We start from the raw sequence: 221,615 nt of genomic DNA, 5'->3' as shown, positions 1-221,615 counted from the left end.
AACAGCGTCTCCGCCGGGTCCAGGTCGCGGATCGCCTCGTGCAGGTCGGCGCCGTCCACGTTGGAGACGAAACGGAAGGTCAACTCCCGTGCCGTATAGGCGCGCAGCGCCTCGTAGGCCATGGCGGGCCCGAGGTCGGAGCCGCCGATGCCGATGTTGACGACGTTGCGGATCCGCCTGCCGGTGTGGCCGGTCCACTCACCGGACCGGACCCGCTCGGCGAAGCCCGCCATCTTGTCCAGCACGGCGTGCACCCGGGGCACGACGTTCTCGCCGTCGACCTCGATCACCGCGTCCGGGGCGGCCCGCAGCGCGGTGTGCAGCACCGCCCGGTCCTCGGTGATGTTGATCCTCTCACCGCGGAACATGGCGTCGCGCAGCTCGAACACGCCGGTGGCGGCGGCGAGTTCCTGCAGCAGGGCCAGGGTCTCGTCGGTGATCAGGTGCTTGCTGTAGTCGATGTGCAGGTCGCCGACCCGGACCACGTAGCGCTCGGCGCGGCCGGGGTCCGCCGCGAACAGCTCGCGCAGGGACGGCCGTCCCGCGGCCCGGTGGTCCTCGAGGGCCGTCCACTCGGGGCGGCGGGTGAGCTCGGGAAGGTCTGACGGGGCGTCGGACATGTCAGGCGTGCTCCTTGGTCGCCTCGCCGCTGAGGGCGACGGCGTACATCTCGTCGGCGTCGAGGCGGCGCAGCTCCTCGGCGATGAGTTCGGAGGTCGGGCGGACCTTGAGGGCGAGGGTGCGCGGCGGCTGCCCCGGCAGGGTCAGCGTCGCCAGGGGCCCCTCGGGGCGGTCGATGACGATCTCGCCGTTGTCGGTGCCGAGCCGGACGGCGGTGACCACCGGGCCCGCCGTGACCACGCGGTCCACCGGCACGTTCAGCCGGGCCTCGAGCCAGCGCGAGAGGAGTTCGGCGCTGGGGTTCTCCCGCTCGGCCTCGACGGCGGCGGAGGTCACCTTCACCCGGGCCTGGTCGAGCGCGGCCGCCAGCATCGAGCGCCACGGCGTGAGCCGGGTCCAGGCGAGGTCGGTGTCGCCGGGCGCGTAGCTGCGGACCCGGGTCTCCAGGACCTCCAGCGGGCGCTCGACGGCGTACAGGTCGGTGATCCGGCGCTGGGCCAGTGCGCCCAGCGGGTCCTTGGCGGGGGTGTCGGGCGCGTCCACCGGCCACCACACGACGACCGGGGCGTCGGGCAACAGCAGCGGCAGGACCACCGAGTCGGCGTGGTCGGACACCTCGCCGTAGGTGCGCAGCACCACCGTCTCGCCGGTGCCGGCCTCGGAGCCGACCCGGACCTCGGCGTCCAGCCGGGAGGCGGTGCGGTCGCGCAGGGTGCGGGCGTGGCGCTTGATGACGACCAGGGTCCGCGAGGGGTGCTCGTGCGAGGCCTCCTCGGCGGCCCGGAGCGAGTCGTAGGCGTTCTCCTCGTCCGTGACGATGACCATCGTCAGGACCATGCCCACGGCCGGGGTGCCGATGGCCCGGCGGCCCCGGACCAGCGCCTTGTTGATCTTGCTTGCCGTGGTGTCGGTCAGGTCGATCTTCATGGCCTGCGCCAGCTCCGTCCGTCTCGTGCGAGCATCTCGTTTGCCTCTTCCGGCCCCCAGGTACCCGCCGGGTACTGGGCCGGCCTGCCGTGCCGGGACCAGTACTCCTCGATCGGGTCGAGGATCTTCCAGGACTCTTCCACTTCCTGGTGACGGGGGAACAGGTTGGCGTCGCCGAGCAGCACGTCAAGGATGAGCCGCTCGTACGCCTCCGGGCTGGACTCCGTGAACGACTCGCCGTAGGCGAAGTCCATGGACACGTCCCGGATCTCCATCGAGGTGCCCGGGACCTTGGACCCGAACCGCACCGTCATGCCCTCGTCCGGCTGGACGCGGATCACGATGGCGTTCTGGCCCAGTTCCTCGGTGGCGGTGGAGTCGAAGGGGGAGTGCGGGGCCCGCTGGAAGACCACCGCGATCTCGGTGACCCGGCGGCCGAGGCGCTTGCCGGTGCGCAGGTAGAAGGGGACGCCCGCCCAGCGGCGGTTGTCGATGCCCAGCTTGATCGCGGCGAAGGTGTCGGTCTTCGACTTGGGGTCGATGCCCTCCTCCTGGAGGTAGCCGACGACCTTCTCGCCGCCCTGCCAGCCGGCCGCGTACTGGCCGCGCACGGTGTGCCGGCCGAGGTCCTCCGGCAGCCGCACCGACTTCAGCACCTTCAGCTTCTCGGTGAGCAGCGCCTCCGCGTCGAACGCGATGGGCTCCTCCATGGCGGTGAGGGCCATGAGCTGCAGGAGGTGGTTCTGGATGACGTCACGGGCGGCGCCGATGCCGTCGTAGTAGCCGGCGCGGCCGCCGATGCCGATGTCCTCGGCCATCGTGATCTGCACGTGGTCGACGTAACTGCGGTTCCAGATCGGCTCGTACATCTGGTTGGCGAAGCGCAGCGCCAGGATGTTCTGGACGGTCTCCTTGCCGAGGTAGTGGTCGATCCGGAACACCTGGTCCGGGTCGAACACGTCGTGCAGGATCGCGTTCAGGTCGCGGGCGCTGGCGATGTCGTGGCCGAACGGCTTCTCGATGACCGCGCGCCGCCAGGCGCCCTGCGGCGGGGAGGCCAGGCCGTGCTTCTTGAGCTGCTGCACGACCTTGGGGAAGAACTTCGGCGGCACCGAGAGGTAGAACGCGAAGTTGCCGCCGGTGCCCCGGGAGGCGTCCAGTTCCTCGACGGCGTCCTTGAGCTGCTTGAACGCGGTGTCGTCGTCGAAGTCGCCGGGGATGAACCGCATGCCCTCGGAGAGCTGCTGCCAGACCTCCTCCCGGAACGGGGTGCGTGAGTGCTCGCGCACCGCGTCGTGCACGACCTGCGCGAAGTCCTGGTCCTCCCAGTCCCGGCGGGCGAAGCCGACGAGGGAGAAGCCGGGCGGCAGCAGGCCGCGGTTGGCCAGGTCGTAGACGGCCGGCATCAGCTTCTTGCGGGACAGGTCACCGGTCACGCCGAAGATGACCAGACCGGAGGGGCCCGCGATGCGGGGCAGCCGGCGGTCGTCGGCGTCCCGCAGCGGGTTCACCCAGTCGGCTGCCGGGCCGACCGGGACGCGCACGTCCCCGGTCGCGGCCGGCTTCTCCGGCTGCTGGGCGTCGGTCGTCATCACGCCTCAACTCCCTTGTTCCTCAACGACTCGGTGACGGCGTCCAGCAGCTCCTGCCAGGCCGTCTCGAACTTGGCGACACCCTCGTCCTCGAGCTGCTGGACGACCTCGTCGTAGGAGACGCCGAGCCGCTCGACGGACGCGAGGTCCGCGCGGGCCTGCTCGTAGCCGCCGGTCACCGTGTCGCCGGTGATCTCACCGTGGTCGGCGGTGGCCTTCAAGGTGGCCTCCGGCATGGTGTTGACGGTGCCGGGGGCGACCAGCTCGTCCACGTACAGCGTGTCCTTGTAGGCGGGGTCCTTCACGCCGGTGGAGGCCCACAGCGGACGCTGCTTGTTGGCCCGGTCGCCGGCGAGCGCCTGCCAGCGCCCGGAGCCGAAGACCTGCTCGTAGGCCTCGTAGGCCAGGCGCGCGTTGGCGAGGGCCGCCCGGCCCTTGAGGGCGAGGGCCTCGTCGGTGCCCAGCGCGGTCAGCCGCTTGTCGATCTCGCTGTCCACGCGGGAGACGAAGAAGGACGCCACCGAGTGGATCTTCGACAGGTCCAGGCCGCGCTCCCTGGCCTTCTCCAGGCCCGCCAGGTAGGCGTCCATGACCTCGCGGTAGCGCTCCAGCGAGAAGATCAGCGTCACGTTGACGCTGATGCCGAGGCCGATGACCTCGGTGATCGCCGGCAGGCCCGCCCGGGTGGCCGGGATCTTGATCATCACGTTGGGGCGGTCGACCAGCCAGGCGAGCTGCTTGGCCTCGGCGACCGTGGCCTCGGTGCGGTGGGCGAGCCGCGGGTCGACCTCGATGGAGACCCGGCCGTCGCGGCCGTCGGAGAGGGTGTACACGTCCCGCAGGACGTCGGCGGCCGCGCGCACGTCGGCGGTCGTCATCATCCGCACGGCCTCGTCGACCGTCACGCCCCGCACCGCGAGCTCGGTGAGCTGCTCCTCGTAGCCCTCGCCGGAGCCTATGGCCGCCTGGAAGATCGAGGGGTTGGTGGTGACGCCGACGACGCCGCCGCCGTCCACGAGAGAGGCCAGGCCGCCCGAGGTGATGCGGCTGCGCGACAGGTCGTCCAGCCAGACCGACACCCCCTCGTCGGCGAGGCGCTTGAGGGCTCCCGGGGTGGCGATTGCTTCGGTCACAGTGATCTTCTTTCCTATCGCGTCGGTATCAGGCGTGCGTGGCGGCCAGCGAGTCGCGGGCAGCGGCGGCGACGTTCTCTGGGGTGAAGCCGAACTCGGCGAACAGTGTGGCCGCGTCGGCGGAGGCGCCGAAGTGTTCGAGGGAGACAATCCGACCTGCGTCGCCCACGAAGCGGTGCCAGGTCAGGCCGATGCCGGCCTCCACGGCGACCCGGGCCTTCACGGCCGGCGGCAGCACCCGCTCCCGGTAGGCGCGCGGCTGCTCCTCGAACCACTCCACGGACGGCATGGACACCACCCGGGTGCCGACCCCCTCGGCCTCCAGCAGGTCCCGCGCGGCGACGGCGAGCTGCACCTCGGAACCGGTCGCGATGATGATCACCTCCGGGGTCTCGGTCGACGACTCGCGCAGCACGTAGCCGCCCTTGGCCGCGTCCTCGTTCGGCGCGTAGGCGGGCACGCCCTGTCGGGTGAGAGCGAGGCCGTGCGGGGCAGGGGCGGTGGCGTGCCTCTTCAGGATCTCGGCCCAGGCGATCGCGGTCTCGTTGGCGTCCGCCGGGCGGACGACGTTCAGGCCCGGGATCGCGCGCAGCGAGGCCAGGTGCTCGACCGGCTGGTGGGTCGGGCCGTCCTCGCCGAGGCCGATGGAGTCGTGCGTCCAGATGTAGGTCACCGGGAGCTGCATCAGCGCCGACATCCGCACGGCGTTGCGCATGTAGTCGGAGAACACCAGGAAGGTGCCGCCGTACACGCGGGTGTTGCCGTGCAGGGCGATGCCGTTCATCTCCGCGGCCATCGAGAACTCGCGGATGCCGAAGTGGACCGTACGGCCGTACGGGTCGGCCTCGGGCAGCGGGTTGCCGGCGGGCAGGAAGGAGCTGCTCTTGTCGATGGTGGTGTTGTTCGACCCGGCGAGGTCGGCGGAACCGCCCCACAGCTCGGGCAGCACCGGGCCGAGGGCCTGCAGCACCTTGCCGGAGGCGGCGCGGGTGGCGACGGACTTGCCCTCCTCGAACACCGGCAGGGCGTCCTGCCAGCCCTCGGGCAGCTCGCCCTTGCTGACCCGGTCGAAGAGCCGGGCCCGCTCGGGATGCGCGGTCCGCCACTCGGCGATCCGCTTGTCCCAGGCCGCGTGCGCCTCGGCGCCCCGGTCGAGGGCCCGCCGGGAGTGGTCCAGGACCTCGTCCGCGACCTCGAAGGTGCGCTCCGGGTCGAAGCCGAGGAGCCGCTTGGTGGCGGCGATCTCGTCCTCGCCCAGCGCGGAGCCGTGGGAGGCCTCGGTGTTCCGCGCGTTCGGGGCCGGCCAGGCGATGACCGTGCGCAGGGCGATGATGGAGGGCCGACCGGTCTCGGCCCGCGCGGCCTCCAGCGCCGAGTGCAGCGCGGGGACGTCGACGTCGCCGTCCGCGGTGGGCGCGACGCGCTGGGTGTGCCAGCCGTAGGCCTCGTACCGCTTCAGCACGTCCTCGGAGAAGGCGGTGGCGGTGTCGCCCTCGATGGAGATGTGGTTGTCGTCGTAGACGAAGACGAGGTTGCCGAGCTTCTGGTGGCCCGCGAGCGAGGAGGCCTCGGCGGAGACGCCCTCCTCCAGGTCGCCGTCGGAGACGATCGCCCAGACCGTGTGGTCGAAGGGGGACTCGCCCTGCGGGGCGTCCGGGTCGAACAGACCGCGCTCGTAGCGGGCGGCCATCGCCATGCCCACCGCGTTGGCCACGCCCTGGCCGAGCGGGCCGGTCGTGGTCTCCACGCCGGCGGTGTGGCCGTACTCCGGGTGGCCGGGCGTCTTGGAGCCGTGCGTGCGGAACGCCTTCAGGTCGTCCAGCTCCAGCTCGTACCCGGCGAGGAAGAGCTGCGTGTACAGGGTCAGCGAGGTGTGGCCGGGGGACAGGACGAAGCGGTCACGGCCGGTCCACTCCGGGTCGGCAGGGTCATGACGCATCACCTTTTGAAAGATCGTGTACGCGACAGGGGCCAGGCTCATCGCGGTGCCCGGGTGTCCGTTGCCGACCTTCTGCACCGCATCCGCAGCGAGAAGGCGGGCGGTGTCCACGGCGCGCCGGTCGAGGTCGGTCCACTCGAAGCCTGCGGGTGTCTGCGCGCTCATCTTCAAGAAGTCCTCGCTTCGCGGGTAAGTGCTGGCCGTACGCGTTCAAATCTAAAAGTCTGACTTTTTCGAGGAAAGGTCGGGGTGTGTCAGCCTGTGGTGAATCTGGGACAGTGATCGCGCGAGCGGAACGGCATACGGAGTACATGACGGACGAAAGACCCCGAGCCGGGGGCGATGGCATGGACGGCGACGCGATCAGGACCTTCCCCTTCCCGGCCGACCTGGCCGTCGGGGGCGTCGGCATGCAGGTGGGCCCCATGGGGGGCGACCGCACCTGGCACGCCGACGCCCCCCTGCACCGCGTCCACCGCATCGACTTCCACGTGGTCATGCTCTTCACCGACGGCCCCGTGCGGCACATGGTCGACTTCGCCGAGTACCGGGCCGAGGCCGGGGACCTGCTGTGGATCCGCCCCGGGCAGGTCCACCGCTTCGCCCAGGGCAGCGAGTACCGCGGAACCGTCCTGACCATGCAGCCCGGCTTCCTGCCCCGTGCCACCGTCGAGGCCACCGGCCTGTACCGCTACGACCTGCCGCCGCTGCTGCGCCCCGGACCGGAACAGCTCTCCGCGCTGCGGGCGGCCCTCGAACAGCTCCGGCGCGAGTACGAGGACACCGAGACCCTGCCGCTCAGCCTGCACACGGCCGTCCTGCGGCACAACCTCACGGCGTTCCTGCTGCGCCTCGCCCATCTCGCGGCCAGTTCGGCCGAGGCGGCCAGACGTCCGGCGGACAGCACCTTCACGCTCTTCCGCGACGCGGTCGAGAAGGGCTTCGCCACCCAGCACAGCGTCAGCGCCTACGCGGACGCGCTCGGTTACTCCCGCCGCACGCTCGTCCGCGCGGTCCGCGCGGCCACCGGCGAGACGCCGAAGGGGTTCATCGACAAGCGGGTGGTGCTGGAGGCCAAGCGCCTGCTCGCCCACACGGACCTGCCCATCGGCCGCGTCGGAGCCGCCGTCGGCTTCCCCGACGCGGCCAACTTCTCCAAGTTCTTCCAGCTCCACACCGGCTTCACACCGGTCGCGTTCCGGGCCGAACTGCACTGACCCGGACCCCGCTCGTGCCGGGGGTCCGACGCGGCGGCGCCCGGGCGCGCCCGCCTAGGATGCGCGGGGGAGCCGCACGGGAGGCAGGGTGAGCACATGAGGAGCCGGGCCACGGCACTGGTGGTGCAGAACGGTCCGAACGGCGGGCCCGGCCGGTGGGCCGGCTGGCTGGCCGAGGGCGGCGTCGACCTGGACGTGGTCCGCGCGGACACCGGGCAGGAACTGCCGGACCGGCTGGAGCACGAGGCGCTGATCGTGCTCGGCGGCGGCTACCTGCCCGACGACGACACCCGGGCCCCGTGGCTGCCGCGGACCCGGACCCTGATGGGCCAGGCGCTGGAACGCGACGTGCCGGTCTTCGGGATCTGCCTCGGCGGACAGATGCTGGCGCAGGTGGCGGGCGGCGAGGTGAAGGGGGAGCACGGCGAGCCCGAGTTCGGCAGCACGGTGCTGACCCTGCTCCCGCCGGCGGCCGGGGACCCGCTGTTCGCCGGGCTGCCCGAGCGCCCCGCCGCGGTCGAGAACCACGTGGACGCGATCGTGCGGCTGCCGGCCGGGGCGCGCCCCCTGGCCCGCAGCGAGCGCTGCCCCCACCAGGCCTTCCGGCTCGGCCGCTCGGCGTGGGGCGTGCAGTTCCACCCCGAGGCCGGCCCCGAGCAGATCGCGCGCTGGCCGCGGGAGCGCCTGTCCCGGTACGGCGTCGACCGGGACGAACTGCTCCGGGCGGCCCGGTGGGCCGATTCCGCCGCGGCCCCGGTGTGGCGCGAGGTCGCGTTGAGGTTCGCGCGGCTGGTGCGTCAGCGCCCCGCGCCGGCGGCCGGCTGACGGCGCCCGGGCCCGTCACCGTCGAGCGGTCACGGGCCCGGGACGTGGGGTCGCCTCGTCAGTGACCGAAGTCGAACCAGTTGACGTTCACGAAGTCGGCCGGCTGGCCGCTGGTGAAGGTCAGATAGACGTCGTGCGTGCCGGTCACCCCGCCGATGTTCGCCGGGACGGTACGCCACGACTGCCAGCCCCCGGTGTTGGCCAGCGCGAAGCTGCCGATCGGGGCGCTGCTCCGGCTGTCCAGCCGCACCTCCACCAGTCCGCTCACTCCGGACGCGGCCCCGCTCGCCACCCGGGCGTAGAACTGCCTGGCCGCCGTGGAGCCGAAGTTGACGCCCTTGTACAGCGCCCAGTCGCCGTTCGCGAGGGAGCCGATGTCCTGTCCGCCGCCGGAGTCGGTGGTGGACTCGGGGATCACGCCGGACTGGCTGTCGTAGGACTCGGCCTGGATGGCGCTGTAGGCGTCCCGGTTGCCGGAGGGCGGGGGAGTGGTGCCGCCGCCACCGCCGCCGGAGGACTGCAGGACCTGCACGTAGTCCACGGTCATCGGGTGGTTCGGCTCGGTGCCGCTGTCGGGCCCGCCGCCGAAGGCGCCCGGGAAGCCGCCGCCCATCGCCACGTTGAGGATGACGAAGTAGCCGTGGTTGGTGGCGTTGGCCCAGGTGGTCGCGTCGACCTGGTTGGCCTTCACGGTGTGGAAGTTGACGCCGTCGAGGTAGAAGCGGATCTCCTCGGGGCTGGTCGAGCGGTCCCACTCCATCGCGTAGGTGTGGAAGCCGGCCTGACAGGTGCTGCCGGTGCAGGACGTGGAGTTGCCGATGCCGGAGGTCTCGTTGCAGGGGCCGCCCGGGTTGGTGCCGCAGTGCATCGTCGACCAGTCGGTGTTCAGGCCCTGGACGTTCTCCATGATGTCCAGCTCGCCTACGGCGGGCCAGTTCTGGTAGTTGCCGCGGAACGGCGAGCCGAGCATCCAGAACGCCGGCCAGTAGCCCTTGGCGGCGGCGCCGGTGACGTTGGGCATCTGGATGCGGGCCTGCACCCGCAGCTTGCCGCCCGCCGGGGGCTGGAAGTCGGTGCGCGTGGTCTCGATGCGGCCCGAGGTCCAGTGGCCGGAGGCGTCCCGGCGCGGGGTGATGAGCAGGTTGCCGCTGCCGTCCAGCGCCACGTTGCTGGTGCTGGACGTCATCGTCTCGACCTCGCCGGTGCCCCAGTTGGCGGCGCCGCCGGGGTACGAGGTCCCGGTGTCGTACTGCCAGTTGGAGGTGTTGACGCCGGAGCCGGCCGAGCCGTTGAAGTCGTCGAGGAACACCTGGGTCCAGCCGGACGGCGGGGTGGGGGCGGACGCGCTCGCCGGGGCGGTGGCGGCCGTCGCGACCGCCGTGGCCAGACCGACGGTCGCGGCGACCGCGACCAGCGTGCGGCGGAACAGCCGAGGTCTGGACCTGCCGGAGGAATCGCTCATGGGGGAGAGCCTCTCGGGTACGGATGTGGTGTGCGGGGAGGCCTTGGAAGCGCTCCCATCGGTGTTGAGAGCGCTCTCAGGGCGTCGCCAAATGTGCTCCCCGCGCCCCCGGTCGTCAAGAGTTAAAGCAGCGAAAGTCCTTTGGAGGCGCGGGAGTTCACCCCATGAAGCCACCCGTACCGGAGCAGACCGCGCCGCCGTGGCGGGGCCCGGCGGCGGGCACGGCGCACCGGCCCGCACGTTCGGCCGGTCCCGCCCGCGACACGGGGGCCGTCCCTTCGCCCGCGCCGATGTGCGAAGGTGCAGGCGTGAGACTGACGATTCTGGGCGGCGGCGGCTTCCGGGTCCCGCTGGTGTACGGGGCGCTGCTGGCCGACCGCGGTGCGGGCCGGGTCACCGAGGTCGTGCTGCACGATGTGGACGACAGGCGGCTGCACGCGGTCGCCCGGGTGCTGGCCGAGCAGGCGGCGGACGTCGCCGACGCCCCGCGCGTGACCACCACCACCGACCTCGACGAGGCCCTGCGCGGCGCCGACTTCGTCTTCTCCGCTATCCGAGTCGGCGGGCTCCAGGGGCGGGCGGACGACGAGCGGGTGGCCCTGGCCGAGGGGGTCCTCGGCCAGGAGACGGTCGGCGCGGGCGGCATCGCCTACGGCCTGCGGACCGTCCCGGTCGCCGTCGACATCGCGCGGCGGGTGGCCCGGCTGGCCCCCGAGGCCTGGGTCATCAACTTCACCAACCCGGCGGGGCTGGTCACCGAGGCCATGTCCCGCCACCTCGGCGACCGCGTGATCGGCATCTGCGACTCGCCGGTCGGCCTCGGCCGCCGGGTGGCCCGGGTGCTCGGGGTGCGGCCCGAGGACGCCTGGATCGACTACGTCGGCCTCAACCACCTCGGGTGGCTGCGCGGACTGCGCGTGGAGGGCCGCGACGAACTGCCCCGCCTGCTCGCGGACCCGGGACTGATCGGCTCCTTCGAGGAGGGCAGGCTCTTCGGCGCCGACTGGCTGCAGTCGCTGGGCGCGATCCCCAACGAGTACCTGCACTACTACTACTTCAACCGCGAGGCCGTCCGCGCCTACCAGGAGGCGGAGCAGACCCGCGGCGCCTTCCTGCGCGAGCAGCAGGCGCGCTTCTACGACGAGGCCCGCCGCACGGACGCCTCCGCCCTCGGCGCCTGGGAGCGGACCCGCGCCGAACGCGAGGCGACCTACATGGCGGAGAACCGGGAGACGGCGGGCGCGGGTGAGCGCGAGGCGGAGGACCTGTCGGGCGGCTACGAGAAGGTGGCCCTCGCCCTGATGCGGGCCGTCGCCCGGGACGAGCGCACCACGCTGATCCTGAACGTCCGCAACCGGGGCACCCTGTCCGTCCTGGACGACGACGCCGTCGTCGAGGTGCCCTGCCTGGTCGACGCCAACGGCGCCCATCCGGTCGCGGCCGCCCCGCTGCCCGGCCATGCCACCGGGCTGGTCTGCGCGGTCAAGGCGGTCGAGCGCGAGGTGCTCGCCGCCGCCGGGTCGGGGTCGCGCGCCACGGCCGTGAAGGCCTTCGCGCTGCATCCGCTGGTCGACTCGGTCCAGGTGGCCCGGCGCCTGGTGGAGGGGTACACGGCGGTTCATCCGGGGCTCGGGTACTTGGCGTAGCGCCGGCGGCCGGCCACCGGACCCGCCCCGCGGACCCGGCGTGGAGACGCGGGCCGAAGGTTCTCCGGGCCGGCCGGCCGCTCCCCGTGACCGCGGCCGGCCGGTCCGAACCCCCGTTCAGGCCCCGTGCTTCCCCCGTCGGGACCTCCCCCGTGCTTCCCCCGTGTCCCCCTTGTTCCTGCTATGGAGAGTCGCGGGACCGCCCCCTGATACACCCCCGGACGAAAGAAAGTCCCCCGGCTCTGGAGCCGGGGGAAGCGGCCGTGCAGGGGGCCGTGCTCAGCCGGTGAAGCCGGCCGTGATGGAGGTGAACTGCCAGTTGCTCTGGCTGATGCCGGAGCAGTTGCTCACCACGCCGCCGCCCGGGCAGGGCCGGTCGCGGTTGACCGCCCAGTAGGCGAGCCGCGCGATGTGGTGGGAGTTGGCCCAGTCGCGGATCTGGGTCCAGATCGCCGGGGTGGTGTTCTCCTGCTGGTCCGACAGGCCGTTCATGCCGGAGATGCCGATGTGCGAGTACGCGGTCGCGTCGTCCCAGCCGAACGTCGACTTGAGCTTGTTCTTCAGCCCGTCGGCCGCGTTCACGGTGTTGCCGTACATGTCGGAGCCGCCGCCGAAGTCGAACGGCATGATCGTGAAGACGTCGATGTTGGCGCCCAGCGACTGCGCCTGCTCGATGAGCCGGTTGCCGTAGTAGGTCGGGCCGGTGGTGGAGGTGCCGAAGGTGACGATGGTCTTCAGGCCGGGGTTGTTCGCCTTGACCGTCTTCAGCGCGGTGAGGATCCGCGCCTGCACGGCCTCGTTCTCGAACTCGTCCGTGTTCTCGATGTCCATGTCGATCGCCTTCAGCGAGTAGGCGTCGATCACCTTCTGCAGCGCCCCCGCGAGCGCGCTCGCCGACGAGCAGTTGGCGCCGAGCTTGCTGCCCTGCCAGCCGCCGAACGACGGGACGATGTCACCGCCCGCCGAGCGGATCTGGTTGATGGCGGTCTGGTCGACGCCGCCGGTCAGCGCCCGGCTGCCGTCCCAGGCCGGGTTGCAGCCGCCCGAGTCCAGCACGAACGCCATGGTGAACCACTTGACCCCGGTCGCGCTCATCACCGTGGCCGGGTTCGGCGGGTCGCCCCAGCCCTCGTACAGATAGGGGGCCGCCTGCTTGAAGCCGGTGCCGCCGCCGGTCCCGGCGTCCGTCGTGACCGACACCGAGTTGGAGGCCGGCGAGACGTTCCCGGCCGCGTCCCGCGCCTTCACGGTGAAGGTGTACGACGTGCTCGGGGACAGCCCGGCCACCGTGGCGGAGGTGCCGGAGACGCTGAGCACCTGGCTCGATCCGGCGTAGACGTCGTACGCCGTCACGCCCACGTTGTCCGAGGCGGCGTTCCACTTCAGCGACACGCTCGAGGAGGACTTGCCGGTCGAGGTGAGCCCGCCCGGCGCGGTCGGCGCCTGGGTGTCCCCGCCGCCGGTGCCGCCCGGGCCGTCGAGCTGGACGTCGTCGGCGTAGTACGAGCCCTGCGCGTACCAGCCGTGCACGTAGATGGTGGCGCTGGTCTGCGAGGCGCCGGTGGTGAAGGAGACGCTGAGCTGGCTGTACGCGGACGGGGAGGTGGTCCACGTGGAGGCGCCGCCGTCGACGCCGAGGTACACGTACGAACCCCGGACCCAGCCGCTGAGGGTGTACGCGGTGTTCGGCTTGACCGCGACCGTCTGGCTGCACTGCGCGTTGTCGCTCGAACTCACCGCCCCCTGCAGCGCCTTGGCGCCGCTGTGCACGGGGGAGGAGACGACCGAGCCGAGGTTGCCGGTACAGGTCCAGGGGGACAGGCCGCCCGACTCGAAGCCGGGGTTGGTGAGGACGTTGGCCGCCTGTGCGGTGCCCGGAAGGGCGACGGCCCCGCCGAGGGCCAGGGCGGCGGAGCCGAGCAGGGCGAGGAGCCGGCGTCTGGGACGCCCGAGTGTGTGGCGCACGCGATCTCCCTGTGGGGATGGGGGTGTTCGGGAGTGCAGGGGAATGCGGAAGGTGCGCTGAACAAGTTGGTATGGACCAATCGCGGTGTCAATAGGACGGGTGCGGATTGGTCCGGACCGGTGCCGAGGAGTGCGTCACGCGGGCGCGGCGGCGGGGGCGCCGGCCTCCCGGGCGGCTCCGTCGGCGGGCGCCGGGACCGCGGGGAGCGGAGTCTCCGGGGTCCGCTGCTGGGGCACGGACACCGGCCGCAGCGTGCGCGGCGCCGACACCACCGTGTAGTCCTGGCCCAGGAACGGGGGCTCGATCACGCCGGGGTCGTCGCCCAGCGCCAACCGCACGGCCGCCCACGGCGCGTTGACCCCGCAGAGCGAGAGCTGGTGCAGCCCGCCGGCCGGCCGGGTGTTGACGTCCATCAGCACCGGGCGGTCCCCGTGCATCCGGAACTGGATGTTGGACAGGTAGTGCAGCCCGAAGCCCTCCGCGAGCATCCGGGCCGGCCCCAGCCACCGCTCGCGCAGCGTGAAGCCCCGGCGGCGGCCGTTCTTGGTGCGGCCCACCGCCAGCCGGACCCGGTTGTCCGGCCCGGTCAGGCAGTCCACCGACACCTCCGGCTGCTCCAGCCGCGGCATCACCAGCCAGTCCACCGGCTCCTCGGCCTGCCGCAGCGCCTCGACCACCAGGTCGAGCTGGACGTACGGCCCGGGGAACCCGCTCAGCTGCGTGAGCGAGAAGGGCGCGCGCGTGATCATCCGGAAACCGACCCCGCCCGCCCCGGACGCCGGCTTGAAGCAGGCCCGCTCTCCCGCCGCCTCCAGCTCCTCCACGGCGGCGACGAGTTCGTCCGCCGTGCGCACCCGCCACCAGGGCGGCACCGGCACGCCGACCGCACGCGCGGCCTCGTAGGCGGTCGCCTTGTCCTCGAACACGGCCACCGCCTCGGGCGTCGGCGCCAGCAGCGCGGTTCCGGCCGCCCGGAACTCCGCGCGGTGCGCCACGATCGCCGCCTGGTGCAGCCGGGGCACGAACACGTCGATCCCGCGCCGGACGCACTGGTCGAGGGCGTACTCCACGTACGCGGCCGGCGACAGGCCGGCCGGCTCCAGCTCGGCGGTGTCGGCGGCGGCCAGCACGGGGGAGTCGGCGTCACCGTGCGTGGCGTGGATCTCGACCGCCCGGTCGCTGGGATTCCTCCGCAGCTGGTCCATGAAGAAGACGTTCTCCGCGTACGTGCGGTTGAGCCAGACGCGTACGCGAGAGGCCATGCAGGCCGCCTTTCGGGGTTTCCGGGCAGGACGCAGCGGCCCGTGCCCGGGCAGGAGGGAGGAAGGGACACCAAACGGCCCTGTCGAAGGGGGAGTTAGGGGCGTCGATGTCGGGGCGATCATACGGCTTTCAAACGCTCGCGCGTGCAACGCGCAGGTTACGGATTCCCCGGCCCGCGCGGACGGGCGCTGGCCGAAGATCCCCTTGCCCGTGCCCCGTGGATGTGTTCTGGTGGTGCCCACGGCATGATCGGAAGGGGCACGGGGTGGAGTCGACGGCCGGGGCCGGACAGCTGCTGGCCATCAGCGACCTGCACATCTCGTATCCGGAGAACCGCGCGCTCGTGGAGCGGATGCGCCCCACCACGGACGACGACTGGCTCATCGTGGCCGGTGACGTCGCCGAGACCGTCGAGGACGTCCGCTGGGCGCTGGCCACCCTCGCGGACCGCTTCGCCAAGGTCCTGTGGGCGCCGGGCAACCACGAACTGTGGACCCACCCGAAGGACGCCGTCACCCTGCGCGGCGTCGCCCGCTACGAGCACCTCGTCGCCGTGTGCCGGGAACTGGGCGTGCTCACGCCCGAGGACCCGTACCCGGTGTGGCGCGGCCCCGGCGGCCCGGTCGCCGTCGCCCCGCTGTTCCTGCTGTACGACTACTCCTTCCTGCCGGACGGCTGCGCCACCAAGACCGACGGCCTGGCCTACGCGCACAGCACCGGCGTCGTCTGCAACGACGAGTACCTGCTGCACCCCGACCCGTACCCGACCCGCGAGGACTGGTGCCGCGCCCGCGTCGCCGAGACCGAGCGCAGGCTCGCCGAGCTGCCCGAGGACCTGCCGACCGTCCTGGCCGGGCACTACCCGCTCGACCGGCACCCGACGGACGTGCTGTGGTACCCGGAGTTCGCCATGTGGTGCGGCACCACCCTCACCGCCGACTGGCACCGCCGGTTCCGGGTCGAGACGATGGTCTACGGCCACCTGCACATCCCGCGGACCACCTGGCACGAAGGGGTCCGCTTCGAAGAGGTGTCCGTGGGATACCCCCGCGAATGGCGCAAGCGCCCGGAGCCCCCGGGGCAGCCGCGCCGCATACTGCCGATGGAGGTCGGACCCGGTGATCGAGGAGCTGCTCCCGGAGTCGGTGGTGGCCGCGGAGTCGCACGGTGACCAGGACACCGACGAGACCCTGCTGTACCCGCAGGAGCGCCCGCTCGTCGCGCGCGCGGTGAGCAAGCGCCGCCGGGAGTTCACGGCGGCGCGGGTCTGCGCCCGGCGGGCCATGGAGAAGCTCGGGGTGCCGCCGCAGCCCGTCCTGACCGGCGAGCGCGGCGCCCCCGTGTGGCCGGACGGGCTGGCCGGCAGCATGACCCACTGCGACGGCTACCGCGCCGCCGCGCTCGTGCGCGCCGCCGACCTGGCGTCGCTCGGCATCGACGCCGAGCCGCACGCACCGCTGCCGGACGGCGTCTTCGACACCATCGCGCTCCCCGCCGAGCGGAACCGGCACCGCGCGCTGTCCGCCGGCCGGCCCGCCGTGCACTGGGACCGGCTGCTGTTCAGCGCCAAGGAGTCCGTCTACAAGGCGTGGTTCCCCCTCGCCCGCGCCTGGCTCGACTTCTCCGAGGCCGACATCGAACTCACCCACGCGCCCGGCGAGAGCGCGCGCGGCCGCTTCCACGCCCGGCTGCTCGTCCCCGGACCACTGGTCGGCGGCGTCCGCGTGGACGCCTTCGAGGGGAGCTGGCTCGTCCGGGACGGCCTCGTGCTGTCGGCGGTGGCCGTCCCGCACTGAGCGGGACGGCCACCCGGGACCGGCCTCACTCCTGCGGGCACCAGTGGGACAGCAGCCCGAAGAACTCCTCCTCGTTGCCCGCGAGGCCGGCCCGCGCCAGCGCCCCGTCCGCCTCGGCGAGCACGGCGGGCGGCACCAGGACGGGCCGGGGCCCGTCCGGTGGCCCGTCGAAGGCCGCGCGCACGGTGTGCAGCAGCCGCAGATAAGCCTGGACGGCGGTGCGCTCACGGTCGGTCAGTACGGCGGTGGTCATCGGTCGGCTCTCCCCGGTTCGGCGTCACGGATCACGCGCGCTGCGGCGCCGTGCGCCGTGTCGTACGGCGCACGACTCCAGCTTGCCGCCCCCCACTGACAACGCCGCGTGAGCAGGCCGGGGTTCGCCCACTCAGCGGACGCGACGCCCCCGCGGACAGGGAACTTGGCGGCCGGCCGGGTCGCGGGTGACGGCGTACGGGACCGGCGTACGGGCGCGATGCTGGCGTACGGGTCCGGCGTACGGGCGGGGCGGACGGCGTACGGACCCGACGGGTCGCCCGCGTCCGTGCGGGGCCCCGGACGGACGCGGGACGTCTACGCCTCGGGCCGCTGCACGCTCTCCAGCAGCATGTCGAGCCACTCGGCGACCTTGTCCCGGTGCTGGTCGGTGGGCAGTTGCGCGGCCCGCCAGGCGATCCCGCGTACCCCGTGGTCCTGCAGCAGCCGTTCCAGCGGGTCCGCCGCCGGCTCGGCGGCGGCCCGTTCCCGGTCGGCGAGCTTCTGCAGCAGCTCCTGCTCGGTGCGCTGCAGGGCGCCCGCCAGCGCCTCGGCGTCCTCCGCGGTGAGGAAGCCCGCGTGCACCCGGAAGAACCGCTGGAGCGCGTCGCAGTGCTCCATGGTGGGCCGCCGGTCGCCGTTGATCAGGGCGCCCGCCTGCTGCCGGGACATGCCCGCGCCGTCCGCGATCTCCTGCTGGGTGTACTTGCGGCCGTTCGGCTTGAGCCGGGTGCGGCGCAACAGGTCCAGCCGCTGCAGGAAGCGGGCCTGGACGTCGGGTTCGCCCGCCGGGCGGCCGCTGAGCAGTGCCTTGACCACCGGCTCCGGGACACCGCACGCGACGGAGAGCCGCCCCACGTCGAAGACCTCGGTGTGCGGCACGCCGAGCCGGTCGGCGAGCGCGGTGACGCGGGCGGCGACGGCCGACAGCTGTGCGGTCTCGATGGCGCCCGGATCCTCGTAGCCATCCGTCACCGACAGAACTCCTACGTCTCTCGAAGGCCTCAGGTACGTTCCGTGCTCATCGCAAGCGGGTGTCGTGAACTTCCCGGAGAGTAGCGGGTGCTTCGAACCCGCATCCAGGTCTCGCCACAACTGTGGCGAATTCCAGCCGTCAACCGGCGCTAAATGCCACGATAGTTGACACGGCTCTTGTCCGGGCAGCAGGATCGCAGTCGCCGCGCGAAGGCCGGCACGGGCAAGAGGGGTGACCTCCCGATGGCACATCAGGCAGGAGGGCAGTGGCCGGCGCCGCGGCCCGTCCCCGACGGCTGCGATGTCCAGGCGTACCTCCAGGACTACGCCGCGCTGGTGGAGGCCGTCCCCTTCCCGTCCCTGGTCGTCGACCACCGCTGGAACGTCCTCCTGGCCAACGGCGCCTTCGGGAACCTGTTCGCCGGTGTGCGCCCCCATCCGACCGCCATGCCCGGGGACAACTTCCTGCGCTTCGTGCTCTTCCACCCCGACGCCGGCGGCATCCTCGGTGAGCACGAGCAGGGCTGGTGCCTGCCGATGCTGGCTCATCTGAGGTCCGCGATGGACCGCTCGGGCCACGACCACGAACTCCAGGCCATCCGGCGGGACATCGGGCAGGACCCGATCATGGAGGCCGCCTACCGGCAGGGTCTGCCGCACTGGATCCGCGCCGTCGGCGAGGCCGCGACCCGGCTCGACGGCGCCGTGCGCCTGCTGCACCACCCCGACCCGCGCCGGGGTCCCACCGAGTGCCGGATCGTCGACGAGACGCCGCGCACCCTCGAGGAGATCGGCTGCACCCGGCTGACGATGGTGCTGCGCGACGCCCAGCGCCCGGCCGCCGCGGCCCGCCGTCAGCGCCGTGCGCACGGCGCCGGCACACATCTGACGGTCGTTCCGGCCCCCCTGGACTGACCCGGTTCCGTCGGCGTTCAGGTCGCCGACGGGACCGGGCCGGGAAGCCCCCGCCTCCTCGACCCCGCCGAGCGCGAGGCACCTCGCACGCAAGCCACGCAAATCTTTTGCGTGGCTTGCGCTCTTGTTACGACCTCGTACGGGGAAAGTCGGCCTGCTTGCACCCGCGTCACCCTGCCGTTTCCCGTATCCGATTGACTGTCGAAAAATTACAGATTCCGCGCGACATCTTGTGTGCGAATGTCGTCGGTGCTTGAGTGTGCGGCGCCCCGCAGGCGCACCTTCCTGCTGTCCCCCGACCCCCACCACGAAGGGACCGGCACATGCACCGCACCACTGCCGCACATGTCAGGCGCATGCCAGCAATCGGGGCGGTCGTCGCCCTCGCCGCCGGCACGCTCGTCGCCCTGGCGCCCGCCGCGCACGCCGCCTCCGGCGCCACGCTCCCCTTCACCTCCGTCGAGGCGGAGTCGGCGAGTACCACCGGCACGAAGATCGGCCCGGACCACACCCAGGGCACCCTCGCCTCGGAGGCCTCCGGCCGGCAGGCCGTACGGCTCGCCGCCGGGCAGCGCGTGGAGTTCACCGTGCCGCGCGCCGCCAACGCGGTGAACGTCGCCTACAGCGTCCCGGACGGGCAGTCGGGCGCGCTGAACGTCTACGTCAACGGCACCAGGCTCACCCGGACACTGCCGGTCACCGCCAAGTACTCGTACATCGACACCGGCTGGATCGCGGGTTCCAAGACCCACCACTTCTACGACAACGCCCGCATGCTGCTGGGCCGGGACGTCCAGGCCGGGGACAGGATCGCCTTCGAGGCGGCCGGCACCCAGGTGACCGTGGACGTCGCCGACTTCGAGCAGGTCGCGGCCGCCGCGCCCCAGCCCGCCGGCTCGGTGTCCGTGGTCTCCAAGGGCGCCGACCCCAGCGGGAGCGGCGACTCCACCCAGGCCTTCCGCGACGCCATCGCGGCGGCCCGGGGCGGGGTGGTGTGGATCCCGCCGGGGGACTACCGGCTCACCTCCTCGCTCAACGGGGTGCAGAACGTCACCCTGCAGGGCGCGGGCAGCTGGCACTCGGTCGTGCACACGTCCCGCTTCATCGACCAGACCAGCTCCTCGGGCGCGGTCCACATCAAGGACTTCGCGGTCCTCGGCGAGGTCACCGAGCGCGTCGACTCCAACCCGGACAACTTCGTCAACGGCTCCCTCGGCCCGGGCTCGTCCGTCTCCGGCATGTGGCTGCAGCACCTCAAGGTCGGGCTGTGGCTGACCGGCGACAACGACAACCTGGTGGTGGAGGACAACCGCGTCCTCGACACCACCGCCGACGGCCTCAACCTCAACGGCAGCGCCAGGGGCGTCCGGGTCCGCAACAACTTCCTGCGCAACCAGGGCGACGACGCGCTCGCCATGTGGTCGCTGTACGCCCCGGACACCGACTCCAGCTTCGAGAACAACACGATCTCGCAGCCCAACCTCGCCAACGGGATCGCCGTCTACGGCGGCACCGACATCACGGTGCGCGGCAACCTGGTCTCCGACACCAACGCCCTGGGCAGCGGCATCGCGATCTCCAACCAGAAGTTCCTCGACCCCTTCTCCCCGCTGGCCGGCACCATCACGGTCGACGGCAACACGCTGGTGCGCACCGGAGCGCTGAACCCCAACTGGAACCACCCGATGGGCGCGCTGCGGGTCGACTCCTACGACAGCGCGATCGACGCGAAGGTGAACATCACCGACACCACGATCACCGACAGCCCGTACAGCGCCTTCGAGTTCGTCTCCGGCGGCGGCCAGGGCCGTCCGGTGCGGGGCGTCGACGTGACCGGCGCGACCGTGCGGAACACCGGCACGGTCGTGGTCCAGGCCGAGACACCGGGCGCCGCCGTCTTCCGCGACGTCACCGCCACCCAGGTCGGGTCCGCCGGCGTCTACAACTGCCCCTACCCGGCGAACTCCGGCGCCTTCACCCTCACCGACGGCGGCGGCAACTCCGGCTGGTCGAGCACCTGGGCGGACTGCTCCACCTGGCCCCAGCCCGGCCAGGGCAACCCCGCCCCCGACCCCGGCCGCAACCTCGCCAAGGGGCGCCCGGCCACCGCGACCGGCTCGCAGGACGTCTACACGCCCGGCAAGGCGGTCGACGGGGACGCGGGCACCTACTGGGAATCGGCCAACAACGCCTTCCCGCAGGCCCTGACGGTCGACCTCGGCTCCTCCTACGCGGTGCGCCGTGTGGTGCTGAAGCTGCCCCCGTCCGCCGCCTGGGGCGCCCGCACCCAGACCGTCACGGTGCTCGGCAGCGCCGACGGCTCGGCCTACTCCACGGTCGTCGGCGCGCAGGGCTACCGCTTCGACCCGGTGACGGGCAACACCGTCACCGTCTCCCTGCCGGGCGGCACGAACCTGCGCTACCTCCGGCTCGCCGTCAGCGCCAACACGGGCTGGCCCGCCGGGCAGTTCAGCGAGGTGGAGGCGTACCTGGCGGGCTGACCCCCGCCAGGGGCCCGGCAGCCCCTCCGGCACGGTCCCCGGGGCCTCCGGCCGCCCACTGCGGCCGGAGGCCCCCACCGGACCGCCGGGTTTCACATGGGTGCCACCAGATACTTCCCTGACGTTTGCTGCTCTTGGAACACTCACTTCGCGCAGATTCCGTCATCTGACGGCAGCAGCACCCACGTCAGGATGAGAGGGCCCCCACCCATGTCCGAGGTCAACCGGCGCCGCTTCCTCCAACTCGCGGGCGCCACGACGGCGTTCACCGCGCTGTCCGGCAGCATCCAGCGGGCGGCCGCGCTGCCCGCCCACCACCGCACGGGTTCGGTCAAGGACGTCGAGCACATCGTCGTGCTGATGCAGGAGAACCGCTCGTTCGACCACTACTTCGGCAAGCTGAGGGGGGTCCGGGGCTTCGGCGACCCCCGCCCGGTCACCCAGAACGGCAGGTCCGTCTGGAAGCAGTCCGACGGCACGAAGGACATCCTCCCCTTCCACCCGGACGCCGACGACCTGGGCCTCGCCTTCATCCAGGACCTCCCGCACGGCTGGAACGACGGCCACACCGCGTTCGCCGGCGGCCGGTACGACATGTGGGTGCCCGCCAAGTCACCGACGACGATGGCGTACCTGACGCGCGACGACATCCCCTTCCACTACGCGCTGGCCGACGCCTTCACCGTCTGCGACGCCTACCACTGCTCGTTCATCGGTTCCACCGACCCCAACCGCTACTACATGTGGACGGGGTACACGGGCAACGACGGCAAGGGCGGCGGCCCGGTCCTCGGCAACGACGAGGCGGGCTACGGCTGGACCACGTACCCCGAGCGCCTGGAGAAGGCCGGGGTCTCCTGGCGGATCTACCAGGACGTCGGCGACGGACTCGACGCGCACGGCGGCTGGGGCTGGATCGACGACGCCTACCGCGGCAACTACGGCGACAACTCGCTGCTCTACTTCGACCAGTACCGCAACGCCGAGCCCGGCAGCCCGCTGTACGAGAAGGCCCGCACCGGCACCGACGCCCGCAAGGGCGAGGGCTTCTTCGACCGGCTCCGCGCCGACGTCACCTCCGGGAAGCTGCCGCAGGTCTCCTGGATCGTCGCCCCAGAGGCCTTCACCGAGCACCCCAACTGGCCCGCGAACTACGGCGCCTGGTACGTCTCCCAGGTGCTGGACGCGCTGACCTCCGACCCGGAGGTGTGGGCGAGGACGGCGCTGTTCATCACCTACGACGAGAACGACGGCTTCTTCGACCACGTGATCCCGCCCTTCCCGCCGGCCTCCGCCGACCGGGGCCGGTCGACCGTGGACCCCGCGCCCGACCTGTTCAAGGGCGACGCCGGCCACGCCGCCGGCCCCTACGGACTCGGCCAGCGGGTGCCGATGCTGGTGGTCTCCCCGTGGAGCAAGGGCGGCTACGTCTGCTCCGAGACCCTCGACCACACCTCGATCATCCGGTTCATCGAGAACCGCTTCGGCGTCCAGGAGCCGAACATCTCGCCCTGGCGCCGGGCCGTGTGCGGGGACCTGACCTCGGCCTTCGACTTCTCCCGCAAGGACACCGCGCCGGTGGCGCTGCCGTCCACGGCCGGCTACCGGCCGCCGGACCACGCCCGCCACCCGGACTACGTGCCCACCCCGCCCGCCGTGCCCGCGCTGCCCCGGCAGGAGCGCGGCAGCCGCCCCACCCGGCCGCTGAAGTACGCACCGGCGGTGGACGGTTCGGCGGACCCGGCGTCGGGCAGGTTCACCCTCGCCTTCGCCTCCGGCGCGCACGCGGGAGCCGCGTTCCTCGTCACCTCGGGCAACCGCGGCGACGGCCCCTGGACGTACACCACCGAGGCGGGCAAGACCCTCTCCGACACCTGGAACTCGGCCTACTCGGGCGGCTCCTACGACCTCGCCGTGCACGGTCCGAACGGCTTCCTGCGCGTGTTCAGGGGCCGCAACGCCACCGCCGGACCGGAGGTCACGGCCCGGCACACCGGCGACGACGTGGAACTCGCCTTCACCAACCGGGGCTCGGGCACGGCGCGGCTGAAGCTCGTCAACGGCTACGGCGGCGACCCGGTCGCGGTGACGGTGCGGGCCGGGGCCACCGTGCGGCGGACCGTGCGGCTCGCTGCCAGCCGGCGCTGGTACGACCTCACGGTCACCGCGGACGCGGACCCGGCGTTCCTCCGCGGCTTCGCCGGCCACGTGGAGAACGGGCGGCCCGGGGTCAGCGACCCGGCCATCATCACGGAGTGAACGGGCGATGAACACCGCTCCGGGCGGACTGGTCAGGTACCGGTCACACCAGGGTAGTGTGCCCCGGTGACCACGCAATCGAACACTCCTGCAGGCTGGTACCCCGATCCGCACGGGGCGGCCCAGACGCTGCGCTACTGGGACGGCGCCCAGTGGACCGAGCACACCAACCCGGCGCAGCAGGGCGCCGGTCAGGCTCCGCCGGTCGCTCCCCAGCAGCCGGCCGCCCACATCCCGCAGCAGCAGTCCGGTGACGCCAAGGTGCAGCGCCAGGTGCAGAAGCAGGCGGGCGTCGCGGCCGGTGGTCCCGGCGGCGGCACTCTCTTCACCGAGCCGGTCCTGGTGGTGAACCAGAAGGCCAAGCTGATCGAGCTGACCAACGAGTACAAGGTCATGGACCAGAGCGGCCGTGAGATCGGCGCGGTCACGGAGGTCGGTCAGAGCGCGCTGAAGAAGATCCTGCGCTTCGTTTCCAGCCTCGACCAGTTCATGACGCACAAGCTGGAGATCCGCGACGCCCACGGTCAGCCGCAGCTCGTGCTGACCCGGCCCGCGAAGTTCTTCAAGTCCCGGGTCATCGTGACCCGCCCGGACGGCTCGCCGGTCGGCGAGATCGTCCAGAAGAACATGATCGGGAAGATCAACTTCGCGATGAACGCGAACGGCCAGCAGGTCGGCGCGATCAAGGCGGAGAACTGGCGGGCCTGGAACTTCGCCATCGTCGACCACGCGGACAACGAGGTCGCCCGGATCACGAAGACCTGGGAGGGCCTCGCCAAGACGCTGTTCACGACCGCGGACAACTACGTCCTGCAGATCCACTACCAGCTGCCCGAGCCGCTGCTGAGCCTGGTCGTGGCGACGGCGCTGACCGTCGACACCGCCCTCAAGCAGGACTCGCGGGGCTGGGGCTGACCGGCCCGGCCGGACCACGGCCCGAGGGACGTACGGCCGCGGCCGGCGCGCGCGGAGTATCCGCGGGCGCCGGCCGCGGCCGTACGTCGTTCAGTGCGCGGTGAGATGCCCGGGCTGCTCCGGCTGGCGGGGCACCAGCGCCGGTTCCGCCGCCGCCGTGCCCGGCTCGAGGGCCAGGACCGCCGCGACCGGGTGCTCCTCGTCGTGCCCGCCGGGTCCGCCGGGCGCGGGCGCCGCCCGGGTCAGCAGGAGCACGCCCCGCACGGCGAGGCCGGCCCCGGCCAGCGCCAGCAGCACCCCGCCGGCCCCTCCGCGCAGCCCCTGGCCGAGCAGGGTCAGCCCGATGACCGCGGCGGCCAGCGGGTTGGAGAGGGTGACCATGGCCAGCGGCCCGCCGAGGCCGCCGCGGTAGGCCGTCTGGGACAGCAGCAGCCCGCCGGTGGAGAACGCGGCGACGAGGACGGCGACCACGATCACCTCGGCGCCCGGGCCGGAACCCGAGTGGTCCGTGGCCGCCACCGTCACCGTCTGGGTGAGGGCCGAGGCGACGCCCGAGGCGAAGCCCGAGGCGGTGGCGTGCCGCAGGCCCGGCCGGGCGCCGGGCCGGGACAGCAGGCCGATCAGCGCTGCCGTGGCGCCGGCGACCACCAGCGCCTCGGGCAGGCTCAGTATCCGTGCGGGCGCCGGTCCGGAGGCCGTGACCAGCACCGCCGCGAGCCCCAGCAGCGTGAGTGCCGTACCGCGCCACTCCACCGCGCTCACCCGCCGCCCGGCGGCCCGCGCCCCGAGCGGCACGGCCGCGACCAGGGTGAGCGCCCCGAGCGGCTGGACGACCGTCAGCGGCCCGTACTTGAGGGCGACCACGTGCAGCAGCGCGGCGCCGGCGTTCAGGCCGACCGCCGACCACCACGCGCCGGCGCCGAGCAGCCGCACCAGCCCGGTGCCGAGGCTGCGCGAGGCGAGGCGTTCCTGGGCCACGGCGGCCGCCGCGTAGGCGACGGCGGAGACCAGGGACAGGGCGAGGGCGAGGAGGGTGGCGGCGCTCATCGGGCGGCTCCCGCCAGGACCGGCCCCCGCTGGGCGGGCAGCTTCGGGGCGCCGCCGGCGGCGCCGGACGTGTGCCGCGGCGCGCGCACGAGCGCGAGCGCGGCGCCGAGCATGGCGGCCGCCGCCAGCGCGTCGACCCAGTAGTGGTTGGCCGTGCCCACGATCACCAGCAGGGTGACCAGCGGATGCAGCAGCCACAGCCAGCGCAGGCGCGAGCGGGTGGCCGCTATCAGGCCCACCGCCACCATCAGCGCCCAGCCGAAGTGCAGCGAGGGCATCGCGGCGAACTGGTTCGACAGGTGGTCGCCGGCGGGCGGTCCGTACACCGAGGGCCCGTAGACACGGGCGGTGTCCAGCAGGCCGGTGCCGGCCAGCATCCGCGGCGGGGCCAGCGGGAAGGTGAACGGCAGCACCAGGGCGGCCGCGGTCACCGCCGCCAGCACCCGCCGCGCCCAGACGTAGTGGGCGGGGCGCCTGACGTACAGCCAGACCAGGAAGGCCAGGGTGGCCGGGAAGTGGACGGTCGCGTAGTAGGTGTTCGCCAGGCGGACGAGGAGGTCGCCGTGCAGCAGCGCGGACTGCACGGAGGTCTCGTCGGGCAGGTTCAGCGACCGTTCGAGGCCCCAGACGCGATGGGCGTTGTGGAAGGCGTCCGCGGTGTGGCCGACGGCCAGCCGCCGTCCGAGCTTGTAGACGAGGAAGAGTCCCGCGACGAGCAGGAGCTCGCGCGGGAGCGGCGGGCGCGCGGTCGCTGTCGCGTCCGGCTCCGCCGCGGCAGGCTCGGTTCGGGCATTCATCCCCCGGCCCCTTCCCTGGCGTTCGTGCGGGTGGTGGTGCGGGCCGGACCGCGTTTCCGGGCCCGGAACTCATCGATACGTCTCCGTACCGATACGCCAGTGTACCGATACGCTGGAGTACCGGTACACTGGCGTATCGATTGAGGTGCGACACACTGGAATCCCCGGGCACGTCCCGGAACAGAGTGAGGAGAGGCACGCATGACGTCGCAGGCCGAAGACGGACCGGACACGGTCGCCGCCTCGCGCCGCTCCAAGATCACGCCCGAGCGTGAGCGGGAGTTCTTCGACGCCGTGCTGGAGCAGATCCGCGAGTGCGGCTACGACTCCGTGACCATGGAGGGCGTGGCCCACAGCACCCGGTGCAGCAAGTCCACGCTCTACCGGCAGTGGAAGACCAAGCCCCAGTTCGTCGCGGCCGCGCTGCGGGCCAACCGCAAGGTGCGCTTCGCCGGCATCGACACCGGTTCGCTCGCCGAGGACCTGCGCCTGGCCGCGCGGGCCGCGGGCGACTGGTCCAACAAGGACACCCGGCTGATGCAGGCGCTCGGCCACGCGGTCACCGGCGACCACGAGCTGGCGCAGGCGCTGCGCGAGGCCCTGGTCCTGCCCGAGATCGCCGAGCTGCGGGAGATGCTGGCGCGGGGCGTGGAGCGCGGCGAGGTGCCCGCGGACCAGCCCGCGCTGGAGTACGTCCCGGCCATGATGTTCGGCGTCATGCGCGTCCGGCCGGTGCTCAGCGGCCAGTACGCCGACGCCGACTACCTCGTCCGCTTCGTGGAGGCCACCGTGCTGCCCGCGCTCGGACTGACACCAGACCCAGGCCGCCGTTCACGGGATGACTGAACGGTGACCTGCCGGCGCCGCACCGTGGGGACGGGGGCGGCGCACACCCCCCGGCCGGGTGGGGTTCCCCTTGAGCGGAGGGGCGCCCCACCCGGCCGACTGCTTGACGAGGACGTCCTCAGACGTCCTGGCCGCTGCCGCCGCCCGACGAGACCTCGATGCCCTTGAGGATCTCGTCGATGACCGACACGTCCTGGCCGACGTCCACGCCGAAGCGCACCACGACCATCCGCTTGGCGTCGTTGGGCGAGGGGAAGGCCACGGACTCGACGTAGCCGTCGGCGCCCTTGCTGGTGACCGCCTTCCAGCGCACCGCGTAGCCCTTCTGCCCGGCCACCGTCACCGCCTTGGCCGACAGCACCTCGTGCGAGGTGATGCTGCCGTAGGTGGTGCCGCCGTAGGACTGCTTGGCGTTGGCCGCGATGTCCGCCTTGGCGACCTCCTCGGCGGTGTCGCCCTTCGTCTTCAGGGCGAGCGCGGGCGCGGTGTAGGCGCCGCCCGCGGTGCAGGTCTGGGCGCTGTTGCCGGGGCACTTGTAGGAGTCGCCCGAGGTCACCTGGGCGCCCACCCCGATCGACTCCCCGGTCCAGCCCTTCGGCACCGGCAGGCTGATGCCGTTCGCCGGATCCGGCACCGTGCCGCCGCCCTGGACCTTCGGCGCCCCGGAACCCCGGGGCGCGGGCGACTCGCCCGGCCCGCCGTCACCGCCCGGGCCGCCCTGCCCGCCGTCGCCGCCGAAACCGCCGGGGCCGCCGCCCCGTCCCTCCTGCCCCTGTTGCGAGCCCGCGCGCTCGGAGCCACCGCCGCCGTCGCCCTTGGCGAGGGCGTACACCCCGACCCCGATGCACACCAGGACCGCTGCCGCGGCCCCCACGGCTATGCCCGTGCGCAGCCCGCGCCGGGGCGCGGCCGGGGGCTGGGCCGGATACGCCGAGTACGCCGGATACCCCGGCTGCGCCCCGTACGGCTGGTACGCCGGGGAAACCGGCTGCGCGCCGCCGGCCGGCTGCTGCGCCGGGGGACCCCACACGGCGGCCGTACCGGCGGGGCGGGTCTGGTCCGTCCAGGCCTTGCCGTCCCACCAGCGCTCGGTGGGCGGACCGTCATTCGTCTGCCCGGGGTCGGGGTACCACCCGGGAGGAGTCACCTGCGTCATGCCCCCACCGTATGAGGCGTCGGTGAAAGCGGGATGAGAGCATCCGCCGCCAACTTCGCGCACCGGGACATTTCTCCGGAGATTTCCTCGGCCGTGCCCGGCGGCGGCCCGGCCGCCGTCACCCGGCCACCACCAGACGCACCGGTCCGCGTCCCGCCGGCGGCGGCAGCCGCAGGCCGTCCCGTCCTGGTGTCAGCGAGCCGAGCACGCTCGGGTGACGGGCGCCGGTGCTGCGCGGATCGGTGCCGGCCAGGCCGTGCGCGGTGAGGAAGCCGAGCACGGCGAAGGCGTACGCCTCCTTCGCCGGCGCGGGCAGGCCCAGCTCGTCGGAGCCACGCACCGCCACGCCGGGGAGCCGGTCCCGCAACGCCGACATGAGCACCGGGTTGCGGGTGCCCCCGCCCGAGGCCACCACCTCGCCCGCCCCGACGCGGCGCACCGCGTCCGCGACCGTCCGCGCCGTCAGCCACGTGAGCGTGGCCAGCGCGTCCTCGGCGGCCAGCGCGTGCACCCCGGCCGCCCGGAGGTACCCGGCGTGGAACAGCTCCTTGCCGGTCGTCTTGGGCGGTTCGAGCGCGTAGTACGGCTCCGCCAGCAGCCGGTCCAGCAGCGCCCCGTCCGGCCGCCCCCGCGCGGCCAGCGCGCCGTCGGTGTCGCAGGCCAGCCGCCCGCCGCTGAAGTGCCGGGCCGCCGCGTCCAGCAGCGCGCAGCCCGGCCCGGTGTCGAACGCCGTGCCGTCGGGCGCGGTCAGGTTGGCGATGCCGCCGATGTTCAGCGCCACCGGTCTGCCCGGCCTGCCCCGCAGCCACAACAGATCGACCAGGCTCACCAGGGGCGCGCCCTGGCCGCCCGCCGCCACGTCCCGGGCGCGGAAGTCGGCGGCCACGGGCAGCCCGGTCGCCTCGGCGATCCACGCGGGCTGCCCGAGCTGGAGCGTGCCGTGCACGCGGCCCTCCTCCACCCAGTGGTGGACGGTCTGCCCGTGCGAGGCCACCAGCTCGCCGCGGCCGCCGCACAGTTCACGGTCGGCACGGACGGCCGCCGCGGCGAACGCCTGCCCGATCCGGGTGTCCAGCCGGCACACCTCGGCGAGCGGGACGGCGGCCGGCGGCAGCGCCGCCGCGAGCGCGGCGCGCAGATCACCCTCGTACGGCGTGCTCACCATGCCCAGCGGCTCCAGCACCAGCGTGTCGCCGTCCAGGCGCAGATCCGCCGCCGCCGCGTCCACGGCGTCGTACGACGTCCCCGACATCAGCCCGATCACCCGCACCGCTCAACCCGCCTTTCCCGAGGGCCGCCACAGCAGCGCCGGCACGCTGAGCGCGCAGGCCGCCGCCGCGTAGTAGGCGGGCACGTCCGGATTCCCGGTGCGCCGCACCGCCTCCGTGATGATCAGCCCCGCGCAGCCGGAGAACACCGCGTTGGACAGGGAGTGGGCGAGCCCCAGACCGGTCCAGCGCACCCGGGCCGGGAACTGCTCGGCCAGCAGGGCGGGTCCCGGCCCGGCCATCAGGCCCACCACCGCGCCGGCGGCCGCCACGGCGGCGCCCCGCACCGGGCCGGCGGCGCCGGGTTCCTGCAGCAGGTCGAACAGGGGCACCGCGATGACGACGACCAGCACCGCCCCGGTCAGCATCACCGGCCGCCGCCCGATCCGGTCGCTCAGCAGGCCCGCCGGGAGGATCGCGGCGGCGAACCCGGCGACCGCCGGCACGGTGGCCACCAGCGCCTGCCGGACGTCCGTGTGCAGCGCGGACTGGAGGTACGAGGGCAGGACGACGAGGAACGTGTATCCGGCCGCCGCCCAGCCCATGATCCGCCCGGCGCCCAGCAGCACCGTCCCCGCCACCGCCCGGCCGCCGTCCGCCACGGCCGGCGCGCGGCCCCGCGCCCGGAACTCCGGCGTCTCCTCGAGGCCGGTCCGCAGCCACAGCGCGAGCAGTCCCAGCGGCAGGGACAGCAGGAACGGCAACCGCCAGCCCCAGCCGGCGAGCTGGGCCCCGGTGAGCACCGAGGCCGTGGCCGCCGCGACCGACGTCCCGGCCAGCAGGCCCAGCGCCACGGTGAACGACTGCCACGCGCCGTACAGGCCACGCCGGCCCGGCGGGGCGTGCTCCGTCAGCACGGCCACGGCCCCGCCGAACTCGCCGCCCGCCGACAGGCCCTGAACGGCCCTCAGGAAGGTCAGCAGCCAGGGCGCCAGGGCGCCCGCCGTGGCGTACGTGGGCAGCACGCCGATCAGCGTCGTGGCGGCCGTCATCAGCGTGATCACCGCGATCAGCACCGGCCGCCGCCCCAGCCGGTCGCCCAGCCGGCCGAACAGCGCGGCGCCGAGCGGGCGGAAGAAGAACGCCAGCGCGAAGGAGGCGTACGTCCGCACCAGCCCCTCGGCCGCGCTCCCGCCGGCCGGGGTGAAGAAACGCTCGGCGAGCACCGTGGCGAGGGCGCCGTAGACACCGAACTCGTACCACTCCACGAGGTTGCCCACCGATCCCGCCGCCACCGCCCGCACCACCCGCCTCCGGGGCGCCGCGGGGTCGGGCGTCCCCGGCGCCCCGTGATCACCGGGTACTTCGGAAAGCTGCTTCATGCACAGTCCTGTTGACGGTCCGTCCGCTGAACACCGGCTGGTCGGGCCGGGTGCGCGTCGCCCGGCCGCGACTTTCCTCACCCGGCGGGGCAACACGTGCGCCGACCGGTCACCACACATCCCACCGGACGGCTACGCTCGGGGTCTGTACGTCATTCGGGCGACCCGGGGAGGTAACGGGATGACGGAGGGACGGCCGCCGGCGACCGGCTCGGCTCCCCTGTGGGAGCGGGACACGGAGATCGCCACGGTCACACAGGCGCTCGACGCCCTGTGCGCCGACCGGTCGTCCGCGGGCAGCCTGCTCGTCCTCCGGGGCGAGGCCGGCCTCGGCAAGACCGCGCTGCTGAACGAGACCCGCCGGATGGCCGAACGCCGCGGCTGCACCGTGTGGTCCGCCCGGGGCGGCGAGACGCTCAGGTCGGTCCCGTTCAACGTGGTACGGCAGTTGCTGCAGCCCGCGCTGGTCTCCCTGCTGCCCGGAGAGGCCCGGGACTACCTGGGCGACTGGTACGACATAGCCGGCCCCGCCCTCGGCATAGTGGACCCCCACGAGGGCACCGCCGACCCGCAGTACGTGTGCGACGGACTCGTCGCGGCCGTACGCCGGCTCGCCCGCCGCGAGTGGCCGCTGGTCCTGCTCGTCGACGACGCGCACTGGGCCGACCAGGAGACCCTGCGCTGGCTCTCCGGCTTCGCCGAACGCCTCGACGACCTGTCCGTGCTGGTCGTGGTCGCCCGCCGCCCCGGCGGGGTGACCGGCGAGGGCGCCCGGCACCTCGACGCGGTCGCCGCCGCGGCCCGCCCCGTCAACCTCAGCGCCCTCACCCCTGACGCCACCGCCGGCATCACCCGCGCCACCGTCGGGCGGCACGCCGACGACCCGTTCTGCCGCGAGGTCTGGGCCGTCACCGGCGGCAACCCCTACGACACCGTCGAACTCCTGGCCAAGGTGCGGGACAGCGAGGTCCAGCCGGTCGAGGGCCGGGCCGGCGAACTGCGCGCCCTGAACCGCTCGGCCCGCGGCGGCGGCCTCGTCGACCGACTCAAGGGGCTCGGCATCGAGGCCACCCGGTTCGCCTGGGCGGCCGCCATCCTCGGCACCGGCATCTCCGTCGACCTCGTCGCCCGGCTCGCCGGCATGAGCCCCGAAATCGCCCACGGCTGCGCCGAACTGCTGGGCAACGCCCGTATCCTCACCGCGCCCGACCTCGTGGCCGGCGCCGACTCCGGCGACGGCGAGCTGGAGTTCGTCCACCCGCTGATCGCCTCCGCCGTGTACGACTCCATCCCTGCCGGCGTGTGCACCGCGATGCACGGGGTCGCCGCGCAGATCCTCACCGAGACCGGGCACGGCGCGGCCGAGGCCTCCCGGCACCTGCTGAAGGTGCACCCGGACGACGACGAGGAACTCGTCGAACAGCTCCGCGAGGCGGCCCGCGAGCACCTGGCCGTCGGCGCGCCGGACGCGGCCCGCCGCTGTCTCGAACGCGCCCTGCGCGAGCCGCCGCGCCCCGAGGCCCACGCCCACGTGCTCTACGAACTGGGCCGGGCCACCCTGCTGACCGCGCCCGCCGTCACCGTCGAGCACCTGCGCAGCGCCCTCGCCATGCCCGGTCTGGACGAAGGGCAGCGGGTCGACGCCGTCGTCCGGCTCTCCCAGGCGCTGCTGCACAACGACGAGCTGGAGGACGCCGTCCGCACCGTGGAGGCCGAGGCCGCCCGGCACCCGGCGTCCCCGGTGCGGATGCGGCTGCAGGCCGTGCAGTTCATGTGGGAGGGCATCCACGGCGAGACCGTCTCCCAGGAACGGTCCCGGCGCCTGGCCGAACTGGCCGCCACCTGCACCGGCCGCGACAACTCCGAACGCGCCCTGCTGATCCTGCGCGGCTTCGACGCCATGACCCACGGCGAGAGCGCCGAGGAGGTCGTCCAGTCCTGCGACCGTGCCCTGGTCAACGGCCGCCTGGCGCCCGGGCTCGGCTGGACCGACGGCGAGTGGGGCATCGAGCTGCTGATGATGCTCGGCAGCGCGTACGCCTACGCCGACCGGCTCGACCGCGCCGAGAGCCTCTTCGCCGAGGCCCTGCGCGCCTACACCGGCGCCGGCTGGCGCGGCGGCCACCTCTCCCTGGCCAACGCGTTCCTCGGGCTCGCCTACCGCAGGCAGGGCCGGCTGCGCGACGCCGAGACCGCGCTGCGCGAGGCGCTGGTGCTCGCCGAGCGCGTCGGCCGCGGCCTGCCGCTGTACTGGTCCGCGACCTGCGGGCTGGTCGACACCCTGCTGGCCCGCGGCGACGTCGAGGAGGCCTGGTCGATCGCCGGGCGGTACGGCTTCGCCCCGCCCTATCCGTCCACCATCGTGCTGCCCGACATCCGCTCCGTGCGCGGCCGGCTGCTGCTCGCCGTCGGCCGCACCGAGGACGGCGTCAACGAACTGGAGGCCGCGGAGAAGACCGCCGCCTCCCGCGGCGGCCACAACCCGGTCCTCGCCCCCTGGTCCCTCGACCTCGCCAGGGCCCTGGCCGTGCAGGACCCGGCGCGCGCCGCCCGGCTCGCCGCGGACGCCCGCCGGCAGGCCGAGCGGTTCGGCACCGACACCGCCATCGGCGAGGCCCTGCGGCTGTCGGCCGCCCTGGAGACCGGCCAGCGCGCGGTGCGCCTCGCCGCACGGGCCGTCGCCTACCTGGAGGCCTCGCCCTGCCAGTACGAGCACGCGGCGGCCCGGGTCGAGTACGGCATCGCGACCCGTTCGGTCGCGGAACTCGAACGCGGCCTCACCCTGGCCCGTTCCTGCGGAGCGGACGGCCTGGCGGCACAGGCCCGGGAGATGCTGGAGACGGCGCGCGGGCTGCGCTGAGACGCGGTGCGTCAGGGGTTTGCCGGCCGGCGCCGGCGCGGGAGCGGCAGGGCGTTGCCTCCCTGTACCTGTACCCGTAACACCCGCACCGGCCCGGGGCCGTCAGGGCGTCTCCTCCTCGGACAGCACTCGCTGGGCCGTGGCGAAGGCCGAGTTGGCCGCCGGGACCCCGCAGTACACGGCGGTCTGCAGCAGTACCGCGCCGATCTCGTCCGGTGTCAGCCCGTTGCGCCGGGCCGCCCGGACGTGCATGGCCAGCTCGTCGTAGTGGCCGTGGGCGACCAGCGCGGTCAGCGTGATCATGCTGCGCTCGCGCCGGGACAGCGTCGGATCGGTCCAGATCTCGCCCCAGGCGTAGCGGGAGATGAAGTCCTGGAACCGCGCGGTGAACGGGGTCTGCCGGGCCTGCGCCCGGTCCACGTGCGCATCGCCCAGCACCTCGCGGCGCACCGCCATCCCGCTCGCCGGAGCCCCGTCGAGCTGGGTGCGCAGGGCGGCGACGACGGCCCGCGGGACCTGCGCGGGCGCCAGGTGCGAGGCGCCGGGCAGTTCGAGGAGCGTGGCGCCGGGCACCGCGTCCGCGATCTCCCGCAGATGCGCCGGAGGCGTCGCGGGGTCCTCCCGGCCCGCGACGAGCAGCGTCGGCACGGTGATCCCGGCGAGCCGGTCGCGCAGGTCGAAGGCGGCCAGCGCGTCGCAGCAGGCCGCGTAGCCCCCGGGGTCGGCCTCCCGGTGGTCCCGCACCAGCCGGGGCACGGTGAAGCCGGGCGTGAACCAGCGCGCGTCGGCGCTCTCCACCAGCCACTCGAGGCCTTCCCGGCGCACCCGTTCGGCCCGCTCCCGCCAGGGGGCGGCGCCGCCGAAGTGCGCGGAGGAGCAGACGACCGCGAGCGAGGTGAGCCGTTCCGGATGGTGCGCGGCCAACTGCAGGCCGACCGCCCCGCCGATCGACACTCCCGCGTAGGCGAACCGTTCGATGCCGAGCGCGTCGGCGAGCGACAGCACGAGGGCGGCGAGGTCGCCGACGGTGGCGCCCGGCCCGATCAGGTCCGCCGCCGAACCGCCGTGGCCGGGCAGGTCCCAGCGGACCACCCGGTGGCCGGTGGACAACTCGGGCGCGACCGCGTCCCACAGCGCGTACGAGGTGCCGAGCGACGGCCCGAGCAGCAGCGGGGGAGCGGACGCGGGTCCTTCGTCGAGGTGGTTGAGGAGGTGCACGGTCAACGACGCTCCAGAGCCTGGTCGGTGAGGGCACCGGCGAAGCCGGTGTAGTGGGCGGGGTCGGTGAGGTCGTCCAGGTCGACCTCCTTCAACTCGGGTACTTCGGCGAGTAGTTCACGAAGCGGGCGGTCCTCGTCGTGGGCGCGGCGGGCCAGTTCGGTGAGCAGCTCCTTGGCCGGGGCCCGGCCGAGCACGGGCGCCAGCGCGGCGGAGAACCGTTCGGAGACGATCAGCCCCCGGGTGATGTGGAGGTTCCGGCGCATCGCCGCGGGGTGCACCCGCAGCTCCTCGGCCAGCCCCGCCGCGTCCGCGGCGGCGCCGCCCACCAGCCGGAGCAGGTCGCGCAGCGGCTCCCACTCGGCGTGCCAGGCGCCGGCCGGCCGCTCGTCCTCGGCGGCGAGCGAGCCGTACAGGGTGGCCGCGAGCTGCGGGGCGCGCCGGGCGGCGGCCGCGACGAGCGTCGAGCGCACCGGGTTCGCCTTGTGCGGCATGGCCGACGAGCCGCCCCCGCTGCCCTCGCTCACCTCGCCGGTCTCCGTGCGCGACGACGTCAGCACGTCCACGGCGAGTTTGCCGAGCGCCCCCGCCGTGAAGGCCAGGCAGCCGGCCAGGTCGGCGACCGGCGTGCGCAGCGTATGCCAGGGCAACGGCGGCGCGGCCAGGCCGAGTTCGCGGGCGTAGGCCTGGATGAGCTGGTGCGGGTCGCCGGCGCCGTAGGCGCGGAACGCCGCCAGGGTTCCGGCGGCGCCCCCGAGCTGGACGGGGAGCGCGTCCCGTACCCGGCGCACGCGGTCGCGGGCGTCCAGCACCAGCGAGCGCCAGCCGGCCGCCTTCAGCCCGAACGTGGTGGGCACCGCGTGCTGGGTGAGGGTCCGTCCGGGCATCGGCGTGTCCCGGTGGTCCGCGGCGAGGCGGGCCAGCGCACGCTCGGTCCGGCCGAGGTCGTCGAGGACCGGGTCCAGGGTGCGCGCGGCGACCAGCATCGTCGCCGTGTCCATGATGTCCTGGCTGGTGGCGCCCCGGTGCACGTACGGGCCGTGCTCCTCGCCCGCCGCCTTCGTCAGGTCGGCGACCAGCGGGATGACCGGGTTGCCCCCGCCGCGGGCCCGTTCGGCGAGCGAGCGGACGTCGAAGCGGCCGGAGCCGGCCGCCTGCGTCACCGCGGCGGCGACCGCCGCCGGGGCGAGACCGAGCGCGGCCAGGGCGCGGGTGAGGGCCGCCTCGGCGTCGAGCAGGGCGCGCAGATAGGCGGTGTCGCCGGTCGCGGCGGCGGCCGCCGTGCCGGCCCACCCGGGTGCGAGCAGACCGGTGTCACCGTCCTGCGGCGGCGCCGGGCGTCCGGCGGCCGGGGAAGTCACCGGAACTCCAGGAAGACCGTCTCGCCCTCGCCCTGGAGGCGGATGTCGAAGCGGTAGGTCCCGGCGCCCTCGTCCCCGGCGATCAGCGTGCCGCGCCGGTCGCCCACCCGGGCGAGCAGCGGATCGGCGGCCAGCGCCGCCTCGTCGCCCGGCAGGTAGATCCGGGTGAACAGGTGGACGAGCAGGCCGCGCGCGAACACGCACACGCTCAGGTACGGGGCACTGCCCCCGCGCGCGCCCGGCCGCAGCGTCCGCGCGTACCAGTGGCCGTCCGCGTCGGTCTGGATGCGCCCCCAGCCGGTGAACTCCACGCCGTTGCGCCCCAGGTGGCCGCCGGTCGCCGGGTCCCGCCGCATGGAGCCGTCCACCCGCGGGACGGTGCCGTCGGGGCGCGGCCCCCACAGCTCGACCAGCGCGTCGGGCACCGGCTTCCCCTCGCCGTCGAGGACGTGGCCGTGCACGGTGACGGTGTCGGGGTGCCCGAGCGGGGCGATGTCCTCGCCGCCGCGGAAGGGCAGCGCGTACCCGTAGAACGGGCCGACCGTGTGGGACGGGGTGGGCAGCACGTTCTCCGGGCTGCCGGTGTCGGTCTTCGTCATCGCTGCGGTCAGCGTCCTTCCTCGATCCAGGTGGCGGCGGGGCCGTCCAGCACGATGTCCCAGTGGTAGCCGAGGGAGAACTCGGGCACCGACAGGCCGTGGTCGTAGGTGGCGATCAGCCGCTGCCGCGCCGCGTCGTCCGTCACGGACTGCAGGATCGGGTCGTACGGGAAGAGCGGGTCGTTCGGGAAGTACATCTGCGTCACCAGTCGCTGCGTGAACGCCGCGCCGAACACCGAGAAGTGGATGTGCGCCGGACGCCAGGCGTTGAGGTGGTTGCGCCACGGGTACGGGCCGGGCTGGACGGTGGTGAAGTGGTACCGGCCCTCGGCGTCGGTGAGGGTGCGGCCGAAGCCCGTGAAGTTGGGGTCGAGCGGGGCGTCGTGCTGCTCACGCTGATGGGCGTAGCGTCCGGCCGAGTTGGCCTGCCAGATCTCCACGAGCTGGCCGCGCACCGGCCGCCCGTGACGGTCCAGCAGCCGGCCGGAGACGGTGATGCGCTCGCCGACCGGCTCGCCCCGGTGATGCCGGGTGAGGTCGTTGTCGACCGCGGTGATGTCGCGCTCCCCGAAGGCGGGGGAGCGCAGTTCCACCAGCTCGGGGTCCTGCGCCGTGTCGATGGCGACCAGCGGCTGTGCGGGGTGGCGGAGCACCGACGAGCGGTAGGGCGCGTAGTCCCGGCGCGGATGGTGCTCGACGGGGGCGCCGTCGGCGACCCGCTTCTCGTACGCGGCGTGCTCGGCCGCGATCTCCTGGTCGATGTCCTGCTGGGTGAGAGTCATCGTGATTCCTGGCGTTTTCTTGGCGATCGAGGACGGAAGTGGTGTCGACGGCCTTCACAGCAGGCTCTGCGCGACGGTCAGCTCGGCGTCGGTGCGGGCGGCCACGTCGTCGACGCTCACGCCGGGCGCGGTCTCCACGAGGGTCAGCCCCTCCTCGGTGACGTCCAGGACACCCAGGTCGGTGATGATCCGGTTCACACAGGCCTTGCCCGTGAGCGGCAGCGTGCACTGCTTGAGGATCTTCGGGGACCCGTCCTTGGCGGTGTGCGTCATGACGACGACGACCGTCCGGGCGCCGTGCACCAGGTCCATGGCGCCGCCGATGCCGGTGACCAGCTTGCCCGGGACCGCCCAGTTGGCCAGGTCGCCACCCGCGGACACCTGCATCGCGCCGAGCACGGCCACGTCGATGTGACCGCCGCGGATCATCGCGAACGACAGCGCCGAGTCGAAGAAGGAGGCGCCCGGCAGCACCGTCACGGTCTCCTTGCCCGCGTTGATCAGGTCCGGGTCGACCTCGTCGTCGGCCGGGTACGGTCCCGTGCCGAGGATGCCGTTCTCCGACTCCAGCACCACCTCGACGCCGGGCGGCAGATGGTTGGGGATCAGCGTCGGCAGGCCGATGCCGAGGTTGACGTACTGGCCGTCCCTGAGTTCGCGGGCCGCGCGGGCGGCCATCTCCTCGCGTGTCCAGGCCATCAGGAGCTCACCGTCCGCCGCTCGATCATCTTGTCCGCCGCCTGCTCGGGGGTCAGCGGCAGCACGCGCCGCACGAAGACGCCGGGCACGTGCACCGCGTCCGGGTCGATCTCCCCGGGCTCCACCAGTTCCTCCACCTCGGCGACGGTCACCCGCCCGGCCATCGCGGCCAGGGGGTTGAAGTTCCGGGCGGACCTGTTGAAGACGAGGTTGCCGTGCCGGTCGCCCCGCGCGGCGCGCACCAGCGCGAAGTCGGTGCGGATGCCGCGCTCCAGCACGTACTCCACGCCGTCGAACTCCCGCACCTCCTTCGGCGGCGAGGCGAGCGCGACCGCGCCCGAGCCGTCGTACCGCCAGGGCAGCCCGCCGTCGGCGACCTGGGTGCCCACGCCCGCCGGGGTGTAGAACGCGGGGATGCCGGCGCCGCCCGCGCGCAGCCGCTCGGCGAGGGTGCCCTGCGGGATCAGTTCGACCTCCAGCTCACCGGCCAGGTACTGGCGGGCGAACTCCTTGTTGGCGCCGATGTAGGAGCCGGTCACCCGGGCGATCCGGCCGGCCGCCAGCAGCACCGCGAGGCCGGAGTCCATCGCCCCGCAGTTGTTCGACACGACGCCCAGGCCGGTCGTGCCGCGCTCGTAGAGCGCCTGGATCAGTACGTTCGGCACACCGCTCAGCCCGAAGCCGCCGACCGCGAGGGACGCGCCGTCCGGCACGTCGGCCACCGCCTCGGCGGCCGTGGCGACCACCTTGTCCATCCGTGAAGCCCCATCTCCGCGCAATTAGTCAGCGCACTGAGTATTTCGACGAGATGCCGCTCACGCTGCCACCGGTCGCGTGAACCGTCAAGAGCTGGCAGAACCGCACGGCTCACCCGCAGACAGCGGGGACATCCAAGGGTATTGTTCAGTGCACCTACGATTCTTGATCAGGGAGCGCACATGGCCGCGGTGGACCTCACGACCCATCCCGGACACCTGGCCCGGCGGCTCCAGCAGGCGCACTACCTGCTGTGGAACACGATGGTCTCGGAGGAGATCACCTCGCCCCAGTTCGCGGTCCTGAACGCGCTCGTCGCCGAGCCGGGTCTCGACCAGCGGACGGTGGGGGAGCGGGTGGGCCTGGACCGGTCGACCATCGCCGAGGTCATCAGCCGGCTCGGCCGCCGCGGGCTGCTGGACAAGGTGCGCGACCCGCAGGACGGCCGCCGCTTCCTGCTCCGCCTCACCGACGACGGACTGCGCACCCACCGCAGGCTGACCGTGCGCACCGCCCGGATGAACCAGGTCTTCCTCGCCCCGCTGACCGCCGAGGAGCGGACCGTGTTCTTCGACCTGATCCGCCGGGTCGCGGACGCCACCGAGGAGCTGCGCAACCCGGCGGAGCCGCCGGCCCTCCAGCAGGGCTGACGCCACCGGTCAGCCGGAGGCGGCGGCGAACACCACCCACACCTGCCCGGCGGCGAAGTTCATCCGGCCGCCGTCCGCCGTCGTGAAGCGCGTGCCGTCCGCCGCGGCCCGCCGGGACCACCGCGCCTCGAAGGACCGCCCGTCCCGCAGCACCTCGGCTCTGCCCGAGCCGACCGTCTCGGTGTACGGCGTGTGGTTGCCGAGCACGTCGTGGTACTTCGAGGAGCGGATCCGCACGTACTGGACGACCACGGTCGGCGGCGCCGGGCGGCCGCCGTCCGTCGTCGTCGCGGGCGCGCCGTCCATCGCGACCAGCCAGCCGGCCCGACCCTCGGACCAGGTGAAGGTGAAGCGGGCCGCCGGGTAGCGCACGGTATGCGTGGTGGTGGGCGAGCCGCCGGAGGGCGCGGGACCGTACCGGAACCCCGTGGTCAGGGCGGCGCGGCCCGGCGCGGAGGACAGCAGCCGGGCGGGGCGCAGATAGAGGTTGTGCGGCGCGGCCCGGCCGGCGCCCCGGTAGTACGCGCCGGCCGCGTCGTCCGGCGACTCGGCGCGCAGCGGCGCCCGGCCGATCAGCGGCAGCAGTTTGCGCTGGGCGCCCGAGTAGGCCAGCGTCGGCTCGTGGAACTGGCGCAGCAGTTCCAGGTCGGACTCGCGGGCGCTGCGCACCGGCCCGACCGACTTGGGCAGCCGGGTGGCGTACACCGCCATCAGCCGGCTCAGACCGCCCTCGACCTGCTCCGCGTACACCACGTCGGCCGCGCCGAGCCCGGTCTGCGGGCGCGCGGCGGACACGTTGTCGATCTTCACGGCGAGCGGTGATCCGGCGACCGGCGCGGGTGTGCGGGCGGGCGTGGGGGAGGCGCTCGGCGTAGGGGTCCGCGCCGGGGCGCGGGCGTCGTCGGCCGGCTGGTGCCGGGTGCAGCCCGCCGTGAGCGATGCCGCCGCCGTGACGGCGATCAGTGCCGCCGTCAGCGGGGCACGGCGCGTGCGCGCCCCCTGTCGCATTCCCACCGTCGTCTCCCCGTTCGTATGGCTCGATTGGGTGCCCGCGGGCACAGTTCGGGCCATACCCGGTCGGCCGGTTCCGCGCGCGTGCGCTGGGCCGAACGGGCCCCTGGCGCAACCCCGGCGGGCGGCGGGAGAAGCGGAGCGGGTGATTCACACGGTCCCGCGCGGGTACCCGGCGTCCACCCCAAACCGGACGCGCCGGGGCGAATCGGCGCGCACGCGAGCAAGGGAGCGCTACCCCATGAAGGCAGTCACCTGGCAGGGCAGGCGGGACGTGCGGGTGGAGGACGTGCCCGACCCGCGGATCGAGGAGCCCACCGACGCGATCATCCGCATCACGTCCAGTGGTCTGTGCGGTTCGGACCTGCATCTGTACGAGGTGCTCACCCCGTTCATGACGCCGGGTGACATCCTCGGACACGAACCGATGGGCATCGTCGAGGAGGTGGGGGCGGCCGTGCCCGACCTCTCGGTGGGCGACCGGGTCGTGGTGCCCTTCCAGATCGCCTGCGGCAACTGCTGGATGTGTCTCACCGGGCTGCCGACCCAGTGCGAGACCACCCAGGTCACCGGCGAGCACATGGGCGCCCCCCTGTTCGGCTACACCCGGCTGTACGGCGCGGTGCCCGGCGCGCAGGCCGAGTACCTGCGCGTCCCGCAGGCCCAGTTCGGGCCGATGAAGGTGCCCGAGGGCCCGCCGGACGACCGGTTCGTGTACCTCTCCGACGTGCTGCCCACCGCCTGGCAGGCGGTCGAGTACGCCTCCGTCCCGCCGGGCGGCTCCGTCGCCGTGCTCGGGCTCGGTCCCATCGGCGACATGGCCTGCCGCATCGCGATGGCCCGGGGCGCCGACCAGGTCTTCGGCATCGACCTGGTGCCGGAGCGGCTGGCCCGGGCCAAGCGGCGCGGCACCCGGACGTACGACCTCAGGGCCTTCGACCACGAGAAGGAACTCATCGAGGCGATCCGCGACGAGACCGGCGGCCGGGGCCCGGACGCCGTGATCGACGCCGTCGGCACCGAGGCCCACGGCGGCGCGGCCGCGAAGCTCGTCCAGACGGCCGCCGCCGTGATGCCGCGCAAGCTCAGCGCGCCCATCGCCGAACGCTTCAGCGTCGACCGGCTCTCCGCCCTGTACATGGCCATCGAACTGGTCCGGCGCGGCGGCACCATCTCGCTCAGCGGCGTGTACGGCGGCATGGCCGACCCGATGCCGATGCTCACCATGTTCGACAAGCAGATCCAGATGCGCATGGGGCAGGCCAACGTGCGGCGTTGGAGCGACCAGATCATGCCCTACCTGACGGACGAGGACCCGCTCGGCGTCGACGACTTCGCCACCCACCGGGTGCCGCTGTCCGAAGCCCCGCACGCCTACGAGATGTTCCAGCACAAGCAGGACGGCGCCATCAAGATCCTCATGCAGCCGTAGGGTCAGACAGGCCCTAGGGGGCGCCGCCCCCGGTGCCCAGGATCTCCGCCAGGTCGTAGCGCACCGGCTCCTCGAGCTGGGCGTAGGTGCAGCTCTCCGGGGTGCGGTCCGGGCGCCAGCGCCGGAAGCGCGCCGTGTGCCGGAAGCGGGCGCCGTTCTCCATGTGGTCGTAGGCCACCTCGGCGACCCGCTCCGGCCGCAGCGGCACCCAGGACAGGTCCTTCTTGCCCGACCAGCGGCTCGGCGCCCCCGGCAGCCGGGCCGTCTCGTGCGCCGCCTCCTCTCCCCAGGCCGCCCACGGATGCCCGCTCACGTCGGTCATCCGCAACGGCTCCAGCTCCTCGACCAGTTCGGCGCGCCGCTTCATGGGGAAGGCGGCGGACACGCCCACGTGCTGCAGCGCGCCCCGGTCGTCGTACAGGCCGAGCAGCAGCGAGCCCACCACCGGCCCGCTCTTGTGGAAGCGGTAGCCGGCCACCACCACGTCCGCCGTCCGTTCGTGCTTGATCTTGTACATGGCCCGCTCGTCCTGCAGATAGCGCAGTCCGAGCGGCTTGGCGACGATCCCGTCGAGGCCGGCGCCCTCGTACTGCTCGAACCACCGCCCTGCCACCTCGGCGTCGGTCGTCGCGGGCGCCAGGTGGACCGGCGCCGCCACGCCGGCCAGCGCCCCCTCCAGCAGCGCCCGCCGCTCGGTGAGCGGCACGTCCAGCAGCGACCGGTCGTCCAGGGCCAGCAGGTCGAACGCCACGAACGAGGCCGGCGTCCGCTCCGCCAGCGTCCGCACCCGCGAGTCCGCCGGATGGATCCGCTCGGTCAGCGCGTCGAAGTCCAGCCGGCCCTCCCGCGCGATCACGATCTCCCCGTCCAGCACGCACCGCCCGGGCACCCGCTCCTTCAGCGCCGCCACCAGCTCCGGGAAGTACCGCGTCAGCGGCTTGCCGGTGCGGCTGCCCAGCTCGACCTCGTCGCCGTCGCGGAACACGATCGCCCGGAACCCGTCCCACTTCGCCTCGTAGTGCATGCCCGGCGGGATCCTCGCCACCGGCTTGGCGAGCATCGGCTTGACGGGCGGCATCACCGGAAGATCCATGTGTCCGATTCTGCTCGCATACGCAATGCTCTGCCCGGTATGCGCGCTGTGCGGGGTGCGCCTACCGTGGGCGCATGGGTGATGCGGTGGAACTGGAGGTGGCCGGCCGGACCGTACGGCTGTCCAGCCCGGACAAGGTGTTCTTTCCCGAGCGCGGCTTCACCAAGCTGGACCTCGCGCGGTACTACGCCGCCGTCGGCCCCGGCATCCTGCGCGCCCTGCGCGACCGCCCCACCACCCTGGAGCGCTACCCGGACGGCGTCGGCGGCGAGTGGTTCTACCAGAAACGCGCCCCCAAGGGCATGCCCGACTGGATCCCGACCGCCCACATCACCTTTCCCAGCGGCCGCAGCGCCGACGAGATGTGCCCCACCGAGGAGGCCGCCGTGGTGTGGGCCGCCCAGTACGGCACGCTCACCTTCCACCCCTGGCCGGTGCGCCGCGGCGACGTCGACCACCCCGACGAGCTGCGCATCGACCTCGACCCGCAGCCCGGCACCGACTACGCCGACGCCGTCCGCGCCGCCCACGAACTGCGCGCCCTGCTCGACGAGTACGGCGGCCTGCGCGGCTGGCCCAAGACCTCCGGCGGCCGCGGCCTGCACGTCTTCGTCCCCATCGAACCGCGCTGGACCTTCACCCAGGTCCGCCGCGCCGCCATCGCGGTGGGCCGGGAGATGGAGCGCCGGATGCCGGACCGGGTGACCATCAAGTGGTGGAAGGAGGAGCGCGGCGAGCGCATCTTCATCGACTACAACCAGACCGCACGCGACCGCACCATCGCCTCCGCCTACTCCGTACGGCCCCGCCCGCACGCCCCCGTCTCCGCGCCGCTGCGCTGGGAGGAGGTCGGCGAGGCCCAGCCCCGCGACTTCGACCTCGCCACCATGCCGGCGCGTTTCGCGGAACTCGGCGACGTGCACGCCGGGATGGACGACCACGCCTACTCCCTTGAGGCCCTGCTGGAGCTGGCCCGCCGCGACGAGCACGACCACGGCCTGGGCGACCTGCCGTACCCGCCGGAGTACCCGAAGATGCCGGGCGAGCCCAAGCGGGTCCAGCCGAGCCGGGCCCGCCGGGAGCAGGCTTCCTGAAGGACGGGAAGCCGGGCGCGGACGAGTCCCGGCCCGGCCCCGCACCGGCCCGTCCGACCAGCCGGAGCGCGGCTATCCTGATCGTCAGCCGCCGATGAGGAGTCCCGAAGTGACCGAGGCAGTGTCGCGTCCCACGCTGGAGGCCGTGGCCGCGCGGGCCGGGGTGTCCCGGGCCACTGTGTCACGGGTGGTCAACGGCGGGGACGGCGTCCGGGAGCCGCTCGTCGAGCGGGTCCGGCGGGCGGTCGAGGAACTCGGGTACGTGCCCAACCAGGCCGCGCGCAGCCTGGTCACCAAGCGGCACGACGCCATCGCCGTCGTCATCGCCGAGCCCGAGGCCCGGGTGTTCGCCGACCCCTTCTTCGCCCTGCAACTGCGCGGCATCAGCAAGGAACTGACGGCCCACGACAACCAGCTCGTCCTGCTGCTCACCGAGGGCCGCGCCGACCACGCGCGCGTGGCCCGCTACCTCGCCGGGGGCCACGTCGACGGCGCGCTCGTCTTCTCCCTGCACCTCGACGACCCGCTGCCGGTCCTGATCCGCAACGCGGGCGTGCCCACCGTGTTCGGCGGCCGGCCCGACTGGAGCGACGGCGAGGGAGCGCCCGGGCCGGTGTACGTCGACAGCGACAACCGGGGCGGCGCCCGCGCGGCCGTGCGCCATCTCGCGGGCCTCGGCCGGACCCGGATCGCGCACATCACCGGCGCGCTGGACCAGACCTCGGCGGTGGACCGGCTGGACGGCTACCGGGACGTCATGGGCGACGCCGACCCCCGGCTCGTGGTGGAGAGCGACTTCACCCCGGGCGGCGGCGAACAGGCCATGCGGGAACTGCTCGACCGCTGCCCGGACGTGGACGCCGTGTTCGCGGCCAACGACCTCACCGCGCTCGGCGCGCTGCGCGTGCTGCGCGAGCGGGGCCTGCGGGTGCCCGAGGACGTGGCCGTGATCGGCTTCGACGACGTGCTGCCCGTCGCCGAGGAGTGCGACCCGCCGCTGACCACGGTCCGTCAGGACATAGAGGAGATGGGCCGGCTGATGGCCCGGCTGCTGCTCGCCGGCCCCGCCGGCCGGGCCGGCGCGGGGGAGCCGGCGGATCCGCCGGCGGCCGGCGTGGTCCTGCCGACCACGCTGATCCGCCGCGCGTCCGCCTAGGCCGTGTCCGCAAAGTCGCGTCTGCGTCGCGACGCCCGGCACGCACTCTCGCCGCACCGGCCGAAAGCCCGAGTACACCCAGTACGAGGGCATCCGGCCGGCACTCCCCCAGCCTTCGGCCGGGGGGACCCCCAGAGCACGCACCGGACGCCGCGACGCCCGCCCTGCGGGCGAACGACGCGACTTCGCGGACACGACCTAGGGCCTGTCTGACCATTCCCGCCTGCCGCGCGACGCCATGCACGCACTCTCGCCGCACCGGCCCCAGACCCGAGTACGTCCAGTACGCGGCCCTGGAGCCGGCCCGCCGAGAGCACGCACGCCGCGCCGCACCCGGCCCGCGTTCAGCCCTGGGACGACCCGCTTCTGATCACCGCGAAGCGGGCCCCGTACGGGTCGGCCAGCTTGGCCATGCGGCCGACGCCCTCGACGGTGGTCGCCGGCATGCGCACCGAGCCGCCCAGCCGCCGCGCCTCCTCGGCCACGGCGTCGGTGTCCTCGACCTCGAAGTACGGCAGCCAGTACGGACCGGCCTCCGCCTCGGCCGGGGCGTCGGCCAGCGGCACCATCCCGCCGAACATCGCGTCCTCCCCGGCCCCGGCGGCGTTGACGCCGGTGTACGTCCCGCCGGGGAAGGGCACGCCGGAGGTCTCCAGGCCGAGGACCTTGTAGTAGAAGGCGGCGGCGGCCGCGATGTCCGCTGTGTACAGCTCGACCCAGCACAGCGCGCCCGGCTCGCTCGCCACGTCGACGCCCTTCGTCCGCCCCGGCTGCCAGATGCCGAACGGCACCCGCGCCTGGTCGGCGAGGACCGCCATGTGCCCCTGGCCCAGCACGTCGACGGGCGGGAACAGCACACCGCCGTGCGCCTGTTCGGCGGCCCTGGCGGTGGCCTGCGCGTCCTCGCTCCGGAAGTACACCGTCCACGCCGGCGGGCCCTGCTCAGGACCGATCCGCCTGCCGCCGGCCACGGTCCTGCCGTCGAGCTGGAAGAAGCCGTAGCCGCCGGCGTCCGGCCCAGCCGACCGGAACTGCCAGCCGAAGAGACCGCCGTAGAAGGAGAGGGCGCCGTCCAGGTCCGGGGTGCCGAGATCGACCCAGTTCGGAGCGCCGTTGACGAAACGGGTGGTGAGCATCTTCGCCCTCCTCGACAGGGGGACCGCGGACCGGGTCCCGTCCTCTGCACTGCCGAGTCTGGCACCGCCCGCCGTCAACCGCCGCCGAGGCGCCGCGGCGCGCCGGGCCCTTGTGCGACCGGCGCCGCCCGGGGCCGGCTCCGCCGGATTCGACGCCGGCGCCGCGCGCCGCCGTGCACGGCCGTGCCGCGCGGCGCATCATCGGGACGGTTCACGCCTCGCGGCAGGGCGCCGGCCGCGATGCCGGCGGGGTGCCCGCGCGGCGTTGATGCGGCGTTGATCGAACGTTTTTCGGCGCACGGCACGATCCTGGCCATGCACATCGACACGATCACCCCGGCCGACACCGCCTGGCAGGCCCAGGCCCTGTGCGCGCAGACCGGGGCCGACTTCTTCTTCCCCGAGCCCGGCAGCTCGGTCCGCGAGGCGAAGCGCATCTGCGGCATGTGCGAGATGCGCCCCGCCTGTCTCGACTACGCGCTGAGCAACGACGAACGCTTCGGCGTGTGGGGCGGCCTGTCCGAGAAGGAGCGCCTCGCGCTGAGGCGCACCTCCGGCTGACACCCCGCGGACGGCTCCGTCAGCCCGCCGCCCGCGCCGCCATGCGGGCCTTGCGCGCCGCCAGCCGCTCGTCGAACTTGGCGGCCTCGGCGTCCAGGCCGCCCAGGAACAGACCCAGCTCCTCCTGGGCCCGCAGGCCCTCCGGGCCGAGGCCGTCGATCTCCATGATCTTCAGGAAGCGCAGCACGGGCTGCAGCACGTCGTCGTGGTGGATGCGCAGGTTGTAGACCTCGCCGATGGCCATCTGCGCCGCGGCCCGCTCGAAGCCGGGGATGCCGTGCCCGGGCATGCGGAAGTTGACGACGACGTCCCGGACGGCCTGCATGGTGAGGTCGGGGGCGAGTTCGAAGGCGGACTTCAGCAGGTTGCGGTAGAAGACCATGTGCAGGTTCTCGTCGGTCGCGATGCGGGCCAGCATGCGGTCGCAGACCGGGTCGCCGGACTGGTGGCCGGTGTTGCGGTGCGAGATCCGGGTGGCCAGCTCCTGGAAGGCGACGTACGCGATCGAGTGCAGCATGGAGTGCCGGTTGTCGGACTCGAAGCCCTCGCTCATGTGGGACATGCGGAACCGCTCCAGCTGGTCCGGGTCCACCGCGCGCGAGGTGAGCAGGTAGTCGCGCATCACGATGCCGTGCCGGCCCTCCTCGGCCGTCCAGCGGTGCACCCAGGTGCCCCACGCGCCGTCGCGGCCGAACAGCGAGGCGATCTCGTGGTGGTAGCTCGGCAGGTTGTCCTCGGTGAGCAGGTTGACGACGAGGGCGATCCGGCCGATCTCCGTCACCCCGGACTGCTCCTTGCCCCAGGCCTCGCCGTCCTCGAACAGGCCGGGGAAGTTGCGGCCGTCGCTCCAGGGCACGTACTCGTGCGGCATCCAGTCCTTGGCGACCTTCAGGTGCCGGTTCAGCTCCTTCTCGACCACTTCCTCCAGCGCGTACAGCAGGCGTGCGTCGGTCCAGGCGGACGGGCTGCCGAGGTGAGGGGAAGTGATCGTCACGGGAACTCCAGGGGGACGCCGAGCAGAAGGGGGGTGAAGGGGACGGTCCGGCGAGCGGTGCCGGGGAACCTACGTGATCGTAGGCTACGAATCCGTAGGTTACGAAGCCGTAGGTTAAGGTCACCGTAAAGACCGCTGATCAGGCGCCCTAGGGCGAGGAGTTCACCGGTGTGCCGGATAGCCCCGGGACCCGCAGGTCCCGGGGCTGTCCGAGGCGAGGCGACACTCCGTCAGGCGTACAGTCCGCGCAGCCGCACCGAGAGGCACGTCACACATCCCTCCAGCTTCTCGAACTCGGAGATGTCGACGGTGACCACCTCGTGGCCGAGATCGGTCAGCAGCTCCGCCGTCTTCGGGGCGCTCGCCGCCATGAGCAGCTTGTGGCCGCCGAGCAGCACCACGTGCGCGCCGGACTCCTCCGGCACCGAGAGGAACCCGGGGAACAGCGACGGCCGGTCCACCATCGGGATGTGCCCGACGACCGTCCCGTCCGGCAGCGCGGTGACCGCGGACTTCAGGTGCAGCACCTTGCTCACCGGAACGGCCACCACGCGCGCGCCCAGCGGTTCGAACGCGGCGCGGAGCTGCTGCACCCCGGCCGCGTTGGTGCGCCCGCCCCGGCCGACGTAGATCGTGTCGCCGACCTTGAGGACGTCGCCGCCGTCCAGCGTGCCGGGCTCCCAGATCCAGTTCACCGAGCAGCCGAGCCGGGCCACCGCCTCCTCGACCCCCGCGGTCTCCGCGCGCCGCGACTCGGCGCCGGGCCGGGTGATCAGCGCCACGTTCCGGTACATGACGACGGTGTCCTCGACGAACACCGAGTCGGGGCAGTCGTCGGCCGGGTCGACCTCGATCGTCTCCCAGCCGTGCGCGCCGAGCGCCTCGACGTAGGCCTCCCACTGCTCGACGGCGAGCTCCACGTCGGCCTCGGCCCGCTCGATGTGCGTGACCAGCCCCTCGGCGAGCAGCGGGCTGGGACGGCGGACGAGGGCCTTCTTGCTGGGCACGACGGGCCTTTCCTGATCGGCGGTGCGGTCCGGCGCCCGGGACGCGGGGCCGGACCGCCATCATGCAGGCCGCCATGGGCAGGACAAAACCCTCACTCCGCCTCGTTAGCAGGCTGTTCCCCTCCTGAGACCCCCGGCGGCACCGGCCGGCCCGGGTTCGCGATCTCCTCGGGCGTGGTCTCCCTCAGCTTCCCTCCTTCCATCAGCAGCCAGCGGGTGATGCCGACCGACTCCAGGAACGGGAGGTCGTGGCTGGCGACGAGCAGCGCCCCCTGGTACGACTCCAGGGCCGAGGTGAGCTGCCGGACGCTCGCCATGTCGAGGTTGTTGGTCGGCTCGTCCAGCAGGAGCAGCTGGGGCGCCGGCTCGGCCAGCATCAGCGCGGCCAGGGCCGCCCGGAAGCGTTCGCCGCCGGAGAGCGTGCCCGCCCTCTGGTCGGCCCGCGCGCCACGGAACAGGAAGCGGGCGAGACGCGCCCGGACCCTGTTGTTGGTGGCGCCCGGCGCGAACCGGGCCACGTTCTCGGCGACGGTCGCCTCGTCGTCGAGCACGTCAAGGCGCTGCGGCAGAAACCGCAGCGGAACGTGCGTCAGCGCCTCCCCGGCCACCGCGGGCAACTCCCCGGCGATGGTCCGCAGCAGCGTCGTCTTGCCCGCGCCGTTGCGCCCGACGAGCGCGATCCGCTCCGGTCCGCGCAGATCGAGGATGCCTTCGACACGCGACCCGTAGGCCGTCTCCAGGTTCTCCAGGGTGAGCACCTGGCGGCCGGGCGGCACGGCCGTGTAGGGCAGTTCGACGCGGATCTCGTCGTCGTCCCGCACCGCCTCGACCGCTTCGTCCAGCCGCTCCTTGGCGTCGGCGAGCCGTTCCTCGTGCATGATGCGGTGCTTGCCCGCGGACTCCTGCGCGGCGCGTCTGCGCGCGCCCATGACGATCTTCGGTTCGCGCTTGTTCTCGAACATCTTCTGCCCGTACCGCTTGCGCCGGGCCAGTTTGACCTGGGCGTCGGCCAGTTCGCGCTTCTGTTTGCGCACGTCCGACTCGGCGACCCGCACCATCCGCTCGGCCGCCTCCTGCTCGACGGCGAGGGCCTCCTCGTAGGCCGAGAAGTTGCCGCCGTACCGGACGATCTCCCCGGCGCGCAGATCGGCGATCTGGTCGACCAGGTCCAGCAGTTCGCGGTCGTGGCTGACGACCACCAGCACGCCCGGCCAGGCGGCGACGGCCGCGTACAGCCGGCGGCGCGCGTACAGGTCCAGGTTGTTGGTGGGCTCGTCCAGCAGCAGGACGTCCGGGCGGCGCAGCAGCAGCGCGGCCAGTCGCAGCAGCACCGACTCGCCGCCGGACACCTCGCCGACGGTGCGGTCCAGGCCGATGTCGCCGAGGCCGAGCTCGCCGAGGGTGACCAGGGCGCGTTCCTCGACGTCCCAGTCGTCGCCGACCGTCTCGAAGTGCTCCTCGGCGACGTCACCCGCCTCGATGGCGTGCAGGGCGGCCCGCTGTGCGGCGATGCCCAGGACCTCGTCGACGCGGAGCGTGGTGTCGAGCGTGACGTTCTGCGGCAGGTGGCCGACCTCGCCAGTCACCTTGACGGTGCCGTCGGTCGGGGTCAGTTCGCCGGCGAGCAGTTTCAACAGGGTGGACTTCCCCGATCCGTTGACGCCGACCAGTCCCGTTCTGCCGGGGCCGAAGGCGGCGTCGAGGCCGTCGAAGACGGGGGTGCCGTCCGGCCAGGCGAAGGACAGGGACGTGCAGGTGAGGGACATTGACATGAAGGCCTCGCGGTTGCTGGGTGCGGTCTGTGCGGACGCGTGTCGAGACACCGCGAGGCGGAAACCGAAGGCCTGGGCAGCAGGAGTGCCCATGAATGAGGGCCTGTGCCGGAGGACGGCTCGGACGCCGAGGTCGAACGCCACGCACACCTCACCGGTGTGAGCGCGGTGTCTCAGGACCTCAGACGAGCAACGTCCTTCTCCAATCGACGGCAACAGGACCACGTACAACGTACGAGGGGGGCTGGGGGCTGTCAACGCGATTTGGCGCGGGCGCGCCGCGCGCCCGGTCAGGCGTCCCGCATCAGGACGGCCAGGTCGTGGTCGAGGTCGAGCTGGAGGTGCTCCAGGCCGACCGGCACGAGGCCGGCGGTCGCCTCCAGGAACCGCCGAATCTCGCCCGAGCGCACGTGCACGACCGCCGTGCCCTCGGGGGCGTGGAACTCCAGCACGGTGCGGTCGTAGCCGTACGGCCGGACGCGTACGTCCCCGTGGCCCTCCGCGCCCTCGAGGCCCGCCGCGAGGAGTTCCCGGGAGAAGGTCCAGCAGACGTCGACACCCTCCAGGGTGGCCGGGGCGGGGAAGGTCATCCGGACGGCGAACGGATCGCGCCGGTCGTACCGCAACGTGGCGGGGATGCTGGGCATGCGCGGTGCGGCGGCGACGAGGCGGGCCTCTACGGGCTGCTCGATCATGGTGGACAACGCCTTGCTCCCTCGTGACGGCTGGACGTACTCCCGGTGTGGCACCCGGCACTGGAGGAGACGACGGATTCGGCCAGTCCGTGCACACGGGACACGAGTGACCTCGGTCACCGCCTTCATGCTTCGGGCCCCGGGATGCCGCCGGGGCCGCTGGGGGCGCCGGGCCCTCTGGACGGTGCCGTGACGGTCCGCTAGCTTCGCCCGCCATGAGGCGCATGGGGAGCACGCGACGCGGGGGACGGACGCAACGGCTGCTGGCGGCGGGGGTGGCGTGCGCGGCGGCGCTGGCCGCCTCGGCGGTACCGGCCGCCGCCGGGGCGGCCGCACCGGCCCGGGGCGGTGCGCACTGGGCGGCGAAGGACAGCGGCGCCCCGCAGGTCCGCTTCCGGGGCCTGGCCGCCGTCGACCGCCGGACCGCCTGGCTGGCCGGGACCGGCGGCACCGTGCTGCGCACCACCGACGGCGGGGCGAACTGGCGGAACGTCTCCCCGCCGGGCGCCGCCGACCTGCAGTTCCGGGACGTCGAGGCGTTCGACGGGCGGCGCGCGGTGGCGCTGGCCATCGGCGAGGGCGAGGACTCGCGCGTCTACCGCACCGACGACGGCGGCACGACGTGGACCGAGTCCTTCCGCAACCCCGACCCGAAGGCCTTCTACGACTGCCTCGCCTTCTTCGACCACCGTCACGGCCTCGCGATGAGCGACCCGGTGGACGGCCGGTTCCGCATCCTGTCCACCGGCGACGGCGGCCGCACCTGGCGTGTGCTGCCCTCCGCCGGCATGCCGGCCGCCCTGGACGGCGAGGCCGGCTTCGCCGCGAGCGGCCAGTGCCTGGTCACGGCGGGGCCGAAGGACGTCTGGCTGGCCACCGGCGGCGCCGCCCGCGCGCGCGTGCTGCACTCCGCCGACCGCGGGCTGACCTGGACGGCCGCCGACACGCCGGTGCCGGCGGGCGACCCCGCCAGGGGCGTCTTCGGGCTCGCCTTCCGCGACCGCGCGCACGGTCTCGCCGTCGGCGGCGACTACCGCCCCGACCAGTCCTCGCCGCGGGCCGCCGCGGTGACCGCCGACGGCGGCCGCACCTGGCGCCCCGTCACCGCGCCGCCGCCCGCCTACCGCTCCGGCGTCGCCTGGCTCCCGCACAGCCGTGCCGCCGCGCTGGCCGTCGGCCCGACCGGCACCGACCTGACCACCGACGGGGGCCGCACCTGGCGCACGGTCGACACCGGTTCGTACGACACCGTGGCCTGCGCCCCCGACCTGAGCTGCTGGGCAGCCGGTGAGAAGGGCCGGGTGGCCCGGCTGGAACGCTGACGTAGGCGTGCGGAACCCGGGTACTCGTCCCCCGTCGCCGAAGACAGGCGAGGAGAGGAAGGGAGCGATCATGCCAGCCGGTTCCAGCCCCAAGCGCGAACGCCAGTACGAGCACATCAAGGAGAGCGCGCAGGACCGGGGTGAGAGCGCCGGGCGCGCGAAGGAGATCGCCGCCCGGACCGTGAACAAGGAGCGCGCCCGCTCCGGCGAGTCCAAGACCGCCAGCCGCAGCTCGACGCAGGACATGTCGTCCGGTAAGCGCGGCGGCCAGCGGTCCGGCAACCGAACCGGACCCCAGGGCCCGACCCGCGACCAGCTCTACAACGAGGCCAGGCAGCGCGGCATCGAGGGCCGCTCGAACATGAACAAGGACGAGCTGCGGCGCGCGCTGGACCGCAAGAAGGGCTGACCGGCTCCGGTCAGTCCGCCGTCTGCCGGTGGCGGTCCAGCTCCGGAGCCGTCTTCGTGGCGCGGAACTCCGTGATGCGGTACTCGCACACCCCGGCGGCGACGAACGGGTCGCCCGCGGCGACCTCCTCGATGCGGGCGCGGTTCTCCGCGACGGCGAGGATCACTCCGCCGTCGCGGGGTTCCTTGCGCCCGGAGGCCAGGAAGCACCCCTTGCCGTACTGCTCGTCGAGCCAGGCCCGGTGCGCCGGCAGCGCGGCGTCCACGTCCTCGAGCGGGGCGGTGTACGTCAGCTCCAGTACGAACATGATCGCGAGCCTACCCCGGCGCCCGCCGGGCCGTCCCGGGGTCGTACAGTCCTGCTCACCATGAGGACCGCAGGCGTACCCGCGAACTGGCCGGTGACCGAGGACGAGGCCCGCGCCGTACAGGACGAGCTGCGCGCGAGGGTGGTGCTCGACGAGCCCGGGCCGCCGCCCGGATCGGGGCGGGTGACGGGCGTCGACGTCGCCTACGACGACGAGCGCGACCTCGTCGCCGCGGCGGCCGTCGTGCTGGACGCGGCCACCCTGGAGGTCGTCGCCGAGAGCACCGCCGTCGGCCGCGTCTCCTTCCCGTACGTACCCGGGCTGCTGGCCTTCCGCGAGATCCCGACCGTACGCGCCGCCCTCGACGCCCTGCCCTGTCCGCCCGGCCTGGTGGTGTGCGACGGCTACGGCCTCGCCCACCCGCGTCGTTTCGGCCTCGCCGCCCATCTCGGCGTACTCACCGGCCTGCCGACGATCGGCGTCGCCAAGAACCCGTTCACCTTCGCCCACCAGGACCCCGGTCCCCACCGCGGCAGCTCCGCCCCGCTCCTCGACGGCGCCGAGGAGGTGGGCCGCGCCCTGCGCACCCGGTCGCACGTCAAACCGGTGTTCGTGTCCGTCGGCCACCGCACCACCCTGGACAACGCCCTGGCCCACACGCTGGCGCTGACCCCCCGCTACCGCCTGCCGGAGTCGACCCGCCGCGCGGACGCCCTGTGCAGAAAGGCGCTGAGGGAAGCGGTCGCTGAGTACCGGGACTGAGTAGCCGCACGGATGTGCGGGGTCCGGGCCGGGCGGCAGGGTGGGGGCATGACGACGCACCGTGCGCACAAGCCCCTCGCAGATCCGGACCGGCCCGTCGAGCGGGCGGTGAACGCCGCTCTCGTGCTCGCGGTGCTCGCCGGGCTCGGCTGGATCTGCGGGATGGTCTGCACCCTGGTGCGGTGGTCCCTCCAGGGCCGGCCGGCTCGGTGCGGCGGCCCCTGGCGGCAGTCGGTCAGCGGCTCGCCGCGACGCGGAACCGGATGCCGGCTTCGCGCAGCCGCCCGGTGAGCGCGTCGCCCATCGCCACCGCCGTGGTGACCTGCCCCGCCGTCGGCGGCAGGTCGTCGAAGGCCAGGCAGAGCGCCGACTCGGCGAACATCTTCGCCGTCTCGTCGTAGCCAGGGTCGCCGCCGGAGACCTCGGTGAACACCCGCCGTCCACCGCCCTCACCGACGAAGCGCACCCGGAACCAGCTCCGCGCCCGCTTCTCGGCGCTCGGCCCGTCGCCGGGCCTGAGCCGGTCCGAGAGCCAGCGCCGGGCGGGCGGCAACTGGGCGGCCGCGGCGAGCGCGCCGACGGCGGCGGCCCCGCCGGCGGCCATCGGCAGGCGCCGGACCGCCGCGTAGTGCCGGTAGCGGAAGTCAGGGCCGTACCGCTCCAGCGCCTTGGCCGAGCGGCGCACGATCTGCGGGTCGATGGTCGGCAGCGGCAGCGCCCACGCGCCCACCTCCGGGGCGAACCGCGGGGCGCCCGCCGGCGCCGACACCCGCCGCCCGAGCAGCCGGGGCTCGTGCCGCCGGCGTTCCCGGGCCGCAGCCGCCATCCGCCCGCCGCGCGCGAACTGGTTCAGCGCGGAGGCCAGGGTGCCCCCGGAGAAGGTGGCGTCGGCCGTCACGAACCCGTCCACCGTCAGCGGCACGCCCTCGGGCAGCTGCCGCACCGTGAAGTGCACCCCCAGGTCGTGCGGCACGGAGTCGAAACCGCAGGCGTGCACCAGCCGGGCGCCGGTCTCCCGCGCGCGTGCGTCGTGCCGGACGTACATCAGGTCGACGAACTCGGGTTCGCCGGTGAGGTCCAGATAGTCGGTCCCGGCGTCCGCGCAGGCGGCGACCAGCTCCTCGCCGTACTCCAGGTACGGGCCCACGGTCGTGGCCACCACGCGCGCGTGCCCGGCGAGGGCGCGCACGGAGGCCGGATCCCGGACGTCCGCGCGGAGCGTCCCGACGCCCGAACCGCCGGGCAGCCGCGCCCGCAGCCGCTCCAGCGCGAGTTCGTCCCGGCCCGCGACCGCCCAGCGCAGATCCTCGGGGGCATGTGCCGCGAGGTACTCCGCGGTGAGCGTGCCGACGAAGCCGGTGGCCCCGAAAAGCACCAGGTCGTAGGGACGATCCGTCCTCTTTAGCCTGCTCATGTCACCCCTTGCCTCCGCAGCCCGCGCCGCCGTCGGTGGCTGAGGCTAGCGTGAATGGTGCGGAGCCGGACGACCAGCCCGGGAATGCCGGCGCCGGGCACTTGGCTAAGCGCTTGCTCGTTCAGGTCTTGTGCCGAGTGGAACGTGTTCTTAGCATCCTCGGTGTTACATCAGTTGTGTCACATGGGCTTGGGGGCAGGACGGCATGACGACGGCAGGAACGCCGGGCCACGGTCCGCTCTCGGGTGTGCGCGTGGTCGAACTGGCCGGCATCGGGCCCGGCCCGTTCGCCGCCATGCTCCTCGCCGACCTCGGCGCCGACGTGGTCCGGGTGGACCGGCCGGGCGGCCCCGGCCTCGGCATCGACCCCGCGCACGACGTGACCAACCGCAACAAGCGCTCGGTCGTCGTCGACCTCAAGGCCCCGGACGGCGCCGCGCGCGTGCTCGATCTCGTCGAGCGCGCCGACGTCCTCGTCGAGGGCTACCGCCCCGGGGTCGCCGAGCGGCTCGGCGTCGGCCCCGCCGCGTGCCACGCCCGCAACCCCCGGCTGGTCTACGGCCGCATGACCGGCTGGGGCCAGGACGGCCCCCTCGCCGACCGCGCCGGCCACGACGTGACGTACATCGCCCTCACCGGCACCCTCGGCATGATCGGCCGCCCCGGCGAGCCCCCCGCCGTCCCCGCCAACCTCCTCGGAGACTACGCGGGCGGCTCCCTCTACCTGGTCGTCGGCGTCCTGGCCGCCCTGCACCACGCGCGCGCCACCGGCACCGGCCAGGTGGTGGACGCCGCCATCGTGGACGGCGCCGCGCACCTGTCGGCGATGATCCACGGCATGCTGTCCGCCGGCGGCTGGCAGGACCGGCGCGGCGCCAACCTGCTGGACGGCGGCTGCCCGTACTACGGCACCTACGAGACCGCCGACGGCGGCCACATGGCGGTGGGCGCCCTGGAGACCCGGTTCTACGCGGAGTTCCTGCACCTGCTGGACCTGGACCACCTGGCCCCGGCGCACGACGACTGGAGCCGCTGGGGCGAGCTGCGCGAACAGGTCGCCGCCCGCTTCAAGTCCCGCACCCGGGACGAGTGGACGGCCCGCTTCGAGGGCTCGGACGCCTGCGTGGCCCCGGTGCTGTCCCTGCGCGAGGCCCCGCACCATCCGCACCTGGCCGCCCGCGGCACCTTCACCGACCACGGCGGCATCACCCAGCCGGCCCCCGCCCCGCGCTTCTCCGCGACCCCCACCGGCGTCCGCACCGGCCCGGCCCTGCCCGGCGCCGGCGCCGGGACGGTGGCGCGGGACTGGGGCATACCTGACCTCGTGAACGACGACCTCGACCCGGACGGCGCCTGACCCCGGCCACCGGGCCACCCGACGACCCACCCCGCCCTCGGCGACCGAGTCCCGCTCGGCCCACCCTCCCGAAAGGCACATCAGTGAGCACCGAAGCGTACGTGTACGACGCGATCCGCACCCCGCGCGGCCGCGGCAAGGCGACCGGCGCCCTGCACGGCACGAAGCCCATCGACCTGGTCGTCGGCCTCATCCACGAGATCCGCGACCGCTTCCCGGGCCTCGACCCGGCCGCGATCGACGACATCGTGCTCGGCGTCGTCGGGCCCGTCGGCGACCAGGGCTCCGACATCGCCAGGATCGCGGCGATCGCCGCCGGGCTGCCGGACACCGTCGCGGGCCTCCAGGAGAACCGCTTCTGTGCCTCCGGCCTCGAGGCCGTCAACCTCGCCGCGGCCAAGATCCGCTCCGGCTGGGAGGACCTGGTCCTCGCCGGCGGCGTGGAGTCCATGTCCCGGGTGCCGATGGCCTCGGACGGCGGCGCCTGGTTCAACGACCCGATGACCAACCTGTCCGTCAACTTCGTGCCGCAGGGCATCGGCGCCGACCTCATCGCCACCATCGAGGGCTTCTCCCGCCGGGACGTCGACGAGTACGCCGCCCTGTCCCAGGAGCGCGCCGCCACCGCCTGGAAGGAGGGCCGCTTCGACCGCTCCGTCGTCCCCGTGAAGGACCGCAGCGGCCTGGTCGTCCTCGACCACGACGAGCACATGCGCCCCGGCACCACCGCCGACTCGCTCGCCGGACTCAAGCCGTCGTTCGCGGACATCGGCGACCTGGGCGGCTTCGACGCCGTCGCCCTGCAGAAGTACCACTGGGTGGAGAAGATCGACCACGTCCACCACGCGGGCAACTCCTCCGGCATCGTCGACGGCGCCTCGCTGGTCGCGATCGGCTCCAGGGAGGTCGGCGAGCGGCACGGCCTCACCCCGCGCGCGCGGATCGTCTCCGCCGCCGTCTCCGGCTCCGAGCCCACCATCATGCTCACCGGTCCCGCCCCGGCCGCCCGCAAGGCGCTCGCCAAGGCCGGGCTGACCATCGACGACATCGACCTGGTCGAGATCAACGAGGCGTTCGCCGCGGTCGTGCTGCGCTTCGTGAGGGACATGGGCCTGTCCCTGGACAAGGTCAACGTCAACGGCGGCGCCATCGCGCTGGGCCACCCGCTCGGCGCGACCGGCGCCATGATCCTCGGCTCGCTCATCGACGAGCTGGAGCGCCAGGACAAGCGCTACGGCCTGGCCACCCTCTGCGTGGGCGGTGGCATGGGCATCGCCACCATCGTCGAGCGCGTCTGAACTCCCCGCGGAATCACGAGACCTCAACGAAAGACGACTGCCATGACCGAGAGCACGACCATCCGCTGGGAGCAGGACGACACCGGTGTCGTCACCCTCGTCCTCGACGACCCGAACCAGTCCGCGAACACCATGAACCAGGCGTTCCGCGACTCCCTCGCCGCGATCACCGACCGTCTGGAGGCCGAGAAGGACTCCATCCGCGGCGTCGTCCTCACCTCCGCCAAGAAGACCTTCTTCGCGGGCGGCGACCTGCGCGACCTGATCCGGGTCACCCCGGAGACCGCGCAGGACCTGTTCGACGGCGGCCTCGCCATCAAGCGGAACCTGCGCCGCATCGAGACCCTCGGCAAGCCGGTGGTCGCCGCCATCAACGGCGCGGCCCTCGGCGGCGGCTTCGAACTCGCCCTCGCCTGCCACCACCGCGTCGCCCTGGACACCTCCGGCACGAAGATCGGCTGCCCCGAGGTCACCCTCGGCCTGCTCCCCGGCGGAGGCGGCGTCGTACGCACCGTACGGCTGCTGGGCATCGCCGACGCGCTGCTCAAGGTGCTCCTGCAGGGGCAGCAGTACAACGCGCGCCGCGCCCAGGAGAACGGCCTGGTCCACGAGGTCGCCGCCACCCCCGAGGAACTGCTCGCCAAGGCCCGCGCCTTCATCGACGCCAACCCCGAGTCGCGGCAGCCCTGGGACCGGCCCGGCTACCGGATCCCGGGCGGCACGCCCGCCAACCCGAAGTTCGCCGCCAACCTGCCCGCCTTCCCGGCCACCCTGCGCAAGCAGACCAACGGCGCCCCCTACCCGGCCCCGCGCAACATCCTCGCGGCGGCCGTCGAGGGTTCCCAGGTCGACTTCGAGACCGCCCAGGTCATCGAGGCCCGCTACTTCGTGGAGCTGGCCGCCGGGCAGACCTCGAAGAACATGATCCAGGCGTTCTTCTTCGACCTCCAGGCCGTCAACTCCGGCGCCAACCGCCCCAAGGGCGTCGAGCCCCGCTCGGTCCGCAGGGTCGCCGTCCTGGGCGCCGGGATGATGGGCGCCGGGATCGCCTACTCCTGCGCCCGCGCGGGGCTGGAGGTGGTCCTCAAGGACGTCTCCCTGGAGGCGGCCCTCAAGGGCAAGGGCTACTCCGAGAAGCTGTGCGCCAAGGCCGTCGCCAGGGGCCGCACCAGCCAGGAGAAGGCCGACGCGCTGCTCGCCCGGATCACGCCGACCGCCGAGGCGGCCGACCTCGCGGGCTGCGACGCGGTCATCGAGGCCGTCTTCGAGGACACCTCGCTCAAGCACAAGGTCTTCCAGGAGATCGAGTCCGTCGTCGCGCCCGACGCGCTGCTGTGCTCGAACACCTCCACCCTGCCCATCACCGCGCTGGCCGAGGGCGTGGAGCGCCAGGGCGACTTCATCGGGCTGCACTTCTTCTCGCCCGTCGACAAGATGCCGCTGGTCGAGATCATCAAGGGCGAGCGCACCGGCGACGAGGCCCTCGCCCGGGCCTTCGACCTGGTCCGGCAGATCAACAAGACGCCGATCGTCGTCAACGACTCGCGCGGCTTCTTCACCTCCCGGGTCATCGGCCACTTCATCAACGAGGGCGTCGCCATGGTCGGCGAGGGCGTCGAGCCCGCCTCCGTGGAACAGGCCGCCGCCCAGGCCGGCTACCCGGCCAAGGTGCTCTCCCTCATGGACGAGCTGACCCTCACCCTCCCGCGCAAGATCCGCAACGAGTCGAGGAAGGCCGTCGAGGAGGCGGGCGGCACCTGGACCGCGCACCCGGCGGAGGCCGTCATCGACCGCCTGGTCGACGAGTTCGGCCGCACCGGGCGCAGCGGCGGCGCCGGCTTCTACGACTACACGGAGGACGGCAGGCGGGCCGGGCTCTGGCCGGGCCTGCGCGAGCACTTCACGAAGGCCGGGCACGAGATCCCGTTCCGGGACATGCAGGAGCGGATGCTCTTCGCCGAGGCGCTCGACACCGTGCGGCTCCTGGAGGAGGGCGTGCTGACGTCGGTCGCCGACGCCAACATCGGCTCGATCCTCGGCATCGGCTTCCCGGGCTGGACCGGCGGTGTGCTCCAGTACATCAACGGCTACGAGGGCGGCCTGCCCGGCTTCGTGGCACGCGCGCGTGAGCTCGCCGAGCGCTACGGCGAGCGGTTCACCCCGCCCGCGCTGCTGGTGGCCAAGGCCGAGAAGGGGGAGCGGTTCGCCGACCCCCGCTCATGACCCGGTGAGCCACTCGCTCAGCTCTTCCCGCAGCGAGCGCTGGAACGTCGACAGCAGCGCCTGCACCACCAGCGGGTGCATGTGCTCCGACAGGGACTGCACGTCCCGGGCGTCGCGCTCCGCCACCTCGCCGCGGAAGAGCTGGGCCAGCTCGCGGGCCGCGGCGCGCGAGTGCTCGACGAGCACCTTGCGCGCCGCGAGGATCGCCTCCTGCGACAGCGGCACGTCCAGCAGCCGCAGGCCGAGCCGGAACAGCCCGGCGTCGACCCGGTAGGCGTCCTCGTCCTCCTGGCGCAGGACGTCCATCGCGGCGAGCCGCTCCAGGTCCCCGGACGTGAGCGGCCGCCCCGCCCGCCGCTCCAGCTCCCGGCGGGACACCCGCTCCGCGGCCTCCGGCGCCCAGGACGCGACCACCGCCCGGTGGATGGCCAGGTCGTGCGGGCTCAGGTCGGGCGGCAGCCGGCGCAGGTACCGCTCGATCGCCGCCAGGGTCATGCCCTGCTGCTGAAGCTCCTCGATCAGGGCCAGCCGCGCCACGTGCCCGGGGCCGTAGTGCCCCACCCGCCGCGGGCCGATCTCCGGCGGCGGGAGCAGTCCCCGGCTGCCGTAGAAGCGGACGGTGCGGACCGTGACGCCCGCCCGCGCGGCCAGCTCGTCGATGGTGAGGGCCGGCTCCGCGTCCCCCGTCGTGGCGTCCGTCGTCATGTGCAGCAGTATCGCTGTCTCACCAATGGTGTGAAACATGTGCCGACCATGTGAGAAGTGCCCCGGTGTGACATGGGCCATCGCATGGAGGGTGACCTCCCTGGGAAGCTGCTGCCTTGGTCTGTACCGCGACACAAGGGTGGTGCGGGCCAGGACCTGCACGAACCCCGGACCCACGAGGCCCGGGCGCACCAGGAAGTGGAACCACCCGTGAGCAAGGAAGCCGTGGAATCGGCACAGGCCACCGCCCGCCCCCAGGCGGACCGGATCCCCGCGGACGCGGGCGACGCCGGTTACAGCAAGGACCTCAAGGCCCGCCACGTCAACATGATCGCCATCGGCGGAGCCATCGGCACCGGACTCTTCCTGGGCGCCGGCGGCCGCCTGCACACCGCCGGCCCGGCACTCGCCCTGGCCTACCTGGTCTGCGGCGTCTTCGCCTTCTTCGTCGTCCGGGCCCTCGGCGAGCTGGTCCTGTACCGCCCGTCCTCCGGCTCCTTCGTGAGCTACGCGCGCGAGTTCCTCGGCGAGAAGGGCGCCTACGTCGCCGGCTGGATGTACTTCCTGAACTGGTCGACCACCGGCATCGCCGACATCACCGCGATCGCGCTGTACACCCACTACTGGAGCCTGTTCACGGCCATCCCGCAGTGGGTGCTGGCGCTGATCGCCCTCGCGGTGGTGCTGGCGGTGAACCTGATCTCGGTGAAGATCTTCGGCGAGATGGAGTTCTGGTTCGCGATCATCAAGGTCGCGACCCTGGTGAGCTTCATGTTCGTCGGCATCTTCCTGCTCGCCACCCAGCACGAGGTCGGCGGCGAGAAGCCGGGCCTGAGCGTCATCACCGACCACGGCGGCATCATGCCGCAGGGCATGATGCCGGTCGTCCTGGTCATGCAGGGCGTGATCTTCGCGTACGCCGCCCTCGAGCTGGTCGGCGTCGCCGCCGGCGAGACCGCCGAGCCGGAGAAGGTCGTCCCGCGCGCGGTGAACTCGATCATGTGGCGCGTCGCCCTGTTCTACGTCGGCTCCGTCGTGCTGCTCGCCCTGCTGCTGCCCGGCTCGGTGTACTCCGCCGACCAGAGCCCGTTCGTCACCGTGCTGTCGAAGATCGGCGTCCCCGCGGCCGGCGACGTGATGAACCTGGTCGTGCTGACCGCCGCCATGTCCTCGCTCAACTCCGGCCTGTACTCCACCGGCCGCATCCTGCGCTCGATGGCCACGGCCGGCTCGGCGCCGAAGTTCACCGCCCGCATGAACCGCAGCCAGGTGCCCTACGGCGGCATCCTGCTCACCTGCGCGGTCTGCGTGCTCGGCGTCGGCCTGAACTACCTGGTGCCCAGCCAGGCCTTCGAGATCGTGCTGAACGTCGCCTCCCTCGGCATCATCAGCACCTGGGTGATCATCATGGTCTGCCACCTGATCTTCGTCCGCCGCGCCCGCGCGGGCCTGGTCACCCGGCCGCACTTCCAGCTCAAGTTCAGCCCGGTCGCCGAGATCGCCACGATCGCCTTCCTGCTGGCCTGCCTCGGCATGATGTGGAACGACCCCGAAGTCGGCCGCAAGACCCTTCTGCTGATCCCCCTGATCGCCGTCCTCCTGGTCGCCGGCTGGTTCGGCGTCCGCCGCCGCGTGACCCGCGACGCGGAGCGGGAACTGTCCGGGCCGGCGAAGTAGCGGCCGGCCCAGGCGGGACCGCTCGGCCCGTACCGAGCGGTCCCGCCGGGGAAGTGATCGAACCCGGTGTCCCCGTGCACGTGCCCCGCATAGGCTGCGGTCCGACGGTGCACGACCACGGGGAGGGTGGGGGATGACCTCGCAGACCGAAGCGGCCTCAGCCGCCGGAGCGGCCGGCGCGATCGACGTGCTCGTGCTGGGCGGGGCCGGGGTGGACACGATCGTGTACGTCCCGGAGCTGCCGCTGCCGTACGCCGACAGCTACGGGATCGACTCCGGCATCCGCACCCGGGCCGGCCAGACCGGCGACTTCATGGCCCTGGGACTGGACGCCCTGGGCCTGCGCACCCACCACCTGGACCTGATCGGCGACGATCCGGAGGGCGACCTCGTGCGCGCCCTGCACCGGGAGCGCGGCATCGGGCTCACCGCGCTGCCCGGCCCCGCCGGGACCAAGCGGGCGGTCAACCTCGTCGGCCCGGACGGCCGGCGGCTGTCCCTGTACGACACGAGCCGCGCCCACCCCGGCGACCGCTTCCCCGAGGACACGCTGCGCGCGCTCGCCACGGCGAGCCGGCACGTCCACGTCACCATCACCCAGCCCTGCGCCCAGGCCCTGCCCGTGCTGGCCGAGACCGGCGTGCCCCTGTCCACCGACCTGCACGACTGGGACGGCGAGAACCCCTACCACGAGCCGTTCGCGCTCGCGGCGGACGTCGTCTTCCTGTCCGCGGCCGCGCTGGCCGACCCCGAGCGGACCGTACGGCGCATCGCCGAGCGGGGCCGGGCCGAGGTCGTCGTCGCCACCGCCGGGGCCGAGGGCGCGTATCTGCTGGCCGACGGCGAGCTGACCCGTATCCTGGCGGTGGCCCCGCCCGCGCCGGTGGTCGACTCCAACGGCGCGGGCGACGCCTTCGCGGCCGCGTTCCTCTACGGCCGGCTCGCCGGCGAGCCGCCCCTGCGCTGCGCCCGGTACGGGGCGGTCGCAGGCGCCCACGCCTGCACCGTCCCGGCCACCCGCGCCGAACCGATGCGCCTCGACGCCCTCGTCGAGCGGATGGCCGCCGTCACGGCGTGAGCCGTGCGGGCGTCAGTGCCCGTGCACGTCGTTCGTCGCCTCGATCCGCTTCCACGACCGGGGCCGCGTCACGTCCGCGCCCGCTCCGGCGAGCGACGCCGCGCGGGCCGCGGGCGCGGCCGGCTTCGACGGCTGGAACAGCCAGGTGTCGAACAGCGCGGCCAGCGGCCTGCCCGACACCCGCTCGGCGTACTTATGGAAGTCCGCCACCGACGCGTTGCCGTACGCGTGCTCCTTCGGCCAGCCCTTCAGCACGGCGAAGAACGCGTCGTCGCCGATCTCCTCGCGCAGCGCCTGGATGGCGAGCGCGCCCCGGTCGTAGACGGCGGCGTCGAACTGGTGGTCCGGGCCCGGGTCACCGGGCGCGACCGTCCAGAAGGCGTCGTCGGCCGGGTGGGAGGCGTACACGTAGTCGGCGAGTTCCCGCGTGGTGCCCTCGCCCTCGTGCTCCGACCACAGCCACTGGGCGTAGCGGGCGAAGCCCTCGTTGATCCAGATGTCCTTCCAGCCCTTCAGCGACACGTCGTCGCCGTACCACTGGTGCGCCAGCTCGTGCACGACCACCGAGGTGTTGGAGCCGCCCGCGAACTGCTTCGGGCTGTAGTAGACCCGGGTCTGCGTCTCCAGCGCGTACCCGGTGGTGGTGTTGGGCACGTAGCCGCCGGCCGAGGAGAACGGGTACGGCCCGAAATAGCCGCTCAGCCAGTCCACGAGCTCACCGGTGCGCTCCACGCTCGCGCGCGCGGCGCCGTCGTTGTCGCCGAGGTCCTTGCTGTAGGCGTTGAGGACCGGCACCCCGCCGTCGGAGGTGCCGGTGGTGATGTCGAACCTCCCGAGGGCGAGCGTGGCCAGATAGGTCGCCTGCGGCTTGTTCTGCCGCCAGTTGTAGGTGGTCCAGCCGAGCTTCGAGACGGTCGACTGCAGCGTGCCGTTGGAGATGGCCTGCGTGCCGTCGGGCACGGCCACCGACACGTCGTAGGTGGCCTTGTCGCTGGGGTGGTCGTTGCTCGGGAACCACCACCAGGCCGCCTCCGGCTCGTCGGCGGCCACCGCGCCGTCCGGGGTGCGGTGCCACGTGGTGAACCCGTAGGCGCTCTTCGCCGACGGCACCCCGTTGTAGCGGACCACGACGGTGAGCGGTGCGCCCTTCGCCAGCGGCTTCGCCGGCGTGACGACGAGTTCGTGCTCGCCCGACCTGGTGAAGGCCGCCCTGCTGCCGTTGACCCGTACCTCGCTCACGTCCAGCAGGAAGTCCAGGTCGAAGCTGGACAGGTCCTGCGTGGTCCGCGCCAGGACGGTCGCGGTGCCCCGCAGCTCGTCCGTCCCCGGCTGGTACCGCAGCCGCAGGTCGTAGTGCGAGACGTCGTAGCCGCCGTTGCCGTAGTTCGGGTAGTAGGGGTCGCCGATGCCCGGCGCGCCCGGGGCGTGGTTCGCGGCCGATGCCGGGATCGCCAGCAGGAGGGAGGCCGCCGCCAGTGCGCCCGGCGCGAGGATTCTGCGGTGCACGTCAGCTCCAAGTCTTGGGGACAGGAAGTCTGTTCGGAGCCTATTCAGTCGCTGTGGCCCCCGGCCTGTCCATGGCACCTGCCGTCACACGATCGCCATTCGGCCGCAATACGCCACCCGGCTGCCGTAAAGCCCTCTTCTGCACGGGAGTTGACGGGGGTACCGTCCGCCCATGCCGACACGCACGCGCTTCACGACCTGGAGAACGCTCGCGACCGCTGCCGTCGCAGCCCTGACGGCCGCCCTCCTCACCCCGTCCGGCGCCCACGCCGCGCCGCGCGAGAGCCGGCCCGTCTACTCCTACGCACACGCCGTCCGCGAGGCCGTGTGGGTGGACACCGGCCTCGACGCGGACCGCGACGGACGGACCGACCGGGTGGCCGCCGACATCGTCCGGCCCTCCGAACCGGCCCGCCTGGGCCGCAAGGTGCCGGTCATCATGGACGCCAGCCCGTACTACTCCTGCTGCGGACGCGGCAACGAGAGCCAGCTCAAGACGTACGACGCGCAGGGCCGCGTCGTCCAGATGCCGCTGTTCTACGACAACTACTTCGTGCCCAGGGGCTACGCCTTCGTCGGCGTCGACCTGACCGGCACCAACCGGTCCGACGGCTGCGTCGACGTCGGCGGCCGCTCCGAGATCCAGTCCGCCAAGGCCGTGATCGACTGGCTGAACGGCCGGGCCAGGGCCTACACGACCCGCACCGGCTCCACGACGGTCAGGGCGAGCTGGACCAACGGCAGAACCGGCATGATCGGCAAGAGCTGGGACGGCACCATCGCCAACGGAGTCGCCGCCACCGGCGTACGCGGCCTGCGGACGATCGTCCCGATCAGCGCCATCTCCTCCTGGTACGACTACTACTTCGCCCAGGGCGCCCCGCTGTACGACGGCGGCCCCGACGAACTGGCCGGCTACGTCGAGAGCGACGCCGCGCACGCGGCCTGCGCGGCCGTCCGGAAGAAGCTCGCCGACGGCAGCCCGCCGAGCGGCGACTGGACCCCGCTGTGGACCGAACGCGACTACGTGAAGGACGCGGCCCGGGTCCGCGCGAGCGTGTTCCTCGCGCACGGCATGCAGGACCTCAACGTGCGCACCAAGCACTTCGGCCAGTGGTGGGACGCGCTGGCGAAGCACGGCGTCGAGCGCAAGATCTGGCTCTCCCAGACCGGGCACGTCGACCCCTTCGACTACCGGCGCGGCGCCTGGGTCGACACCCTGCACCGCTGGTTCGACCACGAGCTCCTCGGCTACGACAACGGCGTCGACCGCGAGCCGATGGCCGACGTCGAACGCCACCCCGACCAGTGGGTCACCTCCAGGTCCTGGCCGCCGCACGGCACCCGGACCACCACCCTGCGCCCAGCCCCCGGCGCGCACGCGGGCGTCGGCACCCTGGGCCTGCGCCGGGCCGCCGGCACCGAGACCTTCACCGACGACCCCGCGCTGAGCGAGACCGACTGGGCCGCCCGGCTCACCACCCCGACCCCCGAGAAGGCCGGCTTCCTCACCGCACCGCTCACCCGCGACCTGCGCCTGTCCGGCTCCTCCCGGGTGACCGTCACCGCCACCCCGACCACCGCCTCGGCCCACCTGTCCGCCGTCCTGGTGGACCTCGGCCCGGACACCGTCCGCGACTACGCCGACGCGGCCGAGGGCATCACCACGCTCACCGACCGCACCTGCTGGGGCGCGAGCACACCCGGGGACAGCGCCTGCTTCCGGAAGACCGCGGCCAGGACGGTCCGGACCGACTACACGGTGTTCAGCCGGGGCTGGGCCGACCTCGGCCACCACGCCTCGCTCGGCAAGGGCGTCCCGCTCACACCGGGCAAGGCCGTCACGATGACCCTGGACCTGGCGGCCACCGACCACGTCGTCCCCCGCGGCCACCGACTGGCGCTGATCATCGCCGGCACGGACAAGGACCTCATCGACCCGCCGTCCACCCGGCCGTCCCTCACCCTCGACCTGTCCCGCACGTCGGCCGGGCTCCCGCTGACCGGAGGCACGGCGGCGTTCGCCGACGCCACCGCGGGCGCCACGGCCGCGGCGCCCGCCCCTCGGCGGCTGACCGGCGTCGGCACACCGGACCTGACCGCGCACATCCCCGCGCCCTGACCCCCCCGGCGGCCGGGCCCACCGCGGGCCCGGCCGCCTGCCGGGGTCAGCCGGCGGGCTGGGGACGGACGGTGAGGATCTGCTCGGCGTGGCCCACCGGCCCGTCGACGTCGTGCAGCACGCTGCTGGTCAGGCCCTGCCCGGACGGACCGAACGTGACGGTGGTGTCCAGGCCGGTCCAGGGCCCTCGGGGCGCGCGGTGGAGATGGATCGTCAGGTCCAGGTTGGGGAACATCCAGTGCTCGGGGTCCTGCTGGACGGCGATGCCGTTGGCGGTGTCCACGAGCGCGACATACGAGGCGAGCGGGGTGCTGGGCTCCCCGGCGACCAGACCGACGGGGGAGGAGATCCAGGCCTGCGTGCGGCCCCTGCGCGGCGGAGGCGTGCGGCGGACGTCGATGGACGGCGCGCCGGCCGGACGCGGGACGCGGAGCGGCGCGCGCCGGGGGGGCCTTAGGAAGGGCCCTGGCCCGCCGCCACCAGCCCCGCCGCCTCGCGGGCGCACCCCCAGGCCACCGTGATCCCCGCCCCGCCGTGGCCGTAGTTGTGCACCAGCGGCCGTCCGTCCGGCAGCGACCGCCGTTCCAGACGTACCGCGTCCCGGGCGGGCCGCAGACCCACCCGGTGCGCCAGGATCCGCGCACCGGCGATCTCCGGGCGGATCTCCGCGCACCGGGCGACGATCGCCCCGGCGGTCGCGGGATCCGGCTCCAGCGACCAGTCGCCCTCCTCCGCCGTGCCGCCGAGCAGCAGCACACCGGGCTGCGGGATGAAGTAGACCGAGGCGGCGGAGGAGTGGTCGACGGAGGTGTACCAGGTGGTGACCCCCGGGTTCTCCACCACCACGAGCTGCCCGCGCACCGGGCGCACCGCAGGGTCCGGCACCAGCGAACGGGAGCCCAGACCGGTGCAGTTGACCACCGCACCGGCGGGCGCGGCCGCCAGGTCGGTGACCTCCCGCTCCTCGACCGTGCCGCCCGCCTTCGCCAACCGCTCCCGCAGCCAGGCCAGATGGGCCGGCATGTCGATCACCGGCAGCCGCGCCGCCAGCCCCTCGGGCACCGCCCGCAGCCCGGGCACCCGGCCCGCCCAGGCGCCCAGCCCGTCCAGCCGCGTCCCCGCGTGTACGCCCTCGACCAGGCGTACGCCCGTCTCGCCCGGACGGGCCGCCAGCTCCTCGTACACGGCGAGCGACTCCAGCGCCCAGGCGCCGACCAGCGGTTCGGGTTCGATCCGGTACGGCCACCACAGTCCGCCGGCCACCGCCGAGGTCGTGCGTTCGGCGGGCTCGCGGGCCCACACGCGCACCGGCGCCCGGACTCGGCCAGCACCACGGCGGTCGTCAGCCCGGCGACCCCGCCGCCGACCACGATCACTTCGTCACTCGACTCGCGCTTCACACCCCGACGCTAAGCGAAGGCGCCACGCAGCGCTCACACCCCTCCCCGTGTGGGAATACTCACAGCATGTCTGCCGCATACGCGACCTTCGGCCTGGCACCGGCGACCCGCGCCGGCGGTGTCCTCGCCGACGGCGGCTACGAGCTCCACCGCGACTTCGTGGACTTCGTCGTCGACGGCCGTCCCCTGCTGTTCCTGCTCTCCGACCTGGACGCCGTCTCCCCGCTCGCCTCCGACGTCCCCCCGGCCATCTTCACCGAGCAGGTGCGCGGCCTGCTGCGGGAGACCGAACCCCCGCTGCCCGGCGGCCGGTTCGTGCTCTACGGCTGCCCCGAGTGCGCCGACCTGGCCTGTGGCGCGGTGACCGCGGTCATCGAGCGGGACGGCGAGGACTACGTCTGGCGGGACTTCGCCTGGCAGACCGGTGAACACGCCGACCTGGAACGCAACGGGTACCACGGGACGGGGCCGTTCCGGTTCCGCGGCGCCGAGTACCGGGCCGCACTCGCCGCCCTGGTCCAGGACACCGTCGGCCCGTCCGCGGCCCGCCGCCGGGTGCTGCTGATCGGCGCGCGCGTCGCCGTGCTCGCCCGGCTGGCCGCCGCGCTGCGCGCCATCGGCATCGGCGCCGACATCACCCAGGACGCCGCCGGCGTGCCCGCCGAGGAACTGCGCGGCTACGGCGCGGTCGCCTTCGGCCGTGCCGTGGGCGAGGCGCGGCGAACCTCCGTCATGGACGCGTTCGAGCGTGCCGGGGTGGCGGTCGCCCGGGTGGACGGCCTGGCCCCGATCGTCCCGCTGCTCGTCGCCCAGATCGAGCAGGCCCTGCACCGCGGCCCGCTGCCGCGCCGGATCGCCTCCCTGACCGCCGCCGGCGGCGCGGCCGAGATCGAGGTGACCTCCGCCTGCCGGGTCCGGGTGACCGCGTACCGCCTCGACCGGCTGCGCCGCACCCGCGTCCGGGACGTCTTCGACGGCGTCCTGGAGCCCGGGCGGCACCGCGTCCCGCTGGACCCCGAGTCGGTCAGGGGGGAGTCGTTCGTGGTGGCCCGGACCGCGGGGAGCGTACTGGTGCGGCCGGTGAGCGGCTGAGGCCCACGGCGGGGAACCGCGCGGAGAGCGGGCCGCCCGGGACATTAGGATCGGCTCTCTGATGACTGCCACCCTCGTCGCCAAGAACCTCGCCGCCGGGCACGGCGACCGCTCCCTCTTCGCCGGGCTCGACCTCGTCGTCGCACCCGGCGACGTGATCGGTCTCGTCGGTGTCAACGGCGCCGGCAAGTCCACGCTGCTGCGCCTGCTCGCCGGCCTGATCCCGCCCGAGCAGGGCGAACTGCGGCTCTCCCCGCCGACCGCGACCGTCGGCCACCTGCCGCAGGAGCCGGAGCGCAGGCCGGGGGAGACCGTCGGCGAGTTCCTGGCCCGCCGCACCGGCGTCGCCGAGGCACAGCGGACGATGGACGAGGCCACCCAGGCGCTGGTCGACGGCGCACCCGGCGCCGACGACGCCTACGCGGCGAGCCTGGAGCGCTGGCTCGACCTCGGCGGCGCCGACCTGGAGGAGCGCGCCGCGGAGGTGGCCGACTCGCTCGGCCTCGCGGTCGGCCTCGACCAGCCGATGACGTCGCTGTCCGGCGGCCAGGCGGCCCGCGCCGGTCTCGCCTCCCTCCTCCTCTCCCGCTACGACGTCTTCCTCCTGGACGAGCCGACCAACGACCTGGACCTGGACGGCCTGGAACGCCTGGAGCGCTTCGTCACCGGCCTGCGCGCGGGCACCGTGGTCGTCAGCCACGACCGCGAGTTCCTCGCCCGCACCGTCACCAAGGTCCTCGAACTGGACCTGGCGCAGGGGCGGATCAACCTCTACGGCGGCGGCTACGAGGCCTACCTGGAGGAGCGCGACGTCGCCCGCCGGCACGCCCGCGAGGAGTACGAGGAGTACGCCGACAAGCGGGGCGCGCTCCAGGACCGCGCGCAGATGCAGCGCTCCTGGATGGACAAGGGCGTGAAGAACGCCCGGCGCAAGGCCGGCGGCGACAACGACAAGATCGGCCGCAAGTTCCGCAGCGAGGCCAGCGAGAAGCAGGCCGCCAAGGCCCGGCAGACCCAGCGCATGATCGAGCGCCTGGAGGTCGTCGAGGAGCCGCGCAAGGAGTGGGAGCTGCGGATGGAGATCGCGGCCGCCCCGCGGTCCGGGGCGGTCGTGGCGACCCTGCGCGACGCCGAGGTCCGGCGCGGCGGCTTCACCCTCGGACCCGTGTCGCTCCAGATCGACTGGGCGGACCGGATCGCGGTCACCGGAGCCAACGGAGCGGGCAAGTCCACGCTGCTCGCGGCGCTTCTGGGCCGGGTCCCGCCGTACTCCGGGCACGCGGCCCTCGGCTCGGGCGTCCTGGTCGGCGAGGTGGACCAGGCCCGCGGTCTCTTCCACGGCCCCGAGGCGCTGCTCGACGCCTTCTGTGCGGCCGTCCCCGACACCGAGCCCGGCGAGGTCCGCACCCTGCTCGCCAAGTTCGGCCTGAAGGCCGGCCACGTGCTGCGTCCGGCCGCGACCCTCTCCCCGGGCGAGCGCACCCGCGCCGCCCTGGCGCTGCTCCAGGGCCGGGGCGTCAACCTCCTCGTCCTCGACGAGCCGACGAACCACCTCGACCTGCCCGCCATCGAGCAGCTCGAGTCGGCACTCGACGCCTACGAGGGCACGCTGCTCCTGGTCACGCACGACCGCCGGATGCTCGACGCGGTCCGGGTGAACCGTCGGCTGGAAGTGGCCGACGGCAAGGTGACCGAACGCTAGGAGCGTGCCGAGAGGGGCCGGAGCCGATCGGCTCCGGCCCCTTCCGTCAGCGCTTCTTCGGGTCCAGCAGGCCCGCGCGGCGCAGTGCGTCGGCCATCGCGCTGTTGGCCGGGGCCGGCGCCTGACGGCCGCCCCGGTCGCCGCCACCGCGGCCCTGCCGCTGGCCCTGACCGCCCTGACCGCCCTGGCGCTGGCCGCCCTGGCGCTGCTGGGGCGGGCGGGCGCCGCCGCGCTGCTGACGACCGCCGCCCTGGCCCTGGCCCTGTGGCGCGGCCTCGCCGTCCAGCCGCAGGGTGAGCGCGATCCGCTTGCGCGGGATGTCCACGTCCAGGACCTTCACCTTGACGATGTCACCCGGCTTCGCCACGTCCCGCGGGTCCTTCACGAACGTCTTCGACATCGCCGAGACGTGCACCAGACCGTCCTGGTGGACGCCGATGTCCACGAACGCGCCGAAGGCGGCCACGTTCGTCACCACGCCCTCCAGGATCATCCCGGAGGCCAGGTCGGAGATCTTCTCCACGCCCTCCTTGAAGGTGGCCGTCCGGAAGGCCGGACGCGGGTCGCGGCCCGGCTTCTCCAGCTCCCTGAGGATGTCCGTGACGGTCGGCAGACCGAAGGTGTCGTCCACGAAGTCCGCCGGCCGCAGCGAGCGCAGCGCGCCCGTGTCGCCGATGAGGGACGCGACGTCCTGCCCCGACGCCTTCACCATGCGCCGCACCACCGGGTACGACTCCGGGTGCACGCTGGAGAAGTCCAGCGGGTCGTCGCCGCCGCGGATGCGCAGGAAGCCCGCGCACTGCTCGTACGCCTTGGGGCCGAGCCGCGGCACCTTCTTCAGTTCCGCGCGGGAGCGGAACGGGCCGTGCTGGTCGCGGTGCGCCACGATGTTCTCGGCGAGCCCGGCTGAGACGCCCGACACCCGGGCGAGCAGCGGCACGGACGCCGTGTTGACGTCCACGCCGACGCCGTTCACACAGTCCTCGACCACCGCGTCCAGCGAACGGGACAGCTTCACCTCGGACAGGTCGTGCTGGTACTGGCCGACCCCGATCGACTTCGGGTCGATCTTCACCAGCTCCGCCAGCGGGTCCTGCAGCCGGCGCGCGATGGAGACCGCGCCGCGCAGCGACACGTCCATGTCGGGCAGCTCCTGCGAGGCGTACGCGGAGGCCGAGTACACGGACGCGCCCGCCTCGGACACCATCACCTTGGTGAGCTTCAGCTCCGGGTGCTTCGCGATCAGCTCGGCGGCCAGCTTGTCGGTCTCCCGGGACGCCGTGCCGTTGCCGATGGCGATCAGGTCGACCGCGTGCCGCTCGGCGAGCCGCGCCAGCTTGGCGATCGCCTCGTCCCACTTGTTGGCCGGGACGTGCGGGTGGATCACGTCCGTGGCGACGACCTTGCCGGTCGCGTCCACCACGGCGACCTTCACGCCCGTGCGGAAGCCGGGGTCCAGGCCCAGCGTCGCGCGCGTGCCGGCCGGCGCGGCCAGCAGCAGGTCGCGCAGGTTCGCGGCGAAGACGTTCACCGCCTCGTCCTCGGCGGCCGTCCGCAGCCGCAGCCGCAGGTCGATGCCCAGATGGACCAGGGCGCGGGTGCGCCAGGCCCAGCGGACCGTGTCCTTCAGCCACTTGTCGGCGGGGCGGCCGCGGTCGGCGATGCCGAAGCGGTGCGCGATGATTCCCTCGTACGACGAGGGCCCCTCGGTGGGCTCCTCGGGTTCCAGGACGAGGTCGAGGACCTCCTCCTTCTCGCCGCGCAGCATGGCGAGCACGCGGTGCGAGGGCAGTTCGGTGAACGGCTCGGCGAAGTCGAAGTAGTCGGCGAACTTGGCGCCCGCCTCCTCCTTGCCCTCGCGCACCTTGGCGGCCAGCCGCCCGCGCACCCACATCCGCTCGCGCAGCTCGCCGATCAGGTCGGCGTCCTCCGAGAACCGCTCGGTCAGGATGGCCCGCGCGCCGTCCAGCGCCGCCTGCGCGTCGGCGACGCCCTTGTCCGCGTCGACGAACGCGGCGGCGGCCGCCTGCGGGTCGACCGTCGGGTCGGCCAGCAGCCCCTCGGCGAGCGGCTCCAGGCCCGCCTCGCGCGCGATCTGCGCCTTGGTGCGCCGCTTGGGCTTGAAGGGGAGGTAGACGTCCTCCAGCCGCGCCTTGGTCTCGGCGCCTCGGATCCGCGCCTCCAGCTCCTCGGTGAGCTTGCCCTGCTCGCGCACCGACTCCAGGATCGCCGTCCGACGCTCCTCCAGCTCCCGCAGGTAGCGCAGCCGCTCCTCGAGCGTGCGCAGCTGCGCGTCGTCGAGCATCTCGGTCGCTTCCTTGCGGTAGCGGGCGATGAAGGGCACCGTCGAACCGCCGTCGAGCAGTTCGACCGCGGCCTTCACCTGCCGCTCCCGTACGCCGAGTTCCTCGGCGATCCTGCTTTCGATGGACCCTACGAGGGGTGTCGTCACGATCCCGTACCGCCTTCTCCACTGAGGTTGCGCGGCAATTGTGGCAGGTGGAGCCGACAACCGGGGATCAGGGCGACACGCGGCGGGCCGCCGGTCCGGGACGTCAGGCCCCGCTGCCGCGGGCGGAGGACGAGGCGCCGCCGAACAGCCGGGCCAGGGCCCGGAAGGGCAGCGTGACCACCGTCGCGATGGCCCCGCCGATCTGCCGCAGCACGTCTGCGATGGCACGGAACACGAGAAATCCTCCTCACTCCCGGACGCCCTGCCCGGGAGCGGCCCGGGTACCTCCGCCGCCGCCGGTCATGCCCGGCGGGCCGCGCCGGATGGCAGGAAAGGTGGGAAACACGTCATTGCGGCCATGACGTCACCGGCGAAGAATCGGGGCATGCCGCAGCGCACCGTTCTCCTCGTCCTGTTCGACGGCGTGCAGAGCCTCGACGTCACCGGCCCCCTGGAGGTGTTCACCGGGGCCGAGCAGCACACTCCGGGCACCTACCGCGTCCGCACCGCCTCCCTGGACGGCGGCCCCGTGCGCACCTCCAGCGGGCTGGCCCTCGTACCCGACGGGGCGCTCACCGCGATGCCGGACCCGGACACCCTGCTGGTCCCCGGCGGGCAGGGCACCCGGGGCCCCGATCCGCGGCTGACCGACTGGCTGCGCGCGCACGGCCCCCGCGCGCGGCGGCTCGTCTCCGTCTGCACCGGCGCGATCCTGCTCGCGGCCGCCGGCCTGCTCGACGGCCGCCGGGCCACCACCCACTGGGCCTATTGCGACAAGCTCGCCCGCGACCACCCGGCCGTGGCGGTGGACCCCGAGCCCATCTACGTACGGGACGGGAACGTCGCCACCTCCGCGGGCGTGACGTCGGGCATCGACCTGGCCCTCGCCCTGGTGGAGGAGGACCTCGACCGGGAGGTCGCGCTGAGCGTGGCCCGGCATCTGGTGGTCTTCCTGCGCCGGCCGGGCAACCAGGCGCAGTTCAGCGCCCAGCTCGCCGCCCAGACCGCGCGCCGCGACCCGCTGCGCGACGTCCAGCGCTGGATCACCGAGCACCCCGCAGGCGACCTGACCGTGGAGTCGCTCGCCGCCCGCGCCCGGCTCTCGCCGCGCCACTTCGCCCGCGCCTTCCGGGAGGAGACCGGCACCACCCCCGGCCGCTACGTCGACCGGGTCCGCCTCGAACACGCCCGCCGGCTCCTGGAGGACACCGGCGACGGCGTCGAGGAGATCTCCCGCGCCAGCGGCTACGGCACCCCCGAGGCCATGCGGCGCGCGTTCGTCCGGGCGCTCGGCACGGCCCCGGCCGAGTACCGGCGCCGGTTCCGCCCCGTCACCGCCAACTGAGAGGACATCCCATGCAGATCGCCGTCGTCGTCTACGACCGGTTCACCGCCCTCGACGCCGTCGGGCCGTACGAGGTCCTCTCCCGCGCCCCCGGCGCCGAGACGGTGTTCGTCGCCGAGCGCCCCGGCCCGGTCCGCACCGACACCGGCGCGCTCGCGGTCGTCGCCGACCGGTCCCTGGACGAGGTGCCCGCCCCCGACGTCGTGCTCGTGCCCGGCGGTCCCGGCCAGAGCGCGCTGATGGAACACGGGCCGCTGCTGGACTGGCTGCGCGCCGCCGACGCCACCAGCACCTGGACGGCCTCGGTGTGCACCGGCTCCCTGCTGCTGGCCGCCGCCGGCCTGCTCGAAGGCCGCCGCGCCACCTCGCACTGGCTGGCCCTGGACCAGTTCGAGCGGTTCGGGGCCGCGCCGGCGCGGGAACGGGTGGTGTTCGACGGCAAGTACGTCACCGCCGCCGGCGTCTCCGCCGGGATCGACATGGGCCTCGCCCTGCTCGGCCGGATCGCGGGCGACGAACACGCCCAGGCGGTGCAGCTGGCCACCGAGTACGACCCGCGGCCGCCCTACGACGCCGGATCACCGCACAAGGCCCCGGCGCACCTGGTGGAACGACTGCGCGCGGGGAGCCGGTTCATCCTGCGGTAGTCCAGGTGAAGCGCGGCTGCCTGCGCTCCAGGAAAGCGGCGACGCCCTCGGCGGTGTCGCCGCTGCGCCGCGCCTGCTCCGCCCAGTGGGCGTCCCGGTCGGTGCGTCCGTCGGCGAACTCCTTGGCGGCGGCCTGGGTGAGCCGGGACCGCGAGGCAAGGACCCGCGTCAGTTCGGCGACCCGCTTGTCCAGTTCGCCCTCGGGCAGCACCTCGTCCACCAGCCCGGTGCGCAGCGCCCGCCCGGCGTCCATCAACTCGGCGGTGAACAGCAGGTACTTGGCGGTGGCCGGGCCCACCAGCGACACCAGCCGCCGGGTGGACGACGACGGATAGACGATCCCGAGCCGCGCCGGGGTCACCCCGAACAGGGCGCCCTCCTCCGCCAGCCGCAGATCGCAGGCGGCCGCGAGCTGGGACCCGCCGCCCACGCAGTGGCCGCGGATCGCGGCGAGGGTCGGCAGCGGGAAGGCGGCGAGGGCCTCCTCGGCCGCCACGGCGAGGCCCTGCGCCTCCAGCGGCGACCCCTGGAGCGTGGAGATGTCGGCGCCGGCGCAGAAGGTCCCGCCCTCGCCGGTCAGCACCAGGGCCCGCACGCCGGGATCGGCCGCCAGCTCCGCCAGCAGCGGTGGAAGGGCCCGCCACATGGCGGCGGTCATGGCGTTGCGCTTGGCCGGGTGGCGGATCACGACGGTGGCGACCGAGTCGGTGACCTGGTGCGACAGCTGGGGCTCCATGGGCCCGGATGCTATCCGTCCCGCCGGGAGGCCCGGCCGGGCGGGCGCGTGGGCGGGCGTCCGCCGCGCGCGCCGCGGCGGACGGCGCACGCCAAACCCGTACAACCCGAATAGTTCGTGAACCTTGCAGGGGAGCGACAGGAACAGTCCCGCGCCTGCCGGTGTCATACGCAGGCGGTCAGAACCGTTCGATAACAGCTGACTTCTGTTCAGTCCTCGAGTGCGGAGCGCATCGTTACCAACACTCGACGTGTGGTGACAATCGAGCGCGAGGGTGGCGACCGGGCGATGGACGACCAGGGGCGTGGGGACGGGGGCCCGCGCCCGGCGGCAGGCGCCGAGCGGCCGCCCGGCCCACTGCCGTACGAGGGAGTCTGGCGGTTCACCGCGGCCGCCGTGGACGCTTCCGTCCCGCAGGCCCGGCACGCCGTGCGGGACCTGCTGCTGCGGCAGGGCGTACCGGTCGGCGACGACACGGTGTACGGCCTGCTGCTGATCGTCTCCGAGCTGGTCACGAACGCGGTCCGGCACGCGGCGCTGCTGTCGCCGATGCTCGCCGTGGAGGTGGCGGTCGGCGCCGAGTGGGTCCGGGTGTCGGTGGAGGACAACCACCCCTACCGGCCCACCGCCCTGGAGGCCGACCACGGCCAGACCGGCGGCCGGGGGCTGCTGCTGGTGCGTGAGGTGGCCCGGGAGGCGGGCGGGGCGGTCGACGTGGAGCACACCGCGAGCGGCGGCAAAGTGATCTGGGCCGCCCTGCCGCTCAAGCCGGCGGCGCCGGCGTAGCGCCTACCAGCCCGCGGACTGGCCCGTCAGTTCCCTGATCGCCGGACGGGCCGCGTCCAGCACCGTCATGAACCACGCCGAGAACGGGTCCCGGGCGTGCCGCTCGGCCAGCTCGGCCGCCGTCACGAAGACCGTCGAGCCGACCTCCTCGGGATCCGGCGCCAGCGGCGCCTGCACCATGCCCACGAACAGGTGGTTGAACTCCTGCTCGACCAGGCCCGAGGCCGGGTCCGGGTGGTTGTAGCGGACGGTGCCCGCCTCCGCCAGCAGCGACGGCGAGACCCCCAGCTCCTCGTGGGTCCGCCGGGCCGCCGCGGTGAACGGCGCCTCACCGGGGTACGGGTGGCCGCAGCAGGTGTTGGACCACACACCGGGGGAGTGGTACTTGCCGAGCGCCCGCTGCTGGAGCAGCAGCCGGCCCTGCTCGTCGAAGAGGAACACCGAGAACGCGCGGTGCAGCTGCCCGGGCGGCTGGTGGGCGGCGAGCTTCTCCGCCGTGCCGATCGTCACGCCCTTCTCGTCGACCAGTTCCAGCAAAATCGCCTCTGCGGTGCCGTTCGACGAGCTGTACGTCTCGGTGGCAGGTGTGATCGGCATACCCATCCTTCGCCTCGGTCTTGCACCCCAAGTCTGCCGTACGAATCCGGCACTCCCGGCACTTCCCCGCACGTCCGCATGTCCCGCGCGGGGCGGTGCCGGAGTGGGACCCCGGTGGTTCATCGTGCCCGGCGCCCTCCGCCGGGAACCGTCCGCCGGGCCCGAACAGACGTGCCTACGGTGTCCGGGAGCCCGCGGTCAGAGGCACAGCCGCGCCTCGTGCTCCGCGTGCCCGCCCGGCTCGAGCTGGAAGGTGCAGTGCTCCACGTCGAAGTGGTGGCCGAGGCAGCCCTGGAGCTCGTGCAGCATCTTCTCGTGGCCGATGGCGTTCAGCACCTCCGAGCTCACCACCACGTGCGCGGACAGCACCGGCATGCCGGAGGTGATCGTCCAGGCGTGCAGATCGTGCACGTCCTCCACGCCGTCCAGCGCCAGGATGTGCGACCGGACCTCGGCCATGTCGACGTCCTTCGGCGCCGCCTCCAGCAGCACGTCCAGCGTCTCCCGCAGCAGCTTCACCGTGCGCGGCACGATCATCAGCCCGATGACCAGCGAGGCGATCGGGTCGGCCGCCTGCCAGCCCGTGGTCAGGATCACGGCCGCCGAGATCAGCACCGCCACCGAGCCCAGCGCGTCCGCGGCCACCTCCAGGAAGGCGCCGCGCACGTTCAGGCTGTCCTTCTGCCCGCGCACCAGCAGCAGGAGCGAGATCGAGTTCGCGAGCAGGCCGAACAGGCCGAACACGATCATCAGGCCGCCCGCGGTGTCCGCGGGCGTGAGGAAGCGCTGGATCGCCTCGTAGAGCACGTAGCCGCCGACGCCGAGCAGCAGCAGGCAGTTGGCCAGGGCGGCCAGGATCTCGGCGCGGGCCAGGCCGAAGGTGCGGTTGGTGCTCGGCGGGCGGTTGGCGAAGTGGATGGCGAGCAGCGCCATGCCGAGGCCCAGCGCGTCGGTCGCCATGTGGGCCGCGTCCGCGATCAGGGCCAGCGAGTCCGCGAGGAGACCGCCGGCGATCTCCACCACCATGATCGTGAGCGTGATGCCCAGGGCCACCCGCAGCCGGCCGCGGTAGGCGGCCGCGGCGGTGCCCGTGGGCGGCGCATGGCTGTGCGCGTGCCCGTGGTCGTGCCCTGCCCCCATGAGAGGACCACCCTTCCGTGTTGCGCGCGTGGCCACAGTCAACTACGGGCGGGTGGTACCGGGCAACGCGGCACTGAACACCGTTGTCATCTGCTCTGACCTGCGCAAACAACCGGCAGGTCAGGCAGTGGACCGCCGCTGCGCGACCGGCTGCGGCTCAGCCGCCGTGGCGCAGCCGCCAGCCCTCCCAGGCCGACTCGATCATCTCCCGCACCCCGCGCCGGGCCCGCCAGCCGAGCGCCTCGGCGGCCCGCTCGGCCGAGGCGACCGCGCGCGGCGCGTCCCCGGGCCGGCGCCCCTCCACCAGCGCGGGCCGCCGGTCGCCGGTGACCTCCCCGATGACCGTGACCATCTCCCGCACCGAGACGCCCTCGCCGCGGCCGATGTTCAGCGTCAGGTCGCCGGCGTGGTCGCCCCCGGCGAGCCGCCGGGCCGCCGCCAGATGGGCCTCGGCGAGGTCGGCGACGTGAATGTAGTCACGCACGCAGGTGCCGTCCGGCGTCGGATAGTCGTCCCCGAAGATCCGCGGGGCCTCGTCCCTGGTGAGCCGGTCGAAGACCATCGGCACGATGTTGAACACACCGGTGTCCGCGAGTTCCGGCGCGGCCGCCCCCGCCACGTTGAAGTAGCGCAGGCACGCCGTGGAGATCCCGTGCGCCTGTCCGGCCGCCCGCACCAGCCACTCCCCGGCCAGCTTGGTCTCGCCGTAGGGGTTCACCGGGGCGCAGGGGGTGTCCTCGGTGATCAGGTCCACGTCCGGGTTGCCGTACACGGCCGCCGACGAGGAGAACAGCAGCCGGCCGATCCCCGCCTCGGCGACCGCGTCCAGCAGCGTGGCCAGGCCGCCCACGTTCTCCCGGTAGTAGCGGGTGGGCTGCGCCACGGACTCGGCGACCTGCTTGCGGGCCGCGAGATGCACCACACCCGTCACGCCGTGCTCCGCGAAGACCCGCTTGAGCAGGTCCCCGTCCAGCGTCGAGCCCTCGACCAGCGGGACGCCCGCCGGGAGCCGCGCGGGCACGGCCGCCGACAGGTCGTCCAGCGCCACGACGCTCTCGCCGGCGCCGGTCATGGCCCGTGCCACATGCGCCCCGATGTATCCGGCTCCGCCGGTGATCAGCCAGGTCATGGTCGTCCACCCTATGCCGAACCGGGCCGGTGTCCGCGATGGCGGAGGATGCCCGGGTCTGCGCCGCATGGTTTGTGGGGCGGGCCCCGCATCACCGATGATGATCGCGGCAAAGGAGCGGGCAGCCCCCGTGGGCCGGGTCGTGAACGGCCGGTGAACACGGCCTTCCGCCCATCCGATAGCCTCTGCCGACATGCCGCCCGGGTGCCGCAGGCAGGGCGCCCCACCACGCAGAAGCCCGGCGCCTCCCGCGCCGGCACCCAGGGAGTGAGTTTCGGTTGTCGACCGCCATCGTCACCGGTCAGCCGGTCCCCGGATCGTCACTCGAGAACGATCTGCGGTCCCTCGGCTTCGACGTGCGCGTGGCCGCCGACGCCGCCGAGACGGGGACCCTGCTCGCCGCGGTACCGGCCGGGACGCGCGTGGCCCTGGTCGACGCCCGCTTCGTCGGCCACCCGCACGCCCTGCGCCTCGGCCTCACCGACCCGCGCTTCCCGCTCGCGGCCGTGCCCGGGGCCGTCACCGCGCAGCCGGAGGCCCGCCAGGCGCTCAGCCGGGCGCTGACCCGCGAGGCCTCCACGGGCGGCGGCACCGCGGTCGCGCTGGACTCCCTCGCCGACCGCGTCGTCACCGCGCTCGACGCCGACGACGCCGGTGTGCACCACCCCGAGCTGGGCAGCCTGGTCGCCGCCGTCCCGGCCGACCCGCAGGCCCGCAACGAGGCACGGCAGGCCGTCGCCGCCGTGGACGACGAGGCCGTACGCCTCAAGTCGGCCGTGAAGTCCCGCGACGGCTTCTTCACCACCTTCTTCATCAGCCCGTACTCGCGCTACATCGCCCGCTGGTGCGCCCGCCGGGGCCTGACCCCCAACCAGGTCACCACCGCCTCGCTGCTCACCGCGCTGATAGCCGCGGGCTGCGCGGCGACCGGCACCCGGGCCGGCTTCGTGGCGGCCGGCGTCCTGCTGATCGCCTCGTTCGTGCTGGACTGCACCGACGGCCAGCTCGCCCGCTACGCCCTGAAGTACTCCACGCTCGGCGCCTGGCTCGACGCCACCTTCGACCGCGCCAAGGAGTACGCCTACTACGCCGGCCTCGCCCTCGGCGCGGCCCGCGGCGGCGACGACGTCTGGGCCCTGGCGCTCGGCGCGATGATCCTCCAGACCTGCCGGCACGTCGTGGACTTCTCCTTCAACGAGGCCAACCACGACGCCACCGCCAACACCAGCCCCACAGCCGCCCTCTCCGACAAGCTGGACAGCGTCGGCTGGACGGTCTGGGTGCGCCGGATGATCGTCCTGCCGATCGGCGAGCGCTGGGCGATGATCGCCGTCCTCACCGCGTTCACCACCCCGCGCATCACCTTCTACGTCCTGCTCGCCGGCTGCGCCTTCGCCGCGACGTACACCACGGCCGGCCGCGTGCTGCGCTCGGTGACCCGCAGGGCCCGGCGCACCGACCGGGCGGCCCAGGCGCTGGCCGACCTCGCCGACAACGGCCCGCTCGCCGGGTTCGTGGCACGTGCCACCCGGGTCCGCCTCGGCGCCCCGCTGCTGGTCGCCCTGGCCGGCACCGCGGTGCTCGCCGTCTCCCTCTTCTCCGGCGTGACCTGGGCGCCCGTCGCCGGCGCCGCCGTCTACGCCGTCACCGCCGGCCAGGCCCTGCACCGCCCGCTCAAGGGCGCCCTCGACTGGCTGGTGCCGCCGCTGTTCCGCTTCGCCGAGTACGGCACCGTGCTGGTGCTGGCGGCCCACGCGGACGTGAACGGAGCCCTTCCCGCGGCTTTCGGGCTGGTGGCCGCCGTCGCCTACCATCACTACGACACGGTGTACCGCATCCGCGGCAACGCCGGAGCGCCCCCGGCCTGGCTGGTGCGCGCCATCGGGGGGCAGGAGGGCCGGACGCTGCTCGTCACCGTCCTCGCCGCGTTGCTCACCGCCTCGCAGTTCAAGGCCGCGCTCACGGTCCTCGCCGTGGCCGTCGCCGTGCTGGTGCTCGTCGAGAGCATCCGCTTCTGGGTGTCCGCTGGGGCGCCCGCCGTACACGACGAAGGAGAACCCGCATGATCGGCCTCGTGCTGGCGGCCGGCGCCGGACGGCGTCTGCGCCCCTACACCGACAGCCTTCCCAAGGCTCTGGTGCCGGTGGGCCCCGCGGGCATAGAGGGCGAGCCGACGGTCCTGGACCTCACCCTCGGCAACTTCGCCGAGATCGGCCTGACCGAGGTCGCGATCATCGTCGGCTACCGCAAGGAGGCCGTGTACGAGCGCAAGGCGGCCCTCGAGGCGAAGTACGGCCTCAAGCTCACCCTCATCGACAACGACAAGGCCGAGGAGTGGAACAACGCCTACTCCCTGTGGTGCGGCCGGGACGCCCTGAAGGACGGCGTGATCCTCGCCAACGGCGACACCGTGCACCCGGTCTCGGTGGAGCGGACGCTGCTCGCGGCCCGCGGCGAGGGCAAGCGGATCATCCTCGCGCTGGACACCGTGAAGTCCCTCGCGGACGAGGAGATGAAGGTCGTCGTGGACCCCGGCAAGGGCGTCCGGAAGATCACCAAGCTGATGGACCCCGCCGAGGCCACCGGTGAGTACATCGGCGTCACCCTGATCGAGGGCGACGCGGCCCCCGAGCTGGCCGACGCGCTGAAGACGGTCTTCGAGACCGACCCCCAGCAGTTCTACGAGCACGGCTACCAGGAGCTGGTGAACCGCGGCTTCCGGATCGACGTCGCGCCGATCGGCGACGTGGCCTGGGTGGAGATCGACAACCACGACGACCTCGCCCGCGGACGGGAGATCGCGTGCCAGTACTGACCCGGCTGATCCCCTCGCCGGTCGTCGTCGACATCCGCCCGGGTGCCCTCGACGACCTGGCCGGGGTGCTCGCCGACGAGCGCATCTCGCAGTCCGGCCGGCTCGCCGTCGCCGTCAGCAACGGCTCGGGCGCCCGGCTGCGCGAGCGCCTCGCCCCGACGCTGCCCGGCGCCACCTGGTACGAGGTCGGCGGCGGCACCATCGACGACGCGGTCCGGCTGGCGAGCGACATAAAGGCCGGCCGCTACGACGCCGTCGTCGGGCTCGGCGGCGGGAAGATCATCGACTGCGCCAAGTTCGCCGCCGCGCGCGTCGGGCTGCCGCTGGTCGCCGTCGCCACCAACCTCGCGCACGACGGGCTGTGCTCGCCGGTCGCGACCCTCGACAACGACGCGGGCCGCGGCTCGTACGGCGTGCCGAACCCGATCGCGGTCGTGATCGACCTCAACGTGATCCGTGAGGCGCCCGTCCGCTTCGTGCGCTCCGGCATCGGCGACGCCATCTCCAACATCTCCGCGGTCGCGGACTGGGAGCTGGCCAACCGGGTCAACGGCGAGAAGATCGACGGTCTCGCCGCCGCCATGGCCCGGCAGGCCGGCGAGTCGGTGCTCCGGCACCCCGGCGGCGTCGGCGACGACGGCTTCCTGCAGGTGCTGGCCGAGGCCCTCGTCCTCACCGGCATCGCCATGTCCGTCTCCGGCGACTCCCGCCCCTCCTCCGGGGCCTGCCACGAGATCAACCACGCCCTCGACCTGCTCTACCCGAAGCGGGCGGCCGCCCACGGCGAGCAGTGCGGCATCGGCGCCGCCTTCGCGATGCACCTGCGCGGAGCGCACGAGGAGGCCGCGTACATGGCCCGCGTCCTGCGCCGGCACGGGCTTCCGGTGCTGCCGGAGGAGATCGGCTTCTCGGTGGACGAGTTCGTCCGCGCCGTGGAGTTCGCTCCGGAGACCAGGCCCGGCCGCTACACGATCCTCGAACACCTCGACCTCAAGACGAACCAGATCAAGGACACCTACGCCGACTATGTCAAGGCCATCGGTAGCTGAACTCCGTCCGGTCGTCCACCCCGTCGGGGTGAAGGACCGGCGCAGCGGTGAGCACTGGGGAGGACGCCTCTACATGCGAGAGGTGTCCCTGCGCGTCGACCGCTACCTGGTGAACACCCGGGTCACGCCCAACCAGCTCACGTACCTGATGACCCTCTGCGGGGTGCTCGCGGCCCCGGCGCTGCTGGTGCCGGGGATCACGGGCGCCGTGCTCGGCGTCGTCGCCACCCAGCTCTACCTGCTGCTGGACTGCGTCGACGGCGAGGTCGCCCGCTGGAAGCAGCAGTACTCGCTGAGCGGGGTCTACCTGGACCGGGTCGGCGCCTACCTCACCGACGCGGCCGTCCTGGTGGGCCTCGGCCTGCGCGCCGCCGACCTGTGGGGCGGCGGCCGGATCGACTGGCTGTGGGCCTTCCTCGGCACGCTCGCCGCGCTGGGCGCCATCCTGATCAAGGCCGAGACGGACCTGGTCGGCGTCGCCCGGCACCAGGCCGGCAAGCCGCCGGTCCAGGAGTCGGCGGCCGAGCCGCGCTCCTCCGGCATGGCGCTGGCCCGCCGGGCCGCCGCCGCGCTCAAGTTCCACCGGCTGATCCTCGGCATCGAGGCCGCGCTGCTGATCCTGGTCCTGGCGATCGCCGACCAGATCCACGGCGACCTGTTCTTCACCCGGCTCGGCACCGCCGTCCTCGCGGGCATCGCCATGCTCCAGACCGTGCTGCACCTGGTGTCCATCCTGGCGTCCAGCAGGCTGAGGTGAGTGCCATGAAGGTCGGCGCGGTCATCATCACGATGGGCAACCGGCCCGAGGAGCTGCGGGCCCTGCTCGACTCCGTCGCCAAGCAGGACGGCGACCCCGTCGAGGTGGTCGTCGTCGGCAACGGCTCGCCCGTCCCGGACGTCCCCGAGGGCGTCCGGACCGTGGAGCTGCCCGAGAACCTGGGCATCCCCGGCGGCCGCAACGTCGGCATAGCGGCCTTCGGGCCGGCCGGCCGCGATGTCGACGTACTGCTGTTCCTGGACGACGACGGCCTGCTGGCCCGCCACGACACGGCCGAGCTGTGCCGCGAGGCCTTCGCGGCCGACCCGGAGCTCGGCATCATCAGCTTCCGCATCGCCGACCCCGACACCGGCGAGACCCAGCGCCGGCACGTGCCCCGGCTGCGCGCCTCCGACCCGATGCGCTCCTCCCGGGTCACCACCTTCCTCGGCGGCGCCAACGCCGTGCGCACCCGGGTCTTCGCCGACGCCGGCGTCCTCCCGGACGAGTTCTTCTACGCCCACGAGGAGACCGACCTGGCCTGGCGGGCCCTCGACGCCGGCTGGATGATCGACTACCGGTCCGACATGGTGCTCTACCACCCGACGACCGCGCCCTCGCGGCACGCGGTGTACCACCGCATGGTCGCCCGCAACCGGGTCTGGCTGGCCCGCCGCAACCTCCCCGCCCTCCTGGTGCCGGTGTACCTCGGGGTCTGGCTGCTGCTCACGCTGGCGCGCCGGCCCTCGGGACCGGCCCTGAAGGCCTGGTTCGGCGGCTTCAAGGAGGGGTGGAGCAGCCCCTGCGGACCCCGTCGCCCGATGCGCTGGCGTACGGTGTGGCGGCTGACCCGACTGGGCCGGCCCCCGGTGATCTGACAAGCTCGACCGTACGGACCCGCCCCGGCGGGCGGGTCCGCCGCCCTTGAAGACGCAACCGTGCAAGACGTACTCGAAGACGAAAGCTTCCACCCGTGAGTGAGACAACGCATGACGCCGGAGTCGCGGTGACCGCGGCCCCGTCGCCCGACGAGGGGCTGACGGCGGCCGAGCTCGCCGGCAAGTACGGACTCGCCGTGAGCGGCGCCCGGCCCTCGCTCGCCGAGTACGTGCGCCAGCTGTGGGGGCGCCGCCACTTCATCCTCGCCTTCTCCCAGGCGAAGCTGACCGCGCAGTACAGCCAGGCCAAGCTGGGCCAGCTCTGGCAGGTGGCGACCCCGCTGCTGAACGCGGCGGTCTACTACTTCATCTTCGGCGTCATCCTGCACGCGAGCCGCGGCATGTCCCAGGACGTCTACATCCCGTTCCTGGTCACGGGCGTGTTCGTGTTCACCTTCACGCAGAGCTCGGTCATGACCGGCGTCCGCGCGATCTCCGGCAACCTCGGCCTGGTGCGCGCCCTGCACTTCCCGCGCGCCTCGCTGCCGGTGTCCTTCTCGCTCCAGCAGCTCCAGCAGCTGCTGTTCTCGATGATCGTGATGTTCATCGTGGCGATCGGCTTCGGCAGCTACCCGAGCCTGTCCTGGCTGCTGATCGTCCCGGTGCTGGTGCTGCAGTTCCTCTTCAACACCGGTCTCGCGCTGATCGTCGCCCGCCTCGGCGCCAAGACCCCGGACCTCGCCCAGCTGATGCCGTTCGTCCTGCGCACCTGGATGTACGCCTCCGGTGTCATGTTCTCCATCAGCAAGATGATGGAGGGCCGCTCCGAGTGGGTGGTCCGGCTGCTGCAGGTCAACCCGGCCGCGGTCTACATGGACCTGATGCGCTTCGCGCTGATCGACGGGTACGGCTCCTCGAACCTGCCGCCCCACGTGTGGGCCATCGCCCTGTTCTGGGCCGTGGTCGTCTTCGCCGGCGGCTTCGTGTACTTCTGGAAGGCGGAGGAGAGGTACGGCCGTGGCTGAGACCAACCCCGAGGACACCACCCCGGACCCGCGCCCGACCGTCATCGCGGACGAGCTGCACATCGTCTACCGGGTCAACGGCGCCAGGACCGGCAAGGGCAGCGCCACCGCCGCCCTCAGCCGCATACTCAGGCGCGGTTCCGACGACGGGGCCCGCGGCGTGCGCAAGGTGCACGCGGTGCGCGGCGTCTCCTTCGTCGCCCGCCGCGGCGAGGCGATCGGCCTCATCGGATCCAACGGATCCGGCAAGTCCACGCTGCTGCGCGCCATCGCCGGACTGCTCCCCGCCGAGAGCGGCAAGGTCTACACCGACGGCCAGCCCTCCCTGCTCGGCGTCAACGCCGCCCTGATGAACGACCTCACCGGCGAGCGCAACGTCATCCTCGGCGGGCTCGCGATGGGCATGTCCCGCGAGCAGGTCAGGGAGCGCTACCAGGACATCGTCGACTTCTCCGGGATCAACGAGAAGGGCGACTTCATCACCCTGCCGATGCGCACGTACTCCTCCGGAATGGCGGCCCGGCTGCGCTTCTCCATCGCCGCCGCCAAGGACCACGACGTCCTCATGATCGACGAGGCGCTGGCCACCGGCGACCGCAAGTTCCAGAAGCGCTCGGAGGCGCGGATCAGGGAGCTGCGCAAGGAGGCCGGCACGGTCTTCCTGGTCAGCCACAACAACAAGTCCATCCGCGACACCTGCAACCGCGTCCTGTGGCTGGAGCGCGGCGAGCTGCGCATGGACGGGCCCACCGAAGAGGTCTTGAAGGAGTACGAGAAGTTCGCCGGTAAGTGACCCCTTTCGGCCAGGGCCCCGCGGAACTCTTCCGACGGGGCCCCGCGTCTGCAAAGGAAGCGTCAACTCCCGCGTGACACCGGAATCTTGACAGCGATCGGTGTGTTGTTGTGATGCGCGGGACACCCCGCCGGTCCAAGCTGCGTTGTACAACGTAAGCTGTACCGGTCCCGGAAAGCGGCAAGTGGGGCCATAATGCGCGACACCCTCCGCCGGGCCGCCCAGCGGAGGGCCAGGCGGCGTGTCCGAAATAGTGTGTATCGGATCGGCAGTGTAGAACGGGAGATGTGACGGCAATGGCTACGGAAACTCCCCAGCTCAGCGCAGCATGTGCCGTCCACGCCCCGGGCAGCCCGTGGTGACGGGAACCCGCACGGCGCCGGACCTGGAGCGCGTCACCCTGGACAAGGCCGCGAGCGAGAACTTCCCCGTGGCCCCCTTCTTCCTGCCCCGTGCCTGGCGCGACGACCTCATGGCGGTCTACGGCTTCGCCCGCCTGGTGGACGACATCGGCGACGGCGACCTCGCCCCCGGCGGCGCCGACGCCCGCGCCCTCGGCGTGCCGCCCGGCGAGGCCGGGGACCGGCTGGTCCTCCTGGACGCCTTCGAGGCCGACCTGCGCCGGGTCTTCGACGGCACCCCGAGCCACCCGCTGCTGCGCCGCCTGCAGCCCACGGCACGCCGCCGCTCCCTGACCCCCGAGCCGTTCCTCGGCCTGATCGCCGCCAACCGCCAGGACCAGCTCGTGCGGCGCTACGAGACCTACGACGACCTCCTCGCCTACTGCGAACTGTCCGCGAACCCCGTCGGCCGCCTCGTCCTCGCCGTCACCGGCACCGCGACCCCCGAGCGGATCCGGCTGTCCGACATGATCTGCACCGCGCTGCAGATCGTCGAGCACCTCCAGGACGTGGCGGAGGACCTCGGCCGGGACCGTGTCTACCTGCCGGCCCAGGACATGAAGCGTTTCCACGTCCGGGAAACCGACCTCGCCGCGAAAACCGCGAGCGCTTCGGTGCGCGCCCTGGTTGCATACGAAGCACAACGCGCCCGCGATCTGCTGAATGAAGGCGCCCCCCTGGTGGGTAGCGTCCACGGCAGGTTGAAGCTGCTGCTCGCGGGGTTCGTGGCGGGGGGAAGGGCGGCGGTCCGGGCGATCGCCGCCGCCGAATACGACGTACTTCCCGGCCCGCCCAAGCCCGGCAAGGTCCAGTTGCTGCGTGAGGCGGGCGCGACTCTGCGAGGAGAGGGGTGATCCGGACCGTGGAGTCTGTGCCGCACGTGTCCGCACCGGTACTCGCCGCCTACGGCTACTGCGAGGCCGTCACCGGGCAGCAGGCCCGCAACTTCGCCTACGGCATCCGGCTGCTGCCGACGCCCAAGCGGCGCGCCATGTCCGCGCTCTACGCGTTCTCCCGGCGCGTCGACGACATCGGCGACGGCGATCTGCCGGGCGAGGTGAAGGTCGCGCGGCTCGAGGACACCCGGGCACTGCTCACCCGGATCCGCGCCGGCGAGGTCGCCGAGGACCACACCGACCCGGTGGCGGTGGCCCTCGCCCATGCCGCGCGCGCGTTCCCGATCCCGCTCGGCGGCCTCGACGAGCTGATCGACGGCGTCCAGATGGATGTACGCGGCGAGACCTACGAGACCTGGGACGACCTGAAGGTCTACTGCCGCTGCGTGGCCGGCGCCATCGGCCGCCTCTCGCTCGGCGTCTTCGGCACCGAGCCGGGCGCGCGCGGCGCCGAGCGCGCCCCCGAGTACGCCGACACGCTCGGGCTCGCGCTCCAGCTCACCAACATCCTCCGGGACGTCCGCGAGGACGCCCAGGGCGGGCGCACCTACCTGCCCGCCGACGACCTCGCCAAGTTCGGCTGCTCGGCCGGATTCGACGGGCCCACTCCACCGCAGGGCTCCGACTTCGCCGGCCTCGTGCACTTCGAAGTGCGGCGGGCCCGCGCCCTGTTCGCCGAGGGCTACCGGCTGCTCCCCATGCTCGACCGGCGCAGCGGCGCCTGCGTGGCCGCCATGGCGGGCATCTACCGACGGCTGCTGGACCGCATCGAGCGCGACCCCGAGGCCGTGCTGCGCGGCCGTGTCTCGCTGCCCGGACGCGAGAAGGCCTACGTCGCCGTGCGCGGGCTGTCCGGCCTCGACACCCGGCACGTCTCCCGGCGGACCGTCAGGAGGCGCGTCTGATGGGCACCCGGGAACCGTCCGGCTCCGACGATCCGGCGCGACGGGCAACCCCGCGCCGCGGCGTGGCGTCCCTGACTGCGACGGCCGACCGTGCACCGTTCATCCAGCACGGTCGACGCGCACGGAAGGACGCCAGATGAGCGACGGCTCCCGCACCGCACAGGCGCACGCCGGCGCCCGGGCCCCCGAGGCCCCGGCGCGGCGCACCGCCGTCGTCGTCGGCGGCGGTCTCGCCGGCGTCACCGCGGCGCTCGCGCTCGCCGACGCGGGCGTCGACGTCACCCTCGTCGAAGGCAGACCCAGGCTGGGCGGGCTGGCCTTCTCCTTCCAGCGCGGCGAGTTGACCGTCGACAACGGCCAGCACGTGTACCTGCGCTGCTGCACCGCCTACCGCTGGTTCCTCGACCGGATCGAGGGCACGGCGCTGGCGCCGCTGCAGAACCGCCTGGACGTGCCGGTCGTCGACGTCGCCAAGCCCGAGGGCAGACGCCTCGGCCGGCTGCGGCGCGACCCGCTGCCCGTCCCCCTCCACCTGGGACGCAGCCTGGCCGTCTACCCGCACCTCTCGCTCGCCGAGCGCGCCGCCGTCGGACGCGCCGCGCTCGCGCTCAAGGGGCTCGACCTGGCCGATCCGGCCCTGGACGCCCAGGACTTCGGCAGCTGGCTGGCCGCGCACGGCCAGTCGGCGCGCGCCGTCGAGGCCCTGTGGGACCTGGTCGGGGTCGCCACCCTCAACGCGGTCGCGGGCGACGCCTCACTGGCACTCGCCGCGATGGTGTTCAAGACCGGTCTGCTGTCCGAACCGGGCGCGGCCGACATCGGCTGGGCCGGCGTCCCACTGGGCGAACTGCACGACCGGCTGGCCCGCAAGGCGCTCGACTCCGCGGGCGTCCGTACCGAAGTCCGTACACGCGTCACCTCCGTCCTCCACAGCGAGAACGGGGGCTGGAGCGTTCAGGTTCCCGGCGAGACGCTCCGCGCCGACGCCGTCGTCCTCGCCGTGCCCCAGCGCGAGACGCACGACCTGCTGCCCCCCGGCGCCCTCGACGCCCCCGGACGGCTGCTGGAGATCGGCACCGCGCCCATCCTCAACGTGCACGTCGTCTACGACCGCCCGGTGCTCGCCCGGCCCTTCCTCGCCGCCCTGGGCACCCCCGTGCAGTGGGTGTTCGACCGCACCGAGGCCTCCGGGCTGCGCGAGGGCCAGTACCTCGCCGTGTCCCAGTCGGCCGCGCGGGACGACATCGACGAACCGGTCGCCGTGCTCCGCGAGCGCTACCTGCCCGAGCTGGAGCGGCTGATCCCCGGCACGCGCGACGCCGTCGTGAAGGACTTCTTCGTGACCCGGGAGCGCACGGCGACGTTCGCCCCCACCCCCGGCACCGGCCGGCTGCGGCCCGGCGCCCGCACCAAGGCCCCCGGCCTCTACCTGGCCGGAGCGTGGACCGCCACCGGGTGGCCCGCGACCATGGAGGGCGCGGTCCGAAGCGGCGTGAGCGCGGCCGACGCCGCGCTGAGCGCCCTGGGCCGGCCCCGCCCCGCCCGCCTCTTCGCGTTCGAGGAGGCGGCCTGATGACCGAGCACCACGTGGCGGGCCCCCGCACCCGCGGTACCGCAACAACAGGAGAGACTGTGCCCACTGTGCCCCCCGCCTCGACGGCCGACCCGAGGACCGCGGTGGACGTGACCGCGCTGCTGGAGCGCGGCCGCACCCTGGCCACCCCGGTCCTGCGCGCCGCCGTCGACCGCCTGGCGCCGCCCATGGACACCGTCGCCGCCTACCACTTCGGCTGGATCGACGCCGCGGGCAACCCGGCCGACGGGGACGGCGGCAAGGCCGTCCGCCCCGCACTCGCCGTGCTGTCCGCCGAGGTCACCGGCGCCGCCCCCGAGGCGGGCGTCCCCGGCGCGGTCGCCGTCGAACTCGTCCACAACTTCTCGCTGCTGCACGACGACCTCATGGACGGCGACGAGCAGCGCCGGCACCGCGACACCGTCTGGAAGGTGCACGGCCCCGCCCAGGCCATCCTGGTCGGCGACGCCCTGTTCGCGCTCGGCAACGAGGTCCTGCTGGAGCTCGGCACCGTCGAGGCGGGCCGCGCCACCCGCCGGCTGACCACCGCCACCCGCGCCCTGATCGACGGTCAGGCCCAGGACATCTCCTACGAGCACCGCGACCGCGTCAGCGTCGAGGAGTGCCTGGAGATGGAGGGCAACAAGACCGGCGCCCTGCTCGCCTGCGCCTCCTCGATCGGCGCGGTCCTCGGCGGCGCGGACGACGCCACCGCCGACGCGCTGGAGCGCTACGGCTACCACCTCGGCCTCGCCTTCCAGGCCGTCGACGACCTCCTCGGCATCTGGGGCGACCCGGAGGCCACCGGCAAGCAGACCTGGAGCGACCTGCGCCAGCGCAAGAAGTCCCTGCCGGTGGTGGCCGCGCTCGCCGCGGGCGGCGACGCCTCCGAGCGGCTCGGCGAGATCCTCGCCGCCGACGCCAAGAGCAGCGACTTCGCGAACTTCTCCGAGGAGGAGTTCGCGGCGCGGGCCGCCCTCATCGAGGAGGCCGGCGGCCGCGAGTGGACGGCCGGGGAGGCGCGCCGGCAGCACACGATCGCCGTCGAGGCCCTCGACGCCGTCCACATGCCCGACCGGGTGCGGGCCGCCTTCACCGCGCTCGCCGACTTCGTCGTCGTACGGAAGAGATGATCACTATCGGTCGAATAACCCTCGCGTAGTCGCCGGCCGGTGTCGCGGATGACGGCACCGGCCGACGGCGGACCCACAGCAGCACGACTCGCACGACTGCACGAAGGGGAAGCCATGACAGCGACGACCGACGGAAGCACCGGAGCGACCATGCCGCCCCGCGCTGCCGCGGCCAGCGAAACAGACATCAGCACCCCCGAGGCGGCCGGGGTACCAGAAGCCGCCGAACGCGCCGCGCGCCGCGCCACCGACTTCCTGCTCGCCCGCCAGGACGCCCAGGGATGGTGGAAGGGCGACCTCGAGACGAACGTCACGATGGACGCCGAGGACCTGCTGCTCCGTCAGTTCCTGGGCATCCTGGACGAGGAGACGGTCCAGGCCGCCGCCCTGTTCATCCGCGGCGAGCAGCGCCCGGACGGCACCTGGGCCACCTTCTACGGCGGCCCCGGCGAACTGTCCACCACCATCGAGGCGTACGTCGCGCTGCGCCTGGCCGGCGACGCGCCCGACGCCCCGCACATGGCGAAGGCGTCGGCCTGGGTCCGCGAGCACGGCGGCATCGCCGCCTCCCGGGTCTTCACCCGGATCTGGCTCGCCCTGTTCGGCTGGTGGAAGTGGGAGGACCTGCCCGAACTCCCGCCGGAGCTCATCTACTTCCCCCAGTGGATGCCGCTCAACATCTACGACTTCGGGTGCTGGGCCCGGCAGACCATCGTGCCGCTGACCATCGTCTCGGCGAAGCGCCCCGTCCGCCCGGCCCCCTTTCCGCTGGACGAGCTGCACACCGACCCGGCCGACCCCAACCCGGTGAAGCCCCTGGCGCCGGTGGCGAGTTGGGACGGCGCCTTCCAGCGTCTGGACAAGGCGCTGCACCGGCTGCGCAAGGTGGTCCCGCGCCGGCTGCGCAGGGCCGCGATGAACTCCGCCGCCCGCTGGATCATCGAGCGGCAGGAGAACGACGGCTGCTGGGGCGGCATCCAGCCCCCGGCCGTGTACTCGGTCATCGCCCTGCGCCTGCTCGGCTACGACCTCCAGCACCCGGTGATGCGCGAGGGCCTCGCCTCGCTGGACCGCTTCGCCGTGTGGCGCGAGGACGGCGCGCGGATGATCGAGGCCTGCCAGTCCCCGGTGTGGGACACCTGCCTAGCCACCATCGCGCTCGTCGACGCGGGCCTGCCGATCGACCATCCGCAACTGGTCAGGGCGGCCGACTGGATGCTCGGCGAGGAGATCGTCCGGCCCGGCGACTGGGCCGTGAAGCGGCCCCAACTCCCGCCCGGTGGCTGGGCGTTCGAGTTCCACAACGACAACTACCCGGACATCGACGACACCGCGGAGGTCGCCCTCGCGCTGCGCCGGGTCCGGCACCACGACCCCGAGCGCGTGGACCACGCCATCGGGCGCGCGGTGCGCTGGAACCTGGGGATGCAGTCGAAGAACGGCGCGTGGGGCGCCTTCGACGTCGACAACACCAGTCCGTTCCCGAACCGGCTGCCCTTCTGCGACTTCGGCGAGGTCATCGACCCGCCGTCCGCCGACGTCACCGCGCACGTCGTCGAGATGCTCGCCGCCGAGGGACTGGCCCACGATCCCCGCACCCGGCGCGGCATCGACTGGCTGCTCGCCGAACAGGAGCCGGACGGCTCGTGGTTCGGACGCTGGGGCGTCAACTACCTCTACGGCACCGGTTCCGTGGTGCCCGCGCTCACCGCGGCCGGCCTGCCCGGCTCCCACCCGGCGATCCGGCGGGCGGTGGCCTGGCTGGAGAAGGTGCAGAACGACGACGGCGGCTGGGGCGAGGACCTGCGCTCCTACAAGCACGTCAAGGAGTGGAGCGGCCGCGGCGCCTCCACCGCCTCGCAGACCGGCTGGGCGCTGATGGCGCTGCTCGCGGCCGGCGAGCGGGACTCGGAGGCCGTGCGGCGCGGCGTCCAGTGGCTGGCGGCGACCCAGCGCGAGGACGGCTCCTGGGACGAGCCGTACTTCACCGGCACCGGCTTCCCCTGGGACTTCTCCATCAACTACCACCTGTACCGCCAGGTGTTCCCGCTCACCGCGCTCGGCCGCTACCTGCACGGCGACCCGTTCGAGCGGCCGCCGCTCGCCCGGGCCAGGAGGTCCGCCTCCGACGGCAGGAAGCCGCTGCCCGAGGCCACGGTGAGCTGAGGTGAGCACCCGGCCCGCCCCGCCCCCGCTGCTGATCGCCTGCGCGCTCGGCATCGAGCACCTCGCCCTGCGCACCGGCGAACGCGGCGTGGCGGGCGGGCCGGTCACCTTCGTCCGGACGGGTATGGGGCCCCGGGCGGCGGAACGGTCCGTCACCCGGCACCTGTCCGAGCCGGCGCTCACCGCCGCGGCCGTCCTGGCCACCGGCTTCTGCGCCGGACTCGCCCCCGGCATGCACCCCGGCGACCTGGTCGTCGCCGAGGAGACCCGGGACCCGCGCGGGACCGTCCCGTGCGTGGACACCGAACCGCTCGTCAAGGAGCTCGCGCGCGTCCTGCCCGGGCGCACCGTCCACACCGGAGCGCTCATCGGCTCCGACCACGTCGTGCGCGGCCCGGAGCGGTCCGCGCTGCGCGCGACCGGCGCGATCGCGGTCGACATGGAGTCGGCCGCCACGCTGCTGAGCGCCGTGCGCGCGGGCGAGCGCCCGGTTGCGGCCGTACGGGTGGTCGTGGACGCTCCTGAACATGAACTCGTCCGTATCGGCACGGTACGCGGTGGAATATCAGCCTTCCGTGTCCTGCGTTCGGTCCTGCCCGCTTTTTATGAATGGCACCGTTCTTTGTCGCTCCCCCGGAGGTGAGCCAGATGGCCATGCCGTTGCGTCAGTCCATCAAGGTCGCTACATACCTGGCCGAACAGAAACTCCGCAGGCGGGACAAGTTTCCGCTGATCGTCGAGCTGGAACCGCTCTTCGCCTGCAACCTCAAGTGCGAGGGCTGCGGCAAGATCCAGCATCCGGCCGGTGTGCTCAAGCAGCGCATGCCGGTCGCCCAGGCCGTGGGCGCGGTGCTGGAGTCGGGCGCGCCGATGGTGTCCATCGCCGGCGGGGAACCGCTGATGCACCCGCAGATCGACGAGATCGTGCGCCAGCTCGTGGCGAGGCGGAAGTACGTCTTCCTCTGCACCAACGCGCTGCTGATGCGCAAGAAGATGGACAAGTTCACGCCGTCGCCCTACTTCGCCTTCACGGTGCACATCGACGGGCTGCGCGAGCGGCACGACGAGTCGGTCGCGAAGGAGGGCGTGTTCGACGAGGCGGTGGAGGCCATCAAGGAGGCCAAGCGGCGCGGCTTCCGGGTGACCACCAACTCCACCTTCTTCAACACCGACACCCCGCAGACGATCATCGAGGTGCTCAACTTCCTCAATGACGACCTGGAGGTGGACGAGATGATGATCTCGCCCGCCTACGCCTACGAGAAGGCGCCCGACCAGGAGCACTTCCTGGGCGTGGAGCAGACCCGCGAGCTGTTCAGGAAGTCCTTCGCGGGCGGCAACCGGCGCAAGTGGCGGCTCAACCACTCCCCGCTCTTCCTGGACTTCCTGGAGGGCAAGGTCGACTTCCCGTGCACCGCCTGGGCGATCCCGAACTACTCGCTCTTCGGCTGGCAGCGCCCCTGCTACCTGATGAGCGACGGCTACGTCCCAACGTACCGGGAACTCATCGAGGAGACCGACTGGGACAAGTACGGCCGCGGCAAGGACCCGCGCTGCGCCAACTGCATGGCGCACTGCGGGTACGAGCCCACCGCCGTCCTCGCCACCATGGGCTCCCTGAAGGAGTCGCTGCGGGCCATGCGCGAGACCGTCTCCGGAAACCGGGAGTGACCCCGTGACCGCCGTCCCCCTGGGCGTCCCCGAGGTGCCGGCCCGGCCGGTGGCGCCGCGCCGTGTGTCGCGGCGGATCCACGTCGGGCCGGTGGCGGTCGGGGGCGGGGCCCCGGTCTCGGTGCAGTCGATGACCACGACCCGCACCTCGGACATCGGCGCCACCCTGCAGCAGATCGCGGAACTCACCGCGTCCGGCTGCCAGATCGTCCGGGTCGCCTGCCCCACGCAGGACGACGCGGACGCTCTGCCCGTCATCGCGAGGAAGTCGCGGATCCCGGTGATCGCGGACATCCACTTCCAGCCGAAGTACGTCTTCGCGGCCATCGAGGCGGGGTGCGCGGCGGTGCGGGTGAACCCGGGGAACATCAAGCAGTTCGACGACAAGGTCAAGGAGATCGCGCGGGCCGCGAAGGACCACGGCACCCCGATCCGGATCGGCGTCAACGCGGGCTCCCTGGACCGCCGGCTGCTGCAGAAGTACGGCAGGGCCACCCCCGAGGCGCTGGTCGAGTCGGCCCTGTGGGAGGCGTCCCTCTTCGAGGAGCACGGCTTCCGCGACATCAAGATCTCGGTCAAGCACAACGACCCGGTCGTGATGATCGAGGCCTACAGGCAGCTCGCCGCCCAGTGCGACTACCCGCTGCACCTCGGCGTCACCGAGGCGGGCCCGGCGTTCCAGGGCACGATCAAGTCGGCCGTCGCGTTCGGCGCCCTGCTCTCCCAGGGCATCGGCGACACCATCCGCGTCTCGCTGTCCGCGCCTCCGGTGGAGGAGGTCAAGGTAGGCATCCGGATCCTGGAGTCCCTGGGACTGCGGCAGCGAGGGCTGGAGATCGTCTCCTGCCCGTCCTGCGGGCGAGCGCAGGTCGACGTCTACAAACTGGCGGAGGAGGTCACCGCGGGCCTGGACGGCATGGAAGTGCCGCTCCGGGTCGCGGTGATGGGGTGCGTGGTCAACGGTCCGGGCGAAGCCCGTGAAGCAGACCTCGGAGTTGCCTCGGGCAACGGAAAGGGCCAGATCTTCGTCAGGGGCGAGGTCGTCAAGACCGTCCCGGAGTCGAAGATCGTGGAGACCCTGATCGAAGAGGCCATGAAGCTCGCCGAGGGGGCGGGCGCCGCGGACGACGTGAGTTGAGGCAAGGCACGGCACGGACCGAGAGGGGGCCCAGCGTGACGATCCTGGAGACCATCCGGCAACCACGCGACCTGAAGGCGCTGTCCGAGGCGGAACTCGGCGAACTGTCCGACGAGATACGCGAGTTCCTGGTGCACGCGGTGTCGAGAACCGGCGGTCACCTCGGACCCAACCTGGGCGTGGTGGAACTGTCCATCGCGCTCCACCGGGTCTTCGAGTCGCCGGTCGACCGCATCTTGTGGGACACCGGACACCAGAGCTATGTGCACAAACTCCTGACGGGACGTCAGGACTTCTCCAAACTGCGCGGCAAGGGCGGCCTGTCCGGCTACCCCTCCCGGGAGGAGTCCGAGCACGACGTCATCGAGAACAGCCACGCCTCCACCGCGCTCGGCTGGGCGGACGGCCTCGCCAAGGCCAACCAGGTACTGGGGGAGGAGAGGCACGTCGTCGCGGTCATCGGCGACGGCGCGCTGACCGGCGGGATGGCCTGGGAGGCGCTGAACAACATCGCGGCCGCCAGGGACCGGCCGCTGATCATCGTCGTCAACGACAACGAGCGCTCCTACGCCCCGACCATCGGCGGCCTCGCCAACCACCTGGCCACCCTGCGCACCACCGACGGGTACGAGAAGGCCCTCGCCTGGGGCAAGGAGGTGCTGCTGCGCACCCCGGTGGTGGGCGGCACGATCTACGAGTCCCTGCACGGCGCGAAGAAGGGCTTCAAGGACGCCTTCGCCCCGCAGGGGATGTTCGAGGACCTGGGGCTGAAGTACGTCGGCCCGATCGACGGGCACGACATCGGGGCCGTCGAGTCCGCGCTGCGCCGCGCGAAACGCTTCCACGGGCCCGTCGTGGTCCACTGCCTCACGGAGAAGGGCCGCGGCTACGAACCCGCCCTCGCCCACGAGGAGGACCGCTTCCACACCGTCGGCGTGATGGACCCGCTCACCTGCGAGCCCCTCGCGCCGGCCGGCGGCCCCTCCTGGACCTCGGTGTTCGGCGACGAGATCGTCCGGATCGGCGAGGAGCGCGCGGACGTCGTCGCGATCACCGCGGCCATGCTGCACCCGGTGGGCCTCGGCCGCTTCGCCGAGCGGTTCCCCGACCGGGTGTGGGACGTCGGCATCGCCGAGCAGCACGCGGCGGTCTCGGCCGCCGGGCTCGCGACCGGCGGACTCCACCCGGTCGTCGCCGTCTACGCCACCTTCCTCAACCGCGCCTTCGACCAGTTGCTGATGGACGTCGCCCTGCACCGCTGCGGGGTCACCTTCGTGCTGGACCGGGCCGGCGTCACCGGGGTGGACGGGGCGTCCCACAACGGCATGTGGGACATGTCCGTCCTCCAGGTCGTGCCCGGGCTGCGGATCGCGGCCCCGCGCGACGCCGGGCAACTGCGCGCCCAGCTGCGGGAGGCCGTCGCCGTGGACGACGCGCCCACCCTGGTGCGCTTCCCCAAGGAGTCGGCCGGCCCTGACATCCCGGCGGTCGGCCGGGTGGGCGGGATGGACGTCCTGCACCGCGGCGAACACCCCGAGGTGCTGCTGGTGGCCGTCGGCGTGATGGCGCCGGTGTGCCTCCAGGCCGCCGAGCTGCTCGCGGCCCGGGGCATCGGCTGCACGGTGGTGGACCCCCGCTGGGTCAAGCCCGTCGACCCCGCCCTGCCGGACCTGGCCGCCGGACACCGCCTGGTCGCCGTCGTGGAGGACAACAGCCGTGCTGGCGGCGTCGGTTCGGCCGTGGCCCTCGCCCTCGGCGACGCGGACGTGGACGTGCCGGTACGCCGGTTCGGCATCCCGGACCAGTTCCTCGCGCACGCCAAGCGCGGCGAGGTACTGGCCGACATCGGCCTCACCCCCGTCGAGATCGCCGGGCGGATCAGCGCGAGCCTGGCCGTCAGGGCCGTGAAGGCCGTCGACGGCACAGCCAAGGAGAGTGAATGAGCACGGAGTTCGACCTCGGCGCCCTCCTCGCCGAGCGCGGAGCCGAACGCTACGAGCTGCACGCCAAGCACCTCAACCCGCAGCTCCCGCGCATGCTGCACACCATCGGCTTCGACCGGGTCTACGAACGGGCCGAAGGCGCCCACTTCTTCGACGCGAACGGCACCGACTACCTGGACATGCTCGCCGGCTTCGGGGTGATGGGCCTCGGCCGCCACCACCCGGTCGTCCGCAAGGCGCTGCACGAGGTCCTGGACCTCGGCCTCGCCGACCTCACCCGCTTCGACTGCCAGCCGCTGCCGGGTCTGCTCGCGGAGCGGCTGCTCGCCCACAGCCCGCACCTGGACCGGGTGTTCTTCGGCAACAGCGGCACGGAGGCGGTGGAGACCGCCCTGAAGTTCGCCCGGTACGCCACCGGCAGGCCGAGGGTGCTGTACTGCGACCACGCCTTCCACGGCCTGACGACCGGCTCCCTGTCGGTCAACGGCGAGGACGGCTTCCGCGACGGGTTCGCCCCGCTGCTCCCCGACACCGCCGTACCCCTCGGCGACCTCGACGCCCTCGCCAGGGAGCTGAAGAAGGGCGACGTGGCCGCCCTGATCGTCGAGCCCGTCCAGGGCAAGGGGGTGCACGAGGCGCCGCCCGGCTATCTGCGCGCCGCCCAGGACCTGCTGCACCGGCACAAGGCGCTGCTGATCGCCGACGAGGTGCAGACCGGCCTCGGCCGCACCGGCGACTTCTACGCCTACCAGCACGAGGAGGGCGTGGAGCCGGACCTGGTGTGCGTGGCCAAGGCGCTGTCCGGCGGCTACGTGCCGGTCGGCGCCACCCTGGGCAAGGAGTGGATCTTCAAGAAGGTCTACTCGTCCATGGACCGCGTGCTGGTCCACTCGGCCAGCTTCGGCTCCAACGCCCAGGCCATGGCCGCCGGGCTCGCCGTGCTGTCGGTCATGGAGAACGAGCAGATCGTGGCCGGGGTGCGGACCACCGGCGAGCTGCTGAAGTCGCGGCTCACCGCGCTGATCGACCGGTACGAGCTGCTCGCGGACGTGCGCGGCCGGGGCCTGATGATCGGCATCGAGTTCGGGCGGCCCTCCTCGCTGAAGCTGCGCGGCCGCTGGACCATGCTGCAGGCCGCCCGCAAGGGCCTGTTCGCGCAGATGGTCGTCGTCCCGCTGCTGCAGCGCCACCACATCCTCACGCAGGTGTCCGGCGACCACCTGGAGGTGATCAAGCTCATCCCGCCGCTGATCATCGACGAGGCCGACGTGGACCGGTTCGTCGCCGCCTTCACCGCCGTCATGGACGATGCGCACAACGGCGGCGGACTGATGTGGGACTTCGGGAAGACGCTGATCAAGCAGGCGGTGGGCAACCGGTAGAGCCGGCCGGAGGACGGGTTTGTCTCTGAGGCAAGAAATTTGCCGCAGAGGCAAACCTGGGGCTCAATGGAGGCATGAACGCCTCAGAAGCCTCGCCACCGGCGGGCGAGGGCGACGACCTGCTGCCCGCCGTGGCGCCGCAGCTCCGGGACCTGCGCCGGCGCGCCGGCCTCACCCTGGAGGCGGCGGCCCGCACCGCCGGGCTCTCGCCCGCCCACCTCTCCCGGCTGGAGACCGGCGGGCGCCAGCCGTCGCTGCCGATGCTGCTCGCGCTCGCCCGTACCTACGGTACGACCGTCTCCGAACTGCTGGGCGAGCGGGTCGCCGACCGGGACGCCATCGTGCGCGCCGCCGACATGGAGCCCACCCGGGCGGGCGGCTGGACCTACTTCCAGGCCGGCGCGTCCGGCCGGGGCATGCAGGCGCTGCGCGTCCGGGTGCCGTACGGCGCGCAGGGCGACATCGTGCGCGTCCATCCCGGCGAGGAATGGCTGCACGTGCTCAAGGGGCGGCTGCGGCTGCGCCTCGGGGACACCGCGCATCTGCTCGGCCCCGGCGACAGCGCGCACTTCGACTCCCTCACCCCGCACCGCCTGGCCGCCGAGGACCAGGACGGCGTGGAACTGCTGTTCGTCCACACCCTGCTGCAGAGCCCCACGGCCGCACTGTGCCTGGGCCCGCTGACCGGAGAGCTGCCATGAGCGACTACGAGACCAAGTTCCCCCGCTCCCTGTGGATCCGGCTGATCATCTACATCGCCGTGGGCCACCTGTTCGCCGCGTTCCTCTACCTGCTGTTCGCGGTGGGCGCCAAGAGCTGACGGACGTCAGTCGAGCAGGCGCTCCCGCAGCCGCTCACGGGTGGCCGAGGTGAGTGCGAGCCCCTGCTCGAAGTACGCGTCGAAGCCGCCCCAGGTCTCCTCGATGCTCCCGAACGCCGCATGCAGATACTCCGCGCGCGCGTCGAAGAGCGGGCTGAGCAGCTCCATCACCTCGGGGGTGTACGCGGAGTCGGGGCTGCCGTTGCGTCGCACCTTGTAGCGGCGGTGCTTGGCGTTGGACTCGAGGTAGTCGGCGACGACCGCGTCGCGCTCCACGCCCACCGCGAGCAGGGTCACCGCTATGGAGATGCCCGCCCGGTCCTTGCCCGCGGCGCAGTGCATCAGCGCGGGGACGCTGTCCTCGGCGAGCGAGTGCAGCACCCGGGAGTGCTCGGCGGTGCGCTCGGTGACGATCGTCCGGTAGGAGGCGACCATCCGGGCGGCGGCCCTGCCGTCCGCGAGGATGTCGCGCAGCTGGTCGAGGTCGCCGTCCCGGACCATCTTCCAGAACTCGGCGCCGTCCGCCGGGTCGCTCAGCGGCAGGTTCACGTTCCGCACGCCCGGGAGGGCGACGTCCGGGCCCTCCAGCTTCTGGTCGGCCGCGTTGCGGAAGTCGAACACCGTGTGCAGGCCCAGGGAGGCGAGGAACGCCGCGTCCTCCTCCGTCGCGTGCGCGAGGTGACCGCTGCGGAACAGGACCCCCTGCCGCACCCGCCGGCCGTCCTCGGTCGGCAGTCCGCCCACGTCACGGAAATTGCGCACTCCGGCCAGCTCCGGCTCGGTCGACGGGACCTGCTGCGTCACGGGGGCTCCTCCCGGTCGGAACCCGTCGGCTCGGCTCGCCGGCGGGCGCTCCGACGACGATACGACATCGATCACCTCGGGCAACGAGTTGTCCACAGGCGTTGCCAGGGGCGCGCACGGGCCCCGATGATGTGCGCACCTGAGCGGATCTGTTGACACCTGTGAGGTCTCGATGGTGGACATCGCCGAGAACGGACGCACCTGGCTCCTGTCGGGGCCCACCAGCAGCTATGCCCTGCACCTGACCGAGGCGCACGAGCTGATCCACCTCCACTGGGGGCCCCGCATCACGCTCCCCGACGCCGAGGCCCTGGCCCTGAGCCCGCTGCCCGGCTACCGGCCCTTCGAGTCCCCGCTCGACGGCCGCGAGGAGTACCCCGTCGAGGGCGGCCCCCGCTTCGTCCGCCCCGCGCTCAGCGTCCGCACCGGCGAGCGGCGCGGCACCGAATGGCGCTTCGTGTCGTACGAGTGCGAGCGGGACGAGGCGGGAGACGGCGCGGAGCTGCGGCTGCGCTTCGACGACGACGGACTGGCGGTCACCCTGCACTACCGGATGCGCGGCGACGTGGTGGAGCGCCGGGTCACCCTCGACAACGGCGGGCAGACGCGGGTGGAACTGCTGCGCGCCGACGCCGCCGCCTGGACCCTGCCCGACCGCGACGGCTGGCGGCTGTCCCAGCTCAACGGCCGCTGGGCCGCCGAGTCCCTGCTCACCCGCGCTCCGCTCACCCACGGCGAGAAGGTCGTCGGCAGCCGCCGCGGCCACACCGGCCACCAGCACCTGCCCTGGGTCGCCCTCGACACCGACGCCACCGAGGAACGCGGGGAGGTCTACGGCTGCGCGCTCGGCTGGTCCGGCTCCTGGCGGATCGCCGTCGCCCAACTCCCCGACGCACGCGTGCAGATCACCGGCGGGGCCGGCCACGACGACTCCGGCCTGCTGCTCCTGGAACCGGGGGAGTCGTACACCACCCCCGTCTTCGCGGGCCTGTGGAGCGACGGCGGCTTCGGCGGGGCCAGCCGGACCTGGCACGCCTACCAGCGCGCGCACGTGATCCCGGACGCCGACCGGGACCGGCCGGTGCTGTTCAACTCCTGGGAGGCGACGTTCTTCGACATCTCCGAGGAGCAGCAGGCCGCGCTCGCCCGGCGGGCGGCCGGCATCGGCGTCGAACTGTTCGTCGTCGACGACGGCTGGTTCGGCGCCCGCACCAGCGACCGGGCCGGACTCGGCGACTGGACCCCCAACCCCGACCGGTTCCCGCACGGCCTCAAGCCCCTGGCCGACCAGGTGCACGGCCTCGGCATGCGGTTCGGCGTCTGGGTCGAGCCCGAGATGGTCAACCCGGACAGCGACCTGTACCGCGCCCACCCCGACTGGGTGCAGCACCAGCGGGGCCGCAGGCGGACGGAACTGCGCAACCAGCTCGTCCTCAACCTCGCCCGCGAGGACGTCCAGGAGTACCTGTGGGAGCGTCTGGACGCCCTGCTGTCCGGCGCGCCGATCGACTACGTGAAGTGGGACTTCAACCGCTGCTTCACCGACGCCGGCTGGCCGGGCGAGCCGTATCCGCAGCGTCTGTGGGTCGACCACGTCCGCGCGCTGTACGCCCTGCTGGACCGGCTGCGCGCCGCCCACCCCCACGTCGCCTTCGAGTCCTGCTCGGGCGGCGGCGGCCGGATCGACCTCGGTGTGCTGAGCCGCACCGACCAGGTGTGGACCTCCGACAACACCGACCCGCTGGACCGGCTCGCCATCCAGCACGGCTTCAGTCAGATCCATCCCGCGCGCGTGATGGCCGCCTGGGTCACCGACAGCCCGAACAACCAGCTCAACGGCAGGACCAGCTCCCTGCGCTTCCGTTTCGTCAGCGCCATGGCGGGCGTCCTCGGGATAGGCGGCGACCTCACCGCGTGGTCCGAGGAGGAGCTGGCCGAGGCCCGGGAGTGGGTGGCCCTCTACAAGGAGATCAGGCCGCTCGTCCAGCGCGGCGAGCTGTACCGGCTGCGGCCCCCGACGGGCGGCCTGAGCGCCGTCCAGTACGTGCTCGGGGACGAGACGGTGGTCCTGGCGTGCCTCCAGGCGCAGAGCTACGGGGAGCCGGTGCCGCGCGTACGGCTGCGCGGACTCGACCCCACGGCATCGTACGAATGCCGCGAAACGGGCGAAGTGCACCGCGGTGCGGTGCTGCTGCACCATGGACTGCCGACCGGACTGCGCGGTGACCTGGATGCGGTAGTAGTCCGACTGCGCCGCATATGATTCCTCTGCCCGAATTGACGCCTTCGTCGCAACTCGGCCCGGAGTAAGGGCTGCTGGGGAGCGGTGCGTGAGGAGCGTCATAACCGTGACCGTCCGCTGTTCGTCATGTTCACCTAATTCCTAAACGGAAACCGGGAATTCGATCGGCGGAGCGGACGGGAATTCACGCACGGTGACCGCGAATTTCCCTTTTGGATCTTCTGGGGCGTGAACGCCGGGAATCGGCCGCTTGTTTCCGCGCGTCCCGCTCGCTTACGTTCGCCACCAATCCGGACGGAACGCCGAATCCTGCCGCCGCCCGGAGTCCCGCACACATGACCCGTGCACGGCAGGAGCGGGGGACCCACCAGGTACGACTCGCCTGTCCCGGTCTCCGCGACAGGCTCGGGGTGAAGCCGCGCACCGCGCGGCCGGGCAGCTCCAGCCCGAACCCGACAGCTCACCCCGCAGGCGCCGGAGAGGAATGCGTCATGCCCGCGAAGGGTAAGCACCGCCGTCCCAAGTCTCGGCGTTTCACCCGCTCCATCGCCGCCGCCGGAACCGGCGGCGCCGCACTGGCCCTGCCCCTGCTGGGCGCCACCGGAGCGCACGCCGCCACCGCTCAGTCCACCCCCGGAAAGACCGTGCAGTCCGCCGGGAAGACGGCGGCCGGAAAGGCCGCGGCGGCCACCCAGCAGGCACCCGGCGTGCGCACCTACACGGTGAAGCCCGGCGACTGCCTGGCCGGGATCGCCGGCGAGCAGCATGTGAGCGGTGGCTGGCACCGGCTCTACGCCGACAACCGGCAGGCCGTCGGCGAGAACCCGGCGCTGATCCACCCCGGTCTGAAGCTGTCGCTCGGCAAGAAGGCCGCCGCCCCGACCCGCACCGAGGCCCCCGCCCCCGCGCGGTCCGCGCAGCCTTCGGGCGCCCGGGCCGAGTCCCCGGCGAAGACCGCCCCGGCCGCCCCCGTCCTCCAGGCGTCTCCGGTGGCCCAGGTCACCAAGGCCGCCGAAGCCGCCCCCGCCACCGGCTACACCCTCCCGGTCGCCGTCCCCACCGTCGGCACCGCCTACCACGTCGCCGGCAGCATGTGGTCCAGCGGCTACCACACCGGCGTCGACTTCGTCGTCCCCACCGGCACCTCCCTCAAGGCCGTCGGCGCGGGCACCGTCGTCTCCGCCGGCTGGGGCGGCGCGTACGGCAACCAGGTCGTCATCAAGCTGAACGACGGCTACTACGCCCAGTACGCCCACCTCTCGCAGCTCTCGGTGTCGGCCGGCCAGACGGTGACCCCGGGCCGGCAGATCGGCCTGTCCGGCGCTACCGGCAACGTGACCGGCCCGCACCTGCACTTCGAGATCCGCACCACGCCGGACTACGGCTCGGACGTGGACCCCGTCGGCTACCTCCGCTCGCACGGCGTCGCCCTCTGAGCCACCCGCGCTCAGCGACACGCTCCCGGCGGCCACCTGCCGGACAGCCTCCGAAGGCCGGACCCCCGATCCCCGGGTCCGGCCTTCGGTACGTCCGGACCGGCCCCGTACCCGCCGTATTCCTGGGTTGGCAAACTCTTTAAGGGTGTCTCATCTCACCGATCGTCAACCCCTGCCTACGGTCGCGTAGGTCACATCCGAAGGTGAATCATGGTCCGACGTGGCAGACGATTCGAAGAGTGACAACAGTGCAGTGATCGGGTCGTACGTGGCGGTGGGGGACAGCTTCACCGAGGGCGTCGGCGACCCCGGGCCCGACGGGGCGTTCGTGGGCTGGGCCGACCGCTTCGCGGTCCTGCTCGCCGACCGGCGGCCCGAGGGCGACTTCCAGTACACCAACCTCGCGGTCCGCGGGAAACTGCTCGACCAGATCGTCGAGCACCAGCTCCCGAAGGCCGTCCAACTCGCCCCCGACCTCGTCTCCTTCTGCGCGGGCGGCAACGACATCATCCGGCCCGGCACCGACCCCGACGAGGTGGCCGAGCGCTTCGAGCGGGCCATCGCCGCCCTCGCGGCCGCCGCGGGCACGGTGATGGTGACGACCGGCTTCGACACCCGGGGCGTGCCGGTGCTCAAGCACCTGCGCGGCAAGATCGCCACCTACAACGGGCACGTCCGCGCCATCGCCGACCGGTACGGCTGCCCGGTGCTCGACCTGTGGTCCCTGAAGTCCGTCCAGGACCGCAGGGCCTGGGACAGCGACCGCCTGCACCTCTCGCCCGAGGGGCACACGCGCGTGGCGCTGCGCGCCGGGCAGGCCCTCGGCCTGGAGATCCCGGCCGACCCGGAGCAGGTCTGGCCGCCGCTCCCGCCCAGGGGCACCCTGGAGATCCGCCGGGACGACGTCCACTGGGCCCGCGAGTACCTGGTGCCGTGGATCGGCCGCCGGCTGCGCGGCGAGTCCTCCGGGGACCACGTCACGGCGAAGGGCGCGCTGTCGCCGGACGACATCAAGATGCGCATCGCGGCGGTCGCCTGACCCCGGCGCACGGCACGGCCGCGCCCCGTACCGCGATCCCGGCGGTACGAGGCGCGGCCGCGCGCGCCCGCCGGACCGGCCCGCGTCCCGGACCGGCGATCCCGGCGTTCCCGTACGGGCCGGCGCCGCGCTCGCGCCGGTCGACTCCGCCCGCTAGAGGCCCAGTTCCCGGACCAGGGCGTCGTTCACCCACTCCTGGGCGCGGGCGCGTGGCACCGAGCCCGGGTAGGACGTGAGCTGCACGGCGAGGCCGTCGAGCAGGGCGGTGAGCCGCAGGGCGGTGCCCGCCGGGTCGGGGCAGGTGAACTCGCCCGCCGCCACGCCCTCCACGATGACCTCGGCGATCGCCGCCTTCCACCGCTGGTCGAGGTCCCGGGTGACCGCCCGCAGGGCCGGCTCGCGCAGCGACACCGCCCAGCCCTCGATCCACAGCCGCCAGCCCTTGGCCTGGCCCGTGGGCGCGTACCAGCGCACGGCGGCGCGCAGCCGGCGCAGCGCGGAGGTCCGGCGGGCCAGCAGCGCCCGCAGACGCGCCAGATCGTCCTCGGCCGCGTAGGCGAAGGCGGCGGCGACCAGCTTCTCCTTCGTCGAGAAGTGGTACAGCACCAGCGCGTTGCTCACCCCGAGCGCCGAGGCCACGTCGGCGATCCTGACCGCCGCCACGCCCCGCGCCTCGATCTGCCCGATGGCGGCCCGCAGCATCTCCTCCCGCCGCTCGGCCACGCTCAACCGCACTCTCGCCACGCGGTCACACTAGCCCGTCGGCCGGACAGCGCCCCACGCCTGCCGACGGCCGCGACCCGCCGGGGTCAGCGGTACCAGCCGTAACGCCCGGCGATCACCGGCAGCCGGTCCGACACCAGGGCGTGGGCGGCGGCGCGGGGAGTCGTCCCGTCGGCCCGCGCGCGGTCCAGCACCGTCCCGGTCAGCGCGCGCATCGAGCGGCGGATGTGGGCGAACGCCTCGTCGGCGTTCGGGCCGACGTCGCCGAACAGCGTCCACCACCACCAGGCGTTGGTGGCCGAGTTGACCACCACGTCCGGCAGCACCGTCACCCCGCGCGCGGCCAGCAGCCGCTCCGCCTCCGGCAGTACGGGCATGTTGGCGGCCTCGACGACCCAGCGGGCGGTGATCCGCTCCTGCCCGGCGGCGTCGACCGCGTAGGAGACCGCGGCCGGCACCAGGACCTCCGCGTCCGCCGCCAGCCAGGCGTCGCCGGGCAGCTCGCGGTCGGCCGGACGCAGCGCGGAGCGGTCGAGCGTGCCGTAGGCGTCCCGTGCGGCGAGCAGCGCCTCCACGTCCAGGCCGTCCGGGTTGGCGACGGTGCCCTTGACGTCGGCCACCGCCACCACCGTCAGTCCCGCGCGTGCGAGGAACCGCGCCGTGGCCCCGCCCATCGTGCCCAGCCCCTGCACGGCCACCCGGGTGCCCCGGTACGGCACCGAGTCCCGGTCCAGGGCCGCCAGCACCGACTCGGCGACCCCGCAGCCGCCCGCCAGTTCGTCCAGGCCGATGCCGTCCACCCGCACCGCGAAGGCGTCCGCGAGCCGCGCGCGGGCCGCCGGCTCGTCGTCCAGCAGCGGGAACACGGCCTGGACGGTGGAGACCAGACCCGCCTCGGCGGCGGCCCGGTCCACCAGGTCCTGGCTGAGGCCCAGGTCCTCGCCGGTGGTCCAGCAGCTCTCGATGTACGGCCGCATCGCGCGCAGGTAGCGCACGAGCAGCCCGTAGGCCGCCGGGTCCCGCGGATCGCAGTCGATGCCGCCCTTGGCGCCGCCCAGGGGGACGTAGCGGGCCGCCGGGTCGTAGTGCAGGGCCTCCTTCATCGTCATGCCGCGCGCGAGCCCGGTGACCTCCTCCAGCGTGCAGCCGGCGCGCATCCGCAGCCCGCCGCTGGCCACGCCCCGCACCAGCCGGTCGACGACCAGGAAACCCCGCCGCCCGGTGACGTGGTCGGTCCACACGAGCGACATGAGGGGGGCGGCGGTCATGGGGGCTCCCGGACGACGGTTACTGAACAGCCGGTCAGTATCCGCAGCGGGCGGGCCGCTGTCAAAGCGCCGGGCGGGCCGCCGCGCACGCCCGGCGGGGCGGGACGGAGGAGCGGGCGGCGCCGCGCTGTCGGAGGGGCCGACCATAATGGAGGACCTCAGCGACTTCAGTGGAGGTATCCGTGACCGGTTGGCGTTCCAGGAGCTCCGGGCTCAGCGCGCTGCGGCCCGAGGCCTTCGGCGCGCAGCCGCGCGGTGAGCGCCTCGCCCGGATCCGCCGTTCCCCGCACTTCGCGGACGGCGTCTTCCAGAACCCGGGCGGCACCGCCCGCACCCGGCCCTCCGGCTCCACGCTCGACCTCGCCAAGGTGTTCCTGGACAAGGACACCCGGCCCCTGCGCTCCCCGGCCGGCACCGTGCCGGTGCACGCCACCACCTACGCCGACCTAGCCCAGCCGCCCACGACGGGGCTGCGCGTGACCTGGATGGGCCACTCCAGCGTGCTCGTGGAGATCGACGGGCACCGCGTCCTGTTCGACCCCGTCTGGGGCGAGCGCTGCTCCCCGTTCCCCTTCGCCGGGCCCAGGCGGCTGCACCCGGTGCCGCTGCCGCTGGCCGCGCTCGGCCCGGTCGACGTGGTGGTCGTCTCGCACGACCACTACGACCACCTGGACATGCCCACGATCAAGGCGCTGGCCGGCACGGACACCGTGTTCGCCGTGCCGCTGGGCGTCGGCGCGCACCTGGAGCACTGGGGCGTCTCGGCGGACCGGCTGCGCGAACTCGACTGGCACGAGTCCACCCGGGTCGGCGGCCTCACTCTGACCGCCACCCCGGCCCGCCACTTCTGCGGCCGCGGTCTGCGCAACACCCAGCACACCCTGTGGGCGTCCTGGTCCGTCGCCGGCGAGGAGCACCGCGTCTACCACAGCGGTGACACCGGCTACTTCGACGGCTTCCGGGAGATCGGCGCCGCCCACGGCCCGTTCGACGTGACGATGGTCCAGCTCGGCGCGTACAGCGAGTTCTGGCCCGACATCCACATGACTCCCGAGGAAGGCCTGCGCGCCCACCTCGACCTCCAGGGCGGCGCCCCGCACGGCGTGCTGCTCCCGATCCACTGGGGCACCTTCAACCTCGCCCCCCACCCCTGGGCCGAGCCCGGCGAGTGGACCAAGGAGGCCGCCGAGGAGGCCGGCCAGGCGCTCGCCCTGCCCCGGCCCGGCGAGCCCTTCGAACCCGCCGGGAAGCTCCCCGCCGACGCCTGGTGGCGATCCGCCTCGGCGCCCGTCGCCCACCTGCGGCGCAGGCCCCAGGAACGCCCGGCGGCCGTGGAGTTCGCCCGCACCGAGGCCGACCTGGCCGGCGAGCGGTGACGCGACCACCTCTGCCACGACGAGGAAAAGGACGCGCAAGGATTCCGTAAAGCGTGGTGCGCGGTTACGATCTCGGCCTGTGAAGCGCATTCTCATGCAGGCGGGGAACGACCCGTTCAACGTGCCCACGATCGAGAGCACTTTGGTGCGCAACAGCATTCGGGGCAACGTCGGCAATCTGATGTACACCAATTCCGCTTACCGGCACATGTCCGTGCCGGGCGCGGAAATCCGGGTCGACACCACGCACTTCGCCGAACTGACCGTCGCGGACGCGGACCGCATCAACGACGAGTGCGATGTCTTCGTCCTGCCGATGGCCAATGCCTTCAAATCGAAGTTCGTTCCGCACCTGCACATCCTGGCGAACCTCATCGGCAGGCTGAAGGTGCCCGTCGTCGTCTTCGGAGTCGGCGCGCAGGCCAAACTCGACTACGACACCGCGTTCCTGAAGCCCGTCGACGAGGCCGTCAAGCGGTTCGTCGGGGCGGTGCTGGACCGTTCGGCGTCCATCGGCGTCCGGGGCGAGTTCACCCAGCGCTACCTCGGCGAACTCGGCTTCCGCGACGTCGACGTCATCGGATGCCCCTCGGTCTACTTCCGCGGCCCCGGCTTCCGGATGGGGCACCCGGGCGGACAGGAGCTGCCCGAGGGGGCCCGGATCGCGCTGTCCACCGCGCTGCGGCTCGCGAACGCCGAACTCGCCTCGGCCGTCAACGAGTCCGTCCTGGAGCAGCACCCCGGCCTCACCTACTTCGCCCAGGAGGGACGCGACCTCCAGACGCTCTACTGGGGGGACACCGCGGTCGCCGCCCGGCAGTCCGCGCCGATGCCCGACCTCAGCTCGCACCCGCTGATACGCACGGCCGACGTGTGCGTCCCGCTGGAGCCGCACAGCTGGATGGACGCCCTCACCCGCTACGACTTCGCCCTCGGAACGCGTATCCACGGCAACATCGCCGCCCTGGTCGCCGGTACCCCGGCGTTCGTCCTCGCCCACGACTCACGGACGCTCGAGCTGTCCCGGTACCACCACATCCCGCACCGGGTCATCACCGAGCTGGACGCCGACGTCGACGTCGCGGGCCTCTACGCCGAGACCGACTACACGGCCTTCGACGCGCATTACGCCGAGGGGTTCCAGCGGCTGCTGGACTTCATGACGAGGAACGGGCTGCGGAACGCCTACGAGCACGGGGACGGCGGCGAGGAATACGACCGGAAGGTCCGGGCGGCGGATTTCCCCCAGCCGTTCCGGCGTTCAGAGGCGGAGAGCGTGGACGATCTGCTCTTCCGCATCACGCTGCTCCGGGAGCAGAACAAGGCGATCGCCCGGCAGGCCGCCAGGGCCGAGAAGAAGGCCTCCGCCCAGGCCGCCCACATCAAGAGGCTCGAGGCGGCCCTCACCGCGCAGCGCGAGTCCAGCGAGAAGCGGCTCCGGGCGCTCGAGGCCCAGGCGAAGAGGCGTCTGCCCACCACGGCGCGGCGCCTGGTCAAGCGGCTCGCGCCGAAGTGACCCGGGCCCGCCGCGGGTGACGGAAGGTGACGGAGGCTCCGCCCGGGCGCCGGCGCCGCCGCCCCGTGGGCACCCGGGCCGGGGGAGGCCGGACGGGGCGCTCCGAACGGCCGGGGCCGGTACGCACACCAGTGCTACCGGCCCCCGCTGCTTGTTTCCGACCGCTTCTGACCAGGGTGGATCGAGTGCGTGCGGATCTGTCGCCGGAGTCCCACACGGATATCGGTCTGTCGTGCGACGCCTCATACCAGAGCGGGACGCTACCCGGGGGACTTTGGCAACTGCCCACCGCACGTGATGCGCAGGCAACTACTGTGAGTGTCCGTCGCACGACACAGGGCCTGGGGCGAACCAGGCCGACGGACCAGTACGAGGACGCAGATGTCTCATCTCCGTGCACCGGCCGCCCGTGCCGACCGCCGTGAGGGCGGCCGCCACGGGAGACCGGTCGCCCGACCCGCTCCCGCACTGCCCGAGACGCACATACGGCCCCAGCTCATGCGGCTCGCCGTGCTTCCGCCCGTAGCCGTCGCCCTCAGCGCCACCGCGGCCGTCCTGTTCAGCGTGCGCTCCACCGGCACGCGCCCCGGCCCCACCCTGTGGGCCGTGCTCGCCGGAGCGGTCGCGGTGACCGTCGCGGGCGTCCTCATCGCCGCCGTGGCCGCCGACCGCGCCGCCCGCTCGGTCGCCGACCGGGTCCAGGCGCTGCGCCGGGGCGCCGCCCGTGGCGAGGCCGAACTGCACGCCCTCGTCGAGGCGTTGCGGCAGGGCGAGACCCCGGCCCGGCGAGGGCCGGGCCGCCGGCCGCCCGCGGACGCCGACGACTTCGACCTCCTCGCCGCCGACCTGGCCCGGGCGCACGACGGCGCCGTCACCGCCGTCGTGCAGGCCGCCCAGCTCTCCAGCCAGGCGGGCAGCGAGCAGAAGCTCGAGGTCTTCGTCAACCTGGCCCGCCGGCTCCAGTCCCTGGTGCACCGGGAGATCTCGATCCTCGACGACCTCGAGAACGAGATCGAGGACCCCGACCTGCTCAAGGGCCTGTTCCACGTCGACCACCTCGCCACCCGGATCCGGCGGCACGCCGAGAACCTCGCCGTGCTCGGCGGCGCCGTCTCCCGGCGGCAGTGGAGCAACCCGGTGGACATGACCGAGGTGCTGCGCTCCGCCATCGCCGAGGTCGAGCAGTACTCCCGGGTCAGACTGGTCCCGCCCGTCGACGGCGAACTGCGCGGGCACGCCGTGGCCGACGTCATCCACCTGCTCGCCGAACTCGTGGAGAACGCGACCGTCTTCTCCGCCCCGCACACCCAGGTGCTGCTCCGCGCCAGCCTCGTCACCTCCGGACTCGCCGTGGAGGTCGAGGACCGCGGGCTCGGCATGCCCGTCGGCGAGCAGGACAGGATGAACGCCCTGCTCGCCGACCCCGACCAGGTCAACGTGGCCAGCCTGCTGGCCGACGGCCGCATCGGCCTCTACGTCGTCTCCCAGCTCGCCCGGAGGCACGGCATCTCGGTGCGCCTGCAGACCAACATCTACGGCGGTGTGCAGGCCGTACTCGTGGTGCCCCAGGCGCTGCTGGGCACGGCGATGTCCCGGCAGGATGGCCCGGCGGCGCACGGCCCGTCGCCGGCGCCGTCGGGCCAGACCCCGTACGCCGTGCCGTCCCACGCAGGCGGTTCCGGGGTGCCGGACGCCGGGCGGACCGAGGTCGGCACGGGCGGCGCTGGTTCCGCCGCGGCGCTGCCGGCCCCCGCCGACGGCAGGCGGCGGCACGCGCAGAACGGGCCCCGGCGCGACGGCGAGATGCCGGTCCCGGCCGGGCGGAACAGCGGTACGCGCACGCAGGGGACGGGCGACGCCACCGCTCCGAGCGGAACGGGACGGAGCGGACCGGCGCCGGGCGAGGCGGCACCGGCCCCGCTGCCCGTGCGGTCCGCGCGCGAGAAGCGGGCCAACCCCGCCGAGGCCGCCCCGGGCATCGGGGCCGAGCACCGGCCGGCGGTCGAGTCCCACGCCGGCGTCCTGCCCGTCCCGCGCGGCGGCACGGCCGTACGCGGCACCATGGGCAAGCCCCGGCTGCCGCGCCGGCGCGCCCAGGAGCACATCGTCCCGCAGTTGCGCGGCGGCCCGGTCCCGCGTCAGGACGGCGACACCGTCGCGGGCCACGACCCCGGGCTGATGGCCGCCTTCCAGCGCGGCATAGGACTGGCCGAGGCGGCCGGTGCGCAGGAGCACCCGGAGCCGGAACCGCGGCCCGCCGCGCGGCAGCACGCGTACGCGCCCGCCGCCGACGACGGCCGTGCCGACGGGAGCACGCCGGCCGGATGACCCCCCGCTGCGGACCCACCGGCCCCGTCCACACCGCCCCCAGCACCCCCACATCCAGCGCTCCCGCTGGTCTTCGTACCCCAAGGAGTCGATCCACCATGGCGAGCGATGCGCCGACCGCCCAGGCATCCGACCTCGACTGGCTGCTGAGCGGCCTCGTGCAGCGCGTACCGCACACCTCCAGCGCGGTGCTCCTGTCCTGCGACGGACTGGTGAAGTCCGTGCACGGCCTCGATCCCGACAGCGCCGACCACATGGCGGCCCTGGCCTCCGGCCTGTACTCCCTCGGCCGCAGCGCGGGAATCCGGTTCGGCGACGGCGGCGACGTCCGTCAGGTCGTCGTCGAACTCGACTCGACGCTGCTGTTCGTCACCACGGCCGGCTCCGGCACCTGCCTCGCGGTGCTGGCCGGCCGCGAGGCCGACGCCGCCGTGCTGGGGTACGAGATGGCGATGCTGGTCAAGAGCGTGCGTCCCTACCTGGTGACCGCGCCCCGTCAGTACACCGCCGAATCCACGGCGACGAGGCCTTGAGGGTGGCCGCAGCCGGCGACGGGCCGTGGCTCGACGACGCCGCCGGACGGCTGGTGCGCCCGTTCACGGTCAGCAACGGCCGCACCGAACCCAGCATCGCCCTCGACCTGATGTCGCAGGTGATGTCCACCGGCGTCACCCCGCTCGGCTACCTCGGCCCCGAGCACGCCCAGGCGCTCGAGGTGTGCCGCGCGCCCGTGCCGGTGGCGGAGGTCGCCGCGCACCTGAGACTGCCCGCGGTGGTCACCAAGGTGCTGCTGTCCGACCTCGTCGACTGCGGGGCGCTGACCACCAAGCCCCCCGCCTTCCACCACACACCCACTGACCGGTCTCTGCTGGAGGCAGTGCTCGATGGACTACGACGACAGCTCTGACCCGTTCCCCACCGCGCTCAAGATCCTGGTGGCGGGCGGGTTCGGGGTCGGCAAGACGACCTTCGTGGGAGCGGTCAGCGAGATCGCCCCGCTCAGCACCGAGGAGCTGCTCACCACCGTCGGCGCCGCCACCGACAACCTCGACGGCATCGAGAACAAGGTCGAGACGACGGTCGCCATGGACTTCGGCCGGATCACCCTCGACCCGCGGCACGTGCTGTACCTGTTCGGCACGCCGGGGCAGGAGCGGTTCTGGTTCATGTGGGACGAGCTGTCGGAAGGGGCGCTCGGCGCGGTCATCCTCGCCGACACCCGCCGCCTGCAGGAGTGCTTCGCGGCGGTGGACTTCTTCGAGGAGCGCGGCCTCGCGTTCATCGTCGCCGTCAACGAGTTCGACGGCGGCTACCGCTACGACCCGGAAGAGGTGCGCGCCGCCCTCGACCTCGATCCCGGCATCCCCGTCGTCCCCTGCGACGCCCGCATCTCCAGCTCCGGCGTGCAGACCCTGCTCACCCTCGTACGCCACCTCATCGCCCACGCACCGGCGCCCGCGCCGAGCCACGGCGCCCACATGTGATCCAGCCACCCCGCCAACGGAGCCGCCCCATGAGGTACGTCCACAGCGCCGGAGTCCGGTCATGAGCTACGAGCCGCCCCGGCCGGTCCGGGGTCTGCTGCTCACGCCCGAGGACAAGGAGGCCCCGGCCCGCGCCTCCAGACTCCGCGGGCTCGGCCTGGGGGAGCGGCCCGAACCCGCCCTCGACGCCTTCGCGGACCATCTCGCCCGGCTCACCGGCGCGCCGTACGCCATGGTCAACTTCGTCGGCGAGGACCGCCAGTTCTTCGCCGGCCTGCGCACCCCGGCGACCGCGCCCGTGGTCCGGACGGACGGCAGCAGGCCCGAGGTCGGCCGCGTCCTGCCGCGCGACCACGGCTTCTGCCCCCATGTGGTGGTCCGGCGCAAGGCCCTGGTCCTGGAGGACGTCCGCGACTACCCGCGCTTCGCGGGCAACCCCGTGGTCGACGAGTACGGCATCCGCTCCTACCTCGGCGCCCCGCTCCTCGACAGCTCCGGCATGGCCCTCGGCACCGTGTGCGCCGCCGACGTGGCCCCGCGGGTCTGGGGCCGGAGCGGCCTGGAGACGATCAAGTCGCTCGCCGCGGAACTCGCCGCGCACATGGAGGGATCGGCCCGGGACGGGCTGCCGCTCTGAGCGCGGACCCCGCCGGACCGGGGCGCGCGGCGCGGACCGCGCGCGGGGGCGTGAAGGAAAGCTGAGGCGGCGGTTAAGAAAAGATCGATGGACCCCGGCGCGCGCGTAGGGCAGATTGCGGGGTGATTCCACCCCTCTGACCCGGTGCGGGCCTCTTCGGCATGCCCGCGGGGCCGGGCCTCACCCACAGGAGCCGTAGCGTTGAAGGCGCTGGTCAAGGAGAAGGCGGAGCCCGGGCTCTGGCTGACGGACGTCCCGGAGCCCGCCATCGGACCCGGTGACGTGCTGATCAAGGTCATGCGGACCGGTATCTGCGGCACCGACCTGCACATCCGGGCCTGGGACGGCTGGGCGCAGCAGGCGATCAGCACGCCGCTCGTGCTGGGTCACGAGTTCGTCGGGCAGGTCGTGGAGACCGGCCGGGACGTCAGCGATATCCGGGTCGGCGACCGGGTCAGCGGCGAGGGCCACCTGGTGTGCGGCAAGTGCCGCAACTGCCTCGCCGGGCGCCGCCATCTGTGCCGCGCCACCGTCGGCCTCGGCGTCGGCCGGGACGGCGCGTTCGCCGAGTACGTCGCGCTGCCGGCGTCCAACGTCTGGGTGCACCGCGTCCCCGTCGACCTCGACGTCGCCGCGATCTTCGACCCGTTCGGCAACGCCGTGCACACCGCGCTGTCGTTCCCGCTGGTCGGCGAGGACGTCCTGATCACCGGAGCCGGCCCGATCGGCCTGATGGCCGCCGCGGTGGCCCGGCACGCCGGCGCCCGCAACGTCGTCATCACCGACGTCAGCGAGGAGCGCCTGGAGCTGGCCCGCAAGATCGGCGTGAGCCTCGCCCTGAACGTCGCCGGCACCACCATCGCGGACGGGCAGCGGGAGCTCGGGCTGCGGGAGGGCTTCGACATCGGCCTGGAGATGTCCGGCCGCCCCGAGGCCATGCGGGACATGATCGCCAACATGACGCACGGCGGCCGGATCGCCATGCTCGGCCTGCCCGCCGAGGAGTTCCCCGTCGACTGGGCCCGCGTCGTCACCTCGATGATCACCATCAAGGGCATCTACGGCCGCGAGATGTTCGAGACCTGGTACGCGATGTCCGTCCTGCTGGAGGGCGGCCTCGACCTCGCCCCCGTGATCACCGGCCGCTACGGCTACCGCGACTTCGAGGCCGCCTTCGCCGACGCCGCCAGCGGCACCGGCGGCAAGGTCATCCTCGACTGGACCGCGTAGAACCCCTCTCCCGCAAGCACCTTCAGGAGCTTCCCATGTTCGACTCCGTGCGCGACGACCTGCGCGCCACCCTCGACGAGATCCGCGCCGCCGGTCTGCACAAGCCGGAGCGGGTCATCGACACCCCGCAGTCCGCGACCGTCAACGTCAGCGCCGGCGGCCGCCCCGGCGAGGTCCTCAACTTCTGCGCCAACAACTACCTCGGCCTCGCCGACCACCCCGAGGTGGTCGCCGCCGCCCACGAGGCGCTCGACCGCTGGGGCTACGGCATGGCCTCGGTCCGCTTCATCTGCGGCACCCAGGAGGTGCACAAGCAGCTGGAGGCCCGCCTCTCGGCCTTCCTCGGCCAGGAGGACACGATCCTGTACTCCTCCTGCTTCGACGCCAACGGCGGTGTCTTCGAGACCCTGCTGGGCGAGCAGGACGCGGTGATCTCCGACGCCCTCAACCACGCCTCCATCATCGACGGCATCCGCCTGAGCAAGGCCAAGCGGTTCCGCTACGCCAACCGCGACCTGGCCGACCTGGAGACGCAGCTCAAGGCCGCCGGCGACGCCCGGCGCAAGCTGATCGTCACCGACGGCGTCTTCTCCATGGACGGCTACCTCGCGCCCCTCGCGGAGATCTGCGACCTCGCCGACCGCTACGACGCGATGGTCATGGTCGACGACTCGCACGCCGTCGGCTTCGTCGGCCCCTCCGGCCGCGGCACCCCCGAGCTGCACGGCGTCATGGACCGCGTGGACATCATCACCGGCACCCTCGGCAAGGCGCTCGGCGGCGCGTCCGGCGGCTATGTCGCGGCCCGCGCCGAGATCGTCGCCCTGCTGCGCCAGCGCTCGCGTCCGTACCTGTTCTCCAACACCCTCGCCCCGGTGATCGCCGCCGCCTCCCTGAAGGTCCTCGACCTGCTGGAGTCCGCCGACGACCTGCGCGTCCGGCTCACCGAGAACACCGCCCTCTTCAGGCGCCGGATGACCGAGGAGGGCTTCGACATCCTCCCCGGCGACCACGCCATCGCGCCCGTCATGATCGGCGACGCCGCCGAGGCCGCCCGGATGGCCGAACTCCTGCTGGAGCGGGGGGTGTACGTGATCGGCTTCTCCTACCCGGTCGTGCCGCAGGGCCAGGCCCGCATCCGCGTCCAGCTGTCCGCCGGGCACTCCACCGAGGACGTGAACCGGGCGGTCGACGCGTTCGTCGCGGCCCGCGCCGAGCTGGCTGCCTGACCAGCGCGGACATGGGGCGATAATGGACCCCATGATCGAAGCGCGGCGGCTCCACATCCTCCGTGCGGTGGCCGACCACCGCACGGTGACGGCGGCGGCCGCCGCGCTGTACCTCACCCCCTCAGCCGTCTCCCAGCAGCTGACCGCGCTGGAGCAGGAGACCGGCCACCGGCTGGTGGAGCGGGGCGCCAAGGGCGTACGGCTCACCCCGGCCGGCGAGATCCTGCTCAGCCACACCAACGCCGTCCTCGCCCAGCTCGAGCGGGCAGAGGCGGAACTGGCCGCGTACGGCTCGGGCGAGGCCGGCACGGTCACCGTGGCCGCCTTCGCCACCGGCATCGCCGAGGTGGTGGCGCCCGCCGTGGCCCGGCTGGCCTGCTCGGCGCCCGGCATAAGGATCCGGGTCCAGGACGCCGAGGGCGACGCCAGCCTGCCGATGGTGCTGGACCGGCAGGTGGACGTGGCCGTCGCCGTGGAGTACCGGGGCGCCCCTGCCGCCGACGACCCCCGGCTGACCCACATGGCGCTGTACGCCGAGCCCTTCGACGCCGTCGTCCCCGTCGGCCACCGACTCGCCGACGCCGACGAGGTCCCCCTCGCCGAACTGGCCAAGGACCCGTGGATCGGCCCGTACCCCGGCAACCCCTGCCACGACGTGGTCGTCCTGGCCTGCGAGAGCGCCGGATTCCTGCCCCGGCTGGAGCACTCCTCGGACGACTTCCGCGCCGTGGTCGCCCTCGCCTCGGCCGACGCGGGAGTGGCCCTCGTGCCGCGCTCCGCGCTGCGCGGCATGGACCTCGCGGGTGTCGTCGTCCGCCCGGTGGACGGGGTGGCCCCCACCCGCCGCGTCTTCGCCGCGGTCCGCCGGGGCGCCGAGGAGCATCCGCTGATCCGCCCGGTGCTGGACGCCCTGGGGCGGGCGGCGGGCGTGAGCCTTCCGTAACGCGCCCGTCTCATATCCGGGATAGCGTCCCGGATATGAGAACCCAAGCGCCGGACCCCGTGGACGCCCGGATCGGCTCCCGGCTGGCCGAACTCCGCGCCGGGCACGGCTGGTCCCTGGGCGAGCTGGCCGAACGCAGCGGGGTGAGCAGGTCCACCCTGTCCCGCGCCGAACGCGCCGAGATCAGCGCCACCGCCTCCCTGCTCAACCGCCTCTGCCACGTCTACGGACGCACCATGTCCCAGCTGCTCAGCGAGGTCGAGGCGGAGCCGGCCCCGCTGGTCCGGGCGGCCGACCAGCAGGTCTGGCAGGACCCGGCGGCCGGCTTCGTACGGCGGTCCGTCTCCCCGCCGCACGCCGGCCTGCGCGGGGAACTGGTCGAGGGCACCCTGGCCCCGGGCGCGGACATCGCCTACGACCGCCCGCCGGTGCCGGGCCTCGAACAGCACCTGTGGGTCCTCGACGGCGCGCTGGAGGTGACCGTCGAGGGCGATGTGCACACCCTCGGCACCGGGGACTGCCTGCGGATGCGGGTCTTCGGCCCGACGCGGTTCCGCTGCCCCGGACCCGGCGCCGCGCGGTACGCGCTCGCGGTGGTGCGGCCATGACGGTGCTGCGCTGGAACGGCGCCCAGGTGCGCGAGCGATGCCAGGAGCTGGCCGGCCTGCTGGCCGACACCGTGGCCGGGGGAGCGTCCGTCGGGTTCCTCGCCCCGCTCGGGCCGGCCGAGGCGGCCGGCTGGTGGCGGGAGCGGGCCGAGGCGGTGGCGGCCGGACGGCTGGCGGTGTGGGTGGCCGTGGACGGCGCCGACCGGGTGGCGGGCACCGTCGGCCTGGCCCTGCCCGACAAGCCCAACAGCCGCCACCGCGCCGAACTCGTCAAGCTGATGGTGCACCGCTCGGCGCGCGGACAGGGCCTCGGCCGCAGGCTTCTCGCCACCGCCGAGCAGGCGGCCGTCTCCGCCGGCATCACCCTGCTGCACCTCGACACCGAGACCGGCAGCCCCGCCGAGCACCTGTACCGCTCGGCCGGCTGGACCCGGGCCGGCGCCATCCCCGACTACGCGGCGAGCCCGTCCGGCGAACTGCGCCCGACCACCCTCTACTACAAGCGGGTCGGGCCGGCCGCCCGATGACTGTCAGTGGCGGGGGCTAGCGTTCCTGACATGCCGGACGCAGAAGACGTACGACGGATCGCCCTGTCCCTGCCGGACACCACGGAGAAGACCGCCTGGAACATGCCCACCTTCCGGGTGGCCGGGAAGATGTTCGCGACCCTCCCCGAGGACGAGACGTCCATCGCCGTGCGCTGCCCCAAGGAGGAGCGCGACGAACTGGTGCTGGCCGAACCGGAGAAGTTCTGGATCGCCGGCCACGAGGCCCAGTTCGCCTGGGTGCGGGCGAGACTCGCGGCGCTGGACGACGAGGCGGAGCTGCGCGACATCCTCGCCGACTCCTGGCGCCAGGCCGCCCCGCCCCGACTCCTCGACGCCCACCCCGGGTTGGGCGCGTCCGGCGCCCCCTGAGACGGGCACCCGAAAACGGCTCGGCGGGCACCGCGGCGGCGTGGCATGATCCCGCGCGGCGCACGAGGCGGGGCGGCGGGGGACCACCGGGAGGGGAGTAAGCGGGATGACCGGTACGCGGGCACGGCACGACGACGTCGCGAGCACGGGACGGACGGGGCGGGGACGCCGGTCCGGCGCCGAGGGACCCGCCGTCTGGTCGCGGGACTTCGCGCTGTTCTTCGTGGCCCGGGCCGTCGCCCGGCTCGGCGACACCATGCTGCCCGTCGCTCTCGCCGCCGGCCTGCTGCGCCAGGGGTACGGCGCCGGCGCGGTCGGTCTCGCCATGGCCTCCGCGTCCGCCGCCTTCGCGGGGCTCGTCGTCTTCGGCGGGGTGATGGCCGACCGGTTCAGCACCCGGCGGCTGATGATCGGCGCCGACCTGGTCCGGCTCGTCACCCAGTCCCTCGCCGCCGTCCTGTTCTTCTCCGGGCACGTGGTCCTGTGGCAGATCTGCGCCATCGGGATCGTGGGCGGGGTGGCCGCGGCCGTCTTCCAGCCGGGTGTGGCCAGCACCGTGCCCCGCCTCGCCCCCGACGTCCAGGGGGCGAACGGCGCGATCCGCGTCGCCGAGTCGGTGGCCCAGCTCGCCGGACCGGCCGCCGCCGGCCTCCTGGTCGGCTTCGCCTCGCCCGGCGGCGTCTTCGTCGCGCACGCCGCCACCTACGCCGTCAGCGCCCTGTGCCTCCTGCTGCTGCGGCTGCCCCCGCTGCCCGGGGGCGCCCGCGCCGCCGGGCCCGGCCCGCGCGCCTTCGTGGCCGATCTGGCCGAGGGCTGGCGGGAGTTCCGGTCCCGCACCTGGCTGTGGGGCGTGATCGTCATCTGGGGCGTGTACATGATCGCCACCTGGGGTCCGACCGTCCCGCTGGTGGCCGCCGAGGTCGTGCAGGGGTACGGCCCGCGCGCCTACGGTCTGATCAACTCGGCCCTCGGCGCGGGCACCGTCGCCGGCGGTCTGCTGGCCCTCCGGCTGCGGCCGCGTCGCATGCTGCGCGCCGGGTCGCTCGCCCTGTTCGCCTTCTTCGGCTTCCCGGCCGCCGTCGGCGCCGGCCTCGGCGTGCCGGCCATGGCGGTGGGCGCGGCGGTGGCCGGGGCCGGGCTGTCCTTCTGGGGCGTGATGTGGGCCACCACCGTGCAGACCCAGGTGCCCGGCGACGTCCTCAACCGCATCCACGCCTACGACGTGGCCGGCTCCCTCGCGATGATGCCCGTCGGCCAGGCTCTCGCGGGGCCGGCGGCCGCCACCCTGGGCGCCGGCCGGGTCCTGCTGGTCGCGGCCGGGGTGAGCCTGCTGGTGGCCGCGGCGCTGCTCGCCGTCCCGGCGATACGCGGCCTCACCCGGGCCGAGGCCGGGACCCCGCACTGAGCCGCCCCGACGGCCGCCCCGCGGCCCCTTCCGACGAGGGCGCCGCCCGCGGCCGCCGGTAATGGATGCGCGACCACCGACCCGAGTGCGGTATTGTTTCCCTGCGCGTTTCGACCGGGGAAACCCCAGGTCAAACGGCACCGGGACGTGGCGCAGCTTGGTAGCGCACTTGACTGGGGGTCAAGGGGTCGCAGGTTCAAATCCTGTCGTCCCGACCAGCTTCTCGTGTTGGTCGGAGGCCGTCTTCTCAGGGATGAGGGGACGGCCGTTGCCGTGTCCGGGGCTCTTCCGCCCGCGGCTCGCCCGCACCGGCCCCTTCACCGGCGTCCCCCTCGGCCGTCCCGGTCTCCCCGTCGACCGCCGCGTGCCCGTCGGCGCTCCGGCCCTCCCCACCGTCCGGCGACACGTCTCCGTCGGACTTCCCGGCGTCCATGCCGGGCGTCGCGGCCGGCCCCCGGGTCAGCAGGGGATGGTGGTCGCCGGCGGTGATCTTGGAGACCATCTCGGCCAGTTGCACGCAGGCCTGTTCGATCTCCCGCTGGGACTGGGCGCGCTCGCCGAGGAACGCGGCGAGCAGCAGCGCGGTCAGGGCGGCGGAACCGTTGAAGGCCTGCAGAGTGATCATGTTGCTGACCAGGTCGTGCCCGGCGAACGGACCCGTTCTCCGCGCCGCCGCGATGATCGCGAAGGTCGACACGACCAGCGCGCAGGGGGCGGCCCCGGTCAGCTGGAAGCGGAAGGCCGCCCAGAACAGCAGCGGGAAGGCGAGGAACAGCAGCGGCGTGGGACTGGCCTCCAGGAACCCGACGGCGATCGCGGCCCCCGCCAGCAGCAGCCCCTCCCCCCACCGGGCCGGCTGACCGATCCTCGGCCGGCGCGCCCTGCGCAGGACCAGCAGGACCGGCGTGACCACCAGGACGCCCATCGCGTCGCCGGTCCACCACACCATCCAGGTCGACCAGAACCGGTCGGGGCTCACCGCACCGGAGAGCACCAGGGCCGCGCTGCCCGTCGTCGAGCTGACCAGCATCCCGGTGAACGCCCCCAGGAAGATCAGCACCAGCGCGTCCCGCAGCCGGTCCAGCTCCTCGCGGAAGCCCGTGCGGCGCAGCAGCGCGTAGGAGCACAGCGGAGCGAGGGTGTTCCCGGCCATGATGGCCAGCACGGCCGGGACCGACGGTCCCAGCGTGATGTTGACCAGGAACGCGCCGAGCGTGATGCCGGGCCAGACCCGCGGGCCGCGCATCAGCAGCGCAGCCACCGCGATCCCGCTCGGCGGCCACACGGGGGTGACCTGGCCGCGCACCAGTTGCTGGAGCAGGCCGAGCCGGGCCGAGCCGTAGTAGAGCGCGGCGAGGACACAGATCTCCAGGACGGCCGTGCCACCGCGCCGGAGCCGTTCCCGCCACGCCACAGTCATCGGGCGACCTCCGCTCACCATCGCCTCGAAGCCATCATCCGTCCGATCCGCGCGATCCGCCCGGCAGCCCGGTGAGCGGCGGAGCCGCTGGTCAGGAGGGCGGGGTGCGCAGCGCGAGGATGGCCATGTCGTCGTGGCCGTCGCTGGGGTGGTGGTCCGCCAGCGCCTGGACGAACTCCGGCAGCGGCAACGCGCTGTGCGCGGCGGCGAGGTCGGCCAGGTCGCGCAGGCTCTCGTCGATGGCACGGTCGGGATGCTCGACGAGGCCGTCCGTGAAGAAGACCACCGTGGCGGCCGGAGGCAGCAGACGGGAGTGCTCGGGGCGGGGCTGCCCGGTGTCCACGCCGAGCGGCAGCCCGGGCTCGGAGAACAGCAGTTCCGCCCGGTGCTCCGGGGCGATCAGCAGCGGCGGGACGTGGCCGGCGGTGCTCCAGCGCAGCCGCCAGCCGGTGCCCTCCGGTTCGATGCGGGCCAGCGTGGTGGTCGTGACCGGGTTGTCGGTGATCGCCTCCAGGGTCCGGTCGAGCTGGTTGAGGACCGCCCCGGGCGGATTGCGGTGGTCGAACAGCAGGGCGCGCAGCATGTTGCGGGTGGAGGCCATGGCGGCCGCCGCGTGCAGGTCGTGCCCGACCACGTCGCCGATGACCACGGCCACGACGCCGTCCGGCAGCTGGACGGCGTCGTACCAGTCCCCGCCGAGCTGACTGGGCTCCGCGGCGGGCCGGTAGATGGCGGCGGCCGTGAAGGGCCGCAGATCGGGGAGGGAGGGCAGCAGCAGCCGCTGGAACTGCTCGGCGTTGATGCGGATCCGTTCGAAGAGGCGGACGTTCTCGATCGCGATGCCGGCGGCGCTGGCCAGGGCGACGACGACGTTCTCGTCGTGCTCGTCGAAGGGCCGCCCGTCGAGCCGCTCGGAGAGGTACAGGTCGCCGTAGATCTCGCCGCGGACGCTGATGGCGACGCCCAGCAGCGTCCGCATGGGCGGGTGGCCGGACGGGAAGCCGACCGAGGACGGGTGGGCGGGGATGTCGTCCACCCGCAGCGGCTCGGGGTAGCGGATCAGATGGCCGAGCACGCCCAGGCCGCGCGGCAGGCCGGAGTCTCGCAGAGCGCGGCGCTCCGGCTCGGACAGACCCTCGGTGATGAACTGCTCCAGGCCCTCACCGGACCTGTTGAGGACGCCCAGGGCCCCGTAGCGGACGCCGACCAGCTCCATGGCGGTGGTCACGATGCGGTGCAGCACGGCGGGCAGTTCCACCTCGCGGCTGATGGCCACCACCGCGTCCAGCAGGCCCTGCAGCCGGTCCATGGTGGACAGCAGCCCGCGCAGCTGCTCGTCGATCCGGCCCAGCTCGGACCGCAGGCGCGAGTGCAGGTCGGGCAGGGTCGGATGCCTCGGGTGCCGGCTCTCCCGGTTCCCGGCCATCACGCGCGCCCGGTCGTCCGGTGTCCCGTCCCGGCGCGCGCCCGGCGGCGGACCGGTTCGGACAGCCCCTGGGCGCAGCGGTGCATGCCGGCCTCCTGACACGATCCCCCGTGGCGGCTGTGTCGTCCTTCGATTGTGGCATCCCGAGGCCGCGCGCCTCAGCCGCGGCACCGGCGGCCTCGCGCCTCAGCGGGCGCGGGCCCGGGTGCCGCGGCCGGACGCGGCACCCGCCGACGGCGTCAGGACACCAGCCCCACGTGGGCGAGGGCCTGCTTCAGCAGCACGCCGTGCCCGCCCGGCATCTCGCCCTGCAAAGCCGCCGACGCGGCCTCCTGCGGGCTGAACCAGACCAGGTCGAGGGCGTCCTGCCGGGGGCGGCAGTCGCCGGTCACCGGCACCACGTACGCCAGCGACACGGCGTGCTGGCGCGGGTCGTGGTACGGCGTGATGCCGGCCGTCGGGAAGTACTCCGCGACCGTGAACGGCTGCAGGGAGGCCGGCACCCTGGGCAGTGCGACCGGGCCGAGGTCCTTCTCCAGATGGCGCAGCAGGGCGTCCCGCACCCGCTCGTGGTGCAGGACACGGCCGGACACCAGGGTGCGGCTCACCGTTCCGTCCGGGCCGATGCGCAGCAGCAGTCCGATGCTCGTGACCTCGCCGCTGTCGTCCACGCGCACGGGTACGGCCTCGACGTAGAGGATCGGCATCCGGGCCCTGGCCATCTCCAGCTCGTCCGAGGTGAGCCAGCCGGGCGTGGTTTCGGTCATGTCAGACATTGCTTGATCATACTTTCCGGGTGGGGCGCACGCTGCGGTCGCGTGCCGGTTCGTTCGGGGGCAGTGCGTACAGTCGGCGGGCGTTGTCGCGGCCCGTCCAGGCCGCGATGCGCAGGGCGTCGGGCAGGCTCAGCTCGTCGGCGTCCACCCGGTCCTGGAGCAGTGCGCCCAGCGCGTGCCGGAAGGACAGGGCGCCCAGGTGGTGGAACTCGGCCACCCCGAAGGCGTCGGAGCTGTACAGCATCTTGCGGAACGGGGTGATCTCCAGCGCCTCCTCCAGCACCGCCCGGCAGCGGGCCGGGCCGGTGTGGTGCAGGGCGAGGCCGACGTCCAGGTACACCTGCTCGAACACCGCCGACAGGTAGGACGCCTGGCGGTGATACGGCCAGCAGTGCAGCAGCAGCACCGGGACCGCCCCGGCGGTCAGCCGCAGCCAGTCGGTGAGCAGGACGGGATCGGCGTGGTGCAGTCGCAGGTCCGCGTCGCCGAAGCCGGTGTGCAGCTGCAGCGGCAGGCCCAGGTCGGCCGCGGTCCACAGCAGGTGCCGTACGAGGACCGGGTCGTCGAGGCGCCCGCCGCGCGCGAGCCACCGTCCGGCCGCCCGGGTCACCTCGCCGTCCGCGGGACGCTGCGGGGCGAGGGCGAAGCCGGTGCGGTAGGCGGCCACCGACTTCACGGCGATCACCCCGGGCCGGCCTACGGCCTCCTCGGCGGCCGACCGGAAGGCGCCGGCGTAACCGGCGGCCGGGACGCCGCCGGCCGCCACCTCCTCGGCGACCCGTTCGAGCCGTACCACCTCGTACGCGGTGGCGCCGGCGGCCTCGGCCAGTTCGGCGGGGGAGGTGAGGGGGTGCGGCGTGTAGCCGGTGTCGACGCAGAACGCCTCGGCCCCCGCGGCGGTCAGGAAGCGGCGGTTGACCTCGCGCCAGCCCAGCTCGCGGCGCCGGGCCAGGTACTCGTCGGGGGCCGCGTGCCGGGGCAGGTCCAGCAGGGGCGCGCAGTGGCGGCGCACCGCCACGCCGGCCGGGGTGTCGAAGGCGGAGGCGCCGGGCCGGACGTCGCCCTCGGTGAGCAGCGACTCGAACCCGGCGGGCGCGAGGTCCGCCGTGACGGCGCCGTGGCAGTGGTGGTCCACCAGCGGCAGGGCGGCGAGGGCCTCGTGGACCGGCCCGGACGCGGCCACGGTCAGTACCTCCAGCGGTAGGCCGCCGCGACGCCCGCGTCGTCCAGGCCGTCCACCGCGGCCGCCTCCCCGAGCCGTACGGCGGTCACCGCGTCCGCCAGGACCGGGCCCAGCGCGGCCCGCAGCACCCCGTCGGCCCGGAACTCCTCCACGGCCTCCGGCAGCGACACCGGCAGCCGCCGTACCCCGAGGGCCGCCGCCTCGTCCGGCCCGTACCGTGCCGGGTCGCCGGTGATCTCCTCCGGCAGCGTCCTGGACTCCGTCAGGCCGTCCAGCCCGGCGGCGATCACGCAGCCGAACGCGAGATACGGGTTGGCGGCCAGATCGACCGGCTTGACCTCCATGTTCGCCTCCCGGGCCCGGCGGCCCGTCGTACCGGTGACCATCCGCAGCGCGGCCTCGCGCGTCTCCCGGCCCCACGCGGCGAAGACCCCCGCCCACTGGGAGGGCCTGAGCCGCAGGTAGCTGGCCGGGCTGGGCGCGGTCACCGCCGTCAGCGCGGGCAGGTGCGCGAGCACGCCGGCCGCGAAGGACTCCGCCCCGGCCGTCATGCCGTACCGGCCTTCGCCGCCGGCGTGCAGGTTCACCCCGTCGCGCCAGCAGGACAGGTGCAGATGGCCGCCGTTGCCGACGCCCTCGGCCAGGACGGCGGGCGAGAAGGACACCCGCAGGCCGTGCCGCCGCGCCACCGCCCGGATCGTCTGGCGCACCAGGACGCTGCGGTCGGCGGCGGCCACCGGGTCCAGCGCGCCCACCGAGACCTCGAACTGCCCGGCCGCGTACTCGGGGTGGATCTGGTCGACGTCCACGCCCTGGGCCGCGAGCGCCGCGTACAGGTCGGCGGTGCAGTCGCTCAGCCCGACCTGCCGGACGGCGCCGTACGCCGGGCCGGCCACCGCCGGGACGAACTCCGCCTCGGGCGCGTCGTCGAGCCCGAAGGCCCACTCGACCTCGACGGCCGCCCGGAAGGCGAGGCCGTGGTCCTCGGCGGCGCGCGCGACGGTCCGGCGCAGGAAGGTGCGGGAGCAGCCGGGGTGGGGCTCGCCCTCCTGGGTGATCCGGTCCACGGGCGCCCAGGCCCAGCCCGGCTGGCCGGCCAGCACCACCAGCCGGTCGAGGTCGGGGTAGAGCCGCAGGTCGCCGTCGGGGGAGCCGAGGACGTCGGTGGTGACGATCGAGTCGTCGGCCAGGAACGTGTCGAAGACCGGCGACATGCCGATCCCCCAGGCCGCGGCCGCCTCCAGCCGGGCCGTCGGGATCGTCTTCACCCGGGTGACGCCCGCGGTGTCCACGTACGCGAGGACGATGCCGTGCACACCCCGCGCGGTCAGTTCGGAGGTGAGCGCGGCGACCCGCTCCAGGTCGCCGGGCCGGCCGCCGGGCACCGGGTCGGCAAGGGTGGTCATACGTCCTCCTCGACGGGCTCGGCCCCGGCCGGCCGGGGCGGCGGGGCCGGGCTCGGCTCCGGTCCGCGGGTCCGCTCAGGGTTTCACGGCCACCGCGCCGAACTGCGGTACCGCGGCGGCGTCGGGTTCGGCGCGCCACTGCGAGCACGGCACCAGGCCCGGCTCGATCAGCTCCAGGCCGTCGAGGAAGGCGGCGATCCCGGCGCGGTCGCGCGCGATGATCGGCGGGGTGGCGTTGGCGTTCCAGAACTCCATCGCGGCGATGTTGCCCTCGCCGCCGACCTCGGCGTCGTAGGTGGGGTGGGTGAGCACCAGGTAGCTGCCGGAGGGCACCGCCGCCATGATGCGCCGCACGATGTCCCGGGCCTCGTCCACGTCCAGGACGAAGTTGAGGATGCCCAGCATCATGACCGCGATGGGCCGGTCCATGTCCAGGGTCGCGGCCGCGCCCCGCACGATGGCCTCGGGATCGTGCACATCGGCGTCGATGTAGTCGGTGACGCCCTCGGGGGAGCTGGTGAGCAGCGACCGGGCGTGCACCAGGACGATCGGGTCGTTGTCGACGTACACGATGCGGGAGTCCGGCGCGACGCGCTGCGCGATCTCGTGGGTGTTGTCCACCGTCGGCAGGCCCGTGCCGACGTCGAGGAACTGGCGCACCCCGCGCTCGGCGGCCAGGTGCCGCACCGCCCGGCCGAGGAAGTCGCGGTCGGCCCGGGCCACCGCCCGGATCACCGGGAACATCCCGGCGACGTGCTCGCCGACCCGCTGGTCGACCTCGTAGTTGTCCTTGCCGCCGATCCAGTAGTTCCAGACCCGCGCGTTGTGCGCCACGGAGGTGTTCAGCCTCGTCGGTCCGGCGGTGGGGGAGTGCCCCTCGCTCACGTATCCGCCCCTCTCACATGCGGTTGCCCGCCGCCATTGTGCCGCTCCTTGATCGCGCTGTCCCGGGAACGCCGGACGGTGACCGGACGGGCACCCTCCGGTGTCCCGCGGCGCATGAGCAACACTGGACCCGGTACCCCTCCCCGATCCGGAAGCAGGACATGCACGCCACGCCCGCGTCCCTCGCCGACGTCCCCGCACCCGTCACCGGCCCCGCCGACATCCGGCTCGTCGTCACCGACATGGACGGCACGCTGCTGGACGACGCCAAGCGCGTCCCCGACGGCCTGTGGCCGATGCTCGCCGAACTGCGCCGCCGAGGTGTGCTGTTCAGCCCGGCGAGCGGCCGCCAGTACGCCACGCTGGCCCGGGAGTTCGCGGACGTCGCCGAGGGGATGGTGTTCATCGCGGAGAACGGCACGTACGTCGTCCGCGACGGCGTGGAGCTCAGCTCCGACCCGCTGGAGCCGTCCGTCGCGGCGGACGTCGCCCGCACGGTACGGCGGCTCGCCGCGGACGGGGTCGACGTGGGCGCCGTCGTCTGCGGCAAGCGGTCGGCGTACGTCGAGCGGTCCGACGAGGCGTTCCTCGCCGAGGTGCGCAAGTACTACGTCGAGCACCGCGTGGTCGAGGACGTCACCGCCGTCGAGGACGAGGTGATCAAGGTCGCGCTGTTCGACTTCGGCCCGGCCGAGCACAGCACCGCCCCGGCCCTGGAGGCGTTCGCCGCCACCCACCAGGTCGTCGTCTCCGGCGAGCACTGGGTCGACGTCATGAACCGCACCGCCAACAAGGGCGCCGCCCTGCGCGGCCTGCAGCGCGCCCTCGGCATCACCCCGGCGCAGACGATGGTGTTCGGGGACTACCTCAACGACCTGGAGATGCTGGACGCCGCCGAGTGGTCCTTCGCGATGGCCAACGCCCACCCGGAGGTCGTCCGCAGGGCGCGGCTGCTCGCCCCGGCCAACAACGACAACGGGGTGCTGCGGACCATCTCCGAGGTGATCGGGATACCGCTGCAGCGGGCCTGAGTCAGCGCTTCACCCCGACCGCGCCGTACAGCGAGACCGGTGCGGTGTCGCCCGGCGCGTCCTCGGGGCGCCACCGGTCGACCGGCACGATCCCGGGCGGGAGCAGTTCGAGGCCCTCGAAGAACACGCCGACCTCGGCCCGCGAGCGGGCCACCAGGGTCACCCCGCCCGCCGCGTACGCGGCGACGCCCCGCCGGACGTTCTCCGGCTCGAAGTCGGCCGTCATCGTCGACAGCACCAGGCAACTGCCCGGGGCCAGCGCGCCGACCAGCGTGCGGACCAGGTCGTGGGCGCCGTCCTCGTCGGCGACGAAGTGCAGCAGGGCGATCAGGGAGAGGGCGACGGGCCTGCCGAAGTCCAGTACGCGGGAGGCCCGTTCGAGGATGCCGTCCGGATCGCGGGCGTCGGCCTGGAGGTACTCGGTCACGCCCTGCGGGGTGCCGCGCAGCAGCGCCTGGGCGTGGGCCAGGACGATGGGGTCGTTGTCCACGTAGACGACCCGGGCGTCCGGCGCGGCCGACTGGGCGATCTGGTGCAGGTTGGGCTCGGTGGGTATGCCGGTGCCGACGTCCAGGAACTGGCGGACGCCCAGGTCCCCGGCCAGCGCCCGGGTGGCGCGGCGCATGAAGGCCCGGTTGGCGAGTGCCGCGCGCGGGGCGCCGCCGTCGATCGCCGCGATCCGCCGGCCGAGCTGTTCGTCCACGGAGTAGTTGTCCTTGCCGCCGAGGAACCAGTCGTAGACCCGGGCCGGGTGCGGCCGGGTGGTGTCGATGGCCTGGGCGGCCGGCTCGGTCCCCGTCACGTGCTGCTCCTCCGCTCGACCGGCCCCCCTGGGTCAGCGGGGGGACCGGGAGCAGTCTGGCACGATCATGAGGCGCGGCGCAGACAGTCTTCGGCCACCTGCCGGTCGAGGGCCGCCCGCACCAACGCGGCGGCCAGCACGGCCGGTTCGGTGTCCCCGGCGAGCCGTGCCAGCCGGCCGGCGTCCTCCGGCAGGCCGAGCCGGCCGGCGCCCGACAGCGCCTTGGCGTCGAAGTACGGCGCGACGTCCGGCCACACCCGCTGGGCCTCGCGCAGGAAGATGTCGGCGCCGGCCGGCCCGATGCCCGGCTCCTCCTGGAGGAGCCGCTTGAGTTCGCCGGTGTCGCCGTCCGCCTCCTCGTGCAGCCGGCGCAGGTCACCGCCCCAGCGGTCGGTCAGCAGCTCCGCGCCTTCGCCGAGCTGCGTGGCGGTGCGCTCGTCGTAGCGCCGGTAGCCGCCCCGGCCCAGCGCGTCCACCCGCCGCTGCCAGTCCGCCCCGGCCATACGCCGGGGGCTGTCGAGGCGGTCCTCGTGCAGCGCGCGGGCCGCGGCCACCGCGACGGAGGCCCGGATCCGCGCGCTCAGCAGGAGGGAGAGCACGAGCAGCCGGTACAGCGGCTGCGGGGTGTCCTTCAGCCGGATGTCCGCCTCCTCGGCGTACGTCCGCCCGCACGCGGCCACCAGCTCGCGCACGACCCGCTCGTCGCGGTGCACGGCGCGTCCTACGGCTTGAGGGGGTCGTGCCCCAGCCTCATCAGCCGGTGCCGGCGGCGGGTGTCCTCCGGCGTCCGCTCCGGCTCGGGCTCGTTCTCCACGTCCACCAGTTCACCGACGGTGTCGACGACCTTGTGCATCACCCGGACGTCGTCGTCGGTCAGATCGGTGCGCCGCTTCTGCAGGATGGCGAGAACGTGCTGCCCGGTGGGCGAGCCCGCCTGGTCGGGCAGCGGCTCCACCTCCTCGTCGGCGTCCCGGACCCGGAGCCAGGAGGCGAGTTCCGCCGAGGTCATGTTCACCACGCGGTGGAAGTCCTCCCACAGCGCGTCCATCTCGAGTGCGTCCGCCATGGATTTCCCCTTCCGTGTGCGGGGCCGGCTCACCGGGGGCGGGCCGGCCGTCGTGCGTCGGGCCGGGCCCGGGTCACTTCCCGTCGCGGGGCCAGTTCTCCGCCTCGAACATCCAGCGCTGCTTCTCCAGGTCGGCCGTGATGGCGATCAGCAGGTCCTGGCTGACCGGGTCCGGCTCGTCGGTCGCGGCGATGCGTTCCCGCAGCCGGCCGATCACCGACTCCAGGGCCGACACCATCAGCTCGACCACCTCGGTGTCGCGCAGCCAGCCCTCCCTGGTCCTGGGCAGGGCGAGGCCCGCGGCGACGGTCTCCGGACGCCCGTCCGGCGGCAGGCCGAGAGCGGCGGCGCGCTCCGCGACCGTGTCGGAGTGGGCCCGGGCCGTGTCGACCACCTCGTCGAGCTGGAGGTGGATCGAGCGGAACCGCGGCCCGACGATGTTCCAGTGGGCCTGCTTGCCGATCAGCGACAGACCCAGGAGGTCCACGAGGGTGTCCTGCAGGGCGGCACCGGTGATCTTGAGCGCCTCGTCGGACAGCGTGCTCTTCACCACGGTCATGGCGCGGTTCTCCCCTTCTGTCGTCCTCATGCGTGACGTGCCGGTTCGTCTGGTCGGTCCGGCTTGACGCCGTGACATCCGGCTTCGTTGCGTCACGTCCGACGGTGCGGGTGCCCGGCGGGTGCCGGGGCAAACGTGCCTGATCAGCGGGGGAGTACCTGGTCCAGGAAGCGGACGAGTTCGGCGAAGACCTCCGCCCGGTTCGTCTCGTTGAACACCTCGTGCCGGGCGCCGGCGAAGACCCGTTCGGTCAGCCGTCCGCCGCTGAGCCGCTCCACGCCGATCCTGCTGCCCGGCAGCGGCACCAGCCGGTCGTCGTCCCCGTGCAGCCAGAGCAGCGGCAGCGGCCCGACGTCCCCGCCCTCGTCGACGGCCTTCAGGGTGCGGGTGAACGCCTCCAGCGTCGGCCGCTTCATCGGGCCGTGCCACACCAGCGGGTCGGCGGCGTACGCGGCGCCCACCGCCGGGTCGCGGGAGAGCGCGGCGGGGCTGATCGGGGTGTCCGGGATCTCGTCCAGGGCGAGCAGCCGGCCGGGCAGCTCCCAGGCGCCGATCACCGGCCCGGACAGCACCAGCGCGCTCAGTCCGGAGCCGTACCGCTGGGCGTACCGGGCGGCGATCAGGCCGCCCATGGAGTGGCCGACCATGACGAGCGGCAGTCCGGGATGCGCGGCACGGGCCAGACCGGCCACCCGGTGCACGTCCCGGACCACGTCCTCGAAGTCCTCGACCACCACCCGCTCGCCGGCCGACCGCCCGTGGCCGGCGTGGTCCGGGCCGTACACGGCCGCCCCGTGCCCGGTCAGGACGCCCGCCAGTCCGTCGTACCGGCGGACGTGCTCCCCGTACCCGTGCACCACGACGGCCAGGTACCGCGGCTCGGGGTGCGGCCACTCGGTCACGGCGACGCCGTCGAGGTCGTGCTCGCGGATCTCGGTCATGTCTCCTCCAGCCGGTCGGGCGCGGGTCACACGGGAGGATCTTCCCAGGGGCCGGGTGGTCGGGCTATAGTCCAAAACTAGCAGTGCTAATTAAGGGTGCTGCCGAACGGACCGACAGGTCCGTGCCGATCACCACGCCGTCGGTCAGGAGTCCCAGCCGTGCGTCCCGTCCACTTCGCGGCCGCCCGCCGCACCCCCATCGGCAAGCTGCGCGGAGCCCTCTCCACCGTGCGGCCCGACGACCTCGCGGCCACCGTGATCCGCCGTCTGGTGGCCGACGTCCCCGCACTGGACCCGGCCCGCATCGACGACGTCTACTGGGGCGCCGCCAACCAGGCGGGCGAGGACAACCGCAACGTCGCCCGGATGGCCGCCCTGCTCGCGGGCCTGCCCGAGACCGTGCCCGGCGCCACCGTCAACCGGCTGTGCGCCTCCGGCCTCGAAGCGGTCACCGCCGCCGCCCGCACCATCGCCGCCGGCGAGGCCGACATCGTGCTCGCTGGCGGCTCCGAGTCCATGAGCCGCGCCCCCTTCGTGCTGCCCCGCCCCGACGAGGCCCTGCCGCACCGCATCGAGACCCACGACACCCGGCTGGGCTGGCGCCTGGTCAACCCCGCCATGAAGGACCTGCACGGCCTGCTGGCCATGGGCGAGACGGCCGAGGAGGTGGCCGAGCGGTACGGCGTCTCCCGTGCCCGCCAGGACGAGTTCGCCCTGCGCAGCCACCAACTGGCCGCAGCCGCACGGAAGAACGGTCACTTCGACGACGAGATCCTGCCCGTGGAGCGCCCCGACGGCGTCACCGTCGACCAGGACGAGTGCGTACGCGAGGACACCTCGCTGGAGAAACTCGGCCGCCTCAAGCCGGTGTTCCGCGCGGGCGGCACGGTCACCGCGGGCAACGCCTCCCCGATGAACGACGGAGCGGCCGGACTGCTGCTGGTCAGCGAGGAGGCCCTGAACGAGCTGGGCCTCGAGTCCCTCGGCCGCTACGTCGCAGGCGCCTCGGCGGGCGTCCACCCCGACGTGATGGGCATCGGCCCGGTCCCCGCCACCCGCAAGGCGCTGGCCCGGGCCGGCTGGACGATCGGCGACCTGGGCGAGGCAGAGTTCAACGAGGCGTTCGCCGCCCAGGCCCTCGCCTGCGTCGACGAACTGGGCATCGACCCCGGCCTGGTGAACCCCACCGGCGGGGCGATCGCGCTCGGCCACCCGCTCGGCTGCTCCGGCGCCCGCATCCTCACCACCCTGCTGCACCGGATGCGCCGCACCGGCGCCGACCGAGGGCTCGCGACCATGTGCGTGGGCGTCGGCCAGGGCAGCGCCGTGCTGGTCGAGAGGCGCTAGCAGCGCTTCGACGGGGGCAACGGGGGTCCCCGGCAAGGGGATCCGAAGCAAGAGCTGCAGCAAGAACGGAGCACCACTGGCATGGCAACCCTGTCCGTCGCCGCCATCCTCGCCGAGAACGCCCGGCGCCGCCCTCACCGTACGGCTCTCGTCGAAGGAGACCTCCGGCTGTCCTTCGAGCAGGTGTGGCGGCGGGCCCGGGCCCAGGCGGGCGCGCTCGCCGGGCTCGGCGTCCGGCCGGGGGACCGGGTCGCCCTGATGGCGCCCAACACGGCCGAGTTCCCGGTCGCCTACTACGCGATCGCCGCGGCCGGCGCGGTCGTCGTCCCGGTGCACCTGCTGCTGTCGCCGCCGGAGGTCGAACACGTCCTGAAGGACAGCGGGTCCACACTGCTCCTGGTGCACCCGGCCCAGGCGGCGACCGGGCGGGCCGCCGCACAGGCCCTCGGTGTCCGGGTGGTCGAGCTGGGCGGCGAACTGGACGCCCTCGCGGCCGGCGCCGAGCCCCTGCACTCGTACGTCTCCCGCGCCGCCGACGACCCGGCGGTGATCTTCTACACCAGCGGCACGACCGGCGTGCCCAAGGGCGCCGTGCTCAGCCACTTCAACCTGGTGATGAACGCGACCGTCAACGCCTTCGACGCCAACGACATCCGGCCCGACGACGTGGCGCTCGGCGCGCTGCCGCTGTTCCACGCCTTCGGCCAGACCGTGTCGCTCAACTCCACCTGGCGCGCCGGCGCGACGCTGGTGCTGCTGCCCCGCTTCGACGCGGCCCGCGCCATCGAGCTGATGGTGAAGGAGGGCGTCAACACCTTCCACGGGGTGCCCACCATGTTCGTCGCGCTCGCCGCGGCGGCCGGCGGCGCCGACGCCCTGCCCGGACTGCGGGTGTGCGTCTCCGGCGGTGCGTCGCTGCCGGTCGCCGTGCTGGAGCGGTTCGAGGCCGCGTTCGGCGCCCGGGTCTACGAGGGGTACGGGCTGTCGGAGACCTCGCCCACGGCCACCGTCAACCAGCCGGTGTTCGGCACCAGGGCGGGCACCATCGGCCACCCGCTGTGGGGCGTCGACGTGGAGATCGCCCGGGCCGAGGTGGAGGAACGGATCGAGCTGCTGCCGCCGGGCGAGCTGGGCGAGGTGGTCGTCCGCGGCCACAACGTCTTCTCCGGCTACCTCGGCCGCCCCGAGGCCACCGCCGAGGCGCTGGTCGACGGCTGGTTCCGCACCGGCGACCTCGGCACCAAGGACGACGAGGGCTTCCTGCGGATCGTGGACCGCAAGAAGGACGTCATCATCCGCGGCGGCTACAACGTGTACCCGCGGGAGGTCGAGGAGGTCCTGATGCGCCACCCCGGCGTCGCCCAGGTCGCCGTCATCGGTCTGCCCGACGAGCTGCACGGCGAGGAGGTGTGCGCCGTCGTCGTACCGGCCGAGGGCGCCGCGTCCGACGCCGCCGAGATCACCGAGTGGTCCAAGGAGCACCTCGGCCGGCACAAGTACCCGCGCCGCGTGGAGTTCTGCGACGCCCTGCCGCTCGGGCCGAGCATGAAGGTGCTCAAGCGGGAGCTGCGGACCCGGTACGCCGGCCGCTGAGACCGGCCGGGCCCACGTCCGGCGGGCGCGCGGTCCGCCGGGCGTGGGGCCGCCCGGCGATATCGATCGGCCGCCGCCGGTCGTGTGCACATAGCATCGGTCGCCGTATGAACACGATGACGCTCTGGCACATATCCGGCTGGGGGTTCACCGCCCTCGCCCTCGCGGCCCTGCTGGTCGGCTTCTCCAAGACCGCCGTCAGCGGGGCCAACACGGTCAGCCTCGCGGTCTTCGCCGCCGTCCTGCCCGCCCGCGCCTCCACCGGAGTGCTGCTGCCGGTCCTGATCGCCGGTGACGTGCTCGCCGTGCTCACCTACCGGCGGCACGCCCACTGGCCCACGCTGTGGCGGCTGTTCCCGGCCGTCGCGGCCGGCGTGGTGGCCGGCACCCTGTTCCTGCTGTGGGCCGACGACGGGGTCGTACGGACTTCGATCGGCGCGATCCTGCTGCTGATGGCCGGCGTCACGGCGTGGCGGCGGCGGTCCGGGACGGAGGACGAGCCGGACGCGGTCACCACCCGGGCGGGCCGGATGAAGGCGCGTTCCTACGGCGTCCTCGGCGGCTTCACCACCATGGTCGCGAACGCGGGCGGCCCGGTGATGTCGCTGTATCTCCTTTCCGCGGGCTTCCGCAAACTCGGCTTCCTCGGCACGTCGGCCTTCTTCTTCCTGATCGTGAACGTGTCCAAGGTCCCCTTCAGCGCCGGACTCGGTCTGATCGACGGCCGCTCACTGCTCCTCGACGCCGCGCTCGTGGTGTTCGTCGTCCCCGGCGCGCTGATCGGCACATGGGCTGTGCACAAGATCAACCAGCGGCTCTTCGAACAACTGGTGATCGCCGCGACGGTCGTCGGCGGTGTGCAGCTACTGCTGCGCTAGGCCCAGCAGCGCCGGGACGTCCGCGAAGGAGTCCACGACGCGGTCGGGCGCGCCGCTCGCGCTCTCGTGCGTCTCCGGCCGGTACTTCCCGGTCCGCACCAGGACCCCGGTGAGCCCGGCCCGCTGCGCCGCGAGGACGTCCGACTCGATGTCGTCGCCCACCATCAGCGCCTGCTCCGCGCCCACGCCGAGCCGGGACAGCGCGGCCTCGAAGAACGCCTGCGACGGCTTGCCCGTGACCTGCGCCTCGACCCCCGCCGCCCGCTCGAGCCCGAGCAGGAAGGCGCCCGAGTCCAGTTGCAGCCCGGAGTCGGTCCGCCAGTACAGGTTGCGGTGCATGGCGACCAGCCGCGCGCCGCGCTGCAACTGGCCGAACGCCCGGTTCAGCGCCTCGTAGCCGAACTCCGGCCCCGCACCGCCCACGACGACGACGTCCACGCGGTCGTCGTCGGCCACGACGACGTCACCCAGGTCCGCGCCCACCTCCCCGCTGTTGAGGAGGGCGCAGCGGGCGCCCGGGTGGTGCTCGGCGAGATGGACGGCGTGGCGGCGGGCGCGGTCAGCACGTCCGCCACGTCCACCTCGAAGCCGGCCCCCGACAGCGTCCGCGCGACCGACGCACGGGAACGGGACGTCGTGTTGGTCACCAGGACCACGCCGAGACCGGCCCCCCGGATCCGCGCCAGCGCCTCCACCGCACCCGGCAGCGGCTTCCAGGAGACGGTGAGGACACCGTCGATGTCGATCAGGACGGCACGCACGGATTCCATGGCCCGACCGTAGCCCGCCACGCGCGGGGCCGGGCCGAACGACGTCGGTACGCTCACCCCCATGTCCCCGCACGTCCTGATCCTCGGCGGCACCACCGAGGCCCGCCGCCTCGCCTCGGACCTCGCCGCACGCCCCGGCGTCCGGGTCACCACCTCGCTGGCCGGCCGGGTAGCCCGCCCCGCCCCGGTGCCGGGCGAGGTGCGGACCGGCGGTTTCGGCGGGCCGGAGGGCCTCGCCGACTGGCTGCGCGCACACCGGGTGGACGTCCTGGTCGACGCCACCCACCCGTTCGCCGAGTCGATCACGGCCAACGCGGCCCGCGCGGCGGCGGCCACCGGAGTCCGCGCCCTGGTGCTGCGCCGCCCCGGCTGGCAGCCGGGCCCCGGTGACGACTGGCACCCCGTCGACTCGCTCGACGCCGCCGCCGAGGCGCTGCCCGGCCTCGGCCGGCGGGTGTTCCTCAGCACCGGCCGTCTGGGGCTCGCCGCCTTCCGGCACCTGGCGGACCTGAGCTTCGTGGTCCGGTCGGTCGATCCGCCCGAGCCGCCGCTGCCCCCGGACACCCGGGTGGTCCTCGCCCGTGGCCCGTTCACCGTGACCGACGAGACGCGCCTCCTGCGCGACCACGCGATCGACGTCCTGGTCACCAAGGACAGCGGCGGCGACGCGACGGCCGCGAAGCTCACGGCCGCACGGGACCTCGGGCTGCCCGTGGTCGTCGTACGCCGCCCCGAACCGCCGGCCGGCGTCACGGTGGTGCCCGACGTGGCCGGCGTGCTGCGGCGGCTGGGTCTCAGCTCTCCCCGGGGTTCCGGCGCAGCAGATACGTGTCCATGATCCAGCCCTTGCGCTCCCGGGCCTCGGCCCGCGCCCGCTCGATGCGGGGCCCGGCCTCGGCGAGCGGGCCGGAGACGAGGATCTCGTCCGGGGTGCCCAGGTACGCGCCCCAGTAGATGTCGATGTCCTGCTCCGCGTACCGCCGGAAGGCCTGGTGCGCGTCCAGCATCACCACGACGTCGTCCACCCCCTCGGGGAACCCCTCGGCCAGCCGCCGCCCGGTGGTGATCTGCACCGGCCGGGCCACCCGGTTCAGCCCCGTGCGGTGCCGGGCCACCAGGGAGGAGACGCTGCTGATGCCGGGCACCACGTCGTACTCGAACTCCACCGTGCCCCGGTCCAGCACCTCCTGGAGGATGCCGAGCGTGCTGTCGTACAGCGACGGGTCGCCCCACACCAGGAACGCGCCGGTGCCGTCCTCGTCCAGTTCCTCGGTGATCAGCCGTTCGTAGATGCCGGCGCGCGCGACGCGCCAGTCCTCCACGGCGGGGGAGTACGCGGTCCCGCCCGCCGTGCGGTCCCGCTCCGGGTCCCGGGCCGTCACCACCCGGTAGCCGCCCTCCGGCAGGTGCTCGTCGAGCATGTCCCGGCGCAGCCGGGTGAGGTCGCTCTTCACCTCGCCCTTGTCGAGCAGGAAGAACACGTCCGTGCCCCGCAGCGCCTTCACCGCCTGGAGGGTCAGCTGGTCGGGGTCGCCCGCTCCGATACCGATGACATGAATCTTTCGCACGCCCAGAGTCTGCCGCATGCCGCCGACCGTGATCCCACCGCCTCCGCGGCCCCCGCGGGGAGGCGGTCAGGACACCAGCCGCGGCGCCTCGGCCGCCGCGTCGACGGGCGCCGACGCCCCCTCCACCCGCCCGGCCAGCTCCCGTGCCCACCCGGCCAGCCGGGCCAGGTCGATCCCGTAGGGCCGGTCCTCGCCCCGGGTGACCTCCCAGTCCTCCACCGCGCCCGCACCGCGCCGCAGCAGCCGGGCCCCGCCGGTGGCGTTGCCCCGTGCCGCGTGCGTGAGCCCCACGGCGAGCTGGGCGAGACCGCGCCACAGGGTGCGCTCGTCCTCGGGGCCCGACTTCCAGGCGTCCTCGAACACCTCGTGGGCGTGGAAGGGCCGGCCGGCGTCCAGCAGCGCCTGCGCCTCGGCGACCGTCTCCGGCGCGGTCCGCACGATCCCCTCGGGCTGCCGTTCGACGCCGTCGGCCCCGTACGGCAGCGGCCGCCCCAGTCCGTCCCGGGGCCGGGCGTTGCGCGCCCGTCCTCCTGCGTCCCGGTCCCGGCCGCCCGCCGTCGTGTCCGCGTCTGTCATACGGTCCATTGTCGCGGTCCCGGCCCCCGGGCCTTCGGCGCACCCCCGCGCGTGGGGTAAAGTGCTGTTCGCGCGATCACGCGGGTCACCGCGAGTGAGCGCACCGGGACGTGGCGCAGCTTGGTAGCGCACTTGACTGGGGGTCAAGGGGTCGCAGGTTCAAATCCTGTCGTCCCGACTCGCCGAACAGCGGGTCAGGGGTCGTTCGAGAGCAGTCTCGGCCGGCCCCTTCGCCATATCCGGGGTCATGGGCCCCCGCGCTCCGTTCAGGCCGTCCGCTGCCGCCGGGCCGCCATCACGGCGTAGACGACGATCCCCGCGAACAGGAACAGCACGCCCTGGTAGACCGCCGCGTAGCCGGCGCCCGCGACGAGCCACATCGAGAAGGCGGCCGCCACCGCGGTGACGACGGCGTCCCGGACCAGCCGCGCCCGGTCGACCGACTCGCGCCGGCCCGACACCAGGTGGAACACCTGGGCCGCGGTGGCCAGCAGGTACGGCACGGTCGCGGTGAAGGTGGTGACGAGCACCAGCATGTCGAAGACCTTCGCGGAGCCCGCCGTGTAGTTGTAGACGGTGAGCAGCGAGGCGAGGACCACGGTGACGCCGACGCCGACGGTCGGCACGCCGCGGCGGCGGCGCGCGAAGGCGGCGGGGAACAGTCCGTCCCGCGCGGCGGCGTACGGGGTCTGGGCGCTCAGCAGTGTCCAGCCGTTGAGGCAGCCGGTCATCGAGACCAGGGCGGCGAGGGCCACGGCCCAGCCGCCCCAGCTCCCGCCGAACATGGCGTTCACGGCGTCGGAGAACGGCGCGGTGGACGTCACCAGCCGGCCGTGCCCGACCGTGCCGAAGACCGACAGGGTGCCCAGCAGGTACACGAGGGCGGCGCCGGCGGTGCCGATGACGGTGGCGCGCCCCACGTTGCGGCGGGCGTCCCTGACCTCGCCCGCGCTGACGGCGGCGGACTCCACCCCGAGGTAGGAGAAGAGCAGCAGGGCGGCGCACGCGGACACCGCGCCGATGGCGCCGCCCCCGGTGGCGTTGAACGGCCCGAGCTTCGCCGGGTCGAAGAAGAACAGCCCGCCCACTGCGACGAGCAGCAGCGGGACGAACTTCAGCACGGTGGAGACGAGTTGTACGGCGCCCACGTAGCGGGTGCCGGCGAAGTTGGCGAGTGCGGGCAGCCACTGCAGCGCCAGGGCGGCCAGACACGCGCTCCAGCGGTGGCCGGCCACCGGGATCAGCACGTCGAGGTAGCCGACGGCGGCCACGGCGAGCGCGGCGTTCGAGACCCAGGTGGTGATCCAGTACGCCCAGGCGGCGAGGAAGCCGGCGAAGTCGCCGAAGGCCTCGCGGGCGTAGACGTAGGGGCCGCCGGTGCGCGGGTCGCGTTCGGCGAGCCGGCCGAAGACCAGGGCGAGCGCGACGGCGCCCACCGTCAGGACGGCGAAGGCGACGAGGCTGACGGTGCCGTAGGGGGCGACGGAGGCGGGAAGCAGGAAGATGCCCCCGCCGATGATGTTGCCCATGACCAGGGCGGTGGCGACGGGCAGCCCGAAGCGGCGGGCGTGCCGTCCGGTGTCGCCGTTCGGGTCCTCGGCGGGAACGGGGTGGGTTCCCGGGGGCGCCGGAGCCGGCCGCTGGGCGGTCCCGGAGACGTGCATGGGTGGGTGTGCCTCTCATCGAACGGGTGTTCCCGGGATCGCCGGGGCCAGCCCATGGTCGGGGATGCCCGGACCTGATGCAAAATCGCCGCTTTTTGTCCCGTAGGACCCGTTCGATGAAGAAGAAACTGCGCGTACGAGCTGCTCGGACCGCGAGACGTCCGTCAGCCCTTGTTGGAGCCCAGGGTCAGGCCGCTGACGAACTGGCGCTGCAGCGCGAAGTAGACGATCAGGGTGGGGATAGCGGTCAGCAGGGCGCCGGCGGCGACCAGGTTGGGGTCGGTGAAGTACTGGCCGGACAGGTTGTTCAGAGCCGAGGTGATCGGCATGTTCTCACCGGTGGAGATCAGCACCAGGGCCCAGAAGAAGTCGTTGTAGATCCAGATCGACAGCAGGGTCGCCAGGGCCGCCATCGCCGGCTTGCACAGCGGCAGCGTGATCTGCCAGTACAGCCGCCACACCGAGGCGCCGTCGACCAGCGCGGCCTCGGTCAGCTCGTGCGGCAGCGAGCGCATGTAGTTGCTCAGCACGAACGCGCAGAACCCGGACTGGAACGCCACGTGGATGAGGACGAGGCCGAGCGCGGAGTCGTACAGCTTGCCGCTCTCGGTGATGCCGGGCAGATCGGTGAGCAGGTACATGCGGTACAGCGGCGTGATGATGACCTGCTGGGGAAGCAGGTTGCCCGCCGTGAAGACCAGCAGCAGCGCCAGGTTCACCCGGAAGTCGAACCGGGCGACGTAGAAGGCGACGCACGAGGACAGGAACAGCGTCAGCAGCACCGCCGGCACCGCGATGAGCAGCGTGTTGACGAAGTAGTGCGTCATGTCCGACTGCTGGTACGCGTGGGTGAAGTTGTCCAGGCTGAGCTTGTCCGGCCAGGACACGTACCCCTTGGCGCTGGTCTCGCCGTAGGGCCGGAGTGCGGAGAAGACCGCCCACAGCAGGGGCGCCAGCCACGCCAGGGCGGTGGCCGAGAGGAAGACGTGCAGCAGGACCCGGGCCGGGCGCAGGGGGGCGCGCCGCCTGAGTGCGGCGGTGGGGGCGCTCACGATCGCCGCTCCTTCCGGAAGGTGGCCACCAGGTACGGGATGATCACCGCGAGGGAGATCACCAGCAGGACCACCGCGATGGCGGAGCCGTAACCGATGCGGCTGGACTCGCCGATGATGTTGTTCGTGACCAGGATCGACAGCAACTCGGTGCCCTGCGCGCCCTTGTTGAAGACGAAGACCAGGTCGAAGGCGCGCAGGGCCTCGATGATGGTGACGACCAGGACGACCGTGTTGGTCGGGCGCAGGGTCGGGAAGACGACGTGCCGGAACGACTGCCACTCGCCCGCGCCGTCCAGCGCGGACGCCTCCCGCAGGGACGGGTCGACGCTCTTCAGGCCGGCCAGGTACAGGATCATCATGTAGCCGGTGTGCCGCCAGGACGCGGCGACGAGCACCGCCCACAGGTTGAGGTCGGGGTCGCCGATCCAGTCGATGTAGTGGCCGGGTTCGTTGGCCCCGACGATGCTGTTGATCAGGCCGGTGTCGGGGTTGTAGACGAGCTGCCAGACGAAGCCGATGCACGCCATCGAGATGACCACCGGCAGGAAGAACGCCGTCTGGTAGACCCGGCTGAACCGGATCCGCTTGTCCAGCTGCACCGCCAGGAACAGCCCGAACGGGGTCGGGAGGAGGATCAGGGCCGCGAACCAGATGACGTTGTGCTGGACGGCGGGCCAGAACTGCGGGTTGTCGCTGAAGAGTTGCTTGAAGTTCTCCAGTCCCACCCACTGGATCGAGTCGAAGCCGATGCCGTCCCAGGTGGTGAAGGCGAGGAGGATCGAGGCGAGCGCGGTGACCCAGACCAGGGCCACGTGCAGGACCGTGGGGACGCCCGCCATGAAGGCGAGCGTGATCCGGTCGCGGCGGGTCAGCAGGCGCCGGTGGCCCCGTGCGGCCCGCGTCGCACCGGGTGCGGCGCCCGGAGGCGGCACGGCGGCCGCCTCCGGCGTCTTCGTCGTCGTGTCGGTCGTCATCGGGGCGCTCACGAGGACGCGAAGATGGTCTTCTTCTGGCGCTCGATCGACGACAGCAGGCCGTCCACGCCCTTGGGGTTCTGGATGAACTTCTGCAGCGCGGGCTGCATCACCGTGGAGGTGAAGTCGGGCCGGCTGTCGCGGTCCATGAACTGGGTGAGGCTCTTGGCGCCGCTGATCATCGTGTACGCCTTCTTCTGCAGCGCGGTGTACGAGGAGGTGTCCGCCTTGCCGGAGGCGGCCACCACGCTGGAGTCGGCCTTGAGGTAGACCGCCTCGGCCTCCGGGGTGCCGAGGTACTGCAGCAGCTTCACCACGCCCGCGTGGTTCTTCGGGGCCCTGCTGACCATGAAGCCGTCGGTCGGGGCCTCGACCGTGTCCTGGCCGAAGGCGGGGTTCATCTCCGGGAAGGCGAAGAAGTCGAGGTCGTCCAGGTCGGCCTTGTCCGTGAACTGCTGCCCGACGAACGAGCCGAGGAGGTACATGCCCGCCTTCCTGGCCACCAGGGTCTGCGCGGCGTCCTGCCAGGTGCGGCCCATGGCGCCGTCCTGGTGGTAGGGGAGCAGCTCGCTCCAGTGGTCGAAGACGGACTTCACCTTCGGGTCGGTCCATGAGGCCTTGCCGGCCATCAGCTCGACGTGGAAGTCGTAGCCGTTGAGCCGGAAGTTGATCTGGTCGAAGGTGCCCATCGCCGGCCAGGCGTCCTTGTCGCCGAAGGCGATCGGGACCAGGCCGTCCTTCTTCATCCGCTTGCACAGGGCCACCAACTGGTCCCAGGTGGTGGGGACTTCGTAACCATGCTGCTGGAAGACGCTTCTGCGGTAGAAGAGCGCCCAGGGGTAGGTGTACAGCGGCACGAAGTAGTACTTGCCGTCCTCGCCCTTGCTGAGCTTCTTCATGGCCTCGGGGAAGTTGCCCTCGATCTTCGCCCACACGTCGTCGATCGGCGTCGCCAGCTTCTTCGCCGCGAAGAACTGCATGCGGTAGCCGGCGAACCAGTTGAACACGTCGTCCGGGGTGCCCTGGAGGTAGGAGTTGATCTGCTCCTGGAAGGTGTTGTGGTCCTTCGTGTTCACGTCGACCGTGATGCCCGACTGCTTCTTGAACGTCGCGTAGATCTCCGCGAAGGCCTTCTTCGGCACGGCGTCGGAGGCGTTGGAGCCGAGGGTGACGGTCTTCGGGTCGGCGGCGGAACCGCTGCCGCCGCAGGCGGACAGCAGGGGTATGCCCGCACCGAGGAGTGCGGCACCGCCCGCTCCGCGGAGCAGCGCACGGCGGCTGGGCGCGGGGAGGGGAAGACCGGGGGTGGAGAGGCGCATGGCGGCTCCTGAGGATTGCGGGGTCCGGCCAAGGGGATGAGTCGATCACCGAAAGGTCCTCGAAACCGCTCAGAAATCAACTCGACCGAACAGCGTGGGCGTAATAACAGCCCCACGTGCGCCGAGCGTCAATAGGTTCCGCTCACGTCGGCCGGTTACTTGCCCGAAACGTAATCGCCGGCGAACGGCTTTTTGAAATGATGTCTTGACAAAGGATTGACAGGCGGCCTCGCCGGGGGTTGGATCGCGTGCCAACGCAACAGCGTCCCTTCCCCGTAGCACAGTGAGGTGCACGCACGATGGACCGCTCTGCTCACTTCCGCTCCCGCCGCCCGGCCCTCGTCGCGGCCGCGGCCGCCGCGACAGCCCTCGTCCTCGCCGGCTGCTCCAGCGGCTCCGGGGGGAAGAAGGCCGAGGAGGACGGCGCGAACCCCGCCGCGGGCAAGGCGAACACCCCCCGGATGACCGTCGCCCTGGTCACCCACCAGTCGGCCGGCGACACCTTCTGGGACATCGTCCGCAAGGGCGCCGAGGCGGCCGCCGCCAAGGACAACATCAAACTGGTCTACTCCCACGACCCCGACGCCGGCCAGCAGGCCGGGCTCGTCCAGAACGCCGTCGACCAGAAGGTCGACGGCATCGCCGTCACCCTGGCGAAGCCGGACGCCATGAAGGACGCCGTCGGCAGGGCCAAGGCGGCCGGCATACCCGTGGTGGGCCTGAACTCGGGCCTCAGCGACTGGAAGAGGCTCGGCCTACTGCAGTTCTTCGGGCAGGACGAGACGGTCGCCGGCGAGGCGTTCGGCAAGAAGCTGAACGAGGTCGGGGCCAAGAAGGCCGTGTGCGTGATCCAGGAGCAGGGCAACGTCGGCCTCACCCAGCGCTGCGACGGCGTGAAGAAGACGTTCACCGGCACCACCGAGACGCTGTACGTGAACGGCGCCGACATGCCGTCCGTGAAGTCGACGATCACGGCCAAGCTGAAGCAGGACAAGGCCATCGACTACGTGGTCACGCTCGGCGCCCCCTTCGCGCTGACCGCCGTGCAGTCGGTGGACGACGCGGGCAGCAAGGCGCGGATCGCCACCTTCGACCTGAACAAATCCCTGACCGGCGCCGTCAAGAAGGGCACCGTCCAGTTCGCCGTCGACCAGCAGCCGTATCTCCAGGGCTACTTGGCGATCGACTCCCTGTGGCTCTACAAGAACAACGGCAACTACAGCGGCGGCGGTGAGCAGCCGGTGCTGACCGGACCGGCGTTCGTCGACAAGTCCAACGTCGACAGGATCGCCGAGTTCGCCGCGAAGGGCACCCGCTGATGAGCGTGACCCGGCCCGCCGGACCGGCGCCGGGCGCACCCCCGGCGCCGGTCCCCGGGGCCGCCGACGGCCGCACCGCACGGCGCCCGCTGCCGCTGCGGCTGCTGGCCCGGCCGGAGGTGGGCGTCTTCCTGGGCGCCCTGGCCGTACTGGTCTTCTTCCTGGCCGCGGCGCCCTCGCTCCGCCAGGGCGGTTCGTTGGCCACGGTCCTCTACCAGTCCTCGACGATCGGCATCATGGCCCTACCGGTGGCCCTGCTGATGATCGGCGGCGAGTTCGACCTGTCCTCCGGCGTCGCGGTGATCACCTCCGCGCTCACCGCGAGCATGCTCAGCTACCAGCTCACGGTGAACGTGTGGACCGGCGTCGTCCTGGCCCTCGCCCTGTCGCTGGGCGTCGGGGCCTTCAACGGCTGGATGGTGATCAGGACGGGGCTGCCGAGCTTCCTGGTCACCCTCGGCACCTTCCTGATCCTGCAGGGCGTCAACCTCGCCGTCACCAAACTGGTCACCGGCAACGTGGCCACCGACGACATCAGCGACATGGACGGCTTCGCACAGGCCAGGCGGATCTTCGCCTCCTCCGTCGGTATCGGCGGCGTCCAGGTGAAGATCACCGTCTTCTACTGGCTCGCCTTCGCGGCCCTCGCCACCTGGGTGCTGCTGCGCACCAAGTACGGCAACTGGGTCTTCGCCGTCGGCGGCAGCCAGGAGAGCGCCCGGGCCGTCGGCGTCCCGGTCACCTTCACCAAGATCACCCTGTTCATGCTGGTTGGTCTCGGCGCCTGGTTCACGGGCATGCACGACCTGTTCTCCTTCAACACCGTGCAGTCCGGCGAGGGCGTCGGCCAGGAGCTGATCTACATCTCGGCCGCGGTCATCGGCGGCTGTCTGCTCACCGGCGGCCACGGCTCGGCCATCGGCCCCGTCTTCGGCGCCTTCATGTTCGGCATGGTGAACCAGGGCATCGTCTTCGCCGGCTGGAACCCCGACTGGTTCAAGGCCTTCCTCGGCGTGATGCTGCTCGGCGCCGTCCTGATCAATCTGTGGGTCCGGCGCACGGCCACCCGGAGGTGACCTTCGATGACCACGAACGGAACCGGAACCGACGGCACGTCCCAGCGGGACGCCGCGCCCGCCGCGGACGGCCCGGTCGTCGAGCTGCGCGGCGCGGGCAAGTCCTACGGCAACGTCCGCGCCCTGCACGGCGTCGACCTCGAGATCCACCAGGGCCGGGTGACCTGCGTCCTCGGGGACAACGGCGCCGGGAAGTCCACCCTCATCAAGATCATCTCCGGTCTGCACCGGCACACCGAGGGCGAGTTCCTGGTGGACGGCAGGCCGGTGCGCTTCGGCACCCCGCGCGAGGCTCTCGACCGCGGCATCGCCGCCGTCTACCAGGACCTCGCCACCGTCCCCCTCATGCCGGTGTGGCGGAACTTCTTCCTCGGCTCCGAGCGGACCAGGGGGCCCTGGCCCGTCCGGCGCCTGGACATCGCCGGCATGAAGGCGACCTGCGACCGGGAACTGCGGAACATGGGCATCGTCCTGGACGACCTGGAGCAGCCCATCGGCACCCTCTCCGGCGGCCAGCGGCAGTGTGTGGCCATCGCCCGTGCCGTCCACTTCGGCGCCCGTGTGCTGATCCTGGACGAGCCGACGGCGGCCCTCGGCGTCAAGCAGTCGGGCGTGGTCCTGAAGTACATCGCCGCCGCCCGCGACCGCGGCCTCGGCGTCGTCTTCATCACCCACAACCCGCACCACGCCTACATGGTCGGCGACCACTTCAGCGTGCTGCGCCTCGGCACCCTCGAACTCAGCGCCGAACGCGCCGGGATCACCCTCGAGGAGCTGACCAACCACATGGCGGGCGGTGCCGAACTCGCCGCGCTCAAGCACGAACTGGCCCAGGTGCGCGGGGTGGACGTCGACGGGCTGCCGGAGGCCGAGGACCTCACCGCACCGGCGGCCGGCGTGCCGGAGGAGACCGGCTGACGGCGCCGCGCACGCAACCGGACGACCGGGGGCGTGCGTCCCTAGGGGTGTACGGGTCGGTACGGGCTCACGGGGAGGCCGAGTTGACGAACGAGGCGCACCAGCCGGACACGCCTGACGGGACGAACGAGCCGAACGCGGGCCGCGAGCGCCGGACCGGCGACGGGAAGCCGGCGCCGGACGGCGCCGCGACCGCGCGCCGTGCCCGGTTCGGCACGCTGCCGCAGCGGGTCCGGCCCGAGGACACGGTGGAGACGCGGCCCGCCGTGCCCAGGGACCCGGCACGCGACGCCTACGACCCCGACGAATGGCTGGTCAGGTACTGCCTCTGAGCGGCGGGCGGCTCAGTGACCGGCCCGAGCGGACACGGCGCGGTCAGCCCGCCCGCACCTCGTCGACCGTCACGGGCCGGTGCTCGCGGAGGGACAGGGTGCACGCCTCGGCGATCCAGCCCGCCTCCAGCGCGTCCTCGACCGTGCAGGGGGAGGGGCGGGCGCCCGCCACCACCTCGGTGAAGGTGGCGAGTTCGGCGCGGTAGGCGGCGGCGAAGCGGTCCATGAAGAAGTCGTGCGGGACCCCGGACGGGAAGACCGCCCCGGGCTCGGCCGACCGCAGCGGCAGCTTGTCCTCCAGGCCGACCGCGAGGGAGTCCTCGAAGCCGAGCAGCTCCATGCGGACGTCGTAACCACGTCCGTTGTGGCGGGAGTTGGAGACCATCGCGAGAGTGCCGTCGTCCAGGGTGAGGACCGCGCCGGTGGTGTCCGCGTCGCCCGCCTCCCTGATGTGCCCGGCGCCCCGGTTGCCGCCGGCCGCGTACACCTCGGTGACCTCGCGGCCGGTCACCCAGCGGACGACGTCGAAGTCGTGGACGGCGCAGTCGCGGAAGATGCCGCCGGAGGCGGCGATGTACGCGGCGGGCGGCGGCGCGGGGTCCAGCGTCGTGCAGCGGACCGAGTGCAGCTTGCCCAGCTCGCCCCCGCGCACCGCGGCCCGGGCGGCCGAGAAACCCGCGTCGAACCGGCGGTTGAAGCCGATCTGCACCGGCACCCCGCCGCCCCGGACGGCGTCGAGCACCTCCAGACCCTCCGCCATGGTGCGGGCGACCGGCTTCTCGCAGAACACCGGGACGCCGGCCTCGACCCCGGCCCGGATCAGCGCCGGATGGGCGTCCGTCGCCGCCGCGACGACCAGACCGTCCACGCCCGCCGCGAGCAGCGACTGCGGTGAGTCCGCGATCCGGGCGCCGAACCGCTCGGCGGCGGCTCTCGCCGCGTCGGCGAACGGGTCGGCGACGACGAGCGATTCGACGGCGTCCAGCCCCGCGAGGGTCTCGGCGTGGAAGGCGCCGATGCGGCCGAGGCCGAGGATTCCGATGCGCATGTGAGGGCAGCTCCTTGGGTGCGGTGGGGCGAGGGGCGCGCCGGTCGAGGCCGCCCCGGTGCGGTCCGGGCTCAGCCGACCACCGGCCCGGGCGGCAGGTCGACCCACGTCCGGCTCCCGGCCGACAGCGCCATGGCGTCCAGCACCGCGGCCGCGCGCACCGCGTCCGCGAGGGTGGCGCCGTACGGCCGGCCCTCGGCGACGGAGCGCAGGAAGCGGTACGCCTCGATGACCTTCAGATCGTCGTAGCCCATCGCGTTGGCCGCGCCCGGCTGGAACGCGGCGAACTCACCGGCGTCCGGCCCGACGTACACCGTGCTCACCGGCTGGTCCTGGTACGTCGTGCCGCGGCTCACCGCCAGCTCGTTCATCCTGCGGAAGTCCCAGAAGACCGCGCCCCGCGTGCCGTGCACCTCGAAGCCGTAGCCGTTCTGCTCGCCGACCGAGACCCGGCAGGCCTCCAGCACCCCGCGGGCGCCGGAGGCGAACCGCAGCAGACAGCCGACGTAGTCCTCGTTCTCGACCGGCCCCGGCTCGCCGCCGTGGGCCCGCTCGTGGCCGGCGGTGGCGCCCGTCGGACGGGCCCGTTCGGGCACGAAGACGGCCGTGTCGGCGCTGAGGGAGGTGATGTCGCCGACCAGAAAGCGGGCCAGGTCCGCGCCGTGCGAGGCCAGGTCGCCGAGCACTCCGCTGCCGCCGCGCGCACGCTCGTAGCGCCAGGTGAGGGCGCCGTCCGGGTGGGCGGCGTAGTCGCTGAACAGACGGATGCGGGCATGGGTGACCGCGCCGATCCCGCCGTCGGCGATCAGGTCGCGGGCGGCCTCCACGGCGGGCGCGTTGCGGTAGTTGAAGCCGACCGCGCCCTGGACGCCGGCCCCGGCGACCGCGTCGGCGACGGCACGGGCGTCCGCGCCGGTCAGGCCCACCGGCTTCTCGATCCACAGGTGCTTGCCGGCCTCGGCCATCGCCACCCCGATCTCCCGGTGCAGGAAGTTCGGCACGGTGACGCTCACCGCCCGCACCCGCGGGTCGGCGGCCACCTCGCGCCAGTCACGGGTGGCGCGGGCGAACCCGTAGCGCTCGGCGGCCTCCTCGGCCAGGCCCGGCGCCTCCTCGGCGACCGTCAGCAGCTCGGGGCGCAGCGGCAGCCGCGGATAGTGGTGCCCGACACGGGCGTACGCCCGGGTGTGCACCCGGCCCATCCAGCCGAAACCGACGACGGCGACACCGAGCGCATCCACCATGCCAGCACCTCTGCTCATGCCCGGACCGGTTCAACCCCTGCCTCGGCCACCTTTGTGCGGACATGGCGGGCGTGTCAATGCGGGCGCGGCCGCCCGGCCCCCGCTCACAGATCGATGGCGTAGGCCTTGCGCAGCGTCTCGTGCACGGTCCACGTCGTACGGTCGCCCGCGCGCAGCACGGCCATGTCGCCGGGCCCCACCCGGAGCGTGGGACCGTCCTCGACCTCGATCGTCGCGGACCCGCTGACCACCACGAACAGCTCGTCCGCCTCGGTGTCGGTGACCACGCCGGGCGTGATCTGCCAGACCCCGCGGATCCGCCGGCCGTCCGCCGACTCCCACACCACCTTGCCCGTCACCTCCGGGTTCCCGGAGACGATCTGCTCCGGGTCGAGCGGCTCGGGTTCGAGTTCGGCGTCGGGGACGTGGAGAGCGAGGCTGTGCGTCATGCGGCGACCCTAACCAGCGGCGCCGCCGCCCGGCCGTGGACAGTGTGTGCGGCATCCGGCCCGGCGGGAGGACACTTCGTCGCGCGCCCCGGCCGGCACCACCCCGGCGGCCCCCGGGCCGGACCCGGGCGGTGAGGGCACCCGCCCCGGTGCGGTAGGGTTGACCTGCGTGATCACGCGGCAGGACCGCGTGGGACAACGGGACGTGGCGCAGCTTGGTAGCGCACTTGACTGGGGGTCAAGGGGTCGCAGGTTCAAATCCTGTCGTCCCGACTTGTGAGCACGCAGGTCAGGGGCCGTGTCGGAGTGATCCGACACGGCCCCTTCCGCATGTCCGCGAAGACCCGCCGCCCAGACTGACCCGAACGCCGGTACTTCCGCGCGTGTCCGTCCCGGACGGTCCGGTCGTACGCGGCGCCCGGGTTGGCGTCGACGGGCAGTTGGCGCGGGCTGCGGGAGGTATCGGGGTGGGTCGGTTGATCGTGGCTGCAGAGGGCATTACCGCGTTCCTTCCCAGCACGCCGCCCCACGTCCCGGCCGCACGGCGGACGACCGTCGGCGAGCGGCCCGGCTTCTCCCGCGGACCGACGGGCCGCGTCATGCGCGGTGCCTCGTCGGATGTCGGGCGGGTTGCTCCGTACGGCCGGACCCACTGATTCGAGTGGATCACCGCGGCCGGGGCGCGGCAACCGCGCCGGGCGGCGCACGGGTGGAGCGCGGGACGTCAGTCCAGCGTGCTCGGGGTCGGGGAGGGGGTCTTGCCGGCGAGCACCTGCTGCAGCCGCTGGGTGCCCTGCTGGACCGCCGTCTCCGTGCTGTCGTGATCGACGCCGGACGGGCCGCCGTTGGTGACGAGGATCCCCGAGGACCCGACCCGCACGGCGGCCACGTCCAGCTTGAGCGTGACGGGCTCCCCGTTCGAGGTGCCCTGCACCGTCAGGGTGAGGCCCTGCCTGCCGTCCCCCGCGGCGGGCAGCGGACTGCTCACGACCTGCACGGTCCGCTTGCCGCCGTCCGTGCCGGTCACGGTGAACTGGTCGCAGGTGTCGGGGAGGCTCTTCATCCAGTCCAGGGACTTCTCCAGCGATCCCTTGCCGTAGTCGCCCACCTGGTACAGCAGCCGGGCGTCGCCCTGGGTGAAGCCGGTGAGCGCCGACGCCCCCACCGGCCGGCCCAGCAGGGTGTCCGAGTACAGGCTGTCCAGCAGCTTCTGGCAGTCCTGGGAGCTGGTCCTGCCGTTCAGGAACGAGGCGACGTCGACCTTGCCGGCCAGCAGCTTGTCGCGCCAGCTCGACGCGTTGTTCACCTGCGTCCACCCGTCCTCGAGGTCGGCCTCGGTGATCAGCGCGGCCTTCGCCCCGTTCGTGGTCAGCGCCCGCGACGCCGACGCGGACGGGGTGGTCGGCGAGGGGGAGGACGGGGACAGGGAGGACACGGACGGGGACGACGGGGACCGCTTCGCCGCCGGGGTGGCGGGCGCGGCCTCCGGGGTCCCGGTGTCGCCCGCGCAGGCGGAGGTGCCCAGCAGGGTCCCCGTCGCCAGCGCCGAGGCGAGAACACGTGCGGGGCGGGACGGACGGTGCATCGCGGCGGCCTCCTCAGAGCGCGGTACGTCCCTCCACATCAGCACCGGCCCGGCCGGCCGACGAGCGCAGTGCGGCGTTCGAGTGACCCCGTGCCGGTCCGCCGTGTGGACGGTCCCTTGACGCCGTGGCGCACCCGGCCGACACTCCAGGGAAAGGAATCCCAGCGGACAGGTAGGGAATCATGGCGCGCCTCGAGACGGTGGCCGGCCGAGCGGGCCGCACGCCGCCTCGCGCGCTTCTGCTGACCTCCCGCCTGCACATCGACCTGCTGCGCGTCTGCAGCGCCATCGGCCCGCACCGCCGGGAGCCGGCGGCGCTGAGCTGACGGCCGCCGGCCAGGCGGCGGATGTTCTCCCGCCTCCTCCCGCCGGTCGCTGCGCACCGACGGTCGTACACCGGCCGCCGTTCGCCGACGCCGGCGCGCCGGCCGCTGAACGCGAGCCGGTCCGCCCGCCCCCTCGCCGCACCCGTGCCGTATCCGCCGCGCCCGCCCACGCGCGCCCGCACCAGGGGAGACGCATGTCCATCGCTCCGCTCACCACCGTCCCGTCGCTCCGCCGTCCCGCCGCCGCCTTCCGAGGTGGGATCGGCCGGGACGCGCGCAGCGGCCACTACGCCGTGCCCCACCGCTACCGGCTCCATTTGTCGACCGCGTCCCCCGACGGGCTGCGCCTCGCCGTCGGCCACCGCCTGCTCGGGCTCGACGGCAGCTGTCCGGTGACCCTGCTGCCCGCGGCGCCCGACCAGCCCGACGGCGGCCACTCGGCACTGCGCCCGCTGTACGAGGCGAGCGCGCACCACTACACCGGGCCCGCCCTCGCGCCGGTGCTCAGCGACGACTGGTCCGGGCGCATCGTCAGCACACACGCCCCGGAGATCCTCCGCGACCTGGACCGTCTTCGGCCGAACGGCCGTGCCTCGCTGTACCCGTGCGGGGCCGAGAGCGAGATCGAGGCTGTGGAGCGGCTCTGCGCCGAGGGCATCCGGCGGGCGGCGCGCCGCGCCGGGCAGGCCGACGCCGATCCGGCCGAACGGGCCGCCGCGCTGCGTCGTCTGCTGGACACACTGGGCCGGCTGGAGCGGTACCTGGCGGGGGAGGAGTTCCTCGTCGCCGGACGGCTGACCGCCGCGGACGTCGAACTGTGGGCGTCGCTGGTCCAGTTGGCCACCGTGCACAGCCGCCGCCTCGACGCCTCCGCCGTGCGCCGCGTCGCCGGCCACCCGGTGCTGTGGGGTCACGCCCGGCGGCTGACCGCCCACCCGGCCTTCGCCGCGCACCTCGACCGGACCGCTTCCCCGGCCGTACGGCTGCTGTAGGAGCGGGACTTCCGGGCCGGTCGCGCCATGGGGCGGGCCCCGCCGGCGATGTGACGGCGAGGCCGGAGGACGTCTCCCTCCCCCGAAGGCGACGTCCCCCGACCACTCCCCCCGTGCCCGACTGTGGCCTGGACCGCCAGCGTGCCGTACCCGGTGGCCGGGCGCCTGAGCCGGGGGGTACTCAAGTCGCCCTGTATCAGAACTGAGTAGGCCCGCTCCTGTTGGTGTGACGACTCACGAACAGGACGCGAAGACGCTGGAACTGCCCTGGCCGTTCACCGGACGGGAGGACGAACTGGACCTGGTCCGCCGGGCGCTGGCGGCCGGCCGGCCGGGCATCGTGGTGACCGGGCCGGCCGGGCGCGGCAAGACCCGGCTGGTCAGGGAGGCGGTACGGGGTCTCGACTGCGCCCGGGTGACCGGAACCCCCGATACCCGGGACCTGCGCTTCGCGGCCTTCGCGCACCTGCTGTCCGACACCGTCTCACTGCACCGCGCGGTGCGGCTCCTGTCCGGGGTGCGTCTCCTCGTGGTGGACGACGCCCATCTGCTGGACGAGGCCTCCGCCGCGCTCGTGCACCAGCTCGCCGTGCACGGCGGCACCCGGCTGGCGGTGACCGCCACCGACGGCGCGCCCGCGCCCGCCGCCGTCTCCCGGCTGTGGACGGGAGAGCTGCTGCCGCGCCTGCCGTTGCCGCCGCTGCCCCGCGAGGACACCGACCGGATCCTCGCGACGGCCGGACTCGAGCCGCTCACCACGGGCCGGCTGCACCGGCTGTGCCAGGGCGATCTGAGGCTGCTGCGCGACCTGTTGGGGGCGCTGCACGACTCCGGCGTCCTCAGCGCCGTACCGGGCGGCGGCGGACGGGCGTGGCGGGGGCCGGTCCCGGTCACCGCGAGCGTCCGCGAGCGCCTGGCGGCCGTCCTCGACCGGCCCGACGCCGACGAGCGCGAGACACTGCACCGGCTCGCCTTCGCCGAGCCCCTGCCGCTCGCCCTGGACGGCCTCGACCTGGACGTGCTCGAACGCCTGGAGCAGGAAGGGCTGATCGACGTCGACGAGCACGGCTCGGTCTCCCTCGCGCATCCTCTGCACGGTCCGGTCCTGCGCGCCACCGCGGGCCCGCTGCGGGCCCGCCGGCTGGCCCGCACCCCGGACCGGTGCGGTCCGGCTCTCACGGCGGAACGCGGTGCTCTGGAGCGCCGGCTGGCGCGACACGACGTACGGGCCGTGCCGACGCCGGTCGGGGACTGGCTGCTGGCCGAGGGGCTGCCGGTCCCGGGCGGGTACGCCGCCGTACGCGCCCGGTACGCCCGGCTGCGCGGAGAGCTGCGCGAGGCGGCCGCCTGGGCCCGCGAGGGCCTGCGCGCGGAACCGGAGGACGCCGGGTGCCGTGCCGAACTCGACTTAGCGGTGTGCCAGTTCGGCGACGGCAGGGGGACGGGGGTGTGGGCCGCGGCGGCACGGGGCGACCTCGGGAGCGCCCTGGACCGCATCGCCGGGGACGAGGTGCTGGCGCTCTACGACGCCGTGCGGCTGGGGGCGCCGGAGCGGGTGGCCGGGCGGCTGCCGGGCGACGGCGTGTTCGCCCGGCACGCCGACGCGCTCGCCCGCGGCGACGGCCCCGCCCTGGACCGGGCCGCCGGGGCGCTGGCGGAACGCGGCTTCCTGCTGTTCGCGGCCGAGGCGCACGCCCAGGCCGTACCGGCCCACCGCGACCCGCGCGCCGCCCGGCTCTCCCGCACCCGGGCACTCGCACTGGCCCGCCGCTGCCAGGGCGCCCGCACCCCGGCGCTCGGCGCACTCGTCCTCGGCGACCTCACCGCCCGGCAGCGGCAGATCGTCGCGCTCGCGGCCTCCGGCCTCAGCAACCGGCAGATCGCCGAGCGGCTGACCCTCTCCGTCCGGACCGTCGGCAACCACCTGTACGGCGCCTACGCCCGCCTCGGCGCCAGCGACCGCGGCGCGCTGCCGGGACTCGCCGACCTGCCGACGGCCGAGCCCGCCTGACCGCGTGGGCTCGCGGGGCGTGCGCACCGCGCCGCATCGCGGCCCGAGCGCCCCGCTCCGGTCGGTGAATCGTTCACAGCACCCTTTTCGAACTCCCGGCGCCCCGGGTCATGCCGCCCCGAAGGCCGCGAACGCCCACCCCGTCGCCTGGTGGACCGCGTCGCCCGGCAGGGCGGCGCGGGCGTCGCGGAGGGACTCGGCCATGGACAGTCCCGCGTCGAGGCCCTTGTGCAGGGCGAGCATCAGCGGCACCACCGCAGCGTCGTTGACCGGCGCGCTGCTCGCCACCACCCCGGCCGTGCCCAGCGGCAGCAACGCGGTGACCAGCCCGAGCAGTTCGTCCGCGCCGACCGAGGCGAGCCGGGCGGTGTCGCAGCTGGAGAGGATGATCCGGTAGGGGCTGCGGGCCAGGCGCTCGAAGTCGTGGACGATCAGCGGGCCGTCGGCCATCCGCAGCGCGGAGAACAGCGGACTGTCCGCACGGAACGTACCGTGCGCGGCGATATGCGCGAGGGCCGCGCCGTCCAGATGCTCCAGCACCCGGGGCACCTCGGCCGACGGCCCCTCGAGCACCGTCGCCGCGCCGTACCGGCCGGCCAGCTCGGGCACCTCGGCGCCGCCGGTGGCCAGGCCCGGGCCGCGGACCAGCACATGCCGGCCGCCGCGCGGCGGCGCTGTCTCCCGGGCCCGCAGCCAACTGCCCGCCGACGGCGACACGCTGAGCACCCGCTCCCGCAGCGCGGGCAGCAGCGCCCACGGCACCCGGTGCAGCGCGCCCGGCGGCACGATCACCACCGGGCCGGACCCCAGGTGCGCCGCGGCACCGCCCAGCAGCAGTTCCTCCAGGCGCCGGCCCGCCGCCTCCACCAGCGGCAGCCGCGCCTCACCGCCCGGATGCGCGAGCCGGCGCAGCCCCGCCTGCACGTGCTCGGCCTCGGCGACCGCCTCCGCGAGCACCCCGCCCGCGAACCGCCGGACCCGGCCCCGCCCGCAGAGCAGGATGTGCACCCGCCCGTCCACCACGGCGAGTTCGACCAGCCGCGCGTCCCCGAGCCGGTCCAGCAGCCGGGCCGTGTCGAAGCGGCCGCCGGCGCCGGGCGCGTCGCCGCGCATGTGGTGGGTGCGGGAGCGGATCTCCCGTTCCAGCCGCCGCTGTTCGCGCTCCAAAGTCGGCACCGGGCGGCCCTCCATCCGCGCCTCCTCCGCGCGGGCCGCTATCTCCCGGTAGGCGGTGATGCCGCCGAGCAGCGCCGGATCGGCGGGCGGCCGGGCGGGCGGCGCGGCCAGCACGGTCGCCCGCCAGCGCTCGCTCCACTCCAGCAGCCGCCGCGGGCCGCCGTGCGCCAGGCTCACCTCCTGGGCCAGCGCGGCCAGTTCCGCCCCCTGCGCGGTGGCACGGGCGCGCAGCTCGGAGGCGCCGAGCGTCATCCGGTGGTCGTCGAGCACGGCCAGGCCCCGCCGGCACGCCTGCAGCACACCCCGTCCGGAACCGGCCGCCCGGGCGCGCAGCGCCTGCGCCACCCAGCCCGTCACCCTGGCCGGCGGCGGACCGGAGTACCGGCTGCGCGCGGCGGCCGCCAGATGCCGCTCCGCGTCGGCCGTCCGGCCCAGCGCCAGCGCGATCCGCCCGGCGAGCAGCGAGGCCTCCGGCGCCGCCGGCGACCCGAAGGCGGCCAGCCGCTCGGCGACCCGCGCCGCGTCCGCCACCAGCCGGCCCGACCCGGGCCCCGCCGCCGCCCGCGCCTCGGTGAGCACCAGCCGTGCGTGCGTCTCCCACCAGGTCCGCCGCTGCCTGGCGAACAGCCGTACCGCGTGGGCCGCACGGTCGGTCGCGACGTCCGCCTTCCCGGCCGAGCGGGCCGCGCGCGCGGCGGCCAGCAGCAGTTCCGCCTTGCGGGTGGACTGACCGCCGATCCGGTCCAGCAGCGCGATCGCGGTGTCCGCCTCGGCCAGCGACTCGGGGGCGAGCCCGGCGGCCATCAGCACCTCGCAGCGCCGCACGGACAGCATGAAGGTGGGCGTGCCGAGCTTGGCGTACCGCTCCTCGGCCTCGTCCAGCAGCCGCAGCGCGGCCGGGATGTCCCCGGAGCGGAACGCGGCGAGGCCCCGGCTCTCCACCGCGTCCGCCTTGTCGTGCTCCTGGCCGGTGGTGTCCCACAGCCGCTCCGCCGCCGTGAAGTCGGCGACCGCCCGGTCCACCGCCCCCAGCGCCAGATGCACCGTGGCCCGCAGGGTCAGCGCCCGCGCGGTCCAGATCCCGTCGCGGGCCTGCCGCAGGGCCGGAAGCGCCCGCCGTACGTCCTCCAGCGCCTCCCGGTGGTGCCCCAGCACCCACCACACGTAGGCCCGCCGGTACCGCACCCGCGCCCTGGTGTGTCCGCCGCCCCGCGCGACCCCCCGCTCGAACGCCGCGAGCCCTTGCCGGGTGCGCCCCGCGTGCACCAATGCGACCCCCAGGGTCGCGAGCACGTCCGCCTCCCGCTCCGCCGACTCGGCGCGCGCGGCCAGGTCCCGGGCCCGGCGCAGATGGCCAAGGGCGACCCGGAGGTCGCCGAAGTCCCGCTGCCAGATGCCGAGCACCTGGTGCGCGACGCTGGCGTTCAGTGGGGGCGGGCCGGTCCGCAGCACGTGCTCCGCCCGCGCCCGTGCCTCGCCCGGATCGGCGAACACCATGGGCAGCAGTTCGAGGACCGAGTCGCTTCCCGCTGTCACCCCTCGCATGGTAGTGGCCTGCGCAAACCCGCCCCACGGGTTCGCCGTCGCCACTCGGGGCCGTACTCGCGCGCCGGCCGGCTGCGTCAAGCTGTATCAACCGGCCGGCGGGCGACTCTGACTGTCGGACACCGTCTCAGGGGGAGGACTCACCATGGCACCTCGGCGATTCCACGAGCAGTTCGACCACATCCAGCGCGCGATGCCCGGCACCGCGCTGGCCATGGGGCCGGACGACGCCGCGGAGTTCCTCTACGAGAAGGGCGTCGTCCTCGCCCGCGACGGCGAGGAGGCCCGGCTGGTCGAGGACACCGTGCGCGGCCACTTCACCGAGACGCGCGGCCTGGTCCCGGACCATGTGCGCCGGACCGGCCCGGCGGCCAACCGCACCGGCGTCACCCGGATCCGGGTCGGCGACCCCACCCTCGGCGAGGACGTCGTCCCGCACGCCCTGGGCGCCCTGCGCGAGGCCGAGGGCCGTCAGGGCCGCCGCCTGGTCAGCCGCAACCACGTCGTGCACATCGCGGTCAACGCCTGCCCCGGGGACGAACCCGTCCCCGCGCCGCGCGGTGCGCGTCCCAACCCCGGCCCGGTGGACGCCCCGTACGACCCGGACACCGCCGTCGGCGTCCTCGTCGTCGACACCGGCCTCGTGCACGATCACGGCTCCTACCCGCTGCTCGCCCACACCACCGGCGACCCGCAGGTCAGCGAGACCGGTCCGGACGGTGTGCTGCGGCAGTACGTCGGGCACGGCACGTTCATCGCCGGGATCGTCGCGGCCGTCGCCCCCAACACCGACGTCACCGTGCGCGGCACGCTCGCCGACGCGGGCGCCGTCCTGGAGTCGGAGTTCGGCGCCAGACTCTTCGAGGCCGTCGACCAGGGCGGCTGGCCCGACATCATCAGCCTCTCGGCCGGCACGTCCAACGGCCGCGCCGACGGCCTGCTCGGCCTCGACGCCTTCATGCGCGAACTGCGCGAGCAGGGCACCCTGCTGGTCGCCGCCGCGGGCAACAACGCCAGCGACAACCCGTTCTGGCCGGCCGCCTACGCCGCGCTGCCGGAGTACGAGGACTGCGTGCTGTCGGTCGGCGCGCTGCGCGGTGACGGCGAGTCGGGCGCCTGCTTCAGCAACCACGGCCCCTGGGTGCGGGTCTACGCCCCCGGCGAGCGCCTCACCAGCGCCCTCACCGGCTTCCGCGCACCCGTGCCGTACGTCTACCAGCACTCCACCTACGACGCCTGCCGGTACGACTGCGGGTACGTCTGCACCTGCCAGTACCCGCGGCACACCGGCGTGCTGAGCGAGGCGGGCGAGAGCGGCGCCGGCAAACCCGAGCAGGTGATGTTCGAAGGCCTCGCGCAGTGGAGCGGCACCTCCTTCGCCACCCCGGTCGTCGCCGGGCTCGTCGCCGCCCACATGACGGCGCACAAGGAGCGCGACCCCCGCGCGGCCCGGGCCCGACTGCTCGCGACCGTCACCGAGTCCGCCGAGGTGCGCGGGGCGCACGTACCGGTGCTCCGGCCGTCCACCTGGCGGCCGACCCCCGTCGCGATCCCGGTCCGGCCGGTATGAGGGCCGGAACGCTCACCTCCACGGCGTACGATGACGTGCCGTACACGAGGGGTGGAGCCGTGGACCGAACAGAGGTCGGCGCGCTGGTCCGGTCCGCGGTCGACGGCGACGCGGGGGCCTGGAAGGCGCTGGTGGAGGGACTGAGTCCGCTGGTGTGGTCGGTGGTGCGCGCACACCGGCTCTCCGACGCCGACGCGCACGAGGTCTACCAGACCGTGTGGTTCCGCTTCGCCCAGCACCTCCACCGCCTCCGGGAACCGGACAAGGCGGGCTCCTGGCTCGCCAGCACCGCCCGCAACGAGTGCCTGAAGGTGCTCAAGGGGCTGGCCCGGCTGACCCTGACGGACGATCCGCAGGTGCTGGACCGGGCCAGCGAGGAACGGACCCCGGAGCAGTCGCTGATCGACTCCGAGGAGGAGGCCGCGCAGGCGGAGCGGATCCGCCGGCTCTGGCAGGAGTTCGAGGCGCTCGGCGAGCGGTGCCGGCAGTTGCTGCGGGTGCTGATGGCCTCGCCGCCGCCGAGCTATCTGGAGGTATCGGTCGCGCTCGGCATCGCGGTCGGCAGCATCGGCCCGCTGCGCCAGCGCTGTCTGCGCCGGCTGCGGGCCCGGATGGACGCACGGGAGGCGGCATGAGCGGCGCCCACGACGACGCCTTCCCCGAGGAGGGCTTCGACGACGCCGGGTTCGACGACACCGGGATCGACGGGGACCTGCTGGAGGAGGAACTGCGCCGGGCGGCCGCCGCGCTGGACCCGGTCCCGGCCGAGCTGCGCCAGATCGCCCTGGGCGCCTACGCGCTGCACGACCTGGACGGCGACATCGCCGAGCTGACCTTCGACTCGCTGGTGGACGCGCTGCCCGTCAGGGGAATGCCGGACGCGCCGCGGATGCTGACCTTCCGAGCGGGCGGCCTGACCGTGGACGTCGAGGTCACCGGCGAGGGACTGATCGGCCAGGTGCTGCCCCCGGGCCCGGCCCGCGTCGAGGTCCTGGGCGGCCCCCTGGCGGCCCGCCCCGTCGCGGTCGACACCCTCGGCCGCTTCACCAGCGACACCCCGCCGGCCGGCCCGTTCGCCCTGCGGCTGCGCACCGGCGGCCAGGTCGTCGTCACGGAGTGGCTGCGGGCCTAGGGCCTGTCTGACGATTCCCGCCTGCCGCGCGACGCCATGCACGCACTCTCGCCGCACCGGCCCCAGACCCGAGTACGTCCAGTACACGGCCCTGGAGCCGGCCCGCCGAGAGCACGCACCTGACGCCGCGCGGCCGCCCTTCGGGCGACGACGCGAATCGTCAGACAGGCCCTGGGCCGTGTCCGCAAAGTCGCGTCTGCGTCACGACGCCCGGCACGCACTCTCGCCGCACCGGCCGAAAGCCCGAGTACACCCAGTACGAGGGCATCCGGCCGGCACGCCCAGAGCACGCACCGGACGCCGCGACGCCCGCCCTGCGGGCGAACGACGCGACTTTGCGGACACGACCTAGGCCGTGTGCGGCCCGCGCACGCCGGTCACCATGTGACGGGCAGGGTGCGCGGGCCGCGGATCATCGTCTTGTGCCGCCACCGGACCTCGTCCGGCGGGACGGCGAGGCGCAGGGCGGGCAGCCGGTCCAGGAGGGTGTCGACGAGCAGCTCGGTCTGGAGCCGGGCGAGGACGGCGCCGGTGCAGTAGTGCGGGCCGTTGCCGAAGGCCAGGTGCGGGTTGGGGTGCCGGTCCGGGTCGATGCGGTCGGGGTCGGGGAAGACGGCCGGATCGCGGTTTGCGGCGAGGTAGGACACGTAGACCGGTTCACCCGCCGCGATCCGGTGGCCGGCGACCTCGACGTCCTCCAGGGCGATCCGGGCGAGCCCGACCGTGCTGCGGTGCGGGATGTGGCGCAGCAGTTCGTCCAGGACCGGGCCGCGCGCGTCGGGGCGGCTGCGGACGCGCTCCATCAGCTCCGGGCGGGTCAGCATCAGGAACAGCATCTGGCCGCAGTTGTGGGTGACCGCCTCGCCGCCGATCTGCAGCGGCCCGGCGAGACCGACGGCCTCCTCCTCGCTGATCTCGCCCCGGGACACGGCGGCGCCGAGCAGCGCGTAGACGTCCTCGTCCGTGCTGTGCGCGCGGGACCGGACGGCCGTGGTGATCCAGCCGTACAGGCCCGTCTTCGCGGCCTGGGCGGCCTCGGCGCCGCCGGAGGTGGAGATGATCTGCCGGGTCCAGGCGTGCACCTGCTCACGGTCGGCGGGCGGCACGCCCATGACCTCGCTGACGACCGTGATCGGGAACGGCTCCAGCACCCGCTCGACCAGGTCCGCGGGCGGCCCGTCCCGTACGACGCCGTCCACCAGCCCGTCCAGGATCCGCTGCGCGCGGGGCCGCAGCCGCTTCATGGCGCTCACCGTGAAGGCGCCGGCGACCGGCCTGCGCAGCCGGTTGTGCTCGGGCTGGTCGGCCCAGGCCAGCGAGCCCGGGCGGGGCGAGAAGTCCGGGGCGAGCCGGGTGACCTGACGGCGGGTCACCTCGGCGCGGCCGAAGCGCGGATCGTTGGTGATCAGCTTCACGTCCTCGTAGCGGGTGGCGAGCCACGCCCACCCCTCGCCGAACGGCAGCCGGACGCGGGTCAGCGGGCCTTCGCGCATGAGCCCGGCGAGGACCGGGTCGAAGTCCGTCCCGTCCAGGTCGAGCGGCAGCCAGTCCCGCACGGGCGGCGGCCAGTCCCGCTCGGGCGGTGCGGCCGGGCCGGTGAGCGTGATCTCCTCCGTCATGCCCACCACCTTCGTACGCGCCCCGCCCGGTGTCCTGCGGGAGTGCTCCAGCCGGAGGGCCCGCGCCCGCGCCGGGGCCGGCCGCGCGGCTAGACGGCGTCCACGAGCGCGGCCAGCGCCCCGGCCAGGTCCTCGACACCCGGTCCGGCGGGGCCGCCGGGCTCGGTCATGTAGGTGTCCCGGCGGATCTCCACCATCAGCGCACTCACCCGCGCCTCGCGCCCGTAGTACTCCAGCGGCACGTAGGTCCCGCTGAACGGGCTGTCCAGCCCCGTCTCCCCGCACCCGGCGAACGCCCGCAGCGCCGCCTCGCGCAGCCGGGACGGCGTGTGGAAGGCGTCCGTGCCCAGGCACACGGGCGGCCGCGGACCGGCCCCGTGCAGCTCGTACGGCAGGGCCTCGCGCGGATAGGAGTGCACGTCGATCACGATCGCGCGCCCGGTCGCGGCCAGCCGTCCGGCGACCGCCTCGGTCATCGCGCGCGCGTACGGCCGGAAGTACCGCTCGACCAGCGGTCCGGGGTCGGTGTCCGGGGAGCGCAGCACTCCGCGGTGCGTGGTCGCGGTGTACACGGCCCCCATGCCCACGGCGAGCATCTCCTCCCGCTCGTCCGGGAACCGCTCGGGGTCCACGACCAGCCGGGACAGCCGGTTGACGAACCGCCAGGGGGTGACCCCGGCGAGGGCCGCCGCCCGCTCCGCGATCCGCGCGGTGTGCGCGTCGGTGATGTGGTCCAGCTCCCGCTCCAGCGCCGCGTCGTCCAGCACGATCCCCTCACGGACGTCGGCCGGTATCGCCCGCGACGAGTGCGGCACGTGCAGCAGCACGGGCGACTCGGCGGCGCCGGGCAGGAGTTCGAACGAGGGGGCGTACGGGGGCACGGGCTGCTCCATGGGCGTCGGCCGGACGGTGTGTGATCAAGGTGCCACACGGCACTGACAACGCCCTCCGCACCGGCTCCCGCCGGGCGGCGGACCGGGACGGACGCGCCGGCGCACCGGCTCCCGGCACGCCTCCGCCCCGGCCGGGGGAACCGGCCGGGGCGGAGGATCACTCGACGGTGCGGCTGGTGCGCCGCGGGCGTCAGCTCAGCGACGCGAGAGCCGAGTTCCAGGTGGCCGACGGGCGCATGACCGCGTCCGCCTTGGCCTTCTCCGGCTGGAAGTAGCCGCCGATGTCGGCCGGCTTGCCCTGCACGGCGATCAGCTCGTCGACGATCTTCTGCTCGTCGGCCGCGAGGGTCTCGGCGAGCGGGGCGAACGCCTTCGCCAGGTCGGCGTCGTCGCTCTGGCCGGCCAGCTCCTGCGCCCAGTACAGGGACAGGTAGAAGTGGCTGCCGCGGTTGTCGATGCCGCCGAGGCGACGGGTCGGGGACTTGTCCTCGTTGAGGAACGTCGCCGTGGCGCGGTCGAGGGTGTCGGCGAGGACCTTGGCGCGGGTGTTGCCGGTGGCCGCCGCGTACTGCTCCAGGGACGGCACCAGGGCGAAGAACTCGCCCAGGGAGTCCCAGCGCAGGTAGTTCTCCTTGACGAGCTGCTGCACGTGCTTCGGCGCGGAGCCGCCGGCGCCGGTCTCGAACAGGCCGCCGCCCGCCATCAGCGGGACGACCGACAGCATCTTGGCGCTGGTGCCCAGCTCCAGGATCGGGAACAGGTCGGTCAGGTAGTCGCGCAGCACGTTGCCGGTGACCGAGATGGTGTTCTCGCCGCGGCGGATGCGCTCCACCGACAGCTTGGTGGCCTCGACCGGCGACAGGATCCGGATGTCCAGGCCCTCGGTGTCGTGCTCCGGCAGGTACTGCTCGACCTTGGCGATCAGGTTGGCGTCGTGGGCGCGGGTGGCGTCCAGCCAAAAGACGGCCGGGTCGCCGGTGGCGCGGGCGCGGGTGACGGCCAGCTTCACCCAGTCCTTGATCGGCGCGTCCTTGGTCTGGCAGGCGCGGAAGATGTCGCCGGCGGAGACCGCCTGCTCGATCACGACGTCACCGGCCTGGTCGACCAGGCGGACGGTGCCGGTGACCGGGATCTCGAAGGTCTTGTCGTGGCTGCCGTACTCCTCGGCCTTCTGCGCCATCAGACCGACGTTCGGGACGGAGCCCATGGTCGACGGGTCGTAGGCGCCGTTGGCGCGGCAGTCCTCGATCACGGCCTGGTAGACGCCGGCGTACGAGGAGTCCGGCAGCACCGCGAGGGTGTCGGCCTCCTGGCCGTCCGGGCCCCACATGTGACCGGAGGTGCGGATCATGGCCGGCATCGAGGCGTCGACGATGACGTCGGACGGCACGTGCAGGTTGGTGATGCCCTTGTCGGAGTCGACCATGGCCAGCGCCGGGCCCTCGGCCAGCTCGGCGTCGAAGGAGGCCTTGATCTCGGCGCCCTCGGGCAGCGACTCGATGCCCTTGAGGATGCCGCCCAGGCCGTCGTTCGGGGTCAGGCCGGCGGCGGCGAAGGTCTCGCCGTACTTCGCGAACGTCTTCGGGAAGAAGGCGCGCACCACGTGGCCGAAGACGATCGGGTCGGAGACCTTCATCATCGTGGCCTTCAGGTGCACGGAGAACAGGACGCCCTCCTCCTTGGCCCGGGCGACCTGCGCGGTCAGGAACTCGCGCAGCGCGCCGACGCGCATCACGGAGGCGTCGACGACCTCGCCCGCGAGGACCGGCACCGACTCGCGCAGCACGGTGGTCGAGCCGTCGTCGCCCTTGAGCTCGATGCGCAGGGCGCCGGCCTCGGAGATCACCACGGACTTCTCCGTGGAGCGGAAGTCGTCCACGCCCATCGTCGCCACGTTGGTCTTGGAGTCGGAGCTCCAGGCGCCCATGCGGTGCGGGTGGGTCTTGGCGTAGTTCTTCACGGAGGCGGGGGCGCGTCGGTCGGAGTTGCCCTCGCGCAGGACCGGGTTCACCGCCGAGCCCTTGATCTTGTCGTACCGGGCGCGGATCTCGCGCTCCTCGTCCGACTTGGGGTCGTCCGGGTAGTCCGGCAGCGCGTAGCCCTTGCCCTGCAGCTCGGCGACGGCGGCCTTGAGCTGCGGGATGGACGCCGAGATGTTCGGCAGCTTGATGATGTTGGCGGCGGGCGTCTTGGCCAGCTCGCCCAGCTCGCTCAGCGCGTCGGGGATGCGCTGGTCCTCGTTCAGGTACTCCGGGAAGACGGCGATGATGCGCCCGGCCAGCGAGATGTCGCGGGTCTCCACGGGCACACCGGCCTGCGAGGCGTACGCCTGGATCACCGGCAGGAACGAGTGCGTCGCGAGGGCCGGGGCCTCGTCTGTGTAGGTGTAGATGATGGTCGAGTCAGTCACCGGGTGCTCCGCTCCACGTCTGCAACATTGCTCGACATCAAGATATCTCGTGACCGGGTCCGGCTCGACAGGGGTCCCGGCCGGAAATTCGTGCCGCCCGGGTGCAACCGATCCCGCCTTCATGTGGTCATGACAAGCGATCACCGCTGACCACGCGTGATCGCCTCCGACCGGCGGCCGGAACCGACCACCCGGCCGCCCGAACGAAAGCGGACCATGAGATATCGCACCCGAGTGACGGCCCCCGCGGCCGCGCTGATCGGCACGGCCGCGGCGCTGACGACGGGCTCCCCGGCCCAGGCCCGCCCCTCCGGCCCCGGCGCGACGGCGCACGGGGCGGCCCGCACGGCGGCCGCCCCCGGCCCCGAGACCCTCGACGACCCCGTGTTCCCCACCCTCGGCAACAAGGGCTACCGCGCCACGTCCTACCACCTGGACCTGGCCTACGACGCCACCGCCAGGACGGTCGACGCCACGGCCACCGTGCGCATACGCGCCGACCGCCCGCTCAGCCGCTTCTCGCTGGACGCCCTCGGCCTCGACATCCGGAGCGTGTCCGTCGACGGCGCCGCCGCCTCCTTCGCGCAGGCCGACGAGAAGCTGCGCGTCACGCCCGCCAGGACCCTGCGGCCGGGCGCGTCGGCCACCGTGACCGTGGCCTACTCCGCCGACCCGCGCCGCGCCCTCGCCCACACCGCCTGGGTGCCCACCCCCGACGGCTTCGCGACCTGCCCGCAGCCGAACTCCGCGCACACCGTCTTCCCGTGCAACGACCACCCCTCGGACAAGGCGCACTTCACCTTCCGCCTCACGGTCCCGAACGGCCTGCGCGCGGTGGCGAACGGGCTGCTCACCGGCACCGAGACGCTCAGCGGCGACCGCACGGCGTACTCGTACCGCTCGGCCTCCCCGATGGCCACCGAGCTGGTGCAGATCACCGTCGGCGACTACGTGGTCAAGGACCGCCAGGGCCCGCACGGCCTGCCGCTGCGCGATGTCGTGCCCGCCGCCCGCGCCGCAGCCCTGGAACCGGCGCTCGCCCTCACCCCCGGCCTGGTGACCTGGCTGGAGGACCGGCTGGGCGCCTACCCGTTCGAGACGTACGGCCTGCTGCCGTGCAACTCCGACGACCCCGCGGCCTTCGACTTCACCGGCCTGGAGACGCAGACCCTCACCCTGTACAAGCCGAACTTCCTGCTCCAGCCGGAGCGGAGCATCGGCTCGCACATGATGCACGAGCTGGTCCACTCCTGGTTCGGCAACCTGGTCAGCCCCGCCACCTGGGCCGACCTGTGGCTGAACGAGGGCCACGCGGACTTCTACGGGCTGCTCTACCGCTACGAGCGCGGCTGGGCCGACTCCCTCGGCCTGACCACCATGGAAGCCCGGATGAAGGACACCTACGCGCGCGGCGACCAGTGGCGCCACGATTCCGGCCCGGTGGCCGCCCCGAACGAGACCAACCTCTTCGACAGCCAGCGCTACCTGGGCGGCGTCCTCGTGCTGTACGCATTCCGGCAGCTCGTCGGCGAGCAGGTGTTCACCGCCGTCGAGCGCGCCTTCCTGGAGCGCTTCCGCGACTGCTCGGCGAGCACCGCCGACTACATCGACGTCGCCTCCGAGGTCTCCGGGCAGGACCAGTCCGGCTTCCTGCGCGACTGGCTCTACGGGACGAAGACCCCGCGGATGCCCGGCCACCCCGACTGGACGGTGAACCCGGTCGCCTCGTCCTTCGCGGCCCCGCACAGCAGGCGCGGCGGCCACTGGCACGAGAACTCGGCCACGCTCTGATCAGCCGTGGCGGGCGGCGCCCGGCCCGGCGCCGCCCGCCACCTCGCGCTCGATCCACCGGCAGATCACGTCCACGACGTACACCTGCTCGGCGCGGCTCAGCTCCCGCCCGCGGGGAATCCCGTGCCGGCGCTGGAGGCAGTTCCGGCAGCACGTCGCGGTGGCGTGCTGGGCGACGAACACCGGATGCCCCCGGTACGGCGTCTGCCGCCCGTCCTTGCGCGGCCGCGCCGGGGCCAGCCGCTCGGCGACCAGGTCGAAGGCGTGCCACCGGATGGTCGCCGGTCCCTTCTCGCCGGCGATGGCCAGCTCCCGGCCGCGCAGGTGGAACCTCGCCCGGAACGGCTCGCGCGCGATCGCGTCGAGCCGTTCGTCGAGGGAGCGGGCGGCCGGGTCCGGCGGCGGAGAGGTCATGGCCCTTCGAGGATATGCCGACCGCCGCCCCCGGGGCCTACTCGGAGACGGCCGGCGCCGGCTCCTCAACGCTGCGCTGCTGCGGTATCACCACCGCGCCCTGCTGCAGGGCCACCGTCCTGACCGGGGACGGGATGCGGATGCCCTCCGCGCGGTAGCGGCGGTGCAGGCTCTTGATGAACTCGTGCTTGATGCGGTACTGGTCGCTGAACTCGCCCACGCCCAGGATCACCGTGAAGCCGATGCGCGAGTCGCCGAAGGTGTGGAAGCGGATCGCGGGCTCGTGGTCCGGAACGGCGCCGGCGACCCCGGTCATCGTCTCGGCGATCACCTCGTGGGTGACGCGCTCGACGTGGTCCAGGTCGCTGTCGTAGCTCACGCCCACCTGCACCAGGATCGTCAACTGCTGCTCGGGACGCGTGTAGTTGGTCATGTTGGTCTTCGCGAGCTGGCCGTTGGGGATGACGACCAGGTTGTTGGAGAGCTGACGGACCGTCGTCTGGCGCCAGTTGATGTCCACCACATAGCCCTCCTCGCCGCTGCTGAGCCGGATGTAGTCGCCCGGCTGCACGGTCTTGGAGGCGAGGATGTGGATGCCCGCGAAGAGGTTGGCGAGGGTGTCCTGCAGGGCCAGCGCGACGGCCAGGCCGCCGACGCCCAGGGCGGTGAGCAGGGGCGCGATGGACACGCCGAGCGTCTGCAGCACCACCAGGAAGCCGATCGCCAGCACCAGCACCCGGGTGATGTTCACGAAGATGGTGGCCGAACCGGCCACGCCCGAGCGGGACTGGGTCACCGACTGGACCAGGCCCGCGATCACCCGGGCCGCGGACACCGTCACCACGAGGATCAACCACACCTCCAGGAACTGGTCGGTGTGGTGCCGGACGGTCCGGGTGAGCGGCAGCACCGCGGCGGCCGCCGCCGCGCCGCCCGCGATCGCCGCCCACGGCACGACGGAGCGCAGCGCGTCCACGATGACGTCGTCACCGCTCCAGCGGGTCCGCTTCGCGTGCTTGGCCAGCCAGCGCAGCACCGTGCGGGACAGGAAGGCCAGCAGCAGCCCCGCGGCCGCGGCGATGCCGGCGAGGACCAGGTCGTGCATGGTCAGCGCACGGTTCACCGGTCACCTCCGGGGCGCGAAGATGCGGTGCGGAGCCTGGAGTGAAGTCTCGTCACGTTGCCACCTGCTCGATGTCCGTACATGTGCGATCGCGCCGGCCGCCGATGTCGTCGGCGGGCGGCGCGATCGTTCATCCTGCCGTATCCGGCGGCCCGGTCGGCACCGGGAGGGCGCGGATCAGACGATGCCCTCGGGGAGTTCGGCCTGATCGCGGACGCGGTGCGCGGGGCAACGGCCCTCCCCGAAGCGGTGGTCGAGGATCAGCCACAAGGTCGGCGGTCACTGTCGGGGTGTCGTCCGCGCCGTGCCGTCGATGTCAACTCGACTTCTACGACGCGCAGTTGTTCACCGGGGGGGCGATCCGGCCGCCACCCGCCGGACGCGTCGAGCCGGACCCCGCGGTGCCGCACCCTGCCGTGCCCGGGGCCACCGGGGCCGGCCGGTCCCGCCGGCACCGGCCCCGGAGCCCTCAGAGCTCCGTGAAGGACCCGTGCCGCCCCGCGCCGCCCGCGAACCGCGCCGCGCCCTCGAGGCCCTCGGCCAGCACGGCGACGCCGTGGCGGAGTTCACCGCGCATCGCCGTCTCCTCGGCCAGCCCGTCCTGGTCCAGCACCGAGGCCCGGTCCCCGCGCAGACACGCCTGCGGGAACCGGGCGATGGCCGCCGCGAGTTCCTCGGCCTCGGCCCGGGCGCGGCCCGTGGGCACCACACGGTTGGCGAGGCCGATGTCGTGGGCCTCGCGGGCCGGGACCGGGCGGCCGGTCAGGATCATGTCCATGGCCCTGCTGGTGCCGATCAGCCGGGGCAGCCGTACCGTCCCGCCGTCGATCAGCGGGACGCCCCAGCGGCGGCAGAACACCCCGAAGACGGCGTCCTCCTCGGCGACCCGCAGATCGCACCACAGCGCCAGTTCGAGGCCGCCCGCGACGGCGTGCCCCGCGACGGCCGCGATCACCGGCTTCGACAGCCGCATCCGGGTCGGCCCCATCGGACCGTCACCGTTCTCCGCGACCCGGTTGCCCCGCTCCGTGCCGACCGCCTTCAGGTCGGCGCCCGCGCAGAACGTGCCCCCCTCGCCCCACAGCACCGCCACCCGGGCGTCGTCGTCGGCCTCGAAGGCCCGGAAGGCGTCGGCGAGCGCGGCGGCCGTCGGCCCGTCGACCGCGTTGCGCGCCTCGGGACGGGACAGCACGACCGTGGTGACGTGTTCCCTGCGCTCCACGCGGACCGGCACGGCGGTGCTCCTCTTCGGGGGACGGCGGGGGCGGCGGTTCGAAGGGCCACTCTGCCTCAGATGACCTTCAGCCGCACCAGCGCCCCCAGCGTCACCGCCCCCGGCACCAGCGGCAGCCACACGGTGATGACGCGGTAGGCCAGCACCACCGCCGTGGCCACCGCCGCCGGGCCGCCCGCCGCGACCAGCGCCACGATCAGCGCCGCCTCCACCGAGCCGATCCCGCCCGGCGTCGGCACCAGCGCCACCGCGACCGTCGCCGCGAGATACGCCAGCGCCATGTGCGCCGGCGGCACCGGCAGGTCCAGCGCCCGGCCCACCGCGGCGAGACCGGCCGCCTGACAGGCCGGGAACGCCAGCGAGCCGCCCCACAGGGCCAGCGCCCGGGCCGGCCGCGTGTGCACCGACCGCGCCTCGCCCAGCGCGTCCCGCAGGAAGGCGCACACGGCCCGGCGCAGCCGCCCCACGAAGGCCAGCGCGGCCGCGAGCAGCACCAGCGTGCCCGCGACGGCCGGTACCAGCGCGGAGCCGCCGGACAGCAGCGGCGGCCCGGAGCCCGCGGGCAGCAGCGTGCCCGGCCGCAGCGCGTCGGGGAAGGCGACCAGCAGCGCGGCCAGCAGGCCCAGCCGGCCCACGCTCTCCGCCAGCAGGTACAGGGCCAGCGCAGCCGAGGAGCGGGCCGGCGGCACCCCGCACACCGTCATGAAGCGCAGGTTCACCGCGCTCGCGCCGAGCCCCGTCGGCAGCAGGTGGTTGGCAGCGCCCGCCGCGAACTGGGTCACCAGCAGCCGCTTCTTCGGCAGCGGCTGCACCACCGCGCCCTGCCGGGTGCACGCGGCCGCCACCCAGGTCAGGCAGGTCGCGGCGGCCGCCGCCAGCAGCCACGGCCAGGAGGCGGTGCGCAACTGGCCGAAGCCCTCGGCGAGCACCGAGCGGTGCCGCACCGCGGCCACGGCGACCAGCACGAGCGGCACCGCGCACAGGGCGTGCCGGACCGGGAAGCGCCGGGGGAGGCGGCCCCGGGGGACGTCGGGGAATCGAAGCGCTGTCACACCGGAAGAGGTTCTCCGCGCCGCGTCAACGGCGGGTGGCGTGGGCGCGGACGGCGGCTTACGGACGGGCAGCGGATGGGCGGGAGGAGGCACGGAACCCTCAGGCCGCGGGGCAGTCGGTGCGGACGACGAGGCGCGGACGTTGACCTCAACGACGCTTGAGGTTCTACGTTCTCTTCCATGAGCATGGAGACCACCGCCTGGACGCAGCTGCACAGCGTCATGAACGCACAGGCCGACCGCCGCCCCTTCGCCCGCGCCACACTGCGCCGTATCGCCGCGTTCGCCCGCCCGCACCGCGCGGGCATCGTCCGCTTCGTCCTGCTCGGGGTGGTGACGGCACTGCTGGCCGTGGCCACCCCCGTGCTCGCCGGCCATGTCGTCGACGCGATCGTGGCGGGCCACGACTCCGGGGCCGTCGTACGGCTCTCCCTGATGATCGCGCTGGTCGCGCTCGCTGAGGCGGGGCTGGGCGTCCTCGGCCGGCGCCTGTCGTCGACGCTCGGGGAGGGACTCATCCTCGATCTGCGCACGGCTGTGTTCGATCATGTGCAGCGCATGCCGGTCGCGTTCTTCACCCGCACCCGTACGGGAGCGCTGGTCAGCCGTCTCAACAACGACGTCATCGGCGCCCAGCGGGCGTTCGCCAACACCCTCTCGGGCGTGGTGACCAACCTCGTCACCCTACTGCTCACGCTCGCGGTGATGCTCACCCTGTCCTGGCAGATCACCCTGCTCGCGCTGGTGCTGCTGCCGGTGTTCGTGCTGCCCGCCCGCCGCATGGGCAGCCGCATGGCCCGGATGCAGCGGGAGGCCGCGGCCCTCAACGCGGCCATGGGCACCCGGATGACCGAGCGCTTCTCCGCGCCCGGCGCCACCCTGGTCAAGCTGTTCGGCCGCCCGGAGGAGGAGTCGGCGGAGTTCGCGGCCCGCGCCCGCCGGGTGCGCGACATCGGGGTGCGCACGGCCACCGCCCAGTCGGTGTTCATCACCAGCCTCACCCTGGTCTCCGCCCTCGCCCTGGCCCTCGTCTACGGCCTCGGCGGCTGGTTCGCGCTGCACGGCACCCTGGAGGCCGGCGCCGTCGTCTCCCTCGCCCTGCTGCTCACCCGGCTCTACGCCCCGCTCACCTCGCTCGCCGGGGCCCGCGTCGAGGTGATGTCCGCCCTGGTCAGCTTCGAGCGGGTCTTCGAGGTGCTCGACCTGAAGCCGCTCATCGAGGAGAAGCCGGACGCGGCCGAGGTGCCGGACGGGCCGGTCGCGGTCGAGTTCGACGACGTCCGCTTCGCCTACCCGTCCGCCGACCAGGTCTCCCTCGCCTCGCTCGAGGAGGTCGCCGCCCTGGACACCCGCGGCGGCACCGAGGTCCTGCACGGCGTTTCCTTCCGCGCCGAACCCGGTCAGACCGTCGCCCTGGTCGGCTCCTCGGGCGCCGGCAAGTCCACCATCGCGCAGCTGCTGCCGCGCCTCTACGACGTCGACTCCGGTGCGGTGCGGATCGGCGGGGCCGACGTGCGCGACCTGAGCGCCGCCTCGCTGCGGGCCACCCTCGGCATGGTCACCCAGGACGGCCACCTCTTCCACGACACCGTCCGCGCCAACCTGCTGCTCGCCCGGCCGGACGCCCCGGACGAGGAACTGTGGGACGCGCTCGGCCGCGCCCGGCTCGCCGAGGTGGTGCGCTCCCTGCCGGACGGTCTCGACACGGTCGTCGGCGAGCGCGGCTACCGGCTCTCCGGCGGCGAACGCCAGCGCATGACCATCGCCCGGCTGCTGCTGGCCCGCCAGCGCGTGGTCATCCTCGACGAGGCCACCGCCCACCTGGACAACACCTCCGAGGCGGCCGTACAGGAGGCCCTCACCGAGGCCCTGGAGGGCCGTACCGCCGTGGTGATCGCGCACCGGCTGTCCACCGTGCGGGCCGCCGACCAGATCCTGGTCGTGGAGGCCGGCCGGATCGTGGAACGGGGCACGCACGAGGAACTGCTCGCCGTCGACGGGCGGTACGCGGAACTGCACCGCACCCAGTTCGCCCGGCGGGACGGCGAGGTGCCGGCCGTCTGAGGGCGTTCCCCACGGCCGGCCGGCCGTGCGTGGCGGCGGCCGGCCCCGGTCCCGGCCGGACCGCCGCCGGGGGCCGCGGGGGCGCTGGAGTGGCCGGGACGTGTGAGGCGTCGCAGCCTGGATACGCGGTGTGCACGGACACCACGGCCCGTCCGGAAGGCCCTCCTTGCCATGACCAGTGAAAACCGGCCCGACCCGCACTCGGAGATCACCCTGCGGGTGAACGGCAAACCCCACACCCTGCTCGTCGACCACCGGCGGGTCCTGCTGGACCTGCTCCGCGAGGACCTCGGGCTCACCGGCTCCAAGAAGGGGTGCGACCACGGTCAGTGCGGCGCCTGCACCGTCCTGGTCGACGGACGCCGCGTCAACGGCTGCCTGCTGCTCGCCGTCACCCTCGACGGCAGCGAGGTCACCACCGTCGAAGGCCTCGGCGGCGACGGGGAGGAACCGCACCCCCTGCAGCGGGCCTTCCTCGAACGCGACGCCTTCCAGTGCGGCTACTGCACCCCCGGGCAGATCTGCTCCGCCGTGGGCATGCTCGCCGAGGCCGCCGCCGGCCACCCCTCCCACGTCACCGACCCGGCCGAGCCCTCCGGCCGGCCCGTGCCGCTGGACCGGACCGAGATCCGCGAGCGGCTCAGCGGCAACCTGTGCAGGTGCGGCGCCTATCCGCGCATCGTCGAAGCGGTGGAGGACGTGATCGGGTGAAAGGCTTCGAATACCTCAGGCCCACCGGTGTCCAGGAGGCCGTCGAGGCCCACGCGGCGCACCCCGGCGCCCGCTACCTCGCCGGCGGCACCAACCTCGTCGACCTGATGAAGCTCGGCGTGGAGACCCCCGGCGTCCTCATCGACGTGGGCCGGCTGCCGCTGGACGCGGTGGAGGAACTGCCGGACGGCGCGCTGCGCGTCGGCGCCACCGTCCGCAACAGCGACCTCGCCGCCCACCCGCTCGTCCGCGACCGCTACCCGGTGCTCTCCCAGGCCCTCCTCGCGGGCGCCTCCGGCCAGCTCCGCAACGCCGCCACCACCGGCGGCAACCTGCTCCAGCGCACCCGCTGCCCGTACTTCCAGGACCTGGACAAGCCCTGCAACAAGCGCGAGCCCGGCAGCGGCTGCGGCGCCCGCGACGGCGTGCACCGCGACCACGCCGTGCTCGGCCACTCCCCGCACTGCATCGCCACCCACCCCTCCGACATGGCCGTCGCCCTCGCCGCCCTCGACGCCCGGGTCGAGCTGTACGGCGCCGAGGGCGGACGCAGCATCCCGGTGGCCGACTTCCACCGGCTGCCCGGAATGCGCCCGGAGCGGGACACCGAGATCCGACCCGGCGAGCTGATCACCGGCGTGCTGCTCCCGGCCGCCCGGGCCGGGGCGCCCTCCGCCTACCGCAAGGCCCGCGACCGGGCCTCGTACGCCTTCGCCCTGGCCTCCGTGGCCGTCGTCCTGCGCGTCGCGGACGGCGTCGTGGACCAGGTGGGCCTCGCCTTCGGCGGCCTCGCCCACCGGCCCTGGCGGGCCCACCACGCGGAGACGGCCCTGCTGGGCGCGGCCGCGACCCCCGAGGCCTTCGAGGGCGCCGTCGCCCTGGAACTGGAGCGCGCCGAGCCGTTGCGCGACAACGCCTACAAGGTGCCCCTCGCCCGCAACCTCGCACTGGACGTCCTGAACCGCCTGGCCCCCGCCCCCGCGACGGCCTGACCCCCTCGGACCCGGCCGACCCCAGGAGAACCCGATGGCGCACGACCCACTGGAGCACGGCGGCCCGCTGCCCGGGACCGGACTGCCGCACGACGACCCGATGGCCGCCACCGGGCTGCCCCGGGACGACCCGCTGTCCGGCACCGGTCTGCCGCACCACGACCCGATGGCCGCCGCCGGCGCGGCCAGGGACGACGCGCTGTCCGGGACGGGCCTGCCGCACGACGACCCCCTCACCCGCACCGCCTCCGCCCCGGCCGAGGCAGGCGGGGAGCGGCAGCCCCGGACCGGCGCCCTGGACCGGGACCCCCACCCCACCCCGCGCACCGGCACCGCCCTCGGGGCGCCCGCGGGGCGGCGGGAAGGGCGCGAGAAGGTCACCGGGAACGCCCGGTACGCCGCCGAGTACCCGGTGCCCGGCCGCGCCTACGCCTGGCCCGTGCCCGCCGCCGTGGCCCGGGGCCGGGTCACCGGCGTGGACACCGCGGCCGCCCTCGCGCTGCCAGGCGTCCTCGCCGTGCTGACCCCCGGCGACGCCCCGCGCCTCGGCGAGACGGACGACGCGACGCTCGCCGTCCTGCAGAACCGGCACGTGCCGCACCGGGGCTGGTGCGTCGGCCTGGCCGTCGCCGAGACCCTCGAGGCGGCCCGTGCCGCCGCCCGGGCCGTCCGCGTCCACTACGCCGCCGAGCACCACGACGTCGTGCTCCGCCCCGACCACCCGGACGCCTACGAGCCCGAAGGGGGCGCTCAGCCGGGCCGCCTCGAACACGGCGACCCGTACGGCGCCTTCGCCGCCGCCGACGTCCGCCTGGACACCGAGTACCGGGTGCCGCCCCTGCACAACCACCCCATGGAACCGCACGCGAGCACCGCGCACTGGGACGGCGACCGGCTGACCGTGTACACCTCCAGCCAGGGCAGCACGACCGTCCAGTCCGTGCTCGCCGGTCTCTTCGACCTGCCCGAGGAGCACGTCACCGTGGTGGCCGAGCACGTCGGCGGCGGCTTCGGCTCCAAGGGCACCCCGCGCCCCGACGTCGTCCTCGCCGCCATGGCCGCACGGCACACCGGCCGGCCGGTCACGGTGGCCTACCCCCGCCGGTACATGCCCACCGTCGTCGGCCACCGGGCCCCCACCCTGCACCGGCTGCGCCTCGGCGCCACCGCCGACGGACACCTCACCGCGGTGCTGCACGAGGTCACCACGCACACCTCGCACGTCAGGGAGTTCGTGGAGCAGGCCGCGGTGCCGTCCCGCGTCATGTACACCGCCCCGCACCTGCTCAGCTCCCACCGGGTGGTGCCGCTGGACGTCCCCAGCCCGTCCTGGATGCGCGCCCCCGGCGAGGCCCCCGGCATGTACGCCCTGGAGTCGGCGGTCGACGAACTCGCCGGGGCCCTCGGCGCGGACCCTGTCGAGCTGCGGATCCGCAACGAGCCGGAGAGGGAACCCGGCAGCGGCAAGCCGTTCAGCAGCCGGCACCTCGCCGAGTGCCTGCGCGAGGGCGCCCGCCGCTTCGGCTGGGACCGGCGCGACCCGCGCCCGCGCTCCCGGACCGAGGGCGCACTGCTCATCGGCACCGGAGTGGCCGCGGCGACCTACCCGGTCATGATCCGGCCGTCGACCGCCACCGCCCAGGCCCTGCCCGACGGCACCTTCGTCATCAGGGTGAACGCGGCCGACATCGGCACCGGCGCGCGCACCGTCCTCGCCCAGGTCGCCGCCGACGCCCTCGGCGCGCCCCTGGACCGGGTGCGCACCGAGGTGGGCCGCAGCGACCTGCCCCCGGCGTCGCTGGCCGGCGACTCCTCCGGCACCGCGTCCTGGGGCTGGGCCGTGCACGAGGCGTGCGCCGGTCTGGCGACCCGGCTCGCCGAACACACGGGCCCGCTGCCCGCCGACGGCCTCCTGGTCCGTTCCGACACCGCCGGCCGGGCGGACGCCGACTCCCCGTACGCCCGGCACGCCTTCGGCGCCCACTTCGCCGAGGTCGCCGTCGACACCGTCACCGGCGAGGTACGGGCCCGCAGGATGCTCGGCGTCTTCGCCGCCGGGCGGATCCTCAACACCCGCACCGCGCGCTCGCAGTTCGTCGGCGGCATGATCATGGGCCTGGGCATGGCACTGACCGAGGGCAGCACCATGGACGCCGCGTTCGGCGACTTCACCGAGGCCGACCTCGCCTCGTACCACGTGCCCGCCCACGCCGACGTCCCGCACATCGAGGCCGACTGGATCGAGGAGGACGACCCGCACCTCAACCCCATGGGCAGCAAGGGCATCGGCGAGATCGGCATCGTCGGCACCGCCGCCGCCCTCGGCAACGCCGTCCACCACGCCACCGGGATCCGGTTCCGCGAACTGCCCCTCACCCCGGACCGGATCCTCGCCGGCCTGCTGTCCGAACGGTGACCGCCACGGCGAAGGACACCGGAAGGGGGACCGAGGTGCCGGGACTGCTGTGGGAGTACGACGGGTACGACCCCGCGGAGGAACGCCTGCGGGAGTCCCTGTGCACCCTGGGCAACGGCTGCTTCGCCACCCGCGGCGCGCTGCCCGAGTGCGCCGCGGACGCCGTGCACTACCCCGGGACCTACGCGGCCGGCATCTACAACCGGCTCACCTCCGACGTCGCCGGCCGCCGGGTCGACAACGAGGACATGGTCAACCTCCCCGACTGGCTGCCGCTGCGCATCCGCCCGGACGGCCACGACTGGCTCGGCCCCGACACCACCCCGGTCGCCGAGCATCGGCAGATCCTGCACCTGGACCCCGGCGTGCTGGAGCGCCGCACCAGGTACCGGCTGGACGGCGGCGGCACGCTCCTCGTGCGCCAGCTCCGCCTGGTCCACATGGGCGACCCGCACCTCGCCGCCCTGCGCACGGACGTCACCGCCGAGGACTGGACCGGCGAACTCGACGTCGAGGCCGCGCTCGACGGCGGCGTCACCAACTCCGGGGTGGCCCGCTACCGCGACCTCGACGGCCGCCACCTCACCCGGATCGAGACCGGCAGCGCCGAGTCGGGCGCGATGTGGCTGCGCTGCCGCACCCGCACCTCGGACATCGCCGTCGGACTCGCCTGCCGGCTGACCGCCGACGCCCCGGCGACCGACGCGCACGAGCCGACCCGGGCCGTACGGCGGCTGCGCCTGGCCCTCGCGCCCGGCCGCACGGTCACCGTCGACAAGTGCGTCGCCCTGCACACCTCGCACGACCCCGCCATCAGCGACCCGCTGTGGGCCGCCGTCGACCGGGCCGAGAACGCGCCCGCCTTCGACGAGCTGCTCTCCTCGCACGCCACGGCCTGGGAACAGCTCTGGCGGCGCGCGGAACTCGACGTCCCCGGCGAGCCGGGCAGCATCCTGCGCCTGCACCTCTTCCACGTGCTGCAGTGCCTCTCCCCGCACACCGCCGACCTCGACGTGGGCGTCCCCGCCCGCGGACTGCACGGCGAGGCGTACCGGGGGCACGTGTTCTGGGACGAGCTGTTCGTGCTGCCGTACCTGAACCTCCACCTGCCCGAGGTCTCCCGGGCGCTGCTCCACTACCGCCACCGCCGCCTCGACGCGGCCGTCCACGCGGCCCACGAGGCCGGCCGGCGCGGCGCCCTGTACCCGTGGCAGAGCGGCAGCGACGGCCGGGAGGAGACCCAGGAGCTGCACCTCAACCCCCGCTCGGGGCGCTGGCTGCCGGACCACTCCCGGCTGCAGCGGCACGTCGGCTCGGCCGTCGCCTACAACGTCTGGCAGTACTGCGAGGCCACCGGCGACACCGACTTCCTGCACACCGAGGGCGCCGAGATGCTGCTCCAGATCGCCCGCTTCTGGGCCGACTCGGCCACCTACGACGAACACCTCGGCCGGCACCGCATCCTGGGCGTGGTCGGCCCCGACGAGTACCACGACGCCTACCCCGACGCCGCCGCGCCCGGCCTGGACGACAACGCGTACACGAACGTCACCGCGGCCTGGGTGCTGCTGCGCGCCCTGGGCCTGCTGCGCGACCTGCCCGAGCCGCGCCGCCTCGAACTGGCCGAGGGCATCGGCCTGGAACAGGACGAACTGGCCCGCTGGGAGGAGGTCTCCCGCACCCTCCACGTGCCCTACCACGACGGCGTGATCAGCCAGTTCGAGGGCTACGGCGATCTCGCCGAACTGGACTGGGAGGCCTACCGGGTACGGTACGGCGACATCCGGCGCCTCGACCGGATCCTGGAGGCGGAGGGCGACACCGTCAACCGCTACCGGGCGTCCAAGCAGGCCGACGTGCTGATGCTCGGCTACCTGTTCTCGCCCACCGAACTGCAGTCCCTGTTCCGGCGGCTGGGGCACCGCCTGGACGAGGACATCTGGGCCGCGACGGTCGACCACTACCTGCACCGCACCTCCCACGGCTCCACCCTGAGCGGCCTCGTGCACGGCTGGATCCTGGCCCGCGCCCGCCGCGCCGACGCCTGGGGCTTCGTCCAGGAGGCCCTGCGCGGCGACATCGCCGACGTCCAGGGCGGCACCACCGGCGAGGGCATCCACCTGGGCGCCATGGCCGGCACCCTCGACCTCGTGCAGCGCTGCCTCACCGGCCTGGAGACCCGCGACGGCGCCCTCTGGCTCGACCCGGTGCCGCTGCCGGAACTCTCCTCCTACGGCTTCTCCCTGCGCTACCAGGGCCACTGGGGCGTCCGGCTGCGCCTGCGCGCGGGCCTGCTGGAGGCCACGGTGCCGTCCGCGTCCGGCCGGCCGCCCATCGACTTCCGGCTGCAGGACCGGGTGGTCCGGGTCGGGCCGGGGGAGAGGGTGCGCATGCGGCTGCCGGAATGACCGGCGCACGCGACGCCGCCGGCTTCTCGACGGCCGCGGCCCCGAGGGGCCAGGATGCCCTGGGGCCCGGGCCCCGCGGGACGGGACGGGACGGCACGAGAGGGCAGGGGACGAGGAGATGCGGGACATGGGCGCGGCCGGGCGGCCCGGGCCACGAGCCGGCGACGGACAGGAGCCGCTGCGCGCGCTCGCGGTGGACGACGAGGAACCCGCGCTGGAGGAACTGCTCTACCTGCTCGGCGAGGACGAGCGGATCGGCAGCGTCGTGCCCGCCCTGGACGCGGCGGGGGCGGTGCGCCTGCTGGAGCGGGCCTTCGCGGCCGGGCCCGGCGCCCCGGACGCCTTCGACGTCGTCTTCCTCGACATCAACATGCCGGGTCTGAGCGGCCTGGAGCTCGCCGGACTGCTCGCCGGCCACCCGAACCCGCCGCTGATCGTCTTCGTCACCGCCCACGAGGACTTCGCGCTGCGGGCGTTCGACCTCAAGGCGGTGGACTACCTGCTCAAGCCGCTGCGCAAGGAGCGCTTCGCGGAGGCGGTACGGCGCGTCGCCGAACTGACCCGGGCCGGGCAGGGCCCCCGGCCGCCCCGGCTCCCGGCGGACGGCCCCGCCCCGGCCGGCGCCCCCGGCGACCAGGTCCCCGTGGAACTCGGCGGGGTGACCCGGTTCGTCCCCGTCGCCGACATCACCTACGTCGAGGCACAGGGCGACTACGCCCGCCTGCACACCCCGCACGGCAGCCACCTGGTGCGCGTCCCGCTCACCACCCTGGAGGAGCAGTGGCGCTCGCGCGGGTTCGTCCGCATCCACCGCAGCCGCCTGGTGGCCCTCGGCCGCATCGAGGAACTCCGCCTGGACGGCGGCAACCTGACCGTCCGGATCGGCGACCGCGTCCTCGCCGTGAGCCGCCGCAACGCCCGGGAACTGCGGGACCTGCTGGCCGCCCGGGCCCAGGGCGCGGTACGCGGACGACGGTGACGCCGCCCGGCGTCCCGGGCGCCGGCGAAGCGGCCGTGGCGGCCCTGTGGCGATCCTCGTCCGGTACCTACCTGACCGCCCCGGCGCTGCGTACACTCGCCGCAACAAGGTGATCACCGCGGCGTCGGGGAGTGCGTGATGGGTGCCGAATCCGTCCCTCGCAGAGAGGTGGTCACCGGACGGCCCCGCACCGACCGCGCCGGCCTCCCCCCGCCCCGTGCCGCGATCCCGCCCGGCGGCCGCCCCGCCGCCCCGGACGACGACGCCCCCGTACGGAACCTGATGCGCCGTCAGCTGCGCGCCGCCCTCGCCGCGACGGCCCTGCTCGCCCTCTCCCTGGGACTGCTCCCGGTCCTCCTGCGGGTCCTCCTCGCCGGCGGCGCCGAGCACGACGTGCCGCTGGCGGTCTGGCTGCTGCTGGGCGTGGCGCCGTACCCCGTCCTGCTGTGCACGGGAGCCTGGTACGTACGCCGTGCGGAGCGCAACGAGGGCGGCGTGACCGGGCGTTGAACCAGACGTACGGAATCGCCGGAGTGTCGGCCGTGGTACTCGCCACGGTGCTCGTCGGCGCGCTGGGCCTGCGCATCTCGCGCACCACCTCCGACTTCTACGTCGCCTCGCGCAGCGTCCCGCCGCGGCTCAACGCCTTCGCCGTCAGCGGCGAGTACCTGTCCGCCGCCTCCTTCCTCGGCGTCGCCGGACTCGTCCTCGCCCAAGGCGCCGACATGCTCTGGTTCCCCATCGGCTACACCGCCGGCTTCCTGGTGCTGCTCGCCTTCGTCGCCGCCCCGCTGCGCCGCTCCGGCGCCTACACCCTGCCGGACTTCGCCGAGGCACGCCTGGAGTCCCGCGCCGTGCGGCGGATCGCCGGCGTGCTCGTCGTCGGCGTCGGCTGGCTCTACCTGCTGCCCCAACTGCGCGGCGCCGGGCTGATCCTGCGGCTGCTCACCGGCGCGCCCGGCTGGTTCGGCGGCCTGGTCGTGGCCGCCGTGGTCACCGTGGCGGTGGCCGCGGGCGGCATGCGCAGCATCACCTTCGTCCAGGCGTTCCAGTACTGGCTGAAGCTCACCGCCCTGCTGGTGCCGGCCGTGTTCCTGCTCATCGCCTGGCGCGCCGACCGGGCCCCGGCCCCCGCCTGGGACGAGCGGCCCGTCTTCCAGCGCTCCACACGCGTCGCCGGCGACCGGCCGCTGACCCTCACCGTCCAGGAACCGGTGCGCGTCACCGTCAGCGGAACCGTCGACGGACGCCCCCTCGACGGCGGACCGCTCACCCTCGGCGCGGGCACCCACCGCGTCGCCCCCGGCACCGCCCTGACCTTCCCGGCCGGCGCCCCCGTGCCGCTGCCCGGCGACGGCGGTCCCGGCACCGCCCCCTCCGGCTGGGCGCAGCCGCTGTCGGCCGGCCGCGAACAGCACGGCCTGTACGCCACCTACGGGCTGATCCTCGCCACCTTCCTCGGCACCATGGGACTGCCGCACGTCGTCGTCCGCTTCTACACCAACCCCGACGGCCGGGCCGCCCGCCGCACCACCGTCGTCGTCCTCGGCCTGCTCGGCGCCTTCTACCTGCTGGTCCCGCTCTACGGCGTGCTCGGCCGGCTCTACGCGCCCGACCTGCTGCTGACAGGCGACACCGACGCGGCGGTGCTCGTCCTGCCGCAGCGGCTGATCGGCGGGCTCGGCGGCGACCTGCTCGGCGCCCTGGTCGCGGGCGGCGCCTGCGCGGCGTTCCTGTCCACCGTGTCCGGACTCACCATGTCCGTCGCCGGGGTGCTCGCCCAGGACGTGCTGCCGACCCTCGGCATCCGCAACTTCCGGCTCGCTACCCTGCCCGCCATCGCGGTGCCCACCGCCGCCGGCGCCGTCGTCACCGACCTCCCGGTGGCCGACGCGGTCGGCCTCGCCTTCGCCGTGTCCGCCTCCTCGTTCTGCCCGCTGCTGCTCCTCGGCATCTGGTGGCGCGGCCTCACCCCGCCCGGCGCGGTCGCGGGGCTCCTCCTCGGCGGCGGATCCGCCCTCACCGCGGTGACCGTGACCATCGCCGGCGGGGCGAGGTCCGGCCCCCTGCACACCCTGCTGGCCTGGCCGGCCGTCTGGTCGGTCCCCGTGGGCTTCGCGGCCATGGTGCTGATCTCCCTGGCCACCCGGCACCGCGTCCCGGCGACCGCGGCGGCCACGATGGCCAGGCTCCACCTGCCCGAGCCGCCGAGCGCCCCGGTCGGCGCCCCGGGCGCCGGTCCGCAGCGGTCGCGGGGGCGCCGTCCGTGACCGCGCTCGGCACCGTCGTCCTCGCCGTGGCCGCCCTCGGGCTGTTCGCCCTGGGCGCCGCCCTCGGTCACGCCGCGGCCCGCCGGCAGCAGGAGAACCAGGCCGGCGTCGGCACCCCCGTGGAGCGTGCCACCTTCCACACCCTGCACACCGCCTCGCTCGCCGCACCGCCCCTGCGCGCCGGCCTCACCCCGGACACCGCCCGCAAGGCGGCCCGCCGGCTGCGGCCGCTGCTCGGCACGGTCGCCCTCGCCCTCGCCGACGAGGAGGCCGTACTCGCCTGGGACGGCGCCGGCGACCACCACCGGGCCGCGGCCGCGGCCCACCTCGCCCACGCCACGCGCACCCGGACGTTCACGCTGACCTGCCCCGACGCCCGCTGCCCCGTCCGCTGGGGGGTGATGGTCCCGCTGACGGTCGACGGCCGGCCCGCCGGCGCCCTGGCCGCCTTCGCCGGCCACGAGTCCGCCGTCGTCGTCCGGGCCGCCGAGGAGGTGGCCCGCTGGGTCTCGGTCCAGCTCGAACTCGTCGACCTGGACCGGGCGCGCTCCAGCGTGATCGAGGCCGAGATCAAGGCCCTGCGCGCCCAGATCTCCCCGCACTTCATCTACAACTCCCTGGCCTCCATCGCCTCGTTCGTCCGCACCGACCCCGAGCGCGCCCGCGAACTGCTGCTGGAGTTCGCGGACTTCACGCGCTACTCGTTCCGCCGGAACGGCGACTTCACCACGCTCGCCGAGGAACTGCGCTCGATCGAGCAGTACCTCGAACTCGCCCGCGCCCGGTTCGGCAGACGCCTGGAGGTGACCCTGCGGATCGCCCCCGAGGTCCTGCCCGTCACCCTGCCGTTCCTCTGCCTGCAGCCCCTCGTGGAGAACGCGCTCAAACACGGTCTCGAGGAGTCCGTGGACCGAGGCCGGATCACCATCACCGCCGAGGACGAGGGCACCGAGGCCCGGGTCGTCATCGAGGACGACGGCGTCGGCATGGACCCGCAGCGCCTGCGCGACCTGCTGCGCGGCCGGGACGGCCCGTCCGCCGGTATAGGCCTGAGCAACGTGGACATGCGGCTGCGCCAGGTCTACGGCGACGACCACGGCCTCGTCATCGAGACCGGCCTCGGCGCCGGCACGAAGATCACCGTCCGGCTCCCCAAGTTCCACCCGGGCTCCGCCCGTTGACGTGAAAGGACGCCACAAGTGATCGAACCGGACACCGGCACACCTCCCGACGCCGCGGACCGGGCGCTGGCCCTGCTCCGCGAGTGCGGCGCGCAGGACATGGCCCACCCCGGCGGCACCCTCCTCGCACACCTGCGCCGCGTCCACGACCGGCTCGCGCTGTGGCAGGCCCGCCCGGCGCTCCGGCTCGCGGGACTCTGCCACGCCTTCTACGGCACCGACGGCTTTCCCGGCGCCCTGCTGCCGGTGACCCGCCGGGCCGAACTCGCCGCGGTGATCGGCGCCGAGGCCGAGTCGATCGTCTACCTGTACGCCTCCTGCGACCGCGAGGCCACCTATCCGGACCTCGCCCGGACCGACGCCCCCTTCCACGACCGCTTCACCGGCGTGACCCACGTGCCCGGGGCGCGCTCGCGCCGGGACTTCGCCGAACTGTCGGCCGCGAACGAACTCGACCTCGCCCGGCTCGACCCCGCCTTCCGCGAGCGGTGGGGGCCCGATCTGCTCGCGCTCTTCACCCGGCTCCGGGCGCTGCTGAGCACCGAGGCATGGCTCGACTGCCGCGCCGTCCTCGCCGAGCCCGCCCCCTGACGCGCACCCGCGGCGCCGCGGTACCCGGGCCCGGGACCCCGCGTCCCAAAACCCGCGGCAATCACCGCAATTCATTTGCGGAAATTGCGCTAGGCTTGCGTACATGACGCGACGACTTGCTCAGGTGGCCAAGAAAGTGGGGGTCAGCGAGGCGACGGTCAGTCGTGTCCTCAACGGCAAGCCCGGAGTCTCGGAGTCGACCCGGCAGTCGGTGCTCACCGCTCTCGACGTCCTCGGCTACGAGCGGCCCACGCAGCTCCGCGGCGAGCGCGCCCGTCTCGTCGGACTCGTCCTGCCGGAGCTGCAGAACCCGATCTTCCCGGCGTTCGCCGAGGTCATCGGCGCGGCGCTGGCCCAGCAGGGGCTGACCCCGGTGCTGTGCACGCAGACCAAGGGCGGCGTCTCCGAAGCCGACTACGTGGACCTCCTGCTGCAGCAGCAGGTGTCCGGCGTGGTCTTCGCCGGCGGGCTGTTCGCCCAGGCCGACGCGCCGCACGACCACTACCGGCAGCTCGCCGAGCGGGACATCCCGGTGGTCCTCGTCAACGCCTCCATCGAGGGCCTGGACTTCCCCTGCGTCGCCTGCGACGACGCCGTCGCCGTCGAGCAGGCCTGGCGCCATCTCGCCTCGCTGGGGCACGAGCGGATCGGGCTGGTGCTCGGCCCGAGCGACCATGTTCCCTCGCGCCGCAAGCTGGAGGCCGCCCGGGTGGTGGCCCGCCGCGCGGGCGGGGAACTGCCGGAGGAGTTCGTCGCGCGGTCGATGTTCTCGCTGGAGGGCGGGCAGGCCGCGGCCGCCCGGCTCCTGGAGCGCGGCGTGACCGGCGTCGTCTGCGCCAGCGACCCGCTGGCGCTCGGCGCCATTCGGGCCGTGCGCAGGCGGGGACTCACCGTCCCCGGGGACGTCTCGGTGGTCGGGTACGACGACTCGGCCTTCATGAACTGCACCGAGCCGCCGCTGTCGACGGTCCGTCAGCCCATCGAGGCGATGGGCCGGGCGGCGGTGGAGCTGCTGTGCGCCCAGCTCCAGGGCAGCCGTTCGCACCCCGGCGAGCTGCTCTTCGAGCCGGAACTGGTGCTGCGCGGCTCCACCGCGCCCCCGCCCGCGAGCTGATCCCTCTCCTCCCACTCGGGCCGGCACCGGCGCCGGGACACCGCCCCGCGGTCCCCGGTGCCGGTGTTCTCGTATGCCCTGATCCACAAGTTCCTGCCCTCGCGATGAGGGCGTCGCGGTCCGCTCCGGACGTCTCCCGGGGGCGGACCGCGACTGCTTCGCCATCGACAGACGGCTGTTGGGTCCGCGCGTCGACTGTGGACGGTGGCGGTTCCACTGCGAGTGGACTCCGGGGCTGTCAAACAATTGCGAAATTGGCGCGAGATATTGCTGCCACTTGTTGATGGTGGTTGAGTGTGCGGCGCCCCACAACGCACCGAGTCGCCCCGACGGTGGGGCGACCTCACCGTTCATGCCCGAAGGGGACCACCCATGAGAAGTGCCCGGTTCCGCCGTACCCGTCGCTCCGGCGCGGTCGCCCTCGTCTCCGCGCTCACCCTGACCGCGCTCGCCGCCTGCGGCACCAGCGCGAGCGACAACGGCGCCGGTGGTTCCGAAGGAGGTGGCTCCTCCGACCCGGCCGCCCCCCTGGACCCCAAAACCAAGGTGACGATCACCATCGACTGCATGCCCCCCGCGGCCAAGGCGGCCGAACTCAGGGAGTGGAAGCAGGACGTCGCCGAGTTCAACAAGAAGTACCCCAACGTGACCGTCGAGGGCCGCTCCACCCCGGGCCAGTGCCTGGAACCGCCCCGCTTCACCGCCATGCTGAAGGCCAAGTCCCAGCCCGACGTCTTCTACACCTACTTCACCGACCTGCCGCAGGTGCTCGACAACGACGGCGCCGCCGACATCACCGCGTACGTCAACGACAGGACGGTCCCGCTGCTGAAGGACATCGACCCGAACGTGCTCGGCTCGCTCAAGCACGACGGCAAGCTCTACGGCCTGCCGACCAGCAACTACACCATGGGCCTGCTCATCAACCGCAAGCTCTTCCGGCAGGCCGGCCTGAACCCCGACTCCCCGCCGCGCACCTGGGACGAGGTCCGCAGCGCGGCCAGGAAGATCGCCGCCCTCGGTGACGGCATCGCCGGCTACGGCGACTACAGCGCGGCCAACACCGGCGGCTGGCACTTCACCGCCCAGGTGTACAGCCTCGGCGGCGACATCGTGGACGCGAGCGGCAAGAAGGCCGCGTTCAACAACGACATCGGCCGGCAGGTGGCGCGCAACCTGCACGCCATGCGCTGGGACGACGACAGCATGGGCAAGACCCAGCTGCTCAAGTGGGGCGACCTGCAGAAGCAGATTGCGAGCGACAAGCTCGGCATGTTCCTCGCCGCCCCCGACGACATCGCGTACATGGTCCAGCAACTCGGCGCGGAGTACGAGAACTTCGGCATGGGCCCGATCCCGGGCGAGAAGAACACCCTGGCCGGCGGCAACAACTACATGATCAAGAGCGGTATCTCGGGCGACAAGATCAAGGCCGCGATCGCCTGGCTCAACTTCAAGAACCTGACCGTAGGCAAGGGCCAGTTCGACTGGGCCCGCACCAAGGCCGACAAGCTCCCGGTCGGCGTCCCGCAGCCCAACTTCTGGCTGGGGGAGTCGAAGAAGAAGGACGACGCCGCCCGGCTGGCGAACGCCACCATGCCGGTCGCCAACTTCAGGACGTTCATGGACAACCCGGTGCCCGGCAAGGCCGAACCGCCGAAGGCGCAGGAGATCTACAAGGTCCTCGACAACGTCATGTCCGGCATCCTCACCAACAAGGACGCCGATGTCGACAAGCTGCTCTCCGCGGCCGAGTCCCAGGTCAACCAGGTCCTCGCCAACCAGTGACCGGCCCCCGGCGGGAGCGGGCCCACCGGCCGCCCCCGCCGGGAGCCCGCGTCGGCGGCGCCGCCCCGCGGCCCTCGCCGCGTGTGCGCCCCAGCAACCCGGCAGTCGAGCACCAAGGAGCGACGATGGCGGCCCCCAGTCTGACCCCGAGCACGGCGGACCCCGCCCGCCCGGCACCCCCGAGCCCGGCGGGCCCGCCACCGCCCGGCGGCCGGTTCGCCCGCGGCCTGCGGCGCAACCTCACCGCCCACGGCTTCCTCATCGGCGCGGTGATCTGTTTCGCGGTGTTCTCCTGGTACCCGATGATCAGGGAGTTCGCCCTCGCGTTCCAGAGGACCGGCAACGGCGGGACCCACTGGGTGGGCCTGGACAACCTGGAAACCGTCTACCACGACCCCGCCTTCTGGCAGGCCTGGCGCAACACCCTGCTGTTCACCCTGCTGGCGCTGGTCCTCGGCTTCGCGGTGCCCTTCGTCACCGCGATCGTCATCAACGAGTTCCGGCACGGCCAGGGCTTCCTCCGGCTCCTCGTCTACCTGCCCGTCATGCTCCCGCCGGTCGCCTCGGTACTGCTCTTCAAGTACCTGTACGACCCCGGATACGGCCTGCTGAACGAGCTGCTGCGGTTTTTGCACCTCCCCGAGCAGCAGTGGCTGCAGGACCCCGGCCTGTCGATGCTGTCCGTGGTCGTCGCCTCGACCTGGATGAACATGGGCGGCGCGACCCTGATCTACCTGGCCGCGCTGCAGGGCATCCCCGGCGAGCTGTACGAGGCGGCCGAACTCGACGGCGCCGGCCTGCTGCGCAAGGTCTGGCACGTCACGATCCCGCAGACCCGGCTGATCCTTTCGCTGATGCTGCTGATGCAGGTCATCGCGACCATGCAGGTGTTCGTCGAGCCGTTCCTGCTCACCGGCGGCGCCGGCCCCGAGGGTTCGACCACCACGGTCGTCTACCTCATCTACCAGTACGCCTTCAACTTCAACGACTACGGTGCCGCGGCGGCGCTCGGCCTGCTCCTGCTCGTACTCCTCGCCGGTTTCTCGGCGGCGTACGTACGGCTCAGCCGCGCCCGCGACGAGTAGACGGGGAGACCGGCATGTCCACACGCACACTCATCTCACCCTCCCAACTCGCACGACCGCGGGGCAGGTTCCTCTACTGGACCGTCTTCGTCCTGGTCGTCGCGGCCTTCGTCCTGGTGTTCCTCGGGCCGCTCTACTGGCTGGCCTCCAGCGGGGTGAAGGACCCGCAGGAGGTGATCCGGACCCCGCCGACCCTGGTGCCGAGGTCCTTCACCCCGGGCAACTACACCCGCGCCTGGGACGTCATGGACCTTGCCCGGCTGCTGCTCAACACGACGTTCTACGCGTTCGGCGCGCTGGCCTGCCAGCTCGTCCTGGACGTGGCCGCCGCCTACTCCCTGTCCAAGCTCCGCCCGGTCCTCGGCAAGGCGATCCTCGGCATGATGCTGGCGACGCTCATGATCCCGGCCACCGTGCTCGTCGTACCCCAGTACCTGACCGTTCTCGACGTGCCGCTCGTGCACCGCAACCTGCTCGACTCGCCCTGGGCGATCTGGCTCCCCTCGGTCACCAACGCCTTCAACATCTTCCTGCTGAAGCGGTTCTTCGACTCCGTCCCGAGGGAACTCCTCGACGCGGCCGCCATGGACGGCGCCTCCCCGACGCGGATCCTGTGGTCGATCGTGCTGCCCATCTCCCGGCCGATCCTCGGCGTGGTGTCGATCTTCGCGATCGTCGGCGTCTGGAAGGACTTCCTCTGGCCGATGCTCACCCTGCCCGACCCGTCGAAGCAGACCCTCAACGTGGGGATCTACTCGCTCTCCACCGGGGTCCCCGTGAACATCCTGATCGCCGCCCTGACGATCGCCTCGCTGCCGACCCTGCTGATCTTCCTGGTCTTCCAGCGGAACATCATGAGCGGCCTCACCGCCGGCGGCCTCAAGGGCTGACCGCACCGCCCGCATCCTCCCGGCCGCCCCTCCCACCCAGCCTTCGCCGCCGGCCCGTCCGACGCCCCGCAGCATCCGGGCCGGCGGCGAAGATCCACCCTGCCCGAAAGGAACGTCAGTTGGCAGCCCCTCACTCGCCCCGCACCGACGACTGGTGGCGCGACGCCGTCATCTACCAGGTGTACCCGCGCAGCTTCGCCGACGGCGACGGCGACGGCACCGGGGACCTCGCGGGAGTCCGGGCGAGACTGCCCCACCTCGCACGGCTGGGCGTCGACGCCGTCTGGTTCACCCCCTGGTACGCCTCCCCGCTGGTGGACGGCGGCTACGACGTCTCCGACTACCGCACGATCGACCCCGCGTTCGGCACCCTGGCCGAAGCCGAGAAGCTCATCGCGGAGGCCGCCGAACTGGGCATCCGGGTCATCGTCGACATCGTCCCCAACCACGTGTCCGACCAGCACCCCTGGTTCCGCGCCGCGCTGGCGGCCGGGCCCGGCAGCCCCGAGCGCGAGCTGTTCCACTTCCGGCCCGGGCGCGGCGGGAGCGGTGAACTGCCGCCCAACGACTGGCCGTCACAGTTCTCCGGACCCACCTGGACCCGGGTGCCCGACGGCGACTGGTACCTGCACCTCTTCACCCCGGAGCAGCCCGACCTCAACTGGGCGCATCCAGCGGTCCGCCGGGAGCACGAGGAGATCCTGCGGTTCTGGTTCGAACGCGGTGTCGCCGGCGTACGCATCGACTCCGCCGCCCTGCTGGTCAAGGACCCCGCGCTCGCCGACTTCGAGGAGGGCGTGGACCCCCACCCGTACATCGACCAGGACGAGCTGCACGACGTCTACCGCTCCTGGCGGTCGATCGCCGACGAGTACGGGGCGGTGTTCGTCGGCGAGGTCTGGCTGCCGGACGCGGAGCGCTTCGCCCGCTATCTGCGGCCCGACGAACTCCACACCGCCTTCAACTTCAACTTCCTGGCCTGCCCCTGGGAGCCGGACCGGCTGCGGAGCGCCATCGACGACACCCTCGCCGAGCACGCCCCCGTCGGGGCCCCGGCCACCTGGGTGCTCTGCAACCACGACGTCACACGAACCGTCACCCGCTACGGGCGCGCCGACACCTCCTTCGACTTCGCCGCGAAGGCCTTCGGCACCCCGACCGACCTCGAACTGGGCACCCGGCGGGCCCGCGCCGCCGCCCTGCTGACCCTGGCCCTGCCCGGCTCCGTCTATCTCTACCAGGGGGAGGAGCTGGGGCTGCCCGAGGCCGAGGTCCCGGTGGAGAGCATCCAGGACCCCATGCACTTCCGTTCGGGAGGCGCCGACCCGGGACGGGACGGCTGCCGCATCCCGCTGCCGTGGGAGGGCGACGCGCGGTGGTGCGGGTTCGGCGCCGGAGCCGAACCCTGGCTCCCGCAGCCCGAGGGCTGGGACCGCTACGCCGTCGACCGGCAGACGGCCGACCCGGACTCGATGCTCGCCCTGTACCGTGCCGCCCTCCTCCTGCGCCGGTCCGTCCCGGGCTTCGGGGACGGACCCCTCACCTGGCTGCCCGCCGGCGACGGCATCCTCGCCTTCACCCGGGCGCACGGCCTGGTCTGCGTCGTCAACCTCTCCGAGCGTGCGGCCGAACTCCCGCCGCACGAGACCCTGCTGCTGGCCAGCGGCCCGCTCGACGGCGCGGGCCGGCTGCCGCGGGACACGGCCGTGTGGCTGCGCACCTGAGGGCCGCTGTCGACGGGGGCGGGGCGGCACCGTGTCACACGGTGTCCTCCAGGCCCCGAACCGCACCGCCGGCCCCGCGCCCGCCCACCTCACCAGGGGAACGCGCCCGACCCGTGGAAGGAGACGAACAACCAGGCGACCAGGGGGAAAAGCACCAGGAGCACGAAGCCGGCCAGCGCCTTCGCCCACCCGGCGGTCCGCCCGCGCCCGTCAGCCGGCACGGCGGATCACCACCCGGTGGGGCGGCAGCTCGCGTGGTCGACGCATCGGCTTCCTCCCGGCTCGCCGGGCGTGACCCTGCAGGGCGTCCGACATGCACATGCTAGGCAGGCGCCGCCTTCCCCTCACCGCTTCCCGCTCGCGTCAGTCGTCCAGCCGCACCGGCATCAGCAGGGAGAAGGTGTGCTCGTCGTCCGGGCGGCGGATCGCGAGCGGGGCCGTCGGGGACGTGGACTCCAGGACGAGGCGGTCGTGGGCGGCGGCGGTGAGGGCCTGGAGGAGGAACGCGCGGTTGACCGCGATGACGTCCTGGCCGGCCCCGGCCTCCTCGCGGACGGTCACCGTGTCGTCGTCCGTCACTTCGAGCACGCTCAAGTCGGCTGCTGAGCCTTCCTGTTCGTGGACCGGGCCCGTCTCGAGCGCCTCGCGCAGGACGGACGTGTCCACGAGGACGCGGCGGCCCGCCGGCAGGTGGACGAGGCGGCGGTAGTCGGGGAAGTCGTGGTCGAGGCACTGCCCGGCCACCTGACGGTCGCCGGCCTCCAGCCTCACCCGGTCGCCGTCCAGCTCCAGCCGCACGGGCCCCTCGCCGCCGAGCAGGGCGCGCATGGCGTCGGCGAGCGGGGCGGGCACGACGGCCTGGACGCGCGGGCCGGCGTGCCCGATGGCCGCCGTCCGGGAGACGGCCATCCGGTAGCGGTCGGTGGCCACGGTGTGCACGCCGTCTCCGTCGACGTCGAACAGGACGCCGCCGAGCATGGGAAGTTCGGGGTCGGTGCCGACCGCGAAGCGCACCGCGTCCAGGGCGGCGGCGAGTGCCGGGGCCGGGACGGACAGGCTGACGGGGGCGGTGTCGCGCGGGGACATGGGGTTCTCCCTCTGGTCGAGTAGGGCTCGGAGTGCGGAGAACTCGGCGCGCGCATCGGACAGTCCGGCCTCCAGCCGGCGCAGATGGGCCGCCAGCAGGGTGCGGGCCAGGGCGGTGTCGGTTCCGGACCAGGCGGCCAGCACCAGCCGGATGTCCGCCAGCGGCATACCGGCCCGGCGCAGGCGCGCCAGCACCCGGGCCTCCGCCAGCTGCTCCTCGCCGTACCAGCGGTACCCGCTCACCGGGTCCACCCGGACCGGGACCAGCACGCCCGCCCGGTCGTAGAACCGCAGGGCGCTCACGCCCAGTCCGCTGGCGCGGGCCGTCTCTCCGATACTGCGCATCTCGCTCTCCACACCCGGAACCCTGAGCCCTCGACCAGGTCGAGGGTCAAACCCGGCCTGGATCAGTCTCCCGCCGTCGCGGTCGCTCCGAGACCTCCCGGCCGCGGGACGGTCCCCGGGCGGCGCTCGGGCCGCCAGGTCGCCATCAGCGCACCGGCCAGCAGGAGTTCGGCGATGTCGCCGCCGTAGTACATGATCTCCGCGCCCTGCCGGACCTGTTCGACGGGGGCGCGGATGTCGACGTAGAACCCGCCGTACATCGCCTGGGCGATCAGGGCGTGCGCGGCGATCGCGACGCCCAGGTACACCAGCCGGGCCCGGACTCCGGGACGGGCGGGCGCGGGGTCGGGGCCGGCGACGGCGTGGGCGAACAGGCATCCCGACGCCAGGAAGTGCGCCAGCATCAGCCAGTGCCCCAGGGGGTGGCCCATGGCGGCGTTGTAGACCGGCGTGAAGTAGAGCACCGCGAGGCTGCCGGTGCTCAGGGCGAGCGCCACCGCCGGACGGGTCAGCACCCGGACCGGGCCGCTGTGCAGCAGCGCCGAGAGCGTGCGGGCCCGGGCGGCCGGCAGCGCTCGCAGCAGGAGTGTCACCGGCGCCGCCAGCACCAGCGCGGTCGGCGCGTACATGCCGACGAGCATGTGCTGCGCCATGTGCCCACGGAAGTCGGCGTGCGCGGCGGACGACAACGGCGGAAGCAGGGCGATCGCCAGCAGGCACAGCCCGCCCAGGAACGACGCCGACCGCCAACGGCTCCAGCCGCGTGCGGGGTTGCGGCGCCGGACGCGGCGCACCGCGAGCAGATGGCAGCCGGCCGCGGCCAGCAGGACCGCCAGGATCAGCGCCGCCGGCACGGCCGCGGGCATACCGCCGGCACCGCCGTGGTGGTGCATGTCGCCCATCAGGCGTGGTCCTTGGCGTCGCGGGGCGCCGCCGGGTCGTGAGGCGTTCCGCCGCGCTGGATCAGATGACCGGCGAGCATGAGAACAGCGCCGAGCACCAGGAAACCGGCGTCCCACCACGCCTGGTGGGGACCCCCGTGGACGTGGTGGATCCCCAGGATCTGGTGGTCGAGGAGGCCCTCGACCAGGTTGAACAGGCCCCAGCCGAAGAGGATCCAGCCCCACAGGACCCGTGAGGTCCACACGGCCCGCCGGTTGTGCGTGACGCGCGAGTACAGCAGGGCCAGGCCCAGGAGCACGGCCACCCAGCACACCGCGTGGAAGACGCCGTCCCACACCGTGTTCATCCGCAGGCCCGAGACCGTGTGGGGGTCGTAGTACTTCACCCCGATGCGGTCGTGGTTGGTGCTGGTGAGCATGTGGTGCCACTGCAGGAGCTGGTGCAGGAGGATGCCGTCGACGAACCCGCCCAGCCCCACGCCGAGGACGGTCCCCGGCAGGCGCAGACTGCTGGGCTCGGCTGTGCGCGGCGGGGCTGTGCCTGGCATGGTGGCCATCACCTGGTCTCCGTTCGGTCGGCGGTGCCGGTCTGGTCCTGGGGCGTGGTTTCCCGAACGGCACGCCACAATCACGCGGGGCGGTGCGCTTTCGGTCAATCGCCGAAGACCCCGGAAAAACTGGTCCAACCAGTTGACCAGTGGCCGCGGCCGGTCCACGCTGCTCGCCATGACACGGCACGGCATACGGCGTGAGGCGGTCTCCGACCAGCTCTTCGCCGTCCTGCGCGACAGGATCCTCGACGGCGGACTGCCGCCCGGCTCGGCGCTCATGGCCGAACGCGAGCTGGCTTCCGAATTCGGCGTGAACCGGCACGCCGTCCGTGAGGCCGTCAAACGCCTCCAGCAGGCGCGGCTCGTGCGGGTCAGTCACGGCGGGCGCACACTCGTCCAGGACTGGCGGCGCTCCGCGGGCCTCGACCTGGCCCTGGGCATCGCGGCGGCCGACGCGGGGCCCTCGGTCGAGGACCTCGCGCGGGACGCCCTGGAGATGCGGGCGTGCGTCGGCGCCGACGCGGCCCGCCTGTGCGCGATCCGGTGCTCCGGGAAGGCCGCCCGCGAGATCGTCGAGGCCGCTGAGCGGTACGCGCGCAGCGGACCCGATCCGGCCGAACTGGACGAGGCCGACATCGCGTGGTGGCGGCTCGTCGTGGAGGGTTCCGGGAACGTCGCCTACCTGCTGGCCTTCAACAGCCTCGTCGGAGGCACGCTTCCGGTCGCCGACGTGCCCGGCGACCTGCGGACGGCGGAACTCCTCGACGCGGCGGCCCGGCTCCGGCTCGCCGCCCACATCGAGGCGCGCGAGGCGGAGGCGGCCGAGCGCCTGGCGCGTGAGCTGCTGTCCCGAAGTGTCCCGACGACGCCCCGGAAGGCGGAGCGCTGACATGATCCCTGCCGTGGTCTACGCCATCCCGGCGTTCGTGCTCCTGGTCGTGGTGGAGGCGTTGTCCTACCGCTTCCTGCCGGACGACGAGGAACGCGGCTACGAGCTGCGCGACACGGTGACCAGCATGTCGATGGGTGCCGGCAGCCAGGTCGTCGCGGTGCCGTGGAAGGCGGTGACGGTCGTGGTGTACGCGGCCCTCTTCACCGTCGCTCCCTGGCGGCTCTCCCCGTCCTCGGCGTGGACGTGGCTGCTGCTGTTCTTCGCGGACGACCTGGCGTACTACGCCTTCCACCGTGCCCACCACCGGGTCAGGGTGCTGTGGGCGAGCCACGTGGTCCACCACTCCAGCGTCCGCTTCAACCTCTCGACCGCCCTGCGCCAGAGCTGGACGCCGATGACCGGCCTGCCGTTCTGGCTGCCGCTGGCGCTGCTCGGCATCCCGCCGTGGATGATCCTGCTGCAGCAGGCCTTCAGCCTCGTCTACCAGTTCTTCCTGCACACCGAACGGGTCGACAGGCTGTGGCGTCCGGTGGAACTCGTCTTCAACACGCCCTCCCACCACCGCGTCCACCACGGGTCGAACAACGAGTACCTGGACCGCAACTACGGCGGCGTCCTCATCGTCTGGGACCGGCTCTTCGGGACCTTCGAACCGGAGGGCGCCCGCGCGGTGTACGGCCTCACGAAGAACATCGGCACCTACAACCCGGTGCGGGTCGCCTTCCACGAGTACACGGCCGCCTGGCGCGACGTCCGCGCGGCCCGGAACTGGCGCCAGCGCGCGGGATATCTGTTCGGGCCGCCCGGCTGGTCGCCCAGGGCCGAGGGGTGATCCACGCACCTGCCGCCGCGGCCCGGCGCGTACCCATCAACTGACAGGTTCCGGACAAAGAGTTGGCCAAGTGCCGGACCCCCTCGCCCGCGCGTGATCGGGTCTCCTGCGACGGCTGTACGACACCCGTTCGGGAGGATCCGGTGCCAGCACCAACCCGCAGCAGACGATGGCTCACGATCTGTGCCATCACGGCAACCGCCGGGCTCGTCGCGATACCCGCGACCGCCGCGCCCGGCCGCCACGCAAGTCCCTTCGGAGTCCGCGCCCTCGACCGGCTCGCCGCCCAGCGCGAGCACGCCATCGGGGCCGCCGGCCCCCGGGCGAAGGCGGAGGACGGGGACGACGGCAACGAGGCCGACGAGATAGCCGAGGGCGCCGACCAGTACGCCGAGGCACGCACCGCGCCCGGCGTGGTCGCCCCGGGCGCCTACGGCGCCGCCTGGCGCGGCCTGACCGGCCTGAAGCAGACGAAGGGGAACTGGCGGCACGTCACGGGGCTGACCTACGACTCCGACGACCCGCGCTACCGCGACATCGACTCCAACTCCAGCGGCGGCTCCGGCGACGTCACCGGGCGGATGGCCGCCATGGCCGCGGACGACGACGGCTACGTCTACGCGGGCAGCGCCGGCGGAGGGGTCTGGCGCTCGCGGACCGGCGGCGGGCACTGGCGGTCCATCAGCGACCGGCTGCCCTCGCAGTCCACCGGAGCGCTCGCCGTCGACGGCGCCGGACGGCTGTGGCTCGGCACCGGCGAGGCCAACACCAACGCGGACGCCTACCTGGGCAGCGGCGTGTACGTGCTGTCCGACCCGCACCACGGCTCCTTCACCACCCGCAGCCGGGTCGGCGGCGACGAGCTGGAGAGCACCACCGTCCGCCAACTGCGCTTCGCCGGCGGCAAGGTGTGGGCGGCGACCAGCGAGGGCGTGTGGAGCCACTCCACCAAGAACCTGCACGGCTCCTGGAAGCTGGAGTTCGCGCCCAACCCCGACTACCTGCCGGGCGGTTCGAAGGCGACGGACGCGGACGCCGCGTACAAGAACATCACCAACGACATCGCCGTCGACCCCAAGGACCCCGCCAAGGTGATCCTCGCGGTCGGCTGGCGCAGCGGAGACGACTACAACGGCTTCTACACCAGGGCCGCCGGCGGCTGGCAGCGGATCACCAGCGGCTTCGGCGAGCTGCCGACCGACGCCGACAACGTCGGCACGGTCACCTTCGCCCGCTCCGCCGACGGCTCCCGCTACTACGCGATCGACCAGTCGCCCGAGCAGATGGCGACGAACCCCGACAGCGGCCTGCAGGGCATCTACAGCGCCGCCTCGCCCTTCGGGCCCTGGACGAAGATCGCCGACTACAAGCAGCTGGCGGCCGACGGCTCCGCGCTGACCACGGCCGGGTACATGCCGGGCGTGCAGGCCTGGTACAACCAGTTCCTCACCGTCGACCCGGCCGACCCCAAGCACGTCTACGCCGGCCTCGAAGAGGTCTACGAGACCAGGGACGGCGGCGCCACCTGGTCCACCGTGGGCCCGTACTGGAACTTCAACTTCCCCTGCTGGAGCATCGATCCCGCCCGGCAGACCGGAAGCTGCAACCAGACCACGCACTCCGACCAGCACGGCGTCGCGATCGGCCGCTACCACGGCAGGAGTTACGTCTACGTCGGCAACGACGGCGGCGCCTACCGCCGCCCGGTGCACGGCTCCCAGGACTCCGCCGGCCACGCCACGGACTGGACCTCGCTCAACGACGGCACCATCGACACCCTCCAGTACTACTCGGTGGGCGTCGGCAGGGACCCGGGCCACCACGGGGTGGCCGTCACCGGAGGTCTGCAGGACAACGGCCAGTCGATCCTGCGCAGCGACGACAAGGTGATGGGCTCCGACTTCGGCGGCGACGGCGGCGACACCCTCACCGACCCGGCCAACGGCTGCGACATCGCCGAGGAGTACGTCTACCTCGCCGTCCAGGTCACCCAGAACTGCGCCGTGAACGACGGCTCCTGGATGACCGACCCCGCTAAGGCGACCTCGTACAACGTCGCCCCGGCCGACAACATCACCGGCGAGGCCCGCTTCATCGCCCCGCTCGCGGCCGACATGAGGAACAGCGCGACCTGGATCGCCGGCGGCCGGCACATCTGGGTGCAGGACCACGGCTACGCCATCCGCAGCGGCTCCGAGTGGCGGAGCGTGTACGACCTCGGCGCCGGCCGCACCGCGACCGCCGTCGCCGCCTCGGGCGGCAAGGTGTACGCGGCCTGGTGCGGGCCCTGCAACGAGGACGGGTTCGCCCGCGGCATCGCCGTCGGCAACGCGGACGGGACCGGCTGGCACGACATCGCCCTGCCGGCCACCGGCGCCGACGGGACGGTGCCCAACCGCTACCTCAGCGGCTTCGCCGTCGACCCGAAGAACGCCGACCACGTCTTCCTCGCGGTCAACGGCTTCTCGCGGCACTGGACCGAGGGCCCCGGCGCCGGCAAGGGTCATGTGTTCGAGTCCACCGACGGCGGCGCCACCTGGAAGGACGTCTCGGCGAACCTGCCCGACGTGCCGGCCGACTCCGCCGTGGTGACCTCGAACGGCGGGCTCGCCCTCGCCACCGACCTGGGCGTCGTCTACCGCGCCCCGGGCCACACGAAGTGGCAGCGCGTCGGCTCCCTCCCGGCCGTCGCCGTGCTGCAGCTCAAGCTCAGCCCCGACGGGGGCACCCTGTACGCGGCCACCCACGGCCGCGGCATCCACGCCATCAGGGTGCGCGACCTCGGCTGACGCCGCCCCGCACGCGTGAGGGGTGATCCCGGATCCCGGGGTCACCCCTCCGCCGTGCGCGGCACGCCGCGCCCGACCGTCCACCGGCGTCCGCGGGACGCGGTGTCGCGCCCGTCGCGGCCTCCGGTTCAGTTGCCGCGCAGACGGGTCAGCGTCGCCTCCAGGTCGGCCTGACGGGGCCGGTTGTGCGGGAGCTTGGCGAGCATGGCGGCCATGCCGCAGGTGTTGGTCACCGCCGAGAACACCAGTCCGCCGGCGATGCCCGCGCTCAGCAGCCGGAAGGCCGGGTGCACGAACTCGCCCAGCGCCAGACCGAGCAGGACCACGGAGCCCGCGGTGAGGCGGACCTGCCGCTCCATGCCCCAGGTCGCCCGCGCGCCGCCCTCGGGACGGTCGAGGTCGTTGCCCTGGGCGGCCCAGGCGCCGGTGCCGCCGGCGAGGGTGGCGGTGTGGACGCCGCTCTCGGCGAGCGTCCGGCAGGCGTTCTCGGAACGGGCGCCCGAGGCGCAGACGACGAGGACCTCGCCGCGCTCGGCGGCGGCCCGGATCTCCGGCACCGCCCGGCCGAGCTGGTCGAGCGGGATGTTGAGGGCGCCGGGAATGTGGCCGCCCGCGTACTCGCCGGGGGTGCGGACGTCGATGACGGTGAGTTCGTGCAGCCGGGAGCGGGCCTGCTGGGGGTCGAGGGTGACGGGGGTGGTCATCGTGGATCTCTTCCTTCTTGTGTGTGGGGAGGCGCCCCGGACGGGGGCCGTACCGCTGGAGTCGTGAGGCGGGCCGGTGCGGGCCGGGCCGCCGTGGTCAGACGAGCGCGTCGAGGAGCATGAGGGCTGCCACCGCGAGCAGCACGCAGGCGAACACCCGCTGCAGCGCCTGGCCCTTGATCTTCTTCGAGAGCCGTTTGCCGTCCCAGGCGCCGAGGATCGCCGCCGCGGTGAACGGGGCGACGACCGCCCAGTCCAGGTGCGTCCCGCTGCCGGCCCGGGCGCCGAGCGCCGCCAGCGAGTTGATCGTGATGACCAGCAGGCTGGTGCCGACGGCCCGGCGCATGGGCAGGCTCAGCACACCGACCAGGGCCGGCACGGCGAGGAAGCCGCCGCCCACGCCGAGGAACCCGGTCACCGCGCCGAGCCCGGCGCCGGCGGCGCCGGCCTTCCCGGGCCTCACCGCGCCGGACGTCTCGGTCCGGGCGGGACGCAGCATGCGCAGCGCCGCGAGCGCCGCGACGACGGCGAAGGCCGCCGTCAGCCCGGCCTGGGGGAGGTGCCCCGCGGCGGCCCCGGCGAGCATCGCGGGCACGATGCCCGCCGCCGCGAAGAGCAGCCCGGTGCGCCAGGCGACGTTGCCGTCCCGGGCGTGTCCGGCGAGGGCGGTGACCGAGGTCAGGGTGACGATGACCAGGGCGGCCGTGGTGGCCTCCGCCGGGGTGAGGCCGAGCAGGTAGATCAGGGCGGGCACGGCGAGGACGCTGCCGCCACCGCCGAGGCCGCCGAGGGCCAGGCCGACGACGGCGCCGGCGACGAGCGCGAGGAGCAGAGCGGTCATGCTATCGAGCCGTGGTTCCCGCGTTCGTCGACGACCGGATGCCCGGCGGCGGCCCACGCCTTCATGCCACCCTTGACGTCCACCGCCTCGGCGCCCCCTTGGGCGAGCAGCTCGGTGGCCCGCCGCGAGCGGTGCCCGCTGCGGCAGATCACCACCAGGGGCCGCTGCCGGGCGACGGCCGGCAGCGCCGCCCCGGCGGTCAGCCGGGACAGGGGCGCGAGGACCGCGCCGGGCGCGTGCCCGGCGTTCCACTCGTCCCGCTCGCGCACGTCCAGCAGGACGGCCGGGGCCTCGGGGCCCTGGGTGCGCCGGCGGGCCTCGTCCACGGTGACGCGGTGGTCGCCGCTACGGAAGAGGAACATCACACAACCTCTCGGAAAGTCGGACGGGGTGGGTGCCAGGGCCGGTCAGCCGGCGACCACGGTCAGTCCGGCGGGGGCGGCCGCGTCGAAGCCGTCGTCCACGGCCACGACGTCCCGTCCGGAGGCGTCGAGCAGCGAGGCGGCGATGGCGGCCCGCATCCCGCCGGCGCAGTGCACCCAGACGGTGCCCACTGGTACCTCGGCGAGCCGCTTGTGCAGCTCGTGGACCGGGATGTGCACCGACCCCTCGATGTGTCCGGTGGCCCGCTCGGAGTCCCGTCGCACGTCCAGCACGACCACGCCGTCCGTGCCGCGCTCGGCCAGGCCGGCGAAGGTGGAGCGGGCGAAGGAGGCCGGCCGGCCGCCCTCGGGCACCCACTGCTCCGGCGTCCCGGTCGCGGCGGCGGCCGGCCGGTCGATGCCCACCCGGACCAGCTCCCGCTGCGCGGCGGCCAGTTGCTCGGGGGACTCCGCGAGCAGCGTGACCGGCTTCCCCCACGGGATCATCCAGGCCAGGTACGTGGCGATCTTGCCGTCCGCCTCGAAGTTGAACGAACCGGCGACATGGCCCCGCGCGAACGCGACCCGGTTGCGCAGGTCCACCACCCACTCGCCGGCCGCGAGCCGCGCGGCGATCTCGTCCGCGTCCGCGACGGCCGGGGGAGTGAGGTCGACCGGGGCCGGACCGGCGGCGTTGGCCGGACCCATGTGCGCGTAGTAGGCGGGGATGTCCTCGAGACCGGCGAGCAGGTCCGCGACGAAGGAGTCCACGTCCTGGGTGAGCGCCGCGTTGGCGGCCTTCTCCTTGCCGATCGTCGTCGCGTCCCCCTCCGCCTGCGCCGAGGAACAGAAGCTGCCGAAGCCGTGCGTCGGCAGCACCGGGGTCTCGTCGGGCAGCTCGGCCGCGAGACGGTGGGCGGAGGCGTGCTGGGCGCGCGCCAGCCGCTCGGTGAGGCGGGGCTCGACGAGGTCGGGGCGGCCCACCGTGCCGATCAGCAGCGATCCGCCGGTGAACGCGGCCACCGGTACGCCGTTCTCCCGCAGCACGTAGGAGGTGTGGTGCGGGGTGTGGCCGGGCGTGGCGACGGCCCGCAGCTCGAGACCGCTGTCCACGGCCACCGTGTGACCGTCGGCCACCGGCACCCGGGCGAACGACACGTCCGCCCCGGCCGGCACCAGATAGGCGGCTCCCGTGACCCGGGCCAGCTCAAGGCCGCCGGTGACGTAGTCGTTGTGGATGTGGGTCTCCACCACGTGCGAGATCCGCACGCCACGCCGGGCGGCGGCCGCCAGGACCTGATCGAAGTCGCGCGGCGGATCCACCGCCACGGCTGTGTCACGGCCGCCGGCCAGGTAATGGCGGTTGCCCAGCCCCTCGAGCTCGATGGTGTCGATGAAGAACACGGAGAATGCCCCTTCCACGGAGATTACCCCCCCGGGTATGTATGCCACCGTAACACGGGTACCCCGGGGGGTATCCCTGGAGCTGTGCGGAGGGGAGGGGAGGGGAGAGGAGGGGAGAGGGGGAGGGGGTGGTGCGTTGAGGGGTGCCTGAGGGGGCCGACCTCGGTCGCAGCACCGGGGCCGCGACCGATCCCCCGATCCGGTCGCGGCCCCGCGGTGGCGAGTGCTGGGATCGATCAGGAGCCGCAGCAGCCGCCCGCTGCCCCTTCCCCGGCAGGGACGTTGGCGCCGATGCGGATCGGCTGCGTTGCCGGCGTGCAGCATCCGCCGCCGGACTGGTCCGTCTCGGGGGCGTCGAAGAGACCCGCTCCGCCGCACACCCCGGTCTCCGGGAGCACGAGTTCGACACGGTCGGCGGTCTCGATGTCGCCGGCGAGGGCGGCCACGACCGAGCGGACCTGCTCATAGCCGGTCATGGCGAGGAACGTCGGGGCTCGGCCGTAGGACTTCATGCCGACCAGGTAGACGCCCTGCTCGGGGTGGGCCAGTTCCCGGTGGCCGTGCGGGTGGACGGTGCCGCAGGAGTGCTGGTTGGGGTCGATCAGCGGAGCGAGTGCGGTCGGCGCCTGGAGGCGTTCGTCCAGGCCGAGGCGGATCTCCGAGAGGAACGACAGGTCGGGGCGGAAGCCGGTCAGTACGATCACCTCGTCCACCGGCTCCAGGCGACGGCCGTCCTCGGCGACCAGGACCACGCGGCCGTCGCCGTCGCGCTCGATCACCTCGGTGCGGAAGCCCGTGACCGCGTCCGCGTGCCCGTCGTCCACTGCCGCCTTGGCCGCCAGGCCGAGCGCGCCGCGGGCCGGGAGCTGGTCAGCGGTGCCGCCGCCGAAGGTCGAGCCGGAGATGCCTCGACGCAGAATCCACACGGCCTTCGTGCCCGTGCCGTCGTCGGACTTGGCCAGGTCGGCGAGGTAGGCGAGCGCGGTGAACGCGGAGGCTCCGGAGCCGATGACGGCGGTGCGCCTGCCCGCGTACCGGGCCCGCACAGCTGGGTGCTTCAGATCGGGGACGCGGTAGGCGATCCTCTCGGCTGCCGCCCGCTCGCCGAGGGCCGGAAGGCCGCTGCCGCCGGCGGGCCCGGGGGTGGCCCAGGTGCCGGATGCGTCGATGACCGCCCGGGCGAACAGGCGCTCCTCCCGGCCGTCGGCGTGCTCCACGTGGACGACGAAGGGCTGCGCCTCGCGGTCGGCGTCGACGATCCGGTCCCGCCCGGTACGGGAGACGCCGGTCACCCGGGCGCCGGTGCGGACCGTGTCGCCGAGCGCGTCCGCGAGGGGCTTCAGGTAGAGGTCGGCCCAGTCCCCGCCGGACGGGTAGGCGCCCGCGTCCGGCTTGCTCCAGCCGGTGGGGGCGAGGAGCTTTTCGGCGGCGGGGTCGACCACTTCGCCCCACGTGGAGAACAGCCGCACGTGCGCCCAATCCCGCACTCCGGCGCCGGCGGTCTGTCCGGCTTCCAGGACCACTGATGCGAGGCCGCGCTCGGCCAGGTGGGCGGCGGCGGCCAGGCCGACCGGCCCGGCTCCGATCACGACGACGGGCAACTCGGTGGTGGGCGCGTTCACGGCGACTCCTTGCGTGTTTCGATGTTTGTCGATGGCCTGCATCGCAAGCGTGACACCTGTATCGACAGGCGTCAACATAGACATTCATCGAATTGAGAGCCGCGAGAGAGGCCAAGGGGGGTGGTGATCAGCGGTGGCCGGCCCGCCCTCGCGGCGACGCGGCGGCGGACATGTCACTCCAGTGGAAGGCGGCCGCCGGCGCCGACCATGGCCCGCCTGGTTCGACGTGTGTCAACATAGACGCATGTCGAATGCGAAGCCGCTGCCGCTGCTCGAGCCCGAAGGGCGGGGTGTGGCACCGTGCTGCCCGCCGCTCACCGAGAGGCCCATGACCGCCGAGGAGGCCGAGACGGCTGCCCGCATGTTCAAGGCGCTCGGTGACCCGGTCCGCCTGCGGCTGTTCTCCGCTGTCGCCTCGCACGAGGGCGGCGAGGCGTGCGTCTGCGACATCTCCGACGTCGGAGTCTCCCAGCCGACCGTCTCGCACCACCTGAAGAAGCTGAAGGAGGCGGGTCTGCTGAGCTCCGAGCGGCGCGGCACCTGGGTGTACTACCGGGTCGAACCGTCCGTCCTGGCCGCGATGGGCCAGCTCCTGGTCCTCCCCGCAGCCGCCTGATCACACAGAGGCCTACGGGAAAAAGCGAACCCCGCCCCGCAGTACGGGGCGGGGTTCGCGGCACGTCTAGGCCACGGGAGCCGGGACGCGCGCGGTGAACTTCCGTCGCCAGGCGAGGGAGACATAGACCAGGGCGACCAAGACCGGAACCTCGATCAGCGGGCCGACGACGCCTGACAGGGCCTGACCGGAAGTGACGCCGAAGGTGGCGATGGCCACCGCGATGGCCAGCTCGAAGTTGTTGCCGGCGGCGGTGAAGGCGAGGGTGGCGGTGCGGTCGTAGGCGAGGCCGATGCCCTTGCCCAGGGCGAAGACGCCGAACCACATGATCGCGAAGTAGGCCAGCAGCGGCAGCGCGATGCGGGCCACGTCCAGCGGCTGGGAGGTGATCGTCCTCCCCTGCAGGGAGAAGAGGACGACGATCGTGAACAGCAGGCCGTAGAGCGCCCACGGGCCGATCCTCGGCAGGAAGCCGGTCTCGTACCGCTCGCGGCCGAGCTTCCTCTCGCCGATGCGGCGGGTGAGGAACCCGGCGAGCAGCGGAACGCCGAGGAAGATGACGACGTTCAGCGCGATCTTCCACATGGGGATGTTCAGGTGCCGGCCGTCGCCCAGGCCGAGCCAACCGGGCAGCAGATCGAGGTAGAACCAGCCCAGCAGGCCGAACGCCAGAACCTGGAACACCGAGTTGAGGGCCACGAGGACGGCGGCGGCTTCACGGTCGCCGCAGGCGAGGTCGTTCCAGATGACGACCATGGCGATGCACCGTGCGAGACCGACGATGATCAGGCCCGTGCGGTACTCGGGCAGATCCGGCAGGAAGATCCAGGCGAGAGCGAACATCACCGCGGGTCCGACGAGCCAGTTGACGACCAGCGAGGACGCCATCAGCCTCTTGTCGCCGGTGACCGCGTCGAGCCTGTCGTAGCGGACTTTGGCCAGCACCGGATACATCATGACCAGCAGGCCGATGGCGATCGGCAGCGAGACGCCCCCGATCTCCACCTTGGCCAGAGCGTCGTTCAGGCCGGGGACGACCCGGCCGAGGCCGAGGCCGACGGCCATGGCGAGCAGGATCCAGACGGCGAGGAAGCGGTCGAGCGTCGAGAGCTTCGCGACGATCGAGGTCTCCTCGACAGTCGCGGGCGCTTCGGTGCGGGTCACAGGCAGGCCCTCTTGTTGTCGGCGGCGTTCCGGGCGGACTCGGCCAGCTCTGCGAACCGCCCGGCGAGGTGGGCGATGACGTCCGGGCGCAGCTTGTAGTACGTGTACCGTCCGCAGGGCTCCGTATCGACGACCCCGGCCTCACGCAGCACCTTCATATGGTTGGAGAGGTTGGTCTGTTTGGCTCCGGTCTCCTCGACCAGGTGCGTGGTGCAGAGCGTCTCCCCGGCGAGCAGGGTGACGATCCGGAGCCTGAGCGGGTCGGCCAGCACCCGGATCAGATCAGCGTCGACTGACGTCAGCATGGGCTGATACTGTCACATCAGCCTGGACTGATACCAGTTCAGGCTGATCTCAAGGAGCTGTATCCCGACGTCCACTGGCGCACCGCCCGAAGTGGCCCCGCTCGGTCAGCCATGAAGGAAGAACCGATGTCCTCCAGCCCGCTCGCCTCCGTGCTGTTCGTCTGCGTCCACAACGCAGGCCGCTCCCAGATGGCCGCCGGATTCCTCTCCCACCTCGCGGGCGACCGGATCGACGTCCGCTCCGCCGGTTCCGTCCCCGGCGACCAGGTCAACCCGGCCGCGGTGGAGGCCATGAAGGAAGTCGGCGTCGACATCACGGCCGCCACGCCGAAGGTCCTCACCACCGAGGCCGTCCAGGCGTCCGACTATGTCATCACCATGGGCTGCGGCGACGCCTGCCCCGTCTTCCCCGGCAAGAGGTACCTCGACTGGGCGCTGGAAGACCCGGCCGGCAAGGGCGTCGAGGCCGTGCGCCCGATCCGCGACGAGATCAAGTCCCGCGTCGAGGCCCTGATCACCGAGATCGACGCCGCCGCGAAGCAGGACTGATGCTCCTGCGCACGCACCGGGCAGGAACGGCCTGGCGGGCGATGCCGGACCCGGTGCCGACCGCTCGCCTCACCGGCCGCCCTCCAGGATCATGAAGTTCTCGGGGTACGGGACAGGGGCGAACCCCGCCTTCGCGTAGACCTCGTGCGCGTCCAGCGTGGAGAGCAGGACGCGCTTGAGCCAGTAGGGGGCCAGGTGGTCGCGGACCGCGCCGGCGAGCCAGGTGCCAAGGCCCTTGCCGCGGTGAGGGCGGGCGACGTAGACGTCGCACAGCCACGCGAACGTGGCACGGTCGGTGATCACCCGGGCGTAGGCCACCTGCTCGCCGGCGGCGTCGAGGACGGCGAAGTTCAGTGAGCCGCGCATCGGCTCCTCGACCTTCTCCCGGGTGCGCCCCATGGCCCAGAACGCGTCGGTCCACAGCCACTTCCAAGTGTCGATGCCGGTTCGCCGGCCGACCTGGCGCCGCTGCCGTCACCAGAGGTGAGATCGTCTTCGATCGCGACCGAACAGTCTCCGGATGAGCAAGAACGTGCCTACGGCGATCAGGGTCGCCCCGATGAGGATCAAGGCCACCCCGACAGCGATGAGAAACGTCCCGACCAGGAGCAGAAGCGCCCCGATCAGGACCAGGAGCGTCCCGATGATGAGGAGGAAGATCGCGAGGGCGGTCACGGCTGTCTCCTGTCCTCCCTCCCGCTCTGACTCCTTCCCTCGCCTCCGTGGAAACACTCCGCTTCAGGATCGCCGACGGCTTGCGTGCCGGGGGCCGGCCCCCGCGCGGACGTGGCGGGGGCTCGCGGAGGTCCGGTGAGGTGCGAGTGAGGTGTTCGCGCGCCGGAAAGCGGGCCGGCCATCCGCGTCCGTGGCGGACGGGGGACGGCCGGCCCGCTTTCCACGACCAGGTGCGAGCAGGTGCGAGCAAGTGGGCCCGCCGCGGTCGGCAGGGCCTACTCGGTGCCGAGGCCGGCCGCGTCGACGGTGTCCTTGCCCTCGGCCTTGAGGACCTTGTTGAGCGGCTTGAGGTCGTAGATGCCCTTCAGGTCGGGCTGGTCGAGCAGGCCGGCCGTCACCGCGTGCTTCGCCTCGGTGCCGAGGGTGGAGGCCAGCGGGTCGTCGAGGAAGGTGATGGACTTCCACGCCGGGTCGATGACGTCGGCGGGCAGCGCCTTGCCGGACAGGTCGGCCAGAGCCTTGTTCGCCGACGCCTTGGCCTTGTCCGGGTTGGCGTCGATCCACTCGTTCGTCTTCACCGAGCCGCGCAGCACGGCCTCGACGACGTCCGGGTGCTCCTTCAGGAACTTCTGCGACACGATGATGTTCGTGATCACGAACTTCTTGCCGGGCCACAGGGAGGCCTCGTCGAGCAGTACCTTGCCGCCCTCGGCGACCAGCTTGGACGCGGTCGGCTCGGGCACCCAGGCGCCGTCGACGGAACCGGACTTGAACGCGTCCGGGGTCACCTTGTTGTCGGTGCGGACGACCGAGACGTCGCCCTTGCCGCTCTCCGCGTCGACCTTCCAGCCCTGCTCCGCGGCCCAGTTGAGGAACGCGACGTCCTGGGTGTTGCCGAGCTGGGGCGTGGCGATCCGCTTGCCCCCGACGTCCTTCAAGGACTTGATCTTCTTGGGGTTCACCACCAGCTTCACCCCGCCGGAGGCCGAACCACCCACGATCCGCAGGTTCTTGCCCTTGGACTTGGTGTAGCCGTTGATGGCGGGGGAGGGGCCGATCCAGCCGATGTCGATGGACCCGGCGTTGAGCGCCTCGATCTCGGAGGGGCCCGCGTTGAAGGTGGACGTCTTGATCGTGGTGCCGCCCAGCTCCTTCTGGAACAAGCCCTCCTGCACGCCCACGAGAGCGGTCGCGTGCGTGAGGTTGGGGAAGTAGCCGATCTTCACCTCGTCGGCTGAGAGCTTCTCGGCGCCCGCCGCGACCGCGTTCTTCTTCCCGTCGTCGGTCGACTCGGAACCGTACCCGCAGGCGGTCAGCAGGACGGGGAGCGCCGTGATGACGGCGACGGTGCGCAGGGTGGTGAGCGGTCTTGCGGCAGACACGGGGGTGTCCTCTCGGGGAGGGATCGACAAGGAGGTGCCGGAGATCGCGCGGCGAGGCCGCGCGGACGCCGGTGGGCACATGTGCTCCGCTGACCGGTCCACGGCAGCGGGGGACGCCGACCCGGAGCGGTGAGCGGACCGGGAGTGGCGTCAGGAGTGAGCGGCGCTTCCGCCGGAGCCGGCGGGGTGCGCGGACGGCTCAGGCAGGCCGACAGATGGCGCTGGACGTGCGGCCGAAGTCGATGTGCCGACGCGAGGTCAGCGGGGGCGGCGACAGGAGTGCGCGGTGGGACGACACCATGACTGCACCCCCGCCTTCCCTAGTTTTCCTACCTGGCTGCTAGGGATCGTGACAGAAGGCGGCGCTCACCCCAAGGGGGTGTTCGCATTTTGGACGCCGTCGGTCAGGCGGGCAGGACGAACGGCGGGTGCGCGCCGTTGAGGAAGTAGTCCCCCACGTCGCGCAGTCGGGGAGCGACGGGCTCGTACAGCGTGTGCGTACGGGCGTTGCGCCAGAAGCGGTCGAAGCCCAGTCGCGAGGACGCGGAGCGGACGCCGACGATGTCCAGGGCGCGGGCCGTGGACTCCTGCGCGGCCCGGGACGAGGCGGCCTCGGCCATGGCCACGAGGACGGAGATGTCCGCGTACTCGTCGTAGGTGAGGTCCGCGCCGCGGGCCAGCCCGCCGTGCACGGCCTCCAGCGCCTGGCCGGCGAGGGCGGACGCCGAGCGGGTGAGGACGGCGAGTTCCCCGTAGGCGGCCAGCACCTGCGGGTCCTGCGCGGAGCCGGCCGGTCGGGCGGAGTGCCCGGGCGATCGACCGGCCCTGCTGTACTCCCGGGCCTCGGCGAGCACTCCCTCCGCCATGCCGAGACGGAGCTGGACGGACAGGAGGCGCCCGACCGGGGAGGCCAGGGCGGTCGGGGGCGACAGGATGTCCTCGTCCGCGGACAGCGAGCCGAGTACGTCGTCGGCGGCGACCGGTACGGAGTCGAACTCCACGCTCCCCCCTGCCGCGAGACGCTGGCCGAAGGCGTCGGCGTCCCCGCCGGTGCCGACGCCGTGGTGGGCGGGATCGACGACGACGGCGAGCGGTTCGCCGGTGTCGGCGCGCACGGCGCGCACGGCGAGGCGGTCGGCGACCAGGACTCCGGTGGCGTAGTCCTGGCGTCCGTCGAGCACATGGCCGCCGCCGCGCGCCCTGGTCAGCGTCAGAGGCGGGTCCTGGCGGGCCAGGCCGCCACCCCAGCACCACTGCTCCCCGGCGCACCGGCGCTCGAGGGCGGCGGCGCGCGAGGGACCGGTGAGCAGCCGGGCGCTCCACGACAGGAAGTAGTGGCCGCCGAGCAGTTGGCCGATCGCGCCGTCGGCAGCGGCGATCTCCCGGACCACGGCGTAGGCCGTGGTCCAGTCCGCGCCGCCCCCTCCCGACTCCGCCGGCACGAGGAGCGTCAGGAGTCCCGCCTCGCGCAACCGGGACACCTCGTCGAGCGGGGGTTTGCCCGCCTGCTCCCGGACCGCCGCGTCCGTGGCCAGGTCGTCCGCCGACTCGCGGGCCACGCGCAGCCAGTGCGCCGGGCCGGGCCCGTCCGGGCCGGAGTCCGCAACGGGGCCGGACGGCGCTTGGGCAACGCCCATGGTGGAGGTCTCCTCAAGGTCAACGGCAGGGTCCCGCACGGCTGTTGGCTCGTCCGGCCGCCCGTGCCGCCAGGTACCGGCAGCATCATCCTGCGCACCCCGCCGGCGGAACGTCAATGCTTCCCTAGTAAATCGATAGGATTTATAGGGAACGCGTTTTCGCGGCGCTGCGTGGTCCGCCGCACGCACTGTGCACCGGCGGCTCAACAAGCGTCCGCCATCCGGGCCGTGGTTGACGGGGCGCGAGATGTACTGCTCAATTGGGCGCATGAATGCCGAGCAGCGTCTGGTCACCCGTGACCACATCGACTTCGGTCGGGTGTGGTCCGCGGCGTGTTGCGCCTGAAGCGGCAGTGGGCCGTCTGACCGGCCCTTCCCTCCCTCGCTCACCCCGTCGCGGGCCGAGCTCCTCGCCTCGTGGCACCGTCGCACCGCCACGCTGACGCGCGCTCGCACGCGCTGATCCGCGTACTGACGGTCCTGCGGGACACACCGGACGCGCGCTGCCGCCGCCGCGGCCACCGTCAAGCAGGACACGGACTGGTCGGCGCTCGCCGACGCCCTCGACAAGATCAGCCGTCCCCACCCTCCGAAAGAGGTCCGCCATGGCCACCGTCCTGTCCGTCTCCGGAAGTCCCTCCGCCACCTCCCGCACCGCCCGGCTGCTGCGCCACCTGGACGCGCGGCTCACGGCCCAGGGACACCAGGTGATCCCGCTGGACGTCCGCACCATCCCCGCCCAGGCCCTCCTCGGCGCCGACTTCCAGCACCCGGCGATCCGCGAGGCGGCCGCGCTCTTCGAACGCGCCGACGGAGTGGTCATCGGCACCCCCGTCTACAAGGCCGCCTACTCCGGGCTGCTGAAGTCGCTGCTGGATCTGCTGCCGCAGTACGGCCTGGCCGGCAAGACCGTCCTCCCGCTGGCGACCGGCGGAACCACCGCGCACGTCCTGGCCATCGACTACGCCCTGCGCCCGGTGCTCAGCTCCATGGGCGCCGCGCACATCGTCCCGGGCTGGTTCACGTTGGACAAGGACATCGCGGTGGGCGACGACGGCACCCTGACCGTCGCGCCGGGCACCGCAGAGGCCCTCGCCCAGGTCGTCGACCAGTTCTCCGTCGCCCTCGGCAGCCGTACGGCCCTGCTGGCGGCCGCCGGATGAGCGCCCCGAGCACGACCGCGACCGCCGGCGCCGAGCGGGGGAGGTGAGCCCCGGTGACCCTGACCTTCCACTGGTTCCTGCCCACCAACGGCGACAGCCGTCATGTCGTCGGCGGCGGCCACGGCACCCCGGCCACCGTCTCGGGCCAGGACCGGCCGCCCACGGTGGCCTACCTGAGCCAGATCGCCCGCGCGGCGGAGGACCTCGGCTTCACCGGTGCGCTGACCCCCACCGGCGCCTGGTGCGAGGACGCCTGGCTGACCACCGCCATGGTCAGCCGGCACACCGAGCGGCTGAAGTTCCTGGTCGCCTTCCGACCGGGCTTCGTGTCGCCGACGCTCGCCGCCCAGATGGCGTCCACCTTCCAGCGGCAGAGCGGCGGCCGGCTGCTGCTCAACGTGGTCACCGGCGGGGAGAGCCAGGAGCAGCGCGCGTACGGCGACTTCCTCGACAAGGACGCGCGGTATCGCCGTACCGGGGAGTTCCTGCACGTCGTACGGGAGTTGTGGAAGGGCGGCACCGTCGACCTGGACGGCGAGCACCTGCGGGTCGCGGACGCCCGGCTCACCCGGCTGCCCGACCCCGTCCCCGAGGTGTACTTCGGCGGCTCGTCGCCCATCGCCGCCGAGATCGCGGCGCGGTACGCCGACGTCTACCTCACCTGGGGCGAGCCGCCGGCCCAGGTCGCCGAGAAGACCGCCCGGATCCGCAGGCTCGCGGCCGGCCAGGGCCGCGCCCTCCGCTTCGGCGTCCGGCTGCACGTCATCACCCGCGACACCTCCGAACAGGCGTGGGCGGAGGCGCACCGGCTCCTCGACGGCTTCGACCCGGAGACGGTGCGGGCGGTGCAGGCCGGGCTCGCGCGCAGCGAGTCCGAGGGGCAGCGGCGGATGCTCGCCCTGCACGGCGGCAGCCGCGAGTCCCTGGAGATCCACCCCAACCTGTGGGCCGGCATCGGCCTGGTGCGCGGCGGCGCGGGCACGGCGCTGGTCGGCAGCCACGCCGAGGTGGCCGAGCGGATCAAGGAGTACCACGCCCTGGGCATCGAGGAGTTCGTCCTCTCCGGCTACCCGCACCTGGAGGAGGCGTACTGGTTCGGCGAGGGCGTCCTGCCGAGGCTGCGGGCCCAGGGCCTGTGGACCCACCCGTTCCACGCCCCGGAGGCGACACCCGCCGCCCAGGTCCCCTTCGCGGGCTCCGGAACCCCGCGCTGACCCCACGACCGCGGCCGCACGGCTCGGCAGCCCCGTACCAGGAAGGCTCCGACGCCCGGGCGCACCCGCCGGCCGGCGGACGACGCCTTGGCGCGGGGCCGCGCGTCCCGCCGAACTCTTCCGCGCACCACCGACCGGCTCATGCGAGAGTCCGGCACGCATCGAACCCGGCGCCGCGGGTACTCCGAGCCGGGTACGACACACGTATCGCCGGGAGGTACCTCATGGGCAAGCTGGGAGACATGGCGGACAAGGCCAAGGAGATGGCGAAGGGCCACCCGGACCAGGCCGACAAGGGTGTGGACAGTGCCGAGCGGCTGGTCGACGAGCGTACGGGCGACAAGTACGACGCGCAGACCGACAAGGCCGCCGACGCCGTGCACCGTTCCTACGGCGGCGAGGTGACGGACCGCTGAACCCGCGGCACCCGGAACCGGGCCCCGGCGTCGATCGCCGGGGCCCGGTCGTGTTCCGGGGGCGAAGCGCCGATCCCGGCGGGCCTGGACGGCGTCCGGTCAGTCGCGCCGGGCGAAGGCCGGATTGCCCGTGACGACGCGGGCGTGGTCGAGCAGGCGGTCCTCGATGTCCTGGGCGGTGGCGTCGCCGACCAGCAGGTCCATCGCGTAGCCGTCCTCCAGCGCCACGAACGACCGGCCCAGGGCCCAGGCGTCGCCGGCCAGTGTGAAGTCGCCCTTCGCCCGCCCGAGTTCCAGCACCTGGCGGTACAACTCCGCCTGCTGGTGCGCGAAAGTGCGCTGCCGGTCGGCGGCGCCCTCGTTGCGCAGGGCCACCGGGAACAGCTCGAAGAGCAGCCGGGTGCTCTCCTCGCCCTCCCCGGGCCAGGGCACGCCGGAGCGGATGCAGGCGCGCAACCGTGACACCGGGCCGTCCGCCGCCGCGATGGCCTCCTCGCGGGTGACGAAGTACGTCGCGGCACTGCGCTCGAAGACGGCGGCGAACAGCTCCTGGATGTCGGCGTAGTAGTAGAGCACCGACGCCGGAGTGACGCCGGCGGCCCGGGCGACGTCGCGCAGCTTGGTGGCCGTGGCCCCGAGCTCCACCACGGTCCTGGCGGTCGCTTCGATCAGCTGGGCGCGGCGTTCCGCCTGGTTCCTGGGTCGGGCCATGGTCGACATGCTCGCACACCGTCGAACGCCGTTCGTATCTCACCTGTGGCAATCCATTGACCTCCCCTGATTCGTTAACTAAATTTCGTTTAACTAATTCCCCCGAGTCAGACCTGGTGACCCATGTCCCGTCCTCTCCCCCTAGTGCTGGCCCAGGCAGCCCAGCGCGCCGCCGACGACCTGGACGGCCTGGCCGCCGACGTGCGCAGGCGCACGGCGGGGCTCCCCGCCGCACCCCTGGTCGTATATCCCGAGCTGCATCTCGGCGCCCCCGCCGCCGGCGCCACGTTCACCCCCGCCGAGCTGCCCGAGGCCCTCGCCGAACCCCTGGACGGCCCGCGCGACCGCGCCCTCGCCGAACTCGCCGGCGACCTCGGCGTCTGGCTCGCCCCCGGCAGCGTCTACGAACGCGGCGCCGACGGACGCGTCCACAACACGGCGCCGGTGTACTCCCCGCGCGGGAAGCGGGTCGCGGCCTACCGCAAGATCTTCCCGTGGCGGCCCTACGAGACCGTCGTCCCCGGCGCCGAGTTCACCGTCTTCGACCTCGACGGCGTCGGCCGGGTGGGACTGTCGATCTGCTACGACGCCTGGTTCCCCGAGACCACCCGCCACCTGGCCTGGATGGGCGCCGAACTGGTGCTGAACTTCGTCCTGACCTCCGGCAGCGACCGGGCCCAGGAGACCGTGCTGGCCCGCGCCAACGCCATCGTCAACCAGGTCTTCGTCGCCAGCGTCAACTGCGCCGCGCCCGCCGGCACCGGCCGCAGCCTGCTCGTGGACCCGCAGGGCACGGTGCGCTCCGAGGCCGCGGCCGACAGCGACACCACCCTCACCGACGTGATCGACCTGGACGAGGTCGCCAACGTCCGCCGGCTCGGCACCGCCGCGCTCAACCGGCCCTGGCAGCAGTTCCGCCCCGACGACCAGCCCCTCGCCCTGCCGCTCTACCAGGGCCGCATCGACCCCGCCGCCTGGGCCGGCGACACCGGCGCCCGCACCGAGACCCGTCGTACCCTCGGGGAAGAGAGAAACCCGTGACAGACCAGCCCACCCGCATGCGAGGAGACCTCGGACTCCTGTCCGTGGTCGCCTTCGGCGTCGCCTACATGGCCCCCGCCGTCGTCATGTCGATCTTCGGCGTCATCGCCGCCACCAGCGAGGGCGCCGCGCCCACCGCCTACGTGATCGCCACCGGCGCCATGCTGCTGACCGGCCTCAGCTACGCCAAGATGGCCAAGGTCCACCCCAGCTCCGGCTCCGTGTACACCTACGCCCGCAAGGAGCTCGACTCCCGCGTCGGCTTCCTGGCCGGATGGGCCCTGCTGCTCGACTACCTCTTCCTGCCGATGGTCGCCTGGCTCATCCAGGCCATCTACCTGCACGCCCAGTTCCCGGCCGTGCCGGAGTGGGCCTGGCTGGTCATCAACGTCGCGCTCGCCACCGTCATCAACGTCGTCGGCCTCAAGGTCGCCGACCGGATCAACCGGGTGCTGCTGCTCGGCGTCACCGCCGTCCTGGTCGTGCTCGCGGCGCTCTGCGTCCACTACGGCCTCGGCCACGGCGGCACCGCCTCGGCCGGACACGCCTTCTGGAACCACGCCACCAGCTTCTCCGCCGTCACCGCCGCCGCGGCCGTCGCCGCCTACGCCTTCCTCGGCTTCGACGCGGTGAGCACCCTCAGCGAGGAGGTGCGCGACCCGCGGCGCACGATCCCGCGCAGCATCGTCCTCACCGTGCTGACCGGCGGCACCGTCTTCGTCGTGATCTCCTTCCTGATGCAGTGGGCCCACCCGGGCGGCTCCTTCCCCGACCAGGACTCCGCCGGGTACCTGCTGTCCACCACCGTCGGCGGGAAGACGTTCGCGGACGTCGCCAACATCGTCGGCATGCTGGGCGGGTTCGCCTCCTGCGTCGCCATCCAGGCCAGCACCAGCCGCCTGATGTTCGTCATGGGCCGCGACGGCGCCCTGCCGCGCCGGGTGTTCGGACGCCTGCACGGCAAGCTGCTCACCCCGGTCGTCAACGTGCTGATCATCGGCGCCGTCGGCCTGCTGGCCATGAACCTCTCGCTCGCCGACGCCACCTCCTTCATCAACTTCGGCGCGTTCCTCGGCTTCACCCTGGTCAACGTCTGCGTGATCGCCTACGCCGTGCGGCAGTGGCGCTCCGGGACCCGGCACTCGGCCGTGCGGTACCTCCTGCTGCCGGCCGCCGGTGCCGCGGTCGACGTCTACCTGATCACCCAGCTCGGCGGCACCGCCGTCAGGCTCGGCCTCGGCTGGCTGGTCATCGGTGTCCTCTGGCTCGCGGTGATCACCAAGGGCTTCCGCCGCCCCGCCCCCGAGATGCGGCTCGGGTCCGACGAGGAAGCCGGCCCCACCGAGCCGGAGGCCTCCGGCCCCCTCCTCCCGACGGCGTGAACCACGCTCGGGGCTCCCGGCCGCCGCCGGCGTCGGGAGCCCCGAGCCGGCCGCGACGACCTCTGCGGGGACCGGGGCGGCGGTGTGGCGCGGGGACGGCGGCGGCCGCGTGGCGCCGCTGGAACGGACGGGCCCGGCCGGACGGCCGGCCGTACGGGGAGCGGCGGCGCGGCGGCCCGGCCGGCGGGTGACCGCACCGGGGCGGCGGGCGACCCGGCGTCGCCCGCCGTGTGATCCGGTTGGACCATTCCGGTCATTCGCCGCCGGTGTCGGGGCGACGGTGTTTACCCGGGCCGCTCCGGGTCACGCGGCCTGTGGGACACGAGTGCCGGAGGGCGCTGCGTCGCGTCCGCGCGGCGACGCGGCGGCGACGGCCATAGCGTGCTCGTAGGACGCCGGCCCCGAGGGCCCCGGCGTCGCTGCTGACGCACTACGGAAGGCAGAGCAATGACGGAGATCCGACCCGCCACCACGACCGACTCCGGCGCGCCGGTGGAAAGCGACGAACACTCTCTGACCGTGGGCCCAGGGGGGCCGATCCTCCTGCAGGACGCCTACCTGATCGAGCAGATGGCGCAGTTCAACCGGGAGCGGATTCCCGAGCGCCAGCCGCACGCCAAGGGAAGCGGCGCGTTCGGTCACTTCGAGGTGACCGACGACGTCAGCGCGTACACCAAGGCGGCCCTTTTCCAGCCCGGCGCCCGCACCGACCTGGTCGTCCGCTTCTCGACCGTCGCCGGGGAGCGCGGCAGCCCGGACACATGGCGCGACCCGCGCGGCTTCGCGGTGAAGTTCTACACCAGCGAAGGCAACTACGACATGGTCGGGAACAACACCCCGGTGTTCTTCGTGAAGGACCCGATGAAGTTCCAGCACTTCATCCGGTCCCAGAAGCGCCGCGCCGACAACAACCTGCGCGACCACGACATGCAGTGGGACTTCTGGACCCTTTCCCCGGAGTCCGCCCACCAGGTCACCTGGCTGATGGGGGACCGCGGCATCCCGCGGACCTGGCGCCACATGAACGGCTACACCTCCCACACCTACATGTGGATCAACGCCGCCGGCGAGCGGTTCTGGGTGAAGTACCACTTCAAGACCGACCAGGGCATCGAGTTCTTCACCCAGCACGAGGCCGACCAGATGGCCGCGGCCGACACCGACTACCACACCCGAGACCTCTTCGAGCACATCCGGGACGGCGACTTCCCGAGCTGGACGCTGTACGTGCAGGTCATGCCGTACGAGGAAGCCGCGCACTACCGCTTCAACCCGTTCGACCTGACCAAGGTGTGGCCGCACGGCGACTACCCGCTCATCCCGGTCGGCCGTATGACGCTCGACCGCAACCCCACCGACAACCACGCCCAGATCGAGCAGGCGGCGTTCCAGCCGAACAACTTCGTCCCCGGCATCGGGCCGAGCCCGGACCGCATGCTGCTGGCCCGGCTGTTCTCCTACGCGGACGCCCACCGCCACCGCATCGGCGGCAACTACCAGCAGCTCCCCGTGAACGCGCCCGTCGTCGACGTCCACACCTACTCCAAGGACGGGGCGATGGCGTACCGGAACACGACCGACCCGGTGTACGCCCCGAACTCCAAGGGCGGCCCCGCGGCCGACACCGAGCGCTACGGGTCCCCGCCGAGCTGGACGGCCGACGGCGAGATCACCCGCTCCGCCTACGTCTCCCACCCCGAGGACGACGACTGGGGGCAGCCGGGCACCCTGGTGCGCGAGGTCATGGACGACGCCGCCCGCGACCGTCTCGTGGACAACGTCGTCGGGCACCTGCTCAACGGGGTGACCGAACCCGTCCTGGAACGGGCCTTCGAGTACTGGTCGAACATCGACGAGACCATCGGCAAGCGCATCGCCGACGGCGTCCGGGCCAAGGCCGGCGAGAAGGACCCCAAGGCCGCCGAACAGGGCAACCCGGCGCGCAGCTCCATGCAGCACAAGGCGTGAACCGCCCGCCCGGTCCGGCCGCGCCGCTGCCGCGAGGGGAGCTCACGCGCCCCAGAGCGTGATGTGCACCGGGGGCCGGAACCGGGAGGGCGGGACGCCCGCGCCGGGCGCGCGCATGATGCGGGCCGCCGCGGGCGTGTGCAGGAAGTGCAGGAACGCGTCCGCGGCCGGGGAACGGAGTCCCGGCCGCGGCGCGGTGACGTGCCAGGTGGCGTCCGACGGCGTGGCGGGCGTCTCCAGCAGGCGCAGCTCGTCACGCCGTACGCGGGGCGACACCAGATGGGTTAGCGCCGGGGCCACCCCCGCGCCCTCGGCGGCGGCCGCCAGGGTCGCGGTCTGGTTGGGGAACACCCGCACGTGGCCCTCCGTCACGCCCAGCCGGCGCAGCAGCCGCCCAGAGTCCGCGTCCGGATCGGTGCCCGAGGCGTCGACCAGCCACGACCACCGCGACGGCGGACCGGGCGGCCGCGGCGACCCGGCGCCGGTCACCACGACGAGCCGGGTGCGGAACAGCGGCTCGCTGACCAGTTCGCCCCGGCCGTCGTCGTCGAGGCACGGGCCGAGCGCGACGTCGGCCAGCCGGTTCTCCACCAGCACCCGGATCCCGCCGTCCGCGGCCACCCCGAACGAGGTCTCGGCCCTGGGCCCCGCGCGGCAGGCGAAGGCCTCCATGAGCGACGGGAGGACGAACTCGGCCAGCGTGCTCGTCGCGACGACCCGCAGCTCGTCGGGCGCGCCCCGCGCCGCCCGCACCGCCGCCTCCGCGTCCGCGCTCAGCGCCACCATGCGCGAGGCGACCGGCAGCAGCCGCGCCCCGGCGGGCGTCAGACGCATCCCGCCACCGCCGGTGCGCGTGATCAGCGGGTCGCCGAAGTGGGTGCGCAGCGCGGTGAGCGTCTGGGACACCGCGGACTCGCTCACGTCCAGGGCGCGCGCCGCGGCGCCCACCGAGCCGAGCCGGGCCACCAGCACGAAGGTGCTGAGCTGCGTGACGGTCACCGTCCGATTTTCTCGCCCTCACGGCGATAAGTGAATGCTTATCCCCCCATTGCACGGCCGGTGCGCGCAGGCGCAGCATCGTCACGGCGGCGGGCACAGC

At 73.3% G+C, this 221,615-nt stretch carries 196 protein-coding genes, 3 tRNA genes, 4 pseudogenes and 1 riboswitch; of the genes and pseudogenes, 113 read left to right on the top strand and 90 right to left on the bottom strand.

Features of this window, described 5'->3' with window-relative positions:
* The 5 genes from ACZ7JA_RS25090 to tkt form a co-directional block, all read right to left on the bottom strand.
* Positions 1-620 (bottom strand): glucose-6-phosphate isomerase (locus ACZ7JA_RS25090; RefSeq protein WP_470810530.1); only part of this gene is annotated, 620 nt, incomplete at its 3' end.
* Between the two features lies 1 nt (position 621).
* Positions 622-1,548 carry a glucose-6-phosphate dehydrogenase assembly protein OpcA gene (gene opcA, locus ACZ7JA_RS25085; protein ID WP_351668143.1) on the bottom strand — a complete coding sequence of 309 codons (927 nt, stop codon included), beginning with the start codon at positions 1,546-1,548 and terminating at the stop codon, positions 622-624.
* On the bottom strand, positions 1,545-3,140 hold the full coding sequence (zwf, locus tag ACZ7JA_RS25080) for a glucose-6-phosphate dehydrogenase (RefSeq protein ID WP_389301124.1): 1,596 nt from the start codon (positions 3,138-3,140) through the stop codon (positions 1,545-1,547). The genes opcA and zwf overlap by 4 nt, the downstream gene beginning before the upstream one ends.
* Positions 3,140-4,273, bottom strand: coding sequence for a transaldolase (gene tal, locus ACZ7JA_RS25075; protein WP_403675977.1), 1,134 nt, complete (start codon positions 4,271-4,273; stop codon positions 3,140-3,142). The genes zwf and tal overlap by 1 nt, the downstream gene beginning before the upstream one ends.
* A 28-nt stretch (positions 4,274-4,301) precedes the next feature.
* A complete protein-coding gene (gene tkt / locus ACZ7JA_RS25070) occupies positions 4,302-6,377 on the bottom strand; it encodes a transketolase (RefSeq protein WP_470810527.1) in 2,076 nt (691 codons plus the stop codon).
* A gap of 146 nt (positions 6,378-6,523) precedes the next feature.
* Between tkt and ACZ7JA_RS25065 the strand changes: the two genes are divergently transcribed.
* Together ACZ7JA_RS25065 and ACZ7JA_RS25060 are read left to right on the top strand one after the other, a co-directional pair.
* Entirely contained in the window at positions 6,524-7,429 is a 906-nt protein-coding gene (locus ACZ7JA_RS25065; protein ID WP_389453195.1) for a helix-turn-helix domain-containing protein, read from the top strand.
* Positions 7,430-7,525: 96 nt separating this feature from the next.
* Positions 7,526-8,254: a type 1 glutamine amidotransferase gene (locus tag ACZ7JA_RS25060; RefSeq protein WP_470810525.1), complete on the top strand. Its 729-nt coding sequence runs from the start codon at positions 7,526-7,528 to the stop codon at positions 8,252-8,254.
* A gap of 58 nt (positions 8,255-8,312) precedes the next feature.
* Here the strand turns inward: ACZ7JA_RS25060 and ACZ7JA_RS25055 are convergent, their stop codons facing one another.
* On the bottom strand, positions 8,313-9,716 hold the full coding sequence (locus tag ACZ7JA_RS25055; RefSeq protein WP_351668153.1) for a glycoside hydrolase family 16 protein: 1,404 nt from the start codon (positions 9,714-9,716) through the stop codon (positions 8,313-8,315).
* 308 nt (positions 9,717-10,024) lie between these two features.
* Here ACZ7JA_RS25055 and ACZ7JA_RS25050 point away from each other — a divergent pair, with 308 nt between their 5' ends.
* The gene (locus ACZ7JA_RS25050; RefSeq protein WP_389301141.1) at positions 10,025-11,362 is read left to right on the top strand and encodes a 6-phospho-beta-glucosidase; all 1,338 of its coding nucleotides are present in this window, start codon (positions 10,025-10,027) and stop codon (positions 11,360-11,362) included.
* Positions 11,363-11,641: 279 nt separating this feature from the next.
* Here the strand turns inward: ACZ7JA_RS25050 and ACZ7JA_RS25045 are convergent, their stop codons facing one another.
* Both ACZ7JA_RS25045 and ACZ7JA_RS25040 read right to left on the bottom strand, forming a co-directional pair.
* Positions 11,642-13,327: a carbohydrate binding domain-containing protein gene (locus ACZ7JA_RS25045; protein ID WP_351668157.1), complete on the bottom strand. Its 1,686-nt coding sequence runs from the start codon at positions 13,325-13,327 to the stop codon at positions 11,642-11,644.
* Between the two features lie 135 nt (positions 13,328-13,462).
* Positions 13,463-14,590: an ATP-grasp domain-containing protein gene (locus ACZ7JA_RS25040; protein ID WP_351668159.1), complete on the bottom strand. Its 1,128-nt coding sequence runs from the start codon at positions 14,588-14,590 to the stop codon at positions 13,463-13,465.
* A 266-nt stretch (positions 14,591-14,856) separates the two neighbouring features.
* Here ACZ7JA_RS25040 and ACZ7JA_RS25035 point away from each other — a divergent pair, with 266 nt between their 5' ends.
* Positions 14,857-15,762 carry a metallophosphoesterase family protein gene (locus ACZ7JA_RS25035; protein WP_351668161.1) on the top strand — a complete coding sequence of 302 codons (906 nt, stop codon included), beginning with the start codon at positions 14,857-14,859 and terminating at the stop codon, positions 15,760-15,762.
* Entirely contained in the window at positions 15,710-16,387 is a 678-nt protein-coding gene (locus ACZ7JA_RS25030; protein WP_389301146.1) for a 4'-phosphopantetheinyl transferase family protein, read from the top strand. Before ACZ7JA_RS25035 ends, ACZ7JA_RS25030 begins: the two co-directional genes overlap by 53 nt.
* Positions 16,388-16,412: 25 nt before the next feature.
* On the opposite strand, the gene ACZ7JA_RS25025 is transcribed toward ACZ7JA_RS25030, so the two are convergent.
* Both ACZ7JA_RS25025 and ACZ7JA_RS25020 read right to left on the bottom strand, forming a co-directional pair.
* Positions 16,413-16,640: a hypothetical protein gene (locus ACZ7JA_RS25025; RefSeq protein ID WP_351668166.1), complete on the bottom strand. Its 228-nt coding sequence runs from the start codon at positions 16,638-16,640 to the stop codon at positions 16,413-16,415.
* 317 nt (positions 16,641-16,957) lie between these two features.
* Positions 16,958-17,614: a helix-turn-helix domain-containing protein gene (locus ACZ7JA_RS25020; protein WP_351668168.1), complete on the bottom strand. Its 657-nt coding sequence runs from the start codon at positions 17,612-17,614 to the stop codon at positions 16,958-16,960.
* Between the two features lie 243 nt (positions 17,615-17,857).
* Here ACZ7JA_RS25020 and ACZ7JA_RS25015 point away from each other — a divergent pair, with 243 nt between their 5' ends.
* The 4 genes from ACZ7JA_RS25015 (at position 17,858) to ACZ7JA_RS25000 (ending at position 24,204) form a co-directional block, all read left to right on the top strand.
* Entirely contained in the window at positions 17,858-18,529 is a 672-nt protein-coding gene (locus tag ACZ7JA_RS25015; protein ID WP_351668169.1) for an MmyB family transcriptional regulator, read from the top strand.
* A gap of 356 nt (positions 18,530-18,885) precedes the next feature.
* Complete coding sequence (locus tag ACZ7JA_RS25010; protein WP_470810521.1) at positions 18,886-21,030, top strand: discoidin domain-containing protein; 2,145 nt, start codon at positions 18,886-18,888, stop codon at positions 21,028-21,030.
* Positions 21,031-21,240: 210 nt separating this feature from the next.
* Positions 21,241-23,289: a phosphocholine-specific phospholipase C gene (locus tag ACZ7JA_RS25005; RefSeq protein ID WP_351668172.1), complete on the top strand. Its 2,049-nt coding sequence runs from the start codon at positions 21,241-21,243 to the stop codon at positions 23,287-23,289.
* 66 nt (positions 23,290-23,355) lie between these two features.
* Complete coding sequence (locus ACZ7JA_RS25000; RefSeq protein WP_389453180.1) at positions 23,356-24,204, top strand: LURP-one-related family protein; 849 nt, start codon at positions 23,356-23,358, stop codon at positions 24,202-24,204.
* A 90-nt stretch (positions 24,205-24,294) separates the two neighbouring features.
* Here ACZ7JA_RS25000 and ACZ7JA_RS24995 read toward each other — a convergent pair whose 3' ends face one another.
* Together ACZ7JA_RS24995 and ACZ7JA_RS24990 are read right to left on the bottom strand one after the other, a co-directional pair.
* On the bottom strand, positions 24,295-25,251 hold the full coding sequence (locus ACZ7JA_RS24995) for a DMT family protein (protein ID WP_351668176.1): 957 nt from the start codon (positions 25,249-25,251) through the stop codon (positions 24,295-24,297).
* The gene (locus ACZ7JA_RS24990) at positions 25,248-26,048 is read right to left on the bottom strand and encodes a phosphatase PAP2 family protein (protein ID WP_351668178.1); all 801 of its coding nucleotides are present in this window, start codon (positions 26,046-26,048) and stop codon (positions 25,248-25,250) included. The genes ACZ7JA_RS24995 and ACZ7JA_RS24990 overlap by 4 nt, the downstream gene beginning before the upstream one ends.
* Before the next feature lie 201 nt (positions 26,049-26,249).
* Here ACZ7JA_RS24990 and ACZ7JA_RS24985 point away from each other — a divergent pair, with 201 nt between their 5' ends.
* Complete coding sequence (locus tag ACZ7JA_RS24985) at positions 26,250-26,894, top strand: TetR/AcrR family transcriptional regulator (RefSeq protein WP_351668180.1); 645 nt, start codon at positions 26,250-26,252, stop codon at positions 26,892-26,894.
* A gap of 118 nt (positions 26,895-27,012) precedes the next feature.
* Here the strand turns inward: ACZ7JA_RS24985 and ACZ7JA_RS24980 are convergent, their stop codons facing one another.
* The 3 genes from ACZ7JA_RS24980 to ACZ7JA_RS24970 form a co-directional block, all read right to left on the bottom strand.
* A complete protein-coding gene (locus tag ACZ7JA_RS24980; RefSeq protein WP_351668182.1) occupies positions 27,013-28,050 on the bottom strand; it encodes a DUF2510 domain-containing protein in 1,038 nt (345 codons plus the stop codon).
* A gap of 118 nt (positions 28,051-28,168) precedes the next feature.
* Positions 28,169-29,320 (bottom strand): anhydro-N-acetylmuramic acid kinase, encoded by a 1,152-nt coding sequence (locus ACZ7JA_RS24975; protein ID WP_389453168.1) that lies wholly within the window; start codon positions 29,318-29,320, stop codon positions 28,169-28,171.
* 3 nt (positions 29,321-29,323) lie between these two features.
* Positions 29,324-30,640: an MFS transporter gene (locus tag ACZ7JA_RS24970; RefSeq protein WP_470810516.1), complete on the bottom strand. Its 1,317-nt coding sequence runs from the start codon at positions 30,638-30,640 to the stop codon at positions 29,324-29,326.
* Positions 30,641-30,821: 181 nt separating this feature from the next.
* On the opposite strand from ACZ7JA_RS24970, the gene ACZ7JA_RS24965 reads away from it, so the two are divergent.
* Complete coding sequence (locus ACZ7JA_RS24965) at positions 30,822-33,500, top strand: ATP-binding protein (RefSeq protein WP_470810514.1); 2,679 nt, start codon at positions 30,822-30,824, stop codon at positions 33,498-33,500.
* Positions 33,501-33,602: 102 nt separating this feature from the next.
* On the opposite strand, the gene pcaDC is transcribed toward ACZ7JA_RS24965, so the two are convergent.
* The 6 genes from pcaDC to ACZ7JA_RS24935 are packed head-to-tail and all read right to left on the bottom strand — an operon-like array spanning position 33,603 to position 38,914.
* Entirely contained in the window at positions 33,603-34,724 is a 1,122-nt protein-coding gene (pcaDC, locus tag ACZ7JA_RS24960; RefSeq protein ID WP_351668190.1) for a bifunctional 3-oxoadipate enol-lactonase/4-carboxymuconolactone decarboxylase PcaDC, read from the bottom strand.
* Positions 34,721-36,079 carry a 3-carboxy-cis,cis-muconate cycloisomerase gene (pcaB, locus tag ACZ7JA_RS24955; RefSeq protein WP_470810512.1) on the bottom strand — a complete coding sequence of 453 codons (1,359 nt, stop codon included), beginning with the start codon at positions 36,077-36,079 and terminating at the stop codon, positions 34,721-34,723. Before pcaB ends, pcaDC begins: the two co-directional genes overlap by 4 nt.
* Positions 36,076-36,678: a protocatechuate 3,4-dioxygenase subunit alpha gene (gene pcaG / locus ACZ7JA_RS24950; RefSeq protein ID WP_351668194.1), complete on the bottom strand. Its 603-nt coding sequence runs from the start codon at positions 36,676-36,678 to the stop codon at positions 36,076-36,078. The genes pcaB and pcaG overlap by 4 nt, the downstream gene beginning before the upstream one ends.
* An 8-nt stretch (positions 36,679-36,686) precedes the next feature.
* Positions 36,687-37,460: a protocatechuate 3,4-dioxygenase subunit beta gene (pcaH, locus tag ACZ7JA_RS24945; RefSeq protein ID WP_351668196.1), complete on the bottom strand. Its 774-nt coding sequence runs from the start codon at positions 37,458-37,460 to the stop codon at positions 36,687-36,689.
* 54 nt (positions 37,461-37,514) lie between these two features.
* Positions 37,515-38,159: a CoA transferase subunit B gene (locus ACZ7JA_RS24940; protein ID WP_351668198.1), complete on the bottom strand. Its 645-nt coding sequence runs from the start codon at positions 38,157-38,159 to the stop codon at positions 37,515-37,517.
* Positions 38,159-38,914, bottom strand: coding sequence for a CoA transferase subunit A (locus ACZ7JA_RS24935; protein WP_470810509.1), 756 nt, complete (start codon positions 38,912-38,914; stop codon positions 38,159-38,161). The genes ACZ7JA_RS24940 and ACZ7JA_RS24935 overlap by 1 nt, the downstream gene beginning before the upstream one ends.
* A gap of 183 nt (positions 38,915-39,097) precedes the next feature.
* Between ACZ7JA_RS24935 and ACZ7JA_RS24930 the strand changes: the two genes are divergently transcribed.
* Positions 39,098-39,565: a MarR family winged helix-turn-helix transcriptional regulator gene (locus ACZ7JA_RS24930; protein ID WP_351668202.1), complete on the top strand. Its 468-nt coding sequence runs from the start codon at positions 39,098-39,100 to the stop codon at positions 39,563-39,565.
* 9 nt (positions 39,566-39,574) lie between these two features.
* On the opposite strand, the gene ACZ7JA_RS24925 is transcribed toward ACZ7JA_RS24930, so the two are convergent.
* Positions 39,575-40,573, bottom strand: a complete 999-nt coding sequence (locus ACZ7JA_RS24925) for a DUF3048 domain-containing protein (protein ID WP_450745508.1) — start codon at positions 40,571-40,573, stop codon at positions 39,575-39,577.
* Positions 40,574-40,817: 244 nt separating this feature from the next.
* Here ACZ7JA_RS24925 and ACZ7JA_RS24920 point away from each other — a divergent pair, with 244 nt between their 5' ends.
* Positions 40,818-42,008 carry a zinc-dependent alcohol dehydrogenase gene (locus ACZ7JA_RS24920; RefSeq protein ID WP_470810507.1) on the top strand — a complete coding sequence of 397 codons (1,191 nt, stop codon included), beginning with the start codon at positions 40,818-40,820 and terminating at the stop codon, positions 42,006-42,008.
* A 13-nt stretch (positions 42,009-42,021) separates the two neighbouring features.
* Here ACZ7JA_RS24920 and ACZ7JA_RS24915 read toward each other — a convergent pair whose 3' ends face one another.
* Complete coding sequence (locus ACZ7JA_RS24915; RefSeq protein WP_389301181.1) at positions 42,022-43,101, bottom strand: ATP-dependent DNA ligase; 1,080 nt, start codon at positions 43,099-43,101, stop codon at positions 42,022-42,024.
* Positions 43,102-43,175: 74 nt separating this feature from the next.
* On the opposite strand from ACZ7JA_RS24915, the gene ligD reads away from it, so the two are divergent.
* Both ligD and ACZ7JA_RS24905 read left to right on the top strand, forming a co-directional pair.
* On the top strand, positions 43,176-44,195 hold the full coding sequence (gene ligD, locus ACZ7JA_RS24910) for a non-homologous end-joining DNA ligase (protein WP_351668208.1): 1,020 nt from the start codon (positions 43,176-43,178) through the stop codon (positions 44,193-44,195).
* A 109-nt stretch (positions 44,196-44,304) separates the two neighbouring features.
* Positions 44,305-45,351, top strand: coding sequence for a LacI family DNA-binding transcriptional regulator (locus tag ACZ7JA_RS24905; protein WP_470810504.1), 1,047 nt, complete (start codon positions 44,305-44,307; stop codon positions 45,349-45,351).
* Positions 45,352-45,695: 344 nt separating this feature from the next.
* Here the strand turns inward: ACZ7JA_RS24905 and ACZ7JA_RS24900 are convergent, their stop codons facing one another.
* Positions 45,696-46,487: a VOC family protein gene (locus tag ACZ7JA_RS24900; RefSeq protein ID WP_389453150.1), complete on the bottom strand. Its 792-nt coding sequence runs from the start codon at positions 46,485-46,487 to the stop codon at positions 45,696-45,698.
* A gap of 315 nt (positions 46,488-46,802) precedes the next feature.
* Between ACZ7JA_RS24900 and ACZ7JA_RS24895 the strand changes: the two genes are divergently transcribed.
* The gene (locus ACZ7JA_RS24895) at positions 46,803-47,048 is read left to right on the top strand and encodes a WhiB family transcriptional regulator (RefSeq protein WP_351668214.1); all 246 of its coding nucleotides are present in this window, start codon (positions 46,803-46,805) and stop codon (positions 47,046-47,048) included.
* Between the two features lie 19 nt (positions 47,049-47,067).
* Here ACZ7JA_RS24895 and ACZ7JA_RS24890 read toward each other — a convergent pair whose 3' ends face one another.
* From ACZ7JA_RS24890 to ssgD, 4 genes are all read right to left on the bottom strand, one after another.
* On the bottom strand, positions 47,068-48,042 hold the full coding sequence (locus tag ACZ7JA_RS24890; protein ID WP_351668216.1) for an acyl-ACP desaturase: 975 nt from the start codon (positions 48,040-48,042) through the stop codon (positions 47,068-47,070).
* Positions 48,043-48,272: 230 nt separating this feature from the next.
* On the bottom strand, positions 48,273-49,049 hold the full coding sequence (gene ddaH / locus ACZ7JA_RS24885) for a dimethylargininase (protein ID WP_351668218.1): 777 nt from the start codon (positions 49,047-49,049) through the stop codon (positions 48,273-48,275).
* 92 nt (positions 49,050-49,141) lie between these two features.
* Entirely contained in the window at positions 49,142-50,821 is a 1,680-nt protein-coding gene (locus ACZ7JA_RS24880) for an ABC-F family ATP-binding cassette domain-containing protein (protein ID WP_389301191.1), read from the bottom strand.
* A 290-nt stretch (positions 50,822-51,111) separates the two neighbouring features.
* Complete coding sequence (ssgD, locus tag ACZ7JA_RS24875) at positions 51,112-51,525, bottom strand: spore wall synthesis regulator SsgD (protein ID WP_351668222.1); 414 nt, start codon at positions 51,523-51,525, stop codon at positions 51,112-51,114.
* Positions 51,526-51,740: 215 nt separating this feature from the next.
* Between ssgD and ACZ7JA_RS24870 the strand changes: the two genes are divergently transcribed.
* Positions 51,741-52,838, top strand: coding sequence for a WD40/YVTN/BNR-like repeat-containing protein (locus tag ACZ7JA_RS24870; RefSeq protein WP_389301193.1), 1,098 nt, complete (start codon positions 51,741-51,743; stop codon positions 52,836-52,838).
* Between the two features lie 70 nt (positions 52,839-52,908).
* Positions 52,909-53,247, top strand: coding sequence for a plasmid stabilization protein (locus ACZ7JA_RS24865; protein WP_351668226.1), 339 nt, complete (start codon positions 52,909-52,911; stop codon positions 53,245-53,247).
* A gap of 10 nt (positions 53,248-53,257) precedes the next feature.
* Here the strand turns inward: ACZ7JA_RS24865 and ACZ7JA_RS24860 are convergent, their stop codons facing one another.
* On the bottom strand, positions 53,258-53,554 hold the full coding sequence (locus ACZ7JA_RS24860; RefSeq protein ID WP_351668228.1) for a YciI family protein: 297 nt from the start codon (positions 53,552-53,554) through the stop codon (positions 53,258-53,260).
* Positions 53,555-53,614: 60 nt separating this feature from the next.
* Here ACZ7JA_RS24860 and ACZ7JA_RS24855 point away from each other — a divergent pair, with 60 nt between their 5' ends.
* Complete coding sequence (locus ACZ7JA_RS24855) at positions 53,615-54,316, top strand: endonuclease V (RefSeq protein WP_404027051.1); 702 nt, start codon at positions 53,615-53,617, stop codon at positions 54,314-54,316.
* A 48-nt stretch (positions 54,317-54,364) separates the two neighbouring features.
* Positions 54,365-54,508 (top strand): annotated as a pseudogene (gene mmpA, locus ACZ7JA_RS24850) (morphogenic membrane protein MmpA); the annotation flags it as partial.
* A 43-nt stretch (positions 54,509-54,551) separates the two neighbouring features.
* Here the strand turns inward: mmpA and ACZ7JA_RS24845 are convergent.
* Complete coding sequence (locus ACZ7JA_RS24845; RefSeq protein ID WP_389301200.1) at positions 54,552-55,730, bottom strand: saccharopine dehydrogenase family protein; 1,179 nt, start codon at positions 55,728-55,730, stop codon at positions 54,552-54,554.
* 205 nt (positions 55,731-55,935) lie between these two features.
* Here ACZ7JA_RS24845 and ACZ7JA_RS24840 point away from each other — a divergent pair, with 205 nt between their 5' ends.
* The 3 genes from ACZ7JA_RS24840 (at position 55,936) to ACZ7JA_RS24830 (ending at position 60,608) form a co-directional block, all read left to right on the top strand.
* The gene (locus ACZ7JA_RS24840; protein ID WP_351668236.1) at positions 55,936-57,087 is read left to right on the top strand and encodes a CaiB/BaiF CoA transferase family protein; all 1,152 of its coding nucleotides are present in this window, start codon (positions 55,936-55,938) and stop codon (positions 57,085-57,087) included.
* Between the two features lie 83 nt (positions 57,088-57,170).
* Positions 57,171-58,385: an acetyl-CoA C-acetyltransferase gene (locus ACZ7JA_RS24835; protein ID WP_389301203.1), complete on the top strand. Its 1,215-nt coding sequence runs from the start codon at positions 57,171-57,173 to the stop codon at positions 58,383-58,385.
* 42 nt (positions 58,386-58,427) lie between these two features.
* On the top strand, positions 58,428-60,608 hold the full coding sequence (locus ACZ7JA_RS24830; RefSeq protein ID WP_470810497.1) for a 3-hydroxyacyl-CoA dehydrogenase NAD-binding domain-containing protein: 2,181 nt from the start codon (positions 58,428-58,430) through the stop codon (positions 60,606-60,608).
* On the opposite strand, the gene ACZ7JA_RS24825 is transcribed toward ACZ7JA_RS24830, so the two are convergent.
* Complete coding sequence (locus ACZ7JA_RS24825) at positions 60,603-61,313, bottom strand: MerR family transcriptional regulator (RefSeq protein WP_389301209.1); 711 nt, start codon at positions 61,311-61,313, stop codon at positions 60,603-60,605. The two genes, ACZ7JA_RS24830 and ACZ7JA_RS24825, sit on opposite strands and share 6 nt — an antisense overlap.
* A gap of 210 nt (positions 61,314-61,523) precedes the next feature.
* Between ACZ7JA_RS24825 and ACZ7JA_RS24820 the strand changes: the two genes are divergently transcribed.
* Positions 61,524-62,990 (top strand): amino acid permease, encoded by a 1,467-nt coding sequence (locus tag ACZ7JA_RS24820; RefSeq protein WP_351668244.1) that lies wholly within the window; start codon positions 61,524-61,526, stop codon positions 62,988-62,990.
* A gap of 133 nt (positions 62,991-63,123) precedes the next feature.
* Positions 63,124-64,068, top strand: a complete 945-nt coding sequence (locus ACZ7JA_RS24815) for a PfkB family carbohydrate kinase (protein WP_470810494.1) — start codon at positions 63,124-63,126, stop codon at positions 64,066-64,068.
* Between the two features lie 12 nt (positions 64,069-64,080).
* Here ACZ7JA_RS24815 and ACZ7JA_RS24810 read toward each other — a convergent pair whose 3' ends face one another.
* The gene (locus tag ACZ7JA_RS24810; RefSeq protein WP_470810492.1) at positions 64,081-65,574 is read right to left on the bottom strand and encodes a M1 family metallopeptidase; all 1,494 of its coding nucleotides are present in this window, start codon (positions 65,572-65,574) and stop codon (positions 64,081-64,083) included.
* 172 nt (positions 65,575-65,746) lie between these two features.
* Between ACZ7JA_RS24810 and ACZ7JA_RS24805 the strand changes: the two genes are divergently transcribed.
* Positions 65,747-67,696: a Xaa-Pro dipeptidyl-peptidase gene (locus ACZ7JA_RS24805; RefSeq protein WP_470810490.1), complete on the top strand. Its 1,950-nt coding sequence runs from the start codon at positions 65,747-65,749 to the stop codon at positions 67,694-67,696.
* Positions 67,697-67,742: 46 nt separating this feature from the next.
* Here the strand turns inward: ACZ7JA_RS24805 and ACZ7JA_RS24800 are convergent, their stop codons facing one another.
* Positions 67,743-68,201 carry a thioesterase family protein gene (locus ACZ7JA_RS24800; RefSeq protein ID WP_470810487.1) on the bottom strand — a complete coding sequence of 153 codons (459 nt, stop codon included), beginning with the start codon at positions 68,199-68,201 and terminating at the stop codon, positions 67,743-67,745.
* A pseudogene (locus ACZ7JA_RS24795) lies at positions 68,150-69,072 on the bottom strand (FAD-dependent oxidoreductase). The gene ACZ7JA_RS24800 and the pseudogene ACZ7JA_RS24795 overlap by 52 nt, the downstream one beginning before the upstream one ends.
* Before the next feature lie 90 nt (positions 69,073-69,162).
* On the opposite strand from ACZ7JA_RS24795, the gene ACZ7JA_RS24790 reads away from it, so the two are divergent.
* Together ACZ7JA_RS24790 and ACZ7JA_RS24785 are read left to right on the top strand one after the other, a co-directional pair.
* On the top strand, positions 69,163-70,188 hold the full coding sequence (locus tag ACZ7JA_RS24790) for an oxidoreductase (protein WP_470810485.1): 1,026 nt from the start codon (positions 69,163-69,165) through the stop codon (positions 70,186-70,188).
* A 61-nt stretch (positions 70,189-70,249) separates the two neighbouring features.
* Positions 70,250-71,890 carry an ABC-F family ATP-binding cassette domain-containing protein gene (locus ACZ7JA_RS24785; protein ID WP_389453126.1) on the top strand — a complete coding sequence of 547 codons (1,641 nt, stop codon included), beginning with the start codon at positions 70,250-70,252 and terminating at the stop codon, positions 71,888-71,890.
* A gap of 46 nt (positions 71,891-71,936) precedes the next feature.
* On the opposite strand, the gene ACZ7JA_RS24780 is transcribed toward ACZ7JA_RS24785, so the two are convergent.
* Positions 71,937-74,342: a Tex family protein gene (locus ACZ7JA_RS24780; protein ID WP_470810482.1), complete on the bottom strand. Its 2,406-nt coding sequence runs from the start codon at positions 74,340-74,342 to the stop codon at positions 71,937-71,939.
* 103 nt (positions 74,343-74,445) lie between these two features.
* Entirely contained in the window at positions 74,446-74,577 is a 132-nt protein-coding gene (locus ACZ7JA_RS24775) for an LPFR motif small protein (RefSeq protein ID WP_351668260.1), read from the bottom strand.
* A gap of 150 nt (positions 74,578-74,727) precedes the next feature.
* On the opposite strand from ACZ7JA_RS24775, the gene ACZ7JA_RS24770 reads away from it, so the two are divergent.
* Both ACZ7JA_RS24770 and ACZ7JA_RS24765 read left to right on the top strand, forming a co-directional pair.
* Positions 74,728-75,687: a GlxA family transcriptional regulator gene (locus ACZ7JA_RS24770; protein WP_470810479.1), complete on the top strand. Its 960-nt coding sequence runs from the start codon at positions 74,728-74,730 to the stop codon at positions 75,685-75,687.
* Positions 75,688-75,698: 11 nt separating this feature from the next.
* Complete coding sequence (locus ACZ7JA_RS24765; RefSeq protein WP_351668264.1) at positions 75,699-76,334, top strand: DJ-1/PfpI family protein; 636 nt, start codon at positions 75,699-75,701, stop codon at positions 76,332-76,334.
* Here the strand turns inward: ACZ7JA_RS24765 and ACZ7JA_RS24760 are convergent.
* Positions 76,321-77,070, bottom strand: a complete 750-nt coding sequence (locus ACZ7JA_RS24760) for an enoyl-CoA hydratase/isomerase family protein (protein ID WP_470810477.1) — start codon at positions 77,068-77,070, stop codon at positions 76,321-76,323. The two genes, ACZ7JA_RS24765 and ACZ7JA_RS24760, sit on opposite strands and share 14 nt — an antisense overlap.
* 288 nt (positions 77,071-77,358) lie before the next feature.
* On the opposite strand from ACZ7JA_RS24760, the gene ACZ7JA_RS24755 reads away from it, so the two are divergent.
* On the top strand, positions 77,359-77,856 hold the full coding sequence (locus tag ACZ7JA_RS24755; protein WP_351668414.1) for an ATP-binding protein: 498 nt from the start codon (positions 77,359-77,361) through the stop codon (positions 77,854-77,856).
* Positions 77,857-77,859: 3 nt separating this feature from the next.
* Here the strand turns inward: ACZ7JA_RS24755 and idi are convergent, their stop codons facing one another.
* The 3 genes from idi to galE all read right to left on the bottom strand — a co-directional run bounded on the left by idi (position 77,860) and on the right by galE (position 80,722).
* Positions 77,860-78,453, bottom strand: coding sequence for an isopentenyl-diphosphate Delta-isomerase (idi, locus tag ACZ7JA_RS24750; protein ID WP_351668267.1), 594 nt, complete (start codon positions 78,451-78,453; stop codon positions 77,860-77,862).
* Positions 78,454-78,651: 198 nt separating this feature from the next.
* Positions 78,652-79,593 carry a cation diffusion facilitator family transporter gene (locus ACZ7JA_RS24745; RefSeq protein WP_470810474.1) on the bottom strand — a complete coding sequence of 314 codons (942 nt, stop codon included), beginning with the start codon at positions 79,591-79,593 and terminating at the stop codon, positions 78,652-78,654.
* Between the two features lie 157 nt (positions 79,594-79,750).
* A complete protein-coding gene (gene galE, locus ACZ7JA_RS24740) occupies positions 79,751-80,722 on the bottom strand; it encodes a UDP-glucose 4-epimerase GalE (RefSeq protein WP_351668270.1) in 972 nt (323 codons plus the stop codon).
* Between the two features lie 278 nt (positions 80,723-81,000).
* Between galE and ACZ7JA_RS24735 the strand changes: the two genes are divergently transcribed.
* The 20 genes from ACZ7JA_RS24735 (at position 81,001) to ACZ7JA_RS24640 (ending at position 102,067) form a co-directional block, all read left to right on the top strand.
* Positions 81,001-82,788, top strand: coding sequence for a DUF5941 domain-containing protein (locus tag ACZ7JA_RS24735; RefSeq protein WP_351668272.1), 1,788 nt, complete (start codon positions 81,001-81,003; stop codon positions 82,786-82,788).
* Positions 82,785-83,537: a phosphocholine cytidylyltransferase family protein gene (locus tag ACZ7JA_RS24730; RefSeq protein WP_351668274.1), complete on the top strand. Its 753-nt coding sequence runs from the start codon at positions 82,785-82,787 to the stop codon at positions 83,535-83,537. Before ACZ7JA_RS24735 ends, ACZ7JA_RS24730 begins: the two co-directional genes overlap by 4 nt.
* Positions 83,525-84,586, top strand: coding sequence for an iron-containing alcohol dehydrogenase family protein (locus ACZ7JA_RS24725; RefSeq protein WP_351668276.1), 1,062 nt, complete (start codon positions 83,525-83,527; stop codon positions 84,584-84,586). Before ACZ7JA_RS24730 ends, ACZ7JA_RS24725 begins: the two co-directional genes overlap by 13 nt.
* The gene (locus ACZ7JA_RS24720) at positions 84,564-85,343 is read left to right on the top strand and encodes a CDP-alcohol phosphatidyltransferase family protein (protein ID WP_351668278.1); all 780 of its coding nucleotides are present in this window, start codon (positions 84,564-84,566) and stop codon (positions 85,341-85,343) included. Before ACZ7JA_RS24725 ends, ACZ7JA_RS24720 begins: the two co-directional genes overlap by 23 nt.
* Before the next feature lie 5 nt (positions 85,344-85,348).
* The gene (locus ACZ7JA_RS24715; RefSeq protein ID WP_351668280.1) at positions 85,349-86,221 is read left to right on the top strand and encodes a glycosyltransferase family 2 protein; all 873 of its coding nucleotides are present in this window, start codon (positions 85,349-85,351) and stop codon (positions 86,219-86,221) included.
* A gap of 95 nt (positions 86,222-86,316) precedes the next feature.
* Positions 86,317-87,246, top strand: a complete 930-nt coding sequence (locus ACZ7JA_RS24710) for an ABC transporter permease (protein ID WP_351668282.1) — start codon at positions 86,317-86,319, stop codon at positions 87,244-87,246.
* A complete protein-coding gene (locus ACZ7JA_RS24705) occupies positions 87,239-88,039 on the top strand; it encodes an ABC transporter ATP-binding protein (RefSeq protein ID WP_351668284.1) in 801 nt (266 codons plus the stop codon). Before ACZ7JA_RS24710 ends, ACZ7JA_RS24705 begins: the two co-directional genes overlap by 8 nt.
* 358 nt (positions 88,040-88,397) lie before the next feature.
* A complete protein-coding gene (gene hpnC / locus ACZ7JA_RS24700) occupies positions 88,398-89,294 on the top strand; it encodes a squalene synthase HpnC (RefSeq protein WP_450750223.1) in 897 nt (298 codons plus the stop codon).
* Entirely contained in the window at positions 89,291-90,241 is a 951-nt protein-coding gene (gene hpnD / locus ACZ7JA_RS24695) for a presqualene diphosphate synthase HpnD (protein ID WP_351668288.1), read from the top strand. The genes hpnC and hpnD overlap by 4 nt, the downstream gene beginning before the upstream one ends.
* Positions 90,241-90,381 (top strand): DUF6380 family protein, encoded by a 141-nt coding sequence (locus ACZ7JA_RS24690; protein ID WP_351668291.1) that lies wholly within the window; start codon positions 90,241-90,243, stop codon positions 90,379-90,381. The genes hpnD and ACZ7JA_RS24690 overlap by 1 nt, the downstream gene beginning before the upstream one ends.
* Entirely contained in the window at positions 90,378-91,814 is a 1,437-nt protein-coding gene (hpnE, locus tag ACZ7JA_RS24685) for a hydroxysqualene dehydroxylase HpnE (protein WP_470810469.1), read from the top strand. The genes ACZ7JA_RS24690 and hpnE overlap by 4 nt, the downstream gene beginning before the upstream one ends.
* Positions 91,814-92,947 carry a polyprenyl synthetase family protein gene (locus ACZ7JA_RS24680; protein WP_470810467.1) on the top strand — a complete coding sequence of 378 codons (1,134 nt, stop codon included), beginning with the start codon at positions 91,814-91,816 and terminating at the stop codon, positions 92,945-92,947. Before hpnE ends, ACZ7JA_RS24680 begins: the two co-directional genes overlap by 1 nt.
* Before the next feature lie 114 nt (positions 92,948-93,061).
* On the top strand, positions 93,062-95,113 hold the full coding sequence (gene shc / locus ACZ7JA_RS24675) for a squalene--hopene cyclase (RefSeq protein ID WP_470810465.1): 2,052 nt from the start codon (positions 93,062-93,064) through the stop codon (positions 95,111-95,113).
* Position 95,114: 1 nt separating this feature from the next.
* Positions 95,115-95,756 (top strand): phosphorylase family protein, encoded by a 642-nt coding sequence (locus tag ACZ7JA_RS24670; RefSeq protein ID WP_351668299.1) that lies wholly within the window; start codon positions 95,115-95,117, stop codon positions 95,754-95,756.
* A 5-nt stretch (positions 95,757-95,761) separates the two neighbouring features.
* Entirely contained in the window at positions 95,762-96,784 is a 1,023-nt protein-coding gene (hpnH, locus tag ACZ7JA_RS24665; protein ID WP_351668301.1) for an adenosyl-hopene transferase HpnH, read from the top strand.
* 4 nt (positions 96,785-96,788) lie between these two features.
* Entirely contained in the window at positions 96,789-97,922 is a 1,134-nt protein-coding gene (gene ispG, locus ACZ7JA_RS24660) for a flavodoxin-dependent (E)-4-hydroxy-3-methylbut-2-enyl-diphosphate synthase (RefSeq protein ID WP_351668303.1), read from the top strand.
* A gap of 35 nt (positions 97,923-97,957) precedes the next feature.
* Positions 97,958-99,865, top strand: a complete 1,908-nt coding sequence (gene dxs / locus ACZ7JA_RS24655; RefSeq protein ID WP_470810462.1) for a 1-deoxy-D-xylulose-5-phosphate synthase — start codon at positions 97,958-97,960, stop codon at positions 99,863-99,865.
* Complete coding sequence (locus tag ACZ7JA_RS24650) at positions 99,862-101,247, top strand: aspartate aminotransferase family protein (protein WP_470810460.1); 1,386 nt, start codon at positions 99,862-99,864, stop codon at positions 101,245-101,247. The genes dxs and ACZ7JA_RS24650 overlap by 4 nt, the downstream gene beginning before the upstream one ends.
* 74 nt (positions 101,248-101,321) lie before the next feature.
* On the top strand, positions 101,322-101,948 hold the full coding sequence (locus tag ACZ7JA_RS24645; protein ID WP_351668309.1) for a helix-turn-helix domain-containing protein: 627 nt from the start codon (positions 101,322-101,324) through the stop codon (positions 101,946-101,948).
* On the top strand, positions 101,945-102,067 hold the full coding sequence (locus tag ACZ7JA_RS24640) for a DUF6126 family protein (protein ID WP_351668311.1): 123 nt from the start codon (positions 101,945-101,947) through the stop codon (positions 102,065-102,067). Before ACZ7JA_RS24645 ends, ACZ7JA_RS24640 begins: the two co-directional genes overlap by 4 nt.
* A 6-nt stretch (positions 102,068-102,073) precedes the next feature.
* Here the strand turns inward: ACZ7JA_RS24640 and ACZ7JA_RS24635 are convergent, their stop codons facing one another.
* Complete coding sequence (locus ACZ7JA_RS24635) at positions 102,074-102,871, bottom strand: tyrosine-protein phosphatase (protein ID WP_450750231.1); 798 nt, start codon at positions 102,869-102,871, stop codon at positions 102,074-102,076.
* A gap of 172 nt (positions 102,872-103,043) precedes the next feature.
* Here ACZ7JA_RS24635 and ACZ7JA_RS24630 point away from each other — a divergent pair, with 172 nt between their 5' ends.
* The 3 genes from ACZ7JA_RS24630 to ACZ7JA_RS24620 all read left to right on the top strand — a co-directional run bounded on the left by ACZ7JA_RS24630 (position 103,044) and on the right by ACZ7JA_RS24620 (position 107,588).
* On the top strand, positions 103,044-105,134 hold the full coding sequence (locus ACZ7JA_RS24630; RefSeq protein WP_470810457.1) for an alpha-galactosidase: 2,091 nt from the start codon (positions 103,044-103,046) through the stop codon (positions 105,132-105,134).
* Between the two features lie 306 nt (positions 105,135-105,440).
* Positions 105,441-105,600, top strand: a riboswitch (cyclic di-AMP (ydaO/yuaA leader).
* Between the two features lie 4 nt (positions 105,601-105,604).
* Positions 105,605-106,549, top strand: coding sequence for a M23 family metallopeptidase (locus ACZ7JA_RS24625; RefSeq protein WP_389453094.1), 945 nt, complete (start codon positions 105,605-105,607; stop codon positions 106,547-106,549).
* 253 nt (positions 106,550-106,802) lie between these two features.
* Entirely contained in the window at positions 106,803-107,588 is a 786-nt protein-coding gene (locus ACZ7JA_RS24620) for an SGNH/GDSL hydrolase family protein (RefSeq protein WP_351668416.1), read from the top strand.
* A gap of 153 nt (positions 107,589-107,741) precedes the next feature.
* On the opposite strand, the gene ACZ7JA_RS24615 is transcribed toward ACZ7JA_RS24620, so the two are convergent.
* Both ACZ7JA_RS24615 and ACZ7JA_RS24610 read right to left on the bottom strand, forming a co-directional pair.
* Positions 107,742-108,332, bottom strand: coding sequence for a TetR/AcrR family transcriptional regulator (locus ACZ7JA_RS24615; protein WP_351668319.1), 591 nt, complete (start codon positions 108,330-108,332; stop codon positions 107,742-107,744).
* 65 nt (positions 108,333-108,397) lie between these two features.
* Positions 108,398-109,579 (bottom strand): glutamate dehydrogenase, encoded by a 1,182-nt coding sequence (locus ACZ7JA_RS24610; RefSeq protein WP_470810455.1) that lies wholly within the window; start codon positions 109,577-109,579, stop codon positions 108,398-108,400.
* A gap of 182 nt (positions 109,580-109,761) precedes the next feature.
* Here ACZ7JA_RS24610 and ACZ7JA_RS24605 point away from each other — a divergent pair, with 182 nt between their 5' ends.
* The 15 genes from ACZ7JA_RS24605 to ACZ7JA_RS24535 all read left to right on the top strand — a co-directional run bounded on the left by ACZ7JA_RS24605 (position 109,762) and on the right by ACZ7JA_RS24535 (position 123,470).
* On the top strand, positions 109,762-110,955 hold the full coding sequence (locus tag ACZ7JA_RS24605) for an MBL fold metallo-hydrolase (RefSeq protein ID WP_351668323.1): 1,194 nt from the start codon (positions 109,762-109,764) through the stop codon (positions 110,953-110,955).
* A gap of 79 nt (positions 110,956-111,034) precedes the next feature.
* Entirely contained in the window at positions 111,035-112,471 is a 1,437-nt protein-coding gene (locus tag ACZ7JA_RS24600; RefSeq protein ID WP_351668325.1) for a polysaccharide pyruvyl transferase family protein, read from the top strand.
* 381 nt (positions 112,472-112,852) lie between these two features.
* Entirely contained in the window at positions 112,853-114,799 is a 1,947-nt protein-coding gene (locus ACZ7JA_RS24595; RefSeq protein ID WP_470810453.1) for a sensor histidine kinase, read from the top strand.
* A gap of 98 nt (positions 114,800-114,897) precedes the next feature.
* Positions 114,898-115,332: a roadblock/LC7 domain-containing protein gene (locus ACZ7JA_RS24590; RefSeq protein ID WP_351668329.1), complete on the top strand. Its 435-nt coding sequence runs from the start codon at positions 114,898-114,900 to the stop codon at positions 115,330-115,332.
* A gap of 2 nt (positions 115,333-115,334) precedes the next feature.
* A complete protein-coding gene (locus ACZ7JA_RS24585; protein ID WP_351668331.1) occupies positions 115,335-115,706 on the top strand; it encodes a DUF742 domain-containing protein in 372 nt (123 codons plus the stop codon).
* Positions 115,684-116,283: a GTP-binding protein gene (locus tag ACZ7JA_RS24580; RefSeq protein ID WP_351668333.1), complete on the top strand. Its 600-nt coding sequence runs from the start codon at positions 115,684-115,686 to the stop codon at positions 116,281-116,283. Before ACZ7JA_RS24585 ends, ACZ7JA_RS24580 begins: the two co-directional genes overlap by 23 nt.
* A gap of 61 nt (positions 116,284-116,344) precedes the next feature.
* The gene (locus tag ACZ7JA_RS24575) at positions 116,345-116,920 is read left to right on the top strand and encodes a GAF domain-containing protein (RefSeq protein WP_450750238.1); all 576 of its coding nucleotides are present in this window, start codon (positions 116,345-116,347) and stop codon (positions 116,918-116,920) included.
* A 201-nt stretch (positions 116,921-117,121) separates the two neighbouring features.
* The gene (gene tdh / locus ACZ7JA_RS24570) at positions 117,122-118,150 is read left to right on the top strand and encodes an L-threonine 3-dehydrogenase (protein WP_351668337.1); all 1,029 of its coding nucleotides are present in this window, start codon (positions 117,122-117,124) and stop codon (positions 118,148-118,150) included.
* Between the two features lie 35 nt (positions 118,151-118,185).
* On the top strand, positions 118,186-119,379 hold the full coding sequence (locus ACZ7JA_RS24565) for a glycine C-acetyltransferase (protein WP_470810450.1): 1,194 nt from the start codon (positions 118,186-118,188) through the stop codon (positions 119,377-119,379).
* Between the two features lie 31 nt (positions 119,380-119,410).
* Positions 119,411-120,322, top strand: a complete 912-nt coding sequence (locus ACZ7JA_RS24560; RefSeq protein WP_351668341.1) for a LysR family transcriptional regulator — start codon at positions 119,411-119,413, stop codon at positions 120,320-120,322.
* 35 nt (positions 120,323-120,357) lie between these two features.
* The gene (locus ACZ7JA_RS24555; RefSeq protein ID WP_470810448.1) at positions 120,358-120,930 is read left to right on the top strand and encodes a helix-turn-helix domain-containing protein; all 573 of its coding nucleotides are present in this window, start codon (positions 120,358-120,360) and stop codon (positions 120,928-120,930) included.
* Positions 120,927-121,457 carry a GNAT family N-acetyltransferase gene (locus tag ACZ7JA_RS24550; RefSeq protein ID WP_389301292.1) on the top strand — a complete coding sequence of 177 codons (531 nt, stop codon included), beginning with the start codon at positions 120,927-120,929 and terminating at the stop codon, positions 121,455-121,457. Before ACZ7JA_RS24555 ends, ACZ7JA_RS24550 begins: the two co-directional genes overlap by 4 nt.
* A gap of 30 nt (positions 121,458-121,487) precedes the next feature.
* Positions 121,488-121,847 (top strand): MmcQ/YjbR family DNA-binding protein, encoded by a 360-nt coding sequence (locus ACZ7JA_RS24545; protein WP_351668347.1) that lies wholly within the window; start codon positions 121,488-121,490, stop codon positions 121,845-121,847.
* Between the two features lie 106 nt (positions 121,848-121,953).
* Entirely contained in the window at positions 121,954-123,252 is a 1,299-nt protein-coding gene (locus ACZ7JA_RS24540; protein ID WP_470810445.1) for an MFS transporter, read from the top strand.
* A 141-nt stretch (positions 123,253-123,393) separates the two neighbouring features.
* A tRNA-Pro gene (locus ACZ7JA_RS24535) sits at positions 123,394-123,470 on the top strand.
* A gap of 29 nt (positions 123,471-123,499) precedes the next feature.
* Here ACZ7JA_RS24535 and ACZ7JA_RS24530 read toward each other — a convergent pair.
* From ACZ7JA_RS24530 to ACZ7JA_RS24505, 6 genes are all read right to left on the bottom strand, one after another.
* The gene (locus ACZ7JA_RS24530) at positions 123,500-124,672 is read right to left on the bottom strand and encodes an MASE1 domain-containing protein (protein WP_470810443.1); all 1,173 of its coding nucleotides are present in this window, start codon (positions 124,670-124,672) and stop codon (positions 123,500-123,502) included.
* 91 nt (positions 124,673-124,763) lie between these two features.
* Entirely contained in the window at positions 124,764-126,098 is a 1,335-nt protein-coding gene (locus ACZ7JA_RS24525; RefSeq protein WP_470810441.1) for a PP2C family protein-serine/threonine phosphatase, read from the bottom strand.
* 239 nt (positions 126,099-126,337) lie between these two features.
* Complete coding sequence (locus tag ACZ7JA_RS24520) at positions 126,338-126,865, bottom strand: NUDIX hydrolase family protein (RefSeq protein ID WP_351668418.1); 528 nt, start codon at positions 126,863-126,865, stop codon at positions 126,338-126,340.
* Between the two features lie 16 nt (positions 126,866-126,881).
* Positions 126,882-128,057 carry an amidohydrolase family protein gene (locus tag ACZ7JA_RS24515; RefSeq protein ID WP_470810439.1) on the bottom strand — a complete coding sequence of 392 codons (1,176 nt, stop codon included), beginning with the start codon at positions 128,055-128,057 and terminating at the stop codon, positions 126,882-126,884.
* A gap of 2 nt (positions 128,058-128,059) precedes the next feature.
* Positions 128,060-129,463 carry a glutamine synthetase family protein gene (locus ACZ7JA_RS24510; protein ID WP_450750251.1) on the bottom strand — a complete coding sequence of 468 codons (1,404 nt, stop codon included), beginning with the start codon at positions 129,461-129,463 and terminating at the stop codon, positions 128,060-128,062.
* 75 nt (positions 129,464-129,538) lie between these two features.
* Entirely contained in the window at positions 129,539-130,348 is an 810-nt protein-coding gene (locus ACZ7JA_RS24505) for an SAM-dependent methyltransferase (RefSeq protein WP_389453061.1), read from the bottom strand.
* Between the two features lie 161 nt (positions 130,349-130,509).
* Between ACZ7JA_RS24505 and ACZ7JA_RS24500 the strand changes: the two genes are divergently transcribed.
* A complete protein-coding gene (locus tag ACZ7JA_RS24500) occupies positions 130,510-131,379 on the top strand; it encodes a Cof-type HAD-IIB family hydrolase (RefSeq protein ID WP_351668361.1) in 870 nt (289 codons plus the stop codon).
* 1 nt (position 131,380) lies between these two features.
* On the opposite strand, the gene ACZ7JA_RS24495 is transcribed toward ACZ7JA_RS24500, so the two are convergent.
* The 5 genes from ACZ7JA_RS24495 to ACZ7JA_RS24475 form a co-directional block, all read right to left on the bottom strand.
* On the bottom strand, positions 131,381-132,181 hold the full coding sequence (locus tag ACZ7JA_RS24495; protein WP_450743732.1) for an SAM-dependent methyltransferase: 801 nt from the start codon (positions 132,179-132,181) through the stop codon (positions 131,381-131,383).
* Positions 132,182-132,246: 65 nt separating this feature from the next.
* Entirely contained in the window at positions 132,247-132,894 is a 648-nt protein-coding gene (locus ACZ7JA_RS24490) for an endonuclease (protein ID WP_450750253.1), read from the bottom strand.
* Positions 132,895-132,902: 8 nt separating this feature from the next.
* Positions 132,903-133,247 (bottom strand): DUF3140 domain-containing protein, encoded by a 345-nt coding sequence (locus tag ACZ7JA_RS24485; protein WP_470810435.1) that lies wholly within the window; start codon positions 133,245-133,247, stop codon positions 132,903-132,905.
* Between the two features lie 73 nt (positions 133,248-133,320).
* Complete coding sequence (locus ACZ7JA_RS24480; protein WP_351668369.1) at positions 133,321-133,806, bottom strand: Dps family protein; 486 nt, start codon at positions 133,804-133,806, stop codon at positions 133,321-133,323.
* Between the two features lie 143 nt (positions 133,807-133,949).
* Complete coding sequence (locus ACZ7JA_RS24475) at positions 133,950-134,747, bottom strand: alpha/beta fold hydrolase (protein ID WP_389453051.1); 798 nt, start codon at positions 134,745-134,747, stop codon at positions 133,950-133,952.
* Positions 134,748-134,906: 159 nt separating this feature from the next.
* On the opposite strand from ACZ7JA_RS24475, the gene ACZ7JA_RS24470 reads away from it, so the two are divergent.
* The 3 genes from ACZ7JA_RS24470 to ACZ7JA_RS24460 all read left to right on the top strand — a co-directional run bounded on the left by ACZ7JA_RS24470 (position 134,907) and on the right by ACZ7JA_RS24460 (position 138,565).
* Complete coding sequence (locus ACZ7JA_RS24470; RefSeq protein ID WP_351668373.1) at positions 134,907-136,094, top strand: thiolase family protein; 1,188 nt, start codon at positions 134,907-134,909, stop codon at positions 136,092-136,094.
* Positions 136,095-136,175: 81 nt separating this feature from the next.
* A complete protein-coding gene (locus ACZ7JA_RS24465) occupies positions 136,176-137,687 on the top strand; it encodes a long-chain-fatty-acid--CoA ligase (RefSeq protein WP_450750255.1) in 1,512 nt (503 codons plus the stop codon).
* Between the two features lie 107 nt (positions 137,688-137,794).
* A complete protein-coding gene (locus ACZ7JA_RS24460) occupies positions 137,795-138,565 on the top strand; it encodes a sulfite exporter TauE/SafE family protein (protein WP_470810432.1) in 771 nt (256 codons plus the stop codon).
* On the opposite strand, the pseudogene ACZ7JA_RS24455 reads toward ACZ7JA_RS24460, so the two are convergent.
* Positions 138,551-139,335 (bottom strand): annotated as a pseudogene (locus tag ACZ7JA_RS24455) (TIGR01458 family HAD-type hydrolase). The gene ACZ7JA_RS24460 and the pseudogene ACZ7JA_RS24455 sit on opposite strands and share 15 nt — an antisense overlap.
* 61 nt (positions 139,336-139,396) lie before the next feature.
* Between ACZ7JA_RS24455 and ACZ7JA_RS24450 the strand changes: the two are divergent.
* Positions 139,397-140,173: a cobalt-precorrin-6A reductase gene (locus ACZ7JA_RS24450; protein ID WP_351668381.1), complete on the top strand. Its 777-nt coding sequence runs from the start codon at positions 139,397-139,399 to the stop codon at positions 140,171-140,173.
* On the opposite strand, the gene cobF is transcribed toward ACZ7JA_RS24450, so the two are convergent.
* On the bottom strand, positions 140,130-140,903 hold the full coding sequence (gene cobF / locus ACZ7JA_RS24445) for a precorrin-6A synthase (deacetylating) (protein ID WP_351668383.1): 774 nt from the start codon (positions 140,901-140,903) through the stop codon (positions 140,130-140,132). The genes ACZ7JA_RS24450 and cobF overlap by 44 nt on opposite strands.
* A 66-nt stretch (positions 140,904-140,969) precedes the next feature.
* Positions 140,970-141,479 carry a DUF309 domain-containing protein gene (locus ACZ7JA_RS24440; RefSeq protein ID WP_470810429.1) on the bottom strand — a complete coding sequence of 170 codons (510 nt, stop codon included), beginning with the start codon at positions 141,477-141,479 and terminating at the stop codon, positions 140,970-140,972.
* A 104-nt stretch (positions 141,480-141,583) separates the two neighbouring features.
* Here ACZ7JA_RS24440 and ACZ7JA_RS24435 point away from each other — a divergent pair.
* Positions 141,584-141,657, top strand: a tRNA-Pro gene (locus ACZ7JA_RS24435).
* 88 nt (positions 141,658-141,745) lie between these two features.
* On the opposite strand, the gene ACZ7JA_RS24430 is transcribed toward ACZ7JA_RS24435, so the two are convergent.
* From ACZ7JA_RS24430 to ACZ7JA_RS24415, 4 genes are all read right to left on the bottom strand, one after another.
* Complete coding sequence (locus ACZ7JA_RS24430; RefSeq protein ID WP_389301329.1) at positions 141,746-143,143, bottom strand: amino acid permease; 1,398 nt, start codon at positions 143,141-143,143, stop codon at positions 141,746-141,748.
* 164 nt (positions 143,144-143,307) lie between these two features.
* The gene (locus ACZ7JA_RS24425; RefSeq protein WP_351668389.1) at positions 143,308-144,195 is read right to left on the bottom strand and encodes a carbohydrate ABC transporter permease; all 888 of its coding nucleotides are present in this window, start codon (positions 144,193-144,195) and stop codon (positions 143,308-143,310) included.
* A complete protein-coding gene (locus ACZ7JA_RS24420) occupies positions 144,192-145,172 on the bottom strand; it encodes a carbohydrate ABC transporter permease (RefSeq protein ID WP_351668390.1) in 981 nt (326 codons plus the stop codon). Before ACZ7JA_RS24420 ends, ACZ7JA_RS24425 begins: the two co-directional genes overlap by 4 nt.
* 8 nt (positions 145,173-145,180) lie before the next feature.
* Entirely contained in the window at positions 145,181-146,491 is a 1,311-nt protein-coding gene (locus ACZ7JA_RS24415) for an ABC transporter substrate-binding protein (protein ID WP_351668391.1), read from the bottom strand.
* A gap of 299 nt (positions 146,492-146,790) precedes the next feature.
* Here ACZ7JA_RS24415 and ACZ7JA_RS24410 point away from each other — a divergent pair, with 299 nt between their 5' ends.
* The 4 genes from ACZ7JA_RS24410 (at position 146,791) to ACZ7JA_RS24395 (ending at position 150,136) form a co-directional block, all read left to right on the top strand.
* Positions 146,791-147,810 (top strand): sugar ABC transporter substrate-binding protein, encoded by a 1,020-nt coding sequence (locus ACZ7JA_RS24410; protein WP_470810426.1) that lies wholly within the window; start codon positions 146,791-146,793, stop codon positions 147,808-147,810.
* A complete protein-coding gene (locus ACZ7JA_RS24405; protein WP_351668395.1) occupies positions 147,810-148,886 on the top strand; it encodes an ABC transporter permease in 1,077 nt (358 codons plus the stop codon). The genes ACZ7JA_RS24410 and ACZ7JA_RS24405 overlap by 1 nt, the downstream gene beginning before the upstream one ends.
* 6 nt (positions 148,887-148,892) lie before the next feature.
* Positions 148,893-149,804 (top strand): ATP-binding cassette domain-containing protein, encoded by a 912-nt coding sequence (locus ACZ7JA_RS24400; RefSeq protein ID WP_389301340.1) that lies wholly within the window; start codon positions 148,893-148,895, stop codon positions 149,802-149,804.
* Positions 149,805-149,887: 83 nt separating this feature from the next.
* Positions 149,888-150,136, top strand: coding sequence for a hypothetical protein (locus tag ACZ7JA_RS24395; protein WP_351668420.1), 249 nt, complete (start codon positions 149,888-149,890; stop codon positions 150,134-150,136).
* A gap of 43 nt (positions 150,137-150,179) precedes the next feature.
* On the opposite strand, the gene ACZ7JA_RS24390 is transcribed toward ACZ7JA_RS24395, so the two are convergent.
* The 3 genes from ACZ7JA_RS24390 to ACZ7JA_RS24380 all read right to left on the bottom strand — a co-directional run bounded on the left by ACZ7JA_RS24390 (position 150,180) and on the right by ACZ7JA_RS24380 (position 152,877).
* A complete protein-coding gene (locus ACZ7JA_RS24390) occupies positions 150,180-151,184 on the bottom strand; it encodes a Gfo/Idh/MocA family protein (protein WP_470810422.1) in 1,005 nt (334 codons plus the stop codon).
* A 71-nt stretch (positions 151,185-151,255) separates the two neighbouring features.
* On the bottom strand, positions 151,256-152,428 hold the full coding sequence (locus ACZ7JA_RS24385; protein WP_470810420.1) for a Gfo/Idh/MocA family protein: 1,173 nt from the start codon (positions 152,426-152,428) through the stop codon (positions 151,256-151,258).
* A gap of 104 nt (positions 152,429-152,532) precedes the next feature.
* Positions 152,533-152,877, bottom strand: a complete 345-nt coding sequence (locus ACZ7JA_RS24380) for a cupin domain-containing protein (RefSeq protein ID WP_351668400.1) — start codon at positions 152,875-152,877, stop codon at positions 152,533-152,535.
* Between the two features lie 199 nt (positions 152,878-153,076).
* On the opposite strand from ACZ7JA_RS24380, the gene ACZ7JA_RS24375 reads away from it, so the two are divergent.
* Positions 153,077-153,150, top strand: a tRNA-Pro gene (locus tag ACZ7JA_RS24375).
* A gap of 451 nt (positions 153,151-153,601) precedes the next feature.
* Here ACZ7JA_RS24375 and ACZ7JA_RS24370 read toward each other — a convergent pair.
* Positions 153,602-154,462: a hypothetical protein gene (locus tag ACZ7JA_RS24370; protein ID WP_470810417.1), complete on the bottom strand. Its 861-nt coding sequence runs from the start codon at positions 154,460-154,462 to the stop codon at positions 153,602-153,604.
* 182 nt (positions 154,463-154,644) lie between these two features.
* Between ACZ7JA_RS24370 and ACZ7JA_RS24365 the strand changes: the two genes are divergently transcribed.
* The 3 genes from ACZ7JA_RS24365 to ACZ7JA_RS24355 all read left to right on the top strand — a co-directional run bounded on the left by ACZ7JA_RS24365 (position 154,645) and on the right by ACZ7JA_RS24355 (position 157,791).
* Entirely contained in the window at positions 154,645-154,788 is a 144-nt protein-coding gene (locus ACZ7JA_RS24365) for a hypothetical protein (protein WP_351668402.1), read from the top strand.
* A 194-nt stretch (positions 154,789-154,982) separates the two neighbouring features.
* A complete protein-coding gene (locus ACZ7JA_RS24360; RefSeq protein ID WP_470810414.1) occupies positions 154,983-155,780 on the top strand; it encodes a glutathione S-transferase C-terminal domain-containing protein in 798 nt (265 codons plus the stop codon).
* A 226-nt stretch (positions 155,781-156,006) separates the two neighbouring features.
* On the top strand, positions 156,007-157,791 hold the full coding sequence (locus ACZ7JA_RS24355; protein ID WP_470810412.1) for a LuxR family transcriptional regulator AbsR2: 1,785 nt from the start codon (positions 156,007-156,009) through the stop codon (positions 157,789-157,791).
* Positions 157,792-157,899: 108 nt separating this feature from the next.
* Here the strand turns inward: ACZ7JA_RS24355 and ACZ7JA_RS24350 are convergent, their stop codons facing one another.
* On the bottom strand, positions 157,900-160,512 hold the full coding sequence (locus ACZ7JA_RS24350; RefSeq protein WP_470810410.1) for a CHAT domain-containing protein: 2,613 nt from the start codon (positions 160,510-160,512) through the stop codon (positions 157,900-157,902).
* A gap of 145 nt (positions 160,513-160,657) precedes the next feature.
* On the opposite strand from ACZ7JA_RS24350, the gene ACZ7JA_RS24345 reads away from it, so the two are divergent.
* From ACZ7JA_RS24345 to ACZ7JA_RS24335, 3 genes are read left to right on the top strand one after another with little or no spacing between them, the layout of a single operon-like run.
* Positions 160,658-162,082: a S8/S53 family peptidase gene (locus ACZ7JA_RS24345; RefSeq protein WP_389301359.1), complete on the top strand. Its 1,425-nt coding sequence runs from the start codon at positions 160,658-160,660 to the stop codon at positions 162,080-162,082.
* Positions 162,079-162,717: an RNA polymerase sigma factor gene (locus ACZ7JA_RS24340; RefSeq protein WP_470810404.1), complete on the top strand. Its 639-nt coding sequence runs from the start codon at positions 162,079-162,081 to the stop codon at positions 162,715-162,717. Before ACZ7JA_RS24345 ends, ACZ7JA_RS24340 begins: the two co-directional genes overlap by 4 nt.
* Entirely contained in the window at positions 162,714-163,214 is a 501-nt protein-coding gene (locus ACZ7JA_RS24335) for a hypothetical protein (protein WP_351668408.1), read from the top strand. Before ACZ7JA_RS24340 ends, ACZ7JA_RS24335 begins: the two co-directional genes overlap by 4 nt.
* A 377-nt stretch (positions 163,215-163,591) precedes the next feature.
* On the opposite strand, the gene ACZ7JA_RS24330 is transcribed toward ACZ7JA_RS24335, so the two are convergent.
* The 3 genes from ACZ7JA_RS24330 to ACZ7JA_RS24320 all read right to left on the bottom strand — a co-directional run bounded on the left by ACZ7JA_RS24330 (position 163,592) and on the right by ACZ7JA_RS24320 (position 168,136).
* Positions 163,592-164,833 carry a cytochrome P450 gene (locus ACZ7JA_RS24330; protein ID WP_389301363.1) on the bottom strand — a complete coding sequence of 414 codons (1,242 nt, stop codon included), beginning with the start codon at positions 164,831-164,833 and terminating at the stop codon, positions 163,592-163,594.
* Between the two features lie 89 nt (positions 164,834-164,922).
* Entirely contained in the window at positions 164,923-165,726 is an 804-nt protein-coding gene (locus ACZ7JA_RS24325) for an N-formylglutamate amidohydrolase (protein ID WP_450752392.1), read from the bottom strand.
* Positions 165,727-165,916: 190 nt separating this feature from the next.
* The gene (locus ACZ7JA_RS24320; RefSeq protein ID WP_351668125.1) at positions 165,917-168,136 is read right to left on the bottom strand and encodes an NADP-dependent isocitrate dehydrogenase; all 2,220 of its coding nucleotides are present in this window, start codon (positions 168,134-168,136) and stop codon (positions 165,917-165,919) included.
* A 234-nt stretch (positions 168,137-168,370) separates the two neighbouring features.
* Between ACZ7JA_RS24320 and ACZ7JA_RS24315 the strand changes: the two genes are divergently transcribed.
* Positions 168,371-169,927, top strand: a complete 1,557-nt coding sequence (locus ACZ7JA_RS24315) for a M1 family metallopeptidase (protein WP_389301370.1) — start codon at positions 168,371-168,373, stop codon at positions 169,925-169,927.
* On the opposite strand, the gene ACZ7JA_RS24310 is transcribed toward ACZ7JA_RS24315, so the two are convergent.
* From ACZ7JA_RS24310 to ACZ7JA_RS24295, 4 genes are all read right to left on the bottom strand, one after another.
* Positions 169,928-170,341, bottom strand: coding sequence for a DUF4186 domain-containing protein (locus tag ACZ7JA_RS24310; protein WP_351668121.1), 414 nt, complete (start codon positions 170,339-170,341; stop codon positions 169,928-169,930). It abuts the gene before it with no gap.
* 37 nt (positions 170,342-170,378) lie between these two features.
* The gene (locus ACZ7JA_RS24305) at positions 170,379-171,464 is read right to left on the bottom strand and encodes a mechanosensitive ion channel family protein (protein WP_389301373.1); all 1,086 of its coding nucleotides are present in this window, start codon (positions 171,462-171,464) and stop codon (positions 170,379-170,381) included.
* 469 nt (positions 171,465-171,933) lie between these two features.
* The gene (locus ACZ7JA_RS24300) at positions 171,934-172,698 is read right to left on the bottom strand and encodes a crotonase/enoyl-CoA hydratase family protein (RefSeq protein ID WP_470810398.1); all 765 of its coding nucleotides are present in this window, start codon (positions 172,696-172,698) and stop codon (positions 171,934-171,936) included.
* 56 nt (positions 172,699-172,754) lie between these two features.
* Positions 172,755-173,750 carry a lysylphosphatidylglycerol synthase transmembrane domain-containing protein gene (locus ACZ7JA_RS24295; protein WP_470810394.1) on the bottom strand — a complete coding sequence of 332 codons (996 nt, stop codon included), beginning with the start codon at positions 173,748-173,750 and terminating at the stop codon, positions 172,755-172,757.
* A 186-nt stretch (positions 173,751-173,936) separates the two neighbouring features.
* Between ACZ7JA_RS24295 and ACZ7JA_RS24290 the strand changes: the two genes are divergently transcribed.
* The 15 genes from ACZ7JA_RS24290 to ACZ7JA_RS24220 all read left to right on the top strand — a co-directional run bounded on the left by ACZ7JA_RS24290 (position 173,937) and on the right by ACZ7JA_RS24220 (position 193,963).
* Complete coding sequence (locus ACZ7JA_RS24290; RefSeq protein ID WP_450746567.1) at positions 173,937-175,814, top strand: ABC transporter ATP-binding protein; 1,878 nt, start codon at positions 173,937-173,939, stop codon at positions 175,812-175,814.
* Positions 175,815-175,985: 171 nt separating this feature from the next.
* The gene (locus tag ACZ7JA_RS24285; protein WP_351668113.1) at positions 175,986-176,525 is read left to right on the top strand and encodes a (2Fe-2S)-binding protein; all 540 of its coding nucleotides are present in this window, start codon (positions 175,986-175,988) and stop codon (positions 176,523-176,525) included.
* Complete coding sequence (locus ACZ7JA_RS24280; RefSeq protein ID WP_351668111.1) at positions 176,522-177,517, top strand: FAD binding domain-containing protein; 996 nt, start codon at positions 176,522-176,524, stop codon at positions 177,515-177,517. Before ACZ7JA_RS24285 ends, ACZ7JA_RS24280 begins: the two co-directional genes overlap by 4 nt.
* A gap of 34 nt (positions 177,518-177,551) precedes the next feature.
* The gene (locus ACZ7JA_RS24275; protein WP_470810390.1) at positions 177,552-179,933 is read left to right on the top strand and encodes a xanthine dehydrogenase family protein molybdopterin-binding subunit; all 2,382 of its coding nucleotides are present in this window, start codon (positions 177,552-177,554) and stop codon (positions 179,931-179,933) included.
* A gap of 35 nt (positions 179,934-179,968) precedes the next feature.
* Positions 179,969-182,341 (top strand): glycoside hydrolase family 65 protein, encoded by a 2,373-nt coding sequence (locus tag ACZ7JA_RS24270; protein ID WP_470810549.1) that lies wholly within the window; start codon positions 179,969-179,971, stop codon positions 182,339-182,341.
* A gap of 127 nt (positions 182,342-182,468) precedes the next feature.
* Positions 182,469-183,320 (top strand): LytR/AlgR family response regulator transcription factor, encoded by an 852-nt coding sequence (locus ACZ7JA_RS24265; protein ID WP_351668107.1) that lies wholly within the window; start codon positions 182,469-182,471, stop codon positions 183,318-183,320.
* A gap of 138 nt (positions 183,321-183,458) precedes the next feature.
* Positions 183,459-183,830 carry a hypothetical protein gene (locus ACZ7JA_RS24260; RefSeq protein WP_470810387.1) on the top strand — a complete coding sequence of 124 codons (372 nt, stop codon included), beginning with the start codon at positions 183,459-183,461 and terminating at the stop codon, positions 183,828-183,830.
* Positions 183,827-185,590, top strand: coding sequence for a sodium/solute symporter (locus ACZ7JA_RS24255; protein ID WP_470810382.1), 1,764 nt, complete (start codon positions 183,827-183,829; stop codon positions 185,588-185,590). The genes ACZ7JA_RS24260 and ACZ7JA_RS24255 overlap by 4 nt, the downstream gene beginning before the upstream one ends.
* A complete protein-coding gene (locus ACZ7JA_RS24250; protein WP_470810378.1) occupies positions 185,587-186,771 on the top strand; it encodes a sensor histidine kinase in 1,185 nt (394 codons plus the stop codon). The genes ACZ7JA_RS24255 and ACZ7JA_RS24250 overlap by 4 nt, the downstream gene beginning before the upstream one ends.
* 18 nt (positions 186,772-186,789) lie before the next feature.
* Positions 186,790-187,362, top strand: coding sequence for a DUF6817 domain-containing protein (locus ACZ7JA_RS24245; protein WP_389301393.1), 573 nt, complete (start codon positions 186,790-186,792; stop codon positions 187,360-187,362).
* A 103-nt stretch (positions 187,363-187,465) separates the two neighbouring features.
* Positions 187,466-188,476, top strand: coding sequence for a LacI family DNA-binding transcriptional regulator (locus tag ACZ7JA_RS24240; protein ID WP_351668099.1), 1,011 nt, complete (start codon positions 187,466-187,468; stop codon positions 188,474-188,476).
* A gap of 372 nt (positions 188,477-188,848) precedes the next feature.
* Positions 188,849-190,264, top strand: coding sequence for an extracellular solute-binding protein (locus ACZ7JA_RS24235; RefSeq protein WP_351668097.1), 1,416 nt, complete (start codon positions 188,849-188,851; stop codon positions 190,262-190,264).
* Between the two features lie 125 nt (positions 190,265-190,389).
* Positions 190,390-191,349 carry a carbohydrate ABC transporter permease gene (locus ACZ7JA_RS24230; RefSeq protein ID WP_351668095.1) on the top strand — a complete coding sequence of 320 codons (960 nt, stop codon included), beginning with the start codon at positions 190,390-190,392 and terminating at the stop codon, positions 191,347-191,349.
* Positions 191,350-191,363: 14 nt separating this feature from the next.
* Positions 191,364-192,239: a carbohydrate ABC transporter permease gene (locus ACZ7JA_RS24225; RefSeq protein ID WP_450747278.1), complete on the top strand. Its 876-nt coding sequence runs from the start codon at positions 191,364-191,366 to the stop codon at positions 192,237-192,239.
* A 119-nt stretch (positions 192,240-192,358) separates the two neighbouring features.
* Positions 192,359-193,963 carry a glycoside hydrolase family 13 protein gene (locus ACZ7JA_RS24220; RefSeq protein ID WP_351668091.1) on the top strand — a complete coding sequence of 535 codons (1,605 nt, stop codon included), beginning with the start codon at positions 192,359-192,361 and terminating at the stop codon, positions 193,961-193,963.
* Positions 193,964-194,052: 89 nt separating this feature from the next.
* Here ACZ7JA_RS24220 and ACZ7JA_RS24215 read toward each other — a convergent pair whose 3' ends face one another.
* From ACZ7JA_RS24215 to ACZ7JA_RS24200, 4 genes are all read right to left on the bottom strand, one after another.
* Positions 194,053-194,184, bottom strand: a complete 132-nt coding sequence (locus ACZ7JA_RS24215; RefSeq protein ID WP_393433711.1) for a hypothetical protein — start codon at positions 194,182-194,184, stop codon at positions 194,053-194,055.
* A 142-nt stretch (positions 194,185-194,326) separates the two neighbouring features.
* A complete protein-coding gene (locus ACZ7JA_RS24210) occupies positions 194,327-195,394 on the bottom strand; it encodes a DNA polymerase III subunit beta family protein (RefSeq protein ID WP_470810364.1) in 1,068 nt (355 codons plus the stop codon).
* A 62-nt stretch (positions 195,395-195,456) separates the two neighbouring features.
* Positions 195,457-196,287: a cytochrome c oxidase assembly protein gene (locus ACZ7JA_RS24205; RefSeq protein ID WP_450747280.1), complete on the bottom strand. Its 831-nt coding sequence runs from the start codon at positions 196,285-196,287 to the stop codon at positions 195,457-195,459.
* 8 nt (positions 196,288-196,295) lie between these two features.
* On the bottom strand, positions 196,296-196,853 hold the full coding sequence (locus tag ACZ7JA_RS24200) for a DUF2243 domain-containing protein (RefSeq protein ID WP_351668085.1): 558 nt from the start codon (positions 196,851-196,853) through the stop codon (positions 196,296-196,298).
* A gap of 169 nt (positions 196,854-197,022) precedes the next feature.
* Here ACZ7JA_RS24200 and ACZ7JA_RS24195 point away from each other — a divergent pair, with 169 nt between their 5' ends.
* From ACZ7JA_RS24195 to ACZ7JA_RS24185, 3 genes are all read left to right on the top strand, one after another.
* Positions 197,023-197,736 (top strand): FadR/GntR family transcriptional regulator, encoded by a 714-nt coding sequence (locus ACZ7JA_RS24195; protein WP_351668083.1) that lies wholly within the window; start codon positions 197,023-197,025, stop codon positions 197,734-197,736.
* A gap of 1 nt (position 197,737) precedes the next feature.
* A complete protein-coding gene (locus ACZ7JA_RS24190; protein ID WP_351668081.1) occupies positions 197,738-198,571 on the top strand; it encodes a sterol desaturase family protein in 834 nt (277 codons plus the stop codon).
* A 143-nt stretch (positions 198,572-198,714) separates the two neighbouring features.
* Positions 198,715-201,360, top strand: coding sequence for a beta propeller repeat protein (locus ACZ7JA_RS24185; protein WP_470810360.1), 2,646 nt, complete (start codon positions 198,715-198,717; stop codon positions 201,358-201,360).
* 128 nt (positions 201,361-201,488) lie between these two features.
* Here ACZ7JA_RS24185 and ACZ7JA_RS24180 read toward each other — a convergent pair whose 3' ends face one another.
* The 5 genes from ACZ7JA_RS24180 to ACZ7JA_RS24160 all read right to left on the bottom strand — a co-directional run bounded on the left by ACZ7JA_RS24180 (position 201,489) and on the right by ACZ7JA_RS24160 (position 206,293).
* Entirely contained in the window at positions 201,489-202,064 is a 576-nt protein-coding gene (locus ACZ7JA_RS24180) for a rhodanese-like domain-containing protein (protein WP_351668077.1), read from the bottom strand.
* A 97-nt stretch (positions 202,065-202,161) separates the two neighbouring features.
* The gene (locus tag ACZ7JA_RS24175) at positions 202,162-202,905 is read right to left on the bottom strand and encodes a sulfite exporter TauE/SafE family protein (protein ID WP_389301410.1); all 744 of its coding nucleotides are present in this window, start codon (positions 202,903-202,905) and stop codon (positions 202,162-202,164) included.
* Positions 202,902-203,267: a rhodanese-like domain-containing protein gene (locus tag ACZ7JA_RS24170; protein WP_470810355.1), complete on the bottom strand. Its 366-nt coding sequence runs from the start codon at positions 203,265-203,267 to the stop codon at positions 202,902-202,904. The genes ACZ7JA_RS24175 and ACZ7JA_RS24170 overlap by 4 nt, the downstream gene beginning before the upstream one ends.
* 45 nt (positions 203,268-203,312) lie before the next feature.
* Positions 203,313-204,671: a rhodanese-like domain-containing protein gene (locus tag ACZ7JA_RS24165; RefSeq protein WP_470810353.1), complete on the bottom strand. Its 1,359-nt coding sequence runs from the start codon at positions 204,669-204,671 to the stop codon at positions 203,313-203,315.
* 236 nt (positions 204,672-204,907) lie between these two features.
* Positions 204,908-206,293, bottom strand: coding sequence for an NAD(P)-binding domain-containing protein (locus tag ACZ7JA_RS24160; protein WP_470810350.1), 1,386 nt, complete (start codon positions 206,291-206,293; stop codon positions 204,908-204,910).
* Positions 206,294-206,537: 244 nt separating this feature from the next.
* Between ACZ7JA_RS24160 and ACZ7JA_RS24155 the strand changes: the two genes are divergently transcribed.
* On the top strand, positions 206,538-206,909 hold the full coding sequence (locus tag ACZ7JA_RS24155; protein WP_389301421.1) for an ArsR/SmtB family transcription factor: 372 nt from the start codon (positions 206,538-206,540) through the stop codon (positions 206,907-206,909).
* 66 nt (positions 206,910-206,975) lie between these two features.
* Here ACZ7JA_RS24155 and arsB read toward each other — a convergent pair whose 3' ends face one another.
* On the bottom strand, positions 206,976-208,073 hold the full coding sequence (gene arsB, locus ACZ7JA_RS24150) for an ACR3 family arsenite efflux transporter (protein WP_470810342.1): 1,098 nt from the start codon (positions 208,071-208,073) through the stop codon (positions 206,976-206,978).
* Positions 208,070-208,378 carry an ArsR/SmtB family transcription factor gene (locus ACZ7JA_RS24145; RefSeq protein WP_470810340.1) on the bottom strand — a complete coding sequence of 103 codons (309 nt, stop codon included), beginning with the start codon at positions 208,376-208,378 and terminating at the stop codon, positions 208,070-208,072. Before ACZ7JA_RS24145 ends, arsB begins: the two co-directional genes overlap by 4 nt.
* A 126-nt stretch (positions 208,379-208,504) precedes the next feature.
* Here ACZ7JA_RS24145 and ACZ7JA_RS24140 point away from each other — a divergent pair, with 126 nt between their 5' ends.
* Entirely contained in the window at positions 208,505-208,927 is a 423-nt protein-coding gene (locus ACZ7JA_RS24140) for an arsenate reductase ArsC (RefSeq protein WP_389452256.1), read from the top strand.
* A 69-nt stretch (positions 208,928-208,996) separates the two neighbouring features.
* On the opposite strand, the pseudogene ACZ7JA_RS24135 reads toward ACZ7JA_RS24140, so the two are convergent.
* From ACZ7JA_RS24135 to ACZ7JA_RS24120, 4 genes and pseudogenes are all read right to left on the bottom strand, one after another.
* Positions 208,997-209,353 (bottom strand): annotated as a pseudogene (locus tag ACZ7JA_RS24135) (GNAT family N-acetyltransferase); the annotation flags it as partial.
* Between the two features lie 48 nt (positions 209,354-209,401).
* Positions 209,402-209,602 carry a hypothetical protein gene (locus ACZ7JA_RS24130; protein WP_351668059.1) on the bottom strand — a complete coding sequence of 67 codons (201 nt, stop codon included), beginning with the start codon at positions 209,600-209,602 and terminating at the stop codon, positions 209,402-209,404.
* Between the two features lie 275 nt (positions 209,603-209,877).
* Positions 209,878-210,984, bottom strand: a complete 1,107-nt coding sequence (locus tag ACZ7JA_RS24125) for an aliphatic sulfonate ABC transporter substrate-binding protein (RefSeq protein WP_470810335.1) — start codon at positions 210,982-210,984, stop codon at positions 209,878-209,880.
* Positions 210,985-211,388: 404 nt separating this feature from the next.
* Complete coding sequence (locus ACZ7JA_RS24120; protein WP_470810333.1) at positions 211,389-212,621, bottom strand: acyl-CoA dehydrogenase family protein; 1,233 nt, start codon at positions 212,619-212,621, stop codon at positions 211,389-211,391.
* 605 nt (positions 212,622-213,226) lie between these two features.
* Between ACZ7JA_RS24120 and ssuE the strand changes: the two genes are divergently transcribed.
* The 3 genes from ssuE to ACZ7JA_RS24105 all read left to right on the top strand — a co-directional run bounded on the left by ssuE (position 213,227) and on the right by ACZ7JA_RS24105 (position 215,414).
* On the top strand, positions 213,227-213,784 hold the full coding sequence (gene ssuE / locus ACZ7JA_RS24115; protein WP_389301437.1) for an NADPH-dependent FMN reductase: 558 nt from the start codon (positions 213,227-213,229) through the stop codon (positions 213,782-213,784).
* Between the two features lie 53 nt (positions 213,785-213,837).
* Positions 213,838-214,998: an LLM class flavin-dependent oxidoreductase gene (locus tag ACZ7JA_RS24110; protein WP_470810329.1), complete on the top strand. Its 1,161-nt coding sequence runs from the start codon at positions 213,838-213,840 to the stop codon at positions 214,996-214,998.
* 224 nt (positions 214,999-215,222) lie between these two features.
* Positions 215,223-215,414, top strand: coding sequence for an antitoxin (locus ACZ7JA_RS24105; protein WP_351668049.1), 192 nt, complete (start codon positions 215,223-215,225; stop codon positions 215,412-215,414).
* A gap of 99 nt (positions 215,415-215,513) precedes the next feature.
* On the opposite strand, the gene ACZ7JA_RS24100 is transcribed toward ACZ7JA_RS24105, so the two are convergent.
* Positions 215,514-216,125 carry a TetR/AcrR family transcriptional regulator gene (locus tag ACZ7JA_RS24100; RefSeq protein ID WP_351668047.1) on the bottom strand — a complete coding sequence of 204 codons (612 nt, stop codon included), beginning with the start codon at positions 216,123-216,125 and terminating at the stop codon, positions 215,514-215,516.
* Between the two features lie 123 nt (positions 216,126-216,248).
* Here ACZ7JA_RS24100 and ACZ7JA_RS24095 point away from each other — a divergent pair, with 123 nt between their 5' ends.
* The 3 genes from ACZ7JA_RS24095 to ACZ7JA_RS24085 all read left to right on the top strand — a co-directional run bounded on the left by ACZ7JA_RS24095 (position 216,249) and on the right by ACZ7JA_RS24085 (position 220,516).
* Positions 216,249-217,166 carry a carbon-nitrogen hydrolase family protein gene (locus tag ACZ7JA_RS24095; RefSeq protein ID WP_470810326.1) on the top strand — a complete coding sequence of 306 codons (918 nt, stop codon included), beginning with the start codon at positions 216,249-216,251 and terminating at the stop codon, positions 217,164-217,166.
* The gene (locus tag ACZ7JA_RS24090; protein WP_351668043.1) at positions 217,163-218,548 is read left to right on the top strand and encodes an APC family permease; all 1,386 of its coding nucleotides are present in this window, start codon (positions 217,163-217,165) and stop codon (positions 218,546-218,548) included. The genes ACZ7JA_RS24095 and ACZ7JA_RS24090 overlap by 4 nt, the downstream gene beginning before the upstream one ends.
* A 447-nt stretch (positions 218,549-218,995) precedes the next feature.
* The gene (locus ACZ7JA_RS24085; protein WP_351668041.1) at positions 218,996-220,516 is read left to right on the top strand and encodes a catalase; all 1,521 of its coding nucleotides are present in this window, start codon (positions 218,996-218,998) and stop codon (positions 220,514-220,516) included.
* Positions 220,517-220,558: 42 nt separating this feature from the next.
* On the opposite strand, the gene ACZ7JA_RS24080 is transcribed toward ACZ7JA_RS24085, so the two are convergent.
* The gene (locus tag ACZ7JA_RS24080; protein ID WP_470810317.1) at positions 220,559-221,515 is read right to left on the bottom strand and encodes a LysR family transcriptional regulator; all 957 of its coding nucleotides are present in this window, start codon (positions 221,513-221,515) and stop codon (positions 220,559-220,561) included.
* Positions 221,516-221,615 lie beyond the last annotated feature (100 nt).

It is taken from the genome of Streptomyces sp. NPDC038135 (genome assembly GCF_055601245.1).
This window is presented reverse-complemented; position numbering and strand designations above follow the sequence as displayed.

Bases quoted from the DNA above. Each gene is read 5' to 3' on its own strand.
- opcA (WP_351668143.1), bottom strand. From the start codon at position 1,548: ATGAAGATCGACCTGACCGACACCACGGCAAGCAAGATCAACAAGGCG.
- zwf (WP_389301124.1), bottom strand. From the start codon at position 3,140: ATGACGACCGACGCCCAGCAGCCGGAGAAGCCGGCCGCGACCGGGGAC.
- tkt (WP_470810527.1), bottom strand. From the start codon at position 6,377: ATGAGCGCGCAGACACCCGCAGGCTTCGAGTGGACCGACCTCGACCGG.
- ACZ7JA_RS25065 (WP_389453195.1), top strand. From the start codon at position 6,524: ATGACGGACGAAAGACCCCGAGCCGGGGGCGATGGCATGGACGGCGAC.
- ACZ7JA_RS25060 (WP_470810525.1), top strand. From the start codon at position 7,526: ATGAGGAGCCGGGCCACGGCACTGGTGGTGCAGAACGGTCCGAACGGC.
- ACZ7JA_RS25055 (WP_351668153.1), bottom strand. From the start codon at position 9,716: ATGAGCGATTCCTCCGGCAGGTCCAGACCTCGGCTGTTCCGCCGCACG.
- ACZ7JA_RS25040 (WP_351668159.1), bottom strand. From the start codon at position 14,590: ATGGCCTCTCGCGTACGCGTCTGGCTCAACCGCACGTACGCGGAGAAC.
- ACZ7JA_RS25025 (WP_351668166.1), bottom strand. From the start codon at position 16,640: ATGACCACCGCCGTACTGACCGACCGTGAGCGCACCGCCGTCCAGGCT.
- ACZ7JA_RS25015 (WP_351668169.1), top strand. From the start codon at position 17,858: ATGGCACATCAGGCAGGAGGGCAGTGGCCGGCGCCGCGGCCCGTCCCC.
- ACZ7JA_RS25010 (WP_470810521.1), top strand. From the start codon at position 18,886: ATGCCAGCAATCGGGGCGGTCGTCGCCCTCGCCGCCGGCACGCTCGTC.
- ACZ7JA_RS25005 (WP_351668172.1), top strand. From the start codon at position 21,241: ATGTCCGAGGTCAACCGGCGCCGCTTCCTCCAACTCGCGGGCGCCACG.
- ACZ7JA_RS24995 (WP_351668176.1), bottom strand. From the start codon at position 25,251: ATGAGCGCCGCCACCCTCCTCGCCCTCGCCCTGTCCCTGGTCTCCGCC.
- ACZ7JA_RS24990 (WP_351668178.1), bottom strand. From the start codon at position 26,048: ATGAATGCCCGAACCGAGCCTGCCGCGGCGGAGCCGGACGCGACAGCG.
- ACZ7JA_RS24985 (WP_351668180.1), top strand. From the start codon at position 26,250: ATGACGTCGCAGGCCGAAGACGGACCGGACACGGTCGCCGCCTCGCGC.
- ACZ7JA_RS24980 (WP_351668182.1), bottom strand. From the start codon at position 28,050: ATGACGCAGGTGACTCCTCCCGGGTGGTACCCCGACCCCGGGCAGACG.
- ACZ7JA_RS24970 (WP_470810516.1), bottom strand. From the start codon at position 30,640: ATGAAGCAGCTTTCCGAAGTACCCGGTGATCACGGGGCGCCGGGGACG.
- ACZ7JA_RS24965 (WP_470810514.1), top strand. From the start codon at position 30,822: ATGACGGAGGGACGGCCGCCGGCGACCGGCTCGGCTCCCCTGTGGGAG.
- pcaG (WP_351668194.1), bottom strand. From the start codon at position 36,678: ATGACGAAGACCGACACCGGCAGCCCGGAGAACGTGCTGCCCACCCCG.
- pcaH (WP_351668196.1), bottom strand. From the start codon at position 37,460: ATGACTCTCACCCAGCAGGACATCGACCAGGAGATCGCGGCCGAGCAC.
- ACZ7JA_RS24940 (WP_351668198.1), bottom strand. From the start codon at position 38,159: ATGGCCTGGACACGCGAGGAGATGGCCGCCCGCGCGGCCCGCGAACTC.
- ACZ7JA_RS24935 (WP_470810509.1), bottom strand. From the start codon at position 38,914: ATGGACAAGGTGGTCGCCACGGCCGCCGAGGCGGTGGCCGACGTGCCG.
- ACZ7JA_RS24930 (WP_351668202.1), top strand. From the start codon at position 39,098: ATGGCCGCGGTGGACCTCACGACCCATCCCGGACACCTGGCCCGGCGG.
- ACZ7JA_RS24925 (WP_450745508.1), bottom strand. From the start codon at position 40,573: ATGCGACAGGGGGCGCGCACGCGCCGTGCCCCGCTGACGGCGGCACTG.
- ACZ7JA_RS24920 (WP_470810507.1), top strand. From the start codon at position 40,818: ATGAAGGCAGTCACCTGGCAGGGCAGGCGGGACGTGCGGGTGGAGGAC.
- ACZ7JA_RS24915 (WP_389301181.1), bottom strand. From the start codon at position 43,101: ATGGATCTTCCGGTGATGCCGCCCGTCAAGCCGATGCTCGCCAAGCCG.
- ligD (WP_351668208.1), top strand. From the start codon at position 43,176: ATGGGTGATGCGGTGGAACTGGAGGTGGCCGGCCGGACCGTACGGCTG.
- ACZ7JA_RS24900 (WP_389453150.1), bottom strand. From the start codon at position 46,487: ATGCTCACCACCCGTTTCGTCAACGGCGCTCCGAACTGGGTCGATCTC.
- ACZ7JA_RS24895 (WP_351668214.1), top strand. From the start codon at position 46,803: ATGCACATCGACACGATCACCCCGGCCGACACCGCCTGGCAGGCCCAG.
- ACZ7JA_RS24880 (WP_389301191.1), bottom strand. From the start codon at position 50,821: ATGTCAATGTCCCTCACCTGCACGTCCCTGTCCTTCGCCTGGCCGGAC.
- ACZ7JA_RS24870 (WP_389301193.1), top strand. From the start codon at position 51,741: ATGGGGAGCACGCGACGCGGGGGACGGACGCAACGGCTGCTGGCGGCG.
- ACZ7JA_RS24865 (WP_351668226.1), top strand. From the start codon at position 52,909: ATGCCAGCCGGTTCCAGCCCCAAGCGCGAACGCCAGTACGAGCACATC.
- ACZ7JA_RS24860 (WP_351668228.1), bottom strand. From the start codon at position 53,554: ATGTTCGTACTGGAGCTGACGTACACCGCCCCGCTCGAGGACGTGGAC.
- ACZ7JA_RS24855 (WP_404027051.1), top strand. From the start codon at position 53,615: ATGAGGACCGCAGGCGTACCCGCGAACTGGCCGGTGACCGAGGACGAG.
- ACZ7JA_RS24845 (WP_389301200.1), bottom strand. From the start codon at position 55,730: ATGAGCAGGCTAAAGAGGACGGATCGTCCCTACGACCTGGTGCTTTTC.
- ACZ7JA_RS24840 (WP_351668236.1), top strand. From the start codon at position 55,936: ATGACGACGGCAGGAACGCCGGGCCACGGTCCGCTCTCGGGTGTGCGC.
- ACZ7JA_RS24830 (WP_470810497.1), top strand. From the start codon at position 58,428: ATGACCGAGAGCACGACCATCCGCTGGGAGCAGGACGACACCGGTGTC.
- ACZ7JA_RS24825 (WP_389301209.1), bottom strand. From the start codon at position 61,313: ATGACGACGGACGCCACGACGGGGGACGCGGAGCCGGCCCTCACCATC.
- ACZ7JA_RS24815 (WP_470810494.1), top strand. From the start codon at position 63,124: ATGACCTCGCAGACCGAAGCGGCCTCAGCCGCCGGAGCGGCCGGCGCG.
- ACZ7JA_RS24805 (WP_470810490.1), top strand. From the start codon at position 65,747: ATGCCGACACGCACGCGCTTCACGACCTGGAGAACGCTCGCGACCGCT.
- ACZ7JA_RS24790 (WP_470810485.1), top strand. From the start codon at position 69,163: ATGTCTGCCGCATACGCGACCTTCGGCCTGGCACCGGCGACCCGCGCC.
- ACZ7JA_RS24785 (WP_389453126.1), top strand. From the start codon at position 70,250: ATGACTGCCACCCTCGTCGCCAAGAACCTCGCCGCCGGGCACGGCGAC.
- ACZ7JA_RS24770 (WP_470810479.1), top strand. From the start codon at position 74,728: ATGCCGCAGCGCACCGTTCTCCTCGTCCTGTTCGACGGCGTGCAGAGC.
- ACZ7JA_RS24765 (WP_351668264.1), top strand. From the start codon at position 75,699: ATGCAGATCGCCGTCGTCGTCTACGACCGGTTCACCGCCCTCGACGCC.
- ACZ7JA_RS24760 (WP_470810477.1), bottom strand. From the start codon at position 77,070: ATGGAGCCCCAGCTGTCGCACCAGGTCACCGACTCGGTCGCCACCGTC.
- ACZ7JA_RS24755 (WP_351668414.1), top strand. From the start codon at position 77,359: ATGGACGACCAGGGGCGTGGGGACGGGGGCCCGCGCCCGGCGGCAGGC.
- idi (WP_351668267.1), bottom strand. From the start codon at position 78,453: ATGCCGATCACACCTGCCACCGAGACGTACAGCTCGTCGAACGGCACC.
- ACZ7JA_RS24745 (WP_470810474.1), bottom strand. From the start codon at position 79,593: ATGGGGGCAGGGCACGACCACGGGCACGCGCACAGCCATGCGCCGCCC.
- galE (WP_351668270.1), bottom strand. From the start codon at position 80,722: ATGACCTGGCTGATCACCGGCGGAGCCGGATACATCGGGGCGCATGTG.
- ACZ7JA_RS24730 (WP_351668274.1), top strand. From the start codon at position 82,785: ATGATCGGCCTCGTGCTGGCGGCCGGCGCCGGACGGCGTCTGCGCCCC.
- ACZ7JA_RS24720 (WP_351668278.1), top strand. From the start codon at position 84,564: ATGTCAAGGCCATCGGTAGCTGAACTCCGTCCGGTCGTCCACCCCGTC.
- ACZ7JA_RS24715 (WP_351668280.1), top strand. From the start codon at position 85,349: ATGAAGGTCGGCGCGGTCATCATCACGATGGGCAACCGGCCCGAGGAG.
- ACZ7JA_RS24690 (WP_351668291.1), top strand. From the start codon at position 90,241: ATGGGCACCCGGGAACCGTCCGGCTCCGACGATCCGGCGCGACGGGCA.
- hpnE (WP_470810469.1), top strand. From the start codon at position 90,378: ATGAGCGACGGCTCCCGCACCGCACAGGCGCACGCCGGCGCCCGGGCC.
- ACZ7JA_RS24680 (WP_470810467.1), top strand. From the start codon at position 91,814: ATGACCGAGCACCACGTGGCGGGCCCCCGCACCCGCGGTACCGCAACA.
- shc (WP_470810465.1), top strand. From the start codon at position 93,062: ATGACAGCGACGACCGACGGAAGCACCGGAGCGACCATGCCGCCCCGC.
- hpnH (WP_351668301.1), top strand. From the start codon at position 95,762: ATGGCCATGCCGTTGCGTCAGTCCATCAAGGTCGCTACATACCTGGCC.
- ACZ7JA_RS24650 (WP_470810460.1), top strand. From the start codon at position 99,862: ATGAGCACGGAGTTCGACCTCGGCGCCCTCCTCGCCGAGCGCGGAGCC.
- ACZ7JA_RS24645 (WP_351668309.1), top strand. From the start codon at position 101,322: ATGAACGCCTCAGAAGCCTCGCCACCGGCGGGCGAGGGCGACGACCTG.
- ACZ7JA_RS24640 (WP_351668311.1), top strand. From the start codon at position 101,945: ATGAGCGACTACGAGACCAAGTTCCCCCGCTCCCTGTGGATCCGGCTG.
- ACZ7JA_RS24630 (WP_470810457.1), top strand. From the start codon at position 103,044: ATGGTGGACATCGCCGAGAACGGACGCACCTGGCTCCTGTCGGGGCCC.
- ACZ7JA_RS24625 (WP_389453094.1), top strand. From the start codon at position 105,605: ATGCCCGCGAAGGGTAAGCACCGCCGTCCCAAGTCTCGGCGTTTCACC.
- ACZ7JA_RS24610 (WP_470810455.1), bottom strand. From the start codon at position 109,579: ATGACCGCCGCCCCCCTCATGTCGCTCGTGTGGACCGACCACGTCACC.
- ACZ7JA_RS24595 (WP_470810453.1), top strand. From the start codon at position 112,853: ATGTCTCATCTCCGTGCACCGGCCGCCCGTGCCGACCGCCGTGAGGGC.
- ACZ7JA_RS24590 (WP_351668329.1), top strand. From the start codon at position 114,898: ATGGCGAGCGATGCGCCGACCGCCCAGGCATCCGACCTCGACTGGCTG.
- ACZ7JA_RS24580 (WP_351668333.1), top strand. From the start codon at position 115,684: ATGGACTACGACGACAGCTCTGACCCGTTCCCCACCGCGCTCAAGATC.
- ACZ7JA_RS24575 (WP_450750238.1), top strand. From the start codon at position 116,345: ATGAGCTACGAGCCGCCCCGGCCGGTCCGGGGTCTGCTGCTCACGCCC.
- ACZ7JA_RS24565 (WP_470810450.1), top strand. From the start codon at position 118,186: ATGTTCGACTCCGTGCGCGACGACCTGCGCGCCACCCTCGACGAGATC.
- ACZ7JA_RS24560 (WP_351668341.1), top strand. From the start codon at position 119,411: ATGATCGAAGCGCGGCGGCTCCACATCCTCCGTGCGGTGGCCGACCAC.
- ACZ7JA_RS24555 (WP_470810448.1), top strand. From the start codon at position 120,358: ATGAGAACCCAAGCGCCGGACCCCGTGGACGCCCGGATCGGCTCCCGG.
- ACZ7JA_RS24550 (WP_389301292.1), top strand. From the start codon at position 120,927: ATGACGGTGCTGCGCTGGAACGGCGCCCAGGTGCGCGAGCGATGCCAG.
- ACZ7JA_RS24545 (WP_351668347.1), top strand. From the start codon at position 121,488: ATGCCGGACGCAGAAGACGTACGACGGATCGCCCTGTCCCTGCCGGAC.
- ACZ7JA_RS24540 (WP_470810445.1), top strand. From the start codon at position 121,954: ATGACCGGTACGCGGGCACGGCACGACGACGTCGCGAGCACGGGACGG.
- ACZ7JA_RS24530 (WP_470810443.1), bottom strand. From the start codon at position 124,672: ATGACTGTGGCGTGGCGGGAACGGCTCCGGCGCGGTGGCACGGCCGTC.
- ACZ7JA_RS24525 (WP_470810441.1), bottom strand. From the start codon at position 126,098: ATGGCCGGGAACCGGGAGAGCCGGCACCCGAGGCATCCGACCCTGCCC.
- ACZ7JA_RS24520 (WP_351668418.1), bottom strand. From the start codon at position 126,865: ATGACCGAAACCACGCCCGGCTGGCTCACCTCGGACGAGCTGGAGATG.
- ACZ7JA_RS24510 (WP_450750251.1), bottom strand. From the start codon at position 129,463: ATGACCACCCTTGCCGACCCGGTGCCCGGCGGCCGGCCCGGCGACCTG.
- ACZ7JA_RS24500 (WP_351668361.1), top strand. From the start codon at position 130,510: ATGCACGCCACGCCCGCGTCCCTCGCCGACGTCCCCGCACCCGTCACC.
- ACZ7JA_RS24485 (WP_470810435.1), bottom strand. From the start codon at position 133,247: ATGGCGGACGCACTCGAGATGGACGCGCTGTGGGAGGACTTCCACCGC.
- ACZ7JA_RS24480 (WP_351668369.1), bottom strand. From the start codon at position 133,806: ATGACCGTGGTGAAGAGCACGCTGTCCGACGAGGCGCTCAAGATCACC.
- ACZ7JA_RS24475 (WP_389453051.1), bottom strand. From the start codon at position 134,747: ATGACCGAGATCCGCGAGCACGACCTCGACGGCGTCGCCGTGACCGAG.
- ACZ7JA_RS24465 (WP_450750255.1), top strand. From the start codon at position 136,176: ATGGCAACCCTGTCCGTCGCCGCCATCCTCGCCGAGAACGCCCGGCGC.
- ACZ7JA_RS24460 (WP_470810432.1), top strand. From the start codon at position 137,795: ATGAACACGATGACGCTCTGGCACATATCCGGCTGGGGGTTCACCGCC.
- ACZ7JA_RS24450 (WP_351668381.1), top strand. From the start codon at position 139,397: ATGTCCCCGCACGTCCTGATCCTCGGCGGCACCACCGAGGCCCGCCGC.
- ACZ7JA_RS24440 (WP_470810429.1), bottom strand. From the start codon at position 141,479: ATGACAGACGCGGACACGACGGCGGGCGGCCGGGACCGGGACGCAGGA.
- ACZ7JA_RS24430 (WP_389301329.1), bottom strand. From the start codon at position 143,143: ATGCACGTCTCCGGGACCGCCCAGCGGCCGGCTCCGGCGCCCCCGGGA.
- ACZ7JA_RS24420 (WP_351668390.1), bottom strand. From the start codon at position 145,172: ATGACGACCGACACGACGACGAAGACGCCGGAGGCGGCCGCCGTGCCG.
- ACZ7JA_RS24415 (WP_351668391.1), bottom strand. From the start codon at position 146,491: ATGCGCCTCTCCACCCCCGGTCTTCCCCTCCCCGCGCCCAGCCGCCGT.
- ACZ7JA_RS24410 (WP_470810426.1), top strand. From the start codon at position 146,791: ATGGACCGCTCTGCTCACTTCCGCTCCCGCCGCCCGGCCCTCGTCGCG.
- ACZ7JA_RS24405 (WP_351668395.1), top strand. From the start codon at position 147,810: ATGAGCGTGACCCGGCCCGCCGGACCGGCGCCGGGCGCACCCCCGGCG.
- ACZ7JA_RS24400 (WP_389301340.1), top strand. From the start codon at position 148,893: ATGACCACGAACGGAACCGGAACCGACGGCACGTCCCAGCGGGACGCC.
- ACZ7JA_RS24390 (WP_470810422.1), bottom strand. From the start codon at position 151,184: ATGCGCATCGGAATCCTCGGCCTCGGCCGCATCGGCGCCTTCCACGCC.
- ACZ7JA_RS24385 (WP_470810420.1), bottom strand. From the start codon at position 152,428: ATGGTGGATGCGCTCGGTGTCGCCGTCGTCGGTTTCGGCTGGATGGGC.
- ACZ7JA_RS24380 (WP_351668400.1), bottom strand. From the start codon at position 152,877: ATGACGCACAGCCTCGCTCTCCACGTCCCCGACGCCGAACTCGAACCC.
- ACZ7JA_RS24370 (WP_470810417.1), bottom strand. From the start codon at position 154,462: ATGCACCGTCCGTCCCGCCCCGCACGTGTTCTCGCCTCGGCGCTGGCG.
- ACZ7JA_RS24365 (WP_351668402.1), top strand. From the start codon at position 154,645: ATGGCGCGCCTCGAGACGGTGGCCGGCCGAGCGGGCCGCACGCCGCCT.
- ACZ7JA_RS24360 (WP_470810414.1), top strand. From the start codon at position 154,983: ATGTCCATCGCTCCGCTCACCACCGTCCCGTCGCTCCGCCGTCCCGCC.
- ACZ7JA_RS24350 (WP_470810410.1), bottom strand. From the start codon at position 160,512: ATGCGAGGGGTGACAGCGGGAAGCGACTCGGTCCTCGAACTGCTGCCC.
- ACZ7JA_RS24345 (WP_389301359.1), top strand. From the start codon at position 160,658: ATGGCACCTCGGCGATTCCACGAGCAGTTCGACCACATCCAGCGCGCG.
- ACZ7JA_RS24340 (WP_470810404.1), top strand. From the start codon at position 162,079: ATGAGGGCCGGAACGCTCACCTCCACGGCGTACGATGACGTGCCGTAC.
- ACZ7JA_RS24335 (WP_351668408.1), top strand. From the start codon at position 162,714: ATGAGCGGCGCCCACGACGACGCCTTCCCCGAGGAGGGCTTCGACGAC.
- ACZ7JA_RS24330 (WP_389301363.1), bottom strand. From the start codon at position 164,833: ATGACGGAGGAGATCACGCTCACCGGCCCGGCCGCACCGCCCGAGCGG.
- ACZ7JA_RS24325 (WP_450752392.1), bottom strand. From the start codon at position 165,726: ATGGAGCAGCCCGTGCCCCCGTACGCCCCCTCGTTCGAACTCCTGCCC.
- ACZ7JA_RS24310 (WP_351668121.1), bottom strand. From the start codon at position 170,341: ATGACCTCTCCGCCGCCGGACCCGGCCGCCCGCTCCCTCGACGAACGG.
- ACZ7JA_RS24290 (WP_450746567.1), top strand. From the start codon at position 173,937: ATGGAGACCACCGCCTGGACGCAGCTGCACAGCGTCATGAACGCACAG.
- ACZ7JA_RS24285 (WP_351668113.1), top strand. From the start codon at position 175,986: ATGACCAGTGAAAACCGGCCCGACCCGCACTCGGAGATCACCCTGCGG.
- ACZ7JA_RS24275 (WP_470810390.1), top strand. From the start codon at position 177,552: ATGGCGCACGACCCACTGGAGCACGGCGGCCCGCTGCCCGGGACCGGA.
- ACZ7JA_RS24265 (WP_351668107.1), top strand. From the start codon at position 182,469: ATGGGCGCGGCCGGGCGGCCCGGGCCACGAGCCGGCGACGGACAGGAG.
- ACZ7JA_RS24260 (WP_470810387.1), top strand. From the start codon at position 183,459: ATGGGTGCCGAATCCGTCCCTCGCAGAGAGGTGGTCACCGGACGGCCC.
- ACZ7JA_RS24240 (WP_351668099.1), top strand. From the start codon at position 187,466: ATGACGCGACGACTTGCTCAGGTGGCCAAGAAAGTGGGGGTCAGCGAG.
- ACZ7JA_RS24235 (WP_351668097.1), top strand. From the start codon at position 188,849: ATGAGAAGTGCCCGGTTCCGCCGTACCCGTCGCTCCGGCGCGGTCGCC.
- ACZ7JA_RS24230 (WP_351668095.1), top strand. From the start codon at position 190,390: ATGGCGGCCCCCAGTCTGACCCCGAGCACGGCGGACCCCGCCCGCCCG.
- ACZ7JA_RS24225 (WP_450747278.1), top strand. From the start codon at position 191,364: ATGTCCACACGCACACTCATCTCACCCTCCCAACTCGCACGACCGCGG.
- ACZ7JA_RS24210 (WP_470810364.1), bottom strand. From the start codon at position 195,394: ATGCGCAGTATCGGAGAGACGGCCCGCGCCAGCGGACTGGGCGTGAGC.
- ACZ7JA_RS24205 (WP_450747280.1), bottom strand. From the start codon at position 196,287: ATGCACCACCACGGCGGTGCCGGCGGTATGCCCGCGGCCGTGCCGGCG.
- ACZ7JA_RS24200 (WP_351668085.1), bottom strand. From the start codon at position 196,853: ATGGCCACCATGCCAGGCACAGCCCCGCCGCGCACAGCCGAGCCCAGC.
- ACZ7JA_RS24195 (WP_351668083.1), top strand. From the start codon at position 197,023: ATGACACGGCACGGCATACGGCGTGAGGCGGTCTCCGACCAGCTCTTC.
- ACZ7JA_RS24190 (WP_351668081.1), top strand. From the start codon at position 197,738: ATGATCCCTGCCGTGGTCTACGCCATCCCGGCGTTCGTGCTCCTGGTC.
- ACZ7JA_RS24180 (WP_351668077.1), bottom strand. From the start codon at position 202,064: ATGACCACCCCCGTCACCCTCGACCCCCAGCAGGCCCGCTCCCGGCTG.
- ACZ7JA_RS24175 (WP_389301410.1), bottom strand. From the start codon at position 202,905: ATGACCGCTCTGCTCCTCGCGCTCGTCGCCGGCGCCGTCGTCGGCCTG.
- ACZ7JA_RS24170 (WP_470810355.1), bottom strand. From the start codon at position 203,267: ATGTTCCTCTTCCGTAGCGGCGACCACCGCGTCACCGTGGACGAGGCC.
- ACZ7JA_RS24155 (WP_389301421.1), top strand. From the start codon at position 206,538: ATGTCGAATGCGAAGCCGCTGCCGCTGCTCGAGCCCGAAGGGCGGGGT.
- ACZ7JA_RS24145 (WP_470810340.1), bottom strand. From the start codon at position 208,378: ATGCTGACGTCAGTCGACGCTGATCTGATCCGGGTGCTGGCCGACCCG.
- ACZ7JA_RS24140 (WP_389452256.1), top strand. From the start codon at position 208,505: ATGTCCTCCAGCCCGCTCGCCTCCGTGCTGTTCGTCTGCGTCCACAAC.
- ACZ7JA_RS24120 (WP_470810333.1), bottom strand. From the start codon at position 212,621: ATGGGCGTTGCCCAAGCGCCGTCCGGCCCCGTTGCGGACTCCGGCCCG.
- ssuE (WP_389301437.1), top strand. From the start codon at position 213,227: ATGGCCACCGTCCTGTCCGTCTCCGGAAGTCCCTCCGCCACCTCCCGC.
- ACZ7JA_RS24105 (WP_351668049.1), top strand. From the start codon at position 215,223: ATGGGCAAGCTGGGAGACATGGCGGACAAGGCCAAGGAGATGGCGAAG.
- ACZ7JA_RS24100 (WP_351668047.1), bottom strand. From the start codon at position 216,125: ATGGCCCGACCCAGGAACCAGGCGGAACGCCGCGCCCAGCTGATCGAA.
- ACZ7JA_RS24095 (WP_470810326.1), top strand. From the start codon at position 216,249: ATGTCCCGTCCTCTCCCCCTAGTGCTGGCCCAGGCAGCCCAGCGCGCC.
- ACZ7JA_RS24085 (WP_351668041.1), top strand. From the start codon at position 218,996: ATGACGGAGATCCGACCCGCCACCACGACCGACTCCGGCGCGCCGGTG.